This window comes from Sorangium sp. So ce145, from assembly GCF_051525985.1.
GTDB lineage: Bacteria > Myxococcota_A > Polyangia > Polyangiales > Polyangiaceae > Sorangium > Sorangium cellulosum_B.
Map to the genome: position 1 here is coordinate 4,763,502 of NZ_CP150315.1, position 230,686 is coordinate 4,994,187.

At 71.6% G+C, this 230,686-nt stretch carries 160 protein-coding genes and 3 pseudogenes (2 of these 163 only partly in view); 87 read left to right on the plus strand and 76 right to left on the minus strand.

The features are described 5' to 3' along the window. A protein-coding gene (locus tag WMF34_RS17630) for a hypothetical protein (RefSeq protein WP_437993983.1) crosses the window boundary here: on the plus strand, positions 1-419 show its 3' portion. Its footprint begins 265 nt before the window's first position; 419 of the gene's 684 nt are visible here — the last part of the coding sequence; the start codon falls outside the window, past its left edge; its stop codon occupies positions 417-419. A 194-nt stretch (positions 420-613) separates the two neighbouring features. Here WMF34_RS17630 and WMF34_RS17635 read toward each other — a convergent pair whose 3' ends face one another. Further along, complete coding sequence (locus tag WMF34_RS17635) at positions 614-1,939, minus strand: sigma 54-interacting transcriptional regulator (protein ID WP_044965139.1); 1,326 nt, start codon at positions 1,937-1,939, stop codon at positions 614-616. A gap of 108 nt (positions 1,940-2,047) precedes the next feature. On the opposite strand from WMF34_RS17635, the gene WMF34_RS17640 reads away from it, so the two are divergent. Beyond that, positions 2,048-3,037 (plus strand): diguanylate cyclase, encoded by a 990-nt coding sequence (locus WMF34_RS17640; RefSeq protein ID WP_012236042.1) that lies wholly within the window; start codon positions 2,048-2,050, stop codon positions 3,035-3,037. A 47-nt stretch (positions 3,038-3,084) separates the two neighbouring features. Then, a complete protein-coding gene (locus WMF34_RS17645) occupies positions 3,085-3,708 on the plus strand; it encodes an HD domain-containing protein (RefSeq protein ID WP_080599269.1) in 624 nt (207 codons plus the stop codon). A gap of 30 nt (positions 3,709-3,738) precedes the next feature. Here WMF34_RS17645 and WMF34_RS17650 read toward each other — a convergent pair whose 3' ends face one another. Next, positions 3,739-4,482, minus strand: coding sequence for a pectate lyase (locus tag WMF34_RS17650; RefSeq protein ID WP_044965141.1), 744 nt, complete (start codon positions 4,480-4,482; stop codon positions 3,739-3,741). Between the two features lie 34 nt (positions 4,483-4,516). Between WMF34_RS17650 and WMF34_RS17655 the strand changes: the two genes are divergently transcribed. Next, the gene (locus tag WMF34_RS17655; protein WP_044965143.1) at positions 4,517-4,855 is read left to right on the plus strand and encodes a hypothetical protein; all 339 of its coding nucleotides are present in this window, start codon (positions 4,517-4,519) and stop codon (positions 4,853-4,855) included. A gap of 432 nt (positions 4,856-5,287) precedes the next feature. After that, positions 5,288-9,682 (plus strand): DNA topoisomerase 3, encoded by a 4,395-nt coding sequence (locus WMF34_RS17660; protein ID WP_437993984.1) that lies wholly within the window; start codon positions 5,288-5,290, stop codon positions 9,680-9,682. Between the two features lie 18 nt (positions 9,683-9,700). On the opposite strand, the gene WMF34_RS17665 is transcribed toward WMF34_RS17660, so the two are convergent. The 3 genes from WMF34_RS17665 to WMF34_RS17675 form a co-directional block, all read right to left on the minus strand. Next, on the minus strand, positions 9,701-9,829 hold the full coding sequence (locus tag WMF34_RS17665; RefSeq protein WP_044965146.1) for a hypothetical protein: 129 nt from the start codon (positions 9,827-9,829) through the stop codon (positions 9,701-9,703). 214 nt (positions 9,830-10,043) lie between these two features. Continuing rightward, positions 10,044-11,681: an SBBP repeat-containing protein gene (locus WMF34_RS17670; protein WP_437993985.1), complete on the minus strand. Its 1,638-nt coding sequence runs from the start codon at positions 11,679-11,681 to the stop codon at positions 10,044-10,046. 134 nt (positions 11,682-11,815) lie between these two features. After that, positions 11,816-12,634: an SDR family NAD(P)-dependent oxidoreductase gene (locus WMF34_RS17675; RefSeq protein WP_437993986.1), complete on the minus strand. Its 819-nt coding sequence runs from the start codon at positions 12,632-12,634 to the stop codon at positions 11,816-11,818. A gap of 557 nt (positions 12,635-13,191) precedes the next feature. On the opposite strand from WMF34_RS17675, the gene traA reads away from it, so the two are divergent. Continuing rightward, complete coding sequence (gene traA / locus WMF34_RS17680) at positions 13,192-15,204, plus strand: outer membrane exchange protein TraA family protein (RefSeq protein ID WP_437993987.1); 2,013 nt, start codon at positions 13,192-13,194, stop codon at positions 15,202-15,204. Then, positions 15,201-17,102: an OmpA family protein gene (locus WMF34_RS17685; RefSeq protein ID WP_437993988.1), complete on the plus strand. Its 1,902-nt coding sequence runs from the start codon at positions 15,201-15,203 to the stop codon at positions 17,100-17,102. The genes traA and WMF34_RS17685 overlap by 4 nt, the downstream gene beginning before the upstream one ends. A gap of 185 nt (positions 17,103-17,287) precedes the next feature. On the opposite strand, the gene WMF34_RS17690 is transcribed toward WMF34_RS17685, so the two are convergent. Next, positions 17,288-17,938: a hypothetical protein gene (locus WMF34_RS17690; protein ID WP_012236050.1), complete on the minus strand. Its 651-nt coding sequence runs from the start codon at positions 17,936-17,938 to the stop codon at positions 17,288-17,290. A gap of 252 nt (positions 17,939-18,190) precedes the next feature. Here WMF34_RS17690 and WMF34_RS17695 point away from each other — a divergent pair, with 252 nt between their 5' ends. Together WMF34_RS17695 and WMF34_RS17700 are read left to right on the plus strand one after the other, a co-directional pair. Beyond that, the gene (locus WMF34_RS17695) at positions 18,191-18,709 is read left to right on the plus strand and encodes a peptidylprolyl isomerase (RefSeq protein WP_437993989.1); all 519 of its coding nucleotides are present in this window, start codon (positions 18,191-18,193) and stop codon (positions 18,707-18,709) included. A gap of 147 nt (positions 18,710-18,856) precedes the next feature. Further along, complete coding sequence (locus WMF34_RS17700; RefSeq protein ID WP_012236052.1) at positions 18,857-19,339, plus strand: hypothetical protein; 483 nt, start codon at positions 18,857-18,859, stop codon at positions 19,337-19,339. A gap of 42 nt (positions 19,340-19,381) precedes the next feature. Here WMF34_RS17700 and WMF34_RS17705 read toward each other — a convergent pair whose 3' ends face one another. Next, positions 19,382-21,175: an ATP-binding protein gene (locus WMF34_RS17705; protein WP_437993990.1), complete on the minus strand. Its 1,794-nt coding sequence runs from the start codon at positions 21,173-21,175 to the stop codon at positions 19,382-19,384. Between the two features lie 123 nt (positions 21,176-21,298). On the opposite strand from WMF34_RS17705, the gene WMF34_RS17710 reads away from it, so the two are divergent. Then, positions 21,299-21,916: a DUF47 domain-containing protein gene (locus tag WMF34_RS17710; protein ID WP_012236054.1), complete on the plus strand. Its 618-nt coding sequence runs from the start codon at positions 21,299-21,301 to the stop codon at positions 21,914-21,916. After that, positions 21,913-22,920, plus strand: a complete 1,008-nt coding sequence (locus WMF34_RS17715; protein WP_012236055.1) for an inorganic phosphate transporter — start codon at positions 21,913-21,915, stop codon at positions 22,918-22,920. Before WMF34_RS17710 ends, WMF34_RS17715 begins: the two co-directional genes overlap by 4 nt. Positions 22,921-23,102: 182 nt before the next feature. On the opposite strand, the gene WMF34_RS17720 is transcribed toward WMF34_RS17715, so the two are convergent. Further along, complete coding sequence (locus WMF34_RS17720) at positions 23,103-24,302, minus strand: 6-phosphofructokinase (RefSeq protein ID WP_012236056.1); 1,200 nt, start codon at positions 24,300-24,302, stop codon at positions 23,103-23,105. Between the two features lie 179 nt (positions 24,303-24,481). Further along, positions 24,482-27,223, minus strand: coding sequence for a phosphoenolpyruvate carboxylase (locus tag WMF34_RS17725; protein ID WP_012236057.1), 2,742 nt, complete (start codon positions 27,221-27,223; stop codon positions 24,482-24,484). A 191-nt stretch (positions 27,224-27,414) separates the two neighbouring features. On the opposite strand from WMF34_RS17725, the gene WMF34_RS17730 reads away from it, so the two are divergent. Further along, positions 27,415-28,944, plus strand: coding sequence for a protein kinase domain-containing protein (locus WMF34_RS17730; protein WP_437993991.1), 1,530 nt, complete (start codon positions 27,415-27,417; stop codon positions 28,942-28,944). Between the two features lie 67 nt (positions 28,945-29,011). On the opposite strand, the gene dut is transcribed toward WMF34_RS17730, so the two are convergent. Beyond that, the gene (gene dut / locus WMF34_RS17735; RefSeq protein WP_012236059.1) at positions 29,012-29,470 is read right to left on the minus strand and encodes a dUTP diphosphatase; all 459 of its coding nucleotides are present in this window, start codon (positions 29,468-29,470) and stop codon (positions 29,012-29,014) included. An 18-nt stretch (positions 29,471-29,488) separates the two neighbouring features. After that, complete coding sequence (locus tag WMF34_RS17740) at positions 29,489-30,868, minus strand: M50 family metallopeptidase (protein ID WP_231864901.1); 1,380 nt, start codon at positions 30,866-30,868, stop codon at positions 29,489-29,491. A gap of 113 nt (positions 30,869-30,981) precedes the next feature. Between WMF34_RS17740 and WMF34_RS17745 the strand changes: the two genes are divergently transcribed. Beyond that, positions 30,982-31,845: an SGNH/GDSL hydrolase family protein gene (locus tag WMF34_RS17745; protein WP_012236061.1), complete on the plus strand. Its 864-nt coding sequence runs from the start codon at positions 30,982-30,984 to the stop codon at positions 31,843-31,845. A 174-nt stretch (positions 31,846-32,019) separates the two neighbouring features. Here WMF34_RS17745 and WMF34_RS17750 read toward each other — a convergent pair whose 3' ends face one another. The 5 genes from WMF34_RS17750 to WMF34_RS17770 form a co-directional block, all read right to left on the minus strand. Beyond that, positions 32,020-32,769 (minus strand): lysophospholipid acyltransferase family protein, encoded by a 750-nt coding sequence (locus tag WMF34_RS17750; protein ID WP_012236062.1) that lies wholly within the window; start codon positions 32,767-32,769, stop codon positions 32,020-32,022. Between the two features lie 176 nt (positions 32,770-32,945). Then, the gene (locus WMF34_RS17755; RefSeq protein WP_012236063.1) at positions 32,946-33,377 is read right to left on the minus strand and encodes a secondary thiamine-phosphate synthase enzyme YjbQ; all 432 of its coding nucleotides are present in this window, start codon (positions 33,375-33,377) and stop codon (positions 32,946-32,948) included. A gap of 9 nt (positions 33,378-33,386) precedes the next feature. Further along, entirely contained in the window at positions 33,387-34,295 is a 909-nt protein-coding gene (locus tag WMF34_RS17760) for an HvfC/BufC family peptide modification chaperone (RefSeq protein ID WP_437993992.1), read from the minus strand. Then, positions 34,279-35,136, minus strand: a complete 858-nt coding sequence (gene bufB / locus WMF34_RS17765; RefSeq protein ID WP_197539383.1) for an MNIO family bufferin maturase — start codon at positions 35,134-35,136, stop codon at positions 34,279-34,281. Before bufB ends, WMF34_RS17760 begins: the two co-directional genes overlap by 17 nt. Positions 35,137-35,291: 155 nt before the next feature. Next, positions 35,292-35,609: a hypothetical protein gene (locus WMF34_RS17770; protein ID WP_231865045.1), complete on the minus strand. Its 318-nt coding sequence runs from the start codon at positions 35,607-35,609 to the stop codon at positions 35,292-35,294. Between the two features lie 376 nt (positions 35,610-35,985). Here WMF34_RS17770 and WMF34_RS17775 point away from each other — a divergent pair, with 376 nt between their 5' ends. The 3 genes from WMF34_RS17775 (at position 35,986) to WMF34_RS17785 (ending at position 38,596) form a co-directional block, all read left to right on the plus strand. Then, entirely contained in the window at positions 35,986-36,987 is a 1,002-nt protein-coding gene (locus WMF34_RS17775) for a hypothetical protein (RefSeq protein WP_437993993.1), read from the plus strand. A gap of 4 nt (positions 36,988-36,991) precedes the next feature. Further along, positions 36,992-38,023: a hypothetical protein gene (locus WMF34_RS17780; RefSeq protein WP_437993994.1), complete on the plus strand. Its 1,032-nt coding sequence runs from the start codon at positions 36,992-36,994 to the stop codon at positions 38,021-38,023. A 96-nt stretch (positions 38,024-38,119) separates the two neighbouring features. Beyond that, entirely contained in the window at positions 38,120-38,596 is a 477-nt protein-coding gene (locus WMF34_RS17785; RefSeq protein ID WP_437993995.1) for an SRPBCC family protein, read from the plus strand. Between the two features lie 492 nt (positions 38,597-39,088). Here WMF34_RS17785 and WMF34_RS17790 read toward each other — a convergent pair whose 3' ends face one another. From WMF34_RS17790 to WMF34_RS17805, 4 genes are all read right to left on the minus strand, one after another. Then, a complete protein-coding gene (locus WMF34_RS17790) occupies positions 39,089-41,578 on the minus strand; it encodes an efflux RND transporter permease subunit (RefSeq protein WP_012236070.1) in 2,490 nt (829 codons plus the stop codon). Between the two features lie 877 nt (positions 41,579-42,455). Continuing rightward, on the minus strand, positions 42,456-43,139 hold the full coding sequence (locus WMF34_RS17795) for a hypothetical protein (protein WP_437993996.1): 684 nt from the start codon (positions 43,137-43,139) through the stop codon (positions 42,456-42,458). A gap of 32 nt (positions 43,140-43,171) precedes the next feature. After that, on the minus strand, positions 43,172-43,576 hold the full coding sequence (locus WMF34_RS17800) for an EVE domain-containing protein (protein WP_044965153.1): 405 nt from the start codon (positions 43,574-43,576) through the stop codon (positions 43,172-43,174). A gap of 126 nt (positions 43,577-43,702) precedes the next feature. Then, positions 43,703-44,239, minus strand: a complete 537-nt coding sequence (locus WMF34_RS17805; protein ID WP_012236072.1) for a L,D-transpeptidase family protein — start codon at positions 44,237-44,239, stop codon at positions 43,703-43,705. Between the two features lie 117 nt (positions 44,240-44,356). On the opposite strand from WMF34_RS17805, the gene WMF34_RS17810 reads away from it, so the two are divergent. Both WMF34_RS17810 and WMF34_RS17815 read left to right on the plus strand, forming a co-directional pair. Then, positions 44,357-45,403, plus strand: coding sequence for an RNA polymerase sigma factor (locus WMF34_RS17810; RefSeq protein WP_437993997.1), 1,047 nt, complete (start codon positions 44,357-44,359; stop codon positions 45,401-45,403). Positions 45,404-45,631: 228 nt separating this feature from the next. Next, positions 45,632-46,681 carry an OmpA family protein gene (locus WMF34_RS17815; RefSeq protein ID WP_437993998.1) on the plus strand — a complete coding sequence of 350 codons (1,050 nt, stop codon included), beginning with the start codon at positions 45,632-45,634 and terminating at the stop codon, positions 46,679-46,681. A 26-nt stretch (positions 46,682-46,707) separates the two neighbouring features. Here WMF34_RS17815 and WMF34_RS17820 read toward each other — a convergent pair whose 3' ends face one another. Continuing rightward, complete coding sequence (locus WMF34_RS17820) at positions 46,708-51,123, minus strand: hypothetical protein (protein ID WP_437993999.1); 4,416 nt, start codon at positions 51,121-51,123, stop codon at positions 46,708-46,710. A gap of 71 nt (positions 51,124-51,194) precedes the next feature. On the opposite strand from WMF34_RS17820, the gene WMF34_RS17825 reads away from it, so the two are divergent. The 4 genes from WMF34_RS17825 to WMF34_RS17840 all read left to right on the plus strand — a co-directional run bounded on the left by WMF34_RS17825 (position 51,195) and on the right by WMF34_RS17840 (position 59,517). After that, entirely contained in the window at positions 51,195-53,654 is a 2,460-nt protein-coding gene (locus WMF34_RS17825) for an ABC transporter substrate-binding protein (protein ID WP_012236076.1), read from the plus strand. 118 nt (positions 53,655-53,772) lie between these two features. Beyond that, positions 53,773-54,789: a UDP-glucose 4-epimerase GalE gene (gene galE / locus WMF34_RS17830; protein WP_012236077.1), complete on the plus strand. Its 1,017-nt coding sequence runs from the start codon at positions 53,773-53,775 to the stop codon at positions 54,787-54,789. Positions 54,790-54,976: 187 nt separating this feature from the next. Then, complete coding sequence (locus WMF34_RS17835) at positions 54,977-57,112, plus strand: peptide ABC transporter substrate-binding protein (protein WP_437994000.1); 2,136 nt, start codon at positions 54,977-54,979, stop codon at positions 57,110-57,112. Then, positions 57,109-59,517: a glycoside hydrolase family 31 protein gene (locus tag WMF34_RS17840; RefSeq protein WP_437994001.1), complete on the plus strand. Its 2,409-nt coding sequence runs from the start codon at positions 57,109-57,111 to the stop codon at positions 59,515-59,517. Before WMF34_RS17835 ends, WMF34_RS17840 begins: the two co-directional genes overlap by 4 nt. Positions 59,518-59,544: 27 nt before the next feature. Here WMF34_RS17840 and WMF34_RS17845 read toward each other — a convergent pair whose 3' ends face one another. Next, positions 59,545-60,432 carry a LysR family transcriptional regulator gene (locus WMF34_RS17845; RefSeq protein ID WP_173427419.1) on the minus strand — a complete coding sequence of 296 codons (888 nt, stop codon included), beginning with the start codon at positions 60,430-60,432 and terminating at the stop codon, positions 59,545-59,547. A gap of 61 nt (positions 60,433-60,493) precedes the next feature. Here WMF34_RS17845 and WMF34_RS17850 point away from each other — a divergent pair, with 61 nt between their 5' ends. The 3 genes from WMF34_RS17850 (at position 60,494) to WMF34_RS17860 (ending at position 63,656) form a co-directional block, all read left to right on the plus strand. Then, the gene (locus WMF34_RS17850) at positions 60,494-61,210 is read left to right on the plus strand and encodes an SDR family oxidoreductase (RefSeq protein WP_012236081.1); all 717 of its coding nucleotides are present in this window, start codon (positions 60,494-60,496) and stop codon (positions 61,208-61,210) included. 272 nt (positions 61,211-61,482) lie between these two features. Continuing rightward, entirely contained in the window at positions 61,483-62,421 is a 939-nt protein-coding gene (locus WMF34_RS17855) for a fibro-slime domain-containing protein (RefSeq protein WP_437994002.1), read from the plus strand. Positions 62,422-62,822: 401 nt separating this feature from the next. Then, positions 62,823-63,656 (plus strand): class I SAM-dependent methyltransferase, encoded by an 834-nt coding sequence (locus WMF34_RS17860; RefSeq protein WP_437994003.1) that lies wholly within the window; start codon positions 62,823-62,825, stop codon positions 63,654-63,656. 124 nt (positions 63,657-63,780) lie between these two features. Here WMF34_RS17860 and WMF34_RS17865 read toward each other — a convergent pair whose 3' ends face one another. Together WMF34_RS17865 and WMF34_RS17870 are read right to left on the minus strand one after the other, a co-directional pair. After that, on the minus strand, positions 63,781-65,301 hold the full coding sequence (locus WMF34_RS17865; RefSeq protein ID WP_437994004.1) for a hypothetical protein: 1,521 nt from the start codon (positions 65,299-65,301) through the stop codon (positions 63,781-63,783). Between the two features lie 186 nt (positions 65,302-65,487). After that, positions 65,488-66,999: a GH1 family beta-glucosidase gene (locus WMF34_RS17870; RefSeq protein ID WP_012236085.1), complete on the minus strand. Its 1,512-nt coding sequence runs from the start codon at positions 66,997-66,999 to the stop codon at positions 65,488-65,490. 120 nt (positions 67,000-67,119) lie between these two features. Between WMF34_RS17870 and WMF34_RS17875 the strand changes: the two genes are divergently transcribed. The 11 genes from WMF34_RS17875 to WMF34_RS17925 all read left to right on the plus strand — a co-directional run bounded on the left by WMF34_RS17875 (position 67,120) and on the right by WMF34_RS17925 (position 80,879). Then, positions 67,120-68,088 (plus strand): quinone oxidoreductase family protein, encoded by a 969-nt coding sequence (locus WMF34_RS17875; protein ID WP_437994005.1) that lies wholly within the window; start codon positions 67,120-67,122, stop codon positions 68,086-68,088. A 200-nt stretch (positions 68,089-68,288) separates the two neighbouring features. After that, a complete protein-coding gene (locus tag WMF34_RS17880; RefSeq protein ID WP_437994006.1) occupies positions 68,289-68,654 on the plus strand; it encodes a glutaredoxin in 366 nt (121 codons plus the stop codon). Between the two features lie 254 nt (positions 68,655-68,908). Further along, complete coding sequence (locus WMF34_RS17885) at positions 68,909-69,829, plus strand: ABC transporter permease (protein WP_012236088.1); 921 nt, start codon at positions 68,909-68,911, stop codon at positions 69,827-69,829. Between the two features lie 2 nt (positions 69,830-69,831). Then, positions 69,832-70,875 (plus strand): ABC transporter permease, encoded by a 1,044-nt coding sequence (locus WMF34_RS17890; RefSeq protein WP_437994007.1) that lies wholly within the window; start codon positions 69,832-69,834, stop codon positions 70,873-70,875. Positions 70,876-70,926: 51 nt separating this feature from the next. Then, positions 70,927-71,940 carry an ABC transporter ATP-binding protein gene (locus tag WMF34_RS17895; RefSeq protein ID WP_012236090.1) on the plus strand — a complete coding sequence of 338 codons (1,014 nt, stop codon included), beginning with the start codon at positions 70,927-70,929 and terminating at the stop codon, positions 71,938-71,940. Further along, positions 71,937-72,953, plus strand: a complete 1,017-nt coding sequence (locus tag WMF34_RS17900) for an ABC transporter ATP-binding protein (RefSeq protein WP_437994008.1) — start codon at positions 71,937-71,939, stop codon at positions 72,951-72,953. Before WMF34_RS17895 ends, WMF34_RS17900 begins: the two co-directional genes overlap by 4 nt. A gap of 62 nt (positions 72,954-73,015) precedes the next feature. Next, the gene (locus tag WMF34_RS17905; protein WP_437994009.1) at positions 73,016-74,449 is read left to right on the plus strand and encodes a hypothetical protein; all 1,434 of its coding nucleotides are present in this window, start codon (positions 73,016-73,018) and stop codon (positions 74,447-74,449) included. Positions 74,450-74,573: 124 nt separating this feature from the next. After that, positions 74,574-74,924: a BolA family protein gene (locus tag WMF34_RS17910; protein WP_437994010.1), complete on the plus strand. Its 351-nt coding sequence runs from the start codon at positions 74,574-74,576 to the stop codon at positions 74,922-74,924. 14 nt (positions 74,925-74,938) lie between these two features. After that, the gene (locus WMF34_RS17915; protein WP_012236094.1) at positions 74,939-75,751 is read left to right on the plus strand and encodes a metallophosphoesterase family protein; all 813 of its coding nucleotides are present in this window, start codon (positions 74,939-74,941) and stop codon (positions 75,749-75,751) included. 159 nt (positions 75,752-75,910) lie between these two features. Beyond that, the gene (locus WMF34_RS17920) at positions 75,911-78,094 is read left to right on the plus strand and encodes a hypothetical protein (protein WP_437994011.1); all 2,184 of its coding nucleotides are present in this window, start codon (positions 75,911-75,913) and stop codon (positions 78,092-78,094) included. Positions 78,095-78,113: 19 nt separating this feature from the next. After that, positions 78,114-80,879, plus strand: a complete 2,766-nt coding sequence (locus tag WMF34_RS17925; protein ID WP_437994012.1) for a hypothetical protein — start codon at positions 78,114-78,116, stop codon at positions 80,877-80,879. A 61-nt stretch (positions 80,880-80,940) separates the two neighbouring features. Here the strand turns inward: WMF34_RS17925 and WMF34_RS17930 are convergent, their stop codons facing one another. Beyond that, on the minus strand, positions 80,941-81,321 hold the full coding sequence (locus WMF34_RS17930) for a CBS domain-containing protein (RefSeq protein WP_157906738.1): 381 nt from the start codon (positions 81,319-81,321) through the stop codon (positions 80,941-80,943). Between the two features lie 747 nt (positions 81,322-82,068). On the opposite strand from WMF34_RS17930, the gene WMF34_RS17935 reads away from it, so the two are divergent. From WMF34_RS17935 to WMF34_RS17950, 4 genes are all read left to right on the plus strand, one after another. After that, entirely contained in the window at positions 82,069-82,896 is an 828-nt protein-coding gene (locus WMF34_RS17935) for a hypothetical protein (RefSeq protein WP_437994013.1), read from the plus strand. 1 nt (position 82,897) lies between these two features. Further along, a complete protein-coding gene (locus WMF34_RS17940; protein WP_437994014.1) occupies positions 82,898-87,055 on the plus strand; it encodes a serine/threonine-protein kinase in 4,158 nt (1,385 codons plus the stop codon). A 416-nt stretch (positions 87,056-87,471) separates the two neighbouring features. Continuing rightward, positions 87,472-88,383: an esterase/lipase family protein gene (locus WMF34_RS17945; protein ID WP_012236100.1), complete on the plus strand. Its 912-nt coding sequence runs from the start codon at positions 87,472-87,474 to the stop codon at positions 88,381-88,383. A gap of 54 nt (positions 88,384-88,437) precedes the next feature. After that, positions 88,438-89,478: a lipase secretion chaperone gene (locus WMF34_RS17950; RefSeq protein ID WP_437994645.1), complete on the plus strand. Its 1,041-nt coding sequence runs from the start codon at positions 88,438-88,440 to the stop codon at positions 89,476-89,478. Here the strand turns inward: WMF34_RS17950 and WMF34_RS17955 are convergent. From WMF34_RS17955 to WMF34_RS17970, 4 genes are all read right to left on the minus strand, one after another. Continuing rightward, complete coding sequence (locus tag WMF34_RS17955; RefSeq protein ID WP_437994015.1) at positions 89,462-89,875, minus strand: hypothetical protein; 414 nt, start codon at positions 89,873-89,875, stop codon at positions 89,462-89,464. The genes WMF34_RS17950 and WMF34_RS17955 overlap by 17 nt on opposite strands. Positions 89,876-90,715: 840 nt before the next feature. Beyond that, positions 90,716-91,210: a PaaI family thioesterase gene (locus WMF34_RS17960; protein ID WP_012236103.1), complete on the minus strand. Its 495-nt coding sequence runs from the start codon at positions 91,208-91,210 to the stop codon at positions 90,716-90,718. Positions 91,211-91,303: 93 nt separating this feature from the next. Next, complete coding sequence (locus tag WMF34_RS17965) at positions 91,304-92,626, minus strand: fatty acid desaturase family protein (RefSeq protein ID WP_437994016.1); 1,323 nt, start codon at positions 92,624-92,626, stop codon at positions 91,304-91,306. After that, positions 92,623-93,681, minus strand: a complete 1,059-nt coding sequence (locus WMF34_RS17970) for an alpha/beta fold hydrolase (RefSeq protein WP_437994017.1) — start codon at positions 93,679-93,681, stop codon at positions 92,623-92,625. Before WMF34_RS17970 ends, WMF34_RS17965 begins: the two co-directional genes overlap by 4 nt. A 556-nt stretch (positions 93,682-94,237) precedes the next feature. On the opposite strand from WMF34_RS17970, the gene WMF34_RS17975 reads away from it, so the two are divergent. Together WMF34_RS17975 and WMF34_RS17980 are read left to right on the plus strand one after the other, a co-directional pair. Beyond that, positions 94,238-94,939 carry a hypothetical protein gene (locus WMF34_RS17975; protein WP_012236106.1) on the plus strand — a complete coding sequence of 234 codons (702 nt, stop codon included), beginning with the start codon at positions 94,238-94,240 and terminating at the stop codon, positions 94,937-94,939. 454 nt (positions 94,940-95,393) lie between these two features. Beyond that, positions 95,394-96,806, plus strand: a complete 1,413-nt coding sequence (locus WMF34_RS17980; RefSeq protein ID WP_437994018.1) for an FG-GAP repeat domain-containing protein — start codon at positions 95,394-95,396, stop codon at positions 96,804-96,806. A 108-nt stretch (positions 96,807-96,914) separates the two neighbouring features. On the opposite strand, the gene WMF34_RS17985 is transcribed toward WMF34_RS17980, so the two are convergent. From WMF34_RS17985 to WMF34_RS18005, 5 genes are all read right to left on the minus strand, one after another. Continuing rightward, on the minus strand, positions 96,915-97,898 hold the full coding sequence (locus tag WMF34_RS17985) for a fatty acid desaturase (protein ID WP_437994019.1): 984 nt from the start codon (positions 97,896-97,898) through the stop codon (positions 96,915-96,917). A gap of 76 nt (positions 97,899-97,974) precedes the next feature. Further along, positions 97,975-98,601, minus strand: a complete 627-nt coding sequence (locus WMF34_RS17990) for a TetR/AcrR family transcriptional regulator (protein ID WP_012236109.1) — start codon at positions 98,599-98,601, stop codon at positions 97,975-97,977. 258 nt (positions 98,602-98,859) lie between these two features. Next, entirely contained in the window at positions 98,860-99,234 is a 375-nt protein-coding gene (locus tag WMF34_RS17995) for a hypothetical protein (RefSeq protein WP_437994020.1), read from the minus strand. A gap of 25 nt (positions 99,235-99,259) precedes the next feature. Further along, complete coding sequence (locus tag WMF34_RS18000; protein WP_437994021.1) at positions 99,260-99,964, minus strand: NrsF family protein; 705 nt, start codon at positions 99,962-99,964, stop codon at positions 99,260-99,262. A 189-nt stretch (positions 99,965-100,153) separates the two neighbouring features. Continuing rightward, positions 100,154-100,777, minus strand: a complete 624-nt coding sequence (locus WMF34_RS18005; protein WP_012236112.1) for an RNA polymerase sigma factor — start codon at positions 100,775-100,777, stop codon at positions 100,154-100,156. Positions 100,778-101,250: 473 nt separating this feature from the next. Between WMF34_RS18005 and WMF34_RS18010 the strand changes: the two genes are divergently transcribed. Together WMF34_RS18010 and WMF34_RS18015 are read left to right on the plus strand one after the other, a co-directional pair. Continuing rightward, positions 101,251-102,918, plus strand: a complete 1,668-nt coding sequence (locus WMF34_RS18010; RefSeq protein ID WP_044965176.1) for a lectin domain-containing protein — start codon at positions 101,251-101,253, stop codon at positions 102,916-102,918. Between the two features lie 144 nt (positions 102,919-103,062). After that, the gene (locus WMF34_RS18015) at positions 103,063-103,488 is read left to right on the plus strand and encodes a hypothetical protein (protein ID WP_012236114.1); all 426 of its coding nucleotides are present in this window, start codon (positions 103,063-103,065) and stop codon (positions 103,486-103,488) included. Positions 103,489-104,114: 626 nt separating this feature from the next. On the opposite strand, the gene mprF is transcribed toward WMF34_RS18015, so the two are convergent. Together mprF and WMF34_RS18025 are read right to left on the minus strand one after the other, a co-directional pair. Next, on the minus strand, positions 104,115-106,640 hold the full coding sequence (gene mprF, locus WMF34_RS18020; protein WP_437994022.1) for a bifunctional lysylphosphatidylglycerol flippase/synthetase MprF: 2,526 nt from the start codon (positions 106,638-106,640) through the stop codon (positions 104,115-104,117). A 267-nt stretch (positions 106,641-106,907) separates the two neighbouring features. Further along, a complete protein-coding gene (locus WMF34_RS18025; protein ID WP_437994023.1) occupies positions 106,908-108,476 on the minus strand; it encodes a GMC family oxidoreductase in 1,569 nt (522 codons plus the stop codon). A gap of 164 nt (positions 108,477-108,640) precedes the next feature. Between WMF34_RS18025 and WMF34_RS18030 the strand changes: the two genes are divergently transcribed. The 7 genes from WMF34_RS18030 (at position 108,641) to WMF34_RS18060 (ending at position 120,842) form a co-directional block, all read left to right on the plus strand. Next, on the plus strand, positions 108,641-108,985 hold the full coding sequence (locus tag WMF34_RS18030) for a hypothetical protein (protein ID WP_012236117.1): 345 nt from the start codon (positions 108,641-108,643) through the stop codon (positions 108,983-108,985). 3 nt (positions 108,986-108,988) lie between these two features. Continuing rightward, entirely contained in the window at positions 108,989-111,433 is a 2,445-nt protein-coding gene (gene nirB / locus WMF34_RS18035; RefSeq protein WP_437994024.1) for a nitrite reductase large subunit NirB, read from the plus strand. Positions 111,434-111,444: 11 nt separating this feature from the next. Next, the gene (locus tag WMF34_RS18040) at positions 111,445-111,762 is read left to right on the plus strand and encodes a Rieske (2Fe-2S) protein (RefSeq protein ID WP_437994025.1); all 318 of its coding nucleotides are present in this window, start codon (positions 111,445-111,447) and stop codon (positions 111,760-111,762) included. Between the two features lie 157 nt (positions 111,763-111,919). Further along, positions 111,920-113,812 (plus strand): serine/threonine protein kinase, encoded by a 1,893-nt coding sequence (locus WMF34_RS18045; protein WP_437994026.1) that lies wholly within the window; start codon positions 111,920-111,922, stop codon positions 113,810-113,812. Positions 113,813-114,133: 321 nt separating this feature from the next. After that, a complete protein-coding gene (locus tag WMF34_RS18050; RefSeq protein ID WP_044965178.1) occupies positions 114,134-115,222 on the plus strand; it encodes a fatty acid desaturase family protein in 1,089 nt (362 codons plus the stop codon). Further along, positions 115,222-116,073, plus strand: coding sequence for an alpha/beta fold hydrolase (locus tag WMF34_RS18055; protein WP_012236122.1), 852 nt, complete (start codon positions 115,222-115,224; stop codon positions 116,071-116,073). Before WMF34_RS18050 ends, WMF34_RS18055 begins: the two co-directional genes overlap by 1 nt. 164 nt (positions 116,074-116,237) lie before the next feature. Then, positions 116,238-120,842: a serine/threonine-protein kinase gene (locus WMF34_RS18060; protein ID WP_437994027.1), complete on the plus strand. Its 4,605-nt coding sequence runs from the start codon at positions 116,238-116,240 to the stop codon at positions 120,840-120,842. On the opposite strand, the gene WMF34_RS18065 is transcribed toward WMF34_RS18060, so the two are convergent. Then, positions 120,827-121,465, minus strand: a complete 639-nt coding sequence (locus WMF34_RS18065) for an RNA polymerase sigma factor (protein ID WP_012236124.1) — start codon at positions 121,463-121,465, stop codon at positions 120,827-120,829. The genes WMF34_RS18060 and WMF34_RS18065 overlap by 16 nt on opposite strands. Before the next feature lie 81 nt (positions 121,466-121,546). Between WMF34_RS18065 and WMF34_RS18070 the strand changes: the two genes are divergently transcribed. The 3 genes from WMF34_RS18070 (at position 121,547) to WMF34_RS18080 (ending at position 129,254) form a co-directional block, all read left to right on the plus strand. Then, a complete protein-coding gene (locus WMF34_RS18070) occupies positions 121,547-121,972 on the plus strand; it encodes a hypothetical protein (RefSeq protein WP_044965180.1) in 426 nt (141 codons plus the stop codon). A 378-nt stretch (positions 121,973-122,350) separates the two neighbouring features. Then, a complete protein-coding gene (locus tag WMF34_RS18075) occupies positions 122,351-122,959 on the plus strand; it encodes a hypothetical protein (protein WP_012236126.1) in 609 nt (202 codons plus the stop codon). A gap of 199 nt (positions 122,960-123,158) precedes the next feature. After that, positions 123,159-129,254: an AAA family ATPase gene (locus tag WMF34_RS18080; RefSeq protein WP_437994028.1), complete on the plus strand. Its 6,096-nt coding sequence runs from the start codon at positions 123,159-123,161 to the stop codon at positions 129,252-129,254. Positions 129,255-129,881: 627 nt separating this feature from the next. Here WMF34_RS18080 and WMF34_RS18085 read toward each other — a convergent pair. From WMF34_RS18085 to WMF34_RS18100, 4 genes are all read right to left on the minus strand, one after another. Continuing rightward, positions 129,882-130,607 carry a hypothetical protein gene (locus tag WMF34_RS18085; protein WP_437994029.1) on the minus strand — a complete coding sequence of 242 codons (726 nt, stop codon included), beginning with the start codon at positions 130,605-130,607 and terminating at the stop codon, positions 129,882-129,884. Between the two features lie 48 nt (positions 130,608-130,655). Beyond that, positions 130,656-131,741, minus strand: a complete 1,086-nt coding sequence (locus tag WMF34_RS18090) for a hypothetical protein (protein ID WP_437994030.1) — start codon at positions 131,739-131,741, stop codon at positions 130,656-130,658. Further along, positions 131,738-132,307: a sigma factor gene (locus WMF34_RS18095; protein WP_044965182.1), complete on the minus strand. Its 570-nt coding sequence runs from the start codon at positions 132,305-132,307 to the stop codon at positions 131,738-131,740. The genes WMF34_RS18090 and WMF34_RS18095 overlap by 4 nt, the downstream gene beginning before the upstream one ends. A 90-nt stretch (positions 132,308-132,397) precedes the next feature. After that, a complete protein-coding gene (locus WMF34_RS18100; protein WP_012236131.1) occupies positions 132,398-133,159 on the minus strand; it encodes a hypothetical protein in 762 nt (253 codons plus the stop codon). A 345-nt stretch (positions 133,160-133,504) separates the two neighbouring features. On the opposite strand from WMF34_RS18100, the gene WMF34_RS18105 reads away from it, so the two are divergent. Beyond that, entirely contained in the window at positions 133,505-134,614 is a 1,110-nt protein-coding gene (locus tag WMF34_RS18105) for an STAS domain-containing protein (RefSeq protein WP_437994031.1), read from the plus strand. A gap of 193 nt (positions 134,615-134,807) precedes the next feature. Then, positions 134,808-136,409 (plus strand): PAS domain-containing protein, encoded by a 1,602-nt coding sequence (locus WMF34_RS18110; RefSeq protein ID WP_437994032.1) that lies wholly within the window; start codon positions 134,808-134,810, stop codon positions 136,407-136,409. A gap of 56 nt (positions 136,410-136,465) precedes the next feature. Here WMF34_RS18110 and WMF34_RS18115 read toward each other — a convergent pair whose 3' ends face one another. Continuing rightward, positions 136,466-137,719 (minus strand): AgmX/PglI C-terminal domain-containing protein, encoded by a 1,254-nt coding sequence (locus WMF34_RS18115; protein ID WP_437994033.1) that lies wholly within the window; start codon positions 137,717-137,719, stop codon positions 136,466-136,468. Between the two features lie 167 nt (positions 137,720-137,886). On the opposite strand from WMF34_RS18115, the gene WMF34_RS18120 reads away from it, so the two are divergent. Next, positions 137,887-138,762: a DNA-formamidopyrimidine glycosylase family protein gene (locus WMF34_RS18120; protein WP_044965184.1), complete on the plus strand. Its 876-nt coding sequence runs from the start codon at positions 137,887-137,889 to the stop codon at positions 138,760-138,762. Positions 138,763-138,887: 125 nt separating this feature from the next. After that, complete coding sequence (locus tag WMF34_RS18125) at positions 138,888-139,652, plus strand: hypothetical protein (RefSeq protein WP_157906742.1); 765 nt, start codon at positions 138,888-138,890, stop codon at positions 139,650-139,652. On the opposite strand, the gene WMF34_RS18130 is transcribed toward WMF34_RS18125, so the two are convergent. The 6 genes from WMF34_RS18130 to WMF34_RS18155 all read right to left on the minus strand — a co-directional run bounded on the left by WMF34_RS18130 (position 139,604) and on the right by WMF34_RS18155 (position 148,379). After that, the gene (locus WMF34_RS18130) at positions 139,604-143,080 is read right to left on the minus strand and encodes an ATP-binding protein (protein ID WP_437994034.1); all 3,477 of its coding nucleotides are present in this window, start codon (positions 143,078-143,080) and stop codon (positions 139,604-139,606) included. The two genes, WMF34_RS18125 and WMF34_RS18130, sit on opposite strands and share 49 nt — an antisense overlap. A gap of 45 nt (positions 143,081-143,125) precedes the next feature. Further along, on the minus strand, positions 143,126-144,223 hold the full coding sequence (locus WMF34_RS18135; RefSeq protein ID WP_012236138.1) for an AI-2E family transporter: 1,098 nt from the start codon (positions 144,221-144,223) through the stop codon (positions 143,126-143,128). Positions 144,224-144,374: 151 nt separating this feature from the next. After that, a complete protein-coding gene (locus WMF34_RS18140; protein ID WP_012236139.1) occupies positions 144,375-144,905 on the minus strand; it encodes a pyridoxamine 5'-phosphate oxidase family protein in 531 nt (176 codons plus the stop codon). A 198-nt stretch (positions 144,906-145,103) separates the two neighbouring features. Next, positions 145,104-146,108 (minus strand): zinc ribbon domain-containing protein, encoded by a 1,005-nt coding sequence (locus tag WMF34_RS18145; protein ID WP_437994035.1) that lies wholly within the window; start codon positions 146,106-146,108, stop codon positions 145,104-145,106. An 8-nt stretch (positions 146,109-146,116) separates the two neighbouring features. After that, positions 146,117-147,184, minus strand: a complete 1,068-nt coding sequence (locus WMF34_RS18150; RefSeq protein WP_437994036.1) for a hypothetical protein — start codon at positions 147,182-147,184, stop codon at positions 146,117-146,119. A gap of 118 nt (positions 147,185-147,302) precedes the next feature. Next, positions 147,303-148,379: an alpha/beta fold hydrolase gene (locus WMF34_RS18155; protein ID WP_437994037.1), complete on the minus strand. Its 1,077-nt coding sequence runs from the start codon at positions 148,377-148,379 to the stop codon at positions 147,303-147,305. A gap of 590 nt (positions 148,380-148,969) precedes the next feature. On the opposite strand from WMF34_RS18155, the gene WMF34_RS18160 reads away from it, so the two are divergent. After that, complete coding sequence (locus tag WMF34_RS18160) at positions 148,970-149,425, plus strand: hypothetical protein (protein ID WP_437994038.1); 456 nt, start codon at positions 148,970-148,972, stop codon at positions 149,423-149,425. A 107-nt stretch (positions 149,426-149,532) separates the two neighbouring features. Here the strand turns inward: WMF34_RS18160 and WMF34_RS18165 are convergent, their stop codons facing one another. Next, on the minus strand, positions 149,533-150,552 hold the full coding sequence (locus WMF34_RS18165; protein ID WP_437994039.1) for an extensin family protein: 1,020 nt from the start codon (positions 150,550-150,552) through the stop codon (positions 149,533-149,535). 469 nt (positions 150,553-151,021) lie between these two features. Between WMF34_RS18165 and WMF34_RS18170 the strand changes: the two genes are divergently transcribed. The 5 genes from WMF34_RS18170 (at position 151,022) to WMF34_RS18190 (ending at position 162,415) form a co-directional block, all read left to right on the plus strand. Continuing rightward, positions 151,022-151,630 (plus strand): hypothetical protein, encoded by a 609-nt coding sequence (locus WMF34_RS18170; RefSeq protein ID WP_437994040.1) that lies wholly within the window; start codon positions 151,022-151,024, stop codon positions 151,628-151,630. Positions 151,631-151,916: 286 nt separating this feature from the next. Further along, the gene (locus WMF34_RS18175) at positions 151,917-158,612 is read left to right on the plus strand and encodes an RHS repeat-associated core domain-containing protein (protein ID WP_437994646.1); all 6,696 of its coding nucleotides are present in this window, start codon (positions 151,917-151,919) and stop codon (positions 158,610-158,612) included. Continuing rightward, positions 158,609-158,983, plus strand: coding sequence for a hypothetical protein (locus tag WMF34_RS18180; protein WP_437994041.1), 375 nt, complete (start codon positions 158,609-158,611; stop codon positions 158,981-158,983). Before WMF34_RS18175 ends, WMF34_RS18180 begins: the two co-directional genes overlap by 4 nt. A 702-nt stretch (positions 158,984-159,685) precedes the next feature. Beyond that, positions 159,686-161,542 carry a M14 family zinc carboxypeptidase gene (locus WMF34_RS18185; protein ID WP_437994042.1) on the plus strand — a complete coding sequence of 619 codons (1,857 nt, stop codon included), beginning with the start codon at positions 159,686-159,688 and terminating at the stop codon, positions 161,540-161,542. Positions 161,543-161,806: 264 nt separating this feature from the next. Next, the gene (locus WMF34_RS18190) at positions 161,807-162,415 is read left to right on the plus strand and encodes a DUF4360 domain-containing protein (protein ID WP_012236149.1); all 609 of its coding nucleotides are present in this window, start codon (positions 161,807-161,809) and stop codon (positions 162,413-162,415) included. Between the two features lie 52 nt (positions 162,416-162,467). Here the strand turns inward: WMF34_RS18190 and WMF34_RS18195 are convergent, their stop codons facing one another. From WMF34_RS18195 to WMF34_RS18215, 5 genes are all read right to left on the minus strand, one after another. Beyond that, positions 162,468-162,893: a hypothetical protein gene (locus WMF34_RS18195; RefSeq protein WP_012236150.1), complete on the minus strand. Its 426-nt coding sequence runs from the start codon at positions 162,891-162,893 to the stop codon at positions 162,468-162,470. 183 nt (positions 162,894-163,076) lie between these two features. Continuing rightward, positions 163,077-163,676, minus strand: coding sequence for an RES family NAD+ phosphorylase (locus tag WMF34_RS18200; RefSeq protein WP_012236151.1), 600 nt, complete (start codon positions 163,674-163,676; stop codon positions 163,077-163,079). A gap of 12 nt (positions 163,677-163,688) precedes the next feature. Continuing rightward, the gene (locus tag WMF34_RS18205) at positions 163,689-164,324 is read right to left on the minus strand and encodes a hypothetical protein (protein ID WP_012236152.1); all 636 of its coding nucleotides are present in this window, start codon (positions 164,322-164,324) and stop codon (positions 163,689-163,691) included. Positions 164,325-164,507: 183 nt separating this feature from the next. Next, positions 164,508-166,634 carry a DNA ligase D gene (gene ligD, locus WMF34_RS18210; RefSeq protein ID WP_231864911.1) on the minus strand — a complete coding sequence of 709 codons (2,127 nt, stop codon included), beginning with the start codon at positions 166,632-166,634 and terminating at the stop codon, positions 164,508-164,510. Between the two features lie 535 nt (positions 166,635-167,169). Then, positions 167,170-168,408 (minus strand): hypothetical protein, encoded by a 1,239-nt coding sequence (locus WMF34_RS18215; protein ID WP_437994043.1) that lies wholly within the window; start codon positions 168,406-168,408, stop codon positions 167,170-167,172. 564 nt (positions 168,409-168,972) lie between these two features. Between WMF34_RS18215 and cysK the strand changes: the two genes are divergently transcribed. Then, complete coding sequence (cysK, locus tag WMF34_RS18220) at positions 168,973-169,965, plus strand: cysteine synthase A (protein ID WP_012236155.1); 993 nt, start codon at positions 168,973-168,975, stop codon at positions 169,963-169,965. Between the two features lie 7 nt (positions 169,966-169,972). Continuing rightward, entirely contained in the window at positions 169,973-170,965 is a 993-nt protein-coding gene (locus tag WMF34_RS18225; protein WP_012236156.1) for a serine O-acetyltransferase, read from the plus strand. 15 nt (positions 170,966-170,980) lie between these two features. Here the strand turns inward: WMF34_RS18225 and WMF34_RS18230 are convergent, their stop codons facing one another. Together WMF34_RS18230 and mgtE are read right to left on the minus strand one after the other, a co-directional pair. Then, entirely contained in the window at positions 170,981-171,271 is a 291-nt protein-coding gene (locus WMF34_RS18230) for a SelT/SelW/SelH family protein (RefSeq protein WP_012236157.1), read from the minus strand. Positions 171,272-171,295: 24 nt separating this feature from the next. Next, positions 171,296-172,729 (minus strand): magnesium transporter, encoded by a 1,434-nt coding sequence (gene mgtE, locus WMF34_RS18235; RefSeq protein WP_437994044.1) that lies wholly within the window; start codon positions 172,727-172,729, stop codon positions 171,296-171,298. A gap of 477 nt (positions 172,730-173,206) precedes the next feature. Between mgtE and WMF34_RS18240 the strand changes: the two genes are divergently transcribed. Further along, positions 173,207-174,826 (plus strand): tetratricopeptide repeat protein, encoded by a 1,620-nt coding sequence (locus WMF34_RS18240; protein ID WP_231864913.1) that lies wholly within the window; start codon positions 173,207-173,209, stop codon positions 174,824-174,826. Positions 174,827-174,950: 124 nt separating this feature from the next. On the opposite strand, the gene WMF34_RS18245 is transcribed toward WMF34_RS18240, so the two are convergent. Then, positions 174,951-178,229 carry a UvrD-helicase domain-containing protein gene (locus tag WMF34_RS18245; RefSeq protein WP_437994045.1) on the minus strand — a complete coding sequence of 1,093 codons (3,279 nt, stop codon included), beginning with the start codon at positions 178,227-178,229 and terminating at the stop codon, positions 174,951-174,953. Positions 178,230-178,502: 273 nt separating this feature from the next. Continuing rightward, positions 178,503-179,636: a hypothetical protein gene (locus WMF34_RS18250; protein ID WP_437994046.1), complete on the minus strand. Its 1,134-nt coding sequence runs from the start codon at positions 179,634-179,636 to the stop codon at positions 178,503-178,505. Between the two features lie 561 nt (positions 179,637-180,197). On the opposite strand from WMF34_RS18250, the gene WMF34_RS18255 reads away from it, so the two are divergent. From WMF34_RS18255 to WMF34_RS18275, 5 genes are all read left to right on the plus strand, one after another. Then, positions 180,198-181,634, plus strand: a complete 1,437-nt coding sequence (locus WMF34_RS18255; protein WP_437994647.1) for a DEAD/DEAH box helicase — start codon at positions 180,198-180,200, stop codon at positions 181,632-181,634. Positions 181,635-181,931: 297 nt separating this feature from the next. Next, positions 181,932-182,945, plus strand: a complete 1,014-nt coding sequence (locus WMF34_RS18260) for a M23 family metallopeptidase (protein ID WP_157906747.1) — start codon at positions 181,932-181,934, stop codon at positions 182,943-182,945. Positions 182,946-183,215: 270 nt separating this feature from the next. After that, positions 183,216-183,617, plus strand: a complete 402-nt coding sequence (locus WMF34_RS18265; protein ID WP_012236164.1) for an SPW repeat domain-containing protein — start codon at positions 183,216-183,218, stop codon at positions 183,615-183,617. Positions 183,618-183,713: 96 nt separating this feature from the next. Continuing rightward, on the plus strand, positions 183,714-184,031 hold the full coding sequence (locus tag WMF34_RS18270; RefSeq protein ID WP_437994047.1) for a hypothetical protein: 318 nt from the start codon (positions 183,714-183,716) through the stop codon (positions 184,029-184,031). Between the two features lie 313 nt (positions 184,032-184,344). Beyond that, positions 184,345-184,752, plus strand: a complete 408-nt coding sequence (locus WMF34_RS18275; RefSeq protein ID WP_437994048.1) for a hypothetical protein — start codon at positions 184,345-184,347, stop codon at positions 184,750-184,752. Positions 184,753-184,867: 115 nt separating this feature from the next. On the opposite strand, the gene WMF34_RS18280 is transcribed toward WMF34_RS18275, so the two are convergent. Continuing rightward, complete coding sequence (locus tag WMF34_RS18280) at positions 184,868-186,124, minus strand: dicarboxylate/amino acid:cation symporter (RefSeq protein WP_437994049.1); 1,257 nt, start codon at positions 186,122-186,124, stop codon at positions 184,868-184,870. A 175-nt stretch (positions 186,125-186,299) separates the two neighbouring features. Here WMF34_RS18280 and WMF34_RS18285 point away from each other — a divergent pair, with 175 nt between their 5' ends. Continuing rightward, entirely contained in the window at positions 186,300-187,949 is a 1,650-nt protein-coding gene (locus WMF34_RS18285) for a protein kinase domain-containing protein (protein WP_437994050.1), read from the plus strand. A 77-nt stretch (positions 187,950-188,026) separates the two neighbouring features. Next, positions 188,027-188,518: a hotdog fold domain-containing protein gene (locus WMF34_RS18290; protein WP_012236169.1), complete on the plus strand. Its 492-nt coding sequence runs from the start codon at positions 188,027-188,029 to the stop codon at positions 188,516-188,518. A gap of 32 nt (positions 188,519-188,550) precedes the next feature. Here WMF34_RS18290 and WMF34_RS18295 read toward each other — a convergent pair whose 3' ends face one another. Then, complete coding sequence (locus tag WMF34_RS18295) at positions 188,551-189,456, minus strand: Uma2 family endonuclease (RefSeq protein ID WP_437994051.1); 906 nt, start codon at positions 189,454-189,456, stop codon at positions 188,551-188,553. A 77-nt stretch (positions 189,457-189,533) separates the two neighbouring features. Further along, positions 189,534-190,283, minus strand: coding sequence for a type I methionyl aminopeptidase (gene map, locus WMF34_RS18300; protein WP_012236171.1), 750 nt, complete (start codon positions 190,281-190,283; stop codon positions 189,534-189,536). 103 nt (positions 190,284-190,386) lie between these two features. Here map and WMF34_RS18305 point away from each other — a divergent pair, with 103 nt between their 5' ends. Both WMF34_RS18305 and WMF34_RS18310 read left to right on the plus strand, forming a co-directional pair. Continuing rightward, positions 190,387-190,704: a LysR family transcriptional regulator gene (locus tag WMF34_RS18305; RefSeq protein WP_437994052.1), complete on the plus strand. Its 318-nt coding sequence runs from the start codon at positions 190,387-190,389 to the stop codon at positions 190,702-190,704. Between the two features lie 29 nt (positions 190,705-190,733). Next, positions 190,734-192,575 carry an inositol monophosphatase family protein gene (locus WMF34_RS18310; protein ID WP_012236173.1) on the plus strand — a complete coding sequence of 614 codons (1,842 nt, stop codon included), beginning with the start codon at positions 190,734-190,736 and terminating at the stop codon, positions 192,573-192,575. Positions 192,576-192,674: 99 nt separating this feature from the next. Here the strand turns inward: WMF34_RS18310 and WMF34_RS18315 are convergent, their stop codons facing one another. From WMF34_RS18315 to WMF34_RS18340, 6 genes and pseudogenes are all read right to left on the minus strand, one after another. Then, on the minus strand, positions 192,675-194,156 hold the full coding sequence (locus tag WMF34_RS18315; protein WP_231864915.1) for a hypothetical protein: 1,482 nt from the start codon (positions 194,154-194,156) through the stop codon (positions 192,675-192,677). Between the two features lie 594 nt (positions 194,157-194,750). Next, positions 194,751-195,194, minus strand: a pseudogene (locus WMF34_RS18320) (AAA family ATPase); the annotation flags it as partial. 33 nt (positions 195,195-195,227) lie between these two features. Next, on the minus strand, positions 195,228-199,142 hold the full coding sequence (locus WMF34_RS18325; RefSeq protein WP_437994053.1) for an RHS repeat-associated core domain-containing protein: 3,915 nt from the start codon (positions 199,140-199,142) through the stop codon (positions 195,228-195,230). A 44-nt stretch (positions 199,143-199,186) separates the two neighbouring features. Next, the gene (gnd, locus tag WMF34_RS18330; RefSeq protein ID WP_012236176.1) at positions 199,187-200,182 is read right to left on the minus strand and encodes a phosphogluconate dehydrogenase (NAD(+)-dependent, decarboxylating); all 996 of its coding nucleotides are present in this window, start codon (positions 200,180-200,182) and stop codon (positions 199,187-199,189) included. 107 nt (positions 200,183-200,289) lie between these two features. Beyond that, complete coding sequence (locus WMF34_RS18335; RefSeq protein ID WP_012236177.1) at positions 200,290-201,330, minus strand: STAS domain-containing protein; 1,041 nt, start codon at positions 201,328-201,330, stop codon at positions 200,290-200,292. After that, positions 201,330-201,479: a hypothetical protein gene (locus WMF34_RS18340; protein ID WP_157906749.1), complete on the minus strand. Its 150-nt coding sequence runs from the start codon at positions 201,477-201,479 to the stop codon at positions 201,330-201,332. Before WMF34_RS18340 ends, WMF34_RS18335 begins: the two co-directional genes overlap by 1 nt. 144 nt (positions 201,480-201,623) lie before the next feature. Here WMF34_RS18340 and WMF34_RS18345 point away from each other — a divergent pair, with 144 nt between their 5' ends. Further along, positions 201,624-201,845 carry a hypothetical protein gene (locus tag WMF34_RS18345; protein ID WP_012236178.1) on the plus strand — a complete coding sequence of 74 codons (222 nt, stop codon included), beginning with the start codon at positions 201,624-201,626 and terminating at the stop codon, positions 201,843-201,845. 4 nt (positions 201,846-201,849) lie between these two features. Here WMF34_RS18345 and WMF34_RS18350 read toward each other — a convergent pair whose 3' ends face one another. Continuing rightward, entirely contained in the window at positions 201,850-202,131 is a 282-nt protein-coding gene (locus WMF34_RS18350) for a hypothetical protein (protein WP_437994054.1), read from the minus strand. A gap of 88 nt (positions 202,132-202,219) precedes the next feature. On the opposite strand from WMF34_RS18350, the pseudogene WMF34_RS18355 reads away from it, so the two are divergent. The 3 genes and pseudogenes from WMF34_RS18355 to WMF34_RS18365 form a co-directional block, all read left to right on the plus strand. After that, positions 202,220-202,525: pseudogene (locus WMF34_RS18355) on the plus strand (TIR domain-containing protein); the annotation flags it as partial. 135 nt (positions 202,526-202,660) lie between these two features. Beyond that, positions 202,661-204,679 carry a tetratricopeptide repeat protein gene (locus WMF34_RS18360; protein ID WP_437994648.1) on the plus strand — a complete coding sequence of 673 codons (2,019 nt, stop codon included), beginning with the start codon at positions 202,661-202,663 and terminating at the stop codon, positions 204,677-204,679. 440 nt (positions 204,680-205,119) lie between these two features. Beyond that, the gene (locus tag WMF34_RS18365) at positions 205,120-206,388 is read left to right on the plus strand and encodes a DNRLRE domain-containing protein (protein WP_437994055.1); all 1,269 of its coding nucleotides are present in this window, start codon (positions 205,120-205,122) and stop codon (positions 206,386-206,388) included. Here WMF34_RS18365 and WMF34_RS18370 read toward each other — a convergent pair. The 6 genes and pseudogenes from WMF34_RS18370 to WMF34_RS18395 form a co-directional block, all read right to left on the minus strand. Then, positions 206,373-207,416, minus strand: a complete 1,044-nt coding sequence (locus tag WMF34_RS18370) for an ABC transporter permease (RefSeq protein WP_437994056.1) — start codon at positions 207,414-207,416, stop codon at positions 206,373-206,375. The genes WMF34_RS18365 and WMF34_RS18370 overlap by 16 nt on opposite strands. A 60-nt stretch (positions 207,417-207,476) precedes the next feature. After that, complete coding sequence (locus WMF34_RS18375) at positions 207,477-208,562, minus strand: ABC transporter permease (RefSeq protein WP_437994057.1); 1,086 nt, start codon at positions 208,560-208,562, stop codon at positions 207,477-207,479. Continuing rightward, entirely contained in the window at positions 208,559-209,512 is a 954-nt protein-coding gene (locus WMF34_RS18380; RefSeq protein ID WP_437994649.1) for an ATP-binding cassette domain-containing protein, read from the minus strand. The genes WMF34_RS18375 and WMF34_RS18380 overlap by 4 nt, the downstream gene beginning before the upstream one ends. Positions 209,513-209,686: 174 nt before the next feature. Beyond that, a pseudogene (locus WMF34_RS18385) lies at positions 209,687-210,163 on the minus strand (ATP-binding cassette domain-containing protein); the annotation flags it as partial. A gap of 83 nt (positions 210,164-210,246) precedes the next feature. Further along, positions 210,247-211,548 (minus strand): BMP family lipoprotein, encoded by a 1,302-nt coding sequence (locus WMF34_RS18390; protein WP_437994058.1) that lies wholly within the window; start codon positions 211,546-211,548, stop codon positions 210,247-210,249. A gap of 87 nt (positions 211,549-211,635) precedes the next feature. After that, positions 211,636-212,856, minus strand: a complete 1,221-nt coding sequence (locus tag WMF34_RS18395; RefSeq protein ID WP_437994059.1) for a vWA domain-containing protein — start codon at positions 212,854-212,856, stop codon at positions 211,636-211,638. A 445-nt stretch (positions 212,857-213,301) separates the two neighbouring features. Between WMF34_RS18395 and WMF34_RS18400 the strand changes: the two genes are divergently transcribed. Beyond that, positions 213,302-214,822 carry an SLC13 family permease gene (locus tag WMF34_RS18400; protein WP_437994060.1) on the plus strand — a complete coding sequence of 507 codons (1,521 nt, stop codon included), beginning with the start codon at positions 213,302-213,304 and terminating at the stop codon, positions 214,820-214,822. After that, complete coding sequence (locus WMF34_RS18405; protein WP_012236188.1) at positions 214,819-216,027, plus strand: glycerate kinase family protein; 1,209 nt, start codon at positions 214,819-214,821, stop codon at positions 216,025-216,027. Before WMF34_RS18400 ends, WMF34_RS18405 begins: the two co-directional genes overlap by 4 nt. Before the next feature lie 20 nt (positions 216,028-216,047). On the opposite strand, the gene WMF34_RS18410 is transcribed toward WMF34_RS18405, so the two are convergent. Beyond that, the gene (locus WMF34_RS18410) at positions 216,048-217,634 is read right to left on the minus strand and encodes a metallophosphoesterase family protein (RefSeq protein ID WP_437994061.1); all 1,587 of its coding nucleotides are present in this window, start codon (positions 217,632-217,634) and stop codon (positions 216,048-216,050) included. A gap of 115 nt (positions 217,635-217,749) precedes the next feature. Between WMF34_RS18410 and WMF34_RS18415 the strand changes: the two genes are divergently transcribed. The 4 genes from WMF34_RS18415 to WMF34_RS18430 all read left to right on the plus strand — a co-directional run bounded on the left by WMF34_RS18415 (position 217,750) and on the right by WMF34_RS18430 (position 224,847). Then, positions 217,750-219,030 (plus strand): SUMF1/EgtB/PvdO family nonheme iron enzyme, encoded by a 1,281-nt coding sequence (locus WMF34_RS18415; RefSeq protein ID WP_437994062.1) that lies wholly within the window; start codon positions 217,750-217,752, stop codon positions 219,028-219,030. A gap of 665 nt (positions 219,031-219,695) precedes the next feature. Further along, on the plus strand, positions 219,696-220,541 hold the full coding sequence (locus WMF34_RS18420) for a hypothetical protein (protein ID WP_012236191.1): 846 nt from the start codon (positions 219,696-219,698) through the stop codon (positions 220,539-220,541). A gap of 559 nt (positions 220,542-221,100) precedes the next feature. Further along, positions 221,101-222,909, plus strand: coding sequence for a serine/threonine protein kinase (locus WMF34_RS18425; RefSeq protein WP_437994063.1), 1,809 nt, complete (start codon positions 221,101-221,103; stop codon positions 222,907-222,909). Between the two features lie 24 nt (positions 222,910-222,933). Continuing rightward, on the plus strand, positions 222,934-224,847 hold the full coding sequence (locus WMF34_RS18430; RefSeq protein WP_437994064.1) for a PEGA domain-containing protein: 1,914 nt from the start codon (positions 222,934-222,936) through the stop codon (positions 224,845-224,847). A 246-nt stretch (positions 224,848-225,093) separates the two neighbouring features. Here the strand turns inward: WMF34_RS18430 and WMF34_RS18435 are convergent, their stop codons facing one another. Then, positions 225,094-228,753 (minus strand): Kelch repeat-containing protein, encoded by a 3,660-nt coding sequence (locus WMF34_RS18435; protein WP_437994065.1) that lies wholly within the window; start codon positions 228,751-228,753, stop codon positions 225,094-225,096. A 284-nt stretch (positions 228,754-229,037) separates the two neighbouring features. On the opposite strand from WMF34_RS18435, the gene WMF34_RS18440 reads away from it, so the two are divergent. Continuing rightward, positions 229,038-230,686 carry the 5' end (the start) of a thrombospondin type 3 repeat-containing protein gene (locus WMF34_RS18440; RefSeq protein WP_012236195.1) on the plus strand. 1,831 nt of this gene lie beyond the right edge of the window, so 1,649 of the gene's 3,480 nt are visible here — the first part of the coding sequence; the start codon lies at positions 229,038-229,040; its stop codon lies beyond the right edge, outside the window.

The following is a 230,686-nucleotide window of genomic DNA, read 5'->3' on the forward strand; positions in this document are numbered from 1 at the left end:
GCCTTCTGGAGAACCTCGTCCGGCACTGCTACTTCGACTCGCGCCCCTCTCTGTTCGTCGCGCGTTCCGTCTTCCCCGAGGAGGACGTGAGAGACATTTGGGCCGACCTGCTCAAGGAGATCCAGCGCCTTCCACATGGAGTCCGTTCCCGTGACCTGGGCGCAGCACCAGCGCGCCGCAGCGCTCCGCGCCTGGCGGGAGCGGAAGCGCAAGCCTTTCCCGACGAGCGACGGCTTGCTCCTCGACACGAGGGGGCTCATCCTGGCGGCGAGCCCAAGAACATCAACCAAGCCGTAGACTCCGCTCTAGTACTACAGCCGTACTTGGTCCGAGGTGCGGCTGTAGACATCAAAATCGTCGAGAAATCCGTGCCCGTCCGCCCGTCTACAGCCGCAAATGGACCGCAAGTACGGCTGTAGTACTAGGACACCAATCACGTTGTTCGAGCGAGAAATGAGTCGCCAAGGCGCCAAGTACGCCAAGAACAATTCACAATCTTGGCGTCCTTGACGGTTCAAATTCCTGCTCTTTTCTGGGGTTTCAACGCGTTTGTCGCTCTCGGCTCCCGGTGCCGCGAGCGCCGCGCCGCGCACCCTGAGCGCCGCGCCCCCCGTCAGCCCTTGCTGCGGATGCCGTAGCGCTCCATCAGCCGGTGGACGAGCTGCCGGGAGACGCCCATCGACGCGGCGGCCCGCGCCACGTTGCCGCCGCTCTCCCGGAGCTTCATCGCGATGTACGTCCGCTCGAACTGCTCGACGACCATGTCGCGCGCCTCGCGGAGCGGCAGCGCGACGAACTGGCCGACGCCCATGTCGGCGGGCCGCGGCGCCACCTTGACGATCGCCTCCTCGGCGAGGTGCGGGAACAGCATGAGCCGCGCGACGGTGTTGCGGAGCTCGCGCACGTTGCCCGGCCAGTGGTGCCCGCGGAGCAGCTCCAGCGCGTTCGGCGGCAGGTCGGCGAGCGAGCGCGCCGGCACCTGCGCCGCGAGGAAGCGCTCGACGAGCAGCGGGATGTCCTCCTTGCGCTCGCGCAGCGGGGGCACGACGGTCTCGACGACGGCGAGCCGGTAGTAGAGATCCTCGCGGAACGCGCCCGACGCGACGCGGCCCTGGAGATCGCGGTGCGTGGCGGCGACGACGCGGGCGTCGAACGACGTGTACGCGGCGGCACCGATGCGGCGCACCTGGCGGGCCTCGAGCGCGCGCAGGAGCTTCGGCTGGAGATCGAGCGGGAGCTCGCCGATCTCGTCGAGGAAGAGCGTGCCGCCGCTCGCCTCCTCGAGCAGGCCGGCGCGCGCGCTCTGGGCGCCCGTGAACGCGCCCTTCGTGTAGCCGAAGAGCTCGGCCTCGATGAGGTTCGGGGCGACGGCGCTGCAGTCGAACACGACGAAGGGGCCGCCGCTGCGCGGGCTCGCCGCGTGGATGGCGCGGGCGAGGACCTCCTTGCCGGTGCCGGACTCGCCGAGCAGGAGGATCGTCTCCGAGGTGGCCGCGGCGCGCTCGAGGCGGGCGAAGAGCGCGCGCATGGGGACGCTGCCGCCGAGGGCCTCGCCGAAGCTGGCCGAGGTGGAGAGCGGGACGACGACCGGGGCGCCGCCGACGCGCACGGTGAGGGGCACGCCGCCCAGGGACGCGATGGCGCCCGGGGTGAGGAAGCCCTCGACGATCAGGACGTCGTTGATGAACGTGCCGTTCTTGCTGCCGAGATCGGTGAGGACGACCCCGCGCGGCGAGAACCGGAGCTGGCAGTGGCGGCGCGAGACGCGGGAGTCGGGGATGATGACGTCGCACTCGCCGCTCGTCCCGAGCACGAGCGGCGCGACGCCGAGCGCGGCCTCGATCGGCGGGCTCTTCTGCGGGGTGACGAGGATGCGCAGGTCCGGGAGCTCGACCGCGTCGCTTCGGAGGGTCGTGATCGTCCGGGTGGGGTCGTGCATGGATCGCGCGGGAGGGGGACGGGGCAGCATCTCCGAATTTCCGGCGGATTTCCAGCGCACGGTGCGTCCGGGGCGCTGGGCGCACCGCCGCCAGGGTATCCTCGTGAGGTGCTCGAGTTCACGCAGTCCGAGGCCAAGATCCTGTCCCAGTGCGTCACCCGCTTCACGGATGCGTTCCGCCGCGACGTGGCGGACGTGATCCGGCAGGAGTTCCGCGGCTACGAGCCGCCGGAGGTGACGGAGCTGATCGGGCAGCTGAGCCTCCTCGGGCGGCAGCTCGAGCTGCGCCCGCCGCACGCGCAGATCCACGACACGCAGGGCCCGCTGCTCAAGCGCATCCTGATCGATCTCCGGCGCGACAGCGCGACGGCGATCGAGGAGCCGCTGCAGAAGGCCGTGAACGCCGAGACGATCCGGCACCTCCGGCGCGAGGTCCACGGGCTGGAGCAGCTGATGGCCGCGCCCTGGTTCGCAGCCACGCGCGCGCTCAAGGTGCCGCAGCTGACCGACTACATGTCGATCCGGCACGCCGAGGCCGTGATGCCGGAGGCGCCGCCGCTGCGCCCGCGCGAGTACGACGAGAAGTTCCACATCCTCGAGGCGCCCGGGCTCTTCCTGCCCGATCTGGCGCACTACCGGGCGCGCTGCGCGCTGCGCGGCGCCTCGATCGCCGTGGCGTTCATCGACATCGACGACTTCAAGGCGTTCAACGTCCAGCACACCGAGACCGCGGTCGATCTCCACGTGCTCCCGCCGCTCATGGAGAGCATCGAGGCGCACGTCTTCGCGCACGGGCACGCGTACCGGTTCGGCGGCGACGAGTACATGATCACGCTGCCGAACGCGACGCGCGCGTGGGCGGTGGACTTCCTGCGCGCGCTCCAGGAGCGGCTCGCCCGCCGCCGCTACCGCCGCGTCGAGCGGTCGCCGACGTTCTCGGCCGGGCTGTGCGTCGCCGACGTCGACTGCTTCCTGACCGATCGCGAGATCCAGGGGCGCGCCAACCTCGCCAAGAACCACGCGAAGGCCACGGAGAAGGGCAGCGTCGCCACGTACGACGGGGAGCTGTTCCGCCCCGAGGATCTGGTGCTCGCGTGAGGCCGGACGGCTGGATCGCGGCGGGCGAGGCGCGCGCCGAGCGGAACGTGGGCGACGCGCCGCCGGAGGCCCCGGATGGCCTGGTCCTGCCCGAGCCGCTGTGGGGCGCGGTGCGCGCGGCCTACGGCGAGCCCGGGCGCGCGTACCACGACCTGGCGCACGTGGGCGAGGTGCTCCGCCGGGTGGGCGAGGTCGCCCGCGACGTCGGCTGGCGGAGGCCGCGGGAGGTGTTCCTGGCCGCGCTCTTCCACGACGCCGTGTACGTGCCCGGCCGCCACGACAACGAGGCGCGCAGCGCGGAGCTCGCGCGCGAGGCGGTGGTGCGCTGGCTGCCCGGCGAGGGGCTCGACGAGGGCCTCATCGAGCGGCTCATCCTGCTCACGGCGCGCCACGGGGCCCTCGATCCGGCGGACGTCGGCGAGGAGGAGGCCCTCTTCCTCGATTGCGACATGGCGATCTTGGGCAGCGACGCGGCGGCGTTCGACGCGTACGACCGGGCGATCGCCGCGGAGTACAGCGCCGTGCCGCCCGAGCTCTACGCTGCAGGCCGGCGGCGCTTCTTCGAGAAGCTGCTCGCGGCGGAGCGGATCTTCCTCTCGCCGTACTTCCACGCGCGCCTCGAGGCGCGCGCGCGCGACAACCTGCGCCGGAAGCTCGACGCGGGCGCATAGCGGCGCCGGCGCGCGTTGCCCCTCGCGCGCTCACCAGCTCTTCACGTCGCTCTTGCTCACGCGGCACGTGGCGGTGTCCCACTGGCTCGCGCCCCCGTGGAGCTTCTCGGACTCGCCCATGTGATCGGTGACGGCCCTGTACTCCTGGCAGATCTTCGGCTTGTCGTCGCCCGCGTCGTAGCCCCCCTTGACGTAGAGGTTCGTGATCGTGACCGTGTCCCCGTAGTTCTGGTTCGCGCCGGCGACCGTCGTCTTCACCCGGTCGACCCTGACGTTGTCGATGATCAGGTGCCGCGGGCCGCCGTTCGCGGTGCAGTCGCCGCACGAGCGCCAGAGCTTCCCGAAGTCGGCGATGTACGAGTTCGTGACGATGGTCGTGGAGCCGCCCTTGGCGTTGTGCTGGAAGATCTTGTCGGCCGAGTGCAGGGCGATGGAGCTGTTGATGTGCATCGTCGCCCCGTCGGCGCTGTTGGTCGCCGCGTCCTCGCAGACGTCCTCCCAGTAGACGTGATCGAGCGTGCAGTCGCCCTTGCAGACGATGCCGTTGCCGCCGGGGAGGCCGCCGGCGATGATGAGGTTCTTCACGGTGACGCCGTCCTCGACCTCGAACACGGTCTTCTGGCCCTCGCCGTCGTCGCAGTCCGCCGTGTTGTTCACGCCGATCTTCTGGTTGTTGAAGTCGTAGACGTCCTGCCCGCCGTGGGCGGCGTTCTTGAGCACCGTCGTCTGGGTCCTGATCTCGCCGTTGCCGTTCGTGGGCGTCGGGATCTCCATCGGGAGCTCGTCGCCGAGCGGCTCCTCTCCCCCCGTGCCGCTGCTCGTGGTGCTCGCGGCCGTGGTGCTGGAGCTGCTCGTGGTGCTCGCGGCCGTGGTGCTCGCGGCCGTGGTGCTGGAGCTGCTCGTGGTCGCGCCGCTCGTGGTGCTCGCGGCGGTGCTGCCGCCGCCGGCGCCTCCCGTGCCGCTGGTGCTCCCGCCGGTCGCGGCGGTGCTGCTGCTCGAGCTGCTGCCTCCCTGGCCGCCGTCCGGGGTCCCCGCGTCGTCTGAACAGCCGAGCTGGATGGCTCCGGCGGCGCCGATCACGAGCAGCAAAGTGAAAGCCGACTTCATTCCTAATCTCATGTCGCTACCTCTCGTTCTGAAATCATGATGGGCGACCCGCGGCCCGGAGATGGTGGCCACCGAACCGGGCCGGCGCTGCTCCGCTGCCGCGAGACAGGCAACGACAATGCCACTTGCCTGGAACCGCCTACCGATGGTTCACGGTGTGCCCGGGAGCCCGCGCAGCGCTCGTGGCGTGGGCGTCCTCATGGCGGCGCGTCGTCGCGCCGAGATGTCAACCACGGGTTGACGTACTTGACGAAAGTGATGACTCCCGTCCAGGCGCTACGTGAACCCGCTCGGCGCCAGCGTGTCAAGGCGCCGGTCGGGCGCGGGCCTCGCTGGCCGCCCGCTTCCCCATACCGCCCGCCCGCGGCTCGCGCTATCAACGCCTGCGTGAGGTGCGGACGACGCCCGCCGCCCTCGGTTCTCGCGCGTTTCGCTCGTTTCGCGCGTTTCGCTCGTTTCGCATGGTCGCCGCATGATCGCCGTGGTCGCAGAGAAGCCCGCCGTCGCCCGTGACATCGCCGCGGTGCTCGGGGCCTCGAAGCGCGCCGAGGGCTTCCTCGAGGGCGGCGGCTACGTCGTCACGTGGGCGATCGGGCACCTCGTCGCCATCGCCGAGCCGCACCAGATCGACCCCGCCTGGAAGCGCTGGCGCCTCGACCTCCTCCCGATGCTGCCCGGGCAGTTTCCGCTCGTCGTCCTCCCCGGGACGCGGGCCCAGTTCGAGATCGTCCGCAAAGTCCTGGGCCGGCGCGACGTCGAGCGCGTCGTCTGCGCCACGGACGCCGGCCGCGAGGGCGAGCTCATCTTCCGGTACATCTACGAGGCGGCCGGGTGCAAGAAGCCGGTCGAGCGGCTCTGGATCTCGTCCCTCACGCCCGACGCCATCCGCGACGGGCTCCGTCGGCTGCGGGACGCGCGCGGCTACGACGGCCTCGCCGACGCGGCGCGCGGGCGCAGCCGGGCGGACTGGCTCGTCGGCATGAACCTCTCGCGCGCCTACAGCCTGGTCTTCGACCAGGATCTCTCGGTCGGTCGCGTGCAGACGCCAACGCTGTCCATGGTCGTCGAGCGCGAGCTCGCGATCCGGCGGTTCGTCCCCGAGCCGTACCTCGAGGTCGTCGCGACCTTCTGCCCGCTCCGGGAGGACGCCTCGGGCGCGGCCGACGAGTCGTACAAGGGCACGTATTTCAACGACAAACCGGTCCCCGGCGAGCCGCCCGGCGCCGGCGAGCGGCCGAATGCCGGCGAGCGGCCGAATGCCGGCGAGCGGCCGAACGCCGGCGAGCGGCCCGAGACCGCGCCGTCGCGGAGGCGCCTGCCCCCGGACGGCGAGGAGGCGCGGCGCATCATCGAGCGGGCCCGGCGCGGCGAGGCGCGCATCGAGGCGGTCCGGTCGGAGTCTCGCCGCCTCCCGCCGCCGCTGCTCTACGACCTGACCGAGCTCCAGCGGCACGCCAACCGCCTTTACGGCTTCTCTGCGCAGAAGACGCTGGAGGTGGCCCAGGCGCTGTACGAGCGCAGGAAGCTCATCAGCTATCCGCGCACCGACAGCCGGCACCTCTCGACGGAGGTCGCGGCCACGCTCGGCGCCGCGGTGCAGGCGATCGAGGGCTCGTATCGGGGGATGCTCGCCCCGGGGACGGGGGCCCGGCCGCTCGGCAAGCGCTTCGTCGACGACGGCAAGGTCGGGGATCACCACGCCATCATCCCCACGGGGGCTCGGTCCTCGCGCGCGGAGCTCTCGACCGACGAGCAGAAGATCTTCGACCTCATCTGCCGGCGCCTCCTCTCGGCGTGGCACGAGGATCACGTCACCTCGATCACCACCGTCATCACCGAGATCACCACGCGCGGCGGCGCGGGCGCGCGCGGCGGCGAGCCGATCGTGGACCGCTACCACAGCGCGGGCAGCGTCGTGGAGAAGGTCGGGTGGAAGGTGCTCGACATCGGCTTCGGCAAGCCGCCTGCGCGGCCGCGCAGGAAGGGCGAATCGGACGGTGATGGGCCCGATGCGCGCGATGCGCGCGACGGGGAGGGCGGCGAGGGCGAGCGCGAGACCGCGGATCAGCGGCTCCCGCCGGGCCTCGCGAGGGGGCAGGTGCAGCTCGTGCTCGACGCGGAGGCGCAGGCCAAGAAGACGCGTCCGCCGCCGCGCTTCACCGAGGCCACGCTGCTCACCGCCATGGAGACCGCGGGCAGCAGCCTGGAAGAGAAGGAGCTCTCCGCGGCGATGAAGGACTCGGGCCTGGGCACGCCGGCCACGCGGGCCGCGATCATCGAGACGCTCCTCCGGCGCGAGTACATCGTGCGCAAGGGCAAGCTGCTGCACGCGACCGACAAGGGCGTCGGGCTGATCGAGGTCGTCCACGCGGACGTGAAGAGCCCCGCGATGACGGGCGCCTGGGAGGCGAAGCTCGCCCGCATGGCCCGGGGCGGAGGCGATCTGCCGTCGTTCATGGCGGGTATCGAGTCGTACGTGCGCCAGGTGGTGGCGGAGGTGAGCGCGGGGCGGCGCGCGGCCGGGGGCGGTGCGCTCTCCCCGGAGGCCGGGGCGTCGCCGTTTCAGGAGCGCGGCGAGGCGCGGTCGCGCGCGAAGGGGGACCGCGCCGCGGCCGCGGCGCCGGGGACCGGTCGAGGCCGCGAGGCGACGCCTCGCCGCGCTCCGGGCAGCAGCGCAGGGGCCGTGCCGGGCGACGCATCGGCTGGCACGCTGCAGGCGGTCGCGGCGGCGGCGGCAGCATCGCCGCCGGCTCGGGCGCAGGCGCGGTCGCGTGCGGCGGCGCCGTCGCCAGCGCGACCGGCGGCGGCGACGGCGCGACGCGTGGCGGTAGCCCCGTCGACTGCGCGGCCTGTAGCAGCGACGTCACCACCGGCGCGATCCGCGGCCATAGCGCCGTCGCTCGCGCGGCCTGCGGCAGCGACGTCGCCGCCGGCGCGACCCGCGGCGGTAGCGCCGCCGCCCGCGCGTGCGGCGGCCATCGGGTCCTTCCCGGCGCGTGGGGCGGGCACGGTGTCCTCGCCGGCGGTCGCCTCGTCTCCAGCGCGCCGGCCGGAGGATCTCGTCGAGCTGCTCCACCAATGCTTCGGCTTCAGCGTGTTCCGCCCCTACCAGGAGGCCGTCTGCCGGACGGCGGCCGCGGGGAGCGACGTGCTGCTCGTCATGCCCACCGGCGCCGGCAAATCGCTCTGTTACCAGCTCCCCGGCATCGCCCGAGGCGGCACGACGCTCGTCGTGAGCCCGCTCATCGCGCTCATGGAGGATCAGGCCTCGAAGCTCCGGGCGTGCGGCTTCGCCGCCGAGCGGATCCACTCCGGCCGGAGCCGGGCCGAGTCGCGGAAGGCCTGCATCGATTACCTCGAAGGCGCGCTCGACTTCCTCTTCATCGCCCCCGAGCGGCTCCGTGTGCCCGGGTTCCCGGAGCTGCTCGCCCGCCGGAAGCCCGTGCTCGTCGCCGTCGACGAGGCCCATTGCATCTCGAAATGGGGCCACGACTTCCGCCCTGATTACCGGATGCTCGGCCAGCGCCTCCCGGCGCTCCGGCCGGCGCCGGTCATCGCGCTGACCGCCACCGCCACGCCGGTCGTGCAGGACGACATCGTCGAGCAGCTCGGTCTCGCGTCCGCGGCGCGGTTCATTCACGGCTTCCGGCGGAGCAACCTGGGTATCGAGATCCTCGAGGTCAGCCCGGGAGAGCGCCTCGCCCGGGTGCGCGCGCTGCTCGGGCAGGAGGGCCGGACGCCGGCCATCGTCTACGCCGGGACGCGGAAGGACGCCGAGGCGCTCGCCGCCGGCCTCTCGGAGGATCTCCCGGCCGAGGCGTACCACGCGGGCCTCGCCGCCCAGGTGCGCGACCGGATCCAGGCGGCCTTTCTGGACGGCAGCACCGAGATCATCGTCGCCACGATCGCCTTCGGCATGGGCATCGACAAGCCCGATGTCCGCACGGTCGTCCACGCCGGGCTGCCCGGGAGCGTCGAGGGGTATTACCAGGAGATCGGCCGGGCCGGCCGCGACGGGCTCCCCTCGCGGGCCGTGCTGATGCACTCGTATGTCGACCGGCGAATGCACGAGTTCTTCCACGAGCGCGACTACCCTGATCCGGCGATGCTCCAGCGCATCGAAGAGGTCCTGTCGGAAGAGCCCCGCCCGAAGGAGGCGATCCTGGGCGATCTCGGCATCGATCCCGAGGTGGCCGACAAGGCCCTCGAGAAGCTCTGGATCCACGGCGGCGCGCGCGTGGATCCGGACGGGGGTATCGCCCTGGGCGAGCCGGGGTGGCGCGGGCCCTACGAGGCGCAGCGGCGCCACAAGCTCGCCGAGCTCGTGCAGATGGCGCGGTTCACCGAGGGCCACGGCTGCCGCATGCTCCACCTGGTCCGCCATTTCGGCGACCAGGAGGACACGGGCGAGCCCTGCGGCCTCTGCGACGTCTGCGCGCCGGCCGCCTGCGCCGCGCGGGAGTTCCGGGCGCCGAGCCGCGACGAGGCGCAGGCGATCGCGAAGATCCTGGCGGCGCTCCGCGAGAGCGAGCAGCCGACCGGCCGGCTCTACCGCGAGGCGTTCGCCGACGGATCGCTGGAGCGGCGCGACTTCGAGCACCTCCTCGGCGGGCTCGTGCGGGCGGGCCTCGTCTGCGTGCGCGAGGACTCGTTCGAGAAGGCGGGCGAGCTCATCACGTACCAGCGCGCGTCGCTCACGTCGCGCGGCCTCCTCGGCGGGCCGCGCGGCGCGAGCGACGTCGTGGGCGATGTGCCGCTCGCGAAGCTCCCGCCGAAGGTGAAGAAGCGGCAGAGCGCGACGTCCTCGGACGCGCGGAGGGCGTTCTTCGCCCGCAAGGCGCAGCGGAAGAAGGGCCGATCGCGCTGAGCGGCGCGCGGGCGGCGCTCAGCGGAAGATGCCGAAGTGGCCGAGCGCCCACCAGAGCAGGACGAAGATGAGGAGGGTGCTGAAGCACCCGCCGCCGAGCTTCTTCGCGCCGTAACCCGCCGCGATCCCACGCAGAATCTTGCTCATCGAATGACCTCCGGCCCCGTGTCGGGGTGTTCGAGGAGCAAAGCAACGTGGGTGCCACCGCGAAGGGGCGGATTCTCGGGCTGGAGGGCGAGGACCTCGCTCGCTCGGCGTCGGGGGACGACAGCGCCCGCGTCACAGTGGGGCGTTTCGCTACGCTGGAGGCTCGGGGCCGCCGGCGCTACGCTGAGGCCAGGCAGCCGGGGCGACGGCGGCCCTATCGACCGAGCTTGCCGACGATGAGGTGTTGGCGGTCGTTGTCTCCAAGGCCGGGGATGGGACCCGCGCCCCAATCCGCGGCGTTTGCTCTCGTCCAGCCCGCAACGAGCGTCTCGCCGTCCGGCGTGACGGCGACGGCGTAACCGACGGTGTCCTTGCCCAAGAGGCGTTTCCATACGAGCTCCGCGTCGGGGCCGATCTTGGCGACGAAGCCGGAGCTATCCTCCAGCGCGAGCGGGCCGTTGCCGAAGTCGATCTGGCCCGTGGCGTTCCCGACGATGACGGCGTTGCCGAAGGGATCCATCGCGATGTCGCGGGCCCACTGGTCCTTTGCACCGCCGAAGGTACGTACCCATCCCGCCGCACCGTTGGCCTCGAACTGCACCACGAAGACGTCTCGGTCGATCGACGTTATCGTCGATGAACCTATCTTCACATCGCCGCTGTGATACCCGGCCAACACGGGCCTTCCCAAGGGATCCACGGTGATGCCCATGACATCTACGCTTGCCGGGAGCGGCTCGAGCGCGTACATCTTCCTGAGCCAGTCCGGTGCTCCGGACGGTGTCGTCTTCATGACGAAGCTGCCTTTGTCAATCGTGAACCGATCGAGCTCAGCGGTTTCGAGCGTCGACCCGGCGATGAAGATGTTGTTCGAGCGGTCGACCGCGATGTCGATGATGCGCATGGTCGCGTTATCGCCAACGAACGTGCGCACCCAGCAGCCCGGCGCGGTCACGAGCCCTGTGTCACCGTCGAGCTTGGCCACGAAGACGTCCGAGTCGTCGCCGGGCTGGATCGGCCCGCCGCCCAGATCGATCGGCCGACTGAACGTCCCCGCGACGATGATGCGATCGTTTGCGTCGATCGCGACGGCGTGGATTCCACCGCCTTGAAGGCCCTTGCTCCAGACTGGTTTGCCCGACGCATCGAGCTTCGCGATAAAGGTTCCCGCCGGAAGCTGGCCATCGCCGAAATCGATGCCGCCGCTGCTGGTGCCAGCCAGGATCGGGTTGCCCTTGGAGTCGACGACGAGCACGCTCGGCTCGTCCGTCAAGTAGTCGCCGAAATTCTTGGCCCACAGGGGCTCTCCCGCCGGGTTCAGCTTGAGGAGCAGCACATCGGTGGTGCTGGAGGAAGAGAGTGTATCGTCGCCGATCGTGAAGGTGTTCATGAACGCGCCGCTGGCGAACACGTTCCCTTCGGCATCACCTGCGATGTCCATCAAGTAGATGTCGCCCGTTTGCTTGTACGCGGTCGTCCAGACGACGCACTCCAGGCCGTCACAGTTCTCGTCATCTGCCGTGTCGCAGCGCTCCACTCCGGGTACGACCTCTCCCTCGCATATGCCCCAGGTCCCGTCGGTGTCACAGGTGCGCATCCCTCCCCGGCACACCCCTTTGTTCTGGGTGATCGGTGGCCCCACGTAGCACGCTTCCGACGTGTCCGGTGTGCAGGCCGTGGGCTCACCATCGTCCCCTGCGCCCCCAGCACTGCCGGCTCCTCCCGCACCTCCAGCGCCCGCGCTGTCCGTCGACTGATCGACGAACGTATCGAGACCGAGCAGCGCCGCGCACCCGCTGGCGCACACGGTCAGGCCGACGACGGAACCAAGGACATACGCTTGTGCTTGCATGAGACGTTCTTCTCGCTCGAGCGCTCCAGCGGAAGCGGTCCCCCGGGCGCCGGAACAGAGGCTATCACACCGACAGAGCCGCCAGCGCCGCGTCCCCGGATCGAGCGCCACGGGGCGCGGCGCGCGCTCTCTCGCTAGCCTCGGACGCCTCGCGTCGGGGCGCCGTAGCCGAGGACCGAGAGCCCGATCCGCGATGAGAGCCGGCGAATCGCCGCGCGAGGGAGGAAGCGGGAGAGCTGGGCCGTCGCCTTGCTCAGCGCGGTCGGGACGGCGACCACGTCGCCCCGATCCGCCGCCGCGATGCCGTAGGCCGCGCAGTCCTCGGCGGTGAGCTCGAACGGCATCTTCCTGCGCGGCACGCCGGGCGCGCCCGCGTCGAAGATCTCGGTGGTCACCGGCCCCGGGCACAGGGCGGTCACCGTGACGCCGGTCCCGTCGAGCTCGACGGCCAGGCTCTCGGACAGCGAGAGCACGAACGCCTTGGTGGCTCCGTACACCGCATGTCCCGGGGTCGGCTGGAACGCGGCGAGCGACGCGACGTTGAGCACGCGCCCTCCGCCGCGGGCCACCAGGTCGGGGACGACCGCCGCGCAGAGCGCGACGACGCTCTCGCAGTTGAGCCGCACCAGCATCGCCTGCGCCGCGGGATCACCGTCCAGAAAGGGCCCGAACCGCGTCGTTCCCGCGTTATTGACGAGCCAGGCCGCGCCGCCCAGCTCGCGCGCCCGATCCCGCACGCGGAGGGCAGCGCCCTCGCTGGTGATATCGAGCTCCAGAGGGTGGATGGGCGCGTGCCCAGCGGCGCTCGCCCTTGCGGAGAGCTCCTCCAGACGGTGCGCCCGCCTGCCGATGGCGAGCACCGGCTGCCCGCGCGCCGAGAGCTGCCGGGCGATCTCCGCGCCGATGCCGGACGAGGCGCCTGTGACGATACCGAGGCCCGAGGTCGTGGTCATGGAGCGAGCCTTTTATGCTGCTTCGTCCAGGATCGCGAGCGGGCCGTGCCCTGATCTGCGGGGGCCCCGGTCAGCAATCTTTCCGCGCGATCTTGCCGCAACGCGGCAAGATCGCGCGAGGGCCTCGGGCGCGTCATCGGCTCTGGGGAGCCGAAGATCGCGCGCAGGTGTCGACCTCGTGCCGTTCCCGTCACCCGACCATCCGCTCCAGGCGTGTGCGGCCGATCGCCCGCGCGGTTTGCCAGCCGTCCCGCGCGCATGACAGCATCGGACCATCGGGCGGTAGGGGAGGTAGAGGACCGTCGCCTACATGCAGAGCGGGCTTTCGCAGCCTTCCTCTTGCAGATCGCGGCGCGGAGCGGCTAGCCTGGAGCTCGTACTTCCGGAGCTCGGGTGCTGAGGACCCGCGAGCGATGCAAAGGACCCGCGAGCGAGCCATGCGCATTCGACGAGCTGCTCTAGTCGCCACGGCCCTGCTCGGGCTGCTGCCGGCGCCGGCGCGCGCACAATCGCAGCCATTCGGCCCGGTCACCCTCTATGAGCCCACCATCGACACGTTGCCGGAGGTCGAGGGGACCGGCCTCTGCGCCGCATCGGCCCTGTCCGACAACGTGGATAGGGATTTCTACGTGCCCCTCATCGACCCTAACGATCCTGGCGAGCGCCTGGCCTACAATGACAAGGTCAATGCGTTCATCACCAGCAAGATCGGCGATGCCGCGGCAGAGTATCACGAATACGTCGTTCGGACCGTCCTGGATCTCAGCAACAACAACAGCGACGTTGATGAGGACGAGAACGAGAACGACGAAGGCCCGCTGAGCTACGGCGATTTCACCGGACTGATGTCGACGACGTGCCAGCAGGGCGGGTGCGACTTCCCCTGGAACAGCCATGGCACCAGCCAGCCGTTCGGCTCCAGGCTCCGCGGGTTCTTGCTCGTCCCCGAGGAGATGGCGGGTCGACCCGTTCATATCGGTTTCTACGCCGACGATGCGGTAAGCCTCACCTTCTGGGACAAGTCCAACGGCGTGAAGCCCGTCATGGTCCGTCCGGCGCGGCTCGGCCTTCCGACATGGCGCCTCACGAACACCGTCATCTTCGTGAAGGCAGGCCTGTACCCGCTCGAGATCCTCTACGTCGAAATCGCCGAGCACGCGGCGCTCGAGATGTCCTACTTCGTCGGCGACTTCGACGACTTCGAGCTCGGCGCGCGGGTAGAGGGCAGCGAGAGCCTCAAGGCGGCTGGCTATTCCATCTTCCAACCCGCGCAGTTCTTCCAGACGATGAGCGGGTCGCCGTCGTTCCCCGATCTCGACCAGTGCCAGCAGTGCAATCGCCAGTTCGCCGGCCAGCACGGGACCAACGGCTGTCCTGGAAGCTACTACTGCAACGAAGCGGCCCTGTGCGCCCCGTGTGACACGGCACGATTCTGCGGCGAATCGTGCTCGGCCTGCACGGGCGACACGCTGTTCTGCATCAACCTGGAGGGCAGGGCTCAGTGCGCCGAGTGCCGCACCAGCGCCGACTGCCAGGGCGGCTTCGTCTGCGACCCCGAGACGCACGAGTGCAAGGAAGAGTACGAGTGCGAGGAGGACCCGGACTGCCCGCGCGACAAGATCTGCGTCGATCACACGTGCGTCCTGTGTGACACCTCCGACCGGTGCGCCGGCAATTCGTGCAACTGCTGTCCGAACGGCATCAACGGCACGCAGATGGACTGCGCCGCCGTCGAGCCGGGCGGCACCCCGATGTGCGTCGAGTGCCTCACCGACGAGCAGTGCCCTGACGGCAAGGTGTGTCACCTGCCCACGGGCCACTGCATGGACAGGCCGCTCCCGACGAACGCCCTGCCCAACTGCTGCGGCGAGGGCTGCGTCGACTGCATGCACCCCGAGGACCCGAACGATCCGCAGTCGCCCCCGGTGCCGTTCTGCCTGCCCGGGCCCATCGGGACGGCGTGCGCCGCGTGCCGCAACGACATGGATTGCGCCGAGGGGCAGTACTGCCTGAGCGGCGAGTGCAAGGAGTGCGTCAAGGACCGGCGCTGCGGGCCGCGCTGCGACAGCTGCGGCGGCGATACGCCGTTCTGCTTCGGCCAGTTCTCCGAGCTCGCGGTCTGCGTGCGCTGCACGTCGGACGAGCAGTGCGCCGGCACGACCTGCAACCGCGAGACCCACCAGTGCGACCCGCCGGGGTGCATGGCGACCTGCGGCGAGGACACCCCGTACTGCGACGGCGAGAGGTGCGTCGAGTGCTACGCCGACACGCAGTGCCCGTGCGGCAACACGTGCGACCTCGCGACGAACACCTGCGACATCTCCTGCAAGACGAACCTGGACTGCCTCGGGAACGAGCACTGCCGCTGGACCGACGAGGCGGACGCCAAGGAGTGCGCGCTCGGCCCGATGCCCGACAACGTCGCGTGCGGCGGCACGCTCGCCGAGATCTGCAGCGTCTCGGCCGTCGGCCAGAAGGGCGCCGATCCGAGGGCCGCCGGGCTCGTCGCCCTCGCGGCGCTGGCCCTGATCGAGCGAAAGCGCCGCCGGCGCAGCGGAGGTGCCTCGTGAGAACGCGTCCACTCCTCGCCCCGCTCCTCGCGCTGTCCGCGCTCCTCGCCGGGCGCCCCGCGCTCGCCGAGGAGGGGCGCTTCGATGCCCAGGTCTTCCGCCCTGCAGCGGCCCCGCGCGATCTCGTGATGGTCCAGAAGTCCGAGGTCATCGGGAACCTCTCGCCGACCGTCGGTCTCTACAGCGACATCGCGGCCGACCCGCTCGTGCTGCTGGTCGCGGGCGACGACACGAGGCAGGCCGTCGACGCCATCTCCGGGCGGCTCGAGCTCGCCTTGCTCGCGGGCATCGGGTTCTTCGACGTGTTCGACGTCACGATGGCCATGCCGCTCGTCCTCTTCCAGGAGGGCGGCAACCTCCGCCGCTTCGGCACGGAGGGATCCGTCAAGAGCTCCTCCGTCGGCGATCTCCGCCTGTCCACGAAGATCTCGCTCCCGTACCTGAACCGGAAGGAGCAGGTCAAGGAGGGGTTCGGGATGGCCATCGCGGGCAACCTCAACTTCCCCACGGGCGACCAGAACGCGTTCACCAGCGACGGCGCGCTGAGCGGCGGCGCGACGCTCATCGGCGACTACCGGTTCAACTTCGGGCTGCTCCTCGCCGCGAACGCTGGCATCTGGCTGCGGCCCGACAACCAGTTCGCGGGCGTGCGCGTCGGCGACATGGCGCAGTTCGGCGTGGCGGCCGAGCAGTACGTCGTCCAGAGCTGGGGCCTGTCGGTCATCGGCGAGGTGTACGGGTACCCCTCGCTCACGAGCTACCCCGACGACCCGGGGCAGATCCCCGCGGAGGCGCTCCTCGGGCTGCGCTGGCAGACCAAGCACGGCATCACGATCACCTTCGGCGGGAGCTTCGGCGCGGCGTGCGGCTTCGGCGCGCCCTCGATCCGCTTCTTCAACGTCATCACGTGGCAGCCGAAGACCTCCCAGGAACAGGAGGAGATCAACCGCCTGCAGCAGCGCGACAAAGACGATCCGGATCGCGACGGCCTCATCGGCGCCGCGGACCGCTGCCCCGACGTGCCCGGGAGCCCCGAGAACTTCGGCTGTCCGGACCTGGACACCGACGGCGACGGCATCTTCGATCGCGACGACAAGTGCCCCGACAAGCCCGCCGGTCCGCACGGGAAGGACGGCTGTCCGCTCGCCTTCATCCGGGGCGACGAGATCGTGATCACCGAGCAGGTCCACTTCGCGACCGACAAGGACATCATCCTCGAGGACTCGAACTCGACGCTCGAAGCGGTCGCGCAGGTGCTGATCGACAACCCCGATATCCGCGAGGTGCGGATCGAGGGCCACACCGACGTGCGTGCGACCGATCTGTACAACATGGCCCTGTCCCAGCGCCGCGTGGCGAGCGTCATGGCGTACCTGATCGCGAAGGGCGTCGAATCCTCGCGGCTCCAGGCGGTCGGCTACGGGCACACGCAGCCGATCTACGACGACACCGGCTGCCAGGGGCCCGACGATCAGCTGTCGCCCGACTGCCAGTTCATGACGTCGAAGAACCGGCGCGTCGTCTTCCGCATCCTGCGCTACGGCGCCGCGGGGGCGAAGCCGCTCACCGGCGCGCCCGAGGGGAGCGAGCAGCTCCTGCCGTCCGGCGGGGTGCTGCCGCAGAAGACCCAGGGCACGCTGCCCAGTCAGGGCACGCTGCCGGGGCAGGGGGTCCTCAAGTCGAACGTGCTGCCGAGCGGCGGATCCTCGCTTCCGCCTGCGGGCGGGGCGCCCGGCGGCGCGGCCCCCCTGCCGAACCGCGGCAACGCGGGCGGCCTCCCGAGCAACACGGGCGTGCTGCCGCGATCCGGTACCCCCGCGCCCGCGCCGCCGCCGCCGGCGCCGGCGCCGTCCTCCTCGAGCCAGCCGCCTGCTCCCGGAGGCGGGGGGACTCGCTAGGAGGGCGCCGATCCTCGGGCCTGCGGAGATGAATGGATAGGGGCTCGATGGCGATCGAGCACGCATGCGCGAAGCGCATGCGTGACTCGAGGCCGCCGAGCTCCGAGCGCCTCAGGGGGAGAGGTCAGACGGACGTCAGCGTCACAGCGGCAGGAACCGCGCGACGCTGACGTCTTCTGTTGCGCTTACTTCTTCGGCGCGGGCTTCGCGGGCGCCGATGACGTGGCGGGCTTGGCCGACGACGACGGGGGGAGCGACGACGGCGGGGCAGAGGAGGCCGGCTTGGCCGACGACAGCGGGGTGGGCGACGCGGGCTTCGCCCCCGGCTTGCCTGGCTTGGCCGAGGTCGCAGGAGCGGGCGAGTCCTCGTACGGCTCGTCGGACGCAGCCGGAGCAGCAGCAGGCTGGTCCGCCGGCGGCGCCTCCGGCTCGGCAGGCGCGGCCGAGTCGGCGGGCGGCGTCGCCGGGTGCAACGTCAACGGCCTCGCCTCTCCCTCGGTGCGGCGGACCCAGATCACCGCCGTCCCGCTCGCCACGCTGGCATAGCGGCCGTCCTCGGTGCGGATCTCCTCGTTGACCGCCTCGATGACCGCGTCGCCGCCGACAGCGCACGCGGCCTTGCGGAGCGACTCGAGGCGCTCCGCCTCCGTGCGGGCCGTCGGATCGCTCGCGATCGGCTGAAGGCGATGGTACTCGCGATCGGGCAGCTGGCCCGCCGGCACGACGTGCATGTCGCTGCAGAACTCGCCCGAAGGCGTGCGTTTGTCTCGGAAAGGAGTGCTGCAACCGGCGATCAGCGCGGCACCCAGGGCCGCCGAGAGGAGGAGGCGCTGCATGTTGCCTTCTTACCAGCGATGCGACGCGCGATGCAAACCCCGTGCATCATGGACGCAGCCGACGCGCACCAGGGACGCCAGCCGACCCTGCGGCACGCCGCCTCTCGCAGGTTGCTCGCGGGTGGATCGGCTCCTGACGCCGTGCGCGTCACCGGGTCGCCACACCACCCCGCCACCGTCCCATCCACCGTCCCATCCACCGCCCCATCCAGTGTTCCGATCTCGTGAACGCCTGGATATGCTCCGCGGCCGATGCGCCCGATCGAGCGATCCGCTCCCCTCGGCTTCCTTACGTTCCTCGGCGCGGCGCTCGCCGCCGCGTGCAGCGCGCCCCAGGCGGCGCCGCACGCCCCTCCGCACGGCGCCGCCCCTGCCGAGGAGAGCGCCTCGAGCGCCGCGGCGTGCCTCGCGGCCGCCAGCGCACCGCGGCAGGCCCGCCCCGACGAGCCGCCGCGGATCGGCGTGAAGCACATCCTCGTCCGCTATGCCGGCGCCGATCGCGCCGAGGGCGCGACGCGCACACGCGAGGAGGCGTGCCTGCGCGCGATGGAGGCGCGGGACAAGATCCGCGGCGGCGCCGACTTCGGCGAGGCGGTGGCGCAGTACAGCGAGGAGGCCGGCGCGGCGTCGCGCGGCGGCTCGCTCGGCACCGTGGAGCGCGCCGACGTCCTGCCGCCCTTCGCCGATGCGGCGTTCGAGCTCGAACTCCAGCAGCTCAGCGACGTCGTGGAGACCCGCTATGGCTTCCACGTGATCTTCAGGACGGAATAGCGCTCCTGCCGAGGGCGAGCCTCCCGCCGGAGACCTCTCTGCCTGCCCGCGCGCGGCCTCGCCTCGCAGGCCACGCATCGTCACGGCGCCTCGCGGGCCGCGCGCGCAAGGGTTGCGTTCCCGGCGGAGGCGCAGCATGAAGCACCCATGCGCGCTCACAAGCTCCTCGCCGCCTTCGCCGTGATGATCGCCTCGCCGGCGCTGCTGATCGCGGCGTGCAAATCCAGCGACGAGCCGGAGGAGGTCGCCCCGGCGCCAGGCGCCGTCACGGCGCCGACCGCGACGGCGCCGCCGCCCGCGGCGACCGGGACGGCGCCAGCCGCGACGCCGACCCCGGCGGCGCCTCCAGCGACCACGACCGCCGCCCCGACCCCGGCCGCCCCGGCGACCCCGAAGCCGGACGCGGGCGCGCCGGTGGACGCGGGCGCGCCGAAGGACGGGGGCGCCACCACCACGGCCGACGCGGGCGCGCTCTCGACCAAGCTCGCGGAGTGCGCCGCGAAGTGCCAGTCGATCCTCCAGACCTGCCTGACGCCGAAGTTCCCCGCGGACGGCGGCTTGCCCGCGCTCGCCGATCCGGCGGCGTGCCAGAGCTCGTTCGACTCCTGCCGCACCGCCTGCGCGCCGTAGCTCCCGCCCCGCTCGGCGAGGCCGGCTCCAGCGCCGCCGAGCCTACTTCTTCTGGGCGCCGGTCGGCAGCGTGATCCGGAAGAGCGCGCCGCCGGCCGCGCCGGTCGTCACCGTGATGTCGCCGCTCATCGCCTCGACGAGGTGCTTCGCGATGGACAGGCCGAGCCCGGTGCCGCCCGACGCGCGGGAGCGGCCCGGATCCACCCGGTAGAACCGATCGAAGACGCGGGCCTGGTGCACCGCAGGGATGCCCGGACCGTCGTCCTCGACCTCCAGGACGACGCGCCCGTTCGCGGCCCGCGCGCGCACCACCACGTGCGAGCCGTTCGGCGTGTGATGGATCGCGTTGTCGACGAGGTTGGTCAAGATCTGGTCCAGCGCGCGCGGATCCGCCGCGACGAGCGTGCCCGGCGCCACGTCGATCTTCACGTCGGTGCCCCTCTCCATGGCGCGCCCGCGCAGGAGCGCCACAGCCGCCTCGGCCTGCACCGAGAGGTCGAGCGTGCCCGGCGAGAGCGGCCGCTCGCCGCCCTCGATGCGCGACAGATCGAGCAGATCGTCCACGAGCCGGTGGAGCCGGGTCGCGTTCCGCTCGATCACCTCGACGAAATCGCGCGCCGCCTCCGGGTCGTCGAGCGCCCCGCCGAGCAGCGTCTCGCTGCTCGCGCGGATCGACGCGACCGGCGTGCGCAGCTCGTGCGACGCGTTGGCGATGAAGTTGCGCTGCAGGCCCTCGATGCGCCGCAGCTCCGTCACGTCGAAGAAGACGGCGACGACCCCCGCGGCCCCGCGGCTCTGCGCCGGCAGCGCGAGCGGCGCGGCGTTCACGAGCAGGATCCTGCGCCCCGGAGGCCCGGCCACGCCCGGCGCCGCGGGCGCGATCTCGATCTCGCGCGTCGCCGCCGCGCGCGCGAGCGCGACCTCCTCGAGCAGCTCGTGCAGGCTCGACGAGCGCAGCACCTCGAGCGGCGGGCGGCCGACCGGGTCCCTGCGGATGCCGAGCAGCTGCGAGAGCGCCGGGTTGACCAGCGTGATGTCGCCCTTCTCGTCCGTGACGAGCACGCCCTCGCGCATCGACTCGAGCACCGCGCCGAAGCGCTCTCCCTCGCCCCCGAGCTCGCGCCGCGACACCTCCAGGCTCTCGGCGAGGTCGTCCAGCGCGCCGCCCAGCGTGGCGATCTCGTCGTGCCCCTGCATGCGCGCGCGCCGGCCGAGGTCGGCCCGCATCTCCCGCGCGACGCCCGTCAGGTACACGAGGCGCCCGGAGAGGGCGCGCGCCCCGGCGAGCGCCGCCGCGACGGCGAGCGCGAGGGCCAGGAGGGTGCCCTCCACCACGCGCGTGCGGGCGGCGGACAGGCTGCGGTAGATCGCGACCGGCTCGAACGCGACCCGCACCACCCACGGCCCGTCCGGGCGATCGAGCCGCTGCGCGGCGTAGAGCATCCGCATCCGCGTCGTCTTGCTCACGCGCTCGCTGCGCCCCGTGCCCTGGTGCCGCGCGTCGGCGACCTCGTCGCGCGTCGCGTGCGTGTCGAGCTGGCCGAGCCCCTCCGGCGCGACCGACGAGTCGCCCCGCACCGCGCCCTGCGGATCGATGAACGTGACGCGCGCTCCTGCGATCTTCGACAGCGCCGTCGCGAGGGCGGGCGCCTCGGCCGCGAGGTCTCCTGATCTCGCGGCGATCTCGGTGACGAGCGCCGTCCGCGTCGCCAGGTCGTCCTCCGTGTGCGCCGAGAGCTCTGCCCCGAGCGTCTTCAGGACATAGCCGTCGAACACCAGCGCCGCGAGGATCGCGATCCCCACCGCGAACGCGATGAGCTTGCTTCGTATACCCATGTCACCAGCGTGCCCGGCTCACGCCGCGCGCGACGTGGGCGAAGATCCTTATGCTACCTGGTTTTGTCCGTTCCATGACGACTCGTTGACGAGATGCGGTGAGACGGGTAAACGCCCGGCCCCATGGGATTGACCCGTGACGCAGTCTTCTTTGACGCGCTTGCCAACCATGCGCGGCAGAGCGTCGCAGCGAGCGAGCTCCTCCTGGAGATGCTCGACCGGCTCGACGAAGCCCCGGCCCTGGTGCAGCGGATCTCCGACCTCGAGGACGAGGCCGACAAGATCACCCACGAGTGCCTGGCCGCCCTCCACCAGACGTGGATCACGCCGCTCGATCGCGAGGAGATCCACGCGCTCATCACCCGCCTCGACGACGTGCTCGACTGCATCGAGGCGGCGAGCGTGAGGCTCGTGCTCTTCGAGATCACCAGCGCCCTGCCGGACGCGCGGCTGCTCGCGCAGGATGTCGTCGACGCGTGCACCGTCATGAGCTCCGCCATCCAGTCCCTCAGGGACCTGAACAAACCGCCGCACCTCCTCGAGCTCTGCGTCGAGATCAACAAGATCGAGAACGCGGCCGACGCGCACTACCGCAACGGCTTGGCGGCGCTCTTCAAGAAGGGGAACGACCCGCTCCTCGTGATGAAGTGGCGCGACATCTATGACCTCCTCGAGCACGCGACCGACCGCTGCGAGGACGTCGCGAACATCATCGAGGGCATCGTGCTCGAGCACGCATGACGACCTACATCCTCGCCATCCTCATCATCGCGCTGGCGTTTGATTACATCAACGGCTTTCACGACGCCGCGAACTCGATCGCCACGGTCGTCTCGACGCGCGTCCTGTCGCCGCGCACCGCGGTGCTCTGGGCAGCCGCCTTCAACTTCATCGCGTTCGCGCTGTTCGAGCCCACGGTGGCGCGCAACATCGCGAAGGGCGTCGAGCCGGGGTTCATCACGCCGAACGTCATCCTGGGCGGCCTGCTCGGCGCGATCATCTGGAACCTGCTCACGTGGTGGTGGGGGCTGCCGTCGTCGTCGTCGCACGCGCTCATGGGCGCGTTCGCCGGGGCCGCGGTGAAGAGCGCGGGGCGGCTGTCGGTGCTCGACGCGACGGTCTTCGGCAAGACGGCGGCGTTCATCCTGGTCTCGCCCTTGCTCGGCGCGGTCATCGGGTTCTCGCTCATGCACGCCATCCGGTGGCTCGCGCGGGGCTGGACGCCCAAGAAGGTGAGCACCCGGTTCCGGCGGCTGCAGCTGCTCTCCGCCGCCGCCTACTCGCTCGGGCACGGCGGCAACGACGCCCAGAAGACGATGGGCATCATCACGGCGCTCCTCATCTCCGCGGGCCTCCAGGAGGGCGGCAAGGACCCGAAGCCGATGCTCTGGGTCGTGCTCGTCTGTCACGCGGCGATGGGCCTCGGCACGCTCTCCGGCGGCTGGCGCATCGTGAAGACCATGGGGATGAAGATCACGAAGCTGAAGCCGGTGGGCGGCTTCGCGGCCGAGACGGCCGGCGCGGCGACGCTGTTCAGCGCCACGGCGCTCGGCATCCCCGTGAGCACGACCCACACGATCACGGGCGCGATCGTCGGGGTCGGCGCCACGAGCGGGCGCCTCTCCGCGGTTCGCTGGGGCGTCGCCGGGCGCATCGTCTGGGCCTGGATCTTCACGATCCCCGCCTCGGCCGCCCTCGCCGCGATCGCCTACACCATCGCGAGCGTCATCAGCGGCCAGCCCTGACCGCGCAGGCGAGCGCGGCGCCGCGCCGTGCGGCCGAAGACCGGGCGCGCGTGCACCTCGCGGGCGCGCGACCCGAGCGGTCGCGTGGGCCTGCGAGGGCGCCGCGTCGATCCGGCGCGCGGTCCACCGGTCCACCTGCTGCCCCGCGCGCCGGGCTCACCCGGCCCGCGCGGGCGCGGGGCTCATCCGACGTGAGACGGCGCGCGGCTCGGTCGGGCCGCTCCGAGGCTGATGAAGTGGTCGAGGATCCAGGTCTTGAAGCGGTTCAGGTCGAGCCGGTCGAGCAGCGGCAGGAACGCCCGCTCCACGCCGTCCTCGCGGCGAATGGAGGCGAAGTCGAGCACGCCGACGTCGTTCGCGGCGAGCACGTACGGCATCACCTCGGTGCGCCCCTCGTCGAAGGCCGCGAGCAGCAGCGACCCCTTGAGGAAGGCGGCCGAGACGTCGAGGAAGGCGGGGCGGATGCCGCGGATGTACCGGCTGAACGGCTCCGCGATCACGCGCTTGTCCGGCGAGTCGCGGAGCCCCGCGCCCTCGAGCTGCTTCTTCAGGAACTCGCTCGCCGACAGGCCGGGGTGCTCCTTGCGGCGGCGCTCGGCCTCGTAGCCCTCGGCCACGACCACGAGCGCGTAGTCGGCGCGCTTGAGGCCGTCGGCGAGCTCGCTCAGCACGTCCTGCGGGAAGCGGAAGAAGGGGAGCACGATGAGGTGCGCCCGGGCAGCCACCGCGCAGTGCAGCGCGTGCCGCCCGCTGCGGTTGCCCATCATCTCGAGGATGTAGATGCGCTTGTGCGTATAAGCGTCCTCGTAGAGCCCGCGCGCGATGGTCGCGCCCGTCTCCACGCCGGACAGGAAGCCGATCGCGCGATCGCCCTCCAGATCGTTGTCGATGGAGACGTTCACGAAGCCGGCCTGCGGGCGCACCTCGAACTCGTCGAGCCACGCCTTGATGCCCTCGAACGTGCCGTTGCCGCCGACGCAGATGAGGTGCGTGAACCCCTGCGCCTTGAACGTCGCGGCGGCCTGCTTGCGCTTCTCGCGCTCGAGGAAGCCGGAGTAGCGCTCGCTGCGGAAATCGCTGCCCGCGTCGAGCACGCGCCGCCCCATCGAGCGCGCCGGGATGCCCTGCGCGAGCAGATCGTAGCGCTGGCGGCGGCTCATGATGAGGCGCTCGAACTGGGGCTGGGCGCGCGCGTCCGCGGTCAGGGAGCGGAAGCCCTCGGTCGCGGCCCACACCTCGTAGCCTCGCCGCGCCGCCTCCTCGGTCAGCGCGACGGCGACCGAGGAGTAGCCAGGGGCGTTGCCGCCGTCGAAGACGAGCAGCAGGCGCTTGTCCGATGCCGGGAGGGTGTCGGGACGTCCGAACTCGACGATGCTGGTCATGGCGCCGGCCTTCTACCACGCGACGACGAGGTTGGCTGAGCGATTGTCACACGTTCGCACTCGTTGCTCGACGACGCCGGGCGTTGGACGACAGCGCCGCGCGGCGTCGAGCGAGCGCGCCGCGCCGCGTGGCGCTCCGCGCGGCGTCGAGCGAGCGCGTGACGTCGAGGGCGCGCCGTTCACCCCGTGTTGCGCATGCCGGCGGCGATGCCGTTCAGCGTGAGCAGGAGCGAGCGATCGCGCCCCGAGTCCCCGCCGCGGCTCGCCCGCAGGAGCTCGACTTGCAGGAATGAAAGGGGGTCGACGTAAGGATTGCGCAGCGAGATGGACCGCTGGAGCGTCGGGTTGCCCTCGAGCAGCCGCCGGTTGCCCGTGAGCCGCTTGAGCCACGACCGCGTCCGCTTGTATTCCGCGATGATCCGCGGCGCGACCGCCTTGCGCGCGGCGGCCGGCGCGAGCTCCGCGTAGCCCGCGAAGATCGTCATGTCCGCCTTCGCGAGCACCATCTCGACGTTGTCGATGACCGCCCGGAAGAACGGCCACGACGCCATCATCTCCTTCAGCAGCTCCGCGCCCTCGGGGCGCTGGCCCATCGCCTCCAGGCCGCTGCCGACGCCGTACCACCCCGGGAGGATGGCCCGGTTCTGCGTCCACGCGAAGACCCACGGGATCGCGCGCAGCGACTCGAGGCCGCCCGCGCGGCGCTTGCTCGGGCGCGAGCCGAGCGGCAGGCGCGCGATCTCGTCGATCGGGGTCACGGCCGTGAAGAACTCGACGAACTTGGGCTCCTCCCAGACGAGCGCGCGGTAGGCGCGCCGGCCCGTCTCGGCGAGCTCGTCGAACGCCGCGGCGTAGCGCAGCTCGGACGCGGCGGGCGGCCGCGGCTGCGCGCCCAGCGTGTGCAGGAGCACGCCGCTCAGCATGATCTCGAGCGTGCGCATCGCGAGCTCGGGGCGCGCGTACTTGTGGTCGAGCGCCTCTCCCTGCTCGGTCGCCTTGTAGCGGCCGCCGACGCTGCCGGCCGGCAGGGCGAGCAGCGCCTGGTGCGCCGGTCCGCCGCCGCGCGCCACCGACTCGCCGCGGCCGTGGAAGACGCGGAGCGGCAGCTCCGCCTCCGCGGCGATCTTCGGCAGCGTCTCCTGCACGCGCCGGAGCGCGGCGCTCGCCGCGAGCAGGCCGACCTCCTTGCCGGAGTCGCTGTAGCCGATCATCACCTCCTGCACGCCGCGGGCGAGGACGTGCGGCCGGTACTCGGGGTGCGCGAGCAGCGCGCGCAGGATCCTCGCGCTGTCGTTCAGCGCGGCGAGCGACTCGAACAGCGGCACGACGTCGATCCGCGCGCACGAGCGCGCCTCGTCCCACAGCCCGGCGGCCTTCGCGCTCGCGAGCGCGGCGAGGACGTCGTCCTCGCTGTGGGTCATCGACAGCACGAGCGTGCGGCAGGACGACTCGCCGCCGTCGCGCTGCGCCGCGGCGATGCGCTGGAGCGCCTCGAACACGCGGCGCGCCTCGGGCGTCATCTGCGCCGGCTCGACGCGGCCCTCCGCGAGGCTGGCCGCCGCGGCGCGCGCGTCCTCGGCCGGCGCGCGCATCTCGAGCTCCGCGAGCGCGAACCCGAGCGCGCGCACCTGCGAGAGCAGCGCCCGCGCGCGCCGCTCGCCCGAGCTCGCGCAGCGCGCGGCGCGCAGGCTGTCGGCGACGACCGCGAGGTCGCGCTCGAGCTCCGCGGGCTCGCGGTAGGGGACGGCGAGCGTCGGCTCCTCCGGGCGCACGAAGGCGCGCCCCTCGCGCGCGGGGCCCTGCCCGGAGCGCGCGCGCGCCTCCGCGCGGCCGTGCTCCGCGTGCTCGAGCGTCGCGGTGAGGCGCGCCTCGATGAAGTGCAGCTTGCGGCGCCACGGCTCGCCCTCGGTGCGCGGGCCGAAGTGCGCGGCCACCTCGGGCATCGCGGCGGCGTCCTCCTCGATCGAGGCGAGCAGCCAGGGCGGCGGCGTGACGTGCCGGACCGACTGCGACAGCGCGCCGCCGAGGTCGCGCACCGCCCGGACGAGCCGGCGCAGCCCGCGGATGCGGTAGGCGAACAGCGCGTCCTCGAGCACGGCGGGCACGACGAGCGGGTTGCCGTCCATGTCGGCGCCGACCCACGAGTGGATCCGGAGCGGCGCGATCTCCGCGTCGAGCGGCTCGCCGTAGGCGGCCTCGAACGCGCGCCCGATCACGGTGGGCAGATCGGGGAGCAGATCCCAGAGGATCTCCTCGATGTACCAGGCGACGTTCTTCACCTCGTCGCCGACGGTGGGGCGATCGCGGCGCACCTCGTCGGTCTGCCAGAGCGCGGTGATCTCCTCGCGGATCTCGGCGAGCTTGCGCGCCGACTCGTCGGGCGTCAGCTGGCAGCGATCGCGCTCCTCGAGGTTCTTCGCGATGCGGTAGAGCTTCTCGAGCACCGTGCGCCGCGCGGCCTCCGTCGGGTGCGCGGTGAGGGTGAGCGTCACGTCGAGCGTCCTGAGCGCGGCGCGCACGCGCTCCGCCGGCACGCCGGCCTTCTTGAGCGTGTGCATCGCGGCCTCGATCGACCCGCGCTGCGGCCGCGCGCCGGGATCCGTCGCGTACGCGCGCGCCCGGCGGATGCGGTGGTGCTGCTCCGCGAGGTTGACGAGCCGGAAGTAGACGGTGAACGCGCGGATGACGGGCTCGAGGCGATCGTGGGGCAGCTCCGCGAGCAGCTTGCTGAGCTCCGCGGCCGCGTGCGCGCGGCCGTCGCTGGGGCCGCGCCGCCGGCGGATGGCGAGCGTGCGGATGCGCTCCTCGATGGCGAAGAGCTCTTCTCCCTCCTGCTCGATCAACACTTCCCCGAGCAGGCGTCCGAGCAGGCGAACTTCTTTGCGAAGAGGTCGATCGACCTCGCGACGACGCGGCGGCATGGGCGCCAGCCTAGCGCGATGCGGCGTAAAACGGACCACCGAGTGTGGCCTGGGCGGACGGTCGGTGGCGCCGGGGCAGGTGGCGCGCCTCGGGGCCTGGGCGGGTGGGCGGTGGTGCGAGCACGGTCCATGCATCGCCCGTTCATCCGCGCCCTTTCGAAGCCTCGTCGAGCTCGTGTACCCTCCTGCGGATGGCCGATGACGTGTTCGGGATCGTCGGCACGACCCAGGGGGCGTTCAAGGTGGAGCGGGTCGTCGCCGAAGGTGGGTTCGGCGTCGTCTATCGGGCGTACCACGAGGCTTTTCGAGCGCCGGTCGCGCTGAAGTGCCTCAAGGTCCCGGCGACGCTGCCCGAGCAGCTGCGCATGCAGTTTCTTGAAAAATTTCGTGAAGAAGCGGAACTGCTGTTCCGCCTGTCGGCCGCGATCCCTGCGGTCGTCAGGCCGCTGCACCACGACGTGATCTCGACCGCGACCGGCGCCTTCGTGCCGTTCATCGCGCTGGAGTGGCTCGAGGGCCGCACGCTCGCGAGCCACATCGCCTCCCGCGCGGCGATGGGAGCGCCGCTGCTCGCGCCGGGGGAGGTGATCCGGCTGCTCGCGCCGGTCGCGCGCGCGCTCGAGGCGGCGCACCACTTCCCCGGGCCGAGCGGCCCCACGTGCGTGGTGCACCGCGATCTCAAGCCGGCGAACATCTTCCTCGCCCAGATCCACGGCGCGGAGGTCGTCAAGATCCTCGACTTCGGCATCGCCCGCGCCCGCGACGCCGCGACGGTCATGGCCGGCCAGACCGCGACCACGTCGGGCGGCCTCTCGACGGCGTTCACGCCCGCCTACGGCGCGCCCGAGCAGTGGGCGCCGAAGCGCTTCGGCAAGACGGGCCCCTGGACCGACGTCTGGGGGCTCGCCGTGACCGTCGTCGAGGCGCTCGCCGGCCGCGAGATCATCGGCGGGGATCACGTGGCGATGATGGGCACGGTGCTCGACGAGAAGCGCCGCCCCACGCCGAGGAGCGAGGGCATCTTCGTGCCCGACGCGCTGGAGGCCGCCTTCCGTCGGGCGCTGGCCGTGGATCCGCGCGAGCGCTTCCGGGACATCGGGGCGTTCTGGGACGAGGTCGAGCAGGCGCTCGGGCTGCCGCGGAGCGCTCCGCCGATCGCGGTGCCCAGCCGGAGCCAGGCGCCGGCCGCCGCCCGCGTCCGCTCCTCGGTGTTGCCCGCGTCGCCCTCGTCGCCGGGATCGACGCGGTCGCAGGATCTCCTCCAGGGCACCGCCCTCGCGGCGCCGGCGGCGTTCGCGGAGGCGACGGCCCGGGAGCTCCACCTGCCGGAGCGCGGCGGCGGCCGCTTGCCGCCGCACAGCCTCCCCACCGAGCCGGTCGTGCCGCTCGCGCTCGACTGGTCTCCTCCCGCGCCCTTCGCGCGGCCGTCCCATGCGCCGTCGAGGATGCCGCCCCCGATGATGGAGCGCGCGCCCGCGCGCCCCAGCCTGAGCACCGGGGAGCTCATGGCGATGTTCGCGCTGCCGGTGCGGCTCGCCGGCGCGGGCGTCGTCATCACCCTCCTCGATCTCGCGGCCGCCTCGCTGCTCTTCGGCGGCCAGCGCATCGGCGTCGGCCCCATCGGCGGCGTGGGCCCGATCGGGCTCTTCCACGTCGCGGTGGGCCTCGTGGTCCTGGGGATCGGGATCGCGGTGTTCCGGCTCTTCTCGTCGGACCGCTAGCGCAGCCCATGCCCGCGAAGCCGCAGGACCTGGGCGACACGCGGTGGGACGCCTCGCGCCGGCGGAGCTACGGCTCCTCGCGCCGCACGCCCGTCGATCCGTAGCCGCCCGCGCCGCGCGCCGTCGGCGCGAGCGCGGAGACCACGACCACGTCGGCGAGGGCGACCGGGCAGATCACGAGCTGGGCGATCCGGTCGCCGCGGTGCACCGTGAACGGCGCTGCGCCGAGGTTGATCAGGACGACCTTGATCTCCCCGCGGTAGTCCGGATCGATCGTCCCGGGGCTGTTCAGCACGGTGACGCCGTGGTGCAGCGCGAGCCCCGAGCGCGGCCGCACCTGCCCCTCGTGGCCGTCGGGGAGGGCGACCGCGTAGCCCGTGGGCACGAGCCTCCGCTCCCCGGGCGCGAGCGTCACCGGCGCCTCGATGGCCGCGCAGAGATCGAGCCCGACGGCTCCCTCGGACTGGTAGGCGGGGGGAGGGACCTCGATCGGCCCCACGCGGAGGAAAGGCACCTGGATGCGCACGCGGCAGAGCCTAGCCGGTCACGGGCGCGGCAGCACCGCCTCGAGCGCCGAGCCCCGGAGCGCCTCGAGCGCCGAGTCCGACCACGCCCGCGCCCGATCCGAGAACCCGGCCTCCACCGCGCGCCGGAGCAGATCGAGCGCCCCCTCGAGGTTCCCGTCCTTGGCGCTCGCGCGCGCCGCGCCGTATGCGTCCTCGCCGAGGCCCACGCGGCGGAAGATCGCCTCGTAGAGCCGCGCCGACCAGTCGAACGCGCCGCGCTCGAACGCGATCTCCGCCATCCTCCGCGCGTCGTCCTCCGAGAGCTGATCCACGATGTCCAGCGCCACGGCCGCGGCCCGCGCCGCCTCGCCCTGCTCCACGAGCACCCGGATCAGCGGGCCCGCGACCTCCTTCCGGTCGTCGCCGGCCGCGCGGGCCGCCTCGAGCACCTTCCGCGCCTGCTTCAGCTCCCCGAGCGCGAGGTGAATCGCGCCGACCAGCGCCGGGTCGGGCTCGCCCTGCTTGCGCGCCTGCGCGAGCGCTTCCTCCGCGCGCTTCGCGTCGCCGAGGAGCAGGTGCGACCAGCCGATGAGCTCGTGCGCCTCCCGGAGCGCGCGCTTCGGCGGCGCCGGCGACTGCGCGAGCACCTCCGCCGAGAGCGCCATCGCCTCGCCCGTCCGCTCGTCCTCCACGGCCCGGCGCGCCCGCTGGAGCAGGACGGCCGTCTCGGGCGGCATCGGCTCCTCCTGGAACTCCGCTCGCCGGCGGTTCATGGAGGGCGACGGCGCCGCCGGCTCGCTGCGGAACCGCTGCAGGCTCTGGAACGCGGACATGACGAGGATGAAGGAGAAGAAGAAGAACCCCGCCCTCAGGAAGAGGATGGCGAGGAGCACGGCGGCGACGCCCGAGATGGCCGCCGTCAGCCGGGCCCGCTTCGGGCCGAGCGCGTGCTCGAGCACGTGGCCGCCGTCGAACGGGAGAACGGGGATCAGGTTGAGGAGGCCCCACACCAGGTTGACCTTGATGAGCAGCTCCATCCCGCTCAGCACCATGTCCGGGAGGGCATAGAGCGCCGGGCCGTAGCTGAGCACGAGGTGAAGGAGCCCGGCGACGGCGAAGCCGGCGAAGGGGCCTGCCAGGCTGATCAGCACGTGCTGGAGCCGCCCGAGGGGCAGGAGCGAGCGCCAGGTCGTGGTCCCGCCCATGAAGTGGAGCGTGATCTCCGGCTCGATCCGGTACCGCTTGATGGCGAGCGCGTGGCCGAACTCGTGCATCAGGACCGACAGGAAGACCACGAGGATCCAGACGAGGAACAGCTGGTACTGCTGCGCAGCCAGGAACCCGTACCCGAGCAGGGCGGCGGAGAGCCAGAACCCGATCTGGACGTCGACCGAGACTCCAAACAGACGGAAGCTCATGCGCATGTAATAAGCCGTGCGGGCCGTTCGCTCAATGATTGCCGTGCGGACGCGGCCGGCCGTAGAGTGCGCGCCGCGCGCGCGGCCGCGCGGACGCGGCGCCGGGAGCGAGCATGGGCAGGGAGATCCGGGTCAGGAGATGGGCGCTCGCCGGGGTCGCCGCGGCGGGCATGGCGTGCGGCGCCGCACCGGCGCCCGCGCCATCCCCGGGGGCCGTGCCGCCGCCCGCGCCGCCGCCGGAGGCCTCCGCGCCGGCCGCCGCCCGCCCGCCCGAGGCCTCCGCGCCGGCCGAGGCCGCTGCCGCGCCGACGGCCGCCGTGCCGCCCGAGTTTGCGGTTCCGCCCAACACGGCGGTCCTCCACGTCGGCGACTCGTTCGCTGTGGCGGGCTTCGCGCAGGCGCTCCGCCCGAGGATGCAGGCGCACCGCGTGCGCTACGCGGTGAAGGCGGAGACCAGCTCGTACACGGTGACGTGGGCCTCCAGGATGGAGCTCCTTGTCGCGAACTACCAGCCGGACCTCGTGATCATCAGCCTGGGCGCCAACGAGGTGGAGAACGTCAACCCGCCGGCCCACGCCGGCGCGATCCGCCGCATCGTCAAGGCGATCGGCGGTCGCCCGTGCGTGTGGGTCTCGCCGCCGCTCTGGCGCAAGGACACCGGCATCATCGACGTGATCCGGACGAACTCGGCGCCGTGCCGCTTCTTCGACTCCGACGCGCTGGTGCCGGGCCCCCTCCCGCGCCAGAAGGACAAGATCCACCCGAACGAGGTGGGCGGCGCGCGCTGGGCCGAGGCCTTCTGGAGCTGGCTCACGGCGGAGCACCTTCCGGCCGGCGAGGAGCGAGGCGAGGCGGCGCCGGCGCGCAGCCCCTGGGCGCTCCGGCCGTCTCCGCCGGAGGAGCACCGCTCCCGGGCGGAGCCCCCGGAGAGCGCGCCGCAGCGCCGCGAGCAGGCATCCCAGCCACGCGCCCAGTGATCCTGAGCTGACCCTGGTACGAGCTGGTACGAGCTGGTACGAGCGCCGCAGAGCGGCGGTCACCCGCACAGGAGACGGGTCCAGATCGGCGTTTTCGGCGCGGAAGCGCACGAAAGGGAGCTGAGCACCGAAAACGTCGAGATGGGCCCGTCTCCGAAGCGGGTGCCCGCCGCTCTACGCCGCCGACGTCGCGACGCCAGCGCCGCGGTGGACAAGCCCAGGATCGTGGCCGAGCGCCCCTGCGATCGCCGCCCTCACGTCCCGCATGAGCCGGTTGCGGCCCCCGGCGCCGTAGGGCGCCGGATCGATCGGCGGCATGATCGTGACCACCACGCGGTGGTGCTCCTGCACCACGAAATCCTTGGCCCGGAGCACGTGCCGCGTGCCGTCGATCGCCACCGGGAGGATGGGCGTGTTGGTCTCGATCGCCATCCGGAAGCCGCCGCTCTTGAACGGGAGGAGCGCGCCGGTCTTGCTCCGCGTCCCCTCGGGCGCGATCCAGACCCGGGTCCCGTCCTGCAGCATGGACGCGCCCACCTGCAGGCTCGCGCTGGCCTGGACGTGGTCGCTCCGGTTGATCCGGATGAACCCCGCCGCCTTCATCGCCTGGCCGAAGATCGGCACGTTGAACAGCTCCTTCTTGGCGATCATCCGGAGCCGCCCGGGGATCGCGCGGAACACCACCGGGATGTCGAAGAGGCTCTGGTGGTTCGACATCACGACGAACGGCCGCGTGCCCGAGGCGTGCTCGCGCCCGCGCACCACCAGATCCACGTCCGCGTCCTCGAGCACCTTGCGCGCCCACCAGTCCAGCCGCTCATCGCAGCGCTCGAGGGTCACACGCCCGATCATCGCGTCCACCACGGTCGGAAAGCAGATCCGGGCAGTGTCGAAGATTCCCATGAACGTCGTCTGAAGGCTCATCGCTCTCTTCCCGCTGGTTCCGCTGAAAGGTGAGGGGATCGCGTGGCGCGCTGGCGACCGAGCAGGCCCTGCCGTACGCGGCGGGCAAGCGACCCCGAGGGGCGCCGAGCTCATCCAGCGCTCATCCAGCGCTCGTCCGCTGCGCGTTCGTACGCGAACGCCGCAAAGTATACCACTCAACCCCCGGCTGTGGTGCCGGTCACGGTCACTACCACGCGGCGCACGTGGGGAGAACTACGGTGCTCCCAGACATACAGGGCCTGCCAGGTCCCGAGCCCCAGGCGGCCGCCGGAGATCGGGATCACCTCGCTCGAGCGGGTGATGGCGCTCCTGAGGTGGCCCGGCATGTCGTCGGGGCCCTCGTCGTCGTGCTCGTACTCGCGGCCCTCCGGGGCGAGGCGCGACATCCAGCGCTCCAGATCGCGGAGGACGGCCGGATCGGCGTTTTCCTGGAGGATGAGGCTCGCGGACGTGTGCTGCAGGAACACGGCGCAGAGCCCGACGTCGACGCCCGCGCCGGCGACGACGCGCGCGACCTCGCGCGTGATATCGACGAAACCCCGGCCGTTCGTGCGGATCTCGAGCGTGCGCTGGACGATGGTGGTCACCGCGCCATCTTAGCCGCCTTCCGCGCGGGCGCCCGGCACGACGTCGACGATGAGCCCCCAGCTCGTCCATCGCTGGAACCACGCGCCGACGCGCTCGGCCAGCGCCGCGCCCGCCCCCTCTCCGGCGCCCGTCGCCTCGCTGGAGGCCTCCGCTCCCGCTCCGTGGGCTCCGGCCGCCACCTCTTCACACGCCGGGACGAGCGGCACGCCCCGCCCGAGCGCCTCGAGGAGGGCGAACGCCGGCGGCTCGAGCTCCTCGAAGCGGATCGTGAGATCGGCGCCGCGGAACACGGCGAGGCGGACGGGGCGGGGCGCGGGCAGCGCGGGCGACCGGCCCTGCTTGAGCTCGCTCCGGAGGACGTGCGCCGGGTGGTCGAGCCGCACCAGCGCGAGCAGCGGGTGAAGGACGATCCTGGCGGTGGACCAGCCGTCCGCCGGCATGCCCGTCACCTTCGCCGGATCGAGCGGAGGGGGCGAGGCGCCGTCGAACAGATCGACGAGGGCGTGCTCGTACCGCGCCACGTCGCGCGCGAGATCCCGCAGGGCAGGGGGGAACCCCTCGTGCGCGCCCGCGAAATCGGCGACGTACCGCCCGAGGTCGCGCAGCGTGAAGCTCGCGGGCGGGTGCGCCGCGAGGTAGGCCCTCGCGAACGCGTCGAAGCCGTCGTCGCCGAGGACGTGCGCCAGCGCGGGGTAGTCCTCGCGGAGCGCGTCCCTGTGCCGCAGCCAGAACTGCCGCCGGTAGATGTCGGCCTGCTCGGCGGGCGCGAGCCGCTGGCTCCCGGCGACGTGCTCGCGGCACAGGCCGGCCAGCTCGGCGTCGTCCGGGAGCGGCGCGCCCGCCGTGAACATGCGGGTGAGCTGGCGCATCAGGGCGGCGAGGCCGGCCGGGGGCGCGGGGTCAAGCGGCGCGCGCACGCGCCACCTCCTGCCGGATCGCCCGCGCCTTCTCCGCCTCGGCGGCGAGGACCTCGAACGAGGGGATGTCGTCGTCCCACTCGATCAGCGTCGAGACATCGCCGGCGCGGGCGACAGCGCGCCGGTAGAGCGCCCACACGGCGTCGACCACGTGATCGCTGTGGGTGTCGAGGATGTACGCGCCCTGATGCGTGTGGCCGGCGAGGTGGAACTGCACGATCCGGTGGTGCGGCACGCCGTCGATGTAGGCCTCCGGATCGAAGCCGTGGTTGTACGAGGAGACGTAGACGTTGTTGACGTCGAGCAGGATGCCGCAGTCGGCCTCCTCCGCGATCGCCGAGAGGAACGCCCACTCGCTCATCCGGCTGGCCGTGAAGGTCAGGTAGCTCGACACGTTCTCGAGGGCGAGCCGGACCTCGAGGAAGTCCTGCACCACCCGCGCCCGCGCCGCGACGTGCCGCACGGCCTCTTCGGTGTACGGCAAGGGGAGCAGGTCGTGCAGGTTGATCCCGTGCGCGCCCGTCCAGCACAGGTGATCGCTCACCCAGGGCGAGCCCACCCTGGCGAGCAGCGCCTTCAGCCGGCGCAGGTAGTCGAAATCGAGCGGATCCGTGCTGCCGATCGACAGCGAGACGCCGTGCTGGACGAGGCGGTAGCTCGAGAGGACGCGCTCGAGGTTGGCGATCGGCATGCCGCCGTCGACCATGAAGTTCTCGCTGATGATCTCGAACCAGTCGACCCGGGGCCGGTGCTCGAAGATGTGCCGGTAGTGCGGGATGCGCAGCCCGACGCCGACGCCGAGGTCGGGGAGTCCCAGCCGCATCCGTTCGGGGTTCACCATGGTTCACCGCGAGCCTTGCTCAGGGGTGGAGGGGTGCGCCGTGGCGCCTCACGAGCCAGCGGATCCGGCGGATCCGCGCAGCATGGCCCGACGGCCCAGCGGGTCGGGCGGATCCGCGTGGATCCGCCGGACTCCGCCGGGTCGGGCGCGCCGAGCTACGACGAGCAGTCGGCCGGCTTGCAGCCGCCCTTGCCCTTGCACTCGTTCTGGCCGGAACACGCGTGGCTGTCGCTCTTGCAGCCGCCCTTGCCCTTGCACTCGTTCTTGCCGGCACAGCACGCCTTCGCGGCGTTCTCCGGCGCCGCGGCCGGAGGCGCGTCGGCCGCGGGGGCGGCGCCCGTCTCGGGCGCGGGCGGAGGCGACGAGGCGCAGCCCGCGAGGCCCGCCACCATGCCCGACACCGCCGTCAACGCCAACGTCTTGCCCATGTCGATCGTCATCTGATCCTCCACGCTCGTCTTCGTCGCGATCATCGAGCCCACCGCGCGCCTCGCCAGCATGGCGCGCCCGCACGCTGGAGCCCGTCGGGTCTCGCCGGCCTCTCGACCGCGCCGAGCCCATCGGCTACGCGTCACTACGCCCGGCCGGTTCCACGGTTTCACTTCGGACGCGTTGATTCTTCATTCAACTCCCCGTAAGTGAGCGGGGTTGATCTCCACGCCCACGCGAGCCCCCCCTGCGTGCACGGCGTCCGGCGGCGTAGCCTCTGCGGCTGGGGCGCGCGGCCAGCGTGCAGCGTTCCATGCACGACGTAACTCGCTTCGGACGGCAGGCGCAAGACAAAGCGTCCAGCGCGGCGCGCCGGCGCCGTGGCGCATCCTCGTCCACCCGCGCCGCGGGGCGCTCCCGGTGCTCGCGGCGCTCTCGCTGGGGGCGGCCGGCTGCGGCGGGGCTCCGCGCGCGGGGATCGGCGCGCCGGGCGGCGCGGCGGGTGATGCGGCCTCCGGGCGCGAGCTCCCGGTCGAAGCGATCGCCGCCGAGCTCGAGGCGATGAGCGGCGCGGTCCTCGAAGGGCGGGAAGCGACGTTCCGGGACATCCTGGCCGACGCGATCGCGAAGGACGCGTACCTGTGCCAGCCGGCTCCGCGCCGCGTCTTTTCCGGCGCGCGCGGCGACGTGCCGGAGGGGGAGCGGCGGATCGCCGGGGTGATGCCGCACTACGGCCTCTTCTTCGGCCCGATGAGCTACCTCGTGCGGCGGCGCGGCGGCGCCTGGGAGGTCGGCGTGCGGATCGCGGTCGACCCGCCGGAGGGCGCGGGCTGGCTCGATCTGCCCGACTGCGGGCTCTCCGCCCGGCTCGGGGGCGCGATCGCGTGCCGCGGGACGCCGTACGCGCGCTCGGGATCGACGGACGCTTGCCCGGGGTCCGGCGTGTTCACGGCGAGGGCGACGCCGGCCGCGATCCGCGCGCTGCTCGCGCGCTGGTCGGACGAGGCCGAGGGGTACTGGAACCGCGACGCGCGCGCCTTCGGGCTGCCGGTGCGCTACGACTTCGACTTCGTGCTGGCGGACGAGGCGCGCGCGCGGGCGCTCCGGGTCGACCTCGCGGTGCCGCTCTCGCCGACGTGCGGCAGGACGCCGTACTTCAGCGCGATGCGGGCCGGCTGGTCGCTGCCCGTGCTCGCCCACGAGGTGGGGCACGTGCTCGGGCTGCTCGACGAGTACGAGGCGCTCTCCGGGATCGTCCGCTGCTATCCGAAGACGCCGTTCCCGGGCGCCGAGATCAGCCGGATGGGGCTGTCGATGAAGGAGGAGACGCGGCTGCTGCCGATCCATCACTACCTCGTGCTCCGCCGCTTCTTCTGCCGCGAGCCCGCGTCCATCGACCCGTATGCCGGCGCGATCCGCTGACCTGATGCCGGCGCGCTCCGCGGAGGGCCTCACGCGGCCTCGCGCCGGCGGCCGCCTCGCGGCCGCGGCGCTCGCCTACGTCGGCGCCGCGGCGCTCGCGTGGACGGGGCTCGCGGGCTGCCGCTCGGAGCCGGAGCGCGGCGCGGCGGACGCGGGGCCGAGCGCGGCGGACGCGGGGCCGAGCGCCGCGGACGCCGGGGCCGGGACACCGGACGTGGCGCCGCCGCTCGTGGGGGCGCCTCCGGGGCCGAGGGCGCTCGCGCCGCCGGCGGAGCCGCGCTGTCCGCCGGAGATGGTGCGGGTCGCGCGCCGGTTCTGCGTCGATCGCTACGAGGCGGTGCTGCTCGACAAGGAGACGGGGCTCGAGATCTCGGCGTTCTATCCTCCGTCGCGCCAGGCGGCCGCGTCCGTCGAGCGCGTGTGGTCGAAGATGCGGCTACAGCTCGGGGACGACGAGGCGCGCCGCATGGAGCTGCCGCTCCTGCCCGGCTGGCAGAAGCAGCGCGAGTTCGAGCCGCGCGCGGTGTCGCGCAGGGGCGTGCTCCCGCAGGGCTACACGACCGGCGCGCAGGCGGAGCTCGCGTGCCGGAACGCGGGCAAGCGGCTCTGCTCGCTCGACGAGTGGCGGACGGCGTGCCGCGGCGAGCGGGACGAGCAGTTCCCGTACGGGCCGACTTACGCGGACGGGCGGTGCAACGTGTTCCGCGAGCACCACCCGGCCGGCGTGCTCCACCGCGACGTGTCGCTCGGGCACAGCGACCCTCGGCTCAACCTGGTGCGCGTCGCCGGGGCGCCGCTCTTGCGGCGGACGGGCGAGACCGCGACGTGCGCGAGCGCGTGGGAGGACGACGCGATCGCCGACATGGTCGGCAACCTGGACGAGTGGATCGACGATCCGGAGGGGACGTTCGTCGGCGGGTTCTACGCGCGCGCGACCCGGGAGGGGTGCATGGCGCGCGTCGCGTCGCACGACTTCACGTACTTCGACTACTCGACCGGCGTCCGCTGCTGCGCGGATCTGCGCGCGCCGTTGTGACGGGCGAGCGGTCGCGGCGGCGCGGGACGATCTGGTAGCATCGGCCGCTGCGCGGGAGGACGTCGCGCTCGTGCGACACCGCCGGGAGGACCATCGATGCTCGCAGCCCGATATCACGTCTACGATTCAGCGGTGCTCGACGCGCCCATCGAGGAGGCATGGAGAGAGCTCCGCGATATCGTCGCGCTCCTGCCGATCGTCTTCGGTGACGGCGTCAAGGAGTACCGTTACGTGGACGGCGGCTCGGCGGAGAAGATCCCGTCGCGCTTCGAGTTCACGCTCCACCCGTCGGGAGACAAGGCCGTGGAGGAGGTGGTCGCGCGATCCGAGACCGAGCACTCCGTCACGTACCGGCTGCTCGGGCAGGTTCTGGGCATCGAGGGGTACATCGCGACCTACCGGCTCCGCCGGATCACGACCGAGCCGGGCAAGACGTTCCTCGAGTGGCCCCGGGAGTTCGGCGTCGCGCCGGGCCATGAGCCTGAGAAGGTCGTCCCGTCGGTCGCGGCCCTCACCGCGAAGGAGATCGTCGCCATCAAGGAGCACTTCGCGAACCGCCGCCGCTCCGTGTGATGCACAGCGGCCTCGGCCGCGCGCGCGGGGCCGAGGTGGAGCCCCACGGCTCCGCGAGGGATGGCAGCAGCGGGCCGGCGCCCGATGGCAACCGCCGGAGGGGCGGCGCCGGGGGTCTTCAACGGATCGCAACCGTTGGGAGGGGCCTGCCGCCGGGGGTCTTCAACGGATCGCAACCGTTGGGAGGGGCCGTCGCCGGGGGCTTTCAAGGGATCGAGTGAGCGCGAGGGGCCTGCCGCCGGGGGTCTCCAACGGATCGAGTGAGCGCGAGGGGCCCGCCGCCGGGGGTCTCCAACGGATCGAGTGAGCGCGAGGGGCCCGCCGCCGGGGGTCTCCAACGGATCGAGTGAGCGCGAGGGGCCCGCCGCCGGGGGTCTCCAACGGATCGAGTGAGCGTGAGGGGCCTGCCGCCGGGGGTCTCCAACGGATCGAGTGAGCGCGAGGGGCCCGCCGCCGGGGGGTCCGTAACGGATCGAGCCCGTCGGGACGCCCTCAGGTCGTGGGGCGGCCGACCGCGACGAAGGCCTCCTCGCCCTTCGGGCGCCGCCGGTCGCGCCAGACGAGCGCCGCAGGCAAGACCAGCACGGCCGCGAAGAGGCACGCGAGCTCGCCGATGACCGCGGCGACGCCCAGGCTCCGCACCGCGTAGTTCTGCGAGCGGATCAGGGCCAGGTAGCCCAGCGCCGTCGTGAGGCTGCAGAGGATCACGGCGCCGCCCGTCTCGCGCACCGCGGTCAGCGCGCCGCCGGCGCCCTCCCGCGCGTACCGCTGCACGATGTTCACGGCGTAGTCGACGCCGATGCCGAACGTCAGCGGCAAGGCGATGAAGTTCAGGAAGTTGAGCTTCACGTTCATCAGCACGAGCAACCCCGCCATCCACGAGACGCCGACGAGCAGCGCGCCGAGCACCGCGAACGCCGGGCGGCCGCCGCGGAAGGCGACGAGCACGACGAGGACCGTCGCCGCCAGCGAGAACAGCACCGCCGGCGGCACGTCGTCGATGACCGCCGCCCACATGTCCGCGTAGATGACCGCGCGCCCCGAGCCGCGCACGACGCTGCCGTCGGGGAGCCGCGTCTCGCGGTACGCGTCCGCCCACCGGAAGAGGTAGTGCGCGTCGTGCACGCTCTCGGGCGTGATCGGGCTGATGTACACGATGCGCCCGCGCGTCCCGTCGGTCTCGGTGAAGGCGCGCGCCACGCCCGCCGGCAGATCGTCGATCCCGAACGGCGCGAGATCGTCCGGCGGGATGACCGCCTGGATGCGGCGCCAGTCCTCGTCCCCCACGAGGCCGCGCTTCCGGGCCCTGAGGACGCGATCCTTGATCTCCTGGAGCAGCGGGAGCTTCGCCTCCTGATCCCGCGGGACCAGATCCTGGAGGGCGTAGATCTCCTTGAACGGCTTCGCGCCCTCGGGCGCCGCGTCACGCCTCGCGTAGAGCGCTGCGCGGAGCGGCTCGACCTGCTCGGGCCGGTCCACGAGGATCGCCATGCCGTCGGTGCCGACGTAGCCGGTGATCTCCTCCGCGAGCGAGCTCAGGCGGATCTGCGCCGCGCGGGCCCCTTCGTCGTTGCGGAGGTTCTGGAGGTTGTACTCCATCGGATCGGCGCGCACGTAGCTCACCGTGGCGACGAGGCCGGCCGCGGCGAGGGCGAGGCCCGCGAGCGTGAGCGTGACCGGGCTGCGAGACGCTAGCCGCGCGAACGGCGCGCCGAACGCGACGCCGCCCTGGGCGCGCCGCCGCAGCCTGCCGAGCAGGCCCTGCGACTCCTGCTCGTGGGGGACGATCCGGTCCATCACCGCGAGGATGCTCGGCAGCGCGACGAACGTGGCGACCCAGCAGAGCACCATGCCGGCGCTGCCGATGAGGCCGAAGTCGTGGAAGCCGCGGAACTCGGTGACGAGCAGCGAGCCGTAGGCGGCCGCGGCCGCGCAGCCGGCCGTGAGCGTGGGCAGCCAGGTCTCGCGGTGGGCGACGCGCACGCCCTCGAGCAGGCTCGCGCCGCCGCGGCGCGCCTCGAGGTAGCGCGCCATGTAGATGATCCCGAAGTTGATCCCGTTGCCGGCGACGATCGAGAAGAGGAACCCGGTCGCCATGTTGAGGTGGCCGAGCGCGAGCTGCGTGGCGCCGAACGTCCAGGCGACGCCGATGCCGATCGTGATCAGCATGGCGACGAGCGTGCGCAGGCGCAGGTAGTAGAGGAACACGACAGCGGCGATGAGCACCGCGCCCGAGACGCCGACGTCGGTCAGGTCCTCGTTGATCGCCGCGTACTCGGCGATGCCGGTCTGAAGATCGCCGGCGAGGCCGTAGGTGATCCCCGGGTCGAACGAGGCGGGGCGCACGCGCTCGACGATCTCGCTCACGCGCCGGATCGCCTCGGAGCCGGCGGCGAAATCGCTGGCCATCACCTTCGAGCGGATGGCGACGACGACGGTCTTGCCGTCCTTCGACTGGTAGTAGCCGTCGGGGTAGCGCCCCGTGTCGACCCCCTGGAGGCCGAGGCTCTGCTCGATCGAGCTGGCGCTCACCTCGGGGGGCGGCTCGTCGTCGTCGAGCAGCGCGCCCGTCGCCTTGTTGACCTCGTAGGCGTAACGCGCCTCGATGTCGTCCCTGAGCTTCGTGAGCCTGTCGCGGTCGACGTAGAGCCCGGCGCGCGGCGCGAGGAAGCGGTAGGCCTCGTGCACCCCGTCCTCGACGCTGCCGACCCACGGGGGGCCGATCTTCTCGATCTCCGGGACGAGCGCGTCCGCGGCCCGCTGGAGCGCGGCCGTGGGCGTGCCCTCGCCGCCCTGGAGCACGACGAAGAGCGTGGAGACGCCGGCCGTCTTCGCGGCGACCCGGTCGAGCTCCTGCACGCTGGGCCGCGACGCCGGCAGCAGCGACTCGAACCCGGTCAGCACATGGAGCCGCGTCGCCAGGAAGAGGGCGATGACGGTGAGGATCCCGGTCGCGAGCAGCGGCAGCGCCGGCCGCTTCACCTGGAGCTCGGCGAGGCGCGATGCGAGCCCGCCGCCGCGCGACGAGGGCGGCGCGAGGCGGGGAGAGGGCTCGCGGGGAGCTTCACCGGAGCTTTGGTGTGAATCAGGGGAATCAGGGGAAGGAAACGGGCGGGGCGCCTGAGGCGGCGGCATGGGCGGAGCGGACATGAGACGGTGTGTGGATCCGGGGCGGAGAGGGACGTTGGAAGGACGGTGGAAGCGCCGGGGTGAAAGCGCCGGTGGACCACGTTCTAGGGAACGGGATCCCCGGAGAACAGCGGTCGTGTGCGGCGCGGCGATGGCGCGCCGCCGAGGTCCAGGCGACCGCGGAGGCGCGCCGGGCCGGCGAGCGCTCCCACGGCCCCGCTGACCATGATGCGGTGTTCGGGATGCGCAACGACGATCTCGTGCGCCGCCTGATCGGTCACGAGATCGCCCGCATCGCGGGGCGAAAAAGCAGCACTACAGGGAGCTCGTGGCCGGCTCTCGACGTCATTGCCTCCAGGGATGGGCGCCCGGCGTGCCTCCCGTGTCGAGCCCGCTCCCTTACGACGCCTCTCCCGGGGGCCTCGCGCGATCGGAGGGGGGCTGTGAGGCCTTGCTCGCGTCGCGCACGGGCCAAGGCAGCTAGGGTGTCGCCGGCGGCCAAGCCCGCGGACCGATCGCCTCATGAGGTATACGAACAGGCTCTGGCGCCGCGTGCCACAGATCCCGCCAGGGATCTGCCCCGCAAACGAAGCTAGATTCGACGCAAAGATGCCAAGAGCGCAAAGACGCGAAATATAAAAATCTGTTCTTTTTTTTGCGGCTTTGCGGCTTTGCGGCTTTGCGTCGAAATCTCTCTCCGGATCCCGGGCCGGACCTCCGGCGGGCGGAACTAGGGGCTCGGCGGGGTCGTGCCGGCGTCCGCGGCCCCCGTGCGGCGAGGCTTCGCAGCGCCGCCTGAGCCCCCGTCGCGGGGCGCGCCCGCGTCCACCGGCGCGGCGCCCGCGTCGGCCTCGGCACCCGCGTCCGGCGGCGGCTGGTCGGGGGGCGCGGGGGGCGCGGGCGGCGGGGGCGCCGGGGGGACCTCGCTCTCCCAGCACTCCGACTTCGGGGGCGCCGCGAAGTGGACCGTGCGCGACGCGGCGTCGCCCTTCCGGGTGACGAGCTTGTCGGTCTTGTACACGGTCGCGTTGCCGCACGCGTACTCCGCGGCGTCCTTCGACTCGCGCACCACCACGCGCGTCCGGGGCGCGCGCTGGTTCTCGCACTGGGCCCACTCGATCTCGTACTCGGCGTCCTCGTCGGAGAGCAGGATCCGGCTCGGCGGATCGTCCTTGGACCGGCGCCCGGTGAGCGTCGTCCGGGTGATCGGCTCCTTGCCCTCGCGCACCGTCAGCGTGACCGGGAAGCGAAGGCTCCCGCGCATCTGCGCGCGCGTCGCGCCGATCTCGAAATCGGGGCAGATCGGCTCCCCCTCGATCGGGGACGGGGTGGGCGGGCCGCCGCACGCGGCGCTGGCGAGGAAGCTGCCGAGGAAAAAGACGGCGAGGGGTCGGGCTCCAGGGCGGAGGTTCACGACGGGATTAGTCGTTTCCCCGGGCCCGCGCGTCAAGCGATCTTGGTCTTGCCCAGCTTCAGCACCCGATCGAAGTGCTCCTTCGAGACGGGCACCACGCTGAGCCGCGACCGCTTCAAGAGCGAGATCTCGGCCAGCGACTCGTCGCCGCGGATCGTGTCGAGGCTCACCTGCGCCTTGAGCGGCGCGACCGGCTCGATGTCCACCACGCTCCAGTCCTCGTCGGCGTCGGCCGTCGGATCCGGGTACGCTTCGCGCTTGACGCGCGCCACGCCCGCGACGGCCTTGCCCTCGCTCGAGTGATAGAAGAGCACGAGATCCCCCTGCTTCATGGCCCGCATGTTGTTGCGGGCCTCGAAGTTCCGGACGCCGTCCCACATCGTCTGGCCGTCGCGCACGAGCTGCGCGAACGAATATTTCTGAGGTTCGCTCTTCATCAGCCAGTAACGGCGAGACATGCACGATCTCCAGGGCAGGCGCGAGGGCGGCGCCGGCCTCGCCGTCGCGCTCTCATCCTCGACGGACAGCCCGTCGATTTGACCGGCTACCCTAGCACCGCCCGTTCAGTCGGTGATCACGATCTTGGCGCCGTCCGGCGTTCGCCGCGCGATCTCGTCAATCTCGTCGTCGTCGAGGGCGATGCAGCCGAGCGTCCAGTCGCTCTCCTTGTGCACGCCGGCGAGCTGCGCGCTGCCGACGCCGTGGATGCCGATGCTGTGCCCGACGCCGCGGCCCGGCGGGACCTCGCCGCGCCGCTTGAGCTCGGCGAAGCGCGCGCGATCTTCCTCGTTCGGGTAGCTGACGATCAGGAACCGATGGAACAGGCCGTTGATGCGGCCCGCGACGCGGTACGTGCCGACGGGGGTGCGCCTGTCGCCCTCGTAGCGCTTCGGCCCCGGCCCGCCCGGCCCGAGCGCGACCCGGTAGGACCGGACGATCTTGCCCCCCGCGACGAGATCGAGCGTGTGCTCGCTCTTGTCGATCCGGATCTCGGTGACCGGCGGGCCGCCGCCCTGGGCGGCGGTCAGGGAGGGGACCGTGTGGGTGAGGGAAGCGGCGAGCAACGCCGCGGCGACGACGAGAGGGGGCCTGAGGAGCATGCCCGACCGTCGGCGCCGGGCTGGAGAGTGTGACGCCCGGCCGGGGCCTGCAGTATTCTCGATCGGGCGCGTCACACTCCGCGGCCGCGGCGCGATGCACGGTCGATGAGCACGCCGATGACCACCGAGGACCGCACCCCCGCGACGAACCCCCTGGCAGAGCCGGGGCTCCGCCGAGCCCTCGAGGATTTCGTGCGGCGGCGCGTCCCGAGCGGCGAGGTCGACGACGTGGTGCAGACGGTCCTCTGCGACGCGCTCGCGTCGCAGGGGCGCCCGGCCGACCCGACGGAGCTCCGGCGCTGGCTCCTCGGGATCGCGCGCCACAAGGTGGCCGACCACCACCGGCGCTCGGCGCGGGAGGCCGCGACGGAGCTGCCCGATCTGCCGGTCGGACCGCCGCCCGTCGAGGCGCGCGAGCTGGCGCGCTGGGCGGAAGAGCAGGCCTCCGCGAGCCGCGACGCCCGGCAGACGCTGTCGTGGATGGCCCGCGAAGGGGAAGGCGAGAAGCTCGAGAGCATCGCTGCCGACGAGCAAGTGCCCGCCGCCCGCGTGCGGCAGCGCGTGTCGCGGATGCGGCGATGGATGAAGGAGCGCTGGATGGCCGAGCTCGCCGCGGTCGCGGCGCTGGCCATCCTCGCGTTCGTCGTCGCCAGGCTCCTGCGGTCGACGAGCGAGGCGCCGGTGATCGCGCCCTTGCCCGAGCCGCAACCGAGCGCGCCGCCCGACGGGCCCTCGCCGCCCATCGCGCCGCCCTCGCCGCTCGACGCGCTGGAGCGCGCGCGGTCGCTGCGGGCCGAGGCGCTGCGCGCCTGCGACGAGGCGGCCTTCCGCCGGTGCCTGGACCAGCTCGACGAGGCGGATCGGCTCGACCCGGCGGGCCGCGACGCGCCGGAGATCGCCGCGGCGCGCGAGCGCGCGCTCGAGGCGCTCCGCGCGCCGACGGAGAAGGCCCCGGCGCCCGTCAACGACAAGCTCGACAGGAAGGACGAGAGCAACTCTCGCCCCGCGCCGAAGCCTCGCCCGAAGGTGGCGCCGCCGCCCGCACAGAAGCCCACCTCGTCGGTGCCCGCGGAGCAGATGCTCAAGGAACAGATGCTCAAGTCGAGGAAAGCAGCGCCGAAATCGAAGATCGACGAGGTGGATTTCCCGTCGGGGAAACTCTAGCTGCTCGCGCCGAGGGGCGAACGACGCGCCGAGATCGAGCCGAACTCGACGGCTCGCCGTCGCCTCCGGAGCGGGGGGCCGGCGCGCTGTCGAGGGGGAGCGGCGCGCGCCGCCGTACGAATCCATCTCGCAGTTTCGGGCGTAGTCGTCTAAACACGCTGGCGCTCGGCGCCATCAACGACGCCAAGGAGAGGAGCCCAGGAGATGCGAACGACGAGATGGCTTGGAATGGCATTCGCAGTGTCGCTGCTCGCGGCGAGCGCCGGCTGCGCGGTTGAGCCCCAGCAGCAGACCGCGAAGGCGCCGGCACCGCCGCCCGCGCCGCCGCCGCCTGCGCCGCCTGCGCCGCCCCCTGACGCGGACGCGGACGGGGTGCTCGACGATGGCACCGACAAGTGCGTGGCCGAGAAAGAGGACGGCCTGCCGCCCGACGCCAAGGACGGCTGCAAGTCGACCGACCCGGACGGAGACGGCCTCGTGGCCGATGCCGACAAGTGCCCGACCGAGGCCGAGGTCAAGAACGGCTACAAGGACGACGACGGATGTCCCGACGTCCCGCCGGTCGTGCTGGACGGCAACGAGGTGAAGCTCAACGAGAAGATCGCCTTTGTCGCCGGCAAGCCCGAGTTCGAGCCCGCCTCGCAGGGGCTCCTCGCGAACGTCGCGCAGATCCTCAAGGATCATCCGCAGATCCAGTTCGTCGAGGTCGCGGCCTACTCCGAGAAGGTCGGCAACGATGCCGCCACCGTGACGCTCACGAAGAAGCGCGCCGAGGCGGTGGTGAAGGCGCTCACCGCGCTCGGGGTCGAGAAGAACCGCGTGCGCGCCGCCGGCTACGGGGCGCACTGCGCGACCGATCCGGGCGAGACCGAGGAGGCGAAGGAGAAGAACCGCCGCGTCGAGATCAAGATCATGCGGCTCGACGGCAAGGACACCGGCGTCGAGCTCGCCTGCGCCGCGGTCGCCACCAAGGGCCTCAAGCCGGCCGGCGTGCCCGCGACAGCGCCGAAGGGCGCCGTGAAGGCCTCCGACGCGAAGCCGGTGGACCCGAAGGCCGCCGCCGCGCCGCCGGCCGCAGCCAAGCCGGCGGATGCGAAGCCCGCCGCCGCGCCTGCCGCACCGGCGCCCGCGGCCGCGCCGCCGGCTGCAGCGCAGCCCGCCGCCGCCGCGCCTGCCCCCGCCGCGCCCGCCGCGGCGAAGCCCGCCGACACGAAGCCGGCCGCGGCGAAGCCCGCCGACACGAAGCCGGCCGACACGAAGCCCGCCAGCGTGAAGTAGGCGCTCGGCGCCGAGCAGCGGGCAGGCTAGCGCGCCTGTCCGCGCGCGGCGGCGAGCAGGTTCGTGAGCGCCTCGCGCGCGGCCTGCCGGCGCTGCGGCTCGGGCAGCGCGCCCGGGCGCAGGCGCTGGATCTCGGCGCACAGCGCGGCGCGATCGCCGGCGAGAGGCGCGCCGCACGGCGCGTCGCGCGCGCCGTCTCCGGGGGCGTCGCGCGGCGCAGGCTCGCCGGCGAGCACGGCCGCCGCGGCCTCGATGAGGCGCGCGGTCGCCGCCGCGCCTTCGTCCTCGCCCCGGAAGCGACCCACGAAGTCGGGCTGCTTCGAGAGCCGTGAGAGGACGTCCCAGCGCTGCTCGCGCACGGCGAGCTCCGTCGTGAAGAGCACGACCTTCAGGTTGCGGCCGAGGTCGGGGAGCGCGCGCGTCTCGCCGTCGAGCGCCATCAGGTCGTCGACGACGCTCGCGTCGAGCGCCGCGGCCGCGCAGCGCACCGCGACGCTGAGCAGATCCGCGCGCAGCGCTGGGCCGAGCGAGGGAGCGCGGCCGAGCGCGCGCGCGGCGGCGAGCACGACCGGGCCGCAGTGCCCCTCGCGGCGCTGCCGCGCCAGCATCACGCCGGCGTCGTAGAGCCGGCCGCTCTGCCGCAGCGCCTCCACGGCGGCCGTGAACGCGTCGGGGTCGTACGTCCCCCGCTCCGCCGCCGTGAGGAAGCCGTCGAGGCTGCGCAGGGCAGGGCACGCGGCCGCGCTGCCCGCGCGCGCCCGTCGCTGGAGGTGTGGCAGCTTGCCGAGGACGTCGGCGATGCGCAGCGAGAGCGCGAGCGGGTAGGCGTCGCAGGCGGGCTCCTCGTAGCCGCCGAGCTCGACCCTGGCCTCGGTGCACGCGAGCGGCCTGGCGACCGCGGCGAGCGAGCGCGCGGTCCGCGCGACGAGCGGGTCGAGCCCGTGGACCGCGGCGAGGCCGGCCGGGAGCGGATCGAGGAGCGCCGCGATCGCGGCGTCGCCCGCGTCCGGCGGCAGGAGGCCGCGGACGAGCGTCCAGAGGTCGCCGGCGAGGAAGGGGTGACCGGCCTCGGCCGCGAGCTGGGCGTCGATCGCGAGCAGCGCGCGGGCGTCACGGCCCCAGGCGAGCGGCTGGTCCGGGCGCAGCGCCCGCCGCCCGAGCCGGAGGCCGAACGAGAGCGCGGCGATCGCGCGGCGCGCCGCGGCGGTGCCGCGCTCGGCGTCGCCGTCGAGGAAGTGGTAGGCGGCCGCGAGCGCCGCGGCGCTGACGTAGGCGCGCGCCGCGTCCTCGTCGCTCCGGGGCGATCCCTCGGGCGCGAGCGCCGCGGCGAGGGAGCCCTCGGGCTCGCCGCGGGTGCGGAGGCCGAGGCCGAGCTGGAAGCCGTTCGCCCCTTCGAGGAGCCCGGCGCCGTACGAGACGTCGAAGCTGAGCGAGAAGACGCGGGTCGCCGTCTTCTCCTCGTAGCGGTAGGTCATGCGCGGCACGCGCAGGCCGCGGGCGTCGGCGGCGGCGAGGACGCGGTCGAGGGCGTCGCGCGCCTCGGCGCGCCGGCCGCCGGCGAAGTCGCGCACGGCGCCGACGACGGCGAGCACGTCGCCGGTGTCGGCCGCCTGGCAGGCGTCGTCCGACGCCTTGCTCATGGCGGCAGCATAGGCCGACGGATCCGGGGCAATGCCGGCCCGGGCCTTCGCGATCTCGCCGAGGTACGAGAGCGCCCAGGCGACCCGGCTGCCGCTGTCGTTCGCGAGCGCGATGGCGTCCGGCGACGGCGGCCCGCCCAGCACGGCGGCGCCGAGGAGCGAGGCGAGCAGCGCGAGGTCGGCCTGGTCGCGCAGCCCGAGGGCGGAGAACGCGCGGGCGTAGCCGACGAACAGGCCCCGCAGATCGCCGCCGCCGTCGCGCGCGGCGGGGAGCGACGCGAGCGCGTCGAGCAGCGCGCCGCCGGCGGGGCCTCGTCCGGCGCCGCCGCGCCGCGCCGGATCGTCGCGGAACGCCGCGGAGAGCCCGCGGAGCACCCGGCCGAGCGGGGCGCCGCTCCGCTCGGCGAAGCGCTCCGCGGTGGACGACTCGAGGAGCGCGCGGGCGAGCGCGTAGCCGCCGGTGAGCGCGTCGGCGAGGTCATGGTCGACCCAGCCGGAGAGGCCCGCGGCGACGGCTGCCTCGGCGTCCGCGGCCGGGAGGGTGAAGCGCGGCGGAGCGACGCGCGCCGGCGCGCCGGCGGCGCGCGGCGGCGCCGAGAGGAGATCGATGGCGTCGGAGAGGAGCGTCACGAGGAGCCGCGCCCGGCGCGCCCACGGGTCGTCGCCCTGCCTGTACCGCGGCGCGAGCAGGATCCGCCGGCGGACGTCGCCGAGCCGCGCGAGGGCGCGGCGGGCCTCGGGGCTCGGCCCGCGCCCGGCGGCGCAGGCGACCCCGGCCGGCGGCGGCTTGCGCGAGCGCTCGGTGAGGAGCACGGCGAGGACGCCGTCGGCCAGCGCGGCGACGTCCTCGACGAGCTCGGGCGGGGGCGCCTCCGCGGCGTCGGCCGCGCCGGCGGCGCCCTCGGGCACCGCGAGCCCCGCGACGGCGCGCCGGAGCGCGTCGCGCGCCTGCCGGCGCTCCGGGGGGAGGCTGGCTGCGCCGGTCGCCTGCGGATCCAGCGCGCCGGCGGCGCCGAGCGCGGCGTAGCGGGAGAGGCTCGCGGCGAGCGCCGCGAGGCCGGGGTAGGGCAGCGCCGGGGCGGGCGCGAGCGCGCGCTCGATCTGCGCGGACGAGAACGCGAGATCCGGCGCCTGGCCGGAGGCGAGCCGGTACAGCGCGTCGGCGGCGTAGAGGCCGGCGACGCCCCAGCCGGCCTGCTCGGTGAGCTCGCCGCGGAGCTTGGCGGTGAGCGCGCCCTGCAGGGCGAGGAAGTGCGGGGGCTGCACCTCGGGCGGGTACGCCATGCCCGCGAAGACGCCGGCGAGCGCCGCGCCGAGGACGGCCTCCGGGTCGTGCGCCTCGGCCATGCGGCGCTGCACGGCGATCTGCGTGAGGTCGACGATGGCATCGCGGAGGAGCTCGTCGGCGAGCACCCCGGGGCTGTAGGCGAGGGGGATCAGCGCGAGCGCGCGGTAGCGGCGCGGCTCGGCCTCCGCGAGGGCGCGCAGCGCGGCGAGGTGCGCGAGGCCGAGCTCGGTGGCGCGGCGGTGGACGGCGCTGCCCGCGCTGCCTGCCTGGCTCGCGGCGGGCGTGGGGCTGCGCTCGTGGAGCAGGGCGGGCGCGTGGGCCCACGCGGTGCTCGTTTGCTCGACGGCGCGGACGAGCGCCTCGTAGCGCGGCAGCCACGCGTCGAGCGGGAGGCGCCGTCCCGGCGCCGCCGCGGCGCTCGCGGGCGCGGCGGAAGGGTCGCCCGGGGCGAGGGCGCCGGCGAGCGCCGCGGCGAACACGAGGTCGCGCGGGCCTTCCATGGGGGGCGCGACGTCCCGGCCGCAGCCGGGGGCCTTGCCGAGCAGGTCGTCGAGCGCGGCGCGCCGGTCCGCGGGGGCGGCCCGCAGCACGGCCGCGCCGCGGGCGCGCCACGCGGCGCGGCCGTCCCGGGCCGTGCGCACGCGGAGGAGGTCGCCGTAAGGTGTGTCGCCCGGCGCGGGCGGCGGGCCTGGGCGGGCGGCCGAGGGCGCGAAGGGAGCGTCGTCCTCGGCCTCCTCCAGCGCGACCCCGGCGGTCGCGAGCAGCTGCAGCGCGTAGCGGCCGCGCAGGACCGGCTCGTCGTCCGGGTCGCGCCCCTTCACCGCGGCCGCGAGGGCGTCGGCCGCGGCCGCGGCCTCGACGTAGCGGAAGCGGCCGGCGGCGCCGAAGGCGCGGCGGACGAGCGCGGCGAGCGCGATGTCGTCCGCGACCCGCGAGAGCGACGCGTCGCCGCGCGCGATCGGCGCGAGGCCGGCCATGAACGGCGCGAGCGGATCGGCCGGAAAGAGCTGGACGGCGCCGTGGCGGGCGCGCGCGTGGACGAGGTGCTCGTACCCGAGGGCCTCGCCGATCGCGAGGAGCAGCGCGTCGGCGGCGAGGGCCCCGGGGGCCGGCAGCGGCGCGGCGCGGATCCATTTCGCCTCCGCCGGGCCCGCAGGCGCTCGCGCCGCGGCCGCGGCCTCCGCGCCCGCCTCGACGATGACCGCGGCCCGCGGCCCGGTCCCGCCGCGCCGGCCGAGGTCGCGGAGCACGAGCGCCCAGGGGTCGTCGGCGTCCCGGGCGGCGCGGGCCGCGACGTAGCCGAGGGCGAGCTCGCGCGGGGGCCGGCCCTCGGCGAGCGCCGCGGCGACGGCGCGCTCGCACGCGTCGAGGTGCGCGGGATCGCACTGGGCGGCCTGCGGCGGGGTGGCGCCCGGGGAGGCCGCGCCGCCGCAGCCGGCGGCGAGCAGCGCGAGGAGCAGCGCGGAGCAGAGCGGGAGAGCGCGCGGCGAGGAGGACACGCGATCGTGCAGCATGACGCGCGCGCGACCTTACACGAAACCACCCCTGTCTTCCTGCCTCCGGAGCGCCGTGCTACGCGCGCGCTATGCGACGGGCTTCGGAGCGACGAGGTGCCGGCGGCGCGGGGGGCGGCGGGAGCGCCGGTTGCGGGGCGCGCGTCGCCTCCGCGGCGCTCGGGCTCGCGATCCTCGCGCTCTCGGCGTGCAGCGAGGGCGAAGGCGGGTATGCCGGGACGACCGCGCGCGTCGGCAAGGACACGGAGACGATCTACATCAACAACGGCAGCGAGCCCGAGTACCTGGATCCAGGAAAATCCAACGACTCGGCGAGCTCCACGCTCGTGCAGCAGATGTTCGAGGGGCTGACGACCTACGGCGCCGGCGACCTCCGCCCGGTGCAGGGGGTCGCGACCCACTGGGAGCAGAGCGACGACAACCGGCTCTTCCGGTTCCACCTGCGGCCGGAGGCGCGCTGGTCGGACGGCAAGCCGGTCACGGCGCACGACTTCGAGTACGCGTGGAAGCGGGTGCTGCGCCCCTCCACGGCGTCGCTCGCCGCGACGAACCTCTACGTCCTCAAGAACGGCGAGCTGTTCAGCCTCGGCAAGCTCAAGGCGCTGCGCGAGGCCGCGCCGCTCCGCGCGGCCCCGCGGCCCGACGCGCCATCCGCGCTCGATCTGCCGAAGGGGGCGTTCGTCGTGGTGCTGGCGCGCTCGCCGATCCAGGTGGACACCGCGATCGCGCCCCTCGCGGCGCTGCCGGAGGGCTCCGCCGCCGTGACGTTCGCGAAGGGCGACGGGAAGGGCGGCGCGAGCGATCGGCTCTCGTTCGGCGCGGCAGGGGGCGGCGCAGCAGGGGGCGGCGCAGCAGGGGGCGACGCGGCCGCTGGCGGCGCGGCGCCGCTCGGCTCGGCGCCCGGCGGCGGCTGGCAGGGCGCCGTCGTCGAGATCGTCCGCGTGGGCCCGCCGTGCAAGTGCAACGGCGCCGCCGACCGGTGGTTCGAGATCGAGCGGGGCGGCGCGCGTGGCTTCCTCCCGGGCTGCGCGCTCGTCCCCCCCGCGGGCAACGCCGGCAACCCGGGCAAGGAGAGCGCGGGCGCCGCGCCCCGGTCGGAGGCGTACGCCGTCGTCACGCCGCACACGAGCCTCCCCACGTACGACGCCGCGGCGCCGCCCTCCGGCAGCGCCGCGCAGGGCGAGCCCCCCGTGGGCTTCGTGCCCGACGCGCTCCTCGTGGAGGACGACGGCGCCGTCGGCGTCCGGGCAAGCGACGACCACACGCTCGACGTGCAGCTGGAACAGCCCACGCCCTACTTCACCGATCTCACGAGCTACGTGACGCTCTTCCCCGTGCGCAAGGACGTGATCGAGGCGTTCGAGAAGCGCGGCGAGCCCGAGCTCTGGTTCCGCCCCGAGAACATCGTGGTCAACGGCCCTTACACGCTCGATGAGTGGAAGTTCCGTTACGAGATCACGATGAAGCGGAATCCGATGTACTGGAACCGCGACAAGCTGAAGATCCACCGCGTCGTGTGGCTGGAGGTCGAGCTCTACAATGCCACGATGAACATCTACAAGGCGGGGGATCTCGACTACCTGGGCGACAACACCTCGCTCCCCGCCGAGCACATGGACTGGCTGTCGACCAAGCGGGATTTCCAGCGGTACCCGTACCTCTCCATCTACTGGTTCGAGTTCAACACGAAGAAACCGCCGGTCGACGACGCCCGCGTCCGCTGGGCGCTCAACCTCGCGGTCGACAAGCGGCAGATCGTCGAGAAGGTCACGCGGGCGGGGCAGACGCCGGCCACGCACTACGTCCCGGACTACACCGGATCGGGCTACGACGAGGCGGTCGCCGAGGACAGGAAACTCGGGGTCGATCCGTTCTCGTCGCCGGAGGTCGCGTTCAACCCGGAGCGCGCCCGCGCGATGCTCGCCGAGGCAGGGTACGAGGTCGTCCAGGAGGGCGACGGGTACCGGGCGAAGAACTTCCCGGCGCTCGAGCTCCTCTACAACACGAGCGAGGGCCACAAGCAGATCGCGGTCGCGGTCCAGGACATGTGGAAGCGCCACCTCGGCGTCTCGGTCACGCTGCGGAACGAGGAGTGGAAGGTGATGCTCAAGAACGTGCGCGACGGTCACTACCAGGTCGTGCGGTTCGGCTGGATCGGCGAGTACAACCACCCGGCGACGTGGCTCGGCACGCTGCTCTCGTACAGCCCGCAGAACCGGACGGGATGGGCCGACCAGGAGTTCGACGATCTGATGCGCGCCGCCGCGGCGACGGCCGATCCGAAGGAGAGCATCCGGGCGTTCCGCAAGGCGGAGAAGCGGGCCCTCGACCGCATGCCCAAGCTGCCGCTCTACTTCTACACGAAGTCGACGCTTGTGAAGCCGTGGGTCAAGGGGTTCAAGGGCAACTCGCGCGGCGTGCAGCTCGTCAAGTGGCTGTGGAACGACCCGAGCTGGCGCGACAACCCGTCGAACGAGACCGCGTTTCCGGAGCTCGAGTTCCCGGCGCCGGGGCGGCTCGGCGCGCCCTGACGCGGCCTGACGGCACCGCTGGGCCGTCCGGCCGCGCCGCGAGGTCCCCGTTGACGCGCCGGCCCGTGGCGTGGCCTCATCGACGAGAGCGCGGCATAGACCCTCTCGGGAGAACGACATGAGCAAGACGATCCTGGTCACCGGAGGCGCGGGCTACATCGGCTCGCACACCTGCGTGGAGCTCCTCCACGCGGGCTACCGGGTGGTGATCCTCGACAACCTCTGCAACAGCCGCAAGGCGGCGGTGGAGCGGGTGGAGCGGATCGCCGGGAAGCAGGTGACGTTCATCCAGGGCGACATCCGCGACGCGGCGCTCCTGGATCGGCTGCTCGCCGAGCACCCGATCGACGCGACCATCCACTTCGCGGGGCTGAAGGCCGTCGGCGAGTCGGTCGAGAAGCCGCTCTCGTACTACGAGAACAACGTCGCGGGGACCGTGTGCCTGCTCAAGGCGCTCGACGCGCGGGGCGCGCGGAAGCTGGTGTTCAGCTCGTCCGCCACCGTGTACGGCGATCCCGAGCGCGTGCCGCTCGACGAGGGGAGCCGGCTCGGGCCGACCAACCCTTACGGGCAGTCCAAGTTCATGGTGGAGCAGATCCTGCGCGACGTGGCGGCCACCGGGGGCTGGTCGCTCGGATCGCTGCGCTACTTCAACCCCGTGGGCGCCCACGAGAGCGGGCTCATCGGGGAGGATCCGAACGGGATCCCGAACAACCTGACGCCGTTCATCACGCAGGTCCTCGTGGGGCGGCGCGACAAGCTCCGGGTGTTCGGGGGCGACTGGCCGACGCCGGACGGCACGGGCGTGCGCGACTACATCCACGTGGTCGACCTCGCGCTCGGGCACCTCGCCGCGCTGAACCGCATCTTCACCGTCGGCGACAGCTTCACCGTCAACCTCGGCACCGGGCGAGGACACTCGGTGCTGGAGATGGTGGCCGCGTTCGAGAAGGTCAGCGGGAGGCGCGTCGCCCACGAGATCGTGCCGCGCCGCCCCGGGGACGTCGCCTCGGTGTACGCGGATCCCGCGCGCGCGATCGAGCTGCTCGGCTGGCGCGCGGAGCGCGATCTCGAGACCATGTGCCGCGACAGCTGGCGCTGGCAAGAGCAGAACCCGAAGGGGTTCGCCGATTAGGGCCGCGGATCTGAGGCGCGATGGCGCGCTCCTGCTCGCGGCCCTCTCGTGCCCGCTCGCGGCCTGCGCGGGCGAGACCGAGGGCTACGTCGGGACGACGGCGCGCGTCGGCAAGGACGTCACGACGTTCTACGTCAACAACGGTGACGAGCCGGAGTACCTCGATCCAGGCAAGGCCGTGGACTCCGTGAGCATCACGCTGCTCCACCAGCTGTTCGAGGGGCTGACCAGCTACGCGCCCGGCGATCTCCACGCGGCGCAGGGGGTCGCGGCGCGCTGGGAGCGGAGCGACGACAACCGGTTCTTCCGGTTCCACCTGCGGCGGGAGGCGCGCTGGTCGGACGGCAAGCCGGTCACGGCGCACGACTTCGAGTACGCGTGGAAGCGCGTGCTGCGCCCGTCGACGGCCTCGCTCGCCGCGACGAACCTGCACGTCCTCAAGAACGGCGAGCTCTTCAACCTGGGCAAGCTCAAGGCGCTGCGCGAGGGCGCGACGCTGCGCCGCGCGCCTCGTCCCGACGCGCCGCCCGCGCTCGATCTGCCCAAGGGGGCGTTCGTCGTCGTGCTCGGCCAGTCGCCCGCCCGGGTGACGTCGGCCGTGGCGCCCCTGCCGGAACCGCCCGCCGGGGTGACCTCGGTGACGTACACCGAGCCCGACGAGGCGACCGGCGCCGGCGAGCGGCTCTCGTTCGACGCGGCCGGCGCGACCCCGCCGCCCGCGCCGCGCGACGCCACCCCTGGCGGCGGGTGGCGGGGCGCCGAGGTCGCGCTCCTCGCGGCCGGGCCGCCGGTCGCTTGCAACGGCGCGGCCGATCGCTGGTTCGAGATCGAGGGGCCAGCCGGCCGCGGCTTCCTCCCGGGCTGCCTGCTCGCGCCCGTGGAGGCCGCCGCGTACGCACTGGTCGCGCCTCACGCGAGCCTCCCGACGTACGACCCCGCCGCGGCCCCAGGCGCTCGCGCCGCGCCGCCTTCCGGCTCCGGAGGGGTGGCCGGGTTCGTCGCCACGTCGTCGCTCGCGGAGGACGACGCCGCCGTGGGCGTGCGGGCCCGCGACGACCTGACCCTCGACGTCGAGCTCGAGCAGCCGACGCCGTACTTCACCGATCTCACGAGCTTCGTCACCCTGTTCCCGGTGCGCCGCGACGTCGTCGAGCCGTTCGAGGCGCGCGGCCAGCCGGAGCTCTGGTTTCGCCCCGAGCACATGGTGGTCAACGGGCCGTATCGGCTCGACGAGTGGAAGTTCCGGTACGAGATCACGATGAACCGGAACCCGGCGTACTGGGGCCACGACGCGCTCAGGATCCACCGGATCGTCTGGATGGAGATCGCCCAGTACAACGCCACCCTGCAGCTCTACAAGGCGGGGGACATCGACTACCTGGGAGACAACTGCGAGCTCCCGTACGACCACCGCGGCTGGCTGTCCGGGAAGAAGGATCTCCGGCGCAGCGAGTTCCTCTCCACGGTGTATTACGAGCTCAACACGAGGAAGCCGCCGGTCGACGATCCGCGCGTTCGGTGGGCGCTGAACCTCGCGATCGACAAGCGGGAGCTCGTCGAGAAGATCACGCGGGTCGGGAAGCCGGCGACCCACTACGTGCCCGACATCACCGGATCGGGCTATGCCGAGCAGGCGGCGGAGGACAGGACGCGCGGCGTGGATCCGTTCTCGAGCCCCGAGGTCGGCCACGACCCTGCGCGCGCCCGCGCGCTGCTCGTCGAGGCCGGGTACGAGGTCGCCCGCGAGGGAGACGGGCTGCGGGCGAAGGGGTTTCCGCCGCTCGAGATCCTCTACAACACGGGGGAGGGGCACGCGCAGGTCGCCGTGGCCATCCAGGACATGTGGAAGCGCCACCTCGGGGTCTCCGCGGCGCTGCGGAGCGAGGAGTGGCGGGTGATGCTCAAGGACCTCCGCGACGGCAATTTCCAGGTGATCCGGCTGGGCTGGCTGGCCGACTACAACCATCCGCAGACGTGGCTCGGGACGTTCCTGTCGCAGAGCCCTCAGAACCGGACCGGCTGGGCAGACGCGGAGTTCGACAAGGCGGTCGGCGAGGCGGCCGCGACGGCCGATCCCGGGGACAGCATCCGGCGCTTCCGAGCGGCCGAGCGGCGGGCGCTCGACGGGATGAGCAGGATACCGCTCTACTTCGAGGAGAAGCCGACCCTGGTGAAGCCGTGGGTGAGGGGGTTCATCCCCAACGCGCGGAACACGCAGCTCATCAAATGGCTCTGGATCGACCCGGACTGGCAGAAGGGGCCGGCCGGAGAGCCGCCGCCCGTGCTGGAGTTGCCGCCGCCGGGGCGGCTGGGGGGGCCATGACGGGCGCGCACAGCCTCCTCACCGACGCCTCGATCGGCGCGACGCACGTGCTCCTCTGGGGCGCCCGCGCCGCGGTCGAGATCCGATGTCCAGGCCCCGGCGTGCTGCGCGTGCGCCACGCCCCCTCGTCCGCGGTGACCAGCTTCACGCACCCCGAGCAGCCGCCCAAACACTCCTTCGCCGTGGTGGCAGACGGCGCGCTGCCGCTCTCCGCGCGCCGCGAGGGGGACACGCTCCACGTGAGCGCCGAGGGCGCCTCTCTCGAGGTCTCGCTCGCCGCGGGCACATGGATCTTCAGCGACGCAGAGGGCCGCGCCCTCGCGCGCAGCGAGGCCGTCTCGGGGCAGGTCCGGCCGGCGTTCCCCGTGGACGAGCTCCGCTCCAGGCTCTCGCTCGCGGCGCCGCCGGGCGAGGCCTACCTCGGGTTCGGCGAGAAGGTCGGCCCGCTCGACAAGCGCGGCCTGCGATTCACCTTCTGGAACACCGACGCTTTCCCGCCGCACGTGGAGTCCGACCCGCTCTACGCCTCGATTCCCTTCTTCATCGCCCTCCGCGGCGGGGTGGCCTGGGGCCTCTTCCTCGACGAGCCGTGGCGCTCGGAGGTCGATATCGCCCTCAACGACCCGACCCGGATCGAATGGGAGTCGCGGGGCCCCGAGCTCGACGTCTACCTCCTGGCCGGCCCGCACCCGGCCGACGTCCTCCGGCGCTACGCCGCGCTCACCGGGCGCCCGGCCATGCCGCCCCTCTGGAGCCTCGGGGCGCACCAGTCGCGCTGGGGCTACGAGACCGAGGACGACGTGCGCGGCGTCGTCCGCGGCTACCGATCGCGCGGCCTCCCCCTCGACGTGGTTCACCTCGATATCGATTACATGGATGCTTATCGGGTCTGGACCTGGGACCGCTCGCGCTTCCCCGACCCGGCGCGGCTCGCGCGCGAGCTCGCGGCCGAGGGCGTCAAGCTGGTGACGATCGTCGACCCGGGGATCAAGGCCGACGAGGGATATGCGGTCTACGAGGAGGCGAGAGCGCGAGACTACCTCGTCCGGCTGCCTCGCGGCGGCCCCCTCGTGGGAGAGGTATGGCCCGACCCGGCGGTCTTTCCCGATCTCACGCGCGAGGAGGTGCAGCGCTGGTGGGGTGATCTGCAAAAGCCGTTCGTCGACGCGGGCATCGCCGGCATCTGGAACGACATGAACGAGCCGGCGTGCTTCTCCGTCCGCCCCGACAGGGGCCTGCCGGCGCCGAGCGGCGGGCGCACCGCGGGCCTCGGCGCCATCGAGGGCAGCACGCTCCCCGACGACGCGCGCCACGGCGCCCGGCGCCACCTCGAGGTCCACAACGTCTATGGACTCGGCATGTCGCGGGCCACCCACGAGGGCCTCGCGCGCCACGCGCCGGAGCGGCGCCCCTTCGTGCTGACGCGCGCCGCCTTCGCCGGCATCCAGCGCTACGCCGCGGTGTGGACGGGCGACTTCGCCAGCAATTTCACGCACCTGGAGGCGTCCATCCCGATGCTGATCGGGCTCGGCCTCTCGGGCGTGCCGTTCGTGGGCGCGGACATCCCGGGCTTCACGGGGCGCGCGAACGGCGAGCTGCTCGTGCGCTGGATGCAGGCGGGGCTGTTCTATCCGCTGATGCGCAACCACGCGGCGAGGGGCAGGCCGGCGCAGGAGCCCTGGCGCTTCGGCGAGCCGTACCTCGGCCTCGCGCGCGCGGCGCTCGAGCGGCGCTACCGGCTCCTGCCGGCCCTGTACACGCTCATGCACGAGGCGGCGGAGACGGGGATACCCGTCCTGCGGCCGCTGTCCTTCGCGGCGCCGGGCGACCCCGAGGCGCTCCACGCGTTCGATCAGCTCCTGTTCGGCGGCGATCTGCTCGTGGCGCCGGTGGTGCGGCCAGGGCAGTCGAAGCGGCTGGTGTACCTGCCCGCCGGCGCATGGATGGACTTCGCGAACCTGGAGCGCGCGGGGAGCGTGGAGCAGGGCGGGCGCCACGTGATCGCCGATGCGCCGCTCGGGGTGGTCCCCGTGTGGCTGCGCGCCGGAGGCGCGGTGGCGCTCACCGCGCCTCGGATGCACACGACGAGCGCGAGCTGGGAGGAGATCACGTGGCACGTCCACGCGGCGGAGCGCGTGAGCGGCCGCCTCTACGAGGACGAGGGCGACGGCCACGGCGCGTCGCGCGTCACCCGCGTCGAGGGCGGCCTCGACGGCGCCACGTTCGCGCTCGAGCGCAGCGCGACGGGCGATCTGCCGCTCGCGCGCGAGGTGGAGACGATCCGCGTCCACGGCGTGCCGGCGCCGCGCTCCGTGGTCGGAGCCAGGTCGCGCCGCGCGATCGACGGGGGCGTCGAGGTCGAGGTCGCGGCCGACTGGCAGCGGATCGAGCTCCAGCTGTCCTGAATACGGCGGCGCCGCGCGCCGGGGCGGTCAGCGGTGCTTCATCACCCAGTCGATCGCCAGGCGCACCCGCGTGGAGAGCAGCCGCCGCGACGGGTACACCGCGAAGAGCTCGCGGGGCTCGACCGTGCGCCCCGTGATCGTGAGCTCGACGAGCGCCTTGCCCTGCTGCTCGATCACCTCGCGGGGCGCGCAGACCACGCCGAGCCCCTGCGCCGCGGCGGCGATCGCCACCCGCGGATCGTTCACGCAGAGCTGCGCGCGCGGCCGGACCTCCTCGATGGATCCGTCCCGCCGGCGAAGGCGCCATGCGGCGCCCGGGTGGCTGAGGACCGCGGGCACGGACCCGAGCGACGCGCGCGCGAGCCGCGAGCGGCCCCTGAGCGCGTCCTTCACGAGGCGCGGCGACGCGGCCAGCGCGTACGGGAGCGACCACAGGCGCCGCGCCACGAGGTCGGCGTCCTGAACGGGCCCGGCGCGGAAGGCGAGGTCGATGCCCTCCTCGACCAGGGGGACGACCGCGTTCGTGAGCGTGAGCTCCAGCGACAGGCGCGGGTGCTGGGCGGCGAAGGAGAACAGCGCCGGCGCGATCCGCTGCGCGCCCGTCATCACGGGCGCCGTCACCCGGAGCCTGCCCGCGGGCTCGTCCTCCCGATCCGCGGCCCGGTCGAGGACCGAGCCGAGCTCGTCGAGCAGCGGCCCGGCGCGCTCGATCAGCCGCGCGCCCTCGCCGGTGAGGCCGACGCGGCGTGAGGTGCGCTGGAGCAGCCGCACCCCCAGCGCCTCCTCCAGCTGCGCCACCCGGCGGCTCACGGTGCTCGTGGGCACCCCCGTGCGCCGCGCCGCCTCCACGAAGCTCAGGTGGTGAGCGACGGCCGCGAAGAGCCGCACGTCCTCGAGGGAGATCATCCCGCTCATGGGACGGAGCATGCCACAGCGTCCCATGGTTCGCCCGAGACGCGCGCGCTACGCCTCGCTCATGGACCTTGAAGATCAGCATGTCGTCGTCATCGGTGGCTCGTCGGGCATCGGCCTCGGCGTGGCCAGGGCCTGCCTCGAGCGCGGCGCGTCTCTGACCCTCGTGAGCCGCTCGCGCGATCGCCTCGCGCGCGCCGCGGCCGAGCTCGGGGAGCCGCGCCGGGTGCGCACGTTCGCGGCCGACGCGACGCAGGAGGCCGAGGTGCGGAGTCTGTTCAACGAACATCCGCCGGCGCGCCATGTGGTGGTGACGGCCGTCGAGGGCCACTATCAGCCGATTCGCGCGCTGGACATCGCCGCGGCGCGCCGCGTGATCGACTCGAAGCTCGTGGCGGCCCTCCACGTCGCCAAGCACGCGCGGATCGAGCCGGGCGGCTCGCTCACGTTCACGGCCGGGATCGCGGCGGAGCGGCCGGGGCCCAGCGGGGCGGTCGTGGCCGCGGTGAACGGCGCGCTCATGGCGCTCGTGCGCGCCCTGGCGGTGGAGCTCGCGCCGGTGCGCGTGAACGCGCTGTCGCCGGGCTGGGTCGACACGCCGGTCTGGGACTCCCTCGCGGGCGGCGCCAAGCAGGAGCGCTTCGCGCAGCACGCGCGCCGCCTCCCGGTCGGGCGCGTCGGCGCGCCCGCGGACATCGCCCACGCCGCGCTCTTCCTCATGGGAAACGGGTTCACCACCGGCGAGGTGCTGCGCGTCGACGGGGGACACCGCCTCGTCTGAGCCTGAGCCCGCCCAGGGAGGTGGCCGGATTCGACAGGTACGCAACGCGAGACCAGGGACGGCAAGCGAGGGAACGACGAGGGAACGACGAGGGAACGACGAGGGAACGAGGGAAGCAGGAAAAGCGCGGGGAGCGAGGGAGGCGCCTCCTGGTTCATCGAACAAGGCATGTTCCCCGAGCTTGCCGCATCGCTTCACCGCGCGATCGCCATGAGACGTGGTTGACAAAAGCCGCGAAATATGGTTGTTCTGCTGCTCCCTAGGAGTGCACCATGTACCCTCGCTCTTTCTTTCTTCTGACCTTCGCAGCGGTAGCCCTGGCGTGCTCTTCGACGCCCGACGAGAGCAGCGGCCCGACCTCCGGGTCCGGCGGCAGCAGCGGGACGCCCGCGAGCAGCAGCGGGACGCCGACGAGCGGCGTTAGCAGCTCGACCGGCGACGACTTCGGGACCATCACGGGGGGCAACGCGAGCTCCGGCGCCGGCGGCGCAGGCGGCAGCGAGTGCAAGAGCGTCCTCGATGTCACGTATCGCGACTTCAAGGAGACGCACCCCGACTTCGAGATGGCGAACTTCAGGGGCGACGTCGTGCGCCGCCAGCTCCTCAAGCCGACGCTCGACGGCGACCTGAAGCCGCAGTTCCTCGACTCCGTGGGCTGCTTCGCGGACATGGAGACCCCGCTCGGCTGCAGGGACGGGGTCGGCAACCAGAAGACCATCACGAGCGCGGACAGCTTCAACCAGTGGTACCGGGACGTGGCGGGCGTGAACATGACGTTCACCAAGGAGCTCGCGCTCCAGGAGTCGCCGCCCGGATCGGGGCAGTACGTGTTCGAAAGCTCGGAGTTCTTCCCGCTGGCGCCGGAGGAGGGGTTCGGGATCACCCCGCCCAACAACGGCAAGAGGCAGAACTTCCTCTTCACCACCGAGATCCACCTGATGTTCGGCTACGTGGCCGGTCAAAAGTTCACTTTCATCGGCGACGACGACATCTGGATCTTCATCAACGGCAAGCTCGCGCTCGATCTCGGCAGCATGCACGGGCCGGAGACGGGGGTCATCGACTTCGACGCCCAGGCCCAGGATCTCGGCATCTTCCCGGGCAACAGCTACGCGATGGACATCTTCCACGCGGAGCGCCACACCGACGGGTCGAACTTCCGCATCGAGACCAACATCTCCTGCTTCGTGCCCGTCGACGTCCCGCTGTGAGGCATCCGGGCTCGCCCCGCGCCCTCTCGCAGGCCTGACCCCGGCTCCAGAGCCGTTCCACCCGCCCCAGGTACAAGCGCCGCAGAGCGGCGATCGACATGGGAGCCTCCACACGACTCGTTGACGGGCCGGAGGTCGGCGGAGCGTAGGAGAGGACCCCGAGCTGCGCGTCGCACCGGCGAGGGAGCGACCCATGTCACGGGGCTCCTCCGCGATCACCAGGGGAGCACGAAAGGGAGCCAGCGACAATCCTGCGGAGCGCGCCGCCCTCGGATGGCCTGGCCGTGGGAGAGGCGCGGCGATCGAAAAGGAGGCCAGATCCACCGAAAGCGCCGCCAGTGACGCGCTCCTCGGGCGGTGACAGGCTCTTCTCCCATGATCGATGACAAGAGGAATGGCCGATGAGCAACCGCGTTGAGCCACTCAACTTCAGCGACGAAGCGCGCTGGACCGCCCTGGCGGCCAGCTACGAGCGCTGGGCCGAGCCGTTGACGGCGGGCTTCGCGCGCGCGGCGCTGTCGCTCGCGGGCGGGATCGGGCACGGCGAGCGCGTGCTCGACGTCGCCGCAGGGACGGGCGCCCTGGCCTTGGCCGCGGCCGAGGCGGGCGCGCGCGTGCTCGCGACAGACATCTCGCGCGGCATGGCGGCGCGCCTGGGCGAGCGATTGCAGCCCTTCGCAGGGAGCGAGGCGCGGGTGATGGACGGGCAGGCGCTGGAGGTCGAGGACGCGACCTTCGACGTGAGCTGCTCCGTCTTCGGCGTCATGATGTTCCCCGACTGGCGCCGCGGCATGGCCGAGCTCGTCCGCGCGACCCGACCCGGGGGCCGGGTCATCGTGGCGACCTGGTCGAGCCCGGAGGGGGCAGGCCCGGCGCCGCTCTTCCTGCAGGCCTATCGCCGCACCTTCCCGGAGGCGCCGATCCAACCGCCGCCCCAGGGCATGACGGTGCTGTGCTCACCGGAGGGCCTGAAGGCCGAGATGCTCGGGGCCGGGTGCGGCGAGGTCGCCGTGCACGCGGTCGACGGCGCGTGGGGCGGAGCTTCGGTGGACCAGGTCATGGCGGATCTCGACGAGATCCTGCGCTTCATGCACCTCTACGTCGCGCTGGACGACGATGGGCGCGCTCGGCTACGCGGGCCGATGCGCGCCGCCATCGCGTCCTTCGCCGAACCAGGCGGGGCCGTGCGTGTCCCGGTGACGGCGAACATCGCGATCGGCCGCAAACCCCGCTGACCAAGGAATGCAGCGCGGCCCGTCCTGTGGGGTCGCGCTGCGTTCCTTCTCGACACGACGCCTGACGGGCCGCGCGGCTGTCCATGGGGAAGAGCCCCCGTCGCCGGCGCCGAGCCCGGAGCGGTCACCGGGTGAGCTTCACGACGATCATCGATTCCCTCTCTTCGGGGCTCGAGATCGGTCCGGCGCCAAAATCGATCGTGCCCTTGAGCTTCCCGACGGCGACAAGGGCTCCGTCAGGGCCGATGGCGATCTGGGATAGCCCTCCGTACTCGGACGGTTCGAACGCGACGTTGCAGAAGTCATCGCCGCGCGGGTCGAGCCCGGCGACGAAGATGCCCACGAATTCGGTGGGCATCGTACCGCAACCGAGGTCCGTTCCCTCGAGGAAGGTGCCGGCGAGCCAGGTGTTGCCGGCGGCGTCGGTGGCGAGCGCTTGCGCTCTCGCGGAGGTCCTGGCGAACATCGCGGAGCCGCCGGCGGAGAGCCGGGTGAGGGGCACGCTGTTCCCGTCGCCCGTCAGCGAGGTGTCGCCGGCCGAGAACGTCGTGAAGAACGAACCGAGCGTCACCACGCCGCCTGCCCCGTCCACGACCGTGGCGACGTGATCGTCACCATCGACGCCGCCGAGCCTCTCGCTCCATCGGTGCTCGCCGTCTGGATCGAGCGAGGCGACGAAGATGTCGTCCGACCCGGTGTGCCCCGGGGCCGCTGCGACGTGGAGCGGGCCGCCGCCGAAGTCGATGGAGTCATGGAAGCTCCCCCCGACGGCGATATTCCCGGCCGCGTCCAGGGAGAGGGTCTCGGCGGTCGCGCCTTCCGGCCCGCCGAAGCTCCTGCTCCAGACGTGGCCGCCCGACGCATCGAGCCTGGCGACGAAGGCGGTTGGCCCTGTCACGCTGGGCAAGGGCCCACCGCCGAAATCCACGTCTCGCGCATAGTCACCGGCGATGACGACGCCGCCCGCCGGATGGAAGCGGACGCTGCGGACCGAGACGGACTCCTCTCCGAAGCGCTTGCTCCAGAGGTGCTGTCCTGAAGCGTCGAGCAGGACGACGAAGCCGCTCGGGTCCCACCCGTTCGCCAGGGGGCCGCCGCCGAAATCCGTCGTTCCACCGAATCGGCCCGCGACGGCGATGTTCCCCGCCGCGTCGGCCGCGATGGCCAACCCTGCCTGGGTCTCGATCACGGAGGAGAGATCGCCGAACCGCTGGCTCCAGAGGTGGTTGCCGAGCGGATCGAGCTTGAGGACGAACGCGTCGAGGTTGCCCGTGCCCACGAGAGGACCGCCCCCGAAGTCGACGGTGCCATCGAAGGCCCCCGTCACGAGGATGTTGCCGTCACCGTCGACGGCGAGGGCGTAGGGGTCGACGTTATCGAACTGGCGGGCGAAATCGAGCGCCAGGCAACCCGCCTCGCACACGGGAGCGCTGCCGCCGGCGCCGGCGCTGCTGCTGGCGCTGATGCTGCTGCTGGCGCTGATGCTGCTGTTGCCGCTGCCAGCGCCGCCTTCCCCTGTGTCCGGGCCGCTCCCAGACGTCGTTTCCCCATCGTCCACGTCGACGCTGACGCTGACGCTGCATCCGAGCGTGGCCAGCGCAGCGGCCAGATAAAGATGCCTCAAATAGGACGCGCTTCTGTTCATCCCTGCCTCCCTCGCCGCGACGGTATCATCGTTCAAGGCGGAGAATGGATGAGGCTCTCGGGAAAGCCCGATATCGACGCCGGTGCGCGCGATTGACGCGCTTGGGCCGCGAGCGTGACGAGCCGCGGCGCAGCGCGGCGGCGGGCCGCGCGGCCCGGGGTGGGACCGGGCCGCGGGCCGCCGGGATCAGCCGGTCACGTTGTCCCACGCGACGGCGGTCGGCCCGAGGAGCGAGCGCCCGCCGGTCGCGATGACCTCTCGGTACCAGGAGAACGAGTCCTTCGGGATCCGTCGCTGCGTCGCGTAATCGACGTAGACAAGGCCGAAGCGATCCTTGTAGCCCTCGGCCCACTCGAAGTTGTCGAGGAGCGACCAGGCCCAGTACCCGACGACCGGGACGCCCTCCTGGACCGCCCGCGCCAGGCCGAGCAGGTACCGGTGCATGACGTCGATGCGCTTCGGGTCGTGCACCTTGCCGTCGAGGAAGACCTGGTCCCGCGTCGCCAGGCCGTGCTCGGTGATCCCGATGGGCAGCTTGTACCGCTCCCAGAAGTACCTCGATCCCCAGTAGAGCGTGCTGGGGACGATCTGCAGCCAGTCGAGCGTCCCGCGCGGGTAGCCCGGCGGGGAGACGACGCGCTCCGGCCTGCCGTCCTTGCCCTGCCGCCACGTGCCCGCCGAGTACATGTTGAGCCCGAGGTAGTCGATCGGCCGCTTGATCTGGTCGAAGTCGCTGGCGGGGAAGTCGGGCATGTCGTCGCCGAAGAGCCGGAGGCCGCTCTCCGGATACCGCCCCTCGAGCACCGGACAGATCCACCAGGCGTTGTTCCACGGGTTCTTGTCATAGACCGAGAAGATCGCCTCGCGCGCCGCCTCGATGTCCGCCGGATCCTCGGTCGCCGGGCGCTGCACCTGGGTGGCGAGCACGTAGCCGATCTTCGCCGCCGTGGCCGCGGCGCGCAGGGCGTCCACCTGCTTGCCGTGCGCCCGCATCTGGTTGTGGGCGGCGGTCAGGTACTCCCGGTAGGGGAGCTTGAGCCCGGGGGCGAAGACGCCGTTGAGGAGCGCGTTGCCGATGAACGCCTGCGGCTCGTTCTGCGTCACCCACCAGGGCACGCGATCGCCGAGCCGCCGGGCGACGACGGTCGTGTAGTCCGCGAACCAGTCGGCGACGTCGCGCTGGAGGAACCCGCCGCGATCCTGGAGCGCCTGGGGGAAGTCCCAGTGGAAGAGCGTGCACATGGGCACGATGCCGGCGCGGAGGAGCTCGTCGACGAGGCGATCGTAGAAGTCGAGCCCCTTCGGGTTGACCTTGCCCGTGCCGTCCGGGAGGACCCGCGTCCACGAGACGCTGAAGCGGTAGCTCTTGACGCCGAGCTCGGCGAGCAGCCCGACATCTTCCTTGTAACGGTGGTAGTGGTCGCAGGCGACGTCTCCGGTGTGCCCTTCGAAGACCTTCCCAGGGGTCTTCGAGAAGACGTCCCACACGGAGGGCGTCCGGCCATCCTCGCTGGCGGCGCCCTCGATCTGGTAGGCCGCGGTGGCCGTGCCCCACAGAAAGTCCGCGGGAAACGGCGCGGCCGTCGCGTTTGCTCGGCCCGCGCCGGCCGAGGCGGCGGTCACAGGCGGGGGCACGGAGGAGGGCGAGGCGGGAGAGGCGTTGCTCGCGGGGAGCGACTCGGAAGGATGGAGAGCCATGGAGGCATCATCCACGGCGTGCGCGGGACAGCAATGGGTTCGATGCGCGTCGGCTTCGATGGGCGTCGATGATCGCGCCGGTCGCTTGACGGCCCAGCGCGGCTCGACAACATGGGCTGCATGCTCGCGATCCGACCGAAAGCCGCAGGCGGCCCCGAGGTGATGACGCTGGAGGAGCTCCCCACGCCCGCGCCGGGCCCGGGGGAAGCCGTGGTCCGCGTCGAGGCCGCCGGCGTGAACTTCATCGACATCTACCAGCGGAGCGGCCAGTACAAGATCGAGCCGCCCATCCCGCTCGGCCTCGAGGGCGCCGGGCGCGTCGAGGCGGTGGGGCCGTCCGTCACCGAGGTGAGGGAAGGGGACGAGGTCGCGTGGACCGGCGGCCCCGGCTCGTACGCGACGCACGTCCGGATCCCGGCCGCGAAGCTCGTCCCCGTGCCCGCAGGCGTCGGCGCGAGGCGCGCCGCGGCCGCGATGCTCCAGGGCATCACGGCGCAGTACCTCGTGCGCTCCACGTTCCCGCTCGGCCCCGGCCACACGTGCCTCATCCATGCGGCCGCGGGCGGGGTCGGCCTGCTCCTGTGCCAGATGGCGAAGCGGCTCGGCGCGCGCGTGATCGGCACCGTCTCGACCGAGGAGAAGGCGCGCCTCGCGCGAGACGCCGGCGCCGACGAGGTGATCCTGTACACGAAGGCCGATTTCGAGGCCGAGACACGCCGGCTCACGGGCGGCGCCGGCGTCCACGTCGTCTACGACGGCGTCGGGAGCGACACGTTCGTGAAGGGCCTGGGCGCGCTCCGCCCGCGCGGCACGATGGTGCTCTTCGGCCAGTCGAGCGGGCCGGTGCCGTCGTTCGACCCGCAGATCCTGAACCAGAAGGGGTCGCTCTACCTCACGCGGCCGAGCCTCGGCCACTACACCGCGACGCGCGAGGAGCTGCTCGAGCGCGCCGCCGACGTGCTCGGCGCGATCGCGCGCGGCGAGCTCACGATCTCGATCGGCGCCACGTACCCCCTCGCCGAGGCGGCGGAGGCGCACCGCGCGCTCGCGGGGCGGGCGACGACGGGGAAGGTGCTGCTCATCCCGTAGCGGACGGAATCGTCGCGCGGAGGCGCGATTCGAGGCGCGGAGGAGCTGGGGAGTCCGGCCCCGCCGCGGGAGCTCCTTGTCTCTCTGGTTCTCTCTCGGGCGCGCGGACGTGCGCTGTACGCGCGCCGTCTCCGGCCGATCCGGCCGTTGACCGTGTCGTCTCCGGGCCGGTAGGCTCCCGGCGCGGAGGTGCTCATTCCATGGCCGAACGTCCCACGCTTGCTCCCGAGAAGATCTCGGACACGGTGAAATCGCAGATCGCCGGCTTTCATCGGTCCATCGTCGACGAGGTCGCGGCGGCGGTGAGCCGCGACCGGGTGGTCGTCGTCGGGATGGCCCAGAATCCCTTCGTGAAGAAGGCGCGCCAGCTGCTCGACGGAGAGGGCGTGAAATATACCTACCTGGAGTACGGGAGTTACCTCTCCAGGTGGAAGGAGCGGCTCGCCATCAAGCTCTGGGCGGGCTTTCCGACGTTCCCCATGGTGTTCGTCGGCGGGGTCCTCGAAGGCGGCTACGCGGAGCTCGTGAAGCTCCGCGATCAGGGCAAGCTCAAGGGCTCGCCGTGAACAGGCGCGCATGAACGCGGGGCACAGCGCGCAGGCCGCCTCGGCCGCGGCGCGACGTGCCGCGCGAAACGCCGCGGCCGACCGGCGGTTCCGTGATATGCGGGAGGTCGCGGCGCGCGCTCGCGGCGATCGGGGCGGTCGCCGCGCTGAAGGAAGGCAGCACGGAGGCACCTCGTGACATCGCTCGGGATCCACGAAAGGCGGCGGGTTGACGGGGCGAACGGCGCGGCCGGGCGGCCGGGAGGCGGCGCGCCGTGAGCTCGTACGCCATCAAGCGCCTGCTCTCCATCATCCCCACGCTCTTCCTCGTCGCCACCCTGGTGTTCGTCCTGGTGCGCATCGTGCCGGGCGGCCCGTTCGACCAGGAGCGGGCCGTGCCCGTCGAGGTCCAGCGGCAGCTCGACGCCAAGTACCACCTGAACGATCCGGTGCTGAAGCAGTATGGCGACTGGCTCCTTGCGCTCGTCACCCGAGGCGACCTGGGCCCGACGTTCAAGTACCCGAACCGCACCGTCAACGAGATCATCGCGCTCAGCCTGCCCGTGTCGATGCAGCTCGGGTGCTGGGCGATGCTCTTCGCCCTCGCGACGGGCATCCCGCTCGGCATCATCGGCGCGATCCGCCAGAACACCTGGAAGGACACGGCGGCCATGGGGGTCGCGATGGTCGGCCTCAGCGTGCCGCGGTACGTGCTCGCCCCGCTGCTCATGCTCGTCTTCTCGCTCAAGCTCTACTGGTTCCCGGTGGCGCGCTGGGAGACGTGGCGGCACATGGTGCTGCCGGTCATCTGCGCCGGGCTCCCTGTCGCGGCCTACATCGCCCGGCTGACGCGCGGCGGGATGCTCGAGGTGATCCGCTCGGATTTCATCCGCACCGCCCGCGCCAAGGGGCTCTCCGAGCGCAAGGTCGTCCTGAAGCACGCGCTCCGGGGCGGGCTGCTCCCTGTCGTGAGCTTCCTCGGCCCCGGCTTCAGCGGCCTGCTCGTCGGCTCCCTCGTCGTCGAGAAGATCTTCAACATCCCCGGCATGGGCCGTTACTTCGTCGAGGCGGCCACGAACCGCGACTACAACCTCGTGATGGGGGTCATGCTCGTCTACGGCTTCCTGCTCATGCTCTTCAACGCGATCGTCGACGTGGCGTACGCCTTCATCGACCCGCGGGTGGAGCTGCGCTGACCATGCTCCACGCCGCCCTCCCGCAGCCCGCCGCCCCCGGCGATCCGCCCGCCGCCCCCGGCGGCGCGGCGCCGGGCCCGGCCGGCCCGCTGCGGCTCGACGCGCTGGAGCAGGGCTCGAGCCTCGGCCGCGACGCGTGGCGGCGGCTCCGGAAGAACCGCGCCGCGGTCGCCTGCGGCGTCGTGCTCATCGCGATGATCCTCGCCTGCATCCTCGTCCCCGAGCTGTCGAGCTACCGGTACGACAAGGCGGATCTCAAGCTCGGCGCGCAGCCCCCGTCGCTCGCCCACTGGATGGGCACCGACTACTTCGGCCGCGATCTGATGGCCCGCGTCTTCTTCGGCGGGCGCATCTCGTTCGCCGTCGGCATCGTCGCGACGCTCGTCAGCTTCGCCATCGGCGTGAGCTGGGGCGGGATCGCCGGGTACTTCGGGGGCAAGGTCGACGCGATCATGATGCGCATCGTGGACGTGCTCTACACGTTCCCGTTCCTCATCCTCGTCATCCTGCTGATGGTCTTCTTCGCGAACGACCAGACGGTCCTCTACCGCGCCTGGAAGGTCGCGCTCGGCCTCTTCGTCAAGGAGCCGTCGGACCCGAGCTACTTCCCCATCTTCCAGATCGTCGTCGTCTTCGCGGCCCTCGGCGGCATCTCCTGGCTCACGATGGCCCGCATCGTCCGCGGCCAGGTCATCGCGCTGCGCGGCCAGCCGTTCATCGAGTCGGCGCGCTCGATCGGCGTCGGGCACGCCGCGCTGATCTTCCGGCACCTCGTGCCGAACGCGGTCGGCCCGATCATCGTCTACACGACGCTCACCATCCCCGAGGTGATGATGACCGAGGCGTTCCTGAGCTTCCTCGGCCTCGGCACGCAGGAGCCGCTGTCGAGCTGGGGCCTGCTCGCGTCCACCGGCGCCGACGCGATGGACCTCTTCCCCTGGCAGCTCGTCTTCCCGGCGCTGATGCTCGCGCTCACGCTGATCTGCTTCAACTTCCTCGGCGACGGGCTCCGCGACGCCCTGGATCCTCGCATCCGAAAGGACTGAAGGGCGCCGCGCTCCATCTCCGGGACGCGCGCCGGCACGGACCATGCAACCATGCTGATCGAGGTCAAGAACCTGAAGACCCACTTCTTCACCGAGGAGGGGGTGGTCCGCGCGGTCGATGGCATCTCCTTCAGCCTCGATCGCGGCGAGGTCCTCGGCATCGTCGGCGAGTCCGGCTCGGGCAAGAGCGTGACGAGCCTCTCCCTCCTGCGGCTCATCCCCGACCCGCCGGGCCGGATCGTCGGCGGCCAGATCCTCCTCGAGTCCGAGGGCGGCGTCGTCGAGGACCTCGTGGAGGCGAGCGAGGCGCGGATGGAGCGCGTCCGCGGCGACCGGATCGCGATGATCTTCCAGGACCCGATGACGTCGCTGAACCCTTACCTCCGGGTGAGCGAGCAGCTCATCGAGGTGCTGGAGCTCCACCGCGGCATGGGCCGCGCCGAGGCGCGCCGGCGCAGCGTCGAGATGCTGCAGGCGGTCGGGATCCCCGCGGCGGCGTCGCGGATCGACGACTACCCGCACCAGCTCTCGGGCGGGATGCGGCAGCGCGTGATGATCGCGATGGCGCTGCTGTGCGACCCCGATCTGCTGATCGCCGACGAGCCGACGACGGCGCTCGACGTGACGATCCAGGCCCAGATCCTGGACCTGATCGCGGAGCGGAAGGAGGCGCTCGGCGCGGCCGTCCTCCTCATCACGCACGACCTCGGCGTCGTGGCGAAGATGGCCGATCGCGTCGCGGTCATGTACGCCGGGCGCATCGTCGAGGAGGGCCCCGTCGGCGCCATCTTCCACGCGGCCCGGCACCCGTACACCATCGGCCTGTCGCGCTCGATCCCGCGGCTCGACGACGCGCGCGGCGCGGATCTCGTCCCCATCCCCGGGATGCCGCCATCGCTCGCGCGCCTGCCGCCGGGCTGCCCGTTCCACCCGCGCTGCGCGCACGCGATCGCGGCGTGCCGGGAGGAGGCGCCGCCGCCGCGCGTCGTCTCGGGCGAGGGCAACAGGAAGGCGCTGCACGTCGTGCGGTGCCACGTCGAGGACGTCGCAGGACGAGCGCCATGACCACCGCCGCAACCTCCCCGCCGCTGCTCTCGGTGCGCGATCTCAAGGTCCACTTCCCGGTGCGCCGCGGCCTGCTCCAGCGGCAGGTCGGCACGGTGCGCGCGGTCGACGGTGTCTCGTTCGACGTCGAGCGCGGCGCGACGCTGGGCCTCGTCGGCGAGTCCGGCTGCGGCAAGTCGACGACGGGCCGGGGCATCCTCCGCCTCGTCCCGCCCACGTCGGGGAGCGTGAAGATCGACGGCCGGGAGATCCTGACGCTCGATCCGGGCGCGCTGCGGAAGGCGCGCCGCGAGATGCAGATGATCTTCCAGGACCCGTACGCGAGCCTGAACCCGCGCATGACGGTCCACGACCTCATCGCCGAGCCGCTCTCCACCCACGGCCTCGTCTCGTCGCGCGACGAGGCGCTGCGCGAGGTGGCGCGCCTCATGGAGCTCGTCGGGCTCTCGCCCTCGTACATGCGGCGCTATCCGCACGAGTTCTCCGGCGGCCAGCGGCAGAGGATCGGCATCGCCCGCGCGCTCGCCCTGAAGCCGAAGCTCGTGATCGCGGACGAGCCGGTCAGCGCGCTCGACGTGAGCATCCAGGCCCAGATCGTCAACCTGCTCGCGTCGCTCCAGCGCGAGCTCTCGCTCACGTACGTGTTCGTCGCGCACGACCTCGCCGTGGTCCGCCACCTGTCAAGCGAGATCGCGGTGATGTACCTCGGCCGGATCGTGGAGCGCGCTCGCCCGGACGAGCTCTTCCGTTCACCGCAACATCCGTACACGCAGGCCCTGCTGTCGGCGATCCCGATCCCGGATCCCGACGTGGAGCGCACGCGCCGCCGCCTGCCCCTCGTCGGCGAGGTGCCGAGTCCGCTGAACCCGCCGTCTGGGTGCCATTTTCACACACGCTGTCCCTATACGATGGACCGGTGCAGCGCCGAGGCCCCTCCGCTGGAGGAGCGTCGTCCTGGGCACTGGGCCGCCTGTCATCTCACCGAGCTGCCCACGGCACCTACGCATCCGTGATGTGATCCGGCGGCGCGCACTGCCCCACATCGGCTGAGCTCGTTGTCCAGACATGACGTGGAATGTCCGATGACAGGATTTTCCTGACCTCTGCGTGCAGTAGCGGGGTTAGGATCCTGGGACCGATGCCGCGAATCTCTGACGCCACGCTTCGCGCCCAGATCCCGACGGCCCTTCTCATCGGCGGCGATCAGGCGTTGCTCCAGCGCTGCCAGACGGCGGCGATGGATGTGGGGATCATCGTCAAGGCGTGCCCGGTATCGATGGCCGCCGCGCTGGCGGAAGAGCGTCGGCCGGTGGTCATCGTGGTCACGTCGTCGACTTACGCGCTCGCTCCCGAGGCGTTCGAGGAGATCGCGCGCGACGTGGTCAGCACGCTCGTGCGGGTCGACGAGGCGATGGTGGCAGACGAGCTCGGGGCGCTGCTGGCCACGGCGGCCCGCGAGAGCCGCAAGCAGCGCTCGCGGCAGCAGACGCCCGGTCGCTACTCGATGATGCCGGCGGACGAGAGCGCGTCGGTGCCGCGCTCGGAGCGCATGACCATCGGGGTGATGAAGGCGGACCCGGCGTCGCGGCGCGACCCCGAGGCGACGCCGCTGCCGCGCTCGGGGCCGCGCAGCGCGGGCGCGCAGGAGCCGCGCAGCGCAGGAGCGCAGGAGCTCGCGTACCGCGAGCGCGTGGCGGCTGCCGTGGCTGCGCGGCGGCCGGAGCGCTCACGCGCGGAGGCGCCGGGGGAGGCGGCGCACCGCCCGCGCGAGGCGCCGGTGCCGCGCTCGGAGCGCCTGGGGGTCATGGTGGGGCCGCCCTCGTCGCGGGCGCGCCGTGAGATGCCCGCTCCGACGCCGCTCCCGCCACCGCCGGCCGCTGGCCCGGCGGTCGCGCGCCGGGACGCGTCCAGGCCGGTGCAGGCATCGCCGGCGGCTGGAGCGTACGTGCGGCGGGATACGCCGCTGGCCGGCTCGCATCCGGCCGAGGCCTACGCGCGGCGGGATACGCCGGTGGCTGGCTCACAGCAGGCCGGGGCGTACGCGCGTCGGGATGCGCCGGCCGCGACGTCTGCGCGGCGAGAGACGTCGGCGCCGCTGTCGCAACAGGCCGTTCCGAGCTCGCGGCAGCAGGCCGGGGTGATTCCGCGCCGGGATACGCCGGCGGCGCATGGGCTTCCGCGGCAGGTGCCTCCGTCGCCTGCCGCGCAGCGCGACGCGCGGCCGTGGGAGCAGCGCGACGCGCCGCCGTGGGAGGAGAACATCGGCCTGCAGCCAGGCGCGGCGCCCCCGCAGCGGGAGGCGCTCGCGATGGGCTCGCAGGACGGCGAGGCGTACGGCGGTCATTCCGCGTCGCCGCCGAGCTCCCATCGCGCGCCGCCCAGCTCCCATCGCGCGCCGCCCAGCTCCCATCAAGCGCCGCCGTCCTCTCGCAGAGCGCAGTTCCACGTCGACATCGCTCTCCTGTTCGATGAGCGAGGTCTGCCGCGCGCCGATCCGCAGGCGAAATGACGCCCGGCCGGGGCGCGCCGGGCGGCTCATCCGCTGGCGGGGGCGCCGGGCCATCCCTTGGCCGGCGAGGGGCCGCGTCCCACGGGTGACCGGCGGCGCGGCGGAGGGTAAGCTCCGCGCGGCCATGACGACAGGAACGAAGCAGGAGTCGATCCAGGGCAAGCTCGTTCGCGCGCTCGATCCCGTGCACATCGAGGTGGAGAACGAGAGCCGCATGCACAGCGTGCCGGTGGGCTCGGAGACCCACTTCAAGGTGCTCGTGGTGAGCGAGGCATTCCGGGGCCTGAGCCCGCTCGATCGCCACCGCCGGGTCAACGACCTGGTGCGCGAGGAGTTCCGCTCCGGGCTGCACGCCCTGACGATCCGCGCGATGACGCCGGACGAGTGGGAGCGGCAGGGGGGCGCGGACTTCCGCTCTCCCGCGTGCCTGGGCGGCTCCAAGGCGGCGCCGGAGCCCGGCGCCAAGTCGGGCTGAGCGGCGAGGCGCGCATGGAGCTCGTCGTCGCCCTCGTCTCGGACCTGCACTTCGGCCCGGAGGCATCGTTCGGGGGCAAGCTGCGCAAGCTCACGGGCGAGGCGCCCGAGCTGACCCGCGCCTTCGTGAGGCGGATGAACGAGGTCACGCGGCCCGATCTCGTCGTGAACCTGGGCGACGACATCGAGGACGAGGGGCCCGAGGCCGACCGGGAGCGCTACGGCGCCTGCATGGCCGCGCTCCGCGGCCTGAAGGCCGAGCTCTTCCACGTCGCCGGCAACCACGACGTCATCCACCTGAGCGAGGCCGAGCTGCTGTCCGCCTGGGGCAGGCCCGAGGCGACGCGGCTCCACTACGCCTTCGACCGCGGCGGCTTCCACTTCACGGTCCTTCACACGCGCGAGCGCAAAGATCACGACATCTCGCTCGGGCCAGAGCAGCTCGCCTGGCTCGGCGAGGACCTCGCGGCGTCCCCGCTGCCCAAGATCGTGCTGATGCACCACAGCGCGGCCGATCAGGATCTCCGGGGCAACCGCTGGTTCGAGGGGAGCCCGCACATCTGCCTCGTGCGCGAGCGGCGCGCGATGCGGAAGATCTTCGAGGAGCACGGCGTGCTCGCCGTCTTCAACGGCCACCTGCACTGGAACCACCTCGACGTGATCCGCGGCATCCCGTACGTGACGCTCCAGAGCCTCATCGAGAACCTCGACGACGACGCGCCGGGCCGCCCCGCCGCGGCGCACGCGGTCGTGCGGCTCGGCCCGAAGCGCATCGTGGTGGAGATCGAGGGCGCGGAGCGGGCGCGGTACCAGTTCGACCGGCGGTAGGGGGCGGAGCGCGCCCGAGCGGGAAATTGAGGTCGGGAATCGGCCGACAGATCCGCTCCACTCCAATGCCCGGTTCCGATCGTCGTTTTCAGGCGTGCGTCGGCTCGGAACGCCAATTGACACCTCATTCCGGGGCGCTTTAGCGTTATTTCGACCTTCATGCGTCGCAACGACTCACGCCTCCGCCCCGCGCTCCTCCTCGCACTCGCCTTGTTCGGCGCCGATTGCGGCGACGATGCCATCTGTTCGCCAGGCGCCCTGTCCGCCTGTTTCCTCGCCGACGGGTCGCTCGGCGCACAGCAGTGCAGCGCGGATGGCACCGCGTTCGGCGCGTGTGCCCCCGTGGCGAGCGGGGCTCGACGAGGGTGCGAGCACCTCGGCGAAGCGTGCTGCCCCGCGCTCCCCGAAGAGCTCGTCGCGGGCTGCGACGCCGCCGCGAGCCAGGCGAACGACGCCGCGTGCGATGATTTCCTCGCGAGCGCCAACGCGGTCGATCTCTGCACCGGAGGGCCCGGGGAGGGTGGGGCGCCGGTGGTCCCCTATGGCCCGAGCTGCGCCGGCCTGCTCGACGCGTGCTGCGCGGCGCTGCCGGCGCAGCTCAGGGAAGCGTGCCACGCGACCGGATTCCGGGGCAATGAGCAGCTGTGTCACGAGTTCCTGGAGAGCGACGCCAAGGACAACGGCTTTTGCGCCGGCGTCGACCCAGCGGCCGAGAGCTGCGGTTATCTGTCGGAGCGGTGCTGTCCCTCGCTCCCCGAGGGGGCGCGCGAGCGCTGCGCCGCCCTCGCGGGGGAGGCCGACGCGGCGCGGTGCCTCGACTACCTCGGCGGCGCGGCGGACGCGGGCCGCTGTCCGAGGCTCGCCCCGGACGAGCCGTTCAGCGCGGCTCCGTGCGAGGCGCTGCTCGATACGTGCTGCGCGACGCTCGAGCCTGAGCTCGCGTACGAGTGCGATCTGGCCGCGATGTCCGGCGTCCACGCCCGCTGCGAGGCGTTCACCGGCTCGATCCGCGCGTTCGGCCTCTGCCTCGGCAGCGACGGCGCGGGGGGCGGCGGCGACGACTGCGGGGACACGTCGAGCGACGTGGACAACTGCGGATTCTGCGGCAACGTCTGCGGCGACCAGCACGCGACGCCCTCGTGCGCGGCCGGCAGGTGCTCGCTCGCGTGCGACCTCGGCCACGCCGACTGCGACGGCGAGCCTGCGAACGGCTGCGAGGCGGACGTCGAGGGCGACGCGGACAACTGCGGGGCCTGCGGCAACCCCTGCAGCGCGCGCCACGGCGCCGCCACCTGCGTCGCGGGCGCCTGCGAGGTCGCGTGCGACGCCGGGTACGCCGACTGCGACGGCGACGCCTTCACCGGCTGCGAGGTCGCGCTCGCCTCGGATCCTTTCAATTGCGGCGCGTGCGGCAACGACTGCGCGGGCGGCCTCTGCGACGCCGGGGAGTGCGCCCCGGGCGCCACGTCGCTCGCCTCGGGCCTCGCGGTGCCGTCGGCCCTCGCCGTCGACGACAGCGCCCTTTACCTTGTCGGCTTCCAGCACGCCGGCGGCATCGCCGTCCGCGTCGACAAGCTCTCCGGCGGCGCGACGTGCCTCGCCAACGGCGCTCCTCCCGGGGTCGTGGGCTGCAGCGCTGACCGCTTCGAGGACATCGCCCTGCTCGGGGCCGACGCCATCGTCACCGGGTCATCCGGCGTGCTCCGGTACCCCTTGTCGGGCGGCGCCGCCATCCCCCTCACCACCGCGATCCCCGACCCGTGGGCGGTCGTCACCGACGGCAGCGACGTCTGGTTCACCTCGCTCTCTCAGGGCGGGATCTACCGCGTCGACGCCCTCACGAGCGGCCAGCGCGCGCAGGAGATCACCGGCGTGTTCTCCGAGCCCGGGGGCACGCTCGCGAGCGACGCGGAGCACCTCTACTGGTCCCGGTCCGACGGCACCGTCGTGAAGCTCCGCAAGGACGGCACCGAGCGGCGCCAGATCGCGTCCGGACAGGTGGTGGACACGACGAACCTCACGCCTCACACCCTCGCCGTCGACGCCGAACACGTCTTCTGGAGCAGCCCGAACGGGTTCGTGTTCCGGCTCGCCAAGGACGGCGCCGACCTCACGGTGCTCGCCGATGATCAGCCGAACCCCGCCGGGATCGCCGTCGATCCCGGCGACGGCGGCGCCGTCTACTGGGCCAACCGCGTCGGCTCGATCCGCAAGGTCCCGAAGGCCGGCGGCGCCGTGACGACGCTCGCCGTCGGCCAGCTCGACGCGATCGCGATCGCCGTCGACGAGGCGTTCGTCTACTGGGCGACCCGGGCGGGGGACGTCCGCAAGATCGCGAAGTGAGCTGAAGAGCAGCCGGGAGATGCAGCACATGCATGATCGCGTCGAGGGCAGTCCATCGCACCGAAGCCCTGTCTCGAGCCGCCTCCGGCCTGCGCCGGCGGTGCGCCTCCTCGGGACGCTCGCCGTGCTGCTCGCCGCCGGGGTGGTGGCCGGCATGGGATGCGGCCAGGAGCCGCCCCCTCCCGCCGTCGCGGCGCCGCCCCTGGGCGCGCAGGCGAACGACGATGCGTGCGCGTGCAGCGGCGGCTTTTATTACAACGGCGAGGCGATCCCGATCGAGGACACCCGGTGTGACAGCTTCGTGTGCGGGCGCGACCTCATCGCCTACCACTGCGTCGACCTCGGCGCGAACGACAACTGGCGCAGCTTCCCGGGGAACAGGTGCGGTGATCTCTCTTGTCCTGGCGCAGGCACCTACTGCGGCGCGGACGTCGTGAACGGCGAGCCCGCGGCCCTGTACCAGTGCGCGGGCGCGGGGCAGATCCCGCTCGAGTGGACGATCTGCGAGGGGGGCTGCCGCCGCGGGGCGTGCACCGACGCCGCGACGAGCGAGTGCCCGTGCGAGGTCCCGCCCGTCGCCGGCGGCGAGCACATCCCGCGCACCTGCGGGCAACGCGTGTGTTTCCCGACCGGCGCTGGCAGCGACGGGGTGAAGATGGTGTGCACCGCGGACGGGTGGCAGAGCCTGGGGCTCTCGTGCACGCAGCGCGCGGGCACCTGCAACGCCTGCCGCGGCGTGCAGGACAGCTTCGGCAACGAGGTGACCACGACCGCGTGCGGCGAGACGATCTGCGGCCTCGGCCTCGGCAACCGCAGCGAATGGATCTGCGGAGAAGAGGGGTGGCTCGACCTCAATCGCCCCTGCGAGCCGGGCAAGCCGGAGGAGGAGGGCGCGGAGTTCGGCCGCTGTCCGGAGCAGTTCCAGGACAAGGACGGGAAATGGAAGTCGGTCGAGCGAGGCCAGACCTTCTGCGGTGATCAGGTCTTTCGCAGCCCCTGGAACAACGACCTGGCGAGGAGCTTTGGCGAGCCGTTGATCAAGATCAAGGGAAAGGCGACGCAGCTCTTCGCCTGCCCCGGGCCGGGCGCCCGCCCTGTGCCTTACCGGGACTGCTCAGCGCTCGGCGGCTCCGGGGAGTGCAAGCCCGTGCGGGAGCTGCCGGCCATGCACTACCACGAGGTCACCGGCGCGCAGCCCCAGGACGGCGCCAGGACGATCCGCGACTGGGACCGCTGCGACGAGGCGTGCCCCACGGTCACCGACGCGGTGTACACGAGGGTGGGGCCGGACGGCAACCGCTTCTGCCGCCATCTGTTCTGCGGTCAACACGGGATCACCGGCCGCGTCGGGACCTTGTACCAGTGCGACTACGACGATTGGGCGAACTGTCCACCGCCGGCGGAGTCCACGCGCGCCGTCGTGGGCCGTCCGGTGCCCTACGAGGAGTGCTCCGTTGCGTGCATGCCGCTCGACACCAAGATCCGAAACGACGTGTGCGATGCAACGGCGGAGCAGGAGCCGTTCGGGATCCCGGATCCGGCGCCGGAGCCGAGCCCCTCGTCGCGCTGCGACGCCATCCTCGATTACCAGGGGAACGAGGTCCCTCCGTCGTCGCGGCGGCGGGGCGCGAGCGTCTGCGGCCGCGGCGGGCAGGTGTTCGAGTGCCGCGATCGGCAGCTCTACCGCCCCGACGGCTGGCACGCCACGGGGATCTCGTGCGGCACCGCGTGCGGGATCTGCGGCCCGGATCCGTACGGGACCCAGAGCTCTTTCTGCAGCTCGATCACGGAGTTCTTCGGCAACACGTGCAGCGACATCACCTCCGACCCGACGGCGATCCTGTGCAACAACAGCGATAAAGTCCTCCTGAACGACCCGGCCTACTGCGGCCACAACCCCGGCCTGCACGCCGCGGGCGACCCGTGGATGCTCTACACGTGCAAGGCGTATTGCGAGCGCGAGGACGGCGCGACGACGCGCTGGGTGCCGTGCGAGGGGCGCGAGGGCGACGGCCAGAACGGGCGAGAGAGGACGCGCGTCTACCGCTTCGATCACGCGACCTACTGCCCGATGGGGTGCAGGATCAACGAGCGAGTGAACGACGCGTGCATCGCGCCCACGGGGAACCTCCAGTTCCCGTTCCCCGACCACAAGATGATCCAGAACATAGGCCACAAGCCGGACTGGAATGAGGGCCGGCACCTCGGCGAGGACATCGGCAAGGCGAGCGGCCGGACGGAGGGCACCTACGTCTTCCCGATCGCCCCTGGAAAGCTCCTCCGGGCGGGCATCAACTGCTCGCAGTACCTCGGCATCGCGCTCGTCGAGCACCGCTTCAAGGAGAACGGCGAGGAGAAGCGGTTCTGCTCCTTCTACGGGCACCTCGACGTGGATGAGCTGGCGATGACCCTCGTGGGACAGGACATCGGCACCGACACGCCGCTCGGGAAGATCGCCTATTGGGACGACATCCCGAGACAACACAATCTCTATTGCGACACCAAGTGGACAGAGTGCCCGGCGAAGGACAGCTTCCCCTGCAACCCGGGCAATTCGCACCTGCACTACGCGGTGCTCTCCCACGCCGAGTGCGCGCGCTTCGACGACGGGGGCGGCGCGCCGCCCGGGTACGATGAGTGCAACACCGCCTCGGCGGTCGGGTACCTCGACACGGAGACGCGGATCGAGTCCTATACCGCGCTCGACGGGACATGCACGATCCCCATCTCGAGCCCCGACGGATACATCTCCCCGGAGTGGTTCGTGACCTCTCGTTTACATTGATCCGCCCGGCGGGGAGGCGTCCTCGGCGCGACCGGCGCCTCGCGCTGGCAGGCGCGCGACGTCAGGCGGTGCTCGGCGGGAGCGGCATCACGCTCTCCACGAAATAGCGCAGGATGTCCTGCGGGGTGATGATCCCGACGAGGCGCCCCTCGCGCACCACCGGCAGGTGGTGGATCCGGTTCGCGCGCAGCAGGGTCATCACCTCGTCCGTGGGCATGAACTCGTCGACGCAGATGGGCGGGGTGCTCATCACGTCCGCAGCCGTCATGCCCGCGTACTCCTTGCGCAGGAGCACGCCCAGGAGATCCGTCTCGCTGACGAACCCGACGATGTGGTGCCCCCCGTCGATGACCGGCGCGCCGCTCAGGTGATGGCTGGCGAACAGCTGCAACATGTCGATGACCGGCGTGCCCTGCTCCAAAGCGATAACGCGCTCGGTCATCAGATTGCGCGCATGGCCCTTCATGGTCCGGGGCATGTAATGATCACCACGCAGCGACGTCAAGGGCGCCGATGCATCGCCCCGAGCAGCCCGTCCAGCCGCCGTCCTTCGCCCACGACCCGCCCCGACGCCCTCCGTCGCGCGACCGCTGCGGACGGCCGGGGGCGCAACGCACCGGTCGGCTCGGCCGACCTCGGCGCGCCCCGCCGGGGGAGCTCAGGGAGTCGACGGCGGGGCCCGGGAGGCGCAGGCCCAGGCCGCCGTCCGCTCGGATGGATCGAGCCCGCCGAGCGCCTCTCCGGGCGTCTCCCGGCGACCCGGCGAGGAGGTCGGCTGTCGGCGACAGGCCATCGTGTCGCCACCATCGCTCTTCGAGCGCACCCCATGGCTCCTCCGTCCCCGGTGCCAGCATCGCTGTCCATGATGCCTTGGACAGAGCAGGAGTCTCGCGCCGACAGCGCCACGACAGCGCGAACAGAGCGATCGCGCCGCGACACAAAAAAAAGAGACCATTGCGTGCGCGTCGGTCTTTGCCCGGCGGGGTATCAGTGACATCTTTCCATTTGTCTTTGCAGCGGAGATGGCCCCATCGGCCGCTCCGACTCGTGGGCTTCTTCGCGGCTCGTGCATCTGAACAAGATCACGCGCCGGTGTGCGAGGCGCGTACCTCTTGGCCCGCGCCTCGGCGCCGGTCGTTTCGGGAGCTCGTGGGCCATGCGCTCATGGGCATCCCAGGGGGCGTTATCCATGGAGCATTCGCCGAAGCTAGCTGCACTCCTCCTGGCCATCGCGGCGCTCTTCGCGAGCGCGTGCGCGGTGGCGCTCGATCCGGACGCTCCGGCCGAGGACGCCGGGGACGCCGCGTCCCAGGCCGCCCAGACGGCGAACGCGCTCACGTCGAACGCGCTCACGTCGAACGCGCTCACGTCGAACGCGCTCGCGTCGAAGGCGCTGACGTCGAACGCGCTCACGGCCGAGGCGCTCTCGGGCCACCCGCTCACGGCCGAGGCGCTCCGCGACCCGGCCGCGCGCACCCTGCTGAAGTACGTCGCGGGCTGCGCGCTGCCCGCGGGTGAAGGCTTCACCGTCGCCGTGAACGGCGACGAGTTCTCCTTCCCAGGGGAGCTCGGCCTCGCGGCGAGCTGGGGCGAGGAGGGCGGCGCCTGCGACGAAGCGTGCCGGTCCTGGGTCAGCGGCTGCGTCCTCGCCCGCGTCAATTACCTCGGGCACAAGGTGAACATCTCCGTCCGCGGAGATCGCGAGGAGCTCCAGGCCGACAAGGTCGAGCGCGCTGCCTATCCGCGGCGCGAGGCCACCTACTACGGCAACATCTTCGCGCCGCAGCGCCGCTACCACGCGTGCCTCCCCCCCGAGCCTTCGTCGCTCGCGCGCGCCTGCGGGCCCTCGCTCGAGATGTGCGCGATCCAGATCGCCGGCTCGTGCGACAGCCTGTGCGACGCGCCGGACAGCGACGGGAGCTTCCCGAACTGCCGCGGCAAGGTCCGCAGCAGCTCGGGCAAGCTCGTCGTCGAGAGGACGCCGAACCCCGGCTCGGTCACCGTGTTCCTGCGCTGACGTGGGCCACGCGGAGATCATCGCGGGGCGCTTCGTCGTCGAGGGCGAGGCCGCCTCCGGGGGGATGGGCACCGTCTACAAGGCGTACGACCGCCTCGGCGGCGCGGCGGTCGCCCTCAAGATCGTCCGGCTGAGGAACGAGATCCAGATCGAGCGGTTCGAGCGGGAGGCCGCCCTCCTCGCCGCGCTCGTCCACCCGGGCATCGTGCGCTACGTCGCGCACGGCAGCACCCCGGAAGGCGATCGCTACCTCGCCATGGAGTGGCTCGACGGCGAGGACCTCGCCGCGCGCCTCGCGCGCCGCGTCCTGCCGGCGAGCGAGGGGCTCTTGCTCGTGCGCCGGGCCGCCGACGCCCTCGCGTTCGCGCACGCGCGCGGCATCGTCCACCGCGACATCAAGCCGAGCAACCTCTTCCTCCCGGGCGGGGACGCCGGGCGGGTCAAGCTCGTCGACTTCGGCATCGCGCGGCCCAGCAGCGACGCGGGGCGCGTCACCGTCACCGGCGGCGTCCTCGGCACGCCGGGGTACATGGCCCCGGAGCAGGTCGAGGCGCACAGCGCGCCCGACCCGCGCAGCGACGTGTTCTCCCTCGGGTGCGTCCTCTTCGAGTGCATCGCGGGCCAGCCCGCCTTCGCGAGCGCGAGCCCGATGGCTTCGCTCAGCAGGGTGCTGCTGATGAACCCGCCCCGCCTCCGCGACGTGCGCGCGGACGCGCCGGCGCCGCTCGACGAGCTCGTCGCGCGCATGCTCTCCAGGCAGCCCGGCGACCGCCCGCGCGACGGGGCCGAGGTCGCGGCCGAGCTCGACCGGATCGCCGCGATGCGGGGCGGGTGGACCGCGCCGCCCGACGCGCCGACGCTCGCGGGCGGCGCGGCGCCCGACGCCCCGGCCCACGGCCTCGCCCCGCGCGACCGCGCCGCCCTCACGCTGGGCGAGCAGCGCGTCGTGAGCCTCGTCTTCCTCGGCGAGCCTGGCCACGGCGCAGCCCGGGCGCCGCAGCCCGCCCCGCAGGCCGCCCAGGAGGCCCCTGGCGAGCCGCCGCCCGCCTCGCGCAGGTCGCAGCTGCCGCCCGGATCGAGCAGGTCGCAGCCGTCCACGTCGGGCGCCCGGGCCGCGGAGATCCGCTCGCTCATCGAGCTCCACGGCGGCAAGCTCACGCAGCTCGTCCCGGGCGTGGAGATCGTCATGATGTCCGGCCCCGGCAGCGCCGTGGATCGCGCCGAGCGCGCCGCCCAGTGCGCGCTCGCCCTCCGCACCGAGCTCCCGGCCGCACCGCTCTGCGTCATCACGGGGCGGGGCGTCTTCTCCGCGGGCCTCGCCGAGGGCGACGTGATCGACCGCGGCCTCGCCGAGCTCCGCGCGGCGCTCGATGAGCGTGAGGTGCGCGCGGTGCGCATCGACGGCGCGACCGCCGACATGCTCGGCCCGCGCTTCATCGTCGCGCACGCCGCGCCCTCGGCGCCGGGCGGGCCGCTCTTCCTTTACGGCGAGCGCGCCGTGGACGAGGTCGCCCCCGCCTTGCTCGGGAAGCGCACCCCGTGCGTCGGCCGCGCCCGCGAGCTCTCGATGCTCCACGGCGTGCTCGCCGGCTGCATCTCCGAGGCGCTCGCCAGCGCGGTGCTCGTCCTCGGGCCGCCCGGCGCCGGCAAGTCCCGGCTCCGCCTGGAGCTCTTCGCCGCCCTGCGGCAGCGGGACGAGCCGATCGAGATCCTCTGGGGCCGCGCCGACTCGGGCGCTCCCGGCTCGCCGTTCGGCATGATCGCGGACGTGCTCTGCCGGGCCGCCGGCCTCTGCGCGCGCGACCCGGCGTGGGCGCGGCATCGCAAGCTGAAGCAGCGGCTCGGGCGTCACCTGGGCGGCCCGGCGCTCGATCGCGCGGCGGCGTTCCTCGGCGAGATCAGCGGCGCGCCGTCGCCGGAGCACGCCCGCATGGTGCGGGCGGCGCGCCAGAGCGCCACCGGCATGAGCGACGGCGTGGGGGCCGCCTGGGAGGACTGGCTCGCCGCCGAGTGCGCCGCGCGCCCCGTGCTCCTCGCGCTCGAGGACCTCCACTGGGGCGACGCCGCCACGGTGCGCCTGCTCGACGCGACGCTGCGGAACCTCCGCGAGCTCCCGCTCATGCTGCTCGCGTTCGCGCGCCCGGACGTCCACCGGCTGTTCCCGAGCCTGTGGGCCGAGCGCGAGGTGCAGACGATCAAGCTCGGCCCGCTGCCGCGCCGCGCGAGCGCGGAGCTCGTGCGGGCCGCGCTCGGCGAGCCCATGCCCGACAGCGTGGTCGCGCGCCTCGTCGAGCGCGCCGGCGGCAACCCGTTCTACCTGGAAGAGCTCATCCGCGCGGTCGCGAGCGGCAAGGAGGAGCTCCTGCCCGACTCGGTGCTCGGCACGGTGGAGGCGCGCCTCGACGCCGAGGGCAACGAGGGCAAGCGCGTGCTCCGGGCGGCCAGCATCTTCGGCGATCGCTTCTCGAAGCGCGGCGTCGCGGCGCTGCTCGGCGGCGAGGAGCGCCTCGCCGACGTGGAGGCCTGGCTGACGGCGCTCGCCGACCGTGAGCTCGTCGCGCCGGCCTCGGCGTCGGCGGGCCTCGCCGACGCCGCCGACTACGTCTTCCGCCACACGCTCGTGCGCGAGGCCGCGTACGCCATGCTGACCGAGCGCGACCGCGCCCTCGGCCACCGGCTCGCGGGCGCGTGGCTCGAGCGGAGCGCCTCCGCCGATCCGCGGGGCGTGGCCGAGCACTTCCGCCGCGGCGGAGAGCCCGGCCGCGCGGTGCGCTGGTACCGCCGCGCGGCCGAGCAGTCGCTCGAGGCGAACGACCTGCGCGCCGCGATCGAGCGCGCCGCGTGCGGCGAGGCGTGCGGCGCCGAGGGCGAGGATCTCGGCGCGCTCCGGCTGGTCGCGGCCGAGGTCAACGTCTGGACGGGCGACCTCGCGGCGGCCGAGGAGCTGGGCGCGTCCGCGGCCGAGCTGCTCCCGGCCGGCTGCGCCGGGTGGTTCCGGGCGGTCACCCAGATCGCCGCCGCGGCCGGGAAGCTCGGCGCGGTCGACCGCGTTGCGCGCTGGGCCGCCGTCGCCGAGGGGATGTCCGCGGCGCCGCCCTCCTGCGCGTCCGCTGCGCCCCCGGCGACGACGTCCGCGGCGCCGGCGGGGCCGCCTTCCGCGGCGCCCCCGGCGACGATGTCCGCCGCGTCCGCGGCGCTGTCCTCCGGCGCCGCCGCGCTGCGCCGCGCCCGGATCGCGTGCTTCTGCGAGTGCGGCGCGCAGCTCGTCTTCGGCGGCCGCTACGCCGAGGCCGACGCGCTGCTCGCGCGCATCGACGAGGACCTCGGCGCGGATCCGCCGCCGGACGCCGAGCTCGTCGCGATGGCGCAGCAGCTCCGCGCGATCCGCGCCTCGGCCGGCGGCGATCCCGAGGCGTGCCTCGAGGGCCTGGAGGCGGCGCTCGCGGCCTTCGAGCAGGCCGGGGACAGGCGCAGCGCGTGCGTGATCGGCGCGAACCTCGGCTTCATCTACGCCGAGCTCGGCGAGCTCGGGGCGGCCGAGTCCGTCCTGCGCGCCGCCCTGGAGGCCGCCGACCGGATGGGGCTGCGCGAGCTCGAGACGGTGGCGCTGCACAACCTCGGCCACGCGCTCGGGCAGCTCGGCAAGCTCGACGAGGCGCAGCTCGTCGAGCGGCGCGCGGTGGAGGCGTTCCAGCAGCGGGGCGACCTCCGCATGGAGGGCGTGGCGCGGACCTACCTCGCGAAGATCGCGCTCCTCTCCGGCGACGCCGCGACCGCCGAGCGGGAGGCGCGCGCGGCCGAGGCGGCGCTGCACGTGGCCCCCCGGCTGCGCGCGGCCGCGGTGGCGGTGCGCGCGCGGGCGCTGCTCGCCGCGGGCGAGGTCGCGGCGGCGCTCGGCGCGGCGCGGGCGGCGTTCGGCGAGCTCGCGGCGCTCGGATCCCTGGAAGAAGGCGAGTCGCTCGTGCGGCTCGCCTACGCCGAGGCGCTCGCGGCGTCCGGCGCCCACGGCGAGGCGGCCGCGGTGCTCTCGGAGGCCAGGGAGCTCCTGCTCGCGCGGGCGCGCCGGATCGCGGACCCGCGGCGGCGCGAGCGGTTCCTGACGGCGGTGCCCGAGAACGCGCGCATCGTCCGCGGCGCGCGCGGCGCGACGGCGACCTAGCCGCCCCGAGGGCTCGGGCCCTCCGCCTCGCCCGCCCGCGTGTCCCCGGCCCTCGCCGCGACATGGGCGGCGCTGCGCCCCCGCGCTGATGCCCTGTCGCGCCGCCTGGGCCGACGTGACCCGTGAAGGGGAGGACACCGGCCTTCCGATTGTCCAGGATACGTGAGCTGCTTGTCGCGCTGAGAGCCTGTGAGTTCTGCTTGATTCGAATTAAACAAATACTCTATCAGAGGTGACAGGTGATCAGACGAGCTCATTCCTCCAGCATGCGCGCTGCACGACCCACCGCCGTCACACCCGCTCGAAATCAGAGAGTCGAGAGAAAACGATGGGCCGTGCGCCGGACGTGGATTGACGCATTGCGGTGCACGGCGGGAGCTGTCGTGGTGCTGCTCTCGCAAGGATGCGTCGCGTCGATGGACGAGCCGGCGGACGCGGAGCGCGCCGAGGTCGGCGAGGGCGCGCTGGCGATGAAGAGCTATGCGCAGACGCGGTATCCGATCGTGCTCTGTCACGGGATGGCCGGCTTCAAGGCGATGTTCGGGGTGATCGACTACTTCGGCGGGATCGCGTCGGCGCTGCGCTCCGGCGGGGCGGAGGTGTATGCCACCGAGGTGCCCCAGTTCGACAGCACCGAGGCGCGGGGGGAGGCGCTGCTCGCGCAGGTCGAGGATATCGTCGCGCGCACCGGGAGCGGGAAGGTCAACCTGGTCGGGCACAGCCATGGCGGGCTCGACGCCCGGTATGTCGCCGCGGTGCGGCCGGATCTCATTGCCTCGGTGACCACCATCGGGTCTCCGCATCAGGGGGCCGAGCTCGCCAGTTTCCTCCAGGAGAACCTGCGGGAGGGCGGGTTCGCGGAGGGGGCGCTCTCGCTCCTCGCCAACAGCCTCGGCGCGGTGCTCAGCCTGCTCAGCGGGCACACGGCGCCTCAGGACGCGATCGCCGCCGTCAGATCGCTGTCCGCCGCCGGGATGCGCGAGTTCAACGCGCGTTACCCCGCCGGGCTGCCCGACGGCCGGTGCGGGCAGGGCCCCCCCGAGGAGGGCGGCGTGCGCTTCTTCTCGTGGTCGGGGACAGCGGTCGTCACGAGCCTCGTCGATCCGACGGACCTGACGCTCAAGCTCATCTCCACGCTGTATTCGGAGTCGAACGACGGGATGGTGGGCAGGTGCAGCTCCCATTTCGGGGAGGTGGTCCGCGACGACTATGCGATGAACCACCTCGACGAGGTCAATCAGCTCTTCGGGTTTATCAACCTGTCTGGCCCGAACCCGAAGTCCGTGTTCCGGTCGCACGCGAGCCGGCTGAAGGCCGTCGGCCTCTGACCTTCCGGAGGGCTCTTCGTGACGCGTCGTCGCAGGACCGCTCTCTTCGTGGCCATGGCGCTCGTCGCGGTGATCGGCGCGGGCCGCCTCGTCTCGGGGGAGCGGACACGGCCGGCGCCCTCGGGCCGATCGAACGGGGCCGCGCGCCCCGATCGGGAAGGGGCGCTGCCCGCCCTGTCGGTGGCGCCGGCTCCCACGCGCGTCCGGCAGGCGCTGTCGGTAACGCGGCCCCCTGCGGCGCCGCGCCCGCCGGCGATCGCCGCGCCGCCCTCGCTCCGCGGCACCGAGGTCGACGGCGCGGTGACCGTCGACGAGCGCGGGGGTCTGGTCGTCGGCCCGGAGCTGCTCGGGCTGTTCGACTACTTCCTGAGCGCCACCGGCGAGGAGCCGGCGCCGGCGATCCGGGCCCGCGTCGTCGCGGCGATCCGGGAGCGGGCCGCGGGGCGCGCGGCGGAGCAGGCGATCGCGCTGTTCGACCGGTACCTCGGCTACCGCGAGGCGGCCGGCGAGGCGCGCGTCGAGCGGGAGGCCGATCCGGCGGCGCGCCTCGCCGCGCTGCGCGCGATCCGGCGCGCATGGTTCGGCGAGGCGGCCGCGGCGCGGCTGTTCGGCGACGAGGAGCGGGAGATCGAGGCGGCCATCGAGGAGTCCCGCGTCCTCGCGGACGAGGCCCTCTCGCCGGAGGAGCGCGACGCGCGGATCGCGGAGGTCGAGGAGGCGCTCCCGGAGGCCGTCCGCCAGGCGCGGGAGGCTGCGACGCGCCCGCTCGCGCAGCAGGCCGAGGAGCAGGCGCTCCGGGACGCGGGCGCCTCGGACGAGGAGCTGCGCGCGCACCGGGTCGCGACCGTGGGCCCCGAGGCCGCGGACCGGCTCGCGGAGCTCGACCGGCAGCGGGCGGCCTGGCAGCAGCGCCTCGACGCGTTCGCCGGCGCGCGCGCGGACATCGAGGCGACGGTGGCCGATCCCGACGCGCGGCGCGCCGAGGAGGAGGCGCTGCTCGAGGGCTCGTTCACGCCCGAGGAGCGGCTGCGCGTGCGGGCGATCCTCAACCTCGCGCCTCCCGCGGTGACGGGCGCGCCTACAGCGATCCGTTGATCGAGAGCCCGAGCCCGCCGGGGGTGACGAGCGGGGCCGCGCCCACCTGGAGGACCTGGCCGCGCTGCAGCGGCACGCGCACCTGCCGAGGCATCGCGATGCCGCCGAGCAGCATCCCCAGGCCGACGGCTTGCCCGGCGCCGAGGAGGGAGAGGCCGACCGCGCTGGCCGCCGTCGGCCGCCCCGTGCCCAGGTGGATCCACGGACCCGCGAGGGGGATCAGCAGCGAGGCGGGGTTGGCCGAGGTGCGTTCGTGGCGCAGGACGACGAAGCAGGCGCCCTGGGAGCACTGCGGCACCATTCGGATCCGCACCTCCGGCTGCGCGAGGGAGAGCGTGGCGCCGCGGACGGCCGACGCGACCCAGAAGCCGCCCAGGGTCGACGCGCCCGCGATCATCCAGCGCGCCCTGCGCGGGTTCGCGACGGTGGCTGTCGCGACCCGCTGCGGGCCGCGCTGCGTGATGATCGCGGTCTGCTGCGGGGCGCGCTGCGTGGTCGTCGCGGTTCGCTGCGGCGGCCCGGAACGCCCCTGCGCCGGGGCCTGAGGTGAGATGCCCTGAGGCGAGATGGCCTGAGTCGCATCGCCGGCGGAAGCGCTGGAGATGCCGAGACAGAGGCCGATCCCGAGAAGCCCGGCGAGCCCCTGGACGACGCCTTTCCCCCTTGTTGACCTACCGCTGGTTCTCCCCGTCTTCGACGTCCACATGCGCCCCTCCCGGTGCCATCGACGCACCTGCGCTGGAGAGAGCAAGCCTCGGGCCTCCTCCGGGAGATGCCTTTCGCCCCCGTCGCTCGAGCGCCCGGGATCCGGGGCAGGGAGGTGCAGTGAGCACAGAGGGCACGGAGAGCACAGCGATTCTCTGCGATCCCCTCGGAGTCCCCGGCGCCGCTGCGATTCCACTTGATGGAGAGGAGGTGCCGAGTCCCGCGTTCCGGGAGGACGCCGCAGACGAGGAGCGTCTGACACGGGGATCCGCGGCGCTCTCGAATTTTTCGGGGGAATTGAACAGGGAGGCGCGGAGACGGGGAGATTGTTTGGATTGTACTCCCCGTCTCCGCGCCTCCCCGTTCAATTTCTGCTGAAATGCCAACAAATGAGGGATTTGTCAGGCCGCGATCCACACGCCCATCGCGCTCCTCGGCGTCGGGTCGTTCGGCGACGATCTCCGCGGCGTGCCGGACGCGCTGCTCGAGGAGATCCTCCGGTAGCCGCGCCGGCTCACGGGTGAGCCGGCGCTCATCGCAGGATCAGGCACGTCGTGGTGGCGTGGGCGTAGAGGGTGCCGTCGGCGTCGCGCAGCGTCCCGTCGGCGGTGGCGTGGCGCTTGCCGAGGTGGACGACGCGGCCCTCGGCGATGAGCTCGGGCCCGCCGGCGCGCGGGGCCTTCACGAAGCTGACCTGGAGCGAGACGGTCGAGTAGCCGACCCCCGCCTCCAGCGACGCGTGCACGGCGCAGCCCATCGCGGAGTCGAGCATCGTGCTCAGGTACCCGCCGTGGACCATCGCGATCGGATTCTGGTGCTGCTCGCCGGGAGATCCGGTGATGACGACCCGGCCGGCCTCCACCGCCGCGACCCGCAGCCCGAGGAGGCTCGCGATGGGCGCCATCGGCAGCTCGCCGTTCATCATGGCCGTGAGGTAGGCGAGGCCGGACATCGATCTCACCTTCTCCACCGCCGGCGCAGGATCTTGCCACGTCACCACCAGCTGTCGTTCCTGATTCGTCGCCATGATTCCCTCTCTCCCTGTTTCTGAATCCGACGTTCGTGACGTCCATGACATCCGTGACGTCCGCGCGAGCCCGCGATCGATGGGCCTCGGAGCCTATCCGTGCAAGGAAGCGAGCTCAAGACCACCGCCGTTCTTCCGTCCGGCGCGGCGCGCGCCGGCATCGGAGATCGCGACGCGCGTGGCCTGCACCTCCTCGTCGCTGATCACCGCGCGGACCATCTCGGTGATCCGCCTCCAGACGGAGTCCCTGCGGTAGGGCAGCCCGACCTCCCTGCACAGCGCCTCGACCTCCCTCGCGACCTCGGGGTATTGCCGGAGCGGCAGGTCCGGCCAGAGGTGATGCTCGATCTGATACCCCATGTAGCCATGCAGGAAGTCGGCGGCGCGGCTGGGGCTCTCGTAGTTCACCGAGCCGACGATCTGCCGGACGTAGTACTCCTCGCGGCTGCGCGCGGCGCCCTCGAAGATGGGGATATCCAGGCCCGTGTGGGTCGGCGCGATCACCGCGAAGCTGTGCAGGTTCGACAGGAGCTCCGCCGCCACGCTGTTGACGAGCACGCCGAGCGCCGCCCAGCGGCCGAGCGGCAGGAACGCGAGCGGCAGGAGGATGAAGTGCACGAGCGCATACGGCAGGTACGAGCGGAGCAGCATCTCGCGGTCGAGCAGCACGCTGGGCGACCAGGCCGCGCGCTCGCGCCCCTCCGTCGAGGCCTCGGCCGCGCGCTCGCGCCGCTTGCGGAGGGCGCTCCGGGTGGCCGGGCCATAGTAGAGCCACTTCCACGTGCACGCGGTCAAGAACAGCGCGAGCGCGCGGACGAGCTTCGGCTTGCTCTTCAGCCACGCCATGTTGACGGCGACGCGGTCGGGGTCGCGCTCGTCGCCGGTGTAGCAGTGATGAGAGACGTTGTGCTGCGCCTGCCACGCGTCGGCGTCCAGCCAGTCGAACCAGTCCCACAGGCTGCGCCGGCCCCGCGCGAACGTGCGGCTGTTCCAGGCCGGGTCGCCGCCGGCGACGCCATCATACGCCTTGTGGAGGACCGGGTGCGCGACAACGACCCACCTGGCGAACCGGCCAAGGGCGATGAGGATCATCGAGATCGGGTTGGGCCCGAGCGCGGACGTCGCGTACCCGAGGGCGGAGAAGGCGCGGCCCAGCAAGGACAGGCGCTTGATATGGCGGAGATCCTCCGCGCCCGTCCGGGCCGAGGCGCCGGCGCGGATCGCCTTGATGCCCGCCATCAGCCGCCGGGCCCCCTCGGCCGGGAGCGAGGTCGTGCGAGGGGCCGTGTCGGTCGCCGCGGGCGCGGCGCGGGGAAACGCATCCTCGGTCTTCATCGTGAGCTCCGTCCTCTCCGTCCTCTGCGTCTCGAGCGAAGCGAGGCGTGTCATGGCCATGGTGATGATCCGAGCGCTCATGACGCGCCTCCGGGGGCCTGGTGCCGCCGCAACCAGGCGGCGATCTGCTCGTACGGGGCCCGAGGCACGGCCGGGTCGAGGCCGAGATCGAGCCTGCGGGGAAGCGCGATATGGCCGCCGCCGTCCATCCAGACGACGCGGGCGGGCGACGAGAGCCCCCCGTGCGCCGCCAGGCCGGCGAGCGTCGCCGGCGGCACCATCGGATCCTGGCGCGAGTACAGGAGCAGCGCCGGGGTGGCCAGCGCGCCAAGGATCCTCCCGGCGCCCTGGGCCTCGTAATAGGCCGTGGGATCGCGGAAGCCGAAGCGGCGGACCACCGTCAGGCGGTCCCACTCGCGCAGCGTCGCCGCCCGATCGACGGCCGACGGCGGGACGGGCATCCGCCGCCGCCGCGCGATCTCCCGGTACATCCGCTTCAGCCCCCCGAGGACGTGGCGCCGGTACACGACGCTCTCGGGGCGATCCATGTGGCTCACCGCGCGATCGAGGTAGAGGGGCGAGCAGATCGAGGCCACGGCCGCGAGCCGCGGGTGCCCCGCCGCGGCGAGGTGGAGCGCCACGTGTCCGCCCATCGAGAAGCCGACGACGAAGATCCGCTCCTGGCGCGCAACGAGGGGATCGCCGCTCAGCACGGCCGCGAGGTCCTCCCAGAGCCCCGCGTGGTGGAGATCCTCCGGGTCGCACGACGAGCCGCGCTGGCCGAGGCGGAGCACCGACAGCCCCTGCGCGCGCAGGGCAGCCGTCGCCGCGCGCAGGTAGGTCGAGCGCACATCCCCGCCCATGCCGTGCAGCAGGACGACCAGGTCGCGGCTGCCCGGGGAAGGGAAGTACAGGCCGGTCAGCGCCGCCGCGCCGTACGGCCCGCCAGGGACGCGGAACCGCCAGGGGACGGCCGGCGTGAGCTCCGGGGTGAGGCTGCTCGTGACGAAGCCCGCGACGGTCGCGGCGTGGCCGCGCGCGAGGCGCACGAGAGACGCGCGCTCACCCTGCTGCGCGGACAGTGGCTCGGGACGCTGCATCCAGGATGCGCGATGAAGGGCGTTCTGCTCGATCATGGGTCCTCAACCTCTTCCTCTCCGCCGCGAGGCGCGCTGTCCGGCGCGAGCCCCTGATCCCCGGGTGTTCCCCGAGGAGCCGGGCCGAGCGACAGCCGGCCACGGCCGGCACGGGGGCAGCGTCGGTGCGGCGGCGAGAGGCGTCATTGCAGCAAGGATGCCAGTCTCCAGCGGGCCTCGTGGGCCGCCCTCCGCCCCGACGCGGGCGCGCCGCGCGTCATCAGGGCCTCAGCGAGCCCAGGCTGCATCGGCGCGGACATCGGCTTGCTCGATCGAGCAACGCGCCGCGCCGCCGGCGGCGCATGCGGCCAGCCGGGGTAAAGGGGGCAGCCGCCAGCTGGAGGTCCTGGCCTCCATGTGAGGAGCGCCCCCGCGGCGCGGCGTGAGGGCTCCGGGCGCGGAACCGCGGCGCCGGACGGGCGGAGTCGCGCCGCAGCCGGCTGGCACCGCGGTTGCCATGCACGAACCGGCATCGACGAAGGCATCCCGGCCGCGCTGCTCGCCGGCCGCGCCAGCGTCCCTTGCAGACCAGAGGTCTGCGCGAAGGAGCATACCCATGAATCCCGTGGCAATGTCTACAGGGGCTGTCCAGATCGTGGCGGGCGTCGTGATCGGTTATCTCACCGTCTCCATGGCGGAGTCGTTTCTCCACCGGAACGCGCTGCACGCGAGCCTCGCGGTCCGCCGCGCGGCGAAGCGGCTCGGCCGCGCGGGCCGCCCGCTCTTGCGCGCGTACACGAGCCACACGGTCGTGCATCACGGCAAGACCTACCGTGAGAGTCACGTGCGGCAGTTCCGGAACCGCGAGGAGCAGGAGCGGCTGGATCGCTGGATCGTCGAGACCCAGGGCGACCGGCGGATGATCCGCGAGCAATACGGCGTCTCGCTGGCCGGCCTGGGGATCCTCGCGTTCGCCGCCCCCGTGCTGCCGTTCTTCGCGCTGTACGCGCTCTTCCTCCCGGCGGCGGTGGTCGTCGGCGCCTTGCTGCCGCTCGTGATCTACCCGCTGTCGTCGCTCGTCCTCCACCCGTACCTGCACATGCCGCGGGCCGAGGCCATGGCCCGCGCGTCCCGGCCGATGCGGTGGCTTCTCGGCACGCGCTACGTGCGCTTCATCTCCCGGCACCACTACCTGCACCACCGGTACATGCACTGCAATTACAACCTCCTCTGGCTCGGCGACCTGCTCCTCGGGCGGCACCGCCGGCCGAGCGACGAGGATCTCGCCGAGATGCGCGGCCAGGGGATGATCTGCTGATACGGCGGGTCTGACGTCCTGACAGGGCTCTGCCTCTCGGGCGGGGAGAGTTTCACCGCGAAGGCGCCAGGAGCGCAAAGACGCCAGAAAGCAAGGTGTCTCTCCTCTGTTGCGCCTTCGCGGAAGAGGCGCTCCGGGGGCTCACGGCGCTGGACGCGCGTCGTGGTAGAAAATTACACCGCGGCGCGTTACCGGCAGGGAGAACCGTCGTGGCCGGCTCGGCGACGCGATGCGCCGGGCAAGAACGTGCCGCCGCGTCCCCGATGACGCGCTGCGATTTTCCTGCTCCGATGAATGCGCAGCCTGTTCATTGCATCGTAGTCGCCGAGCCGCCGAGGGCGCGGGGACGGGCGTGTCCTGGAGGCGTTCAGGTTCGTGGGTTTCACTTGTCTTGCGGAGGTAGCCGATGGGGTGTGCGCGACACAGCAGCGGACGCATGGTGGTAGCTTGTTGTTTGCTCATCGGATTCAGCTCGGGGTGCGAGAGCTCGGTTGTTTTTCCCGAGCCATCTCCCCAGCACGCCCCGGTCGATCCGCCGCGGGACGAGGAGGCGGCTGACGTCGGCTCGCCGGACAGGCCCGTTGCCCGGTCGGGGACGGCCGAGCACGTCGTCGATGTGCCGGCCGGCGGCGGCGCGGATGTGCCGGACGGCGGCAGTGTGGAGGTGCCGAACGGCGGCGGCGCGGATGTGCCGAACGGCGGCGGCGTGGGCGATCGATGCGCGGGCCCGTTCCCCGGCGAGGAGCCGCGCGACGGAAGCGGCTACTACCTGAAGCCCGGTCTCCTCTATCCCGCGGAGTCCTCGGGCGTGTACATGGGTCAGCTGTCCCTGGGCGACATCGACGGGGACAGGCGCTTCGACTTCCTGAGCACGGATCGCAAAGCGCTGTACCTGCAGACCCATCCGCGGGTACGGGACCTGAACGGCGAAGTCATCTACACCCCTTCCACGCCGGCCAACGCGGTCGAGGACACGTTGCTGCTCGACGCGGACCACGACGGCGCGCTCGACGTCGTCGTCGCGCAGCAGGAAGGGCTCGCCTTCCTCCGCAACCAGGGCGGCGGCGCTTTCGAGCCCCCGAGGATGATCGCCGGGCCAACCACGTTCTCCCCGACCGCCGTGGACCATGACGGGGATGGCGTCCTCGACATCGTCGGGCTCGGTTATCACAGCAAGATCCTCGTCTACCGGGGCGACGGCGGCGGCGGCTTCGAGCTGGCCCACGAGCTGCCGGCCGGCGTGTTCATGTCCGGCATCGTCACCGGCGATGTGACCGGGGACGGCCACCCCGACGCGGTGATCGCGATGAGCGGCGTGGGCGCGGGCATCGCCGTCTTTCCGCACGACGTCGAGAGCGGGTTCGACACGACCGGACAGCAGGTCTTCTTCGAGACCACGCCGCCGAGCTCGGGCGTCTCGTTCGTCTCGGTCGCGGTGGGCGACGTGAACAACGACGGACGCCAGGACGTCGCCGCCGTCACGCACGAGTACTCCGACGGGCCGATGCGGGTCTGGATCCTGCTGCAAGACGAGCTCGGCCACCTGACGGCGCCGCAGCCGCTGCTCACCATCGATGACCACCAGTATTTCGTCTCAGGAGGCCTGCAGATCGCCGATCTGAACCTCGATGGGCGGAGCGATCTCGTCGCGGTCAGCCGAAACACCGCCGAGATGTGGTCGTTCCTCCAGACGCCGGATGGCACGTTCGAGGCCCAGGCGGCGCCGTTCCCTGGCACGTTCGAGGACATCGACGGTTTCGGCGTCGGCATCACCGATTTTGACTGCAACGGGTGCCCTGACGTCGTGGGCGTCCAGCTCGGCGGTCTGGTCGTCTTCCGCGGTCGCGGCTGCGCGACGGCGCCTTGAGCGCTCCCGCCGGCGGCGCCTCCTGCCCCTCGTCCAGCCCGTCATGAGCTCGTCCCGCCGGGAGCGGGGGCTCCGTCTACGCCCTCTGGATCGGCTTCCCCGCGCTCGTCATTCGCTGGCGCCAACCTGGATCGACCGCCTCACGGCGCCATCATGGACGGCGCGGGAGCGCACGATGCGGGCGTGCGGGCCCAGGGCTGGGCTCGTGATGAAGTGCCACAGCACCCAGGTCCACGAGCGGTGCGAGACCAGCGTGTCGTAGTGGCGCTTGGCGATGCGGTGCAGCGCGGGCAGGCGCCAGCCGGGCACGTTCATGAAGTCGTGGTGCTCGACGTGGTAACCCACGTTGAACGTCACGTGGTTGAGCGGCCCGTAGTAGCTGTAGGTCTCCTGCCCGGGCGCGTACACGTAGTGCTCGTGCACGAAGTGGGCGGCCACCGGGTGCAGGCTGTGGCCGATCAGGGTCGACAGCAGCAGGTAGGCGAAGCCGGGCGCGCCGAGCAGGCGCCACGAGAGCCACGCGGCGGGCAGCTGGATGGCCAGGTTGATCCACTCGTCGCGGTTCGGCGGCTTGGCGAAGCGCGCGGCGCGGCCCAGGTAGACCGCGAAGTAGAAGAACAGCCACAGGAATTTGCGCACGCGGCCGGCGCCGATCAGCCGCACCTCGAGCGAACGCGGCAGATCGGTGTCCTCGCCGGCCACACCGAGCAGCGCGTGGTGCGCGAGGTGGTAGCGGCGGAAGCTCATCGCCGCCGGCAGCACCATCGGCAGGTTGGCGAACAGCGCCAGCAGCTTGTTCGAGCGCGCGCGGCGCGCGGCCAGATCGTGCGCCGCCTCGTGGATGGACATCGCGCACCAGTGCGAGAGCACCGCGCCGCACGTCGCCGCCGCGAGCGCGACCACCCACCAGCGCGCGGCGAGCACGCCGAGCAGCCAGGCGACGGCGAACTGCGCGATCACCACCGCCAGGGTGACCGCGATGGTGCGCCGGTCGTAGCCGAACAGCGCGCGGATCTCGGGGTGCTCGCGAAGGATGCGGCGCCGGCGCGCGCGGTGCGGCTCGCCGCGCGTGACCCATTCGAAGGAACGCATGCGCCTCGATCTAGGCAGCGCGACCGGCGCCGCCCATTCGCATTCCCGGCGCCGCGCCCGCGCGCGCCGGCGGCCGTCAGTCGGGCCGCAAATAGCCGTACAAAAGCCGGGTGAGCTCGGCCTGCGCGGCCGGCGCGCGCAGCATGTCGCCCTCGCGGAAGGCCGCCATGCCCAGGGTGTTTCGCATTGCGTGGAACAGGAAGAAGCCGCCGAGCTGCGGATCCACCGCGCGGGTCTTGGGCCGGATGCGCGCCAGGAGCTCGGCCAGCGCGGCCTCGGCCTCGCGATCGGCCTCGGCGATCAGATCGAAGTCGCCCACCCGCACGAACCACCTCATGAGCGCCTTCATCACGCGCGCGTGGGCCAGCTCGAGCTCGATCAACCGGCCGGCCAGCCGGTCCAACGCCGCCTCCAGCGGGAGCGGCTCGACCTCATCGAGCACCCGGCGGATCTCGGTGAAGCGCTTCTGCACGAAGCGGCGCAAGAGCGCCGCGACCAGCGCCTCGCGGTTGGGGAAGTACTGATACAGCGAGCCCACGCTGACGCCGGCGCGCTCGGCGATGTGCGTGGTCGATACACGGCTCTGCTTCGCCTCCTCGTCGCGCTCGATCAGCTGACCGGCGGCCTCGAGGATGGCGTCGACCGTGCTGCGTGAGCGCTCCTGGCGCGGATCCTTGCGCGGCTTCTGCGGCGTTATGGTCACGCCGCACATCCTCGCACGGCCGCCGCTGGCCGCGTGAGGCTGAGGTGGCCGCGGCCGATCGCGCGCGGATGCCGATCGCGCGCCCCTCGCCGACCGTGAACGTGGCGCCCAGCTCGCGGCCGACCGCCGCGGCGAAGCGGGGCCGACACCGTCTATCAGGACCTCTGTCGGCCATCGCTTCCATTCGGAACTCCGAGGGGGCATAGCCTTACTCTAAGTGTGGAAAGCCGCGCAAGCAGCTCTACATGCGTCACTTCCTTAGCCAGCGAACTGCGCGATCGCGTACCCTTCGAACCATACTCCGCGAGCGCCTCCGCGGAAGGGACAAGGGTGTCGAAACGACATCTGTCCGAGCTTGCTCTTCGAGAAGACGCCATCCGAGACAATCGCGTGATGGTGTAAACCCCAATTGAGGCTGCCGCCGAATCTCCGAAGGAAATTCACGGCCCCGTGCTGGGCGCCGCTCGTCGCCACCGCCTGCTGCTGGACCCGCGCGATCTCCTCGATGAAGATCCTCCCCATCGCCGTCGCGACCTTCGCGCGAAATGCAGCTAGGCGCCGGATCTCGAATGGCGGCGAAAGCACCCATTGTCTCACCGGTACCGCCAGCAGCACCCGATCCACGAGGTCCATGGCGAGCATCTCGGGGGGCTGGGCCTCACACCCCTTTGGTGTCGACGTAGGGATCGAGGCTGTCCGAGCGCCGAGCGACGTCGGTGCGGAGCGCCCGTACTCCGAGCATGCGCCGGCCCAGGAGAGCGCCGACCGCAATGAGGATCCCGAGCGGGACCACGTGGCCTGCGAGCACGTGCGGCAGGTTCGTTAGCGGGCACCACAGATCGACGAGTGCGGCGGCCCACGCACCGCATACTGCGCCGATTGCGGCGCCGAGCGCCCAGGGGCTGCGCGGCTCGGCGCCGCGTCGTAGCGTGAGCAGCGATCCAAGTGGCAGGGTCGCCATCGCCAGGGTGTAGCCGAGGCAGCGCCAGCCGACGCGCGCGAACGGCTCGGGGTACGTGCCGTGAAAGGCGTGCGTCCAGGCAGTCAGCGCGATCGGCGTGACTAGCCCCGCGAGGAGCACCACGACGGGCGACCGCCCGAGCGTCGCGCGGCCGCGCCACAGCACCAGCCACGAGAGCGCCGCGCAGAAAAGGCTCCAGCCGCCGGCGGTCGCGAGCGTGAGCCCGAGGGGCCGGCCCGCGGAGTGCTCGAGCCCGCCAGCTGCCTCGAAGATCGCGAACGCCAGTACGATCGACGAGATGAGGATGGCGAACCCTCGCCGCCGCGCCTCGGGGCGCGTGGGCGAAGGCGTCGCCTCCGCGGCGGCCAGCACGCGTGCCTTGAGCGCGTCCTCGTCGATCATGGACGGCTTCCAGCGAGCTCTGGTGCTAGGGGCGCGCGGTGCATTGGGGTGCCTCAGCCCGGAATACGCACGGGCGCGCGGTCGGTCCCGCGAGAAAGGTGACGTAGCGGCGAATCTCTCGGGGCCGACCGGCGCTCCTGCCTCGGGAAGCTGCGTCCCCCTCGCGCCGACGAGCGCGCCCGCAGCGCGTCATCGCTCGTTCCCCTGCGGGTCCGCAGCGTCGCCGATGCCCAGCGTAGCGCGTAGCGCCTCGTAGGCGCGAAACACGCGCTGCTTCACCGCCGACGCCGTCGTGCCGAGCACCTGCGCCGCCTCGGCCACCGTGAGCCCGTCGCCGCGCACGAGCTGGTAGGCCGCGCGCTGAGGCTCGGGCAAGCGCTCGAACTCCGCGCTCGCGCGAGCGGCCATCTGCTTCGTCGAGGCGACCTCCTCGGGGATCGCGTCGCGCGAGACCCGGAGATGGAGCGCGCCCGCGCCGTCGTCGGCCGAGTCGAAGAGGACCTCGTTCTTGCGACGGCGGCGCGAATCGATGAGCAGCCGCCGCCCGATCGCGAAGGCCCATGGGGTCACGTCCGACCCCCGGACGAAGCTTTGCCGCGCGCGGTGCATCTGGAGCAAGGTCTGCTGGGTGAGATCCTCCGCGTGAGCGTGATCGCGCGTGTGGCGAAGGAAGAAGGCTCCGAGCCGCGGCGCGAGCAGGTCATAGATCTCCCCGAACGCCTTGGCGTCGCCATCGGCGTAGCGATCCATCGCCGCGCTGAGCGCCGCCCGTTGGTCCCGTTGCTGGTCCGACTCGCTCGCGGGCATGGGCATCCGACGTCCTAGGATACGCTTACGAGCGGATTATGTCTCCCTGGATCCTCACGGGCGGCATTGCGGTCGAATACGCTGGTGCGCACGGGCGGTCCCGCGGAGAGGCGAGAGCGGGGCGACGAATTTTTGCGCGACCTGCGTTACTGGCTCGGGCGAGCTGCGTATACCCGAACGGAGGCGGCGCTCGCGACGAAGGGGCTCGTCGCGCGAGGCGTCGCGTCTCCAACGCGGTCCATGATCGAGCTGGTAAGGAACGCAATCAGCGAAGCAGGAGGGGAGAAATCATGGGTGACACACTGAATCCTGGGGGCGAGCTGGTGCTCGGACAGCGTGTCGTGTCGGCAGACGGCAAGAGCCGCCTTACGTTTGGCGGTGATGGGGACCTCGTCCTCTCAGTGAAGAGGCTATCGAGGAATTTCTGGCTCCCTCGTTGGGCGTCTGGAACGGCCGGACGAGGCGCCGATCGCTGCGCCATGCAGGGCGACGGCAACCTCGTGATCTACGCAGGCGCGACACCTCTGTGGGCCTCGAACACCGCCGGCAGCCCGAATGCGCGACTGGTCGTACAGGACGACGAGAACGTCGTTCTCTACCTGGGCGCGACCCCGATCTGGAGCACCGACACCTGGGTGAAGCCCGCTGTCCGCACCTCCTTCGCCCCCACGCGGCATGGGTTTCGCTTCGCCAACGGCTTTCCGAACGTCACGATCGCAGGGATCAACTTCGGCTTCCAGGGCTTGTGCGGGGGTATGTCGTGGGCGGCGCTCGACTACTTCCATGCGTCGGAGCACACGCCGGACCAGACCACGAAGCCGGACGTAAACGCCGACCCGCTCGGCATCTTCATCATGAGCCGGCACATCCAGGCGTCGCTCAACAGCAGCAACGTAGGCCATTGGATGCCGATGCTCTTGAACCCGGATGACAATGCGGTGAGACACTGGTCAACGCACGATGAGTGGAAGAAGCTCAAGGCGTCGCTCGACGCGGGGGCGCCGATCCCGATCGGCCTGGCGAAGTTCCTGGACGCATTCGGCTCACACGTCGTCGTCGCCACAGGCTACCAGGAAGGCAAGGGCGACTTCACGATCTACTGTTACGATCCCAACGAGGTGAACGGCGAGTGCATTCTCTACCTGGACCGGAGCTGGAAGCACTGGCGGTTCTTCCCATCGGGGGGCACTAGCGGCGACTTCCGTGGGTACTTCGTCCAGGACGGGTATTCGAGCATTCCACTCTTCAGTGTGCCCGTTGCGGGGCGGCGGCTGGTTCTGTACGATCACGCTGCTGGCGAGGGCGACGTGGTCGGGTTCCTCAACGATGGCGACGTCGCCCTGGATCGCACGAACCGCGGCTGGCGCAAGAGCTGGAGCGCGCTGTGCGCAGGCAACTTCCTCGGTGACGGCAGCGCCTGCATCGCGCTCTACGATCGTGGTTCCGGAGATGCCGACCTGGTGGCGTTCGACGGCCGCGGCGCGCTGCGCCTCGACCACACGCACAGCGGCTGGCGCAAGAGCTGGGATCTCGTCGCGGCCGGAGACTTCCTGGGCAACGGCCGGAGCCAGCTGCTGCTTTACGATCGCGGCGCGGGCGAGGCCGCTATCGTGGGCTTCGACGGCCATGGCGCGTTCAACTTCGACCACACGCACAGCGGCTGGCGCAAGAGCTGGGATCTCGTCGCGGCCGGAGACTTCCTGGGCAACGGCCGGAGCCAGCTGCTGCTGTACGATCGCGGCGCGGGCGAGGCCGCTATCGTGGGCTTCGACGGCCATGGCGCGTTCGACTTCGACCGCACGCACAGCGGCTGGCGCAAGAGCTGGGATCTCGTCGCGGCCGGAGACTTCCTGGGCAACGGCCGGAGCCAGCTGCTGCTTTACGATCGCGGCGCGGGCGAGGCCGCTATCGTGGGCTTCGACGGCCATGGCGCGTTCAACTTCGACCGCACGTACAGCGGCTGGCGCAAGAGCTGGGATCTCGTCGCGGCCGGAGACTTCCTGGGCACCGGCCGGAGCCAGCTGCTGCTGTACGATCGCAGCGCAGGCGAGGCCCATAAAGTGGGCTTCGACGGCCATGGCGAGCTAGTGTCGAATCATACGAACAAGGGCTGGCGGAAGACCTGGTCCCTCATCGCGCCACTCTGACTCTTCTCTGACGCTCATGCGGCAAGAGGGGGGGTATTAGTTGCTCAGGGGACCATTCTAGCGAGAAGAATCTCATCGCTATGTCGACGGAGAGGTCGACGTCCAAATCCGCCATTCGCGCGCTCGAGGTGGCCACGGAAGCGGATGGAAGCCAAGAACGATCTAGCAACTCGCCAAGGGGCGAGAAATGGATGGAATATGGCGTTTTTCGAGTTTGCCAGCGGGATGCTGAAGGGGGTCGCCGGGCCGCTCATCGAAGTCGGCATTGCTGGTCAGGGGAGCGTCGTGCTCCAGATGAAGGCGAGTCACCTCAATGGGAATACGATCAATCGCGAGGCATTGTTGGAGGCGACCTGGAGCTTCGCGTTCGCTCCGAATGCCGCGTTCTCTGTCAGTGCCGCTGGTCCGACCCCCCCAAGAGACGGCACCCGTGATGGCGGTACGTCCGCGGGCGTAGGGGTGCAACTCCCCATCGAGCTGCTGCCGGTCTTTCTGGCGCTGCTCGGCCCCTCGATGAACGGCACCATTTCGTTCGTACTCTCACCGACATCTCTCACGGTCACCCCGTAGGCTGTGGAGTGAAGGCGGCCCCCTCGATCGATGGACAGATTGATGATATAGAGTCACGTTCCCAGGAGGGGTGCGGATCGCGTAAGGTTCTCTATGTCAACCAGCGCGTGCAGCGTGGCTGTGCGGTGGAACGGCGCCTACGAGGAGATTGACTTTCGGATCGCGTTTGGATTTCCTGGCCCTGGAATGCCCGGCATGCCCGCCCCCTCGCCGCTCCGTCAGGCGCTCGACGAGTGTCGATGAAATACGTGGTGGGAGCCGCGCTCACGGATTGGGCGCGCGAGGTCCCCGACCGTGAAGGCCATGTTTACGGCGTTCCGCGTGCCGATCTGCTTCACCGGCGACCTTGGTTGAGGTGCGTCCCGACGCCTCGCGACGCGCGGCATGTCGGTCTCAGCCCGTCGTCGGGCACGGCGCGTTGCGTACCACGGTCTTGCCGTCTGGGCTGCGCCGCGCGGGGCCCGCTCTTTCGGCCCATGAACGAGGCGTCGCGACGCTCGTGGCCCCGGCAATTCGGTTCGCCACGCCACGCTGCCTCGCGCAGCGATCGGGCTTCTTTTACCTACGCACTGGGTGCGCGCGCCCGCTTGAGCCGGACGGCTCACGCTGGGGTCAGGATCTGCGGCTCAGCGGCCTAGCACCCCCTTGACGCCCCCGGACTGGAGCACGATGAGGTCCGAGATCACCTGAGGGAGCTTCAGCCCCGGCGGATAGGCGAGATAGCGGGGAGACCAGACGGGTCCAAATTTCTCCTTGTACTCTCGCAGTCCCTTGAAGTGATAGGGCCTCTCGGTCTCGAACATGATGTGCGCGATGCGGGTCCACGCGGGCGCGCCCCGGTGCTGCTCGACGCCGGACAGGGGCGCGACTCCAAAGTCGAACCAGCGGTATCCTTCGCGCTGCCCCCAAAGCAGCAGCTGTAGAAGAATATAATCCATCACCCCGCGGGGCGAATCGGGCCGGTGTCTCATGAGGTCGATGGACAGCTCCTCGACGACCATGAGGACATTGCAGAAGGCGAGGATGTGGCGCTCGTCGCGGAGGAGCGCGATGGGTGAGCGCTCGAGATAGCTCGGGCTGAAACAGCCGTTCGAGAAGCGCTTCTCGCGCGTTTCCTTGGCGCTGAGCCACAGATCGGAGGTCACCTTCAGCGCGGGGAGGATCGGCGGAACGTTCGCCGGGGCGACCAGCTCGAACTGGTAAGGCGGGCGATCGAACTTGCGCTGGATCTGGCGAAGCGCTTTGCGTTCGTGACCCTCCAGCGAGAAGGCGCCGAGATCCACCCGCGCCGTCTCCCCGATCTTGACGAGCCGGAGGCCCAGATCAACGTAGCGGAAGAGCCATTCTGGTCGGACCTGGTAGAAGACCGGCCAGGCGTCGTACTCGTCGCAGAGCTCCCGGAAGCGCCGGAGCAGCTCCGCCGCCTCGTCGCCGGGCCCGATCGGATCGCCAAGGCAGATCCAGCTGCGCCGCTGGACGCTGAACATCAAGAAGGACCTGCCGCTCTCGCTGAAGAGGAGCGACTTGTCCCCGAGGCGCGCCAGGCAGGCGAGGGTATCTCGAGCGGCGCCGATGAGCCGCTCGGCGCGCGCGAGATCGCTCGGGCTCGCCACGCGCGCCCGGACGGGAGGTGGTCGCATGAGCTTCGCCCAGGCGAGGAGCATCGCGGTCGCCAGAGCGGCCACCGAGGCCCTGAGCGCCCGGGGGGCGTCGCTGGCGGTCAGGAACTGCCAGAGTGTTTGTGCCGAGTAGGCGGCGTGACGCCGAGAGAAGACGGTGAGGCTCACACCGCCGATGATCACCAGCGAGATCGCCACGCTCCAGGCCGGGGAGAAGGCGTCGTCGAACAGCGACGACCGCCGGTAGAAGCGGGCCCGCAAGGTCACGAAGAGGGCGAGCAGACAGGCTACGCCGGCCGCGTGCCAGGGCGGGTGTCCCCGGGCGGCGCCCAGGAGGGTCGCCACGACGAGCAGGACGACGGTCAAATGGAAGGCCCCGGCCAGCCGGCGCTGGATGCCCCGAGCGAGGAACAGGAGCGCCGCTCCCGCGACGCTCCCGAGCAGGCGCGAGAGCTCGAGAAGGGTGTCGGGGATGAAGTGGTTGAGCCGGCCGAAGGCGGCGCCGCCGGGATAGGCGTTCGTCAGGACGAGCGCCGCTCCCGCGAGGAACGTGCCTGCCGCGGCGATCGACGGGGAAAAGTCACACAAGACCTGCAGGCCGGCGACGGCCATCGTGGAGAGAGCGCGGCCGCGCTCCTGCAGCTCGCGCAGGAGCCACGCGAGCAGCGCGAGGGCGAGCGGCACGAGGTAGTAAAGAGCACGGTAGGCGATCAGCCGCCCCGCGAGGGCGGGGGCGGACGCAGCGCCTGAACCCGTGAGGAGCAGGAGCGAGACCGATTCGAAGATGCCGATGCCCCCTGGCACCTGGCTCGCGATGCCCGCGAGCTGCGCGAGCAGAAAGGCAGTGAGGACGCGCGGAATCGAGATCGAAAGCACATCGCCGGCCATCGCGGCGAGGACCGAGCCGGCCAGGGCCCAGTCGATGACACCGAACGCGATCCCGGCCAGGGCGAACCGGGGCGCGGGCGGCGCTAGCGAGAGGCTCCGTAGACGCAGCGGGCGTCCTCGCGCGCAGAGCCCCACGTAGACGGCGACGAGCACGAGGAGGACTCCCCCGATGAGCCGCTGCCACGCCGAGACCACCGAGAACCCAGTGACGGGCACAGCCAGAGACAGCAGCCCCGCCAGAACGGCCATGCCCATCCAGTAGGACAGGAGGTTGAAGGCAACAATCCTGGCCACCGCACGTGGCGAGACTCCCCAGCCGGAGTAAAGGCGCCATCGCACCGCACCGCCGGTCAAGGGCGACATGCCCAGGCTCTGGCTGATCCCATACGCGACGAAGGAAGCGAACGCCGCCCGCCTGAAGGAGAGCCGCTCCCCTGCATAGCGCACCGCCAGCCATTCGTAACCGCTGAAGACCGCGTAGTTCACGGCCGTGACGAGGGCGGCAAGCGCGACCCGTCGGCCGGGCACGAGGCGGAGGCTCGCGACGACCTCGGCCGCCACCGTCGGGCGGACCAGGTGCTGCAGGGCCATGACGGCAATGACAAGCAGGCTGACAGCCAGGAGCAACCTGAGCGCGCGCAACATCCTGGCGATCATCGTCCTCCCTGTCGGCCCCGGTGAACCGAGCATCAGACCGCGACGCTCTGGCGAATGACGTCGGCATAGCGCTCGGTCCGCGCAAAGTTAGTCAGGAGGACGATGAATGGTCCGTGCCCCTGCTGCCCGCCCTGGAGGCGACCTCGTGCTCCGCTTGATCGCGGCGAGCAGCCACGGCGGACCGGAGCGGCCGATCATCGCGTGGAAACAGAGGAACGAGAGGCCGGCGAGGGGTCCCTCGCCCCCGGGCGGCGGCTACACCGCGCCGTCGCGGAGCCACTCGCCGAACCGCTCGCCGATCATCAGCGCTGTCAGGTTCGTGTTCACGCTCGGGATGGTCGGCATGATGCTCGCGTCCGCGACGACGAGGCCCTCGACGCCGCGGACCCGCCCGCGCCCGTCGACCGCCGCCGAGACGTCCCCCTCGGGCCCCATCGGGGCCGTCCCGCACGGGTGGTAGCCCGAGCCGCAGCTCCGGGTGATCCACCGCTCCAGCGCCTCCCGCCGCATCAGCGTGCGCTCCGTTGGCCAGACGAACCAGCCGAGCTCGCGCATCGGCGCGGTGCGGGCGATCTCGTACGCGAGCGTGAGCGCGTCGACCGCGCGCGACAGGTCGTCTCGGTCGACGAGCATGTTCGAGGCGATGCGGGGCCGCGCGTGCGGGTCGGCGCTCGCGTGCTCGATGCGGCCGACGCCGCGCGGCTTGCCGATGCAGCACGCGATCGCGAACGCCGGTATCGTGAGGCGCGGGTGCAGCGGGAAGAACGAGCCCGGCTGGAGCATCACGTCGTTCGGGTACGGGCTGCCGCGCGACGTATAGCGGAGCATCGTCTGGACGAGCGGCTGGCGCAGGACGTCGATCAGGCCGCGGCGGCGCGGCCACAGGCCGATGACGGCCCCCGGATGATCGAGCAGCCGCGCCCCCACGGCGGGCACGTCGGACACGAGCGCGACCCCGAGGCGCGCGAGCTCGGCCCGCGGCCCGATCCCGCTGCGCAGCAGGATCCCCGGCGTCGCGATCGCGCCGGCGCTCAGCACGACCTTCCGCGTCGCGACGACCTCGACGCGCCCGTCCGTCTCGATCTCGACCCCCTCGACGCGGCGGTTCCGCACGAGCACCCGCCGCACCGTCGTGCGCGGCCGGAGCCGCAGGTTCTCGCGCCGGCGCACCTCGGCGGTCAGGTAGCAGCGCGCCGCGCTCATGCGCTGTCCGTCGATCTTGTTCATCGCGTGCGGCCCGACGCCGCCGGGCGCGCGCGGATCGTTGGTGTCCGCGCACTCGGGGTAACCGAGCGCCCTGCACCCATCGACGAACGCCGCCTGCCACGGCACGAGCTCCTCGCGCCGGGCGCGGCGGATCGGCACCGGGCCGCCCTTGCCGTGCCAGGGCTCGCCGAAGTCGAGATCGTCCTCGAGGCGCTTGAAATAGGGCAGGCAGGCGTCGAAGCCCCACTCGGGCAGGCCGAGCGCCGCCCACTCGTCGTAGTCGTACGGCTGGCCGCGGACCGCGATGCACGTGTTCACGGCCGACGAGCCGCCGACCACCTTGCCGCGCGGGAAGAGGAACATGATCTGCCCGGGCGTCGGCCGGTGGCGATAGCCCCAGTCGTGCGCGAGCCACGAGTTGCGGGTGCCGTCCCGGAGGTCCGCGGGCAGGCCTTCCGGGTCCGGGTAGTCCGGGCCCGCCTCGAGCAGCAGGACCTCGCGATCCGCGCGCTCCGTGACGCGCGCCGCGATCACGGCGCCCGCCGAGCCGGCCCCGACGACGACGAGCTCAGCGGCGCCGGCCGGGCGGGGCGAAGAGGACAGTGACGATCGAAACACCTTGGAAACTCGACCTACACGGGATCGCGCCGCCGGGCAACGAACCCTCGAAACTGTCCTCGCTGTATGACCGTGGTGCGGTGCCAGAGCGCCGCGGCGCGCGCCGGGCGGCGTACGGCGCGCGCGCCCGTCCGAGGGTCCGATGATCCGCCCGGGAGGCCACATTGGAAACACCGAGGTTCATACAGGGTGTCTACTCGTTCGAGGGGCAGGGCCTGGAGCAGCCGGTGCCCCTTCGTCCGGCGGTCGGGTACACCGTCCCGCGGGACAAGCGCGCTCAGCTCATCTACCTGCGCGCGGGCAACTCCACGTCCGAGCTCATCTACCTGCTCCTCAAGCGCGACGGCCACCCGATGCGCTATTTCCCGATCGGCGCCAAGGCGGCGATCCACGTGCCCCTCGTGATCGTCGAGGACATCCACCCGGAGAGCGTGATCGAGCTGTGCGTGGGCGCGCCCGAAGGCGCGCGCGGGCTCGCGACGATCGACATCGGCCTGGCGGAGATCTGAGCCATGCAGAAGAAGCGAAAGCTCGTGTTGATCGGCAACGGGATGGCCGGCGTCCGCACGGTCGAGGAGATCCTCGCGCGGGGCGGCGCCGACCAGTTCGAGATCACCATCTTCGGCGACGAGCCGTATGGCAATTACAACCGCATCCTGCTCTCGGAGGTGCTCAACGGCTCCCAGGACCCGAGCGAGATCTTCCTGAACCCCCTGGCCTGGTACCGGGAGAACGGCATCCAGCTCCACGCGGGCGTGCGCGCGCGGGCCATCCACCGGCACTCGCGCCAGGTGACAGGCGATCACGGGGTCGTGGCGCCGTACGACAACCTGATCATCGCGACGGGCAGCTCGCCGTACATCCCGCCGATCCAGGGGGTGCGGCTGGAGGGCGGCAGGGAGAAGCCAGGTGTGTTCGTGTTCCGCAGCCTGGACGACTGCCACAAGATCGCGCAGTACGCGCGCGGCAAGCGGAGCGCCGCGGTCATCGGCGGCGGGCTGCTCGGGCTCGAGGCCGCGCGCGGGCTGCAGAACTTCGGCCTCGACGTCCACGTCGTCCACATCAGCGGTCACCTGATGGGGCAGCAGCTCGACGCCACGGCGGGCGGCATCCTGAGGACCACGCTCGAGCAGCTCGGCGTGACGGTGCACCTCAACAAGAGCACGAAGGAGGTGCGCGGAGAGGACCGCGTGACGGGGCTCCGCTTCGCCGACGACGAGGCGCTCGCCTGCGATCTCGTGGTGATCTCCGCGGGCATCCGGCCGAACGTGGAGATCGCCCTGCGCGCCGGCCTGACCGTCGAGCGCGGGATCGTGGTGGACAACCACATGCGCTCGCCCGACGACCCGAGGATCTACGCCGTCGGCGAGTGCGCGCAGCACCGGGGGCAGGTCTACGGGCTCGTGGCGCCGCTCTGGGAGCAGGGCAAGGTGCTGGCCGACCACATCACGAAGCGCAACGAGAAGGCCTCCTACGCCGGCTCGAAGGTCTCCACGAAGCTCAAGGTCATGGGCATCCAGCTCGCCTCGATGGGCATCACCGAGCCCGCCGACGACCGCGACGAGATCGTGCAGTTCCTCGAGCCGAAGAAGGGCACGTACAAGAAGCTCATCATCCGCGACGGCAGGCTGCTCGGCGGCATCCTCCTTGGCGACGTCAGCAAGGCCGCGTACCTGATGCAGGCGTTCGACAAGAGCACGCCGCTCCCGGAAGAGCGGCTGTCGCTGCTGTTCGAGCTCGGCGCGCCCTCGCCGCAGGCGACGATCGAGGAGATGCCGCAGGGGATGCAGGTTTGCAACTGCAACGGCGTCACCAAGGAGGGCATCGTCGCGTGTGTGCGCGCCGGCAAGCGGACCCTCCGGACCGTCATGGACGCGACGCGGGCGGGCATGGGCTGCGGCGCCTGCAAGCAGCTCGTATCGGAGGTCGTGGCGTGGGCGTGCGGGGGCGCGGCGGAGCAGGACCCCGCGGCCAGCTACTACGTGCCTGGCGTCCCGCTGAGCAAGCCCGAGCTGGTCCAGGCGATCCGCGAGCGCGGGCTCCGGTCGGTGTCCGCCGTGTTCCGCGAGCTCGCCGGCGGGAGCGAGGACCCGGGGAGCAAGCCGGGGCTCGCGTCGCTGCTCCGCACATTATGGCACCACGACTACGACGACGAGCGCGACGCCCGCTTCATCAACGATCGCGTTCACGCCAACATCCAGAAGGACGGCACCTTCAGCGTGATCCCGCAGATCGCGGGGGGCGTCACGTCGGCCGCGCAGCTGCGGCGGATCGCGGACGTCGTCGACAAGTACCGGGTGCCGCTCGTGAAGCTCACCGGCGGCCAGCGCATCGACCTGCTCGGCGTGAAGAAGGAGGACCTGCCGGCCGTGTGGCGCGACCTCGACATGCCTTCTGGGTTCGCTTACGGCAAATCGTACCGCACGTGCAAGAGCTGCGTGGGGAGCGATTTCTGCCGGTATGGGCTCGGCGACAGCATCGCGCTCGCGCTGAAGATCGAGGAGCGCTTCCAGGGCATGGACACGCCGGCCAAGCTCAAGCTCGCGACCGCCGGCTGTCCGCGCAACTGCTCGGAGGCGATGGTGAAGGACGTCGGCGCCGTCGCGGTGGAGGGGGGCAAGTGGGAGATCTACGTGGGCGGCGCGGCCGGCGCCCACGTGCGCAAGGGCGACGTGCTCTGCGCGGTCGACACGCACGAGGACGCGCTCAAGCTCATGGGGCGATTCATCCAGTATTACCGCGAGAACGCCAGGTACCTGGAGCGGACGTATGGATTCGTGGAGCGCATTGGCATCCAGAAGATCCGGGCGGTGGTCGTGGACGACAGCGAGGGCATCGCGGCGCGCCTCGACGAGGAGATGCGGAAGACGGTCGAGGCGTACCGCGATCCGTGGCGAGAGGCGAACTCCCCGAGGACGGCGAACCAGTTCCGATCGGTCCTGCCGGTCGTGCAATGAGGGGGCGCGAGATGGAGATCACCCTGGGCCCTCTCTCGGCGATCCCGCCCGGCGAGGGGCGCGCATTCGAGGTCGGATCGGAGCGCATCGCGGTGTTCGTCGCGCGGGATGGCCGCGTGTTCGCCACACAGGCGAGCTGCCCGCACCGCGGCGGGCCGCTGGTCGATGGGCTGCTCGGCGGCTGCACGCTCATCTGCCCGCTGCACGCCCAGAAGTTCAACCTGGAGACCGGAGAGGCCCTGAGCGGCGGGGAGGGGCTCAAGACCTATCCCGTGCGTCTGAGCGCGACGAACCAGATCCTGGTGCGGATCGAGGGCGGCGAGGGCTGAGCGCCGCCCGCCCCGCGCCCGGCGGGAGGCCCGACGCCGGCGATGGCGCCGCCTGCCGCGCGGGCGCTCCGCGGAGCCCCGGGATCGCGCGTCTTTGGGTACGCTACCGGAGCGCGTCGCGCGTCACGCGACGTTGCCTGGAGGGTTCCCGTTCGCCATGGTCGACCCCACGACAGCCGCACCGCTCGCCCCCGGCGCCGTCCTCGGGGGCGATTTCCGCGTCGTCCGCCCCCTGAGCCAGGGGGGCATGGGCGCCGTGTTCGTCGCCGAGCAGCTCTCGACGGGCAAGCCGCGCGCGGTGAAGCTGATGCACGCGCAGCTCGCGCAGGACCCGCGCTTCCGCGAGCGCTTCGAGCAGGAGGCGAGGGTAGGGGCGCGGATCGAGAGCGATCACGTCGTCGAGGTCGTCGCCGCGGGGGTCGATCCCGCGACGCAGACGCCCTGGCTGGCCATGGAGCTGCTCGACGGGGCCGACCTTTCGGCCGTGATGGCGCAGCGCGGCGCGCTGCCGCCCGACGAGGTGCGCGAGCTGATGGGGCAGCTGTGCCACGCGCTCGGCGCGGCGCACCGCGCGGGGGTCGTCCACCGCGATCTCAAGCCCGAGAACATCTTCATCGCGCGGCCGCGGCAGCAGAACATCCGCTTCAAGGTGAAGGTGCTCGACTTCGGCGTCGCGAAGATCGTGGCCGAGGCGCGGGCGACGACGTCGATCACCGCGTCGGTCGGGACGCCGCTCTGGATGGCGCCCGAGCAGACCGAGGTCGCCGCGCAGGTCGCCCCGGCGTCGGACGTCTGGGCGCTCGGGCTGCTCGCGTTCTACCTGCTCACCGCGCGCGTCTACTGGGTCGAGCCGAGCCGCGGGCCGAGCGCCTCGGTCATGTCGCTCATGCGCGAGGTGCTCTTCGGCCCGCTGGATCCGCCGTCCGCCCGCGCCGCGCAGCTCGGCTGCGCGCACTTGATCCCCCCCGGCTTCGACGCCTGGTTCGCCCGGTGCCTCGCCCGCGACGTCCGCGCTCGCTTCGCCGACGCGGCGCAGGCCATGGCGGCGCTCGATCCCGTGCTGGCCGCGGCCGCCCACAGGTCCGCGCCGCTGCCGGCCATGCCATCCATGCCCTCCATGCCCACACCGCCGGTGGTTTCCGGCCTTTCCGGGCCGACCACCGCGCCGACCCAGCCGGGGGTCTACCGCACCGACGTCGGCGGCATGGCCGGCGGCACGCTCGTCCCGGTGCCGGCGTTGCCCCCGCGCAGGGCCCCCTGGGGCCTGCTGCTCGCGATCGCAGGCGGCGGGCTGGTCGCCGTCGCCGCGCTCATGATCGGCGGCTTCGTGGCCTTTCAGCGGCTCCGCGCGGCGGACCGCGGCGCCGACGGCGCGCCGCCGGCGCCGCTGTACGGCAGCGGCGATTCGGCCACAGCCACGGGCGGGGCGCCGACGCCGCCGGCCAGGCCATCGAGCGTCGCGGCGAGCAGCGACGTCGATCTGGCCGGCACGTACGACATCGTATCGTCGCGCAACCCGGGCGGGCAGGGCAGCTACTCGGGCAACGTCCTCCTCTCCCGGAGCGGCGACACGTACCGCGTCGCCTGGATCATCACGAAGGGCGCGGGCTACGAGGGGATCGCGTTCGTGCAGGGGCAGACGCTCGCCGTGGGATGGGCGAGCGGCGGGCCCTACGGCGCGGCCGCCTACCGCATCGACGGCGGCCGCCTCCGCGGGCAGTGGATCGCCACGGATCGGCCCGGCCAGGTGATCTCCGAGGAGCTGGAGGGCCCTGAAGGGCTGGTCGGCAGCTACCGGATCGTCGACGGCGCTCGCAAGGGCACGGTCGTCATCGTGCCCACGGGCGAGACGTACGCCGTCACGTGGGCGCTGAGCACCGGCGCGCTCAAGGGGGTGGGCATCCGCTCGGGCGATCAGCTCGTCGTGGGCTGGTCGCCGAGCCAGCAGGTCGGCGTGGTCAGCTATGCGATCGCGGGCCGGCAGCTCGCGGGGCGATGGGGGACCCTGGGCGGCACGCTGGCGGGGAGCGAGGCGCTTGTGCGGCGGTGAACCCACGAGGCCTCGCCGCCGCTGAGGATCGGCGCCTGCCGCCTCCGCGCGAGCGCTCGTTCGATAGGAGCTGGCCCTCAGCGCGCCCCCTCGCCGAAGGCCGCGCTCGATCTGGCCCCTCCGGAGCGCACCTACTGACCAAATGTATCGATTCGTAAGAAATTCGTGATCCTCTCCGGTTGCCCGGATCAGATTCGCGCGGCCGGGCACTCAAGAAAACGAAAGCGAACAACACGCCTCCCGGCCCGTGCTCGCCCATCTCCGTGTGGAGGGGCGGGCGCTGCGCAAGGGAAACGAACGGGAAAGGCCTTGGTAGGCGAGATGGATTTGCTCGACAACAAGACGATAATCTCCGCGAGCTCCCCAGCAGAGCGGGAACACCACATCCGCAGCTTGCTCCCTGAGCTCAAGGCAGCAGGAACCTTTCAGCCAGCCACGTCGTATCACGTGATCTGGTTCTTGACCGTGTTCTGCATTTACGCAGGAAGCTACGCCGTGCTTCTCACGGATCCCGGGTGGCCGCCGCGGACCGCGGCCATCGTGATCGTGGCCGTCATGATGATGCAGCTGGGGCTCTTCGCGCACGAGGTCGGGCACGGGGCGATCACGACGCACATGCGCTGGAGGAGCGCGATGGGGCTCGTCTCGAACAGCCTGCTGGTGGGCTTCTCGTACAGCTACTGGCAGAGCACCCACTCGCGGCATCATAACCACCCGAACGCGGAGGGCATCGATCCCGACATGGAATCGCTTGGCTATGCGCTCTACGAGCGCGCTGCGCAGCGATCGCGGGGCCTTCCGCGCGTCGTGGCGCGGCTCCAGCCGTTCAGCGTCTGGGTCGGCTTCATCGCCTGGGGCGCCGCGATCAAGATCGATGGGATGATTTATCTGGTCCGTAACCTGGGTCGCCGGACCGCGGCCGATGTGGGCTGCATCGTGGCGCACTTCGTCCTCTGGCTCGTCGTGCCCATGACCGTGGTGTCGCCGCGGACGGCCTTGATCAACTATGCGTCCATGACCGTGCTCAACGGCCTGTACATGGCGGCGATCCTCGTCGTGCCCCACGTAGGCACCGGGACCCAGGCACCCGATCAGCAACTCCCGTTCTTCGTGCGCCAGGTGCGGTACTCGCGCAACTACGACAGCTCGTGGCTGGGCACGCTCCTCTGCGGCGGCCTGAACCTCCAGATCGAGCATCACCTGCTGCCCCACGTTCCCTGCATGCGGCTGCGCAGGGCAAAGCCGATCATCGCGAGCTACTGCATCAAGCACGGGCTGCCGTACGAGCAGGTCAGCTACTGGGAGGCATGGAGGCAAGTCCTCGCTCATCTGCGGCGTATGTCTTTGATCGTTCGCGGCGAAGACCGTATTGACACCACACTTACACCGGCAAGTCGGAGGGCGGCGTGATGACAGAGGAAAGTTATTTCAACGTGAATGGGGTACGGCTCCACGTGGTGAGCGCCGGCCCGGCGACCGGCAAGCCGGTCGTCCTGCTCCACGGCTTCCCCGATCACTGGTACGGCTGGAGACACCAGATCGGACCGCTGGCGGAGCGTGGGTATCGCGTCATCGTCCCGGACCAGCGCGGCTACAACCTCAGCGAGAAGCCCTCCGGGACGGACTCCTACAAGATCGCCCGCCTGGCGGGGGACGTGATCGGCATCCTCGACGCGCTTGCGCTCGACCGCGTCTCCCTCGTCGGGCACGACTGGGGAGGCGCCGTCGCCTGGTGGGTGGCCGCGAACCACGTGGAGCGGGTCGAACGGTTGGCCATCCTCAACTGCCCTCATTTTTCCACGTTTCAGCGGGCGCTCCTCTCGTTCGAGCAGTTCAAGCGGAGCTGGTACATCTACCTATTCCAAATTCCCCACCTGGCCGAGGCGCTATGCAGGCTCGAGGGCTATAGTGGGCTCGTCAAGCTCGGGCTCGCGGCCAGGCCCGGTACGTTCAGCGAGCGCGAGCTCGCGAGCTACTTCGAGGCGTGGGGCCGGCCCGACGCCATGCGGGGCATGCTTTCTTGGTATCGCGCCCTGGGCAGGGAGGTCTTCTCCAGGTTCCCTCGCACCCAGATCGACTGTCCCGTGCTGCTCCTCTGGGGCGCGCGAGATCCGTTCCTGTCAGCGAGCATGGTGGAGCCCAGCATGACGTTCTGCAAAGACGGTCGCTCGGTCCTCTTCAAGGACGAGACGCACTGGCTGCACTGGGAAGCCCCAGAGCGCGTCAACGGGCTCCTCCTCGAGTGGATCGAGCAGGGATAGCCCGGCTCGGAGCGCCGCTCGCTCGGAGTGCCGCGCGCCCGGGGATGGTGTAGCATCGCTTACAGCGAACCGGCACAGGCGGAGGCGATGTGAGCAGGGACGACGCGGAGCATGGGGAACGGGGCGAGATCGACGCCCACGACAGGCGTGGCCCGAGTGCAGACGTGCTCGCACGCACCGCCGTGGCGGCGCAGGAACCGAATGGGCCCCGCGACGAGAAGACCAGGCTGGTCGCGCGCCCGGGCGGCCCGGCAGGCGTCGCCGCCGCCGGGCCGGCCCTCGACAAGCAGATGGTCGCGATGCGCGTCCAGCAGAGGCTGTTCGGCGGCGCCGCCGCGGCCCCGCGCGTGGGACACTACTGCCTGGTCCGCAAGCTGGGCGAGGGAGGCATGGGCATCGTCTACGTGGCGATCGACACCCGGCTCAACCGCGAGGTCGCGCTCAAGCTGCTCCACCCGACGTTCACCGAGTCCGAACAGGGCAAGCTGCGGTTGCTCCGCGAGGCGCGGGTGATGGCGACCGTCTCGCACCCGAACGTGGTCGGCGTCTATGAGGTCGACGAGACGGACGGCTGCGTCTACATCTCCATGGAGCTCGTCCGAGGCATCACGATGCGCGACTGGCTCGCGACCGCGCAGCGGCCTTGGACGGCGATCGTCGACGCGTTCCTCCAGGCGGGAGAGGGCCTGTGGGCGGCCCACCGGGTTGCGCTGGTTCACCGCGATTTCAAGCCCGATAACATCATCGTGGGCAAAGATGGCCGCGTGAAAGTACTGGACTTCGGCCTCGCGTTCCGGCGGTTGCCTCAAGGTATCATCGACGAGCGGCGCAGTGGCGAGCCGGCGCTGGACCCAGGCAGCACGCTCACGGCGCCCAACACCGTGATGGGGACCGTCGCCTACATGTCGCCCGAGCAGTTTGAGCACGCCAATGTCGATTCACGGAGCGACCAGTTCAGCTTCGGCGTGTCTCTCTTCGAGGCGCTGTTCGGGCATCGACCCTTCTGCGGGCGCAATCTCGTGGAGATCCGAGACAACATCCGCAACCACCGGCTGGTCGTGGCGCCGGACGAAGGGCGTGTGCCGGGCTGGCTCACCGCGTTGCTGCTCAAGAGCCTGTCCGTGGATCCCGACCAGCGTTATTCGTCGATGGGCGAGCTGACGGCGTTGCTCGACGCGGGCCTGCGGGCCGAGAAGACGAGCGCGCCGTGCGCCGCGTCCGTCGGGTTTCATGGGGTGCCCCTGAGCGAGCTGATGACGCGCCCGGCGCCCCTGGAGGTCACGATGGCGCTTCGCATCGCCATAGGGCTCACGGACGCGCTCATCGCGCTGCGCGCCTCGGGCATGGCGCTCGCGGGCTCGACCTTCGATGGGGTCATGGTCGACGTGACGAGCTATAGCGTCGCCGTCGTCGACCCGAGGCTCCTCGTCCACGACCGCCCCGACGACGCGGCGTCTCGCTACGGCGTCATCGGGACCCTGCTGTCCGCGCTGCTGATGCGCGCGCCCGGGGCGATCCCCCTCTGGGCGACGGAGGACCTCGACGCCTCGGCCGGCGTCGAGGACCCACGCGTGCACGACCAGCTCTGTCGCCTCATCAAGAAGCTCCAGAGCGCCTCGAACGGCTACCGCAGCGGGCGGGGGATCCGGCACGATCTGGCGCGCTGCCTCCACCTTGCTGAGCGCCACGGCGACATCTCGGCGTTCCCGCTCGGGGCCAAGGACACGACGAGCCAGTTCACGGTGCCCGACGTGCTCTATGGCCGGTCGCCCGAGCTCACGCAGATTCGGGAGGCGTACCAGCGCGTCGCGCGCGGCGGGGCCGAGCTCCTGCTCGTGAGCGGGCCTTCCGGCATCGGCAAGACGAAGCTCATCGAGACAGCGTGCCAGCAGCTCGAGCGCGCCCGCAAGATCATCGGCAAGTTCAATCAGTTCGGGAACGACGAGCCGTATGCAACGATCGTGCAGGCGCTCCGGCAGCTCTTCCGCGGCGTGCTCGGCGGCGACGAGAGCGTCCAGGCGGAGTGGCGCGCTCGCCTCCTCTCCGCGATTCCCGCCAACACGAGGCTGCTCTTCGGCGTCCTCCCGGAACTGGGGGCGCTCGTCGGCGAGCAGCCCGCGGTCACTCAGCTCCCGCCGGCCGAGACCGCCGCCCGGTTCCAGAACGTCCTCACGAGCCTCGTGTGCGCGTGCGCCAGCCCGGACGAGCCGCTCGTCATCGTGCTCGACGACATGCAATGGTGCGATCTCGCGACCATCACTTTCATCTCGTCGGCCCTCAAGGATGAGCAGGTGCAGTACGTCCTCTGGGTGGGCGCCTTCCGCGACAACGAGGTTGGCCCCGATCACCCGATCGTGACCGCCCTCCGGCAGAACGCGGCGCAGCAGGCGCCGCTGCACCACATCACGCTGGTGCCTCTGGACAGGGAGAGCATCGAGGAGCTTAGCGCCGAGACGCTCGGGTGTTCCAGGGAGCGAGCGCAGGTGATGGGCACGTTCATCCTCGACAAGACCGATGGCAACCCACTGTTTGCGCGGACGCTGCTCACCTCGCTGCACGATCAGGAGCTCATTGTATTCGTCCCCGACCAAGAATGCTGGGAGTGGCGAAACGACGCGACCCGCTCGGCGGAGCTCCCCGGGGACATCGTCGCGCTCATCATGCACAAGATCGAGTCGCTGTCGGGCCCGGCGCGGCACCTCCTGACCGTCGCCTCCTGCCTCGGGCGCGAGTTCGAGACGTCCATCCTCCTGGACGTGCTCGGGTCGTCCCAGTACACGCGACAGGAAATCATGAGAGGCGTGGACGAGTGCGTTCTCCGCGGCCTACTCTCGGCCGCGCCGGAGCCCGACCGAGCGCGCGATGCGGGCGCCATGCCGACGACGCTGACCTTCACGCACGATCGAGTCCAGCAGGCGGCGCACAACCTGGCGAGCCCTGACCAGGCCAAGGCCATCAACCTGGAGGTCGGCCGCATTCTGCTCACGCGTGGCTCGCCGCCGGAGCGGAGCGACACGCTCTTCCGGGTCGTCGGGCACCTCAACGCGGGCCGTGACCTCGCGAGCGGCGCCCTGCGGGAGCGGCTCGTCGAGCTCAACCTGCTCGCCGGCAAGCGGGCGATCGTCGCAAACGCTTTCGCGGAGTCATCGCGGTTCTTGCAGATAAGCCTCTCGTTGCTCCCGCCGGATCATTGGCAGTCGAGTTACGATCTGTCCTTCGAGATCCACCTCGCGTACATGCAAGCGGAGTCTCTTCAGGGCAACCGCATGAAGGAGAGACAGCTGTTCCATCTGCTGGCGTCCCGCGCGCGCACCGCGGTCGACGTCGGGAAGGTGCACGAGCTCATCGTGTCGCTGGAGACATCGCGGGGCGAGCACCGGAGCGCGCTCAAGCACGGCACCTCCGGGCTGCGCGCGCTGGGTGAGGCGCTCCCCGACACCGGCGACAGGCCCGCTGCACTGGCCGAGCTCGTGAAGACAGCCTGGGCGCTGCGGCGCCGCTCGACGCAGAGTCTCCTTAACTTAGACGTGTCTGGTCAGCAGAACTCGGCGATCCTGCGGCTGCTCGTGGCCATGGGCCCACCGGCGTACCTGATCGACAGCGATCTGATGTCGATCCTCATGATGCGGATTGTCCGGCGATCGCTCTCCGGCGGCATCACGGACGTGTCCTCCTACGGGTTCGCGGGATACGGGCTGATCCTGTCGGGCCTTTTCGGCCGCCACCGGCGGGCACGCGAGTTCGGGATGATCGCCTCGCGGATGAATGAGAGGTTCTCCAACAAGTGGCTCCAGCCGAAGATTGACCTCATGAACGGCGTGTTCATCCTGCCGTGGACCGACGCGTTCGAGGTGTGCGAGGAGGTGCTGAAGAGGGGCCTCACGCTCTGCGTGGAGAACGCCGACTTCGGGCATGCGTCGTACGACGCGACCTCGTTCGCGTGCGTCCGGTACTATCGCGGCGTGCGGCTCGACGACGTCGTATCGACCGCGGCCGCGATGCAGATGTACACACGGCAAGCGCGTGACCACGACATGACCTCCGTGCTCAAGGGGCTGGAGCAGGTCTGCAGGTGCCTGCGAGGGGAGACCGCTGGGCCGACGGATCTTTCGGTAGCAGGGTGGAGCGAGGCCGACTTCGCGGCGTCGCTCTCGACCGCGACGACGCCTGTGGCGGTGTTCTTCTTCCCCGCGATGAAGATCGGCGCACTCTACTTGCACGGCGACTATGAGCAGGCCTGCGCCCTCGGGCGCGCGGCGAGCCGCCTTGAGGCCAATGCCTTCTCGAACCCATCGCTGGCCGAGTACCTGTTCTATTACGCACTGTCGGTGCTCAAGACGTGGGATGACGCTGGTGCTCGCGACAAGGTGTCGGCGTGGGCGCTCGCGAGCCGCGCGCTCCGGCAGTTCGAGCGCTGGGCGGACCTGTGCCCGGCGAACTTCGAGGCTCGCTTCGAGATCTTGCGAGGCGAGGTGTGCCGCGTGCGGGGCCGACTCGACGTGCTGCACCACCTGAATGCCGCGGTGGAGTCGTCCGTGAAGCATGGTCGCGTGCACTATGAGGCGCTGGCCTCGGAGCTCGCGGCGCAGCACTGCACGGCCACCGGCCAACCGATCATAGGCGCGGTATACAGCCGTGCCGCGCGAGACGCTTACCTTCGCTGGGGCGCCATCGTGAAGGCGAGCCAGTTCGGAGCGGGGCCGGACGACGCGCCGCGCGCCAGTGCGCCGGGGTGGGGTAGCGCCAGCCAGGATCAGCGAGCGCTCTGAGGGGAGCCGCCAGGGCCCGCGTCGGCGAGCAGCCGGTCCAGCGTGTTCATGTCGAGCGCTGGATACTGGTGCTCGGGCGCGCTCCGGATCATCTCCTCGATCGTCGCAAGGAGCTTCTTGCGGCCGCGTCCGATGCGGCCCCGGATCGTATTGGGGTTGAGCCCGAGGATCGCGGCGATCGCGTCCGGGTCTTGCCCCTCGAAGTACCGGAGCTCGAGGACCACCTGGAATTCGGTGGGGATTCGGCGCAGCGCCTGGACGAGGATTCTTTGCTGCTCGGCGACTTCCAGGTGGGTGTGGGGCCCCGCGCCGAGGTCTGCGAGGGAGACCTCGGCGTCGTCGACGAATTTCCGCTCGCGTGCGAGATCCCGGTAGTAATGGCGAAGGATGTTGTACGCGATCCCAAGCGAATACACTCGGAAGCTGGACCTGCCCTCGAAACCGTCGCACGCGGTGACCATCGTCTCGAAGGTCCTCTGAAGGAGATCCTCCGCGTCGGCCAGGTTACGAGTCTTGTTGGCGAAGAAGCGATAGATCGAGTCGAAGCTCCGCTTAAAGAGCTCGTTGCCGGCCGGCAGATCACCGGCGCGCCATTTCTGAAGCAGCGTCAGCTCCTCGTCCATCGTGTGGATCCATACAGGAGGGGGCGCTGGCAGTCAAAGGGCGGGGGCAGCGGGGGTTTGAAGGGGCGAACGCCGGGTCGCGTGACCCCGCGGAACGGCGTTGTCGAGGCCGAGACGCTGGTGCGGCGCCGCTGGGTCCGTCGATCGGCACCGGGCTCCGAGCGAGCGATCGCCGAGCCCGCTGGTCTCGACGCGCTCGCTCACGACGCGCTGTTCGCGCCGCTCTACCAGGCCGACCTTCCAGCGGTTTCCCCTGAGGATGAGGCAATCGCCGCGTATGCCGCGGTCTCGATTCACGGGGCGTCGAGCTCCGCTCGTCGGCACAGCCACGATGTCGCGCTGGCGTTTGCAGTGGGCCGAGCACCGTGCATCTTCCATAGGATCATGGCCCGCTTGCCCGCGCCGAACCCCCTGCTCCGCGATCTCGATCTGCCTGCGCTCAGCCTGCGGACGCACGAGCAGTTCAGGCGTGTCTGCGCGGCAAGCGCCCGACCAACGCCATCGTGACCCGCCCATCGGGGCCGGTTGCCAGTCGCCATCGCGACGAAGGAGAAAGCGATGGCGACGAAGGCGGGGTGGGACGATGGGAGCGCAGCGGGCTAAGCGCCGAGTGCCACGTCGCAGGGTCATGGGGCCAGGGGGAGACGCCGTGATCGGCCTCGACCATGCCCGAGACCGGATCTGCCACGGATTGAGGAGCGCCGGCGGCGGGCGGCGCGTCCACCCTGGGCGTGCATGCGCCGGTCACCGTCACGGCCGGCGCCTTGATAGAGACCGAGTGCACGCACGGCTGCCCGCCGCAGTCCTTGCCCGCAGGGATCGCGTTCGCGGCGGTGCGGGCGCCGTCCCAGTCGTCAGGCACGGCACAGGCGGTCTCGACTCTGGATGGCGCCCGAGCAGACCGAGCGCGCCGCGCAGGTCGTCCCGGCGTCGGACGTCTGGGCGCTCGGGCTGCTCGCGTTCTACCTGCTCACCGCGCGCCTTTACTGGGTCGAGCCGAGCCGCGGGCCGAGCGCCTCGGTCATGTCGCTCATGCGCGAGGTGCTCTTCGGCCCGCTGGATCCGCCGTCCGCCCGCGCCGCGCAGCTCGGCTGCGCGCACCTGATCCCCCCCGGCTTCGACGCCTGGTTCGCCCGCTGGCGACACGTACCGCATCGCCTGGATCATCACGAAGGGCGCGGGCTACGAGGGGATCGCGTTCGTGCAGGGGCAGACGCTCGCCGTGGGATGGGCAGCTACCGGATCGTCGACGGCGCTCGCAAGGGCACGGTCGTCATCGTGCCCACGGGCGAGACGTACGCCGTCACGTGGGCGCTGAGCACCGGCGCGCTCAAGGGGGTGGGCATCCGCTCGGGCGATCAGCTCGTCGTGGGCTGGTCGCCGAGCCAGCAGGTCGGCGTGGTCAGCTATGCGATCGCGGGCCGGCAGCTCGCGGGGCGATGGGGGACCCTGGGCGGCACGCTGGCGGGGAGCGAGGCGCTTGTGCGCCGCTGATGAGCGGACATTCCCCGATCCAGCGCGCGGGGCAGAGGTCCTGCCACGATGTCATCGACATGGCGGGCCCGGTGTGGGGCGAGGCGCGCTGGGGGTTCGCGGAGGACGTAAGAGGGCCGGCGCGCCGCCCGCTCAAAGCGCTGGCGCCGCCCGCCGACCATGGCAGCATGTGTCGCCCATCACCCGCATCAGGGCTCACGTGGGCACCAATCCCGTCTCGTCCGATCACGGGTCTTCGTCCCGTTACGCCATCATCGAGACCCTCTACGAAGGCTCAGACACCCTTCTGTACCGGGGTGTGCGCGAGGACGATGGCCATCCGGTGGTGCTCAAGGTCCTCCGGCGCGATCACGCGAGCCCTCGCGCCGCCGAGCGGCTTCGCCACGAATACGAGATCGCTCGGGCGCTCGACACAACGGCCATCGTCATGCCCCATGGGCTCGCGATGCTCGGCGACCAGCCGGCGCTCGTCCTGGAGGATTTCGGCGGCGTGTCGCTCGATCGGCTGCTCGATGGCGACGGGCCGACGCCGCTCGAGCGCTTCTTCCCCCTCGCCATCCGCCTGGTCGAGGCGCTCGCCGGGCTGCACCGGCACGACGTCGTCCACAAGGACATCAAGCCGCAGAACGTGCTCCTCAACCCCGCCACCGGCGAGGTGAAGATCACCGATCTGGGGATTGCGTCCCGGATCCCCCGCGAGCTCCAGCACCTCGAGCACGTCGGGCTCATCGAGGGGACCCTGGCCTACATGGCCCCGGAACAGACAGGCCGGATGAACCGCTGGATCGACCAGCGGACCGATCTCTACTCCCTGGGCGTCGTCTTCTACGAGATGCTGACGGGCACGCTGCCGTTCCAGGCCGGCGATCCCGTCGCGTGGGTCTATTGCCACATCGCCCAGGCGCCGCGGCCGCCGCACGCGCTCGTCCCCTCGATTCCCCCGCAGCTCTCCGCGGTGGTGCTCAAGCTGCTCTCCAAGGCCGCCGAGGAGCGTTATCAGAGCGCGGCGGGCCTGCGGCACGACCTGGACGAGTGCTTCGCCAGATGGCGGGCGAGCGGATCCATTCCCCCCTTCGCGCTCGGAGGGCGCGATCTCTCCGACCGGTTCCAGGTCCCGCAGCGGCTGTACGGGCGCGAGCGCGAGGTTGCGGCGCTGCTCGCCGTGTTCGAGCGCGTGGTCGCGAGCGGCCGGCCAGAGCTCGTGCTCGTGTCGGGCTACTCGGGCATCGGCAAATCGTCGCTCGTCGCCGAGCTGCACAGGCCGGTGGTGAGGGAGCGCGGCTTCTTCCTGTCCGGCAAGTTCGAGCAAGCCGCGAGGGACGTCCCCTACAGCGCCTTTCATCAGGCGTTCCGGGCGCTCTTTCAGGAGATCCTCTGCGCGAGCGACGATCAGGTCGAGGGCTGGAGACAGCGCCTCCGGGACGCCCTCGGCGAGAGCGGCGGGTTGCTCGCCGACGTGCTCCCCGAGCTCACGCTGCTCCTCGGCCCGCAGCCGCCTGTGCCCGAGCTGCCGCCCGCCGAGGCCCAGAGCCGGCTGCACGCGACGCTCCAGCGCTTCGTCTCGGCGTGCGCCCAGAAGGACCACCCCGTTGCGCTCTTCCTCGACGATCTGCAGTGGGCCGACGCGGCGAGCCTCCAGCTGCTCGAGCAGCTCGCCACCTACGCCGGGTCCGAGCACCTCCTCTTGATTGGCGCGTACCGCGACAACGAGGTCGGCCCCGCGCACCCGCTGCGGCTCACGCTGGCCGAGGCGCGGAAGCGCGGCGCCGCCGTCGTCGAGCTCGTCCTCGATCCGCTCTCGGCCGCCCATGTCGGGGCGCTCGTCGCCGAGACGGTCCACGCGCCGCACGCGCCGGCAGAGCAGGTCGAGCCGCTCTCGGAGCTCGTCTATGAGAAGACCGGCGGCAACCCGTTCTTCGTGCTCCAGTTCCTCATCGCGCTGCACCAGGAGGGGCTCATCACCTTCGACGCGGAGGAGGGCAGGTGGCGCTGGGACATCGCCGCGATCCGGGACAAGGAGTTCACCGACAACGTCGTCGAGCTGATGGCGGGCAAGCTGAAGCGGCTCTCGGGCCCGACGCGGGACGCGCTCACGCTCGCCGCGTGCCTCGGCAGCAGCCTGGAGCTCGACACGCTCGCGGTGGTCGCGGGCCGTCCGGCGGCGGAGCTCCACGACGCGCTCGAGGAGGCCGTGCAGGAGGGGCTGCTGCTCCGCCGGAACGGCGCTTATCGATTCCTCCACGACCGGGTGCAGCAAGCCGCAACCTCGCTCGTCCCGGCGGGACAGCTCGCCGAGATGCACCTCTGTATCGGGCGGCTGCTCCTCGGGGCACGACGCGCGGAGGAGCGCGACGACGCGCTCTTCGACGTCGTCGCCCACCTCAACCGCGGCGCCGCGCTCCTGCGTTCCCAGGCGGAGCGGGACGAGGTCGCCGCGCTGAACCTCCGCGCCGGCAGGAAGGCCAAGGCGGCCGCGGCCTTCCAGTCCGCCGCCGCGCTCTTCGCGGCTGGCCTCTCGCTGCTCGCGCCGGCCTCGTGGGAGACGCGCCACGAGCTGACCTACGGCCTGACCTTCGAGCGCGCGCACGTCGCGTACATCACCGGCAGCTTCGAGGAAGCCGAGGGGCGCGTGGAAGAGCTCATGGATCGCGCGAGGACACGGCACGAGACGGCCGCCGTCGTCGAGCTCGCCGTCGCGCTGAACGCCACCCGCGGGCAATACGCCCGCGCGGTGGAGATCGCGCTCTCGGGCCTCCGCGCGTGCGACGTCGATCTGCCGCTCCACCCCACCGACGCGCAGGTCGAGGAGGAGACCGAGAGCGTCTGGAAGGCCCTGGGCAATCGGGCCATCGAGGACCTGATCCACCTGCCGCCCATGACGCACCCAGGGATCAAGATCACGATGGGCGTGCTGCAGAGCGTGTCCCTCCCTTCGTTCTTCGTGGACCCGAACCTGTACCACCTCGCCGTCATGCGCATGGTCAAGCTCAGCCTGCGCCACGGCAACGCCGAGCACTCCGCCGTCGCGTACGCCGCCTTCGCGATGGTGATGAGCTCGAGGTTCGGGCGATATCAGGAGGCTTATTCGTTCGGCAGGCTCGGCTACGACCTGGCGCAGAAGAGCGGCCTGCTCACCACGAAATCGGTGGTGGTCATCCTCTTCGGACACTATGTCGTCTTCTGGACACGCCACTACCGGGAGACGTATCCAACCACGCGCGACGGCTTCACCGCCGCGGTCGAGTCCGGTGATGTGAACAACGCGTGCCTCAACTGCATCTGGGCCGCGCTGTTCCCGCTGCTCGCCGGCGAGCCGCTGGAGGACGTGCTTCACGAGGTCGAAGAGCGCCTCGGTTTCGTGCGCAGGGTCGGCCACACGTTCGCGCACAACGCCCTCCTCGGCGGCCACGCCATGATCCAGGCGCTGCGCGGGAGGCCGGTCCGCTTCTCGATGCCGGACGGGTCCGAGCTGGATCCGCCGGCCTTCGAGGCGCGGCTGGAGGAGGGGGGGCACCTGGAGGCCGCGCGCGACTTCTATTACAGCTTGAAGGCGCAGGCGCTCTTCGTGCTCGGCTCTCCCCGAGAGGCGCTCGCGGCGGCGACCCGCGCGATCGCCGAGCACCCCGCCAGGGTCGGTCCGCACGCGCTCATCGCCGAGAGCTTCTATTGTCGCGCGCTCGCGCTCGCGGCCCTCTTCAACGCGCCGCACGCGCCGCACGGCGCGGGCGAGGCGCAGCCATCCCCGCCGTGGGTGCTCCCCGAGGAGCTCCTCGAGTGCGAGCGGCAGCTCGGCGCGTGGGCCAGGAGCGGCCCCGACAACTTCCTCCACAAGCACGCCCTGGTCCGCGCCGAGATCGCCCGGCTCCTCGGGCGCGAGCCGGAGGCCGGCCGGCTCTACGAGCAGGCCATCGCGGCGGCGCGCGAGGGCGGCTTCGTCCAGCATGAGGCCATCGCCTGCGAGCTCGCCGCGGAGTTCTACCGCGCGCGCGGCCTCTCGACGCCCGCCGACAGCTACCTGCGAAGCGCCCGCGCCGGCTATTTCCGCTGGGGCGCCCGCGCCAAGGTGGAGCAGCTCGATCAGCGCTACCCTCACCTCGCCCCGCGCAAGCCGATCGCCCCCACCGTCACCTTCGCCGTGCGGGCCGAGCAGTTCGACGTCCTGTCGGTGGTGAAGGCCGCGCAGAGCATCTCTGGCGAGCTCAAGCTCTCGCGGCTGCTCGAGGTGCTGCTTCGCATCGTGGTCGAGCACGCGGGCGCCGAGGAGGGCTGTGTCCTCCTGGTGCGGGAGGAGCAGCTGTGGCTCGCGGCGATCGAGGCGCCGGGGGGCGCGGTACGGCTGCTGGAGGCGGGCGAGGCGCCTTCGACCGCGTTGCCGCAGTCGGTCCTCAACTATGTTCGCCGGAGCCACGAGCGCGTGCTGCTCGACGACGCCGCCGGCCGGCACCCCTTCGTGGAGGATGCGTATTTCCGGCGCAAGCGCGCGAGATCGGTGCTGTGCCTCCCGATCGTGCGCCAGGCTCGGCTCATCGGCCTGCTCTACCTGGAAAACAACCTCGCCACCGGGGCGTTCACCCCCGGGCGGCTCAGCGTCGTCGAGCTGCTCGCCTCGCAGTCGGCGTTCTCGCTGGAGAACGCGATGCTCTATGCCGAGGTGGAGCAGGAGAACGCCGAGCGGCGGCGGGCGGAACAGGCGCTCAAGGCCAATCAGAAGATGCTCCAGGCCATCGTCGACAACTCGGCGGCGAGCGTCTACGTCAAGGATCGAGAGGGCCGATTCCTGCTCGCCAACCGGCAGGTCGGCGCCCTCCTGGGCGTGCCGAGCGAGCAGCTCCTCGGGAGGACCGACGCCGACCTCTTCCCGGCTCCCTTCGCCGAGATGGTCCGCGAGCACGAGCGGAAGGTGCTCGAGACGGGTGCGCCGATGGAGTGGGAGGAGACGGTGCCGCTGGAGGACGGGCTGCACACGTTCCTGTCGATCAAATTCCCTCTCGGCGAGGGGGTGATGCCCGGCGTGCTCTGCGGCATCTCCACCGACATCACCGAGCGCAAGCGGGCCGAGCAGGCCGAGCGCTTCCTGGCCGAGGCGAGCCGCAAGCTGATGACGCTGGGGTACAGCGCGACCTTCGAGAGCGTGGCGCAGCTCCCGGTGCCCGAGCTCTCGGATCAGTGTGTCGTCGAGGTGCTCTCGGCGGACAGGACACCGGGCCCGACGGTCGTCGCGGGGGTGCCCGGCGAGCAGCTGGCAGCGCTGAAGGACGCGCTGCGCGCTCTGGCAGGAGCGCCGCCGGCCGGATCCGAGGGGGTCGATGGCCGCGCCGCGCCGCTGGTGCAGCAGGTGCGTTCGCTCGACCCGCGGGTCAGGCCGCCCTGGGAGCGGCTCGGCGTCCACGCGTTCCTGCGGGTTCCGCTGCTCGCGCGCGACCGGTACTTCGGCGTCATGACCCTGCTGGCGACGGCGCCCGAGCGCCGCTGTGGCCCCGCCGACCTGCGGCTGGCCGAGGAGCTGGGGCGCCGCGCGGCGCTCGTGCTCGACAATATCCGCCTGTACACCGAGGCCCAGGAGGCCATCGAGCGGCGGGACGAGTTCCTCGTCGTCGCGTCTCACGAGCTCAAGACCCCGCTGACGTCGATGCAGATGCAGGTGCAGGCGGCCGAGCGCCTGCTGCGCCGCGGCTCGCTCGCGGGCGTTCCCCCGGCGCGGATCGAGGCGATGTTCCGCATCCTCGGCCGCCAGACGTCGCGGCTCGGGCGCCTGGTCGACGAGCTGCTCGACGTCACGAGGATGAACGCCGGGCGGCTGGCGCTCACGCGGGCGCCGGTCGATCTGGCGGCGCTGGTGGGTGAGGTCGTCGAGCGGATGCGCCCCCAGCTCGCGGACGCCCGCTGCCCGGCGCAGCTGGATCTGGGAGCGCCCGTGGTCGGGCACTGGGATCCGGATCGCCTGGAGCAGGTCGTCGTCAACCTCCTGTCGAACGCGATGAAGTACGGCGCAGGTGGGCCTATTTTCATCGGCGTGCGGCGGCAGGCGGATCGCGCGCTGCTCGTGGTCCGGGACGAGGGGATCGGGATCGCGGAGGCCGATCAGGGCAGGATCTTCGAGCGCTTCGAGCGCGCCGTGTCGGTGCGCAACTTCGGCGGCATCGGGCTCGGGCTCTACATCGCGCGCTCGATCGTGGCGTCGCACGGCGGATCCATCCAGGTGCAGAGCAAGCCGGGCGCCGGCGCGACGTTCGTGGTGGAGCTCCCGCTGAGCCCACCGGAGAGCGCCGTGCCGCATCCAGGGGCCGGAGAGTAGACAGACGCGGGCCACGCACGCTGGGTTCTTCACCAGCTCGTCGATGTCTACGTCGCCGTAGTAGCTCTTGAACATGTAAGCGCTTTCCATTGCGTGGATGCCGCGGCGATCGCTCGTGACACCCGGCTGCAGCTCATCCTCAAAAGTTCTTACGACGCCGGAGCAAGTTGAATATTGATCTCGAGCCAGACCTCGAATGCTCAATATGGTGTCACAGTCAATCGTGCTGCTGCCGAGTATGGCCTTGTATACACCGAACATTCCACTGAAGAGCCTGCAGTCCATGGCCAGCCTCTCTAGCTCGCTCGCTTGCGATTCGACTTTGCATTGCTCCGTGAGCTCTGGCACAGGCGAAGGTGTGCGTTTGTCTTCGTTGACGTGGGGATGTCCCTCTCTCTTCTGAGCATGGTGATCGCGACGCTGGAGGGTCGTCTCACAGCTGGCCAACCGTTTCCGGGTGACGCTCAGAGTCGACCTAAGATCGGGGTCGCTCTCGCCGGCGGCGTCGTGGCGTGCTGGAGGCGCCCTGGGCGCGGCCCTCCGCGACGAGGAGCGCGGAGAGCTCGCGGATCGGGTGAGCTGCTCTGCCGAGCGCGAGGCGATGATCGCCTGTTCTTCTCGCGGGCTTTATGCCTGGCAGCAGAAGGTCGACGGCTCGGCCGGCAGCAGCTCGCCGGTGGGCTCGCCGCCGCTCGGGGCGCAGCCGCCGGGATCCACGGCGACGACCTCCGCCGACTTGCTGCCGAGGGCGACGCCGGGCGGCGTGACCCCGCAGAATGGCGTCGTCGAGCTCACGACGGCGGACACGAGCAGGTCCCCGCACGCGCCGTCGCTGTAGACCGACGCCATGACGGTGCACGACGCGCCCTCCAGCTCCCCGCAGCCGCACTCGGAGCAGCCGCGCGTGTCCTCGGCGCCGCCGTAGAAGACGTGCCTGTCCAGGTAGGGCGCCTCGCACGTCACGTCGCCCTCGTGGAAGATGCACGTCAGGAAGCCGCCGGGCGGCGGGACCCCGGGCTGGTCGGGCGACGGCATGCAGGTGCTCCGGTCGCCCAGGCACTCCGTGTAGGCGCCGGGCACGCAGGCGAGCGCCCGGGTCTGCCAGGGATCGAGGAGCGCCGGCGGTGGCGACTCGTCCACCCTGGGTGTGCATGCGCCGGTCGCCGTCACGATCGGCGCCCCGATGGAGACCGACTGCACGCACGGCTTCCCGCCGCAATCCTGGCCGGCGGGGATCGCGTTCGCGGCGGTGCAGGCGCCGTCCCAGCCGTCGGGCGCCGCGAAGGAGGTCGTGACGCCGCCGGGGTCGCCGGGACACTTCGAGCATTGTGAATTTCCTTTGATAATTCCCATGTCTCTCGGAGTTTCTTTGCGAGAAGGACACGATGTGGACGAGCCTGTTCAGAATGCCGCATTGATTCCGAGCCCGAGCGCCGCAGCAAGCGGAGGTGACGACCACGTGATGGCTCCAGGGGCGGTGCGCGGATCGCTCTGGCGCCGGAGCACCGCACCCGCCACGATGACGGTAGCTTCCGCGTAACCGTATGCGGACCACCTGTCCGAAAGGGGCCAGTCGCTGCCGAGCCGCGCCCCGCACCCTAGCAGGGCGTCGTTGCGCAAGGCCAGGTTCCACGGGTTCCGAGCGGAGAACCGGACGACGCCACCTGTTGCGACCCCGCAGCCAAACAGGCGGCTGCTGCGAAGGCATGCCACGGCAGCCATCGTGAAAGCGCTGGTGCCGAGGGGCACCGCTTCCACCTCCTGCGCCAGCGAGACGAGCCCCCGCCCTTCCACCGCGACCGACCAGTCGGGCCGGCGAACGCCGACAGACATGGTCATGCCGGCCACGGCCCCCGGCGTGATCCCCAGGCCGCGGGTCGCCCCGAGCCCCGCCTCCAGTCGCCAGCGTTCTGTCGGCGCTGGCGTCGACTCCAGCAGCGCTGGCGTCTTGGCCTGGCGCCCCTGAGGAAGCGGCGGTGAAGGCGGCGGCAAGGGCTCGAAGGGCGGTGGCGCCCGCTCCGGCGTGGCCAGAATACGCGCCACGATCGCGAGGGCCACGCCGGTGAGCAGCTCCGCGCAGCCGCTCCGGGTGCTGAACCCCTCGGCCCAGGCCGTATCGCCCGCGCCCTCGCCCTCGCGCAGGGCCATTGAGGCCGTGAGCTCCGGCCCCTCCCGCGCGATGCTGAGCGTGAGCACCCGCGGCGCGTCGTCCTGGAACGGATCGCCGCCGAGCCCGCGCGCCACCTCCGCGCGCAGGTGCGCCTCGCCGGCGCAGCCCTCGGCGCCGGGGCCCAGCACGACCTCCAGCCGCATCGCAGCCTGCGGCAGATCCGGCGCGGCGTGCCCCTCCGCGACACGGAGCAGGACCATGGCCGCCGTGGCCACCGCGACGGCGGCGCGCGCCGGCCACCTCGCGCCCCCGCGCGGACCGATGCCGCACCGGGCCAGGCGCGCGCCGAACCTCGGTCTGCCGCAGGGCCCGCTCATCGCGACGGCTCGCTCCCCGTCGCGCCCTGCTCCGGGGCGGCGACGCGCGCCAGGGCGACCGTACGAAGCCGCTCCCGCACGTTCTTCAGCTGGCCCCCGGGGAACCGCTGCTCGTGCACGGCGATCTGCCGGAGCGCCCCGGCGGGATCACCGGCGGTGAGGCGCTCTCGCGCCGCGGTGAGCAGCCGCAGCTCCTCCGCGAACGTGTCATCGCGCTCGCTGGCCTCCCTGGCCCGTGGCACCGCCCGGGGAGCAGCAGGGCACGGGCGGTGGGGCGTCTCGATCACCGGAGCGCCGGGCCCCGGCTCCGGCGCCTGCCGCGGCGGATCGACCGCCGAGTCGGCCTCGCGCGGAGGCGGCGGCGAGGCGGAGGCGGGGTAGTCGGGATCGAACCGATCCAGGCTCTCGTACGCCGCAAGGAGGACGTCCTGGACCAGGTCGTCGATGTCGGGCGCGGCGACCCCCAGGAGCCGGAGCGAACGCGGGAGCGTCTGAAGCGCTGCGGTGTGAACGGAATTCCAGGTAGCGGAGCGGGTGGCGTCCGCGGGAGGAACGTGGGTGCTCATACCCAGAATTGCGGGGAGCTCTTCGGGGTTGGTTGGAAAACGCACGGCCCGGCGCACGGGACCGAGCCGCACCTGCGGCGAGCGCCGCGCTCACGACAGGCTGCGGCCCTCCGGCGGGATCCACGCCGAGTGGGGCGAGATCGTTTCCATGTGGGCCAGCACCTCGGCCTGCCCCCAGCGCTCGAGCGCGTCCATCTCCGCCGGGCCGAGCAGCCGCCGGATCGCGCCCCAGGTGCGCTCGAACTCGAGCGCGACCAGGTGCTGCGATAGCGCGGTGAGGGGGCTCAGGTCGGAGTCGTCGCCGCGGTACGCCGCGTAGGCCTCGGCGTCCCATCCTTCCAGCGGGAGCGCCTCCGCCTCGTCGATGCGCCGATCGAGCGCCTCCTCGGTCTCCGCCCACGCTCGGGCGATCTGGAAGAGCTTGGCGATCTTGTCGAGCGGCAGGCCGAAGCGCGCGACGCGGTGCTCTTTGCGGCGCGATAGCCACACGACGAGCACCTGCCACATGGTCCGCCAGTCAGGCAGCCGGTCGAGGACGAAGTAGCGCTCCTCGATCCACGCTCGGATCTGCGCCGCGGCCGCCGTGCCCAGGGAGCGCTCCACCTCGGCGAGGAACGCCGCGATGTGCACCGCCATCATGGCTTCGTAGTCCCGCTCCTCGTCGTCCAGCGCCTCGATCGCGATCTCCGCCCGGACGCAGCGGCGCGCGGCCGCCTTCACCGCCTCGACATCGTCGATGCGGAGCCCGAGATCGGGCCAGAAAGGCGTTGCCCTGTCCAGGCTGAGGAGCCGGACGGCGTGCGTGTAAGAGTAGGATACATCGAGGTCGAGGAGATCGAGGGTGGGGTTCATCGGCAGCGCAGCCCGGGCCGGTCTGGAGCGGCCAGCGTAGCCGCGCCGGGGGTGAACTGGTAGGTCGCCCCACGCTCGGAGCGCCGGTCGAGCGCGCGCTCCGCTTCATCGCCGCGAACCTCGGCCCATCACGGTCGCCTCCGCCGCGAAACTTCTAAGGCGTTCGCGGCGCAGTTCGGCTGCAGCCCGTCGCAGGTGCGGAGCCCGGAGCGCAGCTTCCCAACCACGATGCGCTTCTGATACAAGCCATCTTGTTGAGGGGGGACGTACGGGAGGGAAACCATGGCGAACGAAATGGACGCCACTTCGGGGCTACTGCATACATTTCTCGCATCCTGTCCAGAGATGCTCTTCATCGCGGGGATCGATGGGGCTGTGCTGCACGCGAGCGGCGCGCTCCGTCAGGCGCTGGGGGCCGGGATAGCGCATGGCGATTCGCTCACGGCGCTCGTCCATGCGGAGGATCGCGCCGACTTCGCCGCTGCGTGGATCCGGCTGAAGGAGCAAACAGAGCCGGTGCAGTTCGATGTGCGCCTGATGGACGCTCAGGGCGCTTACCGGCGTCTGACGTGCAACGCGAGCCGGGCGCCCGAGGGGGGCACGATCCACGGGTCGCTGCGGCAGGCCGACGCCGACGGCAAGCGCGGCCCGGCAGAGCCGAGCCTCAAGGAGCGGCTCCTCGACGGCCTGGCAGACAGCCTGCAGGTCGTCATCTGGGCGATCGACACCGAGGGGACCGTCATCTACCACGACGGCAAGGGGCTCGACGCCGCCGGGCTCGCGAGGGGCGCGCTCCTCGGGAAGAACCTGCTCGAGCTCTATCCCGAGAAAGACCGCATCATCTTGCGGGGAGCGCTCGCCGGCGCGATGGCCCATGACCACAACACGGCGCACGGCGTCCACTGGGAGAGCTGGGTCGTCCCCGTGCTCAACGGGCGCGACGAGGTCGACGCGGTGCTCGGGTTCTCGCTCGACGTCAGCGCGGTGAAGCGCACGCAGGAAGAGCTGCGGGCCAGGCTCTCTCAGATCGAGAAGCAGCAGGAGGTGATCCGCAACCTCTCCACGCCGATCATCGAGGTGTGGAACGGCGTGCTGACGCTCCCCATGATCGGCGTGGTCGACAGCGTGCGGACGGCCGAGGTGATGGATGCGCTGCTCGCGCGTATCACGGAAAAACAAGCCCATTTCGCGATCCTCGATCTGACCGGGGTCGACATGGTGGACACGAAGGTGGCGAGCCATCTCATCGAGCTCGTGGCGGCGATCCGCCTGCTCGGCGCCGAAGGCATCGTCGCCGGCATCAAGCCGAACGTCGCGCAGACGATGGTCGCGCTGGGGCTCGATCTCTCGACGATCTCGACGCAACGCGATCTGCGGGCTGCCCTGAGCTACTGTATCCGGCGCATGGCGCCGCAGCCGCCGCAGGAGAGCCGCGCCAGCGTGACCGCGAGCTGACAGGGCCCCGCGCCGTCGAGCTCGCTCCGGCGCCGGAGAGCGACTCCGGCGCGAACGCCGTCTCCCTTTTTCGGCGACTCTGCTCACCCGGAGGGTGCAGAAGCGCGAGAACGGAGCGATGATGCGCCCGGTTGTGACCATTCAGCAGCGGGGGCCACGCTCGGCCATCGCATCTGGCTCACAGGGTGGGTGCGTGCAGACGACAGCCGAAGATCGCGCAGAGACTCTTCACATCGATCCACGTCTCCTGATCGAGGCCCTGGACGACCCCGCGCTCGTCATCGACGCGCGGGGCGCCGTCCTGTGCAAGAACGAGCGGCTCGATCGCCTCCTCTCGGGGCTCGGGGCGCCGAGCCTGCCGCTGTCGCCGGAGGGCGATCGCGTGCTCCTGTCGCTGGCGCCCGCGGCCGCCGACGTCGCCCGGATCCAGGCGCTCCTCTCGGGCGAGGTCGATCGCGCCGAGATCGACCTCCCGGACGAGGGCCGCGGCGCGCCGCGGTGGATGCTCCGCGGGCTCGCCTGCTCGATCGGCGGCGGCCGCGGCGCCCTGCTCCGCCTCATCGATGGAGGGGAGCGCCACGCCCGGGAGCACCAGCGCCGGTGCGCGCAGGTGGTCGAGTCCATGCACCTCGGCTGCACCTTCCTCGCCCTCGAGGCCCCGGAGGATGACCGGTCGCTCCGGTACGTCTACATGAACCGCGCCTCCGAGCGGATCGCCAGCCGGCCCACCGCGGCGATGCTCGGCCAGACGATGGACGAGAGCGTCCCCAGCCTGCGGCAGATCGGCATTCCTCAGCGCCTGGCGGAGCTGATCCGCGCCGGCGGGACCGACGAGAGCGAGGTGATCCTCCCTCTGGAGGAGGGCACGCGCGTCATGACGACGTGGTCGTTCCCCGTGGGAGATCGGTGCGTCGCCGTGATCTACGACGACGTCACCGAGCGCCGGGCGACGGCGGCGTCGCTCGAGAGCGCGCGCCTCCTCCTCGACGGCATCGTCGAGCACCTCCCGCTCATGCTCTTCGTCAAGGACGCGGAGGAGCTCCGTTACGTGCGGGTGAACAGGAATTTCGAGGAGTTCCATGGCCACGCGCCAGGCGAGCTGATCGGCTTGTGCGCCAGCGACCTGTTGCCGCAGGCGCTGGCCGCGAAGATCGACGCCGAGAGCCGCGCCGTCCTCGCGGGGGGCGTGCCGGTCGAGGTCCCGGAGCTCCGCGTCCCCTCGAAGCGCTTCGGGGACCGCATCGGCCGCGCCCGGTTCATCCCCATGGAGGACGCCACGGGCAAGGGCCGTTATCTCCTCGGGCTCATCGAGGACATCACCGAGCGCAAGAAGATCGAGGACGCGCAGCGCCAGGAGTCGATCCTCCTGGAGACCCAGCGGCGGCTGATCGAGCTCATCCAGGAGCTCTCGACGCCGAGCATCCCCATCCACCCGGGCATCCTCGTCGTCCCGCTCGTCGGCCAGATGGACAGCTCGCGCGGCGCCCAGCTCGTGGAGTCGCTCGTCGCCGCGGTCGAGCGGCACCACGCCGAGTTCGTCATCATCGATATCACCGGCGTCACGTCGGTCGACAGCGCGGTGGCCAACCACCTGCTCCAGGCCACGCGCGCCGCGGGGCTCCTCGGGGCCGAGTGCAGCGTCGTCGGCGCCTCGCCCAGCATCGCCCGCACCGTGATCGAGCTCGGCATCGAGTTCGGCAAGCTCGCGACGCACCGGGACCTGCAAGCCGGGTTCCGGCACGCGCTGGCGCGGAAGGGGTATGTGATCAGCCCGCGCGCGGATCGAAAGGCCTGAGCGCGGCGGAGCCGCCCGCGGCACGCGCGGAGGCTGCCCGCGCTACCCCTTCGGCGTCATGAGCCTGGCGAGAACATGAGGGGATACACCACCGTGACGACGCCGCCCTCGGGCGCCGGAAACGTGAGCTTCTCGAACTCGCGCAGGACACAGCTCACGACCGCGCGATCCGGCATGGGCGCGCTCGCGGCCGACGGCGGGGAGCTGGCCGGCGGCAGAGCGCCCTCCGTGACGGTGGTCACCTTGCCGTCCCTGCCGATGACGAAGCGCACCGCGATCCGGCCAGCGAGGTTGGGATCGCGGCGCAGCCCGTCTTCGTAGCATTTGCGCAGCCCACCGAACCGCGCGCGCACGGCCTGCTGGATCTCCGTGGGTTGCAGCCGGCCCGAGACGTCCATCGATGTCATGCGAAGCGAGGGCGGCGCTCCTGGCGGGCCGGTGAACCGGCCTTCGCGGGGGAGGGCTCCGAGCAGGAGGATCTCCGGCTTCGAGCCGGGCGGTCGCTCCTTCCATTGCCGCGCGCGGGCGAGGGTGGTCGACACGATCTCCTTGACGTCCGCGAGGCTCGCTCCTGGCACGGCGCGCAGACCGATGCGGTCGAGGCAGGTCCGCGGCGCCTTCGCGCACGCGGCTTCGGCGAGCTCCGCGAGCGCGGCGGAGGCGCGTTCCCGCTGCGGGCCCACGACCTCGCGCTTCACGAGCGTCCGGACGAAGCCGCCGCCTTCCGATGCGCTCGGCGGGGCGACGGTCAGCTCGAAGAGGCTCAGCTCCACGTCGCGTTCGCGGACATCGACGGCGAACTCGAACCGCGGCGGCTCCGAGGCGCTCTCCTCGGGAGGGCCGGGCATGGGCGTGCGGAAGCGGAGCCCGCCCACGCCGGTGCGCAGCAGCGCCAGGGGGTAGCCCGCGAAGGCCGCCGTGCGGGATACGCTCTCGATGACGATCCAGGCGACCGCTCCGTCCGCCACGACGGCGATCTCACCCTGCGCGGGCGCGCCGCGGTCGCTCTCGCGGGCGCGGCGCGCGTCCAGCTGCACGAACAGCTCGTCGACCTTGGTCAACCGGCCGAGCTCGGCGATGCTCTTCGCGTCGCCGACGAGCCGGCCGTCCAGGAGGATCTGGTGGCCTCGGATCTCGACCTCCGGCGGCGAGGCCGCGTCGGGCGGGGCTTCCGGAGCGGCCGGCGGCGCCGCGGGCGCGATGGGCACGGCGATCGGACGCTCGGTCGACGCGGGCGGGGGCGCGGGCGCGGCGCACGCGCAGAGCGACGCTGCCAGCAGGGCGATGGGGCACCAGGTCGGGTGAGGCATCGAGGGGTTCTCCATGGTCGCGACGCTCGACTGCCGCGAATCGAGGAGGGGAGCAACCATGTTCAGGCGAGCGCGAAACGAGGCCGGCGATGCGGTGAGGGCCTGACCCTTCCGCTCGTGCCCCTTGCGATCCGGCCGGTCCGCACCAGAGCCTCCGGACACCGCACATGCCTGAAGGCGACACCCTCTTCCGCATCGCCGCCGCCCTCGGCCCCGCGCTCACGGGCGCGCCCGTCGTCGCGCTGGAGCTGCCCCGGAGCGACCAGCCGTGCCGCCGGCTCGTCGGACGCCGCGTCGAGCGCGTGGAGGCGCGCGGCAAGAACCTCCTGATCTTCTTCGACGAGGGGACCGTCCTCCACACGCACCTGCGCATGAGCGGGGCCTGGCACCTCTACCGCGAGGGCGAGCGCTGGAAGCGGTCCGAGGCGACGGCGTCGGCCATCCTCGCGGTCCCCGGCTACGTCGCCGTCTGCTTCCGCGCGCCCGTCGCGCGCCTGCTCCGCGCGAGCGCCCTGCGCGGCGATCGCCTCCTCGGCGGCCTCGGCCCGGATCTGCTCGGCGGCGCCTTCGACGCCGCCGAGGCGCTCCGCCGCCTGCGCGCCCTCGACGAGGTGCCGCTCGGCGTCGCCGTCATGGACCAGCGCGTCGTCGCCGGCATCGGCAACATCTACAAGAGCGAGCTCCTCTTCCGGACGCGGCTCGACCCCTTCGCCCCGGTCCGGGCGTACTCCGACGAGGAGCTCTCCGCGATGCTCGACGTCGGCCGCGGCCTCCTGCAAGCCAACGTCGAGCCGCGAGACGCCGCCAGCGCGTACCGTGGACCGACCGCGCATTACATGACCACACGCACGACGCGCGCCGGCGGAGACCGCAGGAGGCCAGTCAGCGTGTACGGCCGCGAGGGGTACGCCTGCTACGACTGCGGCGCCGCGATCCAGATGCGCCGGCAGGGGACGATGATGCGGTCGACTTACTTCTGTCCTCGCTGCCAGCCGACCCGCGCCGCGCCGCCGCCGGCCGGGCCTGCTCCGTCCGCGCCGTGACCACGGCCGCCGGCGGGCCGCGCTGCGGCGCGTGCGCGAACGCCTGCGCCCCCGGCGATCGCGCGTCGCGCGCAACCGTGCTGCCCGGCAGACCTTTCCGGCGCTCCGATCGTACGATCCGCTCCATGCGCCTCACCCTGCTCCTGCTCCTGCTCCTCGCGCTCGCGCCCGGGTGCAGCCACGCCCTGGACGAGCCCGTCACACCGGACGACGCCGGGAGCGCACCGCCCCCGCCGGCCCCCGTCTCCTCGTCCTCGGCGAACGCGCCGGGCTCGCCGCCCGATACGGGCACCGCCGAGGCCGAGATCGACCCCCGCCTCGCCCCGCTCATCGCCGCCGCCTTTCGCGACTACAAGCCCTGGGGTCGCGTCGACGACGAGCTCCGCTGGGCGCCCTGGCTGTGCCGGATGCCGCTGCCCGGCCGCGTCCGCATGAGCGCCGCCGAGGACGGCGGCCACGCCCGCAAGCTCTACTCGGTGTTCGCCAAGCACCGCGATCGCTATCCGCTCGTCGACGGACAGGCGCCCGTCGCCCAGCCGGTCGGGCAGGTCCTGGTCAAGGAGAGCTTCGTCCCGGAGCTGGTGGACGACGGCGCGGCGGCCGCCCTCCCGGGCGCCGGCGCCACCCCGCCGGACGCCGCGGATCACTTCGACCCCATCCTGCGTGACGGCGATCGCGTCTACCGCGCGTCGCGCCTCGCCGGCGCGTACGTGGTGCTCAAGGTCGCGCCGGACACCCCCGGCACCGACGCAGGCTGGGTCTACGGCACGGTCACGCCCGCGGGCGAGGTGACCTCCGCCGGCCGGGTCGCCTCGTGCATGGGTTGCCACGTGAGCGCCCGTCACGAGCGCGTCTTCGGGCTCGCGCCGGCGCCGTCCGCGGCGCCCTGACGGGCTCCGGACGCCGCGGCAGCGTCGACGACCCCGGCGAGCGCATCCAGCGACATCGGCTTGACGAAGTGGGCGTCGAACCCTGCCGCCTCGGCGCGGCGGCGGTCCGACGCCTGCCCGTACCCCGTGAGCGCGACGAGCGCGCCCGAGCACAGCTCAGCCTCCCTCAGGCGCCGCGCCACCTCGTAGCCGTCCATCCCAGGGAGCCCGATGTCGAGGAGCACGAGATCGGGCCGATGCTCCGCCGCGGCCTTCAACGCGCGCGGGCCGTCGCCGGCGATCCACACCTCTTGCCCGAGGGCCAGCAAGGCGTCGGCGAGGGTGCTCGCGGCGTCCACGTTGTCCTCGACGATGAGGACGCGGAGCTTCCTCGCCGCCGGAGACGGCTGCTCTGCGTTCTTCGAGGGCGCGGACGACGCCCCGACGGCCGCGGCGGGTAGGCGCTCGTCCGCCGCCGCGGGCGCGCGCTCCTCCGCCGCAACGGGGAGACGCACGATGAACTCGCTGCCTTGCCCTGGCCCCGGGCTCGTCGCCTCGATGCTCCCGCCGTGGAGGGCGACCAGATCGCGGACGATGGTCAGCCCGATACCGAGGCCGCCGGGCGCCCGATCGAGGCTGCGATCCGCCTGATGGAACAGCTCGAAGACATGGGGCAGCACCTCCCTGGAGATCCCGATCCCGTCGTCGCGGACGCGCAGCTCCACCTGGTCGCCGCGCTGCTCGACCGTCACCCCGATGTGGCCCCCGGGGTCGGTGTACTTGCACGCGTTGGTGAGCAGGTTGACGAGGATCTGCTCGAGGCGGACGTCGTCCCCGAGGACCTGGACGGCGGCCGCCGGCAGCACGAGCCGGATCTGGTGCCGCCGCGCCTCGATCTGCTCGCGCGTCGACTCCACGGCGCGCGCCACGGCGGCCTTGACGTCGATCCGCTCCTTGCGCAGCTCGATCTTTCCCCGGGTGATGCGCGACACGTCGAGCAGATCGTCCACGAGGCGCATCAAGGTCCTCGTTTGCCGCGCGATCACCTCGATGTGCTGATCCGGCGGCCCGCCGTGGCTCCGCCGCCGGAGGAGCTCCACGGCCACGCAGATCGGCGCCATGGGGTTGCGCAGCTCGTGCCCGAGCATGGCCAGGAACTCGTCCTTCCGGCGATCCGCGTCGGCCAGCGCGTCCTCGACGCGCTTGCGCTCGGTGATGTCCAGGGACGAGCCGACGAACCCCAGGAACGCTCCGGCGGCGCCGAAGCGCGGGGCGCCCTGCGTCACGACCCACCGGCTCTCGCCGTCCCGGCGGAGCATCTGGCATTCCAGCATGAACGGCTCGTGCGTCTCGATCGATTCGGCGCACACGCTCGCGACGAGCTGGCGATCGTCCGGGTGGACCGCGTCGAGCCAGCCGTCCCCCAGCTCCTCGTCGAGGGAGCGCCCCGTGAAGCGCAGCCACGTCGTGTTGACGTACTCGCACCCGCCGGAGGGCCCGGACATCCAGATCATCATGGGGGCGCAGTCGGCGAGGGAGCGGAAGCGCTGCTCGCTCTCGCGGAGGCGCTCGACGTCCTCGGCGAGCTGGCGGCGCAGCCTGGCGATCTCGATGCGCCCGCCGACCCGCGCGAGCAGCTCGCGGACCGAGAACGGCTTCACGAGGTAATCGTCCGCGCCCGCCTCGGCGCCGTGCACGCGCGACGCTTCGCCGGATCGGGCCGAGATGAACACCACCGGGACGAGCCTCGTCCTCGGCTCGGCCCGCAGCACCTTGAGGAGGCCGAACCCGTCGAGCCCGGGCATCATGATGTCGGTGAGCACGAGATCGGGTACACGCGAGCGCACAGCGCAGAGCGCCATCTCGCCGTTCTCGACGGCCTCCACGGTCCACCGCGTCGCAAGGACGTCCCTGAGGTAGCTCCGCATGTCGGGGTTGTCCTCGACGAGCAGGACGTGGCCGGCCGGGCCCTCCGCCGGGCGTGCGTCCCCTGCGCTCCCTGCGCTCGCCGGTGACCCCAGCGGCAGCTCCGCCGGCGGCGCGGGCCCGCAGACCCACTGCGACGCCTCCTCCACGAACGCCTGGACCGTCACGGCCGTCATGCCGAGCTCCCGCTCGGCGCCGATGCGCTCCGCGGGCACATGCGCTGATCCGGCGGGGATGCGGACGGTGAACGTGCTGCCACGGCCGACCTCGCTCGTCGCGTGGACCTCGCCCATGTGGAACCGGACGAGCTCCCGCACGAGCGCGAGGCCGATGCCGGAGCCCTCGTGGCTCCGCCCGCGCGCCCCCTGGATCCGGTGGAAGCGATCGAAGATCCGGGGGAGCTCGTCGGCGGGGATCCCCGTCCCCGTATCGCGGACCTCGAGGAGCACGTGGTCGCCGGCCCACCGAAGCGCGATCGCGATCTCGCCCTCGAGCGTGAACTTGAACGCGTTCGAGACCAGGTTGAGGACGATCTTCTCCCACATCTCGCGATCGACGTAGACGCGCTCCGGGAGCGGCGGGCAGTCCACGACGAGCCGGAGCCCCGCCCGCTCCACGGCCGCGCGGAACGCGCTGACCACCTCCGCGGTCAGCGCCGAGAGGTCGAGCGCCTCGTAGGAGACCTGCATCCGGGCGGCCTCGATCCGGGCGAAGTCGAGCAGGGTGTTCACGAGCTTGAGGAGCCGCCGCGCATTGCGGCGCGCGAGCTCGACGAGCTCGCGCTGCCTGTCCGTGAGGCCGCCGGGCGCGCTGGTCAGGAGCTCGTCGATCGGGCAGAGCATGAGCGTGAGCGGCGTCCGAAGCTCGTGGCTCACGTTCGAGAAGAACCTGGTCTTGAGCTCGTCGAGCCGGCTGAGCTGCTCGTTCGCCACGCGGAGCTGCTCGTTCGCGCGCTGGATCTCCTGCGCCCGGAGGAAGACCTCCGCCTCGACCCGCTCCGCCCGCGTCTTCAGCTCCTCCGTGCGCCGGCACTGCTCGATCCCGCGCTGCTTCAGCTGGACAAACTCGGTCACGTCCTCGACGCGGTGGATGATGTACGCGACCCTGCCATCCGGCCCCAGGAGGGGCGAGTTCAAGGGGCTCCAGTACCGTTCCTCGAAGCCGCCTCCCTCCGCTTCAGGGCGCGGGATGTCGTACTTCTGCACGGCCATGCTGTCGGGAGCGCGCATCTGGATCACCCGCTCGATCGAGGCGCGCAGGTTCCTCGTGCCGGTCGCGTGCGGATCGTCCGGATTGTCCGGGAAGACATCGAAGATGTGGCGACCCAGGAACTCCTCGCGCCGGATGTTCGCGGCCCGGAGAAAGGCGTCGCTCGCGGCAACGACCGTGAAATCCGGACGGATCACGACGTAATTTCCCGGGATCCCCTCGAAAATGGCGCGGAAATCGGCGCTCGCGGGCAGCGCCTGCTCGCTCTCGGATCGCTGATGCGACGTCGTGCTGGTGATGGCGCTCGTGGGCATGGCCAGATCTTCGAGAGAAGACCTGGTGCACGAGATCATGCATCGCTACCCGGGTCTCCGCGCCCCCGCGACGCTCGGCCGCAGCAGCGAGCCTGGCGCCGGCTCGCCGCTGACGGGAGCCGTCTCTGGCTCCTCGGGCGCGGGCTCCATGATGCGCGCGACCCACGACAGTCCCTCCACGTTCTCCAGCGTGATCTTCGCGACCATCATGATGGGCACCGACAGCAGCGCTCCCGCCGGCCCCCAGAGCCAGCCCCAGAAGAGCATGCCGATCAGGACGGCGAGGGGCGACAGGCCCAGGGTCCGCCCGAGCACGCGCGGCTCGAGCACGTTGCCCACCAGCAGGTTGATCAGCAGGTACCCGATGGCCACGAGGGCCGCGGTGCCGGGGCCCTGGCTGGCCAGCGCGGCGAGCACGGCCGGGATCGTCGCGACCGCCGCGCCGATGTTGGGGATGAAGTGCAGGACGAACAGGCTCGACGCCAGGAGGAGCGCCAGGTCCACGCCCAGGAGGACCAGGAGCACGTAGGCGAGGACGGCGACGAGCAGGCTCGTCAGCGTCTTCACCACGAGGTACTTCTTCACCTCCCGCACGATGCGATCGACGTGCTCGAGCCCGCGCGCGGGGGTCGAGAGCAGCCGCCGCACCTTCGCGCCCGCGCCGGCGCCCTCGCAGAGCGCGAAGAACACGACGAGGAGCACCACCCCGAGGCTCGACGCCGCGCTGGCGACCGTGACCGCGGCCCCGCCGAGGAGGGGGACCAGGGACGCCGTGTGCAGCGTGCGCGAGAGGAACTCCGGGTTCACCGGGAAGCCGCGCTCCGTGAGCGTCACGGCGAGCGCGTCGGTCATCGAGGACATCCGGACCAGGTAGACCGGCACCTTCTCCTCCAGCTCCACCCCGGCGATGGTGACCACCGCCCCGACGAAGACCAGGATCGCCAGATCGACCACGAGCGCGGCCAGCGCCCCGAGGGCCGCGGGCAGCCCGCGGCGGGTCACCCAGGTTGCGATGGGCGACGAGATCGCCGCGAGCGCGACGCCGAACAGCACCGGCACGAGGAACGGCTCCGCGTAGCGCAGCCCGACGATGACGACGACCGCCGCCGCCGCGACCACGACCATCTGAGCTCGACGAGACATCGTGAAGATCCCCATGCCCAACCTCGTTGCTGACGGGTTCTCGCGTCACCTCCGCTCCGGTGGAGCGGAGCGCGGCGCGGTCTCCTCGAGGAAGAGCAAGGGATGCGCCACGCTCCGTCCCGCTCAAGCCGCGGCGCGACGGCGTGGATCGCTATCGCGCGGACACCCGGGCATCGCCGGCTTGCCCGCCGTTCAGCGGCACCGACCCGTGCTGGGCGGCGTCGGTCTTCGGCGTCGTCCCGGTGACGTACGCCTTGACGGCCTCGACGAGGAACCTGAGCCCGGCCGCGCCTTCGTTGTCCCAGTACTCGCCCTCGCGCGGGCTCACGTGGATGAGCGCGAGGGAGGGATCGTCCTTGCCCTGAGGGAAGAACACCTTCGCCTCCTCCGACCACAGCGCCTCGATCTTCGTCCGACTCCGCACGATCGAGGCGCGGCCCGACAGCGACAGGAAGCGGCGCCCCTCCTGGAGGGTCACATTCACCTCGGGCTGCGACTCGATCTCATCGATCTTGCCCGAGTCGATGCTCGTCATGAACCAGACGTCCCCGGTGTCGCTGTCGACCTTCATGAGCGCCATCGGACGCGCCCGCAGCGCCCCCTGGCTGGCGTGCGTGACGAGCATGGCAGTCCGGAACTTCTTGAGGATCTCCAGCAGCTTCTCCCGCGATCCAGTTTCCATGGTTTCCTCCATCGAGCTCCGGCCTCAGTGCCAGATCCGGACCATGGCCGGAGCGCGCGGAGGAGGGCGCGGATCATGGCTCTGCTCTGCCGCACCGAGCGTGCGCTCGAGGCATTCCGCCACAGCGTCTGGCGCGGCCCGCCGCGCCCGCGCAGCGCTGGATCTGGGGGAGGGGGAGAGGACCGAGGGCGGGCGAAGCTACGCCGCGCGGGCGAGCACGAGCGCCCCGATCACGAGCACGACGAGCGCGAGCGCGCCGGCGACCACCAGCGCCACCTTGCCCCACGCGATGGGCGCCGTGCCAGTGACGTGGCTCGCGTCCTGGCCGTGGACGACGGCGCGGTAGCTGCGCCCCTTGTAGCGGTAGGCGAGCACGTACGACGGCAGCGCCAGCCGCCGCGTCTCGAGCGCGTGCAAGAGCACCGCCACGTGCACGTTGCGGAACGTGGACCCCGGGATCACGCCTCGCGTCAGGGCGTCCTCCGCGCTGGCGGCGATCCGCTCGCTGACGATCTTGCGCGCTGCCGAGCGCTGCGCGTCGAACTGCTCGAGCACCGCGTCGGGCGGGCCGAGCTGCTGCTGTGTCCGGTGCGCGGCGGGCACCGCCAGGTCGAGCCGGAAGTGCGGCGCGAGCTCCCGGGCCTCGTCGAGCGAGAGCCCGCGTGAGGCGGACAGGAGCAGGTTGCGGAACGGCAGCTGCGTCTGTCCGGCGTGCGGGGCCCAGCTGCTCAGCCGGGCGCCCGCGTTCGAGTCCGCCGTCCAGCTCACCACGGCGTCCGCGCTGACGAGCCAGCCCGCCCACCAGATCGGGCGCAGCCCCTCGACGGTCGCCGCGCGCGCGAGATCCGACGGCCGGAAGAAGCCGAGCGTCGACATCCACCGCCGCAGCGCCTGATCGGCCTGATCGGGGGGCACCCCGAACGGGAGCAGCCAGTCGGCCTGATCGATCGGGTCGACCGGCTGCTCGATCCGCGTGACGGCGCCGCAGAAGCGGCACTTCGGCGCCTGCGCCTCGGCCGAGTACGAGACCGCGGCGCCGCACTCGGTGCACCGCAGCACCTGCACCGCCTGCGGGGCCGGGGCGCGGCCCTGCGGCGCGGCGAGGCCGCAGACGGCGCAGCGCAGGTCCCCGGGCTCCAGCGGCCCCTGGCAGCGCGCGCAGCACGGCCCCGTGGCGCTCGTGGTGGCCGAGGCGACGTCCATGTTCACGCTCATCGCGCCCCTCCGGTCGGTGCGGGCCTGCTCCCCCCGGGGAGGACGCGCTCGGTCGGCGCGGGGGCGGCGGCGGGGGCGGGCGGCCGCGCGGCGCCGCGCCGTTCGGCGGGATCGCGGTCCCGGTCGCGTAGCGCGGCGAGGACGAACGGCGCCGCGATCAGCGCGATCACGAGCACGACGGCGAGGGCGATCTTGATCCAGGAGAGGGGGGCCTTGCCGTGGATCGCGCCGGTCTGGCCGTTGATGAGGACCCGGAAGGGCGGCTTCTGCGGGTCGTGCCGGAGGGCGAGCACCCAGAGGGGCACATAGAGCAGCTCGAGCGTCTCGCGGTCGAGGTGCGTCTCGTGCGTCAGGCCGTGGTGGCTGTCCCCGGGCATGAAGCCCGAGAGGTCGCGGCCGATCTTCTCCAGCGCCTCTCGCCGCGCGAGGCCGTAGCACTCGGCCTGGGTCATCGTCGGCTCCTCGGCGATCCAGCCGCTGAGCACCGCGGGCGTGTAGCGCCGCATCGTGCGGAGGTCGAACGGCTCGATCGCCTCGAGCTCGGCGTTCGGGACGGCGCGAGATGCCACGACGAGCACGTCCATGATGTAGGTCGCGTGCTGGCCTTCGAGGTGCCGGTGCTCGGTCCTTGTGACGACGCGCGTCCGGGTGACGCTGTTCCCTTTGTCGTCGGTCGTCGTGTACGTCTCGGTTTGCTGGTAGTCCTCGCCGATCTGCGCCGCGTAGCGCGTCTGCGCCATCGCCGAGTACAGGTAGGCGGGCGTGTAGACGCCGCGGATCGCGTCGATCGTCGCCGTCTTGACGCTGGACTGCACGAAGAAGCTCCGCTTTCCCAGCCACGCCTTGACAGCGCCCTGCGCGCTCTCCCGGGTCGTGGTGAACCCGACGACGAAGTGCGGCGACGGCCGATCCTGGGAGGGCGGCCGCTCCACCACCGAGGGCGACGCGCAGTAGGGGCACACCGCGGTACGCTGGTCCGCTTCAACGCGCAGCGAGGCGCCGCAGGTCTCACATTCGAGTTGCACCGGCGCCCGAGAGAACCGCACCGGGGGGCGCGGCGTCAACAGGGAAGGGGAGGCGCGCGGCCGACAATCGCGCCCAGGGCCGAAGCCCGCTCCCCACCATCGCTCACCAACGTGGTCGTGAACGTTCGGATGTCGGAGAACGCGGCGCGCGTGTTTGCTAGCAGGGAACGGGCGGCGGGCGGCTGCCGAGGTCGGCGGGAGATGCCGAGGCGCCGGTGTCCTGCTGCGGTGTCTGCCGCATCAGCGGAGACGGCGAGCTCCGCGCCCAGCGCCTGACCGCGGCGTCCGGCCAGGGCTGCCAGCGGGCGCTGGCCTGCGGTGAGCGGGCCGCCGCGGCGGACGCGCGCGGGGCGCGCGCCCCGGCGCGCAGCCGCGGCGTGGGCCGCGGCTCGTCGAGGAACCGGAGGAGATCGGGGGCCAGATCGCTCACCGCCTCCCGGTGCGGGTAGTGCCCCGCCTTGGCGAAGCGCCGCACGGCCGCGCCTTCGATGTAGCGGTCGATGTCCGCCGCGTGGCGCGCCGGGATCACCTGGTCGCGCTCGCCCCAGTAGACGGCGAGCGGCGGTATCTCCGGGAGCCGATGAGCGATGTCCATGAGGTGATGGCGCTGGCCGCGCAGATCGATCGCGTGGCGGAGCGTGCGCGACAGGGCGCGCGCCGTGCCGGGCCGCGCGTTCATCCTGGCGAGGTGCTTGCGCTCTTCCGCGTTGAAATCGCCGCCGAGCACCAGCACCCCCGCGTGCGTGCCGACGCCCATGAGCACCGGCGCGGCCAGCTCGATCAGCCCGGTCACGGCGGCGAGGCGCAGCGGCAGCGCGACCTCGGTCCCGATGCCGCCCGCGGCGACCAGCCCGACGCGGTGGATGCGCCCTGGCCGCTCGGTGGCCACGCACATTGCAATGCTGCCGCCGAACGAGTGCCCCACCAGATCGAAATCGCCGAGCCGGAGGGCACGGATCCATTCAGCGACCACGCCCGCATACCACGCGACCGTATAGGGCGCGTCGGGCCGAGCCGAGTTGCCGTGGCCGGGCAGGTCGAGCGCGACGACCCGGCGCCCCGCCGCCGCGAGCGCGGGGGCGAGTCGATTCCAGGTCCGACAGCTGTCGGACAGGCCGTGTACCAGGACCACGGGGCGCTGGTCCGCGCCGCCGTTCCGGGAGGGGGTCCACTCTTGCCAGTGGACCTCGCCAGCAGAAAGGACGCGAACATGGCTGCGACACGTGACCGACATGTTCTTCATCAAGAGTTCGCACGAAGTGCCGCGTCTGTCCAGATTGCACCGCCGAGAGGGGTGCTCGGGGGAGGGGGTGCCGCGAAGCGAGCTTCGCGTCCGATGTGGGTTTTGCAGCGCCGGCGTACGCCGTACTGGGACGTGGGGCGGGCCGCTGCCGGGCATCCGCCTTGACCCGGCATGCCCCTGCCACCGTCGGCCTTATCGCTTCGGTGATGCGCCCGATGCCCTAGTACTACAGCCGTACTTGCGGCCCATCCGCGGCTGTAGGCGGGCGGACGGACAGGGATTTCTCGACGATTTTGATGCCTACAGCCGCACCTTGGACCAAGTACGGCTGTAGTACTAGGACACCGATCACGTTGATCGAGCGAGAAATGAACCGCCAAGACACCGAGGACGCCAAGATAATTCTCCGTTCTTGGCGTCCTTGGCGACTTGGCGGTTCGAAATTCTGCACTTTCAGGCAGTTTCAACTCGTTTGTCGCTCTAGCGGGTCCCCCACGTCTCCGGGCACGACGCCTGCCGACGATGAGTGCGAGGCCGAACGAAGCGCCCTGGCCGCGACCAGGGCAAAACTGGATGTCTGTATGGCCATTGGCACGGCGGAACCAGAGGCCGCGCCGTCCAGCGTTCCCGAGGCCCCCGAGCCCGAGCCTCCTGCTTCCAACGTCGAACCGACCGTCCAAGAGATCATCGCCGAAGAGATCAGGAGCTATCACGGTCGTCTGGACAGCCTACCCGAGGCTGTGATCGTTCAAGAGGCGGATGGAACGATCGGCATCCATAAGCCCGACGATTGGCCGAGCGACGGCGACGGTCTCATCATCGGACGAAAGCTCCCAAGCGGAGAGATCGGATGGTATGCCGGGCCAGATGCTGGACCACGCTCCGATCCTGCCGCGTTTCGACCAACCAAGTCCACAATCGTCCTTGCGCCCGACTTTGTGCGTGAAGCAGACGGGACGATCAAAGTACGTCGAGGTGCTCCAGCTTGGATGAAGCGCAGGCTCGGCGAGAGGGTCGATGAGCCTGCGAGTCCGTAGCTCATCGAGATCGGTGCACAACCTCTCTTCGGTCGCGCCGAGGCGCCGGCACGTTGCGCTCGGGCCAGGGCGGCGTGGGCGCGGAGCGACACCGCGCCGAGACGCGCTCACTCCAGCAGAAAGTAGCGCGCGTCTCGCTTGATATCGAAATGGAAGTGGTCCGCGTGCGCCTCGTTCGCGTTGGGCGTGAGGACGACGTTGAACAACCCGCTCGTCGAAATGGAACAGACGATCTCCCGCAGCTCGAGCGCGTGGGGGCTGGGCGCCTTCGGCTCCGATCCGGGGCCGCACGGCGGCGCGCCGATGGCGCCGAGCCAGTCGGCCTTCACGTCGAGCCGGGTGCCGTCGGCCTTCACGAAGGCAGCCACGTCGATGGCGAGCCCGAGGGCGTGCTGGTTGGGGCGCCCGGGCGCCGGCGCCGGCTTCTTCGCGGCGCGCTCACCCGGCTTCGCCGCCTTGCCGGTGGCCTTGGGGGTCTTCTTGCCTGCCGGCGGCTTCGCGGGCGCCTTCGTCGGCGCCACAGCGCCGGCTGGACCGGGCCGGTGCATGCTGAAGTGCACGACCTCGACGATCCCGCGGGTCGCCAGGAAGGCGGCGAGATCGTCGAGCGCGAGGGCCAGCCGGCAATCGGCGATGTCGAACGGGGAGGCCGACCTGGGCTTCGCCACGCCGTCGCCGCGGAACGTGACCCCGCGCAGCGCGCCGGTGATCCTGATCGGCCGATCGACCAGCGGGGCGCCGCGCGCCGGGGCGTGCGGGATCCGCCGGCGCTTCATCTCCCTGTCGCAAGCGTCGGCCGAGAGCGCCCCGTAGGTGGCCGCGCGCGACGCGGCGGACCACGCGGGCAGCTCGAACCGCGCGCCGCCCGCGTCCCAGCCGCCGTCCAGGAGGGCGGCCGCGCCGTCCGCCGGCGCAGGCGCGCCGGCGTCGCCGTCCAGAGGGCCGTCTCCGCCATCCGCGAGCGCCGTCGCTGCATCGGGGGGCGCGGGCAGCGCCGCTGCGGGGGCATCGACCGGCTCCTCCGAAGCGTGGCGTAGCGAGGCGATGCCGAGCGGCGTGAGGAGCGCCGCGGCGCCGATCAGGGCCGCGCCCAGGGACAGCGCACGGCGGGAAGGGAGCGCGCTCATCTCTGGCGGAGCTTAGGAGAAACCGGGCAGGCTGGCAGCCTTCGTGGCACCGGACACGGTCCGGGGGGAGGCTCCCGGCAGCCTTCGCGGCACCGGACACGGTCCGGGGGAGGCTCCCGGCAGCCTTCGCGGCACCGGACACGGTCCGGGAGAGGCTCCCGGCAGCCTTCGCGGCACCGGACACGGTCCAGGGGAGGCTCCCCCGCAGCCTTCGTGGCACCGGACACGGTCCGGGGGAGGCTCCCCCGCAGCCTTCGTGGCACCGGACACGGTCCAGGGGAGGCTCCCGGCAGCCTTCGCGGCACCGGACACGGTCCGGGGGAGGCTCCCCCGCAGCCTTCATCGCACCGCACACCATCCGAGAGAGGCTCCCCCGCAGCCTTCATCGCACCGGACACGGTCCAGGGGAGGCTCCCCCGCAGCCTTCGCGGCACGGGAGACCGTGGCCTGTAACGGTACTCTCTGGTTCATGGCACAGCACGTGCTGTCCAACCATCGCCACATCCAGCGCGCCTGTCACGGAGCGAGCGGCACCCGAGCTATTCAGGGGTACATCGACACGGCCAATGACCTCGTCGCCTTCTCGGCGCTCTTCACCGCGAGCTGGTCGGAGGTCACCGGCAGGACGGCTGCGACCGAGGAAGAAGTGAGGCGCGCCGGGGAGATCGGGCCGCAGATCCTCGCGGCCCTCGGCGTGAGGGAGCATGGCAAAAGTCCCGGGCCGACCGAGGCCGCGGACAGGAGAGCGCGGGCGCTCTCGCTGCTCGTCCACGCCTACGACCAGACCCGCCGCGCCATCGCGTACCTGCGCAGGGATGAAGGGGACGCCGATTCGATCGCGCCGTCCCTCTACAAGGGCCGCGCTGGCCGAGCGGCGCCGTCCGGCGACACCGCCGCCGCACCGGCGGACGGGGCTCCGGCTGGGCCGACGGCGCCGGCGTCGCCCGCCGCGCTGAACGGCGCGGCAGTGGCCGCGGTGCCCGGCGCCGCGCTGAACGGCACCCCGCCCACCAGCGAAATGTCGCCGCCGCGCCCGGGCTGCCGTGGAGCGTCCCGGTCACGCCGTCGTGCGCGCTGAGCTCCCATACCGCCTCCATCCACCCAATCTCGGGTTAAGCGAGGCTCAGCCGATAGCCGCGTTCGACGTCGAGGCAGCGCGCACGCCGTCGCACGCGCTTTCACGCCCGGATGACCCCGTCCTCATCATGGACGGCCAATCGCTGCGCCCGCCGCGCGCACGCCGACCAGGCACGGATGCAGTCACGAATGCCTCGACATCGGCATGGATGGCGCGGTTCGGCATGAGCGCATCGCTTGACGCGCGATGCAGCACCGTGGCACGGCTGTTCGCCGGGGAGGCTACGATGGCGCCAGTTCCACGTTGGTCGCTCCGGGCGTTGATCCCGCTCTGGATGTTTCTGGCTTGCGTGCTCGCGTCGGGCGGGTGCCAGTGCGCCTTCGGTGAGCCGCTTCCGGAGCCGCATGGCCTCGTCGCCTGCCGGACGCAGCGCGCGCATGGCCCTGCCACGTCCCGCCCCGCGCCGGAGGTCGAGACCGTCGCCGCCGGCACCATCCCCGGGGCGTTTTCCATCACGAGCACCGGTGAGGCCGTGTACACCATGGATCTGGCCTCTCCGCCATCGCGTGCGGGCATGGGTCCTCGGATCCAGCTCGTCTATCGCAGCGACGGCGGCGACGGCGTGCTCGGCAACGGCTTCTCCATCACCGGGCTGTCCGCGATCACGCGATGTCCGAAGAGCCTCGCGCAAGACGGGGAGATCCGCGGCGTGCGGTACGACGGCGACGACGCGCTCTGCCTCGACGGCCAGCGCCTCGTCCCCGTGGGAGAGGGGCCGGGAACCATCGAGTACCGCACGTTCCCGGATACCTTCGTCAAGGTGGTCGGGCACTACCCTCCGGACGGCGGCGCGCCCGCCGAGGCGCTCTTCTTCGAGGCCCATCTGCCCTCCGGCCGCCTCGTCGAGTACGGGCGCGCCGAGGGCAGCAAGCCGCTCGCGCGAGGCGGCGTCCCGCGCGCGTGGCTCGCGAACGAGGCCCGTGACGGTCGCGGCAACGCCATGTCGTACGCGTACTGCCTCGCCGAGGCCGAGGACGGTCATGTCGCCGAGTACGCGATCGACGAGATCCGCTACACGAGCTTCGAGGGCGCGCCGTCGCTCGAGGCTTCCCGGGCGGTGCGCTTCGTGTACGGGACCAAGGACTCGGCCGCGGTTCGTACGGGCTACTCGGGCGGCATGGCGCTCCAGCGCTCGCTTCGCCTGGAGGAGATCCAGATGCTCGGTCCGGGCGACGCGCTGGTCCGGAGCTACGGTTTCCACTACGAGCTGAGCCCGACGACGAGCCGGACGCTCCTCACCCAGGTCGAGGAGTGCGCGAGCGACGGGGTTTGCAAGCCTCCGACACGGTTTCAGTACAGCCGCGGAAAGCCCGGATTCGAGCGGCTCACGACGGACATCGACGTGCCGGTCTCCGAGAAGGCGAGCCCGATGGTGTTCGACATCGACGCCGACGGCCTCGACGATCTCGTGATTCCGGACATCGTCGCGGGGTCCAGCACGCCGTCGCATCCGATCACCGCGTGGCAGGTGGCGCGCAACCTCGGGCCCCGCGCCTCGCCGTCCTTTCTCGCGGAGCCGGAGCTCGCCTTCCTCCAGGATTGGCTGTTCGTCGCCGATCCGGATGGACCGTCCGACCCGGCCCTTCTTCAGCCCGAGCTCGGGACGGTGCTCGATTACAACGACGATGGGCACATGGACGTCTTTCTCCACGACGTCTTCGACACCAAGACCACATGGCACGTGCTCCTGTCCCAGCCGGACCGTACCTTCGCGCTGCATGACACGGGCATCCGCCGGCCGTTCCCGCTCGGGGCCACGCCCGCGCCGCCGAGCCTGAGACGCCCCGGCGCCTCGGTGCACCTCGCCGATCTCGACGGCGACGCGGTGCCGGATCTGATCCAGTGCCAGGACCACGCCGAGGAGCTCGTACCGAACCCGCTCTCCGCCGTGTGGACGGTCCACCTCTGGCGGCCCGCGCGCGGCGCGACGCCCGCGGGGTTCGACCCCACGGGCGAGTCGATCGAGCTGCTCACCGGCTATCCCTGCGCAATCGAGCTCCATACGCTCGACGTCGACGCCGACAGCACGATCGATCTCATCGTGCCTTCCCTGAAGTTGTGGAATGACGGAACGGCCCTCATCGGAGAAAGCTACGAGGCGATCATGCGCCGGAGCGAGGGACGCTGGGAGCTCATTGACACCAAGCTCCCTGTCGTGTGGGGCGTGGGCCGCGTCGTCTTTCTCGACGTCAACGGCGACGGCCTGCCCGATGCCGTCGAATCCGGCCTCGGTGGCGGCCAGCTCACCACCTACCTCAACACGGGGCCGACGTTCGTGATGTCGCCCTTCCGGACCGTCAACGCGTTCAGCTTCGGCGATGTGCTCGGGGTCCCGGACCAGGACGCGCTTTTCCGCCTCGCCGTGCCGCTCGACTTCAACGGCGATGGACGGCAGGATCTGCTCATGCCCGTCCCACCAGGCATGCTGCTGGGCGGCTCCGATGTCCTCCCCTCCTGGGCCGTCCTGCAAGCGACGGGCGACCTGGCGGGGCCGCCGTTCAAGCTCGTCGACGCAGGGGTGCCTTTCGAGGCCAGCCTCGGTGACGCGATCACGCTCGCCGATCCGCGCGGGCCGCGCACCGGCGATCTCAACGGGGACGGGGCCCAGGACGTGATCCTGTCGCTCGGCCGCGTGTTCAACGTCTTCCAGAACCTCTCGGCCGACCAGGATCTCCTGGTCGCGGTCTCCGACGGGATGAACGCGCACGAGCCGGCCGAGCCGGGCTTCGTGCCCAACGTGAGCATCTCGTACGGCCACCTGACCGATGCGCCGGTCACGAACGGAGGCGCGGAGGATCCGGACCGGAGGAGCGCGCTCTACGTCGCGCGTTCGGGCGCGGCGGACGACTGCGGCTATCCGCGGCGCTGCGTCGTGGGCCCTCGCCGGGTGGTCAGCGCGTACGCGCTCAACAACGGCGCGGATCGAGCAAGGCGCTTCGAGGTCGGCTACCGAGATGGGCGTTATCATCGGCTGGGTCGCGGATTCCTCGGGTTCGGCGAGCGGATCGTCACCGATCTGGATACCGGTGCCGTGACGATCGACGTCTACGACCACGTCACCTTCGACGATGAGCTCCAGGTCTTTCCCTTCGCGGGGAGCGTCCAGCGGACGTGGCACGGCGCTCCGGGGCTGACGAGCCAGCCGAGGCCGGAGCAGATCGAGCTCTCGTTCCGCGACGTGACGCGGACGCTCGTGCCGACCAACGACGGCGCCACATACTTCACGCTGCCCACCGAGCGCCGGGTGAGGCGGGCTCAAGGGGTCTATCCGCCCCCGAGCGGGGACGCGACATCGATCGATGTGTACGTGCGGGAGATCGAGCGCGGAGGCGACGGCGCGACGCTGCTGCGCGACTCGGTATCGAAGGTGACGGACTTCGACACGTTCGGCAACGTGCGCGCCGAGGAGGTCTCGACGGAGGGCGTCGACCTGACGCTCGAGGTCACGCGGTCGTTCAAGAACGACACCGAGCGCTGGGTCCTCGGCCAGCTGGAGACGCAGAAGGAGTGCAGCGCGGCGGCGGGGATGTCGCAGTGCCGGACCCTCACGCGAACGACAACGATCCACGGGGAGGTGGAGACCGAGTCCACCGAGAGCGACGACGGCCTGCCGGACACGAAGCTGAAGCTCACCTACGCGCGCGACGACTTCGGGAACATCACCGGCGTCACGGCGGAGGACGCCTTCGGGCACAAGCGGACATCCAGCACGGACTTCGACGAGCAGGGCATGTTCCCCGAGAAGCACGTGAACGCGGCCGGGCACGCCACGCTCGTGGAGTTCGACGACGCGCTCGGCGTGCTCCTCAAGCGGGTCGATCCGAATCAGCTCGTGACGACATGGGCGCACGACGGCTTCGGGCGGCTCGGCGTCGAGAGGCGCCCGGACGGCACGACGACGGCCGTCTCCCTCGCTCGCAGCAAGGAGGGTGGCCCGGAGCAGGATGCGTGGCGGGTGAGGCAGCAGAGCATCACGACCGGTGGGGCCGACGATACGGTGGAGTTCGACAGCCTCGGCCGCCCGATCCGATGGCTGGGATACGGGCCCGAACCGCAGCCGTCGGACGGCTCGGGCGACGCGACGCGCATCATGCAGGAGATCGGGTACGACGCGCTGGGCGAGCACATCGCGCGGCGCTCGGTGCCGGTCAGGGAGGACACGCCCGAGCGCGCGATCCTGTACGATCGCTACGAGTACGATGCGGCGGGCCGCGAAGTGCGCCATACGACGCCGTGGAACGCGGTCACGACGACGGCGTACGATGGCCTGCAGGTGCGCGTCACCGACCCGCTCGATCATGTGACGGTGACCGAGCAGGACCCGCTGGGGCGCATCAAGACCATCACCGACGCCGCCGACGGGATCACCCGCTACGCGTACGGCCCATTTGGCCTGTTGCACACAGTCACCGATCCGGGCGATGCGGTGATGCGCACGACGCGCGACGCATTCGGCCGCGTCCGTCAGCTCGACGATCCCGATCGGGGCACGACGGTCTCGATCCATGACGGCTTCGGCGAGCTGATTTCGTCGACCGATGCGCTCGAGCGAAAGGTCACGTGGGCGTACGACGCGCTCGGTCGACCCCGCTCACGCGTGGACCAGGACGGCACGGAGAGCCTGACGACCACGTGGACATGGGACACCGCGGCGCACGGCGTCGGCAAGCTCCACTCGCTTGCGAGCCCGGATGGAGAGAAGACGTACGGGTACACGGGCCGTGGCCAGCTCGACACGATCGCGCTCCGCATCGACGGCGAGCGCTCTCCCCTGGAGGCCAGGCTCGGCTATGACGACCTCGGTCGCGTCGAGACGGTCACGTACCCGGCGCCTGCCGGCGCGGCGCCGTTCGTCGTGGCCCAGGACCGCGACGCGCACGGCCATGTGCTCGCCGTGCGCGACAGCGGAACGAACCTCGCCTACTGGCGCTTGACGGACGTGGACGACGCGGGGCACTTCCGGGAGGAGGTGTTCGGCAACGGCGCCGTCACGGAGCGGAGCTACTTCGCGGACAAGCAGCGCCTGAGGCACATGGCGACGCAGAGCGGCGCGGGCGAGGTGCAAGACCTGGACTACGGGTTCGACGATCTCCTGAATCTCACGGGCCGCACGGACGCGCTCCAGCCAGAGAACACGACGGAGCGCTTCCGGTACGATTCGATCCATCGGCTGACCTGCGCGTACTTCGGCGAGCTCGAGAGCGCGACGGCGCCCTGCGCGCTCCGCTACGACTACCATCCGAACGGCAATCTCACCTTCAAGTCGGACGTCGGTGACCTCTCGTATGACGACCCGCTGCACCCGCATGCGATCACCGGCGCGGGTACGGACACCTTCGCGCATGACGCCGTCGGCAATCAGACGGCGCGGCCCGGCGGCACGACGGTGCGCTATACGCCGTTCGACCTGCCGGAGCGCATCACGCAGGGCGCGAGCACCATCACGTTCGGCTACGATGGCGACCAGCAGCGGATCCGCAAGACCACGCCGGAAAAGGAGACGCTCTACTTCGGCGATCTGTACGAGCGGGTCACCGACGCGGCGTCGGGCGCCGTGGAGCACCGGTACCACGTCCACTCGCCGGAGCGCGTGGTGGCGATCGTGACCCGGGGCGGCTCGGACAACGGCACGCGCTACGTGCATGTCGATCACCTCGGCTCGATCGATGCGCTCACCGACGAGGACGGCGCTGTGATCGAACGGCGGAGCTACGACCCGTTCGGGCAGCGCAGGAACCCCGTGTGGGGCGAGCGCCCGCCGGCGTCGTTCCCGAGCGAGACGACGCAGGGGTTCACCGGGCACGAGAGCGACGACGAGCTCGGGCTCGTGAACATGAAGGGCAGGATCTACGATCCCAGGATCGGGCGGTTCTTGACGACGGACCCGATCGTTTCGATTCCGTCCTCCGGGCAGAGCTGGAATCCATACAGCTACGTGCGCAACAGCCCGCTCAATCACGTGGACCCGAGCGGATTCCAGGAAGAGCCGGTGGAGGCGCCGATCCTGCCGGTCTACTCGGTGGTGCGCCCGGAACACTACGCCGTGGAGATCTTCTACTCGCCGCCGAAAGCAAACGAGCCTGAAGAAGGGCCGCGCGAGGCCGTGGAGGTCGGCGCCACGACGGCGCCTATCGACGTGGGCACGACCGGAAGCTCGTCCGGGTACGTGCCGCAGCCGGTGACCGTCTCGCCGGAGCACTCGGGCGTCGGCGGCCCAGGCACCGTCGTCGGCCAGACCTTGCTGGGCGCCGCGGAGGGGACGCGCGACCTCGGAGCAGGGATCGGGCGGATGCTCGTGCTGAATGCGCTGACGCTCGGGATGTACAGCGGCTACGAGTTCGCCAGCGCGATGTGGGACGGCTACGACGAAGACGGCGTTGCCGGCGCGCTCAACGCCGTCAACCCGCTCTACCACATCGGCCGCGGCGCGGCGGACACGGCCCTCGCCATCGATCGGGATGACTATCGGACAGCGGGCGCGGCGGGGACCAAGGCGATGGTCCTCGCCGCGGCCACCGTCTTCGGGATGGGACGGGGGCTGGGGGCGGCGGAGGAGTCGGCGGTTGCGGCTCGAGCTGCAGGCGGAGCCCCGAGAGTTGCCGCATACGAAGTGGGGACCTACGACGCACTGAAAGCTCGCTCAGTTGTTGGGGATGCACTCGACATTCATCATGTGGGACAGGCGCACGCAATGGAGCAAGTCGTCCCTGGCTACAGCAGGGCTTCCGGACCTGCCATCGCCTTACCCCGCGGTGAACACGCCTTGGTTCCGACGCTCCGAGGGCCTGTATCGCTCTCACCGCGGGCACTGCTCGCTCATGACGTTTGGAACTTGCGTCAGTCCACCAATGTGCCAAACGGCTCACTCCAAGGATTAATTCGACTCAACAAGGAAATGTACCCTGGAGCTTTTACAAAATGACACCGGAAGAATTTGTCGCAGCGATACAAAAAAACGTCCTCGAAGCCGCAACCGAAGCGACGGTGGCAACATTGGAGCACCCGCCGGGGCGTCGGCCGGAGAAGGATCTTGTTGAGGCCAGTCGGTGGTTTGAAACCTTGTCCGACCAGGATCAGACGACACTGCTCCGAGTGCTCAACATGGCGGCCCATCAAGCGGTTTTCGGTTTTCTCGCTGTCCTCGACGGCTCGAGAGTGATCGAAGATGACGCAGAGAAGGGAGAATTCAGGCTGATATTCCGAAAGGGGGGGCACGAGTGGGAGATAAACAGTCCCAACGGAACGCCGCTGCACGACATCCTGAACCAGCAATTGAGCGATAGAAATATATAGAATGATACCGCCCGGATCGCGGCATCATGGGCTCGTGACCGAGTGGAGGTACGACGCGCTCGAGCGGCTGACGTGCGCGTGCTTCGGTGATATCGAGAGCGCGACGGCGCCCTGCGCGCTCCGCTACGACTACCACCCGAACGGCAATCTCACCTTCAAATCGGACGTCGGTGACCTCTCGTATGACGACCCGCTGCACCCGCACGCGGTCACCAGCGCGGGCACCGACAGCTACGCGCATGACGCTGTCGGCAATCAGACCGCGCGGCCCGGCGGCACGACGGTGCGCTACACGCCGTTCGATCTGCCGGAGCAAATCACGCAGGGCGCGAGCATCATCACGTTCGGCTACGACGGCGACCAGCAGCGGATCCGCAGGACCACGCGGGAAAAGGAGACGCTCTACTTCGGCGATCTGTACGAGCGGGTCACCGAGGCGGCGTCGGGCACCGTGGAGCACCGGTGTCACGTCCACTCGCCGGGCTGGTGGCGATCGCGCCCCGGGGAGGCTCGCTGGCCCGACCCGCGCGCGATGGCGATCTGCCGAGCTCTTCGCGAAGCGGGCATTGCACCATGGTTCCCGATGTTCGCGCGGTCACGGGTGAACAGCGTCCGCCTCGTTTGGCCGCCATCGCGCTTGGCCTGCCTGGGGCCTGGGATCGCGCCATTGCCGTTCGACACGGAATTTGCTCGACTCCCCCGATGTCTCGTCCCAGCATCGCGGCCCCCGGCCGCCTCGTTTCCCTCGGCTGCCGCCACATCTCCCTCGGGATCGCGCTGGCCGCGCTGCTCGCGACCCGCCAGGCCCCGGCGCGCGGCGCGCCGGCCGGCGGCGGGCCAGCGCCGTCCGCGCGCCCCGAGGCGCCCTCGCTCGTCACCGAGGCCGAGCGGACCGGCTTCCGGCGCACCGGCCGTTATGCCGAGGTCGAGCGGCTATGCCGCGACTTCGAGCAGGCCTATCCGGGCCGCGCCCGGTGCATCCGTTTCGGCACGACGCCCGAGGGCAGGCCCATGCTCGCGCTCGCCGCCTCCGACGACGGCACGCTCGACCCCGCGGCGGCGCGGGCGAAGCGGCGCCCGGTGATCCTGTTCCAGGGCGGCATCCACGCCGGCGAGATCGACGGCAAGGACGGCGGCTTCTGGGCGCTCCGCGAGCTGCTCGACGGGGCGATGGCGCCCGGCGCCCTCGCGGCGGCCACGGCGGTGTTCGTGCCGGTGTTCAACGTCGACGGCCACGAGCGGTTCCGTCGAAACCAGCGGCCCAACCAGCGCGGCCCCGAGGAGATGGGCTTCCGCGCCACCGCGCAGAACCTCAACCTGAACCGCGATACCATGAAGGCCGAGGCGCCCGAGATGCGGGCGATGCTGGCGCTCCTCGACGCCTGGGATCCGGTGGTCCAGGTCGACCTGCACACGACCGACGGCGCGAAGTTCCAGCACGACATCGCGGTGGTCGTGGAGCCCTCGGCGCCTCACCCCGGCGGGCTCGACGCCGTGGCGCGCGCCCTCTCGGGGGAGCTCCAGGCGCGCCTCTCGGCGCTCGGTCACCTGCCGCTCCCGTTCTACCCGGCCTTCCGCGAGGACGACGACCCCTCGTCGGGGATCTCCACCGAGCCGGGGCCGCCGCGCTTCTCGCAGTCCTACAGCGCCGCCCGCAACCGCATCGGCGTGCTCGTCGAGACGCACAGCTGGGCCACCCACGCCGAGCGCGTGCGCGCGGTCCACGACCTCCTCGCGGCGCTCTTCGAGCGCGTCTCCTCGGGCGCGGGCGCCCTCCGCGCCGCGGCCGAGCGCGCGGACGCCGCGAGCACGCGCCTCGCCGGCGTCCCCTTCGCCCTCACGCATCGCGCGGGGCCGGTCTCGCGCATCTTCCCGTTCCGCGGCTTCGCTTACGAGAAGCGCGCCTCGGAGATCTCGGGCGGCACGTGGACCCGTTACGACGAGTCCCGCCCGGAGATCTGGCGCGTGCCGCTGTTCGACCGCATCCAGCCGGATCTGACGGTCACCGCGCCCGAGGCCGGCTACGTCATCCCGGCGGCGCACGCGGCCTGGGTGGCCGACAAGCTGCGCCTGCACGGCGTGCGTTACCAGATCCTCCCCGAGGCGCGCCCCGGCTTTCCCGTCGAGGCGTTCCGGGCCGACGCGGTGACGTTCGAGCGGCCCTTCGAAGGTCGGACGCGCGTGAAGCTCCAGGGCGCCTTCCGGCCGGAGCGGCAGGATCTTCCGGTCGGCTCCCTGTTCGTTCCCATCGCGCAGCCGCGGGCGCCCCTCGTCCTGCACCTCCTCGAGCCGCTCGCGCCCGACTCCCTCGTCGCCTGGGGCTTCTTCAACGCCTCCTTCGAGCGCAAGGAGTACATGGAAGCCTACGTGGCCGAGGAGGAGGCGCGCGGCATGCTCGCCGCGGATCCTGCGCTGCGCAACGAGTTCAATGCGCGCCTGCGCGATCCTGCGTTTGCGAACGACGCGAAGGCCCGGCTCGATTTCTTCTACAAGCGCCATCCGTCCTGGGACGAGCGCGTGAATCTCGTCCCGGTATTCCGCGTCGCCGCGCCGCCGTGACAGGCCTCTCCTTCGTTTCGTCTGCTTCGCCTGCGCTCCGGCTCTGGTCGAATGTCCGTGAGCCCCACAGGCCTCACATCATTCGATGAATTCCGGCCAGTCTGCGGCGCCGCGCCGGGCGAGGGGACCCCGCGCGGGTTGCGCGGAGCGCGCGGGGATCGCATGCTCGTCACGACATGTCGGCCGGCGTGCGATAGCGGTGACGCGCACGCCGACGACGACGCACGGCGACGTGATGTCGCCTGACGGCGAAAGGGGGGGACGATGTTCCTGCGATGGGCGTTCGGCTTTTGTTCGGCGTTTTTCTTCGCCTTTCCTGCGCTGGCGCAGAATACGCGGATCGCGAACTTCACCTATGCTGGCAGCGGCTGCCCTGTCGGCTCCGCCGCGGGGGTGATCTCGCCTGATCAGAAGGCGCTGACAGTCATCTTCGACCAGTTCGAGGCGCACGCCGGCCCGGGCATCGGCCGCGCCTCGAACCGCGCGTTCTGCCAGCTGGCCGTGGATCTGCGGTTCGATCCGGGGTGGCAAGTCGCGGTCTTCGACGCCACGTACCGGGGGTTCGCCGACCTGGAGGGCGGCGTCCAGGGGCTCCACGAGACATCGTATTATTTCTCGGGGTCGCCGCTCACCTCGGGGCCGCTCACGTGGAGCATGATCGGGCCGTTCACGAGCAACTTCTCGCGCACGGACAACTTCACGACCACGGTCTGGTCCGAGTGCGGCACCGTGCGGCCGCTCAACATCAAGACGAGCCTCTATGTCACGAACCGGCTTGCGCCGTCGAGCTCCGGGGTGCTGACCAACGACACGACCGACGTCCAGGTCCAGATCGAGTACGGCCTCGTGTTCCGCCCCTGTCCCGGTCCCTGAGGTCGGCAGGGCGCCGGGCGAGCCTGGCGCGGCGCCGCCGCGCCGGGCTCGCTCAGGCCATCAGGCAGCCGGCCGACGACCCTTGCATCGGCACGATGGCCAGGATCTCCCCGGTCTCCCCGAAGATCAGGAGCCGCGCGACGATGGCCTCTTTGCCCGTGCCGCACAGGGGCAGGAGCGCGAGCCGGACCGCTGGCCCGTTGCCCCCCTCGAACTTGAGGGCGAGCAGCTGTTTGTCGTCGCACTCCTCGAGGAGCTCCACGTCCGCCTCGATCTGGACCGGCGCCACCCGCGTGCACGCCTTGGCCTCGCCGAAGCTGTCCACCGTGCAGCGGTTGGGATCGAGCGAGATCCGGACCCGAGACGACCCCTGTTCGCTCACCGAGATGATCTGGATCTGATGAACCGAAATCCCCTTCTGGAGCGGGATGGGCTCCACGAGATAGCCTGTTTCCAGCCGCAGATTCTTGATTTTCATCGGACCCCCGCCTCTCGGCCGTGCGTCCCGCGATCTCCGCCCATCGCGGCGCCGCGGCGGCGCGCCTGCTTCGAGGAGGAAGCACCGGTTGTGCCGGCGCGCGCGCGCGGAGCCCGCACGCGCGCCCTGCTCCGCCATCGCGCTCGGCGGAGCGCCGCCGCGCCGCCGTCCGCTCGTCCAGGCTCAGACGAGCCCGAACTTGTAGGTATCAAGGAGCCTGGCGAGGAGCGCCGCGTGCGCCGGATCCGCGAGGGAGCCGAGCCGGGTCACCTCGAGCTCCGCGCTGACGCGCTCGAAGAGGGCGGCGCAGACGCGGGTCGGATCGTGGCGCGCGACGTACGCGATGCCGTCGGGTCGCCTCGGGTGGTCGTGGATCGCGCGCGCCCAGCGGTGGGCGGCCCGATAGGACTCCCCCGAGGTCAGGCGGGCGTCGGCCCCGAGGCGCGCCAGCCCCTCTCCCGTGAGGTTCACGAGCCGCAGGGGCCGCCGCGGCGCGATGCGCGCGAGCCCCCGCGCGGCGAGCTCGCTCTGCTCCACGAAGCGCACGCCGGTCGCGTGGCCGAACACCTCGATGAAGGCGCAGCGCGCGTCCTTCCCGGCGTACAGGACGCCGAACTCGCCGTCCGGCGCGTCGAAGCGGTTGTCGCCCGAGCGACCGAAGTGGAGCGGTTCACGCGTGAGCCAGTGGATCCTGAACCAGCTCCGCCGGTAGATCGCGATGGGGAGCGGCGACGTCGCGAGGTCGAGGGGCGGATCCGGATGCGCCCCGAGCGTCGTCGTCATCGCGGCGCGTTCTCAGGCCGCGCCTTGCTCACCGAAGGTGCGCGCGGCGAGCCGCACGGGGTCCAGCTCGCCGCGGCGGAGCCAGTCGAGCGGCCGCTCGCCGTCGAGGCGGAGGTTGCCCGAGAGAAAAAAGCGGACCTTCGCCAGCGGGGGGTGCTCTTCGAGCAGGGCCAGGATCTCTTCCATCCCCGGCAGCAGGCCCTCGTCCGCGAACTGCCATGCCGGGTAGAGGTGGCCACGAGCGCCGATGCTGACGGCCAGCAGCCTCCCGGCGGCGCGCCGCGCTTCGATCGCCCGGGGCGGAAGGTGGAGCCCCTCGCCGACCTCCTCGGCGGTGAGCGTGCCCCCTTCGGCCGCGAGGAGCGCGTCCCTCGCCTGCAGGCCGCGGAGGCGGGCCGGCGTGAGCGGATCCGCGGCGGAGAAGAGGCCGACGGCGCTCGGCTGCGTGAGCGCTGTCACCAGGGCGTCCGCGTTGCTGGGCGACGCGACCACCTCGCCAAGCTCGCTCTGATCGAGCCGCTCCGCGACCTGGGTGAGCGCGTCGATGCCCCGCGCCAGGAACTCGACCCGCAGCGGCTCACCGTCGAACTGGTGGAGTCGCTCTGCAATTTCCGAGAGAGCGCTGGAGTCTCGATCTTTATTCGTCATGGCCGACCCAGGGGACGATGCGGCGCGCGCGCAGCCCCGTCAACCAAGCGCACCCCGCTCTTCTGCGTCATTACGACCATGCTGAACGGAACGTCAGTGAGAACCATTCCCGGTGTCGCTGGTGTCGTTCTTCTTCGGTGAGCTCACCGGCTCCCGGGTTTGTCGGGGGCGTCGGGAATACGGTCAAAGCTCGACCTGTTTCAGCATCGCGCTGGTGATCGACTGGCGCACGCTCGTGAGCTCTGCCCATGGGTCCCGGATCGCGGCGAGCCGCTGCGGCACGGTGTCGATGGTGAACGAGGCGGGATCGAGCGGCGCGTCGAGCTCGTCCCACGAGAGCGGCGTCGCGACGGCCGCGCCGGGACGCGCTCGCGTCGAGTAGGGCGCCACAGCGGTGGCGCCGCGCCCGTTCCGCAGGTAGTCGACGAAGACCTTGCCGGCGCGCTTCGCCTTCGACATCGTCGCGGTGTACCGCGCCGGGTCGGAGCGCACGAGCGCGTCGGCCACGGCCTTCGTGAACGCCTTCACCTCGTCCCAGCCCCTGCGTGGCGCTATCGGGACCACGACGTGCAAGCCCTTGCCGCCGGTCGTCTTGACGAAGCTCCGCAGCCCGAGCGACGAAAGGAGGCGCCGCGCCGTCCTCGCCGCGTCCGCCACGCGCTCCCACGGGAGATCCGGCGCTGGATCGAGGTCGAACACCATCCTGTCGGGCTGCTCGATCCGGTCCACGCGGCTCCCCCAGAGGTGCACCTCGAGCGCCCCCATCTGGACGAGCGACACGAGCCCTTCGGTGGTCTCGATATAGAGATAGGTGCGCTCGCCGTCGTCCTCCTCGACGGCCATCCGCTGGATCGCCTGGGACAGCCCCTCGGCCTCGTGCCTTTGAAAGAAGCATGGCTTGCCCTGGCCTGCGGGGCAGCGGACCAGCGTGAGCAGCCGCTTCTCGGCGTGGGTCAGCATGTGCTCGGCGATCTGCTCGTAATACCGGGCCAGCGCGAGCTTCGTGATCCCCTGCGCGGGATAGAGCACCTTGTCGGGGTTCGTCAGCGGCACCCCGGCGACTTCGACCCGCTCCGCGGCGCCTCTGCTCCGGCCCCCGCGCGGGGACTTGCCCCCCGCCGTGCTCGCGGTCCTCCTCGGCGGGGCGCCGGCCGCTCTGCTCGGCGCCGCGCCCGCTGCCTCGCCGGGCGGCGATTGCGGCGGCGGCTGTTCGCGCTCGACGGTGACCGACTCCGGGGTGCGGTCCTCGCGGAGCCCTTCGAAGGAGGGGTGTCGCAGCCGTCCGTCGCGCGTCCACTCGGAAAAGCGGACCTCCGCGACGAGCCTGGGCTCGACCCAGCGCGCCCCCCGCATGCGCGGCGCCCCTGAACAGGCTGGCGTGGCGCGTACGATCGCGTCGAGGCGGCTGCGCAGGGTCGTCAGCGTCTTGCCCGTGAAGCCCGTGCCCACCTTGCCGGCGTAGGCGAGCTTGCCTGACCTGTTCACGCCGACGAGGATCGCCCCCAGCCCTTTCCGGGCGCCGGACGGCTCGGTGAAGCCGACGATCACGAACTCCTGGCGCCGGCCGCACTTCACCTTGAGCCAGCTGTCGCCGCGCCCGCTCCGGTAGGGAGCCTCCGGGCGCTTCGCGATGACGCCCTCGATCCCGAGCTCGCACGCGTGCTGGACGACGGCGGAGCCGTCCTCCGCGACGTGCTCCGTGTAGCGCAGGTGCCCTTCCTCGGGCGCTTCCGCGAGCAGCGCCTCGAGCGCCCGCTTGCGGGTGACCTGTGTGCACCCGCGGAGATCGCGGCCGTCGAGGTAGAGCAGGTCAAAGACGAAGTACATCAGGCGCCCCTCGCGCCTGCCATTCCCGTCGCTGAGCGCGTTCTGGAGGGCCTGGAAATCGGTCACGCCGTCCGGCCTCACGACGACGATCTCGCCGTCCAGCACGGCCTCCCGCGCAGGCAGCCGGGCGAGGTCGTCGCGCACGGCCGCGAACCGCTCGGTCCAGTCCTGGCCGCGGCGGGTCTGGAGCGTCACGCGGCCCCCGCGGAGCTTCGCGAGCATGCGATACCCATCGAGCTTGACCTCGTAGAGCCACCCCTCGCCCGGGGGTGGCCCGGTGACGAGCGTCGCGAGCTGGGGCTCGATCTCGCCCGGGAACGGCCCTTTCCGGGCGCCCTCGAGCGCATCCGCGTAGGTCAGCGTCGGGCGCGGGATCGCTGCGGTGGAGTCGGCCTCTCCCGTCGCCGCGGACGAGCGCTGGCTGTCCAGGTCAGCCGCCGTTTCCCCGCGTTTGCGACGGGCGGTCAGGGTTGCTGGTCGCACCGCTCGAGTCCGCCGCGCCGCGCCTTGTGCCTGTCTTTGTCCGGCCATCATCGTGCCACCGTCTCTTTTGGTGGAAAAAGCAATTCCGATACCGCAATGGCATCGTCGCCTTCCGGTGGTTTCCCGTTCCCAGGCCGTGGCGCGGCCGGTTGAGCTCGACATGCGCGCCCCAGAATGCGGCGATCTGCCACGCACGCCAATCGAGGGCCCGGCGTCCAGCCACCCACCGGCCGAGCTCGTCCAGGGCCCGCCCGGAACGGGCGACCAGGAAAGGTATCAGCTCGTCACGCAGGGGAGCTCGTTCGCTGCGATCCACAGCACGCGGTGCCCGAGCGGCTCAACGCGGTGGCAGAGGACGATCGCAGGAGCCAGGACCCATCGCGGATCAGCGGGATCCGCTGACCGGCTTTCTCACCGGCACTCGCGCTCTATCCACCCAAGGCCGCCCCGCGGCGAATTCTCAAATGCAGACGCCTCGGTCTCCGTAATACGCTTCTCCGTACCGATGGCTCGCGCGCTCCCGACGCGCGCGCCATCATTGCGCGGGCGGCTCGCTCCAGTAGCGCACCAGATCAGGCAGCGCGGTCTCCGCCATGCGGGTGAGGTGCCTCACGTGATCTGGCTTCTGGGTGCCCGGATAGCCGCGGACATGGAACGCGCCCCTGTGCGCCTCGGACAGGGGGGCGAACCGGAGCTTCGCCTCGCTCGCCTCTCCGGTCAGGTCGTAGATCGCCTGCTCGTCCGCGCCCGCGCCCGGGGAGCGCTGCGCGCCCGTGAGCTTGAGGAGCGCGTCCGTGCTCTCGTGGGTGCCGGCGTAATCGCCGTTCGGGGTGATCTCCGAATGGGTGATCGACATCATCTTCTTGCCCGCGGCCGCCAGCTCGGCGAAGCGGCTGAACGGCTTGAGGCGCTCCATGTCCAGGCTGTGGTCGAGCGGCATGTAGCCGGTATGGATGCCGTCCAGGAGGAGCACGGCGTCCACCTTGTCGGTGAACCCCGGCTGGTTCAGGAGCCCGCGAACCGCGCCGTACCCGGCGCTGAACGCCGAGAGCGCGACGCGCCGAAGCCGGGCGCCGCGCAGCCCGCGGGCCTCGAGCGCCGCCTGCGCCTTCGCCATCAACGCCGGTAGATAGGAGCGGATCGAGAACTGGGTCTCGTACGCGCCAGAGCTGATGCCCAGATTGATGATCATCACAACCGCGTTGAGCCGGGCGCGATCGAAGCCCGCCTGCACGACGTCGTTGACCCCGTGGAAGTGGATCACCAGATCGTACGCGCCATCGGCCGAGGCGAACGACGCGGGGATGGTGATGATCCCGTCAGGGATGGGGATCACCGCCGTTCGATCGAGCGTCGCGTCGGCGCGATCCGCGGCAGGGAGGGCCGGCGCCGCCGTCGCTGGCGTCACCTGGAGCGGCGCGGCCGCTTCGGCCTTCGCCTCGACCCGCGCCGCCACCCCCGTGGACCGCAGGATGGCCGCGGCGGCCGCGGCAGGCTGGAGCGCCGAGCCCGCGCGGAGATCGAAGCCCGCCGCGCCGAGCTGCATCGAGACGAGCCCGCCAACCACCGCCGCGAAGCCAAGGCCGGCACCCGCGCTCAAGGCGATCAAGCGCGACGTGGAACGCCGCGTCGGAGATGCCATGACCGGAGCCGGCGATTCGAACGGCATCGCCATGCCCCCAATCGACGCCGGCGGACGACGGAAAATTAAAGTGGGCTCATCCTCGTCATGGGGCAGTTGGACCTCCGCGCAAGGGGGCTCACCGGGGAACATGTCAGCGATGATGCGAGGCCTATGCCACTCATGGCAAGAGCTAAAATTCTACATGATAGGTTCGCATGTGCATGCGCCAAGGAAGTGGACCTGGTCCGACGTAGTCCCATGGTGGTTCATCGATTGCCCAGGGAAGCACCTTGCCTGCGCACCTAGCCCCGGGATTCGTGAGCGCTCGTGAGCACCGCTGAGCCGCCGGTGCTCCGACGTGGCACGGCGTGGTACGACGTGAATGTTCAAGCGCCAGCAGATCAAAAAATGACGCGATCCGGCAAAATCTCTCATGGGTTGGCCCGACTGACCTCCATGCGCCGGGGTGTCTCGCCGGCCCCTGCGCGTCGACCGTTGCACGTCCAACGGTTCACCGACGAGGGGGCGCGCTGAGCGCGGCGCGCGCCCGCCGGGCGAGCTGGCGCGACAGGCGTCGCCTGACGTCAGCGACGGACGACGCCGCGCCGCGCTCTGGAAATACGGCGCGCCAGGGGCGCGGCGCACGTGGACCTTGACAGCGCGGGGCGCCTCTGGATCTCCTCTTTCCTCCCCACTCACCCGCACGGGCCCCCCATGACCAGCTACCCCCGCGTCTACGACGACAACACCCAGAGCATCGGCCGCACGCCGCTCGTGCGCATCCGCCGCGTGATCGACGGCGCGCGCGCGACGGTGCTGGCGAAGATCGAGGGGCGCAACCCGGCGTACTCGGTCAAGTGCCGCATCGGCGCGGCCATGGTCTGGGACGCCGAGCAGCGGGGCGTGCTCGGCCCTGGCAAGGCGATCGTCGAGGCGACCAGCGGCAACACCGGCATCGCGCTGGCCTTCGCCGCCGCCTCGAGGGGGATCGAGTGCGTGCTCAGCATGCCCGAGACGATGAGCATGGAGCGGCGCAAGGTGCTCATCGCCCTCGGGGCCAAGCTGCTCCTGACGCCGGGCCCCAAGGGGATGAACGGCGCCATCGCCAAGGCCGAGGAGCTGGCCGCCTCCGACCCCGGCCGGTACGTGCTGATGCGGCAGTTCGAGAACCCGGCGAACCCCGCGATCCACGAGACCACCACCGGCCCCGAGATCTGGGAGGACACCGGCGGCAACGCCGACGTCCTCGTCTCGGGCGTGGGCACCGGCGGCACGATCACCGGCGTCAGCCGCTACTTCGAGCGCGGCCGCGGCCGCGCCCTCCACTCCGTCGCGGTGGAGCCGGTCCACTCGCCGGTCATCTCGCAGACGCTCGCCGGCCAGCCGCTCACCCCGTCCCCGCACAAGATCCAGGGCATCGGCGCCGGCTTCGTCCCGAAGAACCTCGACCTCTCCTTCGTGGACCAGGTCGAGGCGGTCTCGAACGACGAGTCCATCGCCATGGCGCGGCGCCTCGCGTCCGAGGAGGGCATCCTCTGCGGCGTCTCCTGCGGCGCGGCCATGGTCGCGGCGAGCCGGCTCGCGAAGGATGCCAAGTGGGAAGGGAAGACCATCGTGGTCATCCTCCCGGACGCCGGCGAGCGGTACCTCTCAGGGCCCCTCTTCGAAGGAATGTTCTCCGAGGTCGAGGCCATGAAGGCCTCGTGAGGTCGACGTGAGCAAGAAGTGTGATGCTGCTCCCTCCGAGGCGCCGGCCGACCTGCACGGCATCGTCGACGCGCTGATCGCGAGCTACCGGGCGGATGCGCGCGGGCATCACATCAACAAGCGCTTCACCCCGTCGCGCCAGGAGATCACCGAGATCATCGATCTCCTGCTCCAGATCTTCTACCCGGGCTATCACGGGCGGCAGGACCTGTCGGACGAGGATCTGCTCTACCACGTGGGCACCCTGGTCTCGACGCTGCGCGACAAGCTGGAGCGACAGATCGAGCGCTGTCTGTGCTTCCAGGACGAGACCGTCGACGCGGGCCGCCTCGACGTCCCGAGGTGCCGGCAGCGGGGGCGCGACGTGGCGCGGCTGTTCATCGCCCGGCTGCCGGAGGTCCGGCGGCGCCTCCTGCTCGACGTGCAGGCGGCCTACGACGGTGATCCGGCGGCGGCCTCGATGGACGAGATCATCCTGGCCTATCCAGGCCTCCTCGCCGTGACGGTGCACCGGGTCGCGCACGAGCTGTACCTCCTCGGCGTGCCGCTCATGCCCCGGATCATGAGCGAGTGGGCGCACACGAGGACGGGCGCCGACATCCACCCAGGCGCCAACATCGGTGACAGCTTCTTCATCGATCATGCCACCGGCGTCGTGATCGGCGAGACGACCGACATCGGCGAGCACGTCAAGCTCTACCAGGGCGTGACGCTCGGCGCCCTGTCCCTGCCGCAGCACTCGCGGGGCGCGCGCGGCCTGAAGCGCCACCCCACCGTGGAGGACAACGTCACCATCTACGCGAACGCCACGGTCCTCGGCGGCAAGACGGTGCTGGGGCAGGGGAGCGTGGTGGGCGGCTCGGTGTTCCTCACGAAGAGCGTCGCCGGCGGCCAGCGCGTCGCGCTCGAGGCCCCGAGGCTGCGCGTCGCGTCGCCGCCCCATGGCACGCCCGCCGTCGGCGGCTCCGATCTGGACAGCATCCTCGACTTCGACATCTAGCGCGCCAGGCGCGTCTCATCGATCGGAGTGGCCGAGAGGGCGCTCCGGGGCGACGCGGTCGCGGATCGCCTGCTTGAGCTCCTTGGGCTCGGGGAAGCGCCCTTCGACGGCGCGCGAGAAGAGCGGCGCGCCGTCGAGCGTGATGTCGAAGGTGCCGCTCTCGCCCGGCGACAGGAGCACGTCGATCTCGTCGGGGAAGGTGATCAGCAGCTCCTGAGCGAGCCAGGCCGCGCGCGTGAGCCAGCGGCACTTGGGGCAATACCGGATCGCGACGAGCGGCCGTTGCGGGGCGGGGGCGGCGTCCATGCCGGGATCGTAGCGCGGCCAGCCTCAGACGAGGAACGCCCTGGCGAGCCCGAGGAAGATGAAGAAGCCCATGCTGTCCGTGGTGAACGTGAGCAGGACGCTCGACCCCTGGGCCGGATCGCGGCCCAGGCGCTGGAGCGCGAGCGGCACCGCGCACCCGACCATCGCCGCCACCACGAGGTTCAGCAGGATGGCCGCGGCCATCACCAGACCGAGCGGGACGCTGCCGTAGAGGGCGGCGGCCGCGAGCCCCACGAGCGTGCCCCAGACGGCGCCGTTCATCAGGCCGACGAAGAGCTCTTTCTTCAGGAGGTGCCCCGTGTTCGCCCGCGTGAGCCGGTCGAGCGCGAGGCCGCGGATCACGAGCGCCACCGTCTGGTTGCCCGTGTTACCGCCGACGCTCGCCACGATGGGCATCAGCGCTGCCAGCGCCACGAGAGCCTGAATGGTGCTCTCGAACAGGCCGATGACCCGCGAGGCCAGGAATGCCGTGAGCAGGTTGACGAAGAGCCAGAGCCAGCGGTTCTTCGCGCTCGTCCACGCGGGCGCGAAATGGTCCTCCTCTCCCGCGAGGCCCGCGCGCAAGAGCGCCTCGCTCTGGGCTTGCCGCCGCAGGAAGTCCATCATCACATCCACCGTCAGCCGGCCGATGAGCTTGCCGCGCTCGTCCACCACCGGCGCGGCGATGAGGTCGTAACGCTCGAACGCCCTGGCCGCGTCGCTCGCGCGCTCGTGGGGCGTGAAGCTCACGACATCCGTGGACATGACCGCGCTCACCTGCGCGCGCGGCTCGCGGAGCAGCAGGTCCTTGAGCGACAGCGCGCCGCGGAGCACGTTGCGCGCGTCGACCACGAACAGCGCCTCGGTGTGCGGCGGCAGCTCGCCCCGCCGGCGCACGTCCTCCAGCGCGCCGCCGAGGTCCCGGCCGTCGCGCACCGAGACGAGCTCCGGGCTCATCAGGTGGCCCACCGAGCCGTCCGGGTACGCGATCGTCGACTGGAAGAGCGACCGCTCGCGCGCGTCGAGCGACTGGTACACCTCCGCCACGATCTCCGGATCGACCGACTCGCTGATGTACGCCAGATCGTCCGGATCGAGCTGGCCGAGCAGCGCGACGAGGCGAGGGCGCTCCGTCTCCACGACGAGCCAGTCGCGGACCGACCGCGAGGACTCGAGCAGCACCTGTGCGGCGCGGTAGGGCTCGAGCTCAGCCCACACCACAAGGCGATCTGCCTGCGGGAGCACCTCGATGATGTGGGCGAGGTCCGCAGGGTGCAGATCCCTGAGCTTCCTCTGCAGCAGGGCGAGATTTTGCCGATGGACCAGCGCCTCGACGAGCTCTTTGTTCTTGCTCTCCTGCTTGTGGGTCAGCGTCTCGATGACGCGTTGCTTTTCGAGCAGGGTAGTCACCAGGCTCAGGCTCTCTTGCAGTTTCTCCTGGGACCTGGGCGTGCTCATGGTGGCTCCGGGCGCGGGGCGCGCCGAGCATAGCCCGGGTCCGCGCGGCCGGTCGTATGCCGCGTGCGGTCGCGCTCGCCGTATTGACCAGACCCCATGGCTCATGGTTCTGTCGGCCCGATGAAGCGCGCGTTCGATTTGTGCGTGGTTGGGCTCTCGCTCGGAGCGATGGCCTGTGGACCGGGCCTGGAACCCGAGGTGGTCGTGCATCCTCCCCGGCCCACTGCCTCGCCGGAGAGCACAGCCAGCACGACCGGCGGCGGGTGTCCGGCCATCGGCCACGCGGAGCCGCTCATCGTCGACTGGCTCACGACACGCCGCTCCGATCTCGGGCTCGCGATGAAAGACGGCGTCGCCGTCGTCTCCTACGACTGCACGACGCTGAAGCTCCTCACGCAGTGCAAGCTCCCAGGGAGCTACTCCTTCGCTGGCGTGACCCGGGCAGAAAAAGTAATACAATTAACAAACCCTGCGGAGATGCAGGCGAACGTCCCCTTCGGGGCCCCGGCGCTGAGCACCGCGATCGAGGGCGGCGGCTCGGCCGCGATCGACGTGGCGCTCGTGCCGACGGGGAAGATGGCGACCACGGTGGCCTCCTCCTCCGCGCAGGATCTCTCGGGCAGCTGCGAGGGCGCGACGCACTTCGTGCGCGCCGCGCTCCTCGGGGCCTTCGCGATGGCGCCAGGCAGCCGGGGGGCGGCGAGGACGGTGGATCAGGTCTTCGGGGCGGTCGGGGCGGCCGCGACGGCGAGCCAGGGCGGCACGACGAGCAAGGAAGGGGAGCTCGACGCCTGCCGGGCCGCGAAGCCCGACGCGCAGGCGCCGACGGAGCGCTGCCATGCGCCGCTGCGCCTCGAGCTCGTCCCGCTGCTCGCGAAGAAGGCGGCGGCGGCCGAGGCCCCGGTGAAGCAGGCGGAAGACGAGTTCCCGAAGCTGTCGAGCCTGTGCCCGCTCGGGACGGTGCCGAACGGGGCGAAGTGCTCCCCGCCCGCGCTCGCGCCCGCGCACCTGTGCGAGCCCGCCGACGCCCGATCCTGCGCGGCGGAGTGCGGGAAGGGCGATGTCGGCAGTTGCTATCACCTCGGGATTCAGTACCTGGGCGGCAAGGATTTTCCGCGCGATGACGGGAGGGCGGCGGAGCTGTTCGAGAAGGCGTGCGGCGCCGGCGTCACGCAGGCCTGCTACGCGAGGGCGAAGCAGCTCCTGCGCGACATGAAGAGCGCCAAGGTCGCCCCGGACGCCGCGGGGCGGGCCAAGGTGCGCGAGTTCGCCGACAAGGCGTGCGAGATGGGCGACGGCTGGGCGTGCTTCAGCGTGGCCGAGTGGTACCTCAGCGAGGGCCCGCAGGCGGTCCTCCCGAAGGACCCGACGCGCGCGGTCGCGTTCCTCCGGCGCGGCTGCGATCTCGGGCACGGGCCGAGCTGCAGCGCGCTGGGCAAGATGCTGGTCGAGGGGAAGCTCGCGGCGAAGGACGTGGGGGTCGCCGTGGGCGTGCTCCAGCGCGCGTGCCAGGGCGGCCAGTCCGAGGACTGCGTCGATCTCGGGGACATCCTGCGCAAGGGGCAGGGGGCGCCGAAGGACGGGGTGAAGGCGATCGCGGCGTACAGCCACGGTTGCAGCCTGGGGGACATGCGCGCCTGCAACGCCGCCGGCTCCGTCTACGCGCAGGGCGACGGCGTTCCGAAGGACGTCGCGAAGGCGTATTCGTTCTTCGAGAGGGGCTGTCCGGAGAAGGGGTTCGGGGCCGATGCGTGCTTGAGCCTCGCCGGGATGTACGAGAAGGGGAACGGCATTCCGAAGGACATGTCGCGCGCCGCGGCGCTCTACGAGAAGGTGTGCGGCACCGGCGGCTGCGTGCGGGCCGCCGAGATCTGGCAGCGAGGCGAGGGCGTGACCGCCGATCCGGAGCGGGCCTACTCGCTCTACGAGAAGGCCTGCACGCAGTGGGGCGAGAAGAAGGCGTGCGACGCGTTCGGGCCGCTCCTGGAGCGCAAGGACAAGGAGCGGGCCCGGACCTTCTACGCAGATCAGTGCGTGCGGACGCAGGACAAGGCGGCGTGCGCGGCCCAGAAGCGGCTCGGCGGCGCAGCCCGCTAGAGCGGGGTGCAGCTTCGTGGGATACGGGCTCAGCCGCTAGGCAGGCGAGTGAGGCGTACGAAAGTACGCCGCAGCGAGCCGAACGACGCGGATGAGCCCGTAGCGCACGAAGATGCGCCCCGCTCTAAAAGAGCTTCATCTGACGATCGGCCCCGGCGCGTGAGCCCCTCTGCGCCTCGGGCGACGGGCCGGTCCGAAGGAGCAGGCGCTCCTCCACCTCGCGAACGAACGGCGACACCTCGGTCTCAACCACCTTGCCGTGCCGCGCGCGCTGCATGGCGCGGGTCAGGAACAACCGCTCTCGCGCCCGCGTCATGCCCACATAAAAGAGCCGGCGCTCCTCGGCGACGTCCGTCTCTTCCCTGCCGGGGAACCGGAGCGGGAGCAGGCCGTCCTCACACCCCACGAGGAAGACCACCCGGAACTCGAGCCCCTTGGCCGCGTGCAGCGTCAGCAGCGAGATGCGGTCGGCCCGCGGATCCCACGCGTCGATCTCGGAGCACACAGCGAGCTCGATCGAGAAGCGATCGACGTCCCCGCCGCAGCGCTCCGCGAGCGCGAGGTGCAGCTCCAGCGCCGCGTCCACGTCGGCCTCGCACAGACACGCCGCGCCCGCCGCGCTCGCCGCGCCCTCCTCGGCCGCGCCCGCGGCGGGCGGAGCGCCGGCGAGCCCGGGCTGCGCCACCTCCTCGCGGAGGCGCGCCGCGGCCGCCTTGAGGCGCGCCGCGAGCGGCCCCGGCGGTGTGCCAGCGAGCGCCCGCGCGAGCGCCTCCGAGCCCGCGCGCTCGGCGAGGCGGCGATCCGAGCGCCGCTGGAACGGCATCCCCGAGCGGGCGAACGCCTCCCGGAGCCGCTCGGACTGCGCCTCGGTCCGGTAGAGCACCGCGAAATCCGAGAAGGAATAGTCGCCGCTCCCGGCAGGATCGCTTACCCGCCCGCTATCCATCGAGAAGAACGTGGACCCGCCGAGCATCCGCTCGATCGTATGGACCACGCGCTCGGCTTCGGCGGCTTCCGTCGGCGACTCGTGGACCGCCACGAGCTCCACGCCGCCCGCGCTCGGCAGGAGCTCCCGCGCGCCGAGCGTCGGTGAGGGCGCGATCACCTGGAGCGCCGCCTCGACGATGGGGCGCGACGAGCGGTAGTTCCGCTTCAAGCGCACCACGCGCGCCGCCGGGAAATCTTGCTGGAAACGGAAGAAGAAGCCCACGTCCGCGCCGCGGAATCCGTAGATCGCCTGATCGGGATCGCCGATGGCGCAGACGTTCCCGCCGGGAGCGACGAGCGCGCGCACCAGCCGGTACTGGCGCTCGTCGATGTCCTGGTACTCGTCGATGGAGAGGTACCGGGCCCGCTCGCGCGCCGCGGCGAGCGCTCCGCTCTGCTCCTCCAGGAGCAGGACGGCGTGCCCGATCAGGTCGTCGAGGTCGAGGAGCCCGCGCGCGGCGAGCTCGTCCTCGTACACCTTCCACGCGCGGTCGACGTGGCGGTCGATCTCGCCGCCCGCGGCCGGCGACCCGTGCGCGTCGGCGTGGCGCGGGCAGCGCCGCTTCAGCGCGGCGATGTCGGCGAGCAACCTGGCCGCCCGCCGCTCCGGGACGCCGAGCGCCGCGGCGAGCAGCGCCGTCCGCTCGCGCTCGCCGGCGATCGCGGGCGGCGCGGCCCCCGCGCCCTGGGCGTGCTCGCGGAGCAGGGAGAGGCCGAGCGCGTGGAAGGTCATGGCGGGCACGCGGCCGCCGGCCTCGCCGAGCAGCGCGCCGAGCCGCTCCCGCAGCTCGTCGGCGGCGCGGCGGGTGAAGGTGATCGCGAGGCACTGCTCCGGCGGCACCCCGAGATCGAGGACGAGGTGCGCGATCCGGTGCGTGAGCGTGCGGGTCTTGCCTGTGCCTGGCCCCGCGAGGAGGAGCAGCGCGCCGTCCGTGATCTCCGCCGCGGCCCGCTGCTCCGGGTCGAGCGCGTCGAGCGGCGCTGCGCCCCCCGGCGCGGGCGGCGCGCCGCGGGACACCTCGCCGGCCGGCGCGGGGCGAGGCGCCGCGTCGGCCCGGCCGCGTCGCGGAGGGGGGCATGGCGCCGCGGGAGCGCGCGCCCCCGCGGGAGGCGGCCGCGGCGCCGCGGCATCCGGCTGGAAGAGGAGCCCGCCCCCGCGGCGCTGCGCGAGCTCCTCCGGCTGGAAGACCCGGATCGCGCCGTACTCGCCGTCGTAGCCTGCGTCGCGGATCACGCGCCCTTCGCGCATCCGCGCGATCGCCTCGGCGAGCAGGGGCGTCCCGGCGCGCTCGATCTCGTCGAGCGGGGCGTCGCCGAGGAGGAACAGCTCGGGGCCGACACGCGACAGCACCCCGTCGTAGCTCCGCTGCACCACCTTGCTGGAGGCGCCCACGCCGTGGAGCTCGGCCAGCACCTCGGGCAGCGGCACCAGGTTGCGGAACTCGCTCGCGCCCTCGGGGCGCACGCCTTCGTCGCGATCGGCGAGCTCCTCGACCCGGTGCAGCACGCCCACCGTGACCGGGTGCCCGCACACGGGACAGGCGAGGGCGAGCGCCCGCGTCTCCGCCGGCGAGAGCACGACATTGCACTTGCGGTGGCCGTCGAGGTGGTATTTGCCCTCTTCCGGGAAGAACTCCACCGTGCCCCCGAAGCCCTCACCGGTCTCCAGGGCGCGCCGGATCGCGAAGTAGTCGAGCGGGGCGTCGAAGGCCGTGGCCTCGCGCCCGAGCTTCGCGGGCGAGTGCGCGTCCGAGCTCGAGACGAGCCGGTACCGATCGAGCCCGGAGATCCGCCAGTTCATCGCGGGATCGGACGAGAGCCCGGTCTCGAGCGCGAAGACGTGCGGCGCGAGATCGCCATAACACTCCTCGACCGCGTCGAAGCCCGCCTTGGAGCCCAGCACCGAGAACCAGGGAGTCCAGATGTGCGCTGGCACGAGGTAGGAGCCCTCGCCGGCCTCCAGCACGATCTCGAGCAGGTGGCGCGAATCGAGCCCGAGGATGGGCCGCCCGTCGGAGGTCAGGTTGCCGATCTTGGCGAGCGCGCGGACGATGCGCTCCGCCGCGTCGAAGCTGGGCGCGTAGAGGAGGTGATGGATCTTCCGCGTCCGATCTCCCTTCTTGTAGATCGTCGAGATCTCCACCGAGAGGACGAAGCGCGTCGCTCCGCGGCAGGCCCCGGGCAGCCGCTCCGAGACCGCGCGGCCGAGATCGTCCCGCAGGCGGAAGAGCCCGGGCTCGGCCGGCACGAGGTGCTCGCGGAGCTCGGCCATCCACGCTGGATGGGTGAAGTCCCCCGTGCCCAGCACCGCGATGCCCTTGCGCTGAGCCCAGTAGCTCAGATGCGCGAGATCGCAATCGCCGCTCGTCGCGCGGGAGTACTTCGAGTGCACATGGAGGTCTGCATAGAAACGCATGGTGTTCCGCCGTGAGGTGCCGTTTACCTATCGAGCTCCCTCGCGCTGTCAATCGCGGATACCAGCGGCCTCGATGAAATATGGTTGGAAATTGAGGTGGCCTGATCGCAATGCGTCGCGATCCGTGAGAGTCGTTGTCCTGTGGCAAATGATGCCCGCTCGATGCAATGCGCCTCGACGGGCTCGCCCGTGTGGCACAAAAATGCTCGATCCGAGCCTGCACGCGCGGGCGCGAGCCCCGGTCCGGAGGGGACCGCCGGCCGCCGCGAGGCATCACGGGGTCGTGGTCGAGGGCGCCGGGGTCTTGCGGGTCAGGTAGAAGAAATCGCGCAGGGAGCGCTTGCGGATGTACTCGTCTTCCGAGAACTCGAAGCCGCTCGCCAGCGCGACCGGGGCGAGGGCGCCGCCCTCACCCGGCTCGTAGAGGAGGAACTTCGGGTACGACCAGTTCACGTCGAGCTGCGCCACCGCCGAGGCGCCGGCGTGCTGCATCCCGAGCGCAATGGCGGGCGCCGTCGTGTGGTTGCTGATCCCGACGTAGAGGACCTTGCCGTCGCGGTCGAGCCCCACCGCGGAGCGGCGGATCACCGTGTTGCCGTCCAGCGTGGCGCCCCAGTTGCGGACCTGCGGCGCGCGGAGCAGCGGGTGCAGCTCGCCCTCGTCGACCATGCAGCTCGGCGTCTGCCGCCACCACTGCATGTCGCTCTCTCCCGCCGAAAGCCTGGTCCATGGCGCGATCTGCAGCCGCCCGTCGCGGTGCCGCGCGAGCGTGCAGCCCTGGTCCCGGGGGCGCACCAGCGTCACGCCGTCGACCCGCATCCCCCACTGGCCGTGCTCGGTCATGAAGCCACCGTTGAACGCCGCGAGCAGCCGCTCGTGGTCCGCCTCCGGGATCTTCGCGAGCCGCTCGTAGGGCTTGCCTTCCTCGGTCGTCGCCGCCGGCTCGCGGGAGCCGGCCATGAGGTGCACATCGACCCGCGCGAGATCCACCGCCACGATGAACAGCTCCGCCCAGGAGCGGTTCGGATCCGGGTGGAGCAGCGTCTTGTGGAGGCGCGGCGCGTCGCTCGGATGGGCGTGATCCGCGATGGGCACCCACCGCCCGTCGCCGGGAGCCGACCAGGCCGCGTGCGAGGGGCCGACGTCCGTCGGCCGGAACGCCGCCGCGCCGGCGCCCCCCGCGGCCGGGCTCGGCGTTGCGGCCGACGGCGGCGAGGCGGTCGCGGCAGGGCCCGGCTGCTCGGGCACCTCCCAGTACGTCTTCGGCGGCTCGTCCTTGCGCCATAGCTGGTGGACGCGATCCTCCAGGGCGTAGGCGGTCTCCTCGATCGCCGTCACGTTCTCGGCCCCGATCACCGAACGCAGTCCGTTCGCGACGAGCGGGCCCATCCATGGAATGCGGTGCACCGCGATCCACAACCCGGCCCCCGAGAGCACCGGGACGGCGACGGCACCGAGAACCCAGCGCCGAAGCCGGGATCGGGGCGACCGAAGGACGGGGCGCTCCGGAGCGGAGTGCCCGACCTGGGCCGGTGTTTTCGAGGCTTCGGCGGTTTCGGCCATGGCGCGCTGGACTGCTTCGAAGGGGCGGGAAGACGCTGGAGGTCGCGGGCGACGCGGGGCGACCTGCGACCTGCGAGCGCGAGCGCACGAGAAGCGGGCCCTCCGCTCGGGCGACGGTCTAGCATGGTGCGCCGCGCGCGCGGAGGCCGCTCCGCGCACCGCGAGCGGAGCGACGCGGCTCGACTTCCTCACCACGCCGTACTAGAGTCGCCGCCTCGGACTGACCTGGCACGGGTCGCGGTGCTCGGTCGCTGTCATTGGTCCTCGCAGCCTCCGCTCAAGGGGGCGCGAGGCGGCAGCTCTCCGTGATCGAACCCTCTCCACAGGGAGGGCGCGGTGCCGCGGCGTACTTTCCGCCCTTGCTCAGGAGGGGCTGTGCTCCAGCCCGATTCCAGCCCGATGTCCATGCAATTTGCCGATCTCAAGCTCATCGAACCGCTTCTCCGCGCCATCGAGGCCGAGGGGTACAGCGCCCCGACGCCCATCCAGCAGCAGGCCATCCCGCCCATCCTGGAGGGCAACGACCTCCTCGGTTGCGCGCAGACCGGGACGGGCAAGACCGCGGCGTTCGCGCTGCCGATCCTGCAGCGCCTCGCGCAGAGCGGCGGGCCGAGGCAGGGCGGGCTCCGCGTGCTCGTGCTCACCCCCACGCGCGAGCTCGCGGCGCAGGTCGCCGAGAGCTTCACAACGTACGGCAAGAACCTCGGCCTGCGGACCGCGGTCGTCTTCGGCGGGGTGGGGCAGCGCCCCCAGATGGAGGCGCTGCGCCGCGGCGTCGACGTGCTCGTGGCGACGCCGGGCCGGCTGCTCGATCTCTGCTCGCAGGGCATCGCCCCGTTCGGTCGGCTCGACACGCTCGTCCTCGACGAGGCCGATCGGATGCTGGACATGGGGTTCATCCACGACATCCGGCGCGTGCTCGCGATGCTGCCCGAGCGCCGGCAGACGCTCCTGTTCTCGGCGACGATGCCGCCGGACATCCTGAAGCTCGCGAACAGCATCCTGCGCAGCCCGGTGCGCGTCGAGGTCGCGCGGATCGCCACGACGGCCGAGAACATCGACCAGCGGGTGGTCTTCGTCGAGCGGTCGGACAAGCGCGCGATGCTGGAGCACGTGCTCAAGGATCCCGCGCTCCGCCGGGCGATCGTGTTCACCCGCACGAAGCACGGCGCCAACCGCGTGGTCCAGCAGCTCAGCCGTGCGCGCATCGAGGCGGTCGCCATCCACGGGAACAAGTCCCAGGGCGCGCGCGAGCGGGCGCTCGCGAGCTTCAAGCAGGGGACGACGAGCGTGCTCGTCGCGACCGACATCGCGGCGCGCGGCATCGACATCGACGACATCTCGCACGTGATCAACTACGACCTCCCGAACATCCCGGAGAGCTACGTGCACCGCATCGGCCGCACGGCGCGCGCCGGGGCGTCCGGGGTGGCGCTCTCGTTCTGCGACAGCGAGGAGCGCGCTTATCTCGCCGACATCGAGCGCCTCATCCAGAAGCGCCTCCCCCTCCTCGCCGACCCCGGGGTTCCCGTCTTCCAGATCGATCCCAGACCCGCACAGCAGGCGCAGGGGCACGCTCGGCCGCAGGGACAGGGCCGGCCGCAGGGACAGGGCCGTCCACACCCCCAGGGGCAAGCTCGGCCGCAGGGACAGGGCCGACCGCAGGGACAGGGCCGGCCGCACCCCCAGGGGCAAGCTCGGCCGCAGGGACAGGGCCGGCCGCAGGGACAGGGCCGCCCACACCCCCAGGGGCACGCCCGGCCGCAGGTGCAGCCCCCCGCGCAGGCGCAGCCCCCGGCGCGGCCGCTGCCGCGGCACGACACCCCTCGCGTCGATAACTGATCCTCACCGCGCTGCCCGCCGCGCTCGATCCATCACGCCGCGCATCGCCTGATGCGCGCGGCGTCGCAAGCCCGGTGCTCGTTGGCGCTCGTCGCGCGCCAACGAGCGCGAGGGCGCCGCGTCGAGGCGCGCAGGTCGTCTGCGAGGCGCGCAAGTCGTCTGCGAGGCGCGCAAGTCGTCTGCGAGGCGCGCAAGTCGTCTGCGAGGCGCGCAGGTCGTTTGCGACCGGACCATGCCTGAATGACGCGCTTCGACATTATCTCGTCGATGTGCGGAAACTCTGGCACGATCGCTGACATGCGCGTCCCCGTCATCGTTGTAAGCTTGCTCACGATCGCTGCCTGCGATCGCGGAGCTCCTTCTTCGAGTTCGTCCACCACGGGCGCCCAGGCCTCCGCCGATCCGGCGCCGATTGCCTCCGCCGCCCCGGTCGTCTCCGCGAGCAGCGCGCCGGCCGAGGCCCCCGACGCCAGCGCCGCTCCCGCGGCGGCCGACACCGCCGACGCCGCGGCGAGCGCGGCGGCGGCCGACGCCGGGCCGCCCGCGGCCGACGACAGCCGCCTCTCGGTGGAAGGGCGCGCCGTCCAGGGAGGGCTCCTGCGCGCCAAGCTGAACGGCAAGCTGCGCCGCATGGCGTTCCCCGGCCATCGCGTGACCGTCAGCGACGAAGGGGAGTTCCTGATCGCCTTCTCGCGCAACGCGCCAGCGCAGGAGAAGCTGACCATCACGTTCGACGACGGGCAGGTGCTCGAGAAGATCTTCGACGTGGAGCCTCGCAAGTTCGAGGTCGACAAGGTCGACCACCTGCCGGAGAACATGGTCAAGCTCGACATGGCGACGCGCGTGAAGCTCACGCAGGCCGAGAAGAAGCTCGACGCGATCCGGAACAAGTACACGAAGAGGAACTGCTACAAGAACGGCTTCATCTGGCCGTCCAAGGGCCCCATCACCTCGCGGTACGGCCAGCCGCGCCTGCTCAACGGCACGGACGGCGGGATCCACTGGGGCGTGGACATCGCGGTGCCCGTCGGTACGCCGGTGCGCGCGCCTGCCTGCGGCAAGGTCGTGCTCGTCGAGAAGGACCTCCCGCTGAGCGGTCACACCGTGATCATCGATCACGGGCAGGGACTGACCTCCACGTTCATCCATCTGCACGGCTTCGCCGTGAAGGTGAACGACGAGGTCAAGCAGGGGCAGGTCATCGCGACCGTCGGGATGACCGGCCGCACGAACGGACCGCACCTCGACTGGCGCATGAATCTCTTCGAGACACGCGTCGATCCAGAGCTCCTGATCTCCGCCGCGAAGTGACGCACGGCGGGGCAAGTTGCCACACGAAGAGCGTTCATGGCTGAGCTCCCCCGGGCGGAAACGTGGCTCGGGCTCGGCCGTCGAAGCGGCCGGCGTCGCCAGATGCACGCCCGCTGATCTTCCTTTCCTGGCCGACGGCTGATCGAATGGCCGCCGAGGTCGCCGGAAGGACAAGCCCTCTCCCGCGAGGCTCTTGGCGGCATACCCCTTGCAAATTTCCGGACCGACGAAGGCACTCAATCCGGACATCGATTTTGCAAGGAGTCGGTCATGAAGATGCTGTCGCCTCGAGCTCATGGGTTTGTGGACTATGCGGTTGCGGCCCTGTTCCTGCTGGCCCCTTCGCTGTTCGGCTTCGGCGGGCTCCCCGAGACACTCTGCTACATCCTGGGCGCCGCACACCTCGGGATGACGCTGCTCACCGCGTTCCCGCTGGGCGCCGCGAAGCTCATCCCGTTCCCTGTCCACGGGGCGATCGAGGCCACGGTCGCCGTGCTCCTCGTCGCGGCGCCGTGGCTGTTCGGCTTCGATGAGGAGCCCGCGGCGAGGAGCTTCTATCTCGTGTCGGGCGTGGCCGTCGGCCTGGTCTGGCTCGCGACGGACTACCGTTCTTCTTACGCCACGACGACAGCCAGCGCTCGTTACCGGCCGGAGCACCGGTCGTTCTCCTGAGGGGCGTGCGCGTGCGCCTCGCGATCGGCGCGGCGGTCGGGGTGGTGGATCGCGCGGATTTGCGGCAAGCTCATGCGTGGCGGGAGGACAGACGCCGTGAGCGACCCGAAGAAGCCGGATCCGATGAGCCTGCGGGTGGGTGACTTCCTCGTGAAGGTGGTGCCCGTCGGGGAGACGAGCGACGCCCTCGATACCGAGGCGAACCGCGAGCGGGCGCAGCGGGCCGAGGAGGACCGGCGGGCGGCCCAGTTCGGCGCGAGCGGCGACGGGGCAGGGGAGGCCGCGCAGGAGGCGGCGGAGGCAGCCGTGGACGGGGCGATCGAGGAGGCGCGGGCGCGCTTGAAGAGCGACGGCGAGGACGTGCCGATCTTGCTGCGCGATCCGGTGACGGGAGCGACGTTCACGCTCGAGTGACGGAGGGCGGCACCGTCCACCGGCTCCGCGTTTCCGCGCACACCTCGACCGCGACGGAACAGCCTTCCGGCGCCTGTTCTCGAGACTCCCATCCTGAGCGCGCCCGCCTCACGGGGCCCTGTTTCGGCCAGGGCGGCAGCGACGGCTGCCGTTATCGTGGATGTTCCTCTGCTCGGCTTGGCCGTCCATCCGCTCCGTCCGAAGCCCTGTCCGCTCCCGTGGAGGAAAACACGGCGCTCCAAGTCTTCAACATTGCTCCAATCCGGTCAGGGAGTTACTCCACTTCCCGCAACGACTGACCCAGGGGAGAGCCATGATGAACATGCCCATGAGCCCGATGCCGATGATGCCGATGATCGGCGGCATGATGCCGAACATGATGGGCGGCATGATGCCGAACATGATGGGCGGCATGATGCCGAACATGATGAGCATGATGCCGATGATGGGCATGATGCCGATGATGGGCGGCATGATGCCAATGATGGGCGGCATGATGCCAAGCATGATGGGCGGCATGATGCCGAACATGATGAGCATGATGCCGATGATGGGCGGCATGATGCCAAACGTGATGGGCGGCATGATGCCAAACGTGATGGGCGGCATGATGCCAATGATGGGCGGCATCATGCCGAACATGATGGGCATGATGATGCCCGCGATGATGATGCCGAACATGATGGGCATGATGATGCCCGGCATGAAGATGGCGGCCTGAACCAGGGAACGTCGGCGAGCGGCTCAGCCCCGACGGTCGAGATCGGGCGCTCCAGACCTGCGGGGCGCGACGCCTCCGCTGCGAGGCGTCGCGCGTGGGCGCTCGCCCCGTCCAGTCACGCGCCGGCTGCTTCCTGCCGCTTCGGGTGCTGATCCCGCGACACGAACACCGCCGCTGCCAGGTCCCCCACCACGTTGATCACCGTCCGGCACATGTCGAGGAACCGATCCACGCCGAGGACCAGGCCGAGCCCCTCGGGCGGGATGCCGAGCATCCCAAGGATCATCGCGATGACGGGCAGCGAGCCGGCCGGAATGCCCGCCGTGCCGATCCCCCCGAGCACCGAGATGAGCATCACGGTCGCCTGCTGCCCGAAGCTCAGCGAGACGCCGTAGACCTGGGCCAGGAAGAGCACGGTCACCCCCTCGAACAGCGCCGTCCCGTTCTGGTTCATCGCGGCGCCGGCGGTCAGCACGAAGCGCGCCACGGACGGCGGCAGCTTCAGCTCCTCCTCGGCCACCTTCAGCGCGGTCGGCAGCGTCGCGTTCGACGAGGCGGTCGAGAACGCCGTCACGATCGCCGTCCGGCTCCCGCGAAAGAACGCGACAGGCGACATTCCGCCAAGGAAACGGACCGAGAGCGAATAGACCACGAACATGTGCAGGCCGAGGCCGAGCAGCACCGTGAGCACGTACGCCGCCAGCTGCTGCATGATGCCGATGCCCATGCGGGACGTGATCGTGAAGAGCAGGGCGCCCACGCCGATCGCCGCGAACCGGAGCACCCCCTCGATGAGCCGCATCGAGACGTCGAGCAGCCCCTGGATGCACTCGCGGAGCCGCGCCGCCCCATCGGTCTGGGTGAGCGACAGGGCGATGCCGAAGAGCAGCGAGAACGTGATCACCGCGAGCACGTCGCCCCCGGCCGCCGCCTTGAAGATGTTGTCCGGCACCATCGCGATGATCATCCCCACCGGCGAGGTGTCGGCCGGCGCGGTCGCCGCCTTGATCCCCCCGCCGCGCGCGAGGCTCCGGATCGCCTCGGGCAGGCCGTCCCCCGGGCGGATCAGGTTCACCAGGACGAGGCCGATCAGCACCGCGATGCTCGAGACGACGGCCGTGTAGCCCAGCGTCCGCAGGCCGAGCCGACCGATGTGCTTCAGATCGAGCTCGCAGACGCCCATCACGAGCGCCGAGAACAGGATCGGGAGCACGAGCATGAACAGCAGGCGCAGGAAGATCTGGCCCACCGGGTAGGTGATGTGATCGACGATCCAGGTGAGCGCCGGGTGCCCTGCCGCGACAGCGTTCGCCGTGAGACCGCCCGCTGCCCCGACCGCGACGCCGAGCAGCATCGTTCGATGCGATGACATGGCGCCACCTTACACAAGCCGCGGCGCCGCGATCCGCGGAGTTGACGCCACGCCCTCGGGCCCTCCACGGCCAGCGGGGCGTCCTGCGGCCACGGATCGACCTCCGCACGCGCTGTCCGCGGGCCAAGGGCCGCCTGTCCAAGCCCACGCGGATCCATTAGGCTCCCGGCCGGCAATGCTGAAGCCGGGCGATTCGTTCGAGCGGTACACGATCGAGGCCGCCATCGGGCAGGGGGGGATGGGCTGCGTCTACCGGGCGCACGACGCGCGGCTCGGGCGGCGCGTCGCGGTCAAGGTGATCGCGGGCGGCGCCGTGGACGAGGACGCCGGCGCGCGCCTGCTCCGCGAGGCGCGCGCCGCCGCAGCGCTCGATCACCCGAACGCCGTCTCGATCTTCGACGTCGGCGAGCTCGATGGGACGCCGTTCATCGTGATGGAGCTCGTCCCGGGCCGCACCCTGCGCAGCGCCATCAGCGGCGCCGACGCGCCGGCCTCGACGCGGGTCGCCTGGCTCTCCGACGTCGCCCGCGCGCTCGCGGCGGCGCACCGGCGGGGGCTCGTCCACCGGGACATCAAGCCGGAGAACGTGATGGTCCGGGACGACGGGGTGATCAAGGTGCTCGACTTCGGCATCGCGCGCCGCGCCGCAGGCGACGCCGATCCGAACGCGTCCACCGAGGCCCCCGCGCTGCCGACGCTGACCGCGCTCGGCGTCAAGCTCGGGACGCCGGTCTACATGGCCCCGGAGCAGATCCGCGGCGCCGAGCTCGACGGGCGCGCGGACCAGTTCGCGTGGGGCGTGCTCGCCTTCGAGCTCCTCACCGGCAGGCTACCCTGGCGCGGCGCCGGCGACATGCTCGCCGTCGTCGCGTCGATCCTCACCGACGAGGCCGACCGCGCCCTGCTCGACGCCGCCGCCGTTCCGCCCGCGGTGAGCGCGGTCGTGCTGCGCGCGCTATCGAAGCGCCCCGACGATCGGTTCGCGTCCATGGACGATCTCCTGCGCGCGCTCGAGGCGGCCGGGAGGGGCGAGGCGCCCGCCGCGCCTGCCGCCGCGACGTCCGCGCAGGCGCCCGGCGCGCAGCGGAGCGAGGCGCCTCGCGGCGGCGAGACCGCGGCGCAGCGGTTCTCGACCGAGGAGGTCCGCGACGTCCTGGCGCAGGCGATCGAGCGCCAGGCTGCCGCCGACGGAGGCGTGGCGCGCGCCCCGCGGGGCGACGCGCGCCTCGGCTTCGACGACCTGCTCGCCGCGGCGGAGGAGGTGGGCGTGGGCCCCGAGGCGCTGCGCGAGGCGAGCCGCGCGCTTCGCGCGCGCGAGCGCGACGGCATGGAGCGGGGGTCGAGCGCGGCGACCGCCGCCGAGCGCGCCACGTGGCTCCGGCGCAAGCGCCGCGATTTCTACCGGCACCTCGGCGTCTACCTCATCGTCAACGCGGCGCTCCTCACGCTCGCCTTTCCGCTCGGCGTCGTGCTCTGGGCGGCGATCATCCCGCTGGGCTGGGCCATCGGCGTCGCCATCCACGGGCTGGTCGCGTTCACCGCGCACGAGGACGACTGGGCCGAGGAGGCCGAGCGCATGCAGTGGTGGCACGAACAGCATCGCCGCAGGCACGAGGTCGCCATGGCGAGGGCGATCGGCAAGGACTGGCGCCCTGCGGCGGCCCCGCGCCAGCGCATCGGCGCGGCGAAGGAGGGGGATCGCCAGGGCAAGCTGCGTGTCGAGACGGACACCGCGCGCTCCACGGCGGAGCTGGCGGAGCGCGCGGAACGGGCGGAAGACGAGGCCGCGGTCGCGGTGAACAAGCCCCAGCGGCGGCGGCGCTGACGTGGGAGCCGCGCCGCCCACGGCCTGACGAGGCGCCAGGCCGGCATGCGCTAAGCTCGCGGTCCTTTGGAGGATCCATGTCCCAGCTGAACTTCATCTCCCGCTCGCTCGCGCCGCTCCAGGCGCTCCCGTCCTTCCTGCGCACGCGCGCGCAGTCCGTGCTGTTCCAGCGCATGGTGCCGTTCACCGGGACCGCCGGGATCCAGTTCGACGAGGTGAGCTCGGATCGGGTAGCGCTGCGGCTCGCCAACGGGCGCAGGGTGCGGAACCACATCGGCGGGGTGCACGCCGCCGCGGCGGGGCTCCTGGCCGAGACGGCGACCGGCTTCGTCGTCGCCGTCAACCTGCCGGACGACAAGCTGCCGCTCTTGCGCAGCATGAAGATCGACTACAAGCGCCGCGCCCAGGGCGGCCTCCGCGCGGTCGCGACCCTCACGCCCGAGCAGCGCCAGTCCTTCCTGGACCAGCCGAAAGGGGACGTGGCGGTCGCCGTCACGGTGACCGACGAGAGCGGCGCATCGCCGATGGAGTGCGAGTTCGTCTGGGCCTGGGTGACCAAGGGGGTGTGACGCCGCCGCGTTCGCGCGCGGCGCGGGCGCGGTCAGTTGCGGCGGAGGCGCTCGATCTCGGCCAGCGCCTCGGCGAGCTGGCGCTCCAGGTCCGACGCGCGCCTGGCCTCCGCGTCGGCGCGCTTGGCCTCTGACTCGGCGCGCTTGGCCTCTGACTCGGCGCGCTTCGCCTCTGCCTCGGCGCGAAGCTCGGCCTCCTCGGCGCGGCTGGCCTCGTCCACGGCGCGCAGCTCGGCCTCGTCCTTGCGCGCGAGCGCGTCGTCCAGCATCACGCCGAGCCGCGCAATCAGCTCATCCGCCTCTTCCAGCTTCGCCGTCCCGCTGAAGAAGCGCAGCTTCGAGCCCTCCACCGCGAGCTCCAGCCCGAGCACCTGCGACGCGAACCGGCCTGCCTGGGGCATGACGGGCTGGTAGCTCCGCGTCCTGCGCGCCGTGTCGGCCGGCGGGAGCCGGTACGCGCGGAGGCTCAGCCGGCGCCGGTCGAAGATGAAGTACTCGGAGATGCCGAGCCGGGCATACCGCTCGACGTTGGTCTCGAAATCCTTCGTCAGGTTGCCCGCATAGGCCACCTCCAGGACCAGATCGAGCCCCTTGCCCTCCGCGCCGACGACCCATTTCATCCGCTCGCCAGGCGCCACGTCGAGGACAGCGAGCAGATCCGGCGCGAAGGCCGGCTCGTCCGGGTAGAACACCGCGAGGTTCGAGGACAGGTAGATCCTCCGCCCGCTCCGGCGGAAATACGCGTCGAGCGTCGCGATCACCTGCGCCGCGGCCACGCGGTGCGGATCGCCCTCGGGCGGCTCGAGCTCGAACTCGGACGGAAGCATGTCCACGACCCGCGCGCGCTCCTCGTCGGTCATGCGCTCCCACGCCGCCTCGGAGGGGGCGCGCGGGTCGTCGGGATCGAACGCGTAGCCGTGCTCGAGCGCCTGCCGCATGGACCCTCATCCTAGCATTTCCCCGGATTCTCGGCCTGCGAGCGCGCGGGCGCAGGCCGCTGCGCGCTGCGCGGCCCTCAGAGCGTCAGGATCTCGCAGCCGTCCCGCGTGACGAGCACGGTGTGCTCGAACTGCGCCGAGAGGCTGCCGTCCTCCGTGACCATGGTCCACCCGTCGTCGAGCGTGCGGATGCGGTGGGAGCCCAGGTTGACCATCGGCTCGATCGTGATGGCCATCCCGGCGCGGAGCCGCATGCCCGCCCCGCGCACCCCGGTGTGCGCGACGTGCGGCGGCAGGTGCATCCTCCGACCGATGCCGTGCCCGCCGACCTCGCGGACCACGCCGCACCCCTCCGCGCGCGCGATCTCCTCGATCGCCGCGCCGATGTCGCCGAGCCGCGCCCCGTCGCGAACGACCGCGATGCCCGCGTCCCGGCAGCGCCTGGCGACGTCCACCACGTGCAGCGCCTCGGGGCTCGGCTCCCCGATGAAGAACGTCGCGGAGGTGTCGCCGTGGTAGCCGTCGAGCTCCGTGGTCACGTCGACGTTGACGATGTCGCCCGGCAGGAGCACCTCGTCGCGCCGCGGGATGCCGTGGCACACGACGTGGTTCCGGCTCGTGCACACCGCCGCGGGGAAGCCCTTGTAGCCGAGCTGACTCGGGCGCCCGCCGCGCCGCGCCGTGTCCTCGCGCACCCACTGATCGATGTCCGCCGTCGTCACGAAGGGCTGGAGCCGCGCCCCGACGGCCGAGAGCGTCGCCGCCGCCGCGCGCCCCGCGCGCCGCATCGCCTCGCACGCGTGAGGCCTGAGGATGTCCACGTTCATGCGAGGCGTATGCGCGGGCAGCGAGCGGCCATCCAATACCGTTTTGATCTCGGGCCCTCGCGCGCGGCTCCCCGCGCGCGGGGTTCGGGCTAGAATCGGCCGCGTGAGCCTCTCGCAGATCCGTTACTTCATCGCCGTCGCCGAGGAGGGCCACGTCGGCCGCGCCGCGCGCCGGCTCCACATCGCGCAGCCGCCCCTCAGCCGGCAGATCCGCGGCCTGGAGGACGAGCTCGGCGCGCAGCTGTTCGAGCGCACCGCGCGCGGCATGCGGCTCCTGCCGGCCGGCGCGGCGTTCCTCGACCACGCCCGCACCATCGTCGCCCAGGTCGACGCGGCCGTCGCCGATGTGCGCGGCTACGGCGCCGCGCCTCCCCCGGGCGCTCTCGACGCCGGCCACCGCCAGCGCGCCGACCTGGGGTAGGGTGCCTCGCGTGGAAGCAGGGGAACGGCATGGGCTACGACGCTGAGCTCGCGCTGGCCGTCGACGCCGCGCGCCGCGCGGGCGCGCTCCTCCGCGCGGAGTTCCACCGCCCGGGCGGCCCACGCGGCGCCGGGACGAGCGCCGACGTCGATGTGGAGGTCGAGCTCCTGCTGCGCGACGCGCTCACCCGGGCGACCCCGTACGCGTTCCTCGGGGAGGAGACCGGCGCCCTGGACGGCGTGGACCCGTCGCACCGCTGGGTCGTCGATCCGCACGACGGCACCGCGTCCTTCCTGCACGGCTACCGCGGCGCCTCGGTCTCCATCGGCCTCCTCCGCGAGGGCACCCCGGTGCTCGGCGTCGTCTTCGCGTACGCCTACCCCGACGACGACGGCGATCTCATCGCCTGGGCCGAGGGCGCCGGGCCGATCCGGCGCAACGGCGCCGCCGTCTCGACGTCGCTCGCCGGCGGCGCGCTCGATCGCTACGCCGTCGTGCTGCTCTCGCAGTCGGCGGATTACCTCCCCGCCCGCAACGCCCGCTGCGTCGCCCCCGCGCGGTTCCTGGCCCTCCCGAGCCTCGCCTACCGGCTCGCCCTGGCCGCGGCCGGCGAGGGCGTCGCCGCGGTCTCGCTCAGCCGGCCCCGCAGCTGGGACTACGCCGCCGGGCACGCGCTCGTGCGCGCCGCGGGCGGCGAGCTCGTCGACGACGACGGCGCGCCCGTCGCGTACACCGCGCAGGGCGACGGCGAGGTCTGCCGCCTCTTCGGCGGCGCCCCCGCGGTCGTGCGCGAGCTCGCGCGCCGCCCGTGGAACGCCGTCATCCACGGCCGCATCCCGCCGCCGCAGGGCACGTACGGGCTCCTGCGCCCCTCGCGCAGCCTGCTCGTCGAGGGCGCTGGCACGCTCGCGCGCGCGCAGGGCTGCCTGCTCGGCCAGCTCGCGGGCGACGCGCTCGGCGCGCTCGTCGAGTTCCGCACCGCCGAGGCGATCGCGCCGCTCTACCCGGACGGCGTCCGCGACCTCGCCGACGGCGGGACGTGGGGAACGCTGGCCGGGCAGCCGACCGACGACTCCGAGATGGCGCTCATGCTCGCGCGCTCGATCGTCCGCAAGCGCGGCTTCGTCGCGGAGGCCGCGCTCGACGCGTACGTGCACTGGTACGGCTCCGGCCCGTTCGACATCGGCAACACCACGGCGGCCGCGCTCAGGGCCGCCGCGGGCGCGCCGCTGCCCGGCGCGCGGCGCGAGCGCGCCCGCGCCGCCGCCAGCCTGACCAGCGAGGCGAACGGCTCGGTGATGCGCGCGGCGCCGCTCGGCGTCCTCGGCGCGGGCCGCCCGCGGGAGGCCGCGGCCTGGGCGCGCGACGACAGCGCGCTCACGCACCCCCACCCGGTGTGCTGCGCCGCCTCCGCCGCGTTCGTCGCGGCCATCGCCGCGGCGGTGGGCGGCGCCGGCGTCGAGGGCGCCTGCGCCGCCGCCCTCGACGAGGCGGAGCGGAGCGGCGAGCGCGCGGTCGTCGCCGCGCTCACGGCCGCGCGCGGCGCCCCGCCCGGGAGCTTCTCGCACCAGGCCGGCTGGGTCCTCATCGCCCTGCAGAACGCCTTCTACCAGCTCCTCCACGCGCCCTCGCTCGAGCGGGGCCTCGTCGACACGGTGATGGCCGGCGGCGACACCGACACGAACGCCGCGATCGCCGGCGCGCTGCTCGGCGCGGCGCACGGCCGGGACGCCGTCCCGGACCGCTTCCGCCGCCTCGTGCTCAGCTGCCGCCCGCTCCCCGAGGCAGGGGCGAAGCACCGGCGTCCACCCGAGCTCTGGCCGGTCGACGCGATGCTCCTCGCCGAGGCGCTCCTGGCCTCGGGCCGTTAGGATCGCGCCTCGACCTCGCCGGCGCTTCATCGTTCTTCGGCGCGGCGTGTGGCGCTTCTGACCAAGCGTCCTGCATGAGCATGAGCGGGGGAGGACGGGTCACTCCACGCTGCGCAGCCACCGCCCCGCGAACGCCACCTCATCGGCGGCCGCAAGCACGGCCTCCTCCCCTCCGGCCCGGCGAAAGACGCGCGCGAGCTGTGCGACACCTGCCCATCCCTGAAAGACGCCTGCCAGCGACGGAATCCCTGAGGCGTCGAACAGGCTCGTCGAGACCAGCCGTGCCGCCTCGGCAGGGCTCATCCACGGCGCAGCCTCGCAGAGATCGCCGAGCACATCGGCGTCTGCGCCTGCTGCCTCGAAGGCGAGCACCGCACGTCGGGCCGCCTCGGCGCGCATCGCTTCAGGAAGCGCCTTTACAAGCCGTGCCAGCGCGACGGCCCGAACGTAGCTCCCGGAGGGCTCGACGCAGTCCCCTGCCATGCGTAAAGCCGCTTCCGCCCCCAGGAGCGCGACCGAAGCGAAAGGGTGCTCTTTGATCAAATTGCATCGCTCCTCCGGGGCGAGCTCCTCGAAGAGTGCCTGGACCTCCTCCACCGGCCGCCGCCCCGCAGGGAGCCTCTCGCCGAGGCGAAGCAGCGCGTCCGCCCGGTACCCTGCGCTGCTCGCCGCCCATCGCAGCACGAGCGCGCGGGCGTCGGCCTCTCGCCCGAGCGAGACCAGCCTCGCCCCGAGAGCGTGCACCGGCCAGACCGGGACTTCCTCGAGCGCCCTCTCCAGGAGAACGTCGGACAGATAAGGCGCCACCGCCTCGGCCTCCTTCTTGCTCTCGAAGCACCAAGGCGTCCAGAGCCGTTCGATCTCCTGGACAGCGTGAACTTTCGCCTCTTTCGGCAGGTCCGCGAGCAACCGGGCGAGGACGCGAATTCGCTGAGGCGCTGGCAGGGAACGCGAAGCTCGCTCCAGCGCGACGGCGGAAGCCTCGCTGACTCCAGGCTCAGGCACGATCGCGGGCGGCGCCCCTCCCGCACGCGCGATGGCTTCTGCGGCGACCTCCTGGGCTTCCTCTTCGGGGAGCAGGCCCGCCGCCACGACGAGCGCACGGGGCGCATTTTCCCCGTCCGACTGGCGCGCAGCTTCCAGCGCGGCGCGCGCATACCGGGTGCGCCTCTCGCCCTCCGCCGCCTCGGCCATGGCGATCAGCGCCGAGGCGCTCGACCACCGCGCGCCCGTGCGATCGGCGATCTCGAGCGCTCGCTCGCGGACTCCGGCTTGGGCGGACAGTGAGACCTCCGCAGCGAGGGCAAGCAATGCCAACGCGCGCGCCGCGTCCGCATCGAGCAGTGCAGTCGCGACGTCTGCATCGGGGCTCTCCCACGGCTCCGTGTCTCCCAGCGTCGCCGCCGCGCCCTGCGCTGCCGCGCAGCATACGAGCGCCGCGGCGAGGGGGGGAGGCAGGGACCTGCAACGCTCCACCTCCTCTCCTATTCGATCGCGCAGGCGGCGGAGATCTGTGAGGGCATACGCGAGCGCCTCGCCAGAGTTACCCGCTACCCAACCCGGCTCGGCAAACGCGAGCATCGAAGCGATGGGAGCGCCGCCGAGCGCGAGGTGTGCGCTCGCATAGCGGCGGAAGTAGGCCAGCCGGCGGCTGGCGGACTCCGCCGTGCATCGCGCGATCGCGCGGCGGTAACGCGCCTCGATCGCCTCCTCCCGACCGGCGCTCCTCTGCTCCCACGCGACCCGCAGCGCCTCGTGCTGGAATCGCAGCGCACGCACCGGCCCATCCCGGCGCAAGATCCGATCGAGGATCGATCCGTACACGAGCAGGCGACCGCGCACGGCAAGGTCGTCGATCTCCAGGAGCTCCGCGACATCCTCTGCATCGAGCGGCGCGAGCGCGCGGGCCAGCACGGAGAGCATCTCCAGCGCGACCTCTCCGTCCTGGAGGAGTCGGAGCTCACGCTCGACCTCCACGGCGAGCGCCTGCGGTCCGCCGTTGCCCCCTGCAGCTGCCCAGCTCGGAATGCCTCGGCGCTCCGCTGCCGCGGGGGAAGGCGGCGCAACCTCGACGAAAAGCGCATCACCGGCCTTCCATCCGAGCCGCTCCCTCCAGGCGTGCGCGTCGCCCACACCGCCGGAGATGGAGACCAGACATCGAACGCGCTTTCCGAGCGCCTGAAGCGTCGATACCCGAGCCTCGCGAGGCCAGTCAACGCACTCATCGAGGCCATCGAGCACGAGGAGCACCTCGGGCTCGTCCTCTTCCTGGCCGTTGGCCAGCCTGTTCCGGAGCTCCGAACGCAACTTCAGGACGTCCCGCGGAGGGCGCAGCACGTCGTCACCGAACTGCTCCAGGAGCGACGCGAGGATCTCGGGCTCGGAGGCGAAGCGGCCCGCTCGTCCTACCTGCACGGCGGCGGTGCGCACCCCGACACGCTCGCTCGCTTCGGCGACGAGCAGCATACACAGCGCCGTTTTGCCGGCTCCCGCCGGGCCGTGCAGGAGGCACGCGGAGCCCGGAGCAACGCGCCATCGCTCGATCGCTTCACGAGCGCGCTCTTCCCCCTCGGTCCAAGAGAAGGCCTCGGGCGATCTTTCCTTTTCCTCACGATGCATTCGCACCTCGGTGGGGGACGCTCGTCTCCTGTTCTAGGCCCTGTAGACTCCGTATTGACCTTTCTTGCCCTTCATCCCGACGACGTGCTCTTGAATGCCGAGCCTTTCGAACATCGCTCCGCATCTCTCGCACGGGTCGACCCGCTTCCGCATCTTCGCGCTGTCGTACGTCTCGATCGAGAGCCCTTCGTCCTGGAACTTCTTTTTGATGCGCCGGTTCACCTCGGCGTCGACCTGTTCGGGGGTCATGCGATCCTGAACGCGCACCTTCTTCTGCTCTTTCATCACGTCTCTTCGGATGTTCTCCCCCATGACCGTCAAGACCTGCGCCTCCGCGCACGGCTTGTCGCTGATGTGACCGGCGGGCGTGACCTTGCCTCCCTCGCTGGGGTTCCTTCCCACATACGGCTTCGTACTGGTATCTTCATCCACGTACGTAAGGACGTTGCCGTCCTTGTCGAGGATGCGGGAATAGATGAGCCCATCGGGATCGACGATGGTCCACGGCTGGTTGCGCGCGTACCAGTAGGCGTTCAGCTCGCCGTCGATCTCTGCGGGATCGGGCGAGATGTACCTCCCGAGATCTGGATCGTAGTAACGGTGCCTGTTGTAGAAGAGCCCCGTCTCCACGTCCTCGTACTGCCCCAGGAAGCGAACCTGTGTCGGCGCGCTGCCTCCGGCTTTGGACGTCACCTTCCCCCATGCCGTGCGGAACAGCTCGCCCGCGACCTCACCTTTCCCATCGACGAGGCGCTCCGGATAGCCCGTCATGGCTTCGTTCAAATAGAAGAGCCATGGCCCCGCTACCGACGCCTCCCCGGTGTGTCTCGTGTCGCGGTGAGCCCACGGAGCCCCGCTTTCATCGAAGCAGTAGGTGCGCTCCTCGATCTCCCCGTCGGGGATCCCCGCGATCTCGTGGGCGAGTGTCATCGCGTCCCAGCAGAAGCGCGTCGTGCGCAGGAGGCGCACCTCACCGCTCTCTCCCTTCTGCCGCACGGTCTTCTTCATCCTCCGCGCAAACGCGTCGTACATGAACTCAACCGTCGTCCCGTCTGGCCCCTCGATCTTCGAAAGCATTCCGCTCGCCGACCAAGCATAACGTGTCACGTGGTCGTCCCCGGCGGCGCTTCGCGCCCTTTTCTCGATCAGCCGGCCCTGCTCGTCATAGAGGAAGCGGGTGGAGCCCTTGGTTTCCAGCCGGCCCCCGCTCTCGTAGCGGCGCACCTCTGCCCCTTCGGCGAGCTCATGGATGTTTCCGGCGGCATCATAGCGGAAGCGCTCGACAGCATGGGGCCGCCTGGCCGCGAGCCCATCGCGCGCTTCCTCGGGGATCACGGCCAGCAGTTGACCGAGCGCGTCGTGTTCGAAGCGCTTGTGTCCGAAGTGCGCATCCCACACGACTGCGAGATGCCCCGCCGAGGTATATTGAAACGCCTGATCCACGGTCACGTTGGGCATACGGGGCCCCACCCACTCCGGCTCGCCTGGACGCAATGCGAGCGAGCTAGATGAGGACCACACCCGCCGTGCAACGAGCCTGCCGCTCGCGTCGTACCGCGCGCCGATGCGGCCTCCGCCCGGCAGGTGGATCTCGACCGGGAGTCCCAGTTCGTCCTGGCGCGAAAAGATCTCGTCGCGGCCGTCGAGCCGCGTGCGCGTACAGCGCCCGGCCTCATCGAAGGCCCACTCTACCGCATGACCTCGGGACGTCGCCCTCCGAAGTGCAGTCCCGACCCGATCGCAGGTCACCTCGACCTGAAATGCCTCGCCGTCCACGACCTGCTTCTCCCCGATCACCCATCCGACCGCGTTGCGTCGCAGCTCGACCGTACAGCCGCTCCCCTCCGCCAGGATCACCTCACCACGGCCGTTGTATGAGAAGTGCTCCTCGGCTCCGTCGTCGTAGATTTTCTTCACCACGCGTCCGGCGAGGTCGCGCTGGAGCTCTGTCGTTTCGCTTCCACGGCGGATCAGGAGGACGCGCCCGAGCGCGTCGCGTTGATAGCGAATCTCCCGGCCATCGAACGTCCTCTCCGCGATCGGGAGGCCGAGAGCGCCGACCTCGATCGAGTACACCTCCCCTTTCGCATTGCGGATCTCGACGAGGCGTTCCTCGCGGTCGTACCGGAGCTGAATGACGCTCCCATCCGGCAGGATGGCGTCCGCCAGCGAGCCGGTGCCTCCGCGCACGAGGCGGGTCGTCCGGCCGTCGGCATCTGTCACGCAGATGAGGTTCTCGTCGCCATCGTAGTCGTAACGCGTGACAGCGCCGTTCGGTTCGCGCACCGCGAGGAGCAGCCCCTTGTTGCTGTAGGAGAACTCGGTCACGCTTCCGCTCTCGTCGCGCTCCGCCGTCCGCTTCCCGAGCTCGTCGTACGCGGCCGTCCAGCGCGTACCGGAGGCGCGGAGCACCTCGACGAGATTGCCGTGTTCATCGTGACGGTAACGCGTCTGATGCCCCGTCGGAGCCACGGTCGCTTCCATGAGGCCGCGAGCGTCGAAGCGGACCTCGAAGGTCGCGCCGATCGGATCGGTCCAGAAGATCGCTCGCTCGGCGTACGCCACCTCCGTCACGCTGCCTTCCGGATCGATGATCTTGCGGATATCGCCGTTCCGCAGCCGCTCGATCACCGTCACGTTCCCGAGCGGGTCCACGATTCGCGTCTCGTTCCCGAAGACATCGCGCGTCCAACAGGTCGTCGCTCCGAGTGGATCGGTGAACGAGCGCAGGTGGCCCCGCTCGTCATACGTGCGCGTATACACGCTTCCGGCGGTGATGGCCTTGTCGACCTTTCCATGCTCATTGCTGAAGTAACGGTGAAATGTGACCGAGTCGGTGGCCTCCGAGTAGCCATCGCGATAGAAGTCGAGTCGAACGTGGTGCACGCCCTTCGCCGGCGTCTTGCCATCCGACAGAAGCGCCGGGACAGAGGCGGCGAGGCACGGGTCGACCGCGCCGGGGTAATCTGCCCATGTCTCGACGCATCGTCCGGCGGGATCGTATCGGTAGTGGAACGTCAGCCCGGTCGGCCTCTGCTGCGAGACGAGCCGGTGCTCGTCGTCGTAGCTGTACTTCGTGGTGTTTCCATCCGCATCGGTCACTGCAACGAGATCGCCTGCTTGGTCATGCTGGTAGCGCACGAAGACGAGCGAACGCCCCCCGGACGCGCGGCTCACGAACTCGATCTGGCCAATACGTCCTGCGGACGCCGGTCGAATCCGTAATACGCGCCCCACGCTGTCGGTGACCTGGGCCAGGCGACCTTCACTATAGGTGAGGGCGATTCGGTTGTTGAATGCGTCTACCTGCGCGGCGAGGCGGAAGCGATGCTGCGTGCGGTCGCCCGGATCCGGCTCGAACAGCAGGCGATCTCCGTCCGGAAAATCGAGGGAAAAGCCGTCGCCCTCCTTGTGGAGGACCCAGCCATGCGGGCCGAGGACGCCAGCGTCCCGCGGAACGAGTCCGAATTCCTCCTCGTTGCCGTCGGCCGTGACGACGATGGTGGTCCGCCTGCGAAGCTCGATCGCCCATGCGAGGCTGTGGGTCCATCCGAAGCCGAGCCCGACGTCCCGCCCACGCGCCTGGCTGCCGTACGACCGAACGATCTGGAGAGGAAGGGGACCCGGGATGTCGACGTCCGTCTCGGGGACGGTGAACACGCGGCCTGTGACCACATCGACCGGGTCGCCCTGGGCGATCTTTCCGCTTCCGCGGCCACCATGGTGGTTCGGGCAACCGCCGCCATCTTTGCCTGCACCGCAGGCGTTTTTTCCACCGCCCTTCGCCTCGTCGCCGCCGTTCTTGCCGCTGGCCCCCTGTCCTCGCGCCTTGCCACGGCCTGAGGCTCCGCCGCGCCCACCGACGACGGCGCCTCCGCCCATGATAAATACACCCGGGTTCATGCCAGGAATCGCCGGAATGTTCGGGACAGGGGCGGTGCGGGCCATGACGGCAACGCTGCCAGAGGTCGGTTCTGACCGTCAACCTCGGCTCACCCCCCCGCCGGGCGCTCCAGGTGCCCGCCGAACTTGTGCCGCATCGCGGAGAGGACCTTCTCGGCGAAGGTGTGATCGTGGCGTGAGCGGAAGCGCGCGTAGAGCGCCGAGGACAGCACCTCTGCGGGGACGGCCTCCTCGATCGCCGCCATCACGGTCCAGCGGCCCTCGCCGGAGTCCTGCACGAAGCCGCTGTACCCGGCGAGCTCCGGGCTCTCGGCGAGGGCGATCGCGGTGAGGTCGAGCAGCCACGACCCCACAACGCTGCCTCGACGCCACACCTCGGCGATCTCGCCGAGGTCGAGCGCGTACCGGTGCTCCTCGGGCAGGCGCTCCCCGGCCGCGTTCTTGAGGATGTCGAACCCCTCCGCGTAGGCCTGCATGAGGCCGTACTCGATGCCGTTGTGGACCATCTTCACGAAGTGCCCGGCGCCGACCGGGCCGCAGTGCAGGTAGCCCTCCTCCGACGTGCTCTGCGCGCCGCCCTGGGCCTCCTGCCTGCCCGGCGTGCGCGGGATGTCCCCCGGCCCCGGCGCGAGCGTGCGCAGGATCGGCTGCACCAGGGCGAACGCCTCGGGGGCGCCGCCCACCATGAGGCAGTACCCGCGGTCGATCCCCCACACGCCGCCGCTCGTGCCGACGTCGACGTAGCGGATGCCCTTCGGGGCGAGCGCCCTGGCGCGGCGGACGTCGTCCTTGAAGTAGGTGTTGCCCCCGTCGATGATCACGTCGCCGGCGCCGAGCAGCTCGCCGAGCGCCTCCACGACGCGCTCGGTCGGCGCGCCCGCGGGCAGCATGACCCAGACCACGCGCGGCGACGCGAGCTGCGCCACCGCGTCGCCCAGGGAGGAGGCCGTCGCCGCGCCCTCCTCGCCGAGCCGCTTCACGCTGTCCTGGTTCAGATCGAACGCGACGACCTCGTGGCCGCCGCGCATGAGCCGGCGCGCCATGTTGGCGCCCATCCTGCCGAGTCCGATCATCGCGAGCTTCATCCGTCATGCTCCTGTGTGGGATCGCGGGCGTATCACAGCGGGCGGCGCGCGGCGCGCGGCGCGCGGTCGACACCGCTCCGGTCCGGGCGCTCCTCCGGCAGCGGCGGCTACCGGCGCGACGGCTGCGCCCGCTGCCGGATCGCGCCCACCGCGTGCTCGAGCGCGCTCTTCAGCGTGCCGAACACCGGGATCCCGTCGAGGCTGCCGCCGGACTCCAGGATGCGCCCGACCATCGCCGTCGGGACGCCGGAGACGATGCACCGGCTGCCGAGCAGCCTCGTCGCCGCGAAGATCCGGAGCAGGTGATCGATGGTCGAGGCGTCCGTCGCCTGCGCGCCGGTGAGGTCCACGATCATGAAGCGGGCGCCGTGCCGGACGACCGCATCGAGCACCTCTTCCATCATGCGGGCCGCCCTCGCGCTGTCGATCGTGCCGATCACGGGCAGCGTGAGCACGCCGTCCCACACCTGGATGATCGGCGTCGACATCTCGAGCATCGCCTCGTGCGCCGCGCGGACCCTGTCGAGCTGCAGGCGGAGCTCGATCTGGACCCGCTCGAGCTCGTCGTTCTGCTCGCGCAGCTGCGCGCTCGCCGCGGCGAGGTCGAGCGAGTTCTTGAGCGTCGTGTACGTGGCCCCGACGTACAGCGCGTACGTGGTGGCGCTCGCCAGCGCCTTCCGGTCGATCTGGCGCTGGTCTTCCAGGGCGAAGAGCATCGTGCCGATGGTCTTCTTGTAGACCTGGATCGGCACATGGAAGACGACGTCGGGGTCGTCCGCGAGGAGCCACGCGCGCGCGCGATCCGCCTCGCGCGCCTCGTCCCACGGCCCCCTGAACCACGCGGGGCGCTGCGCCTCCAGCGCCGCGACCATCCAGGCGTCCACGACGACGCCGCCGCCCTCGGGCGCCCCGTACCCGAAGTTGCCGCGCTCGTACCTCGCCGCGATCCTGGCGCCGCCGCCGTCGTTGGCGAGCACGACGCAGAGCCGCTGGGACGGGACGATCCAGCGCGCGCTCGCGCAGACCTCTTCCCACAGCGACCGCAGGTCCGGCTGGCTGGCGAGCTTGAGGAGGATCTCGTTCAGGACGCCGAGGACGATCCATCCACCGCCGGCTTCGGGGGGCTGGCCAGGCTCCGGCGTCAGCATCAGCGATCGGCGTCGAGCGGGCGGCCCGCAGCGTGGGTCCGTGGTTCGATGGCGCGCGCGGAGGCCGCTGTCATGACGCTCTCCCCGGGTCGCTTCCGCGCCGTCGTCGACGCGAGCGACGGGCTCGGGACCAGATCGAATCTCGGCACGGTGAACACTCCTCGCGCGCAGCGCGCAGCCGCATCCTACCGCGCAATCCGCCCGCGGTGGAGGGGCTCTTGCCCGAGGCGGGCTGCCGTGGGGCTGCCGCGCGGGGGAACGCGCTCGGCGCTCCTGCGTGCTACCGCTAGGTCATGAAGATCAAGGCACGCGACGGCAAGGTCTACGAGGTTGCCCCTGCTCCACCCGGCGGGAGCCACGAGGTGCGGCTCGACGGCAAGGTGGTCGGCTCGTTCGTGCTCCTGCCGGACGAGACGCAGGTCACCGTGAAGAGCAAGCCCGCCACCGACGCGCTCCTCGTGGACATCGCCGATCGGTTCGTCGCCGAGGGCGGCGCGCCCATGGGGATCAGCTGAGCCGTCACGGCGCGCCCGCGAGCCTCACCTCACGGAGGACCTCTGCCGGGGTGAAGCAGGCGACCGCGGGCGACGCCCCCTTGACACGCTCCCGCAGGCGCGCCGCGAGCGCCTCGGCGCGGGCCGCGTCCGGAGCGCTCGCGCCCAGCATGCGCTGGCCGCGATGGCTGTACTCGATGAAGCGGTATTTCGAGCCGTCGGCCCACCCCGAGAGCGCGTCGCGGGTCGCGGGATAGTCGTAGTCCGCGGGCGCTGACTTGCCGCCCGCTGACACCCGACCGCCCATGGGATGCGATGCGGCGGGCGTCGTGGGCTATCCCAGCCCACCGTGACGCCGGTAAGCTCGGCGGACCAGGCTTCGGTCCTGGGCGCGCATGGCGAAGCCGGTTCGTCTCTTCATCTCGTCTGTCGCGGAAGACGCCGCATCGCGCGCCGAGCTCGAGGCTCACCTGAAGCCGCTCGCGCGACAGCGGCTGATCGAGGTCTGGCACGAGGGGAAGGTCGACCCTGGAGGACAGCCGGCGGCGCAGGTGCACGCGCAGCTCGAGGCGGCCGAGCTCGTGGTGCTGCTGGTGACCCCTGCCTTCATCGCTTCGGACCGCCACATGCACGAGGAGGCCGCGCGAGCGCTCGCCCGGCGCACCGCGGGCGAGGTGGACGTCGTCCCGGTGCTCGTCCGGGACTGCGCCTGGGACTGGACCGAGTTCGGCAAGCTCGCCCCGCTGCCGAAGGAGGAGCCGATCGGTGGTGCTCCGGATCGGGACCGGGCCTGGACCGAGGTGGCGCGCGGCCTGCGTCGCGTGGTCGATGGTGTCATGGCGCGGCGCGCGGCCGCCGGAGGGCAACGCTCTCTCGCGGCGGGGCTGCCTCCCGAGGAACGGTGCATCGGCAGAGACGCCGTGGTGGATTCGCTCGCCGCAGCGCTCTCTCGTGACCGGCCCGGGCGCGCGCTGCTCCTCGGCGCGGCGGGGATCGGCAAGAGCACCGTCAGCCTGGCGGTCCTGCACCGGCCTGAGGTCGTGGCCCGCTTCGGCGAGCGGCGCTTCTTCGTACGGCTCGACGCCGCGCCGGACGCGGCGTCCGCCGCTGCGGCGCTGGCCGACGCGCTGCGCGTAGCACCCGGGCCGGATCTGCGGCAGCGGGCGCTGTCGTCCCTCACCGCAGGGCCCGCGATCCTTGCGCTGGACAACCTGGAGACGCCCTGGAACGGCGACGATCAAGCCGAGACCGAGGCGCTGCTCGCGGAGCTCGCCGCGATGCCGCAGCTCGCCCTCGTCGCCTCGGTGCGGGGCGCGGGCCGGCCGGGGCGCGTGGCCTGGAGCTCGCCGGTCGAGCTCTGGCCGCTCGGGCATGCCGAGGCCGAGGCGATGTTCTGCGCGATCGCCGGCGAGGAGCACCGGGGCAAGCCCGCGCTCTCTGCGCTCCTTTCGCTGCAGGAGGGCGTTCCGCTGGCGATCGATCTGCTGGCGCACTCAGCGCAGGGCAACGATCTGGTCAACCTGAAGGAGGAGTGGGAGGCGCGCCGGACGGCGGTGCTGGAGCGCGAGGGCGGAGCGCGCGATCGGCTCCGAAGCTGGAATGCCTCGCTGGAGCTGTCGATCGGGTCGCCGAGGATGACCTCCGAAGCGCGGAGGTTGCTCGCGGTGCTCGCGGTGCTCCCGGACGGGGTCGCGCAGCGGGATCTCGCTGCGGTCTTTCCGGACGCGGGACCGGCGGCGGCGCGCGTGCTGGCCCACATGAGGCTGGCCTACTTCGAGGGCGGCCGATTGAAGATGCTCTCGCCAGTGCGCGAGTACGTGAAGGCGGCGCACCCGCCGGCTGCCGAGGATCTCGGGCAGGCGATGGATCACTACGGGGAGCTCGCGCGCACGTTCGGGCCCGTGCCGGGAACCCCTGGTGGCACGGAGGCGACGGCGCGGCTCGCGCCGGAGGCAGCGAATCTGGATGCGGTGATCCGGCGCGGGCTCGCGGAAGCCGCCGCGGGTCGATGGATCGAAGCGGCGGTGGCGTTGACGCATTTCGCGCGCTTCTCCGGGCATTCGGCGCCGATGCCTCTCGGTCGAGCGCTGGAGGTGGCGCAGCGCGCCGGGGATGAGCGGCGAGCGGCGCTGTGTACCCAGAGCCTTGGAGATATCGCGCTTTCGCGCTCGCAGCACAACGAAGCGAGAGCGCGCTACCAAGAAGCGCTGCCGCTCCACCGGCTGGTAGGAGATGTGCTCGGCGAGGCCAGCTGCATCAGACGCCTTGGCGACATCGCGCTGAGGCGTTCGCAGCACGACGAGGCGAGAGCGCGCTACCAGGAAGCGCTGCCGCTCTACCGGCAGGTCGGGTCTGTGCTCGGCGAGGCCAGCTGCATTCGGAGCCTTGGTGATATCGCGCTGGCGCGTTCGCAGCACGACGAAGCGAGAACGCGCTATCAGCAAGCACTGCCCCTTTACCGGCAGGTCGGGTCTGTGCCCGGCGAGGCCAACTGCATTCGGAGCCTTGGTGATATCGCGCCGGCGTGTACGCAGCACAATGAAGCGAGAGCGCGCTACCAAGAAGCGCTGCCCCTTTACCGGCAGGTGGGGGATGTGCTCGGCGAGGCCAGCTGCATCCGAAGCCTCGGTGACATCGCGCTGGCGCGTTCGCAGCACGACGAGGCGAGAGCGCGCTACCAAGAAGCACTGGAGCTGCTGCGCGCCGACTACCTGCTGCTGCAGCGCGGCCAAATCTGGGCGAACGCCGATGTTCGCCCGACCGTAACGCTTATCCGAGCCGCCCGTTGCGCGCAAGCGTCCCGGCCTTACGCGCCGTTCGCGGCGGAGCGCCGCAAGAAATCGTCAATGCCGTAAGCCGCCTGAACGCCCGCAACGTCCCCTCGAAAACGGCACCACCACGACCGGCGTCACCACGAATGCGGACGGCGATGGCGCCAAGGCGCTGCCCAACCGCCCGCCCCCGATGCGTCGACCGCCGGATGCGTAACCCGCGTCGCGTACCGCGCCGTTCACCACGCGGCGCGTGCCCTATCGTTCACTGCGCGTCGTGTGCCCCGCTGTTCACTACGTGTCGCGTATCCCGCTGTTCACTGCGCGTCGTGTGCCCCGCTGTTCACTACGTGTCGCGTATCCCGCTGTTCACTGCGCGTCGTGTGCCCCGTCGTTCACCGCCTGTCGCGTATCCCGCTGTTCACTGCGCGACACGCGCCACGCGCCAGATGCACGCGCACCAGCGAACCAAAAACCTCTCAAGGTTATTGTATGTTGTCTAAACTAAGAATATAAGAAGAATCATGCGATACTTCCATACGAGCGCTGCTCGCGCTTGCCTCTCTCTTCTCGTGCTCGCAGGGATCCCCGGGACGGCCTTCGGGGCACCGACCGCGATCACGTTCACCATCAACCACGCCGATTGCGGCGCCGGCGCGTTCTCGCTGTACCTGAATGGGGTCCACCTCGACACGGTCGCGAGCACCAACGGCTGCGATTGCAATTCGGAGACGCTCCAGAGGACGTTCACCGAGCCCGGCGTCCTCGCCCTCTACAATCCCGCCGCGTGCAATGATCTCCAGGTCGATGTCGTCGACGGCGGGTCGACGGCCGTCGGCTTCGCCCGCGTGTACGTCGAGGCGACCGAAGGCGCGTCGCTCCTCTGCCTGTACGATGCGGTCTCCGGCCCGATCCCCTGCGCGGATCGCGACGTCTGCGACGGCTACGAGATCGGGCTGTCGTCGCTCTCGAGCGACGACGGCGACCACATCGCGCCGGGCCTGGGAGCGGGCTGCGACAACTGCGCCAACCACGACAACCCGGACCAGGCCGACGCGGACGGAGACGGGGTCGGCGACGCCTGCGATCTGTGTCCGCTCGGCGACAGCGACGGCGATTCGTTCTGCGATGCGACCGACAACTGCGCCAGCGTCGCCAACTGGGACCAGACCGACAGCGACCTCGACGGGATCGGCGACGCCTGCGACAACTGCCCCGCTGCCGCGAATCCAGACCAGCTCGACAGCGACGGCGACGGCCTCGGGGACGCATGCAAAGACGTGTGCGTCACCCTGCAGCGCGGCGCCTTCGGGGCGGTCGAGGACGCCGATATCTGGGAAGCCTTCCCCCGTTACAGCGACGGCCGCATTCCTTACAACTACTCGGGCGACTCCAACGGCGCGCGCAAGCAGGCGCTCTACCGGTTCGGGCTCGACGGCATCCCCGCCGGGGCCACGGTCACATCGGCAGAGTTCGGCGTCGTCGCCTTCGGATCGAGCGACCAGACCGTCCGCGCTCACCGGATCACCGCGCCGTGGGGCGAAGACACGGTGACCTGGCAGAGCTTCGCCGAAGGCTACGACAAGGCCGCCGCGGCGGAGCTCACCTATGTCAGCCCCTATGCCATGAGCGCCGATCTGACCGGGCTCGTCCAGGCGTGGGTCGACGGCACGACACCGAACTACGGCTTCCTCGTCGAGGAAGGGCCGGACGGCCGCACGTCGTACCGCTCGAGCGATCACCCGCTCCAGAGCGACCGCCCCTGGCTCGAGGTCTGCTATCTCGCCCGCTGATCCATTCCGCGCGACCGCTCCTCCGCCCCGTCGTCCGCTGGGTAGGGCTGCCCGAGCGCCGCGGGAGGCGTCGCGTCGAACGCGCGCAGGAGCGGGCGGCGCGCGGCGCTCGGCAGCAGCGCGGAGGCGCGCTCCAGGAGCCCGCTCGAGGTGAGCCCGAGGACCGCGATCATCAGCGCGAACGGCGCCACGCTGAAGACCTGCGTCGGCACCGATGGGAGAGCGCTCTGGCCGAGGCTCGCCGCCGACGACAGCACGCCGAAGAGGTACGCGCCGAGCGCCGCACGCACCGGATGGAAGCCGCCGAAGATCACGATCGCCAGCGCGATCCAGCCGTAACCCGCCGTGTGGCGGTGGCTCCATCCCGCCTTGAAATCGAGCGAGTACGCCGCGCCGGCGAGGCCCACGAGCGCCCCGCCCACGAGCGTCGCCGCCGTGCGCACCCGCGTCACATGCGCCCCGCGCGCGTGCGCCGACGCCGGCTGCTCGCCCACCGCGCGGAGGAGGAGCCCCGCGCGCGTGCGATAAAGGAAGAGCCACGCGCAGGCGACGAGGACGTAGCTGCCATACACCAGGGGATCGCTCTGGAACAGCAGCGGCCCCACGAGCGGCACGTCCCGCAGCACCGGGATCGACGCCGCCGGCACCGTCGGCCCGGGGACGCGCACGTACGGGCCTCCGAGCACCGACGAGAGATCCGCGCAGAGCATCGCCAGGACGAAGCCGACCGCGATCTGGGAGCGGCCGAGGTAGATCCCGCCGATCGCCACGACGAGCGCGACGAGCGCCCCGGTGGCGGCCGCGGCGGCGAAGCCGGCGAGGACGCTCCCGGTCGACAGGGCGGCCGCGAAGCCGACCATCGCCGAGAGCATCATCGCGCCCTCGGCCGAGAGGTTGATGACCCCGGCCCGCTCGGTCAGCGTCTCGCCGACCGCCGCGTAGACGAGCGGCGTCGACGCCGCGAGCGCGGTCGCGAGCAGCGAGAGGAGCTCGGCGCCGCCGTCGCTCATGAGGGCTGCTCCTTCCATCGGAGGCGTCCTTCCATCAGGTCTGCCCTCATCGGCCTCGTCCCTTCGGGCCTCGTCCCATCACGCCACCTCCGGCCGGCCGCCGCCGCGCGCCGCCCGGGGAGAGAGGAGCGCGAACAGGACGAGCGCGCCCTGGAGCACGCCCGACAGCGAGGACTCCAGCCCGAGGGTCATCGGGAGCTCCAGGCTGCCGACGTTGAGCGCGCTGAAGAACAGGGCGATCGGCGCGACGAGCGCGGCGCGCCGCCCGGCGAGCATCACCACGAGCAGCGAGAGGAAGCCGAGGTTGCTCGAGATGCTCGGGATGAGCCGGTGGAACGTGCCGAGCACCTGCAGCGCGCCGGCGACGCCGGCGAGCGCGCCGGAGACCGCGAACGCGAGGAGCACCTGCCGCGCCGCGAGCACGCCGAGCACCTCCGCGGCCGGCGGGCTCAGCCCCACCGCCCGCAGCCGGAGCCCGAGGTGGGTCCGCCCGAGCACGACGCCCGTCCCGAGGAGCGAGAGGACCCCGAGCAGGAGCGCGACGGGGCTGAGATCGGTGCCGCCCAGCGTGGAGAGCCGGAGCGCGCCGTCGAGCGGCTCGGTGCCGGCCATGGACGCGACGCCAGGGCGCTTCCACGGGCCGAAGACGAGGTACAGGACCAGCCCCTGGGCCACGAAGTTCATGCCGAGGCCCGCGAAGATCTCGCTCACCCGGACCCGCGTGTGCAGCGCGCCCGTGAGGGCGCCCCAGAGCACCCCGCCGATCGCGCCCGCGACGACGCAGAGCGCGACCACGGCACCGGCCGGGAGGTGCGGCCACAGGGCGCGCGCCGCGCCCGTGGCGCAGACGGCGCCCAGGACGAGCTGCCCCTCGACGCCGAGGTGATACAGCCCGGCGCGAAACGTGAAAAGCAGGCCGCTCCCACAGAGGAGCAGCGGCGCCAGCGTGGCGAACACCCGCGCGGCGCGATCCGCGGAGCCGAACGCGCCCTGCCACAGGCCCGCGGCCACCGCCGCCGGCGAGGCGCCGAGGAGCGCGCAGAGGCCCGCCACGAGCGCGAACGCCAGGGAGAGCGGTACGAGGCGAAGGAGGAAGGATACGGCCCCGCGGCGCGGCGCGCGGCGCACGGCGGGCTCGGCTGGGGCGCGCGGTTCGGAGCTCATCGATCGGACCCCGCGGGCGGCGGGGGCAACGCAGGTGCACGAGGCGCCGAGGGCAGGGCGGCGTCGTCGAGCTCGCCGCCGATCATCCGCCCGAGCCGGTCCAGCGTGAGGTCGGCGACGCCGACGGGCGGCGAGACGCGCCCGCCGCTGAACACGAGGAGGCGATCGCTGTAGCGCATCAGCTCGTCGAGGTCGGACGACGCGAACAGGAGCGCCGCGCCGGCACGGCACCGCGCGAGGAGCTGCTCCCAGACCCAGCGCGCCGACGCGAGGTCGAGCCCCCGGGTCGGCTGCTCCAGGAGGAGCAGCGCGAGGCCCGCGGGGAGGAGCGCGAGCTGGGTGCGCTGCTGGTTGCCGCCGGAGAGCCGTTCGACGGGCGTGTCGGGCCGGCCCCGGATCCGGAGCGCCTCGATCGCCCGCTCGGCGGCGCGCCGGATCTCCCGCGGGCGCAGGAAGAGGCCGGGCCGCGGCGCGCGCAGCGCGACGTGCTCCTCGATGGAGAGACCCGCGATGAGGCCCTCGCGACGGCGATCGGCGGGCAGGTAGCCCACGCCGGCGCGCAGGAAGGCCGGGTAGGGGCGGCCGGTCAGGTCGGCCCCGCCCACGGCGACGCGTCCCCGCCGCGCCCGGAGCAGCCCCGCGCACGCGCGCAGCAGGAGGCGCTGGCCGCTCCCCTCGAGGCCCGCGAGCCCGATCACCTCGCCGCGGCGGACGGCCAGGTGGGCAATGCGCACGTCGAGCCGGTGATCGCCGAACGCCACGCCCTCGAGGGCGAGCGCCGCGCCGCCGCTCGGCTCCGCGCCGCCGCTCGGCTCCGCGCCGCCGCTCGGCTCGGGCAGGCGCTCCAGGGGCGCGAGCGGCGCGCCGCCGTCCTCCTCGGGGGACCGCTCCTGAGGCGCAAGCGCCTCGCCGAACATCAGCGCGACGAGGCGATCGGCCCCGGCCGGCATCTCCGCCTCTCCCGCCACCTTACCCTGCCGCAGCACCGTCACGCGATCGCAGAGCGCCTCGACGTCGGAGAGCTTGTGCGACACAAGGACGATCGCCTTGCCGTCCGCCTTGAGCCGCCGCAGCGCGGAGAACAGGGCCTCCTGCTGCGCCCCGGAGATCCCCGTCGTGGGCTCGTCCAGGAGCAGCGCTCGGACGCCCAGCGAGAGGAGCCGCAAGAGCTCGATCTGCTGGCGCTCCCCGAGGGTGAGCCGGGCGACGTGCTCGTCCGGGTCGACGGAGAAGCCGAAGCGCGCCGCGAGCGCGAGCAGCTCCTCGCGCGCCGCGCGCCGGGGGAGGAAGACGCCCGCGGCACCGCCGCGGCCCGGGAGCGGCGAGCGCGCGACGCCGCCCGCGCCGGCCGCGCGGGGCCGGGCGACCAGGTAGCTCTCCAGGACGGTGAGCGGCGGGAAGTCGAGCGGCTCCTGGTGGAGCACGCCGACGCCGGCGGCGAGCGCGTCCGCCGGGCTCGCGAGCGCCACCGGGCGGCCGTCGAAGAGCAATCGGCCCGCGTCCGGGCGGAGGAGCCCGCCCAGGATGCGCAGGAGCGTGCTCTTGCCGGCGCCGTTCTCGCCGAGCAGCCCGTGGACGGCGCCAGCCTGGATCGTCAGCGACACGCCGTCGTTGGCCTTGACCGGGCCGAACCGCTTCGCGACGCGCTCGATCTCGATCCGCATGGATCACCGCCAGGAGACGGCTACTTGCTCGGCCCGGTGATCCCCCGGACCAGCTGCGGCAGATACCAGATCTGCTGGGGCGTCGCGGCCTCGCCGTCCTTCAGGAACTCGGTGCCGTCCTGGAACTTGAGCGGCCCCTTGAAGAGATCGAGCCCGTTGGCCAGCTCGATGACGAACGCGCCGAGCGGCGCCTGCGCCTCTCCCAGCGCGGCGCCAGGCCCGAAGCCGACGACCGACGACTCGCCGTTCAGGTCGCGGAAGTCCGGCCCTCGCCAGACGAACTCGCTCGCGTACTTGCCCGCGCGCGCCTTCTCGATCGCGTCGCGGTAGAGCGGCGCCCAGTTGTAGTACGCGACGCCGAGGCAGATCTCCGGCGCCAGGTCGCAGCCGGCCCTGTGGTCGTAATGGACGTACTTGACCTTCTTGCCCGCGCCGCTCGCCTTCTTGGCCTGCAGCGCGGCCTCGGGCGTGTCGAGCCCGGTCATCAGCACGTCGAAGCCGCCGCCGATGAAGTCGTCGGACACCTTGGTGGGGTCGAGGGTGACGCCCGGGATGTTGAACCAGAAGCCGATCCACGTGACCTTGAACGTGAGGTCCTCCGGCTTCTTCTTCTGGTACTTCTCCCAGCAGTACCGCGCGCCGAGGTACGCCGCGGTGACCAGCCGGCGGGTCTCGTCGTTCACGAGCGGGCCGACATACCCGATCTTGCCCGTCTCGGTGCCGAGCGCCGCGGCGCACCCGGCGATGTGCTGGGCCGTCTCGATACGCCCCATGAGGTTGCCCAGGTTGGGCTGGGGCTTGTGGTTCTTGCCCTCCTTCCAGGCGTAATCACCGGAGATGTGGATGACCGTGACCTCCGGGTGCTTGCGCGCGGTCTCGAGGGCGTCGTCCTTGTAATCGTCGGAGTTGTAGACGACGAACCGCGCGCCCCGGGAGATGAGATCGTCCGCGACCTGGGAACCCTTCACGTTCGGGCGGTCGGACGGGTTCACCTTGTCGACATACTCGAAGCCGACGTCCGGCATCTTGGCGAGCACCGACCGGATGCCGTCGTGATGGGCCTGGTTCCACCCTTTGTCGTTGTAGGGGCCGACCAGCACCATGCCGACCTTGTATGCGGCGGCCGGCGCCGCGGGCGCAGCGCTCGCCGGCGCCGCGGCGCTGGGACCGGCGGTCTTCTCCGAGGGCGGGCTCGTGCTCGTCGACGAGCCCTGGCACGCGCCGGCCAGCAGCGACAGCGCGATGGCGAGGACGGCGGGCGGGCGGGCAGCGGGGCGCGGGACAGCGAGGGCCGCGGGCGACTTCGGCGAGCGAGGTGTCACCGAGGCATCGTGGGCGGGAATGTCGCAGGGTGTCAAGAACCGCCGAGACGGACGACGCGAGCGCAGGTGCTGGGCGTCGTCCGCGTTTCACTGCGGTATCACGATCACATCTTCGCAGGTGAAGTCGACCCCCAGGGCCGCTTCGGGGTCCGACTGGATCGTGGCGCACGTGCTGTCGCAGAGCACGATCTCGGTCGGGTTCGCGGCGCTGTCGTAACGCCAGGCGTTCTCGCTCGCGCACTCCTGGTCGTAGGAGAGCGCCGTCGGGTTACCTCCGCCGCTCTGGTACGTCACGCGGACCCGCTGCGCGTCGAAGCTCCGCCCGTCGGGAGCGGGCGGGATGTCGACCGTGCAGGAGACCGAGGCGCCGCGGATCGCGTCGATCGCCGCCTTGAAGGCAGCCGAGGTCGCCCCGGGATTGCCCGTGTCGATCAGGTAGGCTCGCTCCGTTCCGCCCGCGTCGGCGATCTGGTGCAGGTTGTCGAGGTCGTGCGGCGCGCCTTCGATCGGCGGGTTGTCGACGCCGATGACGTACGTCGGGACGCCGTCCTCGAGCGCGCCGGCCGCGGCGTCCGACACGCGCTGGATCCTGTTGGACTCCGTGCCGCAGCCCGCAGGGTAGCCGTCCGTGACGAGGACGATGGCGTACCTTCCAGGCGTGGCCCGCCGCTGCTCTTCGACGTACGAGATCGTCCCCTGCATGACGAACAGCGTCGGCGTGCCGCCGCGCCAGTCGGCGCTGGTGGCCGGGGTGACGGCGGTGATCGCCTCCTCGAAGCGCGGAGAGGGCAGCGGCGTCATCGGGACCTCCGGTGTCTCGTAGGTCTCGGCCGAGCACTTCTCGTCGCGGTCCTCGTCGTCGCTCGGAAAGAACCTGAGCGACGCGTTGATGCCCTCGGACAGGGGATCACTGAAGAACTGCTTCGTCGCCGCCACGACGGGATCCCACTTGAGCTCCTTGTCGTACCAGGGCTCGTCGCCCATGCCCATGCTGCCGGACACGTCGAACGCGAAGGCGAGGTACACGGGCTGGAGGTCGGCGCTGGCCGACTGGGTGGCGCACGCCCCACCTTGGCCCGAGGAGCTGCCGTTGCTCGAGGAGCCGCCTTGCCCCGAGGAGCCGCTCGCGCCCGGACCGCCCGATCCGAAATCGCCGCTCGTGCTCTGGGAGCTCCCTTGGCCCGAGCCCCCGCTCCCCGGGCCGCCGCTCTGCGAGCTCCCGCCGCCGTCGCTGGCACCATTGCCCCCACATCCAACGCCGATCGCACCCACTGTCAGCAACACAATGGCCATCGTGGGCAATCTCATAAGTCGAACCCTCCATGAAGCGCGGCCGGGCGCGTGTCGCCGGCGCCAAAGCCGTCGATTCTGCGTGAGCACCCGGAGCAGACACGGCCGTGAAGCTCGCTCCCGGTGCTCGCCATCCGGGAAGCATAGCTGACCAACATGGCGGCCGGACGACGCACGGATCAGAAATGATGCTTTCCGCCAACGCGGTCCGGCAATGGGTTGCCGCGGCCCAGCATTCCTTGAGGTGTGGTCGCCTCTCTCACCACAGCTCGGTGCGCGACGCCCGGTGTGTGGAAGGGGCTGAGAGCGCCGGCTCTGGTGGGCAACGTCGTCGACGAGGCCAACCTCGGCGCCGAACGAGAACGGCGCCGCGCCGAGCCTGGGTCGGGCGCATCCGCGGCCGTGATCGCGGCGTGCGAGCAGCCTGTCTGGTCAGCGCGATTGCGGGATGGGGGCACGGACTATGCCTTCCTCCAAGCGGGCGATCTTCATGTCATCGAGCGACGCAACTCATGAGGATGCGCCGGACCTCGAAGGCGCCGCGGATGGCGGCAATGCCGTGGCCGTCCGCCCGCCGCCCTCGCGGCCGACCCCGCCGCGCCCGGCCGATCGGGTTCGCGTTCTCCTGCCCCTCTCGCTGACGATCGCCGCGGGGATCGCCGTCGTCCTGCCGGCGACGTTGCCGGCGCCCGCCCGGATCGCGCTCTTCGCCGTGCTGCTGGCGATCATCCTCTGGTCGACCACGTCGCTCGACGTGGCGTACGTCGGGCTCGGCGCGGCGCTGCTCCTCCTCCTGACCGGCGTCAGCCCCCAGGAACGGCTCTTCGACTCCCTCGCGTCCGACGTCATCTGGTTGATGATAGGCGCGTTCATCCTGGGCGGCGCAGTCGAGCAGTCTGGCCTGGCGATGCGGCTGGCGCAGCGCGTGTTCGAGCGCGCCCGCACCGTGCGCGGCCTGTTCTGGTGCTTGACGGCCGTGCTCATCCCGTCGTCGCTCTTCGTCCCGTCGGTCTCCGGCCGTGCCGTGATCGCCATTCCCATCTTCCGCAGCATCTCTTCCATCACCGCGGATCCGCGCATCACCCGTGCCCTCGCGCTGCTGTTCCCCACCGTGATCCTGGTCAGCACCATCGGCTCGCTGGTCGGCGCGGGGTCTCACCTCGTGGCGAACCAGCTGCTGAGCCAGGTCACCGGCCATCGGCTGTCCTTCGGCGAGTGGGTCCTCTACGGGATGCCGTTCGGCATGGTAGCCAGCGGCGCCGCCTGCGCGGTCATCATGGCGCTCTTCCTCGATGGCGAGCGCCGCGGGCGACGCATCCGGGTTCCCCGGCGCCCGCGAGGCTCCTTGTCGCGATCGGAGCGGATCACCCTGGCCGTCGGCGCGACGATGGTCGTGCTCTGGCTCTCGGAGCGGTGGCACGGCTACGAGAGCGCCACGGTCACGCTGGCCGGCGCGCTCGCGCTCACGGCGCCTGGCAGCGCGCTCCGCTGGAAGGAAGGCGTGAAGTCGGTCGACTGGAACCTCCTCCTCTTCGTCGGAGCGGCGCTCGTCCTGGGAGGAGCGCTGATCGACACGGGCGCGTCCGGCTGGCTCTTTCAAGCGCTGCTCCGCCACAGCGGTATCGAGAGCGCCAGAGGGCGCCTGTTCCTCGTCGTGGCGGTCGGCGTGATGTCGTTGACGTCCCATCTCTACCTCACCTCCCACGTCGCTCGCATCGTCGCGCTCGGCCCCGTCTTGCTGCAGCTCGCCGCCGATCGCGATCTCGACCCCGCGGCGGTGGTCTTCATCGGCACGGTCGGCATCGATTACTGCCTGACGTTCCCGGTGAGCTCCAAGGCGCTCCTGATGTTCCAGGGGCTCGACGGAGAGACGTTCCGCCCGGCGGATCTCCTGCTCCTCAGCGCCGTCATGCTCCCGATCCACCTGGCGTTGATCGCCGTCTTTCACTTCACCTACTGGCGCTGGATGGGGCTCGCGCCATGACGAGCCCCCTGCGCATCCTGATCGCTCCGTCGGGCTTCAAGGAATGCCTGGATGCGGAGCAGGTCGCCGAGGCCATCGCGACGGGCATCCAGCGCGCGCTGCCGGAGGCGCGCCTCCTGAAGGCGCCGCTCACGGACGGCGGCGAGGGCTTCACCCGGGCGCTGGTCAAGGCGACGGGCGGCTCCTTGCACCCCGCGATCGTGACAGGTCCGCTGGGCCAGCCGGTCGCGTCCCATTTCGGCTTCCTCGGCGGCGCCGGACCACGGACGGCGGTGATCGAGATGGCCGCTGCCGCCGGGCTCCGCCTCGTCCCGCCTCACGCGCGCAACCCGATGGCCACAACGACACGCGGCGTCGGCGAGCTGATCCGCGCCGCGCTCGAGGCGGGCGCGGCGCGGCTGCTCATCGGTTGCGGTGACTCCGGCACCAACGACGGCGGGGCGGGCATGGCCCAGGCGCTGGGCATCCGCCTGCTGAACGCGGCGGGGGGCGAGATCGGAGCGGGAGGAGGAGCGCTGCTGGAGCTCGACCGCATCGACCTCTCAGGCAGGGACTCCCGCATTCCCCGCGTGCAGCTCGAGGTGGCGTGCAACTGGCGCAACGTCCTCTGCGGTCCCGGCGGCGTGGCGCGCGTGTTCGGCCCGCAGAAGGGCGCCTCGCCGGAGATGGTCGCGCGGCTGGAGGCTGCCCTGGAGCGCTATGCGGCCATCATCGCGCGCGACGTGGGCGTGGACGTGAGCACCATGCCGGGAGGAGGCGCCTCAGGAGGCCTCGGCGCGGGGCTTCATTCCCTTCTGAAGGCGACGCTCTTGCCTCGCTACGATGTCCTCGTCCGCTACCTGGACCTGGACGGCCTCCTGCGCGGCGCCGATCTCGTCGTCACCGCCGAGGGGGGGCTCGACGCCCGGACCTCGCGCGGCAAGATGCCGGCGGAGCTGGCCAGACGCGCAAAGCACTTCAGGCTGCCGGTCATCGCTCTGGCCGGGACCATCGACGAGGATGCGCGCGTGAACTACGCGTGCGGCATCGACTCGTTCTCGTCGATCCTCGAGGCTCCATGCACGCTGTCCGAGGCCATGGATCGTGCCCCCTTCCTGATCGCGAACGCGGCCGAGAACGCGCTGCGCTACATCCTCATCGGCCGAGGTCTCCCCGGGCTCCGCAAGGCGCGCGGGCATCCGCGTCCACGCGCACGGGCGGGCTGACCCGACCCGGGTCGGGTCGCTCAAGACACCTCGGCCTCGGCGGGGGCCGGCGCCGGCGCGGCAGAGCGCGCGGGGCGGAGCGGGTGGGTCTCGACGCGCCAGATACCGTCGTCCGTCAGGCGGATCGCCGCGAACCTGGCGACGCCGTCGAGGTGGCCGTCGGTCTCGTGGCCGAGCGTCGACGAGGGGTGCGCGTACACGCTGACGCGACCGCCGCTCTTCGAGCGGTAGTGGCCGAAGAACGCGAGGTGCTTGTGCCCGTGGAGCACGAGCGCGCTGTTCTTCTTCGGGTTCTTCTGCTGATACGCCGCGAGCATCTCGAGGAGGCGCGGGCCATCCATGGCGATCATGAACGTGTCGTTGAGCGAGATCGGCCCCGCGAGGCGCGCCACGTGGTGGTGGAGCAGCACGATGACCGGGCCGGACCCCCGCCGGAGGGCGCGGGCGAGGCGCCGCAGCTGAGCGCCGCCGATCTGCCCGATCGCGTTCGACCCCACGAACCGCGACCGGTAACGGTTGGAGTTGAGGCCGAAGATCCGGATACCGCCCTCGAGATCGAGCCGCCTCGGATACAGGCCGGCGATCGCGCGCAGCCGCCGCGGCGCGCGCTTGCGGGCCGGGAGGTGCAGGGGAGGCTGGAAGGAGCCGCGCTCCACGCGGGTGAGCACCTCGATGAAGCGCTGCTCGCGCTCCGCCCGCTTCGTGAGGTAGGGGTCAGGCGACGTGCCGAGGTTGATGGCGACATCGTGGTTGCCGGGCACCATGAGCACCTGCGAGGAGGCGGGGATGCCGGAGAGCGCCGCCTCGAGCTCGTCCCACTGCGCCTCTTCCCCGAGATCGGTCATGTCGCCCGTCAGCGCGACGAGCGGCGGCTTCATGGCGGCGATCTCCGCCACGAGCCGCTGGAGGCGGCCTGTCAGCTCGGCGGTGTCGGGGCGAGGGGCCCCTTCCGGCCACGCGGCGGAGCCCTCCTCGATCTCGTACGGCTCGCGGCCGCCCGCCGTGATGTGGAGATCGGAGATCTGGCAGAGGACGAGGCGCCCGCCGGGGATCGCGTCTCCAGGATCGGGGAAGAGCGTCGCCGCGCCGCCATACCGCAGGATCACGCGGGTCGCCTCGCCCAGGGCGGACGCGAGCCAGGCATAGAGCGAGAGCCCGAGCGCGAGCGCGGCGAGCGCCGTGCACACGGCCAGGACGAGCGCGGCCCCGCCGCCGAAGGAGAGCCTGCCGCCCGCGGGGAACCAGGACGCGAGGAAGGAGAGGAACGACCCGTCCAGCCACGCGGAGAGCCAGGCGGGGACGCCGATCTCGAGGGCGTGCACGGCGAGCCCGCCGGCGCCGCAGGCCGCGGCGAGGAGGACGAACAGCAGGATCAGCCGATCGCGGACGACGTCGATGACGTCGACGACCTCGCCGAGCCTCCCCCGGAACGACGAGCGGAAGTAGCGGCTCCCGTACGAGATCTTCTTCCATGTCTCCGGCCGCCACACGCGGCCTTGGCTCATGACGCTGGAGACGACGAGGGCCGGGGTGATGACCAGCGCGAGCAGGACGAGCACCGGCAAGAGCGCCAGGTAGAGGACTCGGAGGGCCGCCCTTCGCGCCATGCCTCATTTGACGTGCCCCGGGCAGGACCGTCAAGGAGCCGCTCGGGCCGCGCGTGCCCCGAAAGTTGCCGGAATCGATGGATGCTCGTAGCAGTAAGCGCGAGCTCGCGCGCTGATGTCCTGCACCGAGACGCCGATAGAGCCGGCCTGCGCCCTGCGATCACCCGCGTCGAGCGGCCCGCCGCCGGCGCTCTCGACCGGCGCGCGCGCGGCGCCTGCGCGCCGGCGTGGAAGGGCCGCGGCCCTCGTCGCCGCGGGCGCTGCCGGCGCGGGGGCGGCCGTGTGGACCAGCGCGGCCGTGGCCGTGTGGACCGGGGCGCCCGCGACGGCGGCGCGCAGCGCGGCGCCGCTCGTCGCGAGCGCGGCGAGCGCGCTGCCGGAGCGCGCGCCGACGGCGCCGCCAGAGCGCGTGACGCTCACGGCGGATGACGAGGACGCCGAGCCCGGCACGCTCGAAGAGCAGCGCCTCCGGCTGTTCGCGCGGATGCGGCGCGAGCTCGCGCTCCCCGACGAGGCGATGCGGCAGGTCGAGGCGATCTTCGCGGCGTCGACGGTGCTCGGCCAGGGCAACCCCGCGCTGACGCGGCACCCGATGTCACGGTCCGAGTGCCGCCGCATTCGAGCACTCTCGGGCGTCGAGCCGGCGCGCGAGCCGGCCTGCGGCGCGCCGGGGATGGTCCCGCTCTTCGATCCCACGCGCGGTCAGACCGCGGCGGACGCGCCCGCGTGCATCGATCAGCTCGAGTTCCCGAACGTGCCCTGCGAGTACCCCGTGGTGCACGTCCGGGCCCGCGAGGCGGCGCTCCTGTGCAGGGCGGTCGGGAAACGGATCTGCGACGCGCACGAGTGGGAGGGGGCGTGCGCCGGCGCCCTGCGGGATCCGGACGTCGAGTACGAGTGGGCGCGCCCCCGGAACGAGGCGAGCTGGCACCACAACCTCCTGCGCGAGAAGGTATGGAGCTACGGCCCCGCGAAGAACCACGCGCTCTGCGGGACGGGCAGCTCCCGCACGCCGGGCTGTCCAGGCGGCGGATGGGACCGCTGCGGCTCCAACACGTATCCGGCCGGCGCGTTCCCCGCATGCCGGAGCAGCCTCGGAGTCTTCGATCTGCACGGCAACGTGGCCGAGCACATGAGCCTGCCCATCCTGCCCGGGGAGCTCGCGCGGCACGGCGATCGGGGCTTCACCGAGATGAAGGGCAGCTGGTTCGCGTTCTCGTCGATGGAGGTCCACGCCGACGACTGCCGCTTTCGCGCCCCCGACTGGCACGCGACGCGCCTCATGAGCAGGGGCAGCCACGCGAACTACCACCTTGGATTCCGCTGCTGCAAGGACATCACGCCGCCGGACGGCGCCGGGCGAGACGGGGGCGTCGACCACCAGGGCGCCAGGTGAATCCATTTACACAGATTTGACCACATGAGCCCACGTGTACGCATCGGGTGGTCCATGGGCGCAGGATCTCGCTGACGCGGCTCGTTTCGAGCGCCCGCCGCGAAGTTGCGGTGGCGGAGGCAGACGATTACGGCCCGAGGCGATCGATTCGTGTTTTGCCTCCGTTGGGGCACAAACGGCGCAGCCTGAGCACGTCAGGCGCAGAGGGTCCGACGTCGTGCGCGGGTTGCGGCCCGGTCAGACGAGCGGCGGGGAGGCGCCGCGCGCCGTCGCGAGCGGGCATCGACGGCTCTCGTTCACGACGGCCGCGGTGCGGGCGGGAGCGCAGGTGCTCTGCTCGAAAGCCCGCGAGAGAGGCGTTGCGCGCGGCGCGCGGCGCCCGCCCCCGAGGCGTTGAGTTCGCCATCTCCAGCATGGGGCGTTCGGCCCGCGCGCGAACCGCCCTCCGATCGGGGGCCGTCCCACCGGTCTCCGCGTTGAGAACCCGGAAAACCAAGGCCGGCGTCGATACAGAGAATGCCTTTTTGCGGACGCGTCAAGGCTGGTGACACGAGCTCGCAGCGGCAGTGTCTGCACATGAGGGCTGAGGCACACAGCCTGCTCTTCGATGAGCCCAGGGTGGCTCGGACCTTCCGGCCATCACGGGATATTGAGGAGGACAACACATGCTCTCGATTCATGGCAAGGTGCTGGGGCTCGCGGTGGTGATGGCGGCGCTGGGCACGGGGTGCGCCATCGATGCGGTGAACGACCCGGATCTCGACGAGGCCAGCATCGACGAGGTCGAGCAGGTCGATTCGACCACCGAGGCGCTCGAGGCGGGCGCGTCCGCGAGGGGCGGGTATCAGGGGCCGTACGATGGTGGCAAGGGCGGGCCGATCGGCGCGCAGGGCCCCATGGACCTCGGCCAGGGGCCGATCGGCGTGCAGGGACCGGCGAGCCCCGGCCTGCAGGCGCCGATCGGCCAGATGGGGCAGGGGCCTGTCGGCCAGGGGCCTGTCGGGCAGGAGCCGGTCGGGCAGGGGCCCGTGGGCGGCGTGCCGGGCGTGGGCGGTGTGCCGGGTGTGGGCGGTGTGCCGTTCGGCGGCGCGCCGTTCGGCGGCCTCGGCGGCCTCGGCGGCTTCGGCGGCCTCGGCGGCTTCGGCGGCTTCGGCGTGCCTGCCGCGATCATCACGAGTTGCACCACGTGCAACAACGTGTTCGCTCCCGACTGCTTCCCGTGCAACCCCTGCAACAACTTCTTTCCCCCGTGCTGCCACCGGCCCCACAACCCCTGCAATCCGGCGGGCATCGGCGGCCCGCTCAACGGCGGGTTCTCGGCCGGCCCCTGCGGTGGCGGGTTCCAGGGCCCCTGCGATGGCGGGTTCACGGGAGGCTGCGGCTGCAACGCCGGGTTCCCGGGAGGCTGCGGCGGCAACATCGGGTTCCCGGGGGGCTGCGGCGGCAACATCGGGTTCCCGGGGAGCTGCGGTGGCAATGCCGGGTTCAGGCCGGGCTGCGGCATCTGGTAACTACGGGCCTCGGGGCTCGGCCCCTCGCGCCGGCCGCGGAGAGGGCGCGGAGCTCGGAGGGAACAAGCCCGGCGCCGCGCGCAGGCCGCCACGGGAGCGCGTGAGTCGCTCGCGCTCGATGGCCGATCTCGGGTCGGCTCATCGTCACCGCTCCCCCGCGCGAGCTCCGCCAGCGCCGCCTCGGGCTCACCACCCCGGCGGCCAGCGGACGGCGGGGACGTGACGGCAGCGCTCGAACGGCTGCAACGGCAGCGGCTGGGCCCGCGCCGGCGGGGGCGACCCATGTGAGGTGAGGTCGTCGCCGCCAGCGCGGGTCGCGGACGCAGGCGGGATGGCGCCGCGCGGCCGTGCCCCCGCGGCTCGCGCGGGATGGCTGGCGGGATGGCCGGCGAGGATGGTGATGTAAGACGCGCTGCGCCGCGGGAGCGCGGCGCGCCCGCGAATTTGCGCGGAATTGCGCGGAACTACACCCGAGTCCAGCGAGTCCGCGCCGGCGGCGTGCGCCGCCTTCACGGGCGTTGCTACGCCGCGAGCAATCCCTTAGAGTGGCGCTAACGCTGTGATCGGCACGATCATCGACGGCAAATATCAGATTCGCAAGCTCCTCGGCGAGGGCGCCATGGGCTCGGTCTACGAGGCCGAGCACACGGGGACCGGCCGGCGCTGCGCCGTGAAGGTGATCAGCTCGGCCGATCTCACCCGCGACCCGAAGGTCGTGAGCCGCTTCCAGCGCGAGGCGCGCGCGGCAGGCGCGATCGACACACAGCACATCACCCAGGTGCTCGACGCCGGCGTCGATCGCGGCTCGAACCTGCCGTTCCTCGCGATGGAGTTCCTCGCGGGCGAGGACGTCCACGAGCTCATCAAGCGCGTCGGCCCGCTCGCGCCCGACCTCGCGCTGCGCATCGTCGCGCAGTCGTGCATCGGGCTCCAGAAGGCGCACGAGGCGAGCGTCGTCCACCGCGACATCAAGCCGCACAACCTGTTCCTCGCGCGCCGCGACGCCGGCGAGATCCTCGTCAAGCTGCTCGATTTCGGGATCGCCAAGGTGAAGATGGACCGGGCGAACGAGACCGAGAGCGCCGATCTGACGCGCACCGGGAACCTGATCGGCTCGCCGCTCTACATGTCGCCCGAGCAGGCGCGCGGCCAGAAGGAGATCGACCACCGCACCGACATCTGGTCGCTCGGCGCCGTGCTCTACCAGCTGCTGACCGGGCGGACGCCGTACCATCACATCACCGCGCTCGGTGAGCTGATCATCGCGATCTGCTCGGATCCTCCGCCGCAGGTGCAGGATTTCGCCCCGTGGGTGGCGCCCGAGATCGCGGCGATCGTGCACCGATGCCTGCTGCAGGCCCCCGGGCAGCGCTACCAGAGCGCGCAGGAGATGTTCGGCGCCATCCGGCCGCTCCTTCCGTACGGCTGGGGCATCCACGAGAGCATGCTCGTGCCGCTGCCGGAGGCCGTGCACCGCCAGTCCGCGCCGCGGCTCACGATGAACCCGCCGCCCGCGAACCAGGGCGGCGCGTACGCAGCGGCCTCGCCGGCGAACCAGAGCGGCGGGTACCCCGCGATCTCGCCGGCGAACCAGGGCGGCGCGTACGCCGCGACCGCGCCGGCGAACCAGAGCGGCGGGTACCCCGCGGTCCCGCAGGAGCACCGCGGAGGCTACTCGTCGTTCGCGCCGCCCCCGCTCCAGAGCGGGCCGCCGGCGGCGATCGTTCCGGCCACCAACCACGCTGGCGCTGCGACGACGGGGGCGCTCACGCAGTCGCACCGCGGCACGCAGCCCGGCGTGTCGCGGGTGCCGGTGGTGGCCGGCGCCGCGCTCGCCGCCGCGGTCATCTCGGCCGGCGTGTACTTCATCAGCCGGCCGTCGCCGGAGCCGCTCGTGCAGCCCGAGGCGAAGGCGACCGTCGAGACGCTCCCGCCTGCAGCGGCGCCGCTGACGTCGACCGCCCCGGCCCCGACGCCGCCGCCGGCCGCGACGCCGACGACGCCGGAGGTGGTCGCGGCGGTCGAGCCGCAGCCGAAGCGCGTTCAGGTCGTCATCCTGCCCGCCGACGCCTCGGTCGAGGTCGAGGGCAAGCGCGTGACGACGCGCAACGGGATCCTCGATATCACCGGGCCGCCCGGGAGCGTGCACAGGGTGCGCGTCTTCAAGAAGGGGGGAGGCGAAGCGATGGCCGACGTCGTGGTGACCGACACCGGCGCGTTGCCGCCGAAGGTCGAGCTCACGCCGGTGTCGGGGAAGGGCGGTCCTGCGACGTCGTCGAAGAGCGCCTCGGCCGCGCCGCCGGCGCCGCCGCCCGCGCCCACGACCCCCAAGGGGATCATCGACAACACCGACGAGTTCGGAAAGTAGCAGCGGAACGACAGGCTGAGTACGGTGCTCGATCGAATGGATCTGCGTACGCGGCGCGGCGGCTCTCGTCCTCTCTCCCTCGCGCGGCGTCCCCGCGCAGCGCCGCGGCTGCGCGCGCTCTCGGCCGCGGTCGCGGTCGCGGTCGCCGCCGGACCGGCGCTCGCGCAGCCGGCGCCGCCGGCCACGGACGCCGCGACGCCGGTCAAGGAGGGCGCCGCGCCCGCCGCGGAAGCCGGCGCGCCGGCCAGCAGGGAAGGCACCGCGCCGGCCACGGGCGCCGCGGTGCCGGCCGAGGAGGCGCCCGTCTCCGAGACGGACCGGCAGGTGGCGCGGCTCCACTTCGAGAAGGGGCTCACGCTGCTGCGCGAGGAGGCGTGGGGCCCTGCGCTCGCGGAGTTCCTCCTCTCGCGCAAGCTCTTCCCGACGCGCGTGGCCACGAACAACGCCGCGATCGCGCTGCGCAAGCTCCAGCGCTACGACGAGGCGCTCGAGATGTTCGAGACCTTCCTCCGCGACTTCACGATGTCGGCCGCCGAGCGCGCGGCCGCGCAGCGGGAGATCGCCGAGCTGCGGGCGCTCGTGGGGACGCTCGACATCACGAACGCGGAGCCCGGGGCGTCCATCGTGGTGAGCGGCGAGGAGCGCGGGCAGTACCCGCCCGTCAAGCCGATCCGCGTGGCGGCGGGCGCGCACGTCATCCGCGTCTTCAAGGAAGGCTACGAGCCGGTGGAGACGCGCGTCGACGTCGCCGGGGGGCAGACCGCCACGGTGAACGCGAAGCTCCGCAGGCTGACCCGCTCCGGCCGGCTGCGCGTGGTGGAGCGCGCCGGCAAGACGGTCGACGTGCTCGTCGACAACGTCGTCGTGGGGCAGACCCCGTGGATCGGCGCGCTGTCGGTCGGCGACCACATGGTGGCGCTGCGCGGCGCGGGGAAGCTCGGGACGCAGCCGACGGCGGCGCCCGTGAAGCCGCAGGAGCTCACGACGCTGTCGCTGCTCGCCGAGGATCTCGACGCGTCGCTGCGGGTCGACCCCACGCCGCCCGGCGCGAGCGTGTGGATCAACTCGGTCAACGTGGGCAACGGCGTCTGGCTCGGCCGGCTCAAGGCCGGCACGCACCGGGTCGAGGTGAAGGCCGACGGGTTCGTCACCGGGACGCGCACGGTGACGCTGCAAAAGGGCCAGCGCCAGAGCCTCGACATGCGGCTCGAGCGCGACGAGGACGCGGATATCTGGCGCAAGCCGCCGAAGATCACGCTCGACGTGAGCGCGTCGTTCCTGCTGGCGCCGACGCTGGGCGGCGAGATCACGGACGGCTGCGATTCGGGCTGCTCGAGCTCACTCGGCTTAGGCGCGCTCGGCATGATCCACGGCGGTTACGAGCTCGGCTCGGGGATCGGCGTCGGGATCGAGCTCGGCGGCCTGTTCGCGGCGCAGCAGCTCGACAAGCGCTCGGCGACGCTCAGGCCGGTCGGCTACCGGGATCCGCTCGACGGCACGGCGAGCGACACGCTCCGCCTGGGCGGCTTCCTGGCCGGAGCGACGTTCGGGTACCACTTCGACTTCGGCGAGCGCTTCCCGGCGCTGCTCCGGCTGGGCGCGGGGGTGCTCGTCGGCGAGGTCCGCGACGAGCGGACCGGCAGGTTCAGGACGACCGGCGGGGAGTGGTTCAACACGTTCCCGGTGGTCGACTTCGCCTCGGCGACCTACTTCTACGCGGATCCTGAGCTGCGGCTCGGCCTGCAGCTCGGAGAGCGGTGGGAGGTGTCCGGCAGCCTGAAGCTGCTGCTGCTGATCGGCCTCAGCAAGCCGAAGTGGGACAGGACGATCGAGCTGTCGGCGTCGACGGACGGGATCGGCACCTACGAGCCGGAGTCGCTCATGGGGGATTTCGTCTTGATGTTCTCGCCTGGGGCGAGCCTGCGTTACCAGTTCTGACGAGACCCGCGCCGACGCGCCGGTCCACGGTGTGCGCCCGCGACGCGACGCGCGGCGTCGCATGCATCTTGTTCGTCTACAGCGGGTTTCCGCCCCCCTCTGCACCATCCAGAGCCGCAGCAGAGCGGCGGTCACCCGCACAGGAGACGGGCCCAGATCGGCGTTTTCGGCGCGCAAGCGCACTCCGGTGCGCTGAGCACCGAAAACGTCGAGGTGGGCCCGTATCCGAAGCGGGTGACCGCCGCTCTAGCGCCGCCGGCGGCGAAGCCGGGCGAGCGCCGCGGCGACGCCGAGGAGGACGGAGAGGCGCGCGGCATTGCGCTCGGCGGGGGCGCCGACGACGCCGCAGGAGCAGGACGGGACCTCCGACGGATCGATCTGCGGGACGCACTGGTTCGCGAGGTTGCACACCATGCCATCGACGCAGTCGGCCACCGATCTGCACGGTGAAGCGCAGGCGCTGCCGCCCGGCGGGCAGCTGTACGGGGTGCAGTCCGTGTCGACGCCCGGGGATCGGAGCGTGTGCTCGCCGTCGCAGCTCGGTCCGATCTCCTCGAGGTCGGCGCAGACGCCGTCGAGGCAGACGAAGTCCTGGATGCAGTCGTCGTCGGAGGCGCAGGAGGTCTTGCAGGCGGTCTCATCCGCGCACTTGAACCCGCCGCAGCGCTCGACAACCGGCTCGTTCTCGCGGCCGTCTCCTGCGCAGAAGAAGCGCGTGAGCGTCGCGGGACCCACGATGCAGCCCTCGTCCGGGCAGGAGCACGTGAAGGTCCTCGCGACCGCCCCTTCCACAGGGAACATGCACTTGGCGTCGGTGGCGCCGCCGCAATAACCGGCACACGCGCCCTCACCGGGGCAGGCCTCACGCTGGAAGGTGCCGCCCTCGTTGGGGTGCGGTGACTCGTGGTCGACAGGCGTCCCGACGTTCGTGCACCTGCCGACGTTGTTCACCACGTCGCATGCCTGACACTGGCCATCGCACCGGAAATCGCAGCAGAAACCGTCGACGCAATGGCCCGAGACGCACTGGCGATCACGCGTGCACTCGGCGCCGTTGGCAAGGCGATCGAGACACAGACCCGACCCGGGCGGCGCACCACCCGATCCGGCGGACGCTCCGCCCGCGCCACCTGCACCTCCGCTGCCTCCAGCGGCTGCGCCGCCGGCACCCACGCCACCCGATCCAGCGGAGGCGTCGCCGGCACCAGCGCCACCCGATCCAGCGGACGCGCCGCCTACACCGCCGGCACCAGCGCCACCCGATCCAGCGGACGCGCCGCCTGCGCCACCCGATCCGGCGAACGCTCCGCCCGCGCCACCCGATCCGGCGAACGCTCCGCCCGCGCCACCCGATCCGGCGGATGCGCCGCCTGCACCCGCGCCACCCGATCCGGTGGACGCGCCGCCCGCACCGCCACCACCCGTTCCGGACGATGCACCTCCGGCGCCGCCGACCTCACCGCAGGCGTCCGGATCGCCGACGCCGACGTCGCACCAACCGCTCTCGTCGCAACCGCAGTCGTCCAGGCAGTAGAGGATGCACCTGTTGTTGCTGCCGCAGCGGCCGGGCTTGCAGTCCTTCGTGGATTCATGAGCCAGCGCGCGCCCCTGGCCATCGCAGCGGTTGTGCACTTCGATCTGGTTGACGCAAACGACGGGGAGCTCCGTGTCGGGCTTCGCAGGACCACAGGTGCCATCGCTGCCCGTCCCCTTGCCCGACGCCGTGCACGAGAAGCACTCCTGGTCGCACGCCTCGTCGCAGCAGACGTTCTCCGTATCGGAGCAATGCCCTGATGCGCACTCCTGATCGTGCGCACACGGCTCGCCGTTCGCCTTGATGAGCAGCTGCGCGCTGGCGAGCGGCTGCGCGTTCGTGGCCCCGATGCCGCCCGCGACGAGCACCGCCCGGCCCGCGACGCGGTCGGTGCCGGCGTTGACGACGACGGCGGCGTGCTCCCGACGGGCCTCCTGTGCGAGCGAGCCGGCCGGCAGGCTGAGGGCGCTGAACTTCCTCGTCAGCGGATCGTAGATGGCGGCGCTCGAGAGCGAGTTCGTGCCGTCGAACCCGCCGGCGATGAGGACGTCGCCGGTGGGCAGCAGGCTCGCCGTGTGGTTGGCGCGCGCGTTCGCCATGGAGATCGGCGTCGGCTGGAGCTCGAAGCCCCGCTTCGTCGGATCGGCCACGCCGTCGTGGTAGATGTCGATGGTGCGGACGTAGGCGCCGCCAGAGACCCGGGTGGTGCCTCCGACGAGGATCACTTCGCCTGAGTCGAGCGTCGTCGCCGCCTGACCGCCCAGCGCCTCCGCACGGTCGATGAGCGTCGCCGTGTGGAAGCCGCGGAGGGCGCTCATCTGCGCCGTCATCGGGGTCGCGGAGGGCGAGCGGACGGCGATCGGCCGGAAGACGCCCTCGTCCTCGTGGAAGATCTCGGCCGACGTGAGCGCCGCGCCCGAGAGGACGAAGCCGCCTGCGACGAGCACATTCCCCGTCTTCAGGCGGACCGCCGTGTGGGCGTGGCGCGAGGTCGCCATGCTGCCCACGGAGACGAGCGTGCTCGTGACGGGCGCGCCGCCGTTCGGTCCGAAGGCGCTGAAGGTGTAGAGGGAAGCGGTGCTCGTGGGCTGGTTGAGCGGATCCGCGAGGCCGCCTGCGACCAGGACCACGCCTGGATCGAGGAGGGTGGCCGAGTGATTGAACCGGCCCAGCGACGCCCCCGCGTCCCTGACGAACTGGCCGGTGGCCGGGTTGTACACCTCGACGGCAGCGACCGGCGTGCCGCTGGTGCGCTGGCTGCTGCCGCCCACGACGACGACCGCCGGCGGCGGAGGCGCAGGATCCGACGGTGCCGCCGGGGCGAGCTTCGTGACCGCCGTCGCGGTGTGGGCGCCGCGCGCGACGTCCATCGCGTCGGTGCTCGCGAACGTGCGGTCGAGCGGGAAGTACAGCTCCGCCGTCGCGAGAGCGCCCCCGGACGCGTCGAACCCGCCCGCGAAGAGCACGGGGCTCGCAGGGTTCGCTGGATCGATCACGGTGGCCGTGTGACTGGCGCGCGGCGTGATCATCTGGTTTGTCGTGGCGATCCACTGCGGGTCGACGAGCGCCGGGTACCGGACGCCGGCGGGCTGCCATCCGACGATCACCGTGCACGCCGGCGCGCCCGGCGGGGTGACCGGCCGGCCCCACGGGGCGCGAGGGCTCGTGTCGACGGCGCAGCCCTCGACGGAGAGCGAGGCCGGAACGCGCGCGCCGGTCGCGTCGACGAGGTAGGGGGGCGCGACGCGCAGGCGGGGCGAGCCGCCGGCGTCGAGGAACTCGAGCGTGCGCTCCACGAGGCGGAGGCCCGAGACGGCGGTGACGTCGACCCGGTAGCGGAGCTCCTTGCGCGCCGGCTCCTGCTCGAAGAGGACGAAGTCCTCGGTGCCGTTCGGGAGGACGCGGTGCAGGACGTCGCGGGCGCCGCCGCCTTCGGCGCGCAGCGCGCCTGCGTAGAGGACGAGGCCGCTGTCGACCGCCGCAGGCACGTCGGCGGCGTCGACGAGGGAGAAGGCGATCGAGACGCGGGACGCGCCATCGGCGAGGCGCACCGGACCGGCGGCGCGCGCCGGGAGCTCGACGGACGCCGCGGCGGCCTCCGGGGCCGCCGCACGCAGGGCGCCGGCCGGAGTCGCCGCGACGATCTTGACGGGGCTCGAGGCGATGGCGTCGGCGAAGCGCGCGCGGATCGCGGCGATGCGGGCGCGCGCTCCGGGCGGCGCCGCCTGAGCCGACCCGGGGCCGGGCGGGGGGGAGCGGCGCGAGGCGCCCTCGTCGGAGCAGCCAAGGACCTGGGGGAGAATGGCGCACGCAGAGAGCAGCGCAGCCGTTCGCAGCCTGAAGCCGAGTCGCAGCACGCGGTGGTTTCGCAAGGGTCGTTCCGTGGTCGGCGCGGCGCGCGCGACGTGAGGGGGCGGATCTGGGCCATCCTAACAGAAGGAGGCCCGCGGCCGAACAGGGGAGGCGGCGCGCCGCGCGACGCGTCGGAAGCGGCGGGGGCGCCTCCGACGTGGCCTCCGACACGGAGACGCGGCGGCGGGCGATCGCCGCGCGCTCGAGCGCGCGGCCGAGGAAAACCTCCCCAGGAGGAGGGCGAAACTGGGTAGGCTTACGGGGGCGCTGTCGCGTACGGCGCGATCTGTCTGGAGGAGCCGCGATGACCTTCCCCGCCTTGCCTTGGATGTCCCGCCACCTCGCGCACGCCGGCGCCGCGCGACGCGGGATCGTGCCGCTGCTCGCGGGCCTGCTCGCGCTCGTGGCGCTCGCGCCCCGGCCGGCGAGCGCGGCGCTGTGGGACACGGACAACGATCAGGTCGCGAACGAGCTCGACAACTGTCCAGGGGTCAGCAACCCGAGCCAGTATGACGGCGACGACGACGGTCTGGGCGATGCTTGCGACAACGACGACGACGACGACGGCACCCCGGACGACACAGACCTCGACGACGACAACGATGGGACACCGGACACCGCCGACAAGTGTCCGACGATACCCACGCCGATGGCCGCGGATCCGGACGTCGACACCGATCGCGATGGCGTGCCGAACGTCTGCGACAACTGCGACACGTCCAGCAACGAAGACCAGCTCGACAGCGACGGCGACGGGATTGGAAACAGCTGTGACGATGACAACGACAACGACGGCATCAACGACTTCGGCGCTCGTTCAGACAACTGCCTCAACGTCCCCAATAACAATCAACGCAACGACGACGGCGACAACTTCGGCGACGCCTGCGACAATTGTCCCGGAGCCTACAACAACGATCAGCGCGACAGGGACAACGATGGCATAGGAGATGCCTGCGACATCTGCGCGGATGACCCGAATACCGATCAACTCAACAGGGACGGAGACCTCTTCGGCGACGTTTGCGACAACTGCCCGGACGCGCCCAATACCAGCCAAGTCGACACCGATCACGACGGGATCGGCGACGCGTGCGACACCTGCCGAACCACGCCGACCACGAACCAGGATGACGGCGACGGCGACGGGATCGGCGACGCGTGCGACAACTGCCCTGGCACACCAAACAGCGGTCAGGAAGACGCGGACCACGACGGCATCGGCGACGCGTGCGACAACTGCCGAGACCGAGCGAACCCGGACCAGGCGAACAGGGACGGCGACACGGTCGGCGACGCGTGCGACAACTGCGCTGGCGCGCCCAACGACGACCAGGCCGACGACGATCGCGACGGGGTCGGCGACGCGTGCGACAACTGCCTGGGACGCCCGAACGATCAGCAGAACGAGGACGGCGATCCCTTCGGAAACGCGTGTGATCTCTGCCCGTACGTGGCGACGCTGACCCAGGTCGACACCGACGGCGATGGATTCGGCGACGCGTGCGACAACTGCCCGCGCCTCATCACCGCGAACCAGGCCGACGGCGACGGGGACGACGTCGGCAATGCTTGCGACAACTGCCCCGAGGTCGCCAACACGGATCAGATCGACAGCGACGGCGACGGCCTCGGCAACGCCTGCGACAACTGCCCCAGCGTCGCCAACGTGAGCCAGCTCGACGAGGATCACGATGGGGTCGGCAACGTCTGCGACAATTGCCCCTCGACGCCGAACGGGCCGAACGACACGAACAACCAGGGCGACCGCGACGGGGACCAGAGAGGCGACTCCTGCGACAACTGCCCGGACGTGCCCAACGCGAACCAGACGAACACCGACGCTGCCACCGGCGACACGCTGGGCGACGCATGCGACGACGACGACGACGCCGACGGCGTGCCCGACGCCGCGGACAACTGCCCGACCGAGCCGAATACGAGCCAGCGCAA

What these genes read in the sequence shown, in the direction of transcription:
- WMF34_RS17635 (WP_044965139.1), bottom strand. Translation starts at nt 1,939, where the DNA reads ATGCACGACCCCACCCGGACGATCACGACCCTCCGAAGCGACGCGGTC.
- WMF34_RS17650 (WP_044965141.1), bottom strand. Translation starts at nt 4,482, where the DNA reads ATGGAGATCCCGACGCCCACGAACGGCAACGGCGAGATCAGGACCCAG.
- WMF34_RS17660 (WP_437993984.1), top strand. Translation starts at nt 5,288, where the DNA reads ATGATCGCCGTGGTCGCAGAGAAGCCCGCCGTCGCCCGTGACATCGCC.
- WMF34_RS17665 (WP_044965146.1), bottom strand. Translation starts at nt 9,829, where the DNA reads ATGAGCAAGATTCTGCGTGGGATCGCGGCGGGTTACGGCGCGAAGAAG.
- WMF34_RS17670 (WP_437993985.1), bottom strand. Translation starts at nt 11,681, where the DNA reads ATGCAAGCACAAGCGTATGTCCTTGGTTCCGTCGTCGGCCTGACCGTG.
- WMF34_RS17675 (WP_437993986.1), bottom strand. Translation starts at nt 12,634, where the DNA reads ATGACCACGACCTCGGGCCTCGGTATCGTCACAGGCGCCTCGTCCGGC.
- WMF34_RS17690 (WP_012236050.1), bottom strand. Translation starts at nt 17,938, where the DNA reads ATGCAGCGCCTCCTCCTCTCGGCGGCCCTGGGTGCCGCGCTGATCGCC.
- WMF34_RS17695 (WP_437993989.1), top strand. Translation starts at nt 18,191, where the DNA reads ATGCGCCCGATCGAGCGATCCGCTCCCCTCGGCTTCCTTACGTTCCTC.
- WMF34_RS17700 (WP_012236052.1), top strand. Translation starts at nt 18,857, where the DNA reads ATGCGCGCTCACAAGCTCCTCGCCGCCTTCGCCGTGATGATCGCCTCG.
- WMF34_RS17705 (WP_437993990.1), bottom strand. Translation starts at nt 21,175, where the DNA reads ATGGGTATACGAAGCAAGCTCATCGCGTTCGCGGTGGGGATCGCGATC.
- WMF34_RS17710 (WP_012236054.1), top strand. Translation starts at nt 21,299, where the DNA reads ATGGGATTGACCCGTGACGCAGTCTTCTTTGACGCGCTTGCCAACCAT.
- WMF34_RS17715 (WP_012236055.1), top strand. Translation starts at nt 21,913, where the DNA reads ATGACGACCTACATCCTCGCCATCCTCATCATCGCGCTGGCGTTTGAT.
- WMF34_RS17720 (WP_012236056.1), bottom strand. Translation starts at nt 24,302, where the DNA reads ATGACCAGCATCGTCGAGTTCGGACGTCCCGACACCCTCCCGGCATCG.
- WMF34_RS17725 (WP_012236057.1), bottom strand. Translation starts at nt 27,223, where the DNA reads ATGCCGCCGCGTCGTCGCGAGGTCGATCGACCTCTTCGCAAAGAAGTT.
- WMF34_RS17730 (WP_437993991.1), top strand. Translation starts at nt 27,415, where the DNA reads ATGGCCGATGACGTGTTCGGGATCGTCGGCACGACCCAGGGGGCGTTC.
- WMF34_RS17740 (WP_231864901.1), bottom strand. Translation starts at nt 30,868, where the DNA reads ATGAGCTTCCGTCTGTTTGGAGTCTCGGTCGACGTCCAGATCGGGTTC.
- WMF34_RS17745 (WP_012236061.1), top strand. Translation starts at nt 30,982, where the DNA reads ATGGGCAGGGAGATCCGGGTCAGGAGATGGGCGCTCGCCGGGGTCGCC.
- WMF34_RS17750 (WP_012236062.1), bottom strand. Translation starts at nt 32,769, where the DNA reads ATGAGCCTTCAGACGACGTTCATGGGAATCTTCGACACTGCCCGGATC.
- bufB (WP_197539383.1), bottom strand. Translation starts at nt 35,136, where the DNA reads ATGGTGAACCCCGAACGGATGCGGCTGGGACTCCCCGACCTCGGCGTC.
- WMF34_RS17770 (WP_231865045.1), bottom strand. Translation starts at nt 35,609, where the DNA reads ATGATCGCGACGAAGACGAGCGTGGAGGATCAGATGACGATCGACATG.
- WMF34_RS17780 (WP_437993994.1), top strand. Translation starts at nt 36,992, where the DNA reads ATGCCGGCGCGCTCCGCGGAGGGCCTCACGCGGCCTCGCGCCGGCGGC.
- WMF34_RS17785 (WP_437993995.1), top strand. Translation starts at nt 38,120, where the DNA reads ATGCTCGCAGCCCGATATCACGTCTACGATTCAGCGGTGCTCGACGCG.
- WMF34_RS17800 (WP_044965153.1), bottom strand. Translation starts at nt 43,576, where the DNA reads ATGAAGAGCGAACCTCAGAAATATTCGTTCGCGCAGCTCGTGCGCGAC.
- WMF34_RS17805 (WP_012236072.1), bottom strand. Translation starts at nt 44,239, where the DNA reads ATGCTCCTCAGGCCCCCTCTCGTCGTCGCCGCGGCGTTGCTCGCCGCT.
- WMF34_RS17810 (WP_437993997.1), top strand. Translation starts at nt 44,357, where the DNA reads ATGACCACCGAGGACCGCACCCCCGCGACGAACCCCCTGGCAGAGCCG.
- WMF34_RS17815 (WP_437993998.1), top strand. Translation starts at nt 45,632, where the DNA reads ATGGCATTCGCAGTGTCGCTGCTCGCGGCGAGCGCCGGCTGCGCGGTT.
- WMF34_RS17820 (WP_437993999.1), bottom strand. Translation starts at nt 51,123, where the DNA reads ATGCTGCACGATCGCGTGTCCTCCTCGCCGCGCGCTCTCCCGCTCTGC.
- WMF34_RS17825 (WP_012236076.1), top strand. Translation starts at nt 51,195, where the DNA reads ATGCGACGGGCTTCGGAGCGACGAGGTGCCGGCGGCGCGGGGGGCGGC.
- galE (WP_012236077.1), top strand. Translation starts at nt 53,773, where the DNA reads ATGAGCAAGACGATCCTGGTCACCGGAGGCGCGGGCTACATCGGCTCG.
- WMF34_RS17840 (WP_437994001.1), top strand. Translation starts at nt 57,109, where the DNA reads ATGACGGGCGCGCACAGCCTCCTCACCGACGCCTCGATCGGCGCGACG.
- WMF34_RS17845 (WP_173427419.1), bottom strand. Translation starts at nt 60,432, where the DNA reads ATGAGCGGGATGATCTCCCTCGAGGACGTGCGGCTCTTCGCGGCCGTC.
- WMF34_RS17850 (WP_012236081.1), top strand. Translation starts at nt 60,494, where the DNA reads ATGGACCTTGAAGATCAGCATGTCGTCGTCATCGGTGGCTCGTCGGGC.
- WMF34_RS17855 (WP_437994002.1), top strand. Translation starts at nt 61,483, where the DNA reads ATGTACCCTCGCTCTTTCTTTCTTCTGACCTTCGCAGCGGTAGCCCTG.
- WMF34_RS17860 (WP_437994003.1), top strand. Translation starts at nt 62,823, where the DNA reads ATGAGCAACCGCGTTGAGCCACTCAACTTCAGCGACGAAGCGCGCTGG.
- WMF34_RS17865 (WP_437994004.1), bottom strand. Translation starts at nt 65,301, where the DNA reads ATGAACAGAAGCGCGTCCTATTTGAGGCATCTTTATCTGGCCGCTGCG.
- WMF34_RS17870 (WP_012236085.1), bottom strand. Translation starts at nt 66,999, where the DNA reads ATGGCTCTCCATCCTTCCGAGTCGCTCCCCGCGAGCAACGCCTCTCCC.
- WMF34_RS17875 (WP_437994005.1), top strand. Translation starts at nt 67,120, where the DNA reads ATGCTCGCGATCCGACCGAAAGCCGCAGGCGGCCCCGAGGTGATGACG.
- WMF34_RS17880 (WP_437994006.1), top strand. Translation starts at nt 68,289, where the DNA reads ATGGCCGAACGTCCCACGCTTGCTCCCGAGAAGATCTCGGACACGGTG.
- WMF34_RS17890 (WP_437994007.1), top strand. Translation starts at nt 69,832, where the DNA reads ATGCTCCACGCCGCCCTCCCGCAGCCCGCCGCCCCCGGCGATCCGCCC.
- WMF34_RS17895 (WP_012236090.1), top strand. Translation starts at nt 70,927, where the DNA reads ATGCTGATCGAGGTCAAGAACCTGAAGACCCACTTCTTCACCGAGGAG.
- WMF34_RS17900 (WP_437994008.1), top strand. Translation starts at nt 71,937, where the DNA reads ATGACCACCGCCGCAACCTCCCCGCCGCTGCTCTCGGTGCGCGATCTC.
- WMF34_RS17905 (WP_437994009.1), top strand. Translation starts at nt 73,016, where the DNA reads ATGTCCGATGACAGGATTTTCCTGACCTCTGCGTGCAGTAGCGGGGTT.
- WMF34_RS17910 (WP_437994010.1), top strand. Translation starts at nt 74,574, where the DNA reads ATGACGACAGGAACGAAGCAGGAGTCGATCCAGGGCAAGCTCGTTCGC.
- WMF34_RS17915 (WP_012236094.1), top strand. Translation starts at nt 74,939, where the DNA reads ATGGAGCTCGTCGTCGCCCTCGTCTCGGACCTGCACTTCGGCCCGGAG.
- WMF34_RS17920 (WP_437994011.1), top strand. Translation starts at nt 75,911, where the DNA reads ATGCGTCGCAACGACTCACGCCTCCGCCCCGCGCTCCTCCTCGCACTC.
- WMF34_RS17925 (WP_437994012.1), top strand. Translation starts at nt 78,114, where the DNA reads ATGCAGCACATGCATGATCGCGTCGAGGGCAGTCCATCGCACCGAAGC.
- WMF34_RS17930 (WP_157906738.1), bottom strand. Translation starts at nt 81,321, where the DNA reads ATGACCGAGCGCGTTATCGCTTTGGAGCAGGGCACGCCGGTCATCGAC.
- WMF34_RS17935 (WP_437994013.1), top strand. Translation starts at nt 82,069, where the DNA reads ATGGAGCATTCGCCGAAGCTAGCTGCACTCCTCCTGGCCATCGCGGCG.
- WMF34_RS17945 (WP_012236100.1), top strand. Translation starts at nt 87,472, where the DNA reads ATGGACGAGCCGGCGGACGCGGAGCGCGCCGAGGTCGGCGAGGGCGCG.
- WMF34_RS17950 (WP_437994645.1), top strand. Translation starts at nt 88,438, where the DNA reads ATGGCGCTCGTCGCGGTGATCGGCGCGGGCCGCCTCGTCTCGGGGGAG.
- WMF34_RS17955 (WP_437994015.1), bottom strand. Translation starts at nt 89,875, where the DNA reads ATGATCGCGGGCGCGTCGACCCTGGGCGGCTTCTGGGTCGCGTCGGCC.
- WMF34_RS17960 (WP_012236103.1), bottom strand. Translation starts at nt 91,210, where the DNA reads ATGGCGACGAATCAGGAACGACAGCTGGTGGTGACGTGGCAAGATCCT.
- WMF34_RS17965 (WP_437994016.1), bottom strand. Translation starts at nt 92,626, where the DNA reads ATGAGCGCTCGGATCATCACCATGGCCATGACACGCCTCGCTTCGCTC.
- WMF34_RS17970 (WP_437994017.1), bottom strand. Translation starts at nt 93,681, where the DNA reads ATGATCGAGCAGAACGCCCTTCATCGCGCATCCTGGATGCAGCGTCCC.
- WMF34_RS17975 (WP_012236106.1), top strand. Translation starts at nt 94,238, where the DNA reads ATGAATCCCGTGGCAATGTCTACAGGGGCTGTCCAGATCGTGGCGGGC.
- WMF34_RS17985 (WP_437994019.1), bottom strand. Translation starts at nt 97,898, where the DNA reads ATGCGTTCCTTCGAATGGGTCACGCGCGGCGAGCCGCACCGCGCGCGC.
- WMF34_RS17995 (WP_437994020.1), bottom strand. Translation starts at nt 99,234, where the DNA reads ATGGACCTCGTGGATCGGGTGCTGCTGGCGGTACCGGTGAGACAATGG.
- WMF34_RS18000 (WP_437994021.1), bottom strand. Translation starts at nt 99,964, where the DNA reads ATGATCGACGAGGACGCGCTCAAGGCACGCGTGCTGGCCGCCGCGGAG.
- WMF34_RS18005 (WP_012236112.1), bottom strand. Translation starts at nt 100,777, where the DNA reads ATGCCCATGCCCGCGAGCGAGTCGGACCAGCAACGGGACCAACGGGCG.
- WMF34_RS18010 (WP_044965176.1), top strand. Translation starts at nt 101,251, where the DNA reads ATGCAGGGCGACGGCAACCTCGTGATCTACGCAGGCGCGACACCTCTG.
- WMF34_RS18015 (WP_012236114.1), top strand. Translation starts at nt 103,063, where the DNA reads ATGGAAGCCAAGAACGATCTAGCAACTCGCCAAGGGGCGAGAAATGGA.
- mprF (WP_437994022.1), bottom strand. Translation starts at nt 106,640, where the DNA reads ATGTTGCGCGCGCTCAGGTTGCTCCTGGCTGTCAGCCTGCTTGTCATT.
- nirB (WP_437994024.1), top strand. Translation starts at nt 108,989, where the DNA reads ATGCAGAAGAAGCGAAAGCTCGTGTTGATCGGCAACGGGATGGCCGGC.
- WMF34_RS18040 (WP_437994025.1), top strand. Translation starts at nt 111,445, where the DNA reads ATGGAGATCACCCTGGGCCCTCTCTCGGCGATCCCGCCCGGCGAGGGG.
- WMF34_RS18045 (WP_437994026.1), top strand. Translation starts at nt 111,920, where the DNA reads ATGGTCGACCCCACGACAGCCGCACCGCTCGCCCCCGGCGCCGTCCTC.
- WMF34_RS18050 (WP_044965178.1), top strand. Translation starts at nt 114,134, where the DNA reads ATGGATTTGCTCGACAACAAGACGATAATCTCCGCGAGCTCCCCAGCA.
- WMF34_RS18055 (WP_012236122.1), top strand. Translation starts at nt 115,222, where the DNA reads ATGACAGAGGAAAGTTATTTCAACGTGAATGGGGTACGGCTCCACGTG.
- WMF34_RS18065 (WP_012236124.1), bottom strand. Translation starts at nt 121,465, where the DNA reads ATGGACGAGGAGCTGACGCTGCTTCAGAAATGGCGCGCCGGTGATCTG.
- WMF34_RS18075 (WP_012236126.1), top strand. Translation starts at nt 122,351, where the DNA reads ATGGCGCCCGAGCAGACCGAGCGCGCCGCGCAGGTCGTCCCGGCGTCG.
- WMF34_RS18085 (WP_437994029.1), bottom strand. Translation starts at nt 130,607, where the DNA reads ATGGGAATTATCAAAGGAAATTCACAATGCTCGAAGTGTCCCGGCGAC.
- WMF34_RS18090 (WP_437994030.1), bottom strand. Translation starts at nt 131,741, where the DNA reads ATGAGCGGGCCCTGCGGCAGACCGAGGTTCGGCGCGCGCCTGGCCCGG.
- WMF34_RS18095 (WP_044965182.1), bottom strand. Translation starts at nt 132,307, where the DNA reads ATGAGCACCCACGTTCCTCCCGCGGACGCCACCCGCTCCGCTACCTGG.
- WMF34_RS18100 (WP_012236131.1), bottom strand. Translation starts at nt 133,159, where the DNA reads ATGAACCCCACCCTCGATCTCCTCGACCTCGATGTATCCTACTCTTAC.
- WMF34_RS18105 (WP_437994031.1), top strand. Translation starts at nt 133,505, where the DNA reads ATGCTCTTCATCGCGGGGATCGATGGGGCTGTGCTGCACGCGAGCGGC.
- WMF34_RS18115 (WP_437994033.1), bottom strand. Translation starts at nt 137,719, where the DNA reads ATGCCTCACCCGACCTGGTGCCCCATCGCCCTGCTGGCAGCGTCGCTC.
- WMF34_RS18120 (WP_044965184.1), top strand. Translation starts at nt 137,887, where the DNA reads ATGCCTGAAGGCGACACCCTCTTCCGCATCGCCGCCGCCCTCGGCCCC.
- WMF34_RS18125 (WP_157906742.1), top strand. Translation starts at nt 138,888, where the DNA reads ATGCGCCTCACCCTGCTCCTGCTCCTGCTCCTCGCGCTCGCGCCCGGG.
- WMF34_RS18130 (WP_437994034.1), bottom strand. Translation starts at nt 143,080, where the DNA reads ATGCCCACGAGCGCCATCACCAGCACGACGTCGCATCAGCGATCCGAG.
- WMF34_RS18135 (WP_012236138.1), bottom strand. Translation starts at nt 144,223, where the DNA reads ATGTCTCGTCGAGCTCAGATGGTCGTGGTCGCGGCGGCGGCGGTCGTC.
- WMF34_RS18140 (WP_012236139.1), bottom strand. Translation starts at nt 144,905, where the DNA reads ATGGAAACTGGATCGCGGGAGAAGCTGCTGGAGATCCTCAAGAAGTTC.
- WMF34_RS18145 (WP_437994035.1), bottom strand. Translation starts at nt 146,108, where the DNA reads ATGGACGTCGCCTCGGCCACCACGAGCGCCACGGGGCCGTGCTGCGCG.
- WMF34_RS18155 (WP_437994037.1), bottom strand. Translation starts at nt 148,379, where the DNA reads ATGTCGGTCACGTGTCGCAGCCATGTTCGCGTCCTTTCTGCTGGCGAG.
- WMF34_RS18160 (WP_437994038.1), top strand. Translation starts at nt 148,970, where the DNA reads ATGGCCATTGGCACGGCGGAACCAGAGGCCGCGCCGTCCAGCGTTCCC.
- WMF34_RS18165 (WP_437994039.1), bottom strand. Translation starts at nt 150,552, where the DNA reads ATGAGCGCGCTCCCTTCCCGCCGTGCGCTGTCCCTGGGCGCGGCCCTG.
- WMF34_RS18170 (WP_437994040.1), top strand. Translation starts at nt 151,022, where the DNA reads ATGGCACAGCACGTGCTGTCCAACCATCGCCACATCCAGCGCGCCTGT.
- WMF34_RS18175 (WP_437994646.1), top strand. Translation starts at nt 151,917, where the DNA reads ATGGCGCCAGTTCCACGTTGGTCGCTCCGGGCGTTGATCCCGCTCTGG.
- WMF34_RS18180 (WP_437994041.1), top strand. Translation starts at nt 158,609, where the DNA reads ATGACACCGGAAGAATTTGTCGCAGCGATACAAAAAAACGTCCTCGAA.
- WMF34_RS18185 (WP_437994042.1), top strand. Translation starts at nt 159,686, where the DNA reads ATGTCTCGTCCCAGCATCGCGGCCCCCGGCCGCCTCGTTTCCCTCGGC.
- WMF34_RS18190 (WP_012236149.1), top strand. Translation starts at nt 161,807, where the DNA reads ATGTTCCTGCGATGGGCGTTCGGCTTTTGTTCGGCGTTTTTCTTCGCC.
- WMF34_RS18195 (WP_012236150.1), bottom strand. Translation starts at nt 162,893, where the DNA reads ATGAAAATCAAGAATCTGCGGCTGGAAACAGGCTATCTCGTGGAGCCC.
- WMF34_RS18200 (WP_012236151.1), bottom strand. Translation starts at nt 163,676, where the DNA reads ATGACGACGACGCTCGGGGCGCATCCGGATCCGCCCCTCGACCTCGCG.
- WMF34_RS18205 (WP_012236152.1), bottom strand. Translation starts at nt 164,324, where the DNA reads ATGACGAATAAAGATCGAGACTCCAGCGCTCTCTCGGAAATTGCAGAG.
- WMF34_RS18215 (WP_437994043.1), bottom strand. Translation starts at nt 168,408, where the DNA reads ATGTTCCCCGGTGAGCCCCCTTGCGCGGAGGTCCAACTGCCCCATGAC.
- cysK (WP_012236155.1), top strand. Translation starts at nt 168,973, where the DNA reads ATGACCAGCTACCCCCGCGTCTACGACGACAACACCCAGAGCATCGGC.
- WMF34_RS18230 (WP_012236157.1), bottom strand. Translation starts at nt 171,271, where the DNA reads ATGGACGCCGCCCCCGCCCCGCAACGGCCGCTCGTCGCGATCCGGTAT.
- mgtE (WP_437994044.1), bottom strand. Translation starts at nt 172,729, where the DNA reads ATGAGCACGCCCAGGTCCCAGGAGAAACTGCAAGAGAGCCTGAGCCTG.
- WMF34_RS18240 (WP_231864913.1), top strand. Translation starts at nt 173,207, where the DNA reads ATGCAGGCGAACGTCCCCTTCGGGGCCCCGGCGCTGAGCACCGCGATC.
- WMF34_RS18245 (WP_437994045.1), bottom strand. Translation starts at nt 178,229, where the DNA reads ATGCGTTTCTATGCAGACCTCCATGTGCACTCGAAGTACTCCCGCGCG.
- WMF34_RS18255 (WP_437994647.1), top strand. Translation starts at nt 180,198, where the DNA reads ATGCAATTTGCCGATCTCAAGCTCATCGAACCGCTTCTCCGCGCCATC.
- WMF34_RS18260 (WP_157906747.1), top strand. Translation starts at nt 181,932, where the DNA reads ATGCGCGTCCCCGTCATCGTTGTAAGCTTGCTCACGATCGCTGCCTGC.
- WMF34_RS18265 (WP_012236164.1), top strand. Translation starts at nt 183,216, where the DNA reads ATGAAGATGCTGTCGCCTCGAGCTCATGGGTTTGTGGACTATGCGGTT.
- WMF34_RS18275 (WP_437994048.1), top strand. Translation starts at nt 184,345, where the DNA reads ATGATGAACATGCCCATGAGCCCGATGCCGATGATGCCGATGATCGGC.
- WMF34_RS18280 (WP_437994049.1), bottom strand. Translation starts at nt 186,124, where the DNA reads ATGTCATCGCATCGAACGATGCTGCTCGGCGTCGCGGTCGGGGCAGCG.
- WMF34_RS18285 (WP_437994050.1), top strand. Translation starts at nt 186,300, where the DNA reads ATGCTGAAGCCGGGCGATTCGTTCGAGCGGTACACGATCGAGGCCGCC.
- WMF34_RS18290 (WP_012236169.1), top strand. Translation starts at nt 188,027, where the DNA reads ATGTCCCAGCTGAACTTCATCTCCCGCTCGCTCGCGCCGCTCCAGGCG.
- WMF34_RS18295 (WP_437994051.1), bottom strand. Translation starts at nt 189,456, where the DNA reads ATGCGGCAGGCGCTCGAGCACGGCTACGCGTTCGATCCCGACGACCCG.
- map (WP_012236171.1), bottom strand. Translation starts at nt 190,283, where the DNA reads ATGAACGTGGACATCCTCAGGCCTCACGCGTGCGAGGCGATGCGGCGC.
- WMF34_RS18310 (WP_012236173.1), top strand. Translation starts at nt 190,734, where the DNA reads ATGGGCTACGACGCTGAGCTCGCGCTGGCCGTCGACGCCGCGCGCCGC.
- WMF34_RS18315 (WP_231864915.1), bottom strand. Translation starts at nt 194,156, where the DNA reads ATGCTCGCGTTTGCCGAGCCGGGTTGGGTAGCGGGTAACTCTGGCGAG.
- WMF34_RS18325 (WP_437994053.1), bottom strand. Translation starts at nt 199,142, where the DNA reads ATGGCCCGCACCGCCCCTGTCCCGAACATTCCGGCGATTCCTGGCATG.
- gnd (WP_012236176.1), bottom strand. Translation starts at nt 200,182, where the DNA reads ATGAAGCTCGCGATGATCGGACTCGGCAGGATGGGCGCCAACATGGCG.
- WMF34_RS18335 (WP_012236177.1), bottom strand. Translation starts at nt 201,330, where the DNA reads ATGCTGACGCCGGAGCCTGGCCAGCCCCCCGAAGCCGGCGGTGGATGG.
- WMF34_RS18345 (WP_012236178.1), top strand. Translation starts at nt 201,624, where the DNA reads ATGAAGATCAAGGCACGCGACGGCAAGGTCTACGAGGTTGCCCCTGCT.
- WMF34_RS18350 (WP_437994054.1), bottom strand. Translation starts at nt 202,131, where the DNA reads ATGGGCGGTCGGGTGTCAGCGGGCGGCAAGTCAGCGCCCGCGGACTAC.
- WMF34_RS18360 (WP_437994648.1), top strand. Translation starts at nt 202,661, where the DNA reads ATGGCGCGGCGCGCGGCCGCCGGAGGGCAACGCTCTCTCGCGGCGGGG.
- WMF34_RS18365 (WP_437994055.1), top strand. Translation starts at nt 205,120, where the DNA reads ATGCGATACTTCCATACGAGCGCTGCTCGCGCTTGCCTCTCTCTTCTC.
- WMF34_RS18370 (WP_437994056.1), bottom strand. Translation starts at nt 207,416, where the DNA reads ATGGAAGGAGCAGCCCTCATGAGCGACGGCGGCGCCGAGCTCCTCTCG.
- WMF34_RS18375 (WP_437994057.1), bottom strand. Translation starts at nt 208,562, where the DNA reads ATGAGCTCCGAACCGCGCGCCCCAGCCGAGCCCGCCGTGCGCCGCGCG.
- WMF34_RS18380 (WP_437994649.1), bottom strand. Translation starts at nt 209,512, where the DNA reads ATGCCGGCCGGGGCCGATCGCCTCGTCGCGCTGATGTTCGGCGAGGCG.
- WMF34_RS18395 (WP_437994059.1), bottom strand. Translation starts at nt 212,856, where the DNA reads ATGAGATTGCCCACGATGGCCATTGTGTTGCTGACAGTGGGTGCGATC.
- WMF34_RS18400 (WP_437994060.1), top strand. Translation starts at nt 213,302, where the DNA reads ATGCCTTCCTCCAAGCGGGCGATCTTCATGTCATCGAGCGACGCAACT.
- WMF34_RS18405 (WP_012236188.1), top strand. Translation starts at nt 214,819, where the DNA reads ATGACGAGCCCCCTGCGCATCCTGATCGCTCCGTCGGGCTTCAAGGAA.
- WMF34_RS18410 (WP_437994061.1), bottom strand. Translation starts at nt 217,634, where the DNA reads ATGGCGCGAAGGGCGGCCCTCCGAGTCCTCTACCTGGCGCTCTTGCCG.
- WMF34_RS18415 (WP_437994062.1), top strand. Translation starts at nt 217,750, where the DNA reads ATGTCCTGCACCGAGACGCCGATAGAGCCGGCCTGCGCCCTGCGATCA.
- WMF34_RS18420 (WP_012236191.1), top strand. Translation starts at nt 219,696, where the DNA reads ATGCTCTCGATTCATGGCAAGGTGCTGGGGCTCGCGGTGGTGATGGCG.